186 protein-coding genes, 2 tRNA genes and 3 pseudogenes (1 of these 191 running past the window's edge) are annotated in these 230,686 nt (G+C 37.5%); 118 read left to right on the forward strand and 73 right to left on the reverse strand.

The features are described 5' to 3' along the window. The 10 genes from Q360_RS0118965 to Q360_RS0119010 form a co-directional block, all read left to right on the forward strand. A partial coding sequence (locus Q360_RS0118965) for a hypothetical protein (protein WP_027078489.1) occupies positions 1-654 on the forward strand: 654 nt, incomplete at its 5' end. 11 nt (positions 655-665) lie between these two features. Beyond that, positions 666-2,270 (forward strand): glycoside hydrolase family 16 protein, encoded by a 1,605-nt coding sequence (locus Q360_RS0118970; protein WP_036196315.1) that lies wholly within the window; start codon positions 666-668, stop codon positions 2,268-2,270. 120 nt (positions 2,271-2,390) lie between these two features. Then, positions 2,391-3,932, forward strand: coding sequence for a sugar porter family MFS transporter (locus tag Q360_RS0118975; RefSeq protein WP_027078491.1), 1,542 nt, complete (start codon positions 2,391-2,393; stop codon positions 3,930-3,932). Positions 3,933-4,011: 79 nt separating this feature from the next. After that, positions 4,012-7,407, forward strand: coding sequence for a hypothetical protein (locus tag Q360_RS0118980; RefSeq protein WP_051554804.1), 3,396 nt, complete (start codon positions 4,012-4,014; stop codon positions 7,405-7,407). Positions 7,408-7,451: 44 nt separating this feature from the next. Next, the gene (locus Q360_RS0118985) at positions 7,452-8,441 is read left to right on the forward strand and encodes a glycoside hydrolase family 2 TIM barrel-domain containing protein (protein ID WP_036196396.1); all 990 of its coding nucleotides are present in this window, start codon (positions 7,452-7,454) and stop codon (positions 8,439-8,441) included. Positions 8,442-8,566: 125 nt separating this feature from the next. Next, entirely contained in the window at positions 8,567-9,754 is a 1,188-nt protein-coding gene (locus tag Q360_RS23935) for a glycoside hydrolase family 17 protein (protein ID WP_036196317.1), read from the forward strand. A gap of 90 nt (positions 9,755-9,844) precedes the next feature. After that, a complete protein-coding gene (locus Q360_RS0118995) occupies positions 9,845-11,131 on the forward strand; it encodes a glycosyl hydrolase family 17 protein (protein ID WP_027078494.1) in 1,287 nt (428 codons plus the stop codon). A 17-nt stretch (positions 11,132-11,148) separates the two neighbouring features. Next, on the forward strand, positions 11,149-12,642 hold the full coding sequence (locus Q360_RS0119000) for a glycoside hydrolase family 30 protein (RefSeq protein WP_027078495.1): 1,494 nt from the start codon (positions 11,149-11,151) through the stop codon (positions 12,640-12,642). 26 nt (positions 12,643-12,668) lie between these two features. Then, positions 12,669-14,108, forward strand: a complete 1,440-nt coding sequence (locus Q360_RS0119005) for an MFS transporter (protein WP_027078496.1) — start codon at positions 12,669-12,671, stop codon at positions 14,106-14,108. A 183-nt stretch (positions 14,109-14,291) separates the two neighbouring features. Next, positions 14,292-15,200, forward strand: a complete 909-nt coding sequence (locus Q360_RS0119010) for a glycoside hydrolase family 17 protein (protein WP_027078497.1) — start codon at positions 14,292-14,294, stop codon at positions 15,198-15,200. Positions 15,201-15,630: 430 nt separating this feature from the next. On the opposite strand, the gene Q360_RS0119015 is transcribed toward Q360_RS0119010, so the two are convergent. From Q360_RS0119015 to Q360_RS0119025, 3 genes are all read right to left on the reverse strand, one after another. Further along, complete coding sequence (locus Q360_RS0119015; RefSeq protein WP_027078498.1) at positions 15,631-16,044, reverse strand: DUF6691 family protein; 414 nt, start codon at positions 16,042-16,044, stop codon at positions 15,631-15,633. Between the two features lie 2 nt (positions 16,045-16,046). Then, a complete protein-coding gene (locus Q360_RS0119020; RefSeq protein ID WP_027078499.1) occupies positions 16,047-16,604 on the reverse strand; it encodes a YeeE/YedE family protein in 558 nt (185 codons plus the stop codon). A 180-nt stretch (positions 16,605-16,784) separates the two neighbouring features. After that, complete coding sequence (locus Q360_RS0119025; RefSeq protein WP_027078500.1) at positions 16,785-17,006, reverse strand: hypothetical protein; 222 nt, start codon at positions 17,004-17,006, stop codon at positions 16,785-16,787. A gap of 802 nt (positions 17,007-17,808) precedes the next feature. Here Q360_RS0119025 and Q360_RS23940 point away from each other — a divergent pair. Next, positions 17,809-20,925, forward strand: a complete 3,117-nt coding sequence (locus Q360_RS23940) for a WD40/YVTN/BNR-like repeat-containing protein (protein WP_036196320.1) — start codon at positions 17,809-17,811, stop codon at positions 20,923-20,925. 42 nt (positions 20,926-20,967) lie between these two features. Here the strand turns inward: Q360_RS23940 and Q360_RS0119035 are convergent, their stop codons facing one another. After that, positions 20,968-22,239, reverse strand: a complete 1,272-nt coding sequence (locus Q360_RS0119035) for a M14 family metallopeptidase (protein WP_051554806.1) — start codon at positions 22,237-22,239, stop codon at positions 20,968-20,970. A gap of 883 nt (positions 22,240-23,122) precedes the next feature. Here Q360_RS0119035 and Q360_RS0119040 point away from each other — a divergent pair. From Q360_RS0119040 to Q360_RS0119090, 12 genes are all read left to right on the forward strand, one after another. Further along, positions 23,123-23,383, forward strand: coding sequence for a hypothetical protein (locus tag Q360_RS0119040; protein ID WP_027078502.1), 261 nt, complete (start codon positions 23,123-23,125; stop codon positions 23,381-23,383). 189 nt (positions 23,384-23,572) lie between these two features. Then, positions 23,573-23,836, forward strand: a complete 264-nt coding sequence (locus Q360_RS26220) for a hypothetical protein (protein ID WP_169734673.1) — start codon at positions 23,573-23,575, stop codon at positions 23,834-23,836. Then, a complete protein-coding gene (locus tag Q360_RS0119045) occupies positions 23,814-24,365 on the forward strand; it encodes a sialate O-acetylesterase (RefSeq protein WP_169734674.1) in 552 nt (183 codons plus the stop codon). Before Q360_RS26220 ends, Q360_RS0119045 begins: the two co-directional genes overlap by 23 nt. Before the next feature lie 121 nt (positions 24,366-24,486). Continuing rightward, positions 24,487-25,113: a DUF459 domain-containing protein gene (locus Q360_RS23945; RefSeq protein ID WP_211251607.1), complete on the forward strand. Its 627-nt coding sequence runs from the start codon at positions 24,487-24,489 to the stop codon at positions 25,111-25,113. 4 nt (positions 25,114-25,117) lie between these two features. Continuing rightward, positions 25,118-27,118 carry an SGNH/GDSL hydrolase family protein gene (locus tag Q360_RS0119055; protein WP_051554808.1) on the forward strand — a complete coding sequence of 667 codons (2,001 nt, stop codon included), beginning with the start codon at positions 25,118-25,120 and terminating at the stop codon, positions 27,116-27,118. A 51-nt stretch (positions 27,119-27,169) separates the two neighbouring features. Continuing rightward, a complete protein-coding gene (locus Q360_RS0119060) occupies positions 27,170-29,509 on the forward strand; it encodes a glycosyl hydrolase family 95 catalytic domain-containing protein (protein ID WP_051554809.1) in 2,340 nt (779 codons plus the stop codon). 789 nt (positions 29,510-30,298) lie between these two features. Beyond that, positions 30,299-32,026, forward strand: coding sequence for a helix-turn-helix domain-containing protein (locus tag Q360_RS0119065; RefSeq protein ID WP_027078506.1), 1,728 nt, complete (start codon positions 30,299-30,301; stop codon positions 32,024-32,026). Between the two features lie 531 nt (positions 32,027-32,557). Continuing rightward, positions 32,558-32,893, forward strand: a complete 336-nt coding sequence (locus Q360_RS27520) for a LytR/AlgR family response regulator transcription factor (protein ID WP_027078507.1) — start codon at positions 32,558-32,560, stop codon at positions 32,891-32,893. 569 nt (positions 32,894-33,462) lie between these two features. Then, positions 33,463-36,753 carry a SusC/RagA family TonB-linked outer membrane protein gene (locus Q360_RS0119075; RefSeq protein ID WP_027078508.1) on the forward strand — a complete coding sequence of 1,097 codons (3,291 nt, stop codon included), beginning with the start codon at positions 33,463-33,465 and terminating at the stop codon, positions 36,751-36,753. 23 nt (positions 36,754-36,776) lie between these two features. Next, a complete protein-coding gene (locus Q360_RS0119080) occupies positions 36,777-38,474 on the forward strand; it encodes a SusD/RagB family nutrient-binding outer membrane lipoprotein (RefSeq protein ID WP_169734675.1) in 1,698 nt (565 codons plus the stop codon). Positions 38,475-38,487: 13 nt separating this feature from the next. After that, complete coding sequence (locus tag Q360_RS0119085; protein WP_027078510.1) at positions 38,488-39,393, forward strand: hypothetical protein; 906 nt, start codon at positions 38,488-38,490, stop codon at positions 39,391-39,393. Between the two features lie 563 nt (positions 39,394-39,956). Beyond that, positions 39,957-40,295, forward strand: a complete 339-nt coding sequence (locus Q360_RS0119090; RefSeq protein WP_027078511.1) for a hypothetical protein — start codon at positions 39,957-39,959, stop codon at positions 40,293-40,295. 218 nt (positions 40,296-40,513) lie between these two features. Here Q360_RS0119090 and Q360_RS0119095 read toward each other — a convergent pair whose 3' ends face one another. Next, positions 40,514-40,786: an SDR family NAD(P)-dependent oxidoreductase gene (locus tag Q360_RS0119095; RefSeq protein WP_027078512.1), complete on the reverse strand. Its 273-nt coding sequence runs from the start codon at positions 40,784-40,786 to the stop codon at positions 40,514-40,516. A gap of 543 nt (positions 40,787-41,329) precedes the next feature. Between Q360_RS0119095 and Q360_RS0119100 the strand changes: the two genes are divergently transcribed. The 4 genes from Q360_RS0119100 to Q360_RS0119115 all read left to right on the forward strand — a co-directional run bounded on the left by Q360_RS0119100 (position 41,330) and on the right by Q360_RS0119115 (position 48,455). Continuing rightward, positions 41,330-41,521, forward strand: coding sequence for a PI-PLC domain-containing protein (locus Q360_RS0119100; RefSeq protein WP_156950181.1), 192 nt, complete (start codon positions 41,330-41,332; stop codon positions 41,519-41,521). A 624-nt stretch (positions 41,522-42,145) separates the two neighbouring features. Next, on the forward strand, positions 42,146-43,525 hold the full coding sequence (locus Q360_RS0119105; RefSeq protein ID WP_027078514.1) for a c-type cytochrome domain-containing protein: 1,380 nt from the start codon (positions 42,146-42,148) through the stop codon (positions 43,523-43,525). A 15-nt stretch (positions 43,526-43,540) separates the two neighbouring features. Then, a complete protein-coding gene (locus Q360_RS0119110) occupies positions 43,541-46,792 on the forward strand; it encodes a DUF1553 domain-containing protein (RefSeq protein ID WP_027078515.1) in 3,252 nt (1,083 codons plus the stop codon). A 136-nt stretch (positions 46,793-46,928) separates the two neighbouring features. Beyond that, positions 46,929-48,455 (forward strand): DUF1501 domain-containing protein, encoded by a 1,527-nt coding sequence (locus tag Q360_RS0119115; protein ID WP_027078516.1) that lies wholly within the window; start codon positions 46,929-46,931, stop codon positions 48,453-48,455. An 837-nt stretch (positions 48,456-49,292) separates the two neighbouring features. Here the strand turns inward: Q360_RS0119115 and Q360_RS0119120 are convergent. After that, positions 49,293-49,366: transfer RNA gene (locus Q360_RS0119120), tRNA-Arg, on the reverse strand. 239 nt (positions 49,367-49,605) lie between these two features. Between Q360_RS0119120 and Q360_RS0119125 the strand changes: the two genes are divergently transcribed. Next, positions 49,606-50,118, forward strand: coding sequence for an adenine phosphoribosyltransferase (locus tag Q360_RS0119125; protein WP_027078517.1), 513 nt, complete (start codon positions 49,606-49,608; stop codon positions 50,116-50,118). Here the strand turns inward: Q360_RS0119125 and Q360_RS0119130 are convergent. After that, entirely contained in the window at positions 50,112-50,255 is a 144-nt protein-coding gene (locus Q360_RS0119130) for a hypothetical protein (RefSeq protein WP_027078518.1), read from the reverse strand. The genes Q360_RS0119125 and Q360_RS0119130 overlap by 7 nt on opposite strands. 735 nt (positions 50,256-50,990) lie before the next feature. After that, positions 50,991-51,149, reverse strand: coding sequence for a hypothetical protein (locus tag Q360_RS25970; RefSeq protein WP_156950182.1), 159 nt, complete (start codon positions 51,147-51,149; stop codon positions 50,991-50,993). 159 nt (positions 51,150-51,308) lie between these two features. On the opposite strand from Q360_RS25970, the gene Q360_RS0119140 reads away from it, so the two are divergent. Together Q360_RS0119140 and Q360_RS0119145 are read left to right on the forward strand one after the other, a co-directional pair. Beyond that, positions 51,309-52,247 carry a calcium/sodium antiporter gene (locus Q360_RS0119140; RefSeq protein ID WP_027078519.1) on the forward strand — a complete coding sequence of 313 codons (939 nt, stop codon included), beginning with the start codon at positions 51,309-51,311 and terminating at the stop codon, positions 52,245-52,247. Positions 52,248-52,262: 15 nt separating this feature from the next. Then, positions 52,263-53,852, forward strand: a complete 1,590-nt coding sequence (locus Q360_RS0119145; protein WP_027078520.1) for a carboxypeptidase-like regulatory domain-containing protein — start codon at positions 52,263-52,265, stop codon at positions 53,850-53,852. Between the two features lie 56 nt (positions 53,853-53,908). Here Q360_RS0119145 and Q360_RS0119150 read toward each other — a convergent pair whose 3' ends face one another. Then, positions 53,909-54,925, reverse strand: a complete 1,017-nt coding sequence (locus tag Q360_RS0119150; protein ID WP_027078521.1) for a glutamine synthetase beta-grasp domain-containing protein — start codon at positions 54,923-54,925, stop codon at positions 53,909-53,911. Between the two features lie 191 nt (positions 54,926-55,116). On the opposite strand from Q360_RS0119150, the gene Q360_RS0119155 reads away from it, so the two are divergent. The 14 genes from Q360_RS0119155 to Q360_RS27040 all read left to right on the forward strand — a co-directional run bounded on the left by Q360_RS0119155 (position 55,117) and on the right by Q360_RS27040 (position 69,806). Beyond that, entirely contained in the window at positions 55,117-57,303 is a 2,187-nt protein-coding gene (locus tag Q360_RS0119155) for a glutamine synthetase III family protein (protein WP_027078522.1), read from the forward strand. 1,017 nt (positions 57,304-58,320) lie between these two features. Next, complete coding sequence (locus Q360_RS0119165; protein WP_027078524.1) at positions 58,321-59,676, forward strand: hypothetical protein; 1,356 nt, start codon at positions 58,321-58,323, stop codon at positions 59,674-59,676. 1,025 nt (positions 59,677-60,701) lie between these two features. Continuing rightward, positions 60,702-61,760: a hypothetical protein gene (locus Q360_RS0119170; protein WP_169734676.1), complete on the forward strand. Its 1,059-nt coding sequence runs from the start codon at positions 60,702-60,704 to the stop codon at positions 61,758-61,760. Positions 61,761-61,854: 94 nt separating this feature from the next. Beyond that, the gene (locus tag Q360_RS0119175; RefSeq protein WP_027078526.1) at positions 61,855-62,382 is read left to right on the forward strand and encodes a hypothetical protein; all 528 of its coding nucleotides are present in this window, start codon (positions 61,855-61,857) and stop codon (positions 62,380-62,382) included. Between the two features lie 21 nt (positions 62,383-62,403). Continuing rightward, positions 62,404-62,799, forward strand: a complete 396-nt coding sequence (gene csgH, locus Q360_RS0119180; RefSeq protein WP_027078527.1) for a curli-like amyloid fiber formation chaperone CsgH — start codon at positions 62,404-62,406, stop codon at positions 62,797-62,799. Positions 62,800-62,804: 5 nt separating this feature from the next. Then, the gene (locus Q360_RS0119185) at positions 62,805-63,584 is read left to right on the forward strand and encodes a CsgE family curli-type amyloid fiber assembly protein (protein ID WP_027078528.1); all 780 of its coding nucleotides are present in this window, start codon (positions 62,805-62,807) and stop codon (positions 63,582-63,584) included. Between the two features lie 2 nt (positions 63,585-63,586). Beyond that, positions 63,587-63,988, forward strand: a complete 402-nt coding sequence (locus Q360_RS0119190; protein WP_027078529.1) for a curli production assembly/transport component CsgF — start codon at positions 63,587-63,589, stop codon at positions 63,986-63,988. A gap of 10 nt (positions 63,989-63,998) precedes the next feature. Then, complete coding sequence (locus Q360_RS0119195; protein ID WP_027078530.1) at positions 63,999-65,381, forward strand: CsgG/HfaB family protein; 1,383 nt, start codon at positions 63,999-64,001, stop codon at positions 65,379-65,381. Between the two features lie 16 nt (positions 65,382-65,397). Beyond that, positions 65,398-66,927, forward strand: coding sequence for a carboxypeptidase regulatory-like domain-containing protein (locus tag Q360_RS0119200; protein WP_027078531.1), 1,530 nt, complete (start codon positions 65,398-65,400; stop codon positions 66,925-66,927). A 74-nt stretch (positions 66,928-67,001) separates the two neighbouring features. Then, complete coding sequence (locus tag Q360_RS0119205) at positions 67,002-68,180, forward strand: AIR synthase related protein (protein ID WP_027078532.1); 1,179 nt, start codon at positions 67,002-67,004, stop codon at positions 68,178-68,180. A gap of 48 nt (positions 68,181-68,228) precedes the next feature. After that, positions 68,229-68,681 (forward strand): Rieske 2Fe-2S domain-containing protein, encoded by a 453-nt coding sequence (locus Q360_RS0119210; protein ID WP_027078533.1) that lies wholly within the window; start codon positions 68,229-68,231, stop codon positions 68,679-68,681. Positions 68,682-68,781: 100 nt separating this feature from the next. Further along, entirely contained in the window at positions 68,782-69,249 is a 468-nt protein-coding gene (locus Q360_RS27030) for an FAD:protein FMN transferase (protein WP_262493238.1), read from the forward strand. A gap of 10 nt (positions 69,250-69,259) precedes the next feature. Further along, positions 69,260-69,439 carry an FAD:protein FMN transferase gene (locus Q360_RS27035; protein WP_262493244.1) on the forward strand — a complete coding sequence of 60 codons (180 nt, stop codon included), beginning with the start codon at positions 69,260-69,262 and terminating at the stop codon, positions 69,437-69,439. A gap of 70 nt (positions 69,440-69,509) precedes the next feature. Then, the gene (locus tag Q360_RS27040) at positions 69,510-69,806 is read left to right on the forward strand and encodes an FAD:protein FMN transferase (RefSeq protein WP_262493239.1); all 297 of its coding nucleotides are present in this window, start codon (positions 69,510-69,512) and stop codon (positions 69,804-69,806) included. Between the two features lie 380 nt (positions 69,807-70,186). On the opposite strand, the gene Q360_RS25975 is transcribed toward Q360_RS27040, so the two are convergent. Next, complete coding sequence (locus Q360_RS25975; RefSeq protein ID WP_051554811.1) at positions 70,187-70,573, reverse strand: ATP-binding cassette domain-containing protein; 387 nt, start codon at positions 70,571-70,573, stop codon at positions 70,187-70,189. A 365-nt stretch (positions 70,574-70,938) separates the two neighbouring features. Between Q360_RS25975 and prfA the strand changes: the two genes are divergently transcribed. Both prfA and pyrF read left to right on the forward strand, forming a co-directional pair. After that, entirely contained in the window at positions 70,939-72,015 is a 1,077-nt protein-coding gene (gene prfA / locus Q360_RS0119225) for a peptide chain release factor 1 (RefSeq protein WP_027078534.1), read from the forward strand. Between the two features lie 98 nt (positions 72,016-72,113). Continuing rightward, positions 72,114-72,932: an orotidine-5'-phosphate decarboxylase gene (gene pyrF, locus Q360_RS0119230; RefSeq protein ID WP_027078535.1), complete on the forward strand. Its 819-nt coding sequence runs from the start codon at positions 72,114-72,116 to the stop codon at positions 72,930-72,932. 4 nt (positions 72,933-72,936) lie between these two features. On the opposite strand, the gene Q360_RS0119235 is transcribed toward pyrF, so the two are convergent. Next, a complete protein-coding gene (locus tag Q360_RS0119235; RefSeq protein ID WP_027078536.1) occupies positions 72,937-73,131 on the reverse strand; it encodes a hypothetical protein in 195 nt (64 codons plus the stop codon). A gap of 226 nt (positions 73,132-73,357) precedes the next feature. Here Q360_RS0119235 and Q360_RS0119240 point away from each other — a divergent pair, with 226 nt between their 5' ends. Next, on the forward strand, positions 73,358-74,152 hold the full coding sequence (locus tag Q360_RS0119240; RefSeq protein ID WP_027078537.1) for an alpha/beta fold hydrolase: 795 nt from the start codon (positions 73,358-73,360) through the stop codon (positions 74,150-74,152). Positions 74,153-74,354: 202 nt separating this feature from the next. Here Q360_RS0119240 and Q360_RS0119245 read toward each other — a convergent pair whose 3' ends face one another. From Q360_RS0119245 to Q360_RS0119255, 3 genes are all read right to left on the reverse strand, one after another. After that, entirely contained in the window at positions 74,355-75,059 is a 705-nt protein-coding gene (locus Q360_RS0119245; RefSeq protein ID WP_027078538.1) for a DUF4197 domain-containing protein, read from the reverse strand. Positions 75,060-75,089: 30 nt separating this feature from the next. After that, entirely contained in the window at positions 75,090-75,941 is an 852-nt protein-coding gene (purU, locus tag Q360_RS0119250; protein ID WP_027078539.1) for a formyltetrahydrofolate deformylase, read from the reverse strand. A 102-nt stretch (positions 75,942-76,043) separates the two neighbouring features. Further along, entirely contained in the window at positions 76,044-76,388 is a 345-nt protein-coding gene (locus Q360_RS0119255; protein WP_245603298.1) for a hypothetical protein, read from the reverse strand. Positions 76,389-76,548: 160 nt separating this feature from the next. Between Q360_RS0119255 and Q360_RS0119260 the strand changes: the two genes are divergently transcribed. Together Q360_RS0119260 and Q360_RS0119265 are read left to right on the forward strand one after the other, a co-directional pair. Continuing rightward, positions 76,549-77,007: an Lrp/AsnC family transcriptional regulator gene (locus tag Q360_RS0119260; protein WP_027078541.1), complete on the forward strand. Its 459-nt coding sequence runs from the start codon at positions 76,549-76,551 to the stop codon at positions 77,005-77,007. A gap of 101 nt (positions 77,008-77,108) precedes the next feature. Next, positions 77,109-78,524: a hypothetical protein gene (locus Q360_RS0119265; protein WP_027078542.1), complete on the forward strand. Its 1,416-nt coding sequence runs from the start codon at positions 77,109-77,111 to the stop codon at positions 78,522-78,524. 309 nt (positions 78,525-78,833) lie between these two features. Here the strand turns inward: Q360_RS0119265 and Q360_RS27290 are convergent, their stop codons facing one another. After that, on the reverse strand, positions 78,834-79,283 hold the full coding sequence (locus tag Q360_RS27290; protein ID WP_316931548.1) for a type 1 glutamine amidotransferase family protein: 450 nt from the start codon (positions 79,281-79,283) through the stop codon (positions 78,834-78,836). Between the two features lie 45 nt (positions 79,284-79,328). Between Q360_RS27290 and Q360_RS0119275 the strand changes: the two genes are divergently transcribed. Beyond that, positions 79,329-79,982: a DUF1684 domain-containing protein gene (locus Q360_RS0119275; RefSeq protein WP_027078543.1), complete on the forward strand. Its 654-nt coding sequence runs from the start codon at positions 79,329-79,331 to the stop codon at positions 79,980-79,982. Between the two features lie 72 nt (positions 79,983-80,054). On the opposite strand, the gene Q360_RS0119280 is transcribed toward Q360_RS0119275, so the two are convergent. The 4 genes from Q360_RS0119280 to crcB all read right to left on the reverse strand — a co-directional run bounded on the left by Q360_RS0119280 (position 80,055) and on the right by crcB (position 83,511). Further along, on the reverse strand, positions 80,055-81,119 hold the full coding sequence (locus Q360_RS0119280) for a porin (RefSeq protein WP_027078544.1): 1,065 nt from the start codon (positions 81,117-81,119) through the stop codon (positions 80,055-80,057). A 114-nt stretch (positions 81,120-81,233) separates the two neighbouring features. Continuing rightward, a complete protein-coding gene (locus tag Q360_RS0119285) occupies positions 81,234-82,466 on the reverse strand; it encodes an ammonium transporter (RefSeq protein WP_027078545.1) in 1,233 nt (410 codons plus the stop codon). A gap of 43 nt (positions 82,467-82,509) precedes the next feature. Continuing rightward, positions 82,510-82,848: a P-II family nitrogen regulator gene (locus Q360_RS0119290; RefSeq protein WP_027078546.1), complete on the reverse strand. Its 339-nt coding sequence runs from the start codon at positions 82,846-82,848 to the stop codon at positions 82,510-82,512. Positions 82,849-83,139: 291 nt separating this feature from the next. Continuing rightward, on the reverse strand, positions 83,140-83,511 hold the full coding sequence (crcB, locus tag Q360_RS0119295) for a fluoride efflux transporter CrcB (RefSeq protein WP_027078547.1): 372 nt from the start codon (positions 83,509-83,511) through the stop codon (positions 83,140-83,142). Between the two features lie 762 nt (positions 83,512-84,273). Between crcB and Q360_RS0119310 the strand changes: the two genes are divergently transcribed. Next, positions 84,274-84,660 (forward strand): pyrophosphohydrolase domain-containing protein, encoded by a 387-nt coding sequence (locus Q360_RS0119310; RefSeq protein ID WP_027078550.1) that lies wholly within the window; start codon positions 84,274-84,276, stop codon positions 84,658-84,660. A gap of 22 nt (positions 84,661-84,682) precedes the next feature. On the opposite strand, the gene Q360_RS0119315 is transcribed toward Q360_RS0119310, so the two are convergent. Beyond that, positions 84,683-85,753, reverse strand: a complete 1,071-nt coding sequence (locus tag Q360_RS0119315; RefSeq protein ID WP_027078551.1) for a branched-chain amino acid aminotransferase — start codon at positions 85,751-85,753, stop codon at positions 84,683-84,685. Between the two features lie 67 nt (positions 85,754-85,820). Here Q360_RS0119315 and Q360_RS0119320 point away from each other — a divergent pair, with 67 nt between their 5' ends. From Q360_RS0119320 to Q360_RS0119365, 10 genes are all read left to right on the forward strand, one after another. Then, the gene (locus Q360_RS0119320; protein ID WP_245603299.1) at positions 85,821-86,342 is read left to right on the forward strand and encodes a DUF4920 domain-containing protein; all 522 of its coding nucleotides are present in this window, start codon (positions 85,821-85,823) and stop codon (positions 86,340-86,342) included. A gap of 1 nt (position 86,343) precedes the next feature. Then, entirely contained in the window at positions 86,344-87,009 is a 666-nt protein-coding gene (gene mnmD, locus Q360_RS0119325; protein WP_027078553.1) for a tRNA (5-methylaminomethyl-2-thiouridine)(34)-methyltransferase MnmD, read from the forward strand. 123 nt (positions 87,010-87,132) lie between these two features. Beyond that, positions 87,133-88,095, forward strand: coding sequence for a TIGR01777 family oxidoreductase (locus Q360_RS0119330; RefSeq protein WP_027078554.1), 963 nt, complete (start codon positions 87,133-87,135; stop codon positions 88,093-88,095). Positions 88,096-88,236: 141 nt separating this feature from the next. Then, positions 88,237-88,788, forward strand: coding sequence for a nucleotide exchange factor GrpE (locus Q360_RS0119335; RefSeq protein WP_027078555.1), 552 nt, complete (start codon positions 88,237-88,239; stop codon positions 88,786-88,788). A 9-nt stretch (positions 88,789-88,797) separates the two neighbouring features. Further along, the gene (gene dnaJ / locus Q360_RS0119340) at positions 88,798-89,922 is read left to right on the forward strand and encodes a molecular chaperone DnaJ (RefSeq protein ID WP_027078556.1); all 1,125 of its coding nucleotides are present in this window, start codon (positions 88,798-88,800) and stop codon (positions 89,920-89,922) included. 252 nt (positions 89,923-90,174) lie between these two features. Next, positions 90,175-91,113, forward strand: a complete 939-nt coding sequence (locus Q360_RS0119345; protein WP_027078557.1) for an ABC transporter ATP-binding protein — start codon at positions 90,175-90,177, stop codon at positions 91,111-91,113. After that, complete coding sequence (locus Q360_RS0119350) at positions 91,106-92,443, forward strand: ABC transporter permease (protein WP_027078558.1); 1,338 nt, start codon at positions 91,106-91,108, stop codon at positions 92,441-92,443. The genes Q360_RS0119345 and Q360_RS0119350 overlap by 8 nt, the downstream gene beginning before the upstream one ends. After that, on the forward strand, positions 92,428-93,390 hold the full coding sequence (locus tag Q360_RS0119355) for a mechanosensitive ion channel family protein (protein ID WP_245603301.1): 963 nt from the start codon (positions 92,428-92,430) through the stop codon (positions 93,388-93,390). Before Q360_RS0119350 ends, Q360_RS0119355 begins: the two co-directional genes overlap by 16 nt. Continuing rightward, positions 93,369-94,244, forward strand: a complete 876-nt coding sequence (locus Q360_RS0119360; protein WP_027078560.1) for a DUF6268 family outer membrane beta-barrel protein — start codon at positions 93,369-93,371, stop codon at positions 94,242-94,244. The genes Q360_RS0119355 and Q360_RS0119360 overlap by 22 nt, the downstream gene beginning before the upstream one ends. A 16-nt stretch (positions 94,245-94,260) precedes the next feature. Next, complete coding sequence (locus Q360_RS0119365) at positions 94,261-95,424, forward strand: sigma-54-dependent transcriptional regulator (RefSeq protein WP_027078561.1); 1,164 nt, start codon at positions 94,261-94,263, stop codon at positions 95,422-95,424. Positions 95,425-95,553: 129 nt separating this feature from the next. On the opposite strand, the gene Q360_RS0119370 is transcribed toward Q360_RS0119365, so the two are convergent. Then, entirely contained in the window at positions 95,554-96,246 is a 693-nt protein-coding gene (locus Q360_RS0119370; protein WP_245603303.1) for a hypothetical protein, read from the reverse strand. A gap of 195 nt (positions 96,247-96,441) precedes the next feature. Between Q360_RS0119370 and Q360_RS0119375 the strand changes: the two genes are divergently transcribed. From Q360_RS0119375 to Q360_RS0119385, 3 genes are all read left to right on the forward strand, one after another. Then, on the forward strand, positions 96,442-97,323 hold the full coding sequence (locus Q360_RS0119375) for a PPK2 family polyphosphate kinase (RefSeq protein ID WP_027078563.1): 882 nt from the start codon (positions 96,442-96,444) through the stop codon (positions 97,321-97,323). Beyond that, positions 97,295-98,707: a M20/M25/M40 family metallo-hydrolase gene (locus tag Q360_RS0119380; protein WP_051554813.1), complete on the forward strand. Its 1,413-nt coding sequence runs from the start codon at positions 97,295-97,297 to the stop codon at positions 98,705-98,707. Before Q360_RS0119375 ends, Q360_RS0119380 begins: the two co-directional genes overlap by 29 nt. A gap of 102 nt (positions 98,708-98,809) precedes the next feature. Beyond that, positions 98,810-99,742, forward strand: a complete 933-nt coding sequence (locus Q360_RS0119385) for a peptidylprolyl isomerase (protein WP_027078565.1) — start codon at positions 98,810-98,812, stop codon at positions 99,740-99,742. A 507-nt stretch (positions 99,743-100,249) separates the two neighbouring features. On the opposite strand, the gene Q360_RS0119390 is transcribed toward Q360_RS0119385, so the two are convergent. Further along, positions 100,250-100,444, reverse strand: a complete 195-nt coding sequence (locus Q360_RS0119390; RefSeq protein WP_027064347.1) for a cold-shock protein — start codon at positions 100,442-100,444, stop codon at positions 100,250-100,252. A gap of 129 nt (positions 100,445-100,573) precedes the next feature. Continuing rightward, positions 100,574-101,212, reverse strand: coding sequence for a peroxiredoxin (locus Q360_RS0119395; RefSeq protein ID WP_027078566.1), 639 nt, complete (start codon positions 101,210-101,212; stop codon positions 100,574-100,576). A 433-nt stretch (positions 101,213-101,645) separates the two neighbouring features. Between Q360_RS0119395 and Q360_RS0119400 the strand changes: the two genes are divergently transcribed. Next, positions 101,646-102,182, forward strand: coding sequence for a YfiT family bacillithiol transferase (locus tag Q360_RS0119400; RefSeq protein WP_027078567.1), 537 nt, complete (start codon positions 101,646-101,648; stop codon positions 102,180-102,182). 10 nt (positions 102,183-102,192) lie between these two features. Here the strand turns inward: Q360_RS0119400 and Q360_RS0119405 are convergent, their stop codons facing one another. Together Q360_RS0119405 and Q360_RS0119410 are read right to left on the reverse strand one after the other, a co-directional pair. Continuing rightward, the gene (locus tag Q360_RS0119405; RefSeq protein ID WP_169734677.1) at positions 102,193-102,723 is read right to left on the reverse strand and encodes a GNAT family N-acetyltransferase; all 531 of its coding nucleotides are present in this window, start codon (positions 102,721-102,723) and stop codon (positions 102,193-102,195) included. 123 nt (positions 102,724-102,846) lie between these two features. After that, on the reverse strand, positions 102,847-103,407 hold the full coding sequence (locus tag Q360_RS0119410; protein WP_027078569.1) for a thioredoxin family protein: 561 nt from the start codon (positions 103,405-103,407) through the stop codon (positions 102,847-102,849). 254 nt (positions 103,408-103,661) lie between these two features. Here Q360_RS0119410 and Q360_RS0119415 point away from each other — a divergent pair, with 254 nt between their 5' ends. The 5 genes from Q360_RS0119415 to Q360_RS0119435 all read left to right on the forward strand — a co-directional run bounded on the left by Q360_RS0119415 (position 103,662) and on the right by Q360_RS0119435 (position 110,342). Then, positions 103,662-104,582 (forward strand): bile acid:sodium symporter family protein, encoded by a 921-nt coding sequence (locus tag Q360_RS0119415; RefSeq protein WP_027078570.1) that lies wholly within the window; start codon positions 103,662-103,664, stop codon positions 104,580-104,582. A gap of 4 nt (positions 104,583-104,586) precedes the next feature. Next, positions 104,587-105,633, forward strand: a complete 1,047-nt coding sequence (locus Q360_RS0119420; protein ID WP_051554814.1) for a 1-acyl-sn-glycerol-3-phosphate acyltransferase — start codon at positions 104,587-104,589, stop codon at positions 105,631-105,633. A gap of 483 nt (positions 105,634-106,116) precedes the next feature. After that, positions 106,117-106,401, forward strand: coding sequence for a hypothetical protein (locus Q360_RS0119425; protein WP_027078572.1), 285 nt, complete (start codon positions 106,117-106,119; stop codon positions 106,399-106,401). Positions 106,402-106,491: 90 nt separating this feature from the next. Then, positions 106,492-107,970, forward strand: coding sequence for a proton-conducting transporter transmembrane domain-containing protein (locus Q360_RS0119430; RefSeq protein ID WP_051554870.1), 1,479 nt, complete (start codon positions 106,492-106,494; stop codon positions 107,968-107,970). Then, complete coding sequence (locus Q360_RS0119435) at positions 107,970-110,342, forward strand: DUF2309 domain-containing protein (RefSeq protein ID WP_027078574.1); 2,373 nt, start codon at positions 107,970-107,972, stop codon at positions 110,340-110,342. Before Q360_RS0119430 ends, Q360_RS0119435 begins: the two co-directional genes overlap by 1 nt. Before the next feature lie 515 nt (positions 110,343-110,857). Here the strand turns inward: Q360_RS0119435 and Q360_RS0119440 are convergent. From Q360_RS0119440 to Q360_RS0119450, 3 genes are all read right to left on the reverse strand, one after another. Continuing rightward, the gene (locus Q360_RS0119440) at positions 110,858-113,377 is read right to left on the reverse strand and encodes a M14 family metallopeptidase (protein WP_027078575.1); all 2,520 of its coding nucleotides are present in this window, start codon (positions 113,375-113,377) and stop codon (positions 110,858-110,860) included. 87 nt (positions 113,378-113,464) lie between these two features. After that, positions 113,465-113,842, reverse strand: coding sequence for a PUR family DNA/RNA-binding protein (locus Q360_RS0119445; RefSeq protein WP_027078576.1), 378 nt, complete (start codon positions 113,840-113,842; stop codon positions 113,465-113,467). A 69-nt stretch (positions 113,843-113,911) separates the two neighbouring features. Then, on the reverse strand, positions 113,912-115,663 hold the full coding sequence (locus tag Q360_RS0119450) for an ABC transporter ATP-binding protein (protein ID WP_027078577.1): 1,752 nt from the start codon (positions 115,661-115,663) through the stop codon (positions 113,912-113,914). 168 nt (positions 115,664-115,831) lie between these two features. Between Q360_RS0119450 and nusB the strand changes: the two genes are divergently transcribed. From nusB to Q360_RS0119470, 4 genes are all read left to right on the forward strand, one after another. Next, positions 115,832-116,779 carry a transcription antitermination factor NusB gene (gene nusB / locus Q360_RS0119455; RefSeq protein ID WP_027078578.1) on the forward strand — a complete coding sequence of 316 codons (948 nt, stop codon included), beginning with the start codon at positions 115,832-115,834 and terminating at the stop codon, positions 116,777-116,779. A gap of 48 nt (positions 116,780-116,827) precedes the next feature. Then, on the forward strand, positions 116,828-117,298 hold the full coding sequence (locus Q360_RS0119460) for a DUF1573 domain-containing protein (protein WP_027078579.1): 471 nt from the start codon (positions 116,828-116,830) through the stop codon (positions 117,296-117,298). 19 nt (positions 117,299-117,317) lie between these two features. After that, entirely contained in the window at positions 117,318-117,611 is a 294-nt protein-coding gene (gene yajC / locus Q360_RS0119465) for a preprotein translocase subunit YajC (protein WP_027078580.1), read from the forward strand. A gap of 93 nt (positions 117,612-117,704) precedes the next feature. Continuing rightward, on the forward strand, positions 117,705-119,054 hold the full coding sequence (locus Q360_RS0119470) for a Gfo/Idh/MocA family protein (RefSeq protein WP_027078581.1): 1,350 nt from the start codon (positions 117,705-117,707) through the stop codon (positions 119,052-119,054). Positions 119,055-119,290: 236 nt separating this feature from the next. On the opposite strand, the gene Q360_RS0119480 is transcribed toward Q360_RS0119470, so the two are convergent. Together Q360_RS0119480 and pepT are read right to left on the reverse strand one after the other, a co-directional pair. Beyond that, positions 119,291-119,527 (reverse strand): hypothetical protein, encoded by a 237-nt coding sequence (locus Q360_RS0119480; RefSeq protein ID WP_027078582.1) that lies wholly within the window; start codon positions 119,525-119,527, stop codon positions 119,291-119,293. Beyond that, on the reverse strand, positions 119,505-120,728 hold the full coding sequence (gene pepT / locus Q360_RS0119485; protein WP_027078583.1) for a peptidase T: 1,224 nt from the start codon (positions 120,726-120,728) through the stop codon (positions 119,505-119,507). Before pepT ends, Q360_RS0119480 begins: the two co-directional genes overlap by 23 nt. Positions 120,729-120,797: 69 nt before the next feature. On the opposite strand from pepT, the gene Q360_RS0119490 reads away from it, so the two are divergent. Both Q360_RS0119490 and Q360_RS0119495 read left to right on the forward strand, forming a co-directional pair. Next, positions 120,798-121,241, forward strand: a complete 444-nt coding sequence (locus Q360_RS0119490) for a hypothetical protein (RefSeq protein ID WP_027078584.1) — start codon at positions 120,798-120,800, stop codon at positions 121,239-121,241. A 93-nt stretch (positions 121,242-121,334) separates the two neighbouring features. Then, complete coding sequence (locus Q360_RS0119495) at positions 121,335-122,369, forward strand: quinone-dependent dihydroorotate dehydrogenase (protein ID WP_027078585.1); 1,035 nt, start codon at positions 121,335-121,337, stop codon at positions 122,367-122,369. Positions 122,370-122,453: 84 nt separating this feature from the next. Here Q360_RS0119495 and Q360_RS0119500 read toward each other — a convergent pair whose 3' ends face one another. Beyond that, positions 122,454-122,870: a Dabb family protein gene (locus Q360_RS0119500; RefSeq protein WP_027078586.1), complete on the reverse strand. Its 417-nt coding sequence runs from the start codon at positions 122,868-122,870 to the stop codon at positions 122,454-122,456. Positions 122,871-122,957: 87 nt separating this feature from the next. Here Q360_RS0119500 and Q360_RS0119505 point away from each other — a divergent pair, with 87 nt between their 5' ends. Then, on the forward strand, positions 122,958-123,584 hold the full coding sequence (locus tag Q360_RS0119505; RefSeq protein ID WP_027078587.1) for a LysE family translocator: 627 nt from the start codon (positions 122,958-122,960) through the stop codon (positions 123,582-123,584). A 32-nt stretch (positions 123,585-123,616) separates the two neighbouring features. Beyond that, the gene (locus Q360_RS0119510) at positions 123,617-124,483 is read left to right on the forward strand and encodes a hydroxymethylglutaryl-CoA lyase (protein ID WP_027078588.1); all 867 of its coding nucleotides are present in this window, start codon (positions 123,617-123,619) and stop codon (positions 124,481-124,483) included. Positions 124,484-124,651: 168 nt separating this feature from the next. Here Q360_RS0119510 and Q360_RS0119515 read toward each other — a convergent pair whose 3' ends face one another. The 4 genes from Q360_RS0119515 to Q360_RS0119530 form a co-directional block, all read right to left on the reverse strand. Further along, positions 124,652-126,847, reverse strand: coding sequence for a PepSY domain-containing protein (locus Q360_RS0119515; RefSeq protein WP_027078589.1), 2,196 nt, complete (start codon positions 126,845-126,847; stop codon positions 124,652-124,654). Positions 126,848-127,081: 234 nt separating this feature from the next. Beyond that, complete coding sequence (locus tag Q360_RS0119520) at positions 127,082-127,573, reverse strand: DUF2271 domain-containing protein (protein WP_027078590.1); 492 nt, start codon at positions 127,571-127,573, stop codon at positions 127,082-127,084. Positions 127,574-127,691: 118 nt separating this feature from the next. After that, on the reverse strand, positions 127,692-129,185 hold the full coding sequence (locus Q360_RS0119525) for an ankyrin repeat domain-containing protein (protein WP_027078591.1): 1,494 nt from the start codon (positions 129,183-129,185) through the stop codon (positions 127,692-127,694). Between the two features lie 4 nt (positions 129,186-129,189). Beyond that, entirely contained in the window at positions 129,190-130,125 is a 936-nt protein-coding gene (locus tag Q360_RS0119530) for a DUF6607 family protein (RefSeq protein ID WP_027078592.1), read from the reverse strand. A gap of 105 nt (positions 130,126-130,230) precedes the next feature. Here Q360_RS0119530 and Q360_RS0119535 point away from each other — a divergent pair, with 105 nt between their 5' ends. The 3 genes from Q360_RS0119535 to Q360_RS0119545 all read left to right on the forward strand — a co-directional run bounded on the left by Q360_RS0119535 (position 130,231) and on the right by Q360_RS0119545 (position 134,215). Next, a complete protein-coding gene (locus Q360_RS0119535; RefSeq protein ID WP_027078593.1) occupies positions 130,231-132,330 on the forward strand; it encodes a TonB-dependent receptor plug domain-containing protein in 2,100 nt (699 codons plus the stop codon). Positions 132,331-132,342: 12 nt separating this feature from the next. Next, positions 132,343-133,218, forward strand: coding sequence for an IPT/TIG domain-containing protein (locus Q360_RS0119540; protein WP_084273506.1), 876 nt, complete (start codon positions 132,343-132,345; stop codon positions 133,216-133,218). A gap of 490 nt (positions 133,219-133,708) precedes the next feature. Further along, positions 133,709-134,215 carry a ferritin gene (locus Q360_RS0119545; RefSeq protein ID WP_027078595.1) on the forward strand — a complete coding sequence of 169 codons (507 nt, stop codon included), beginning with the start codon at positions 133,709-133,711 and terminating at the stop codon, positions 134,213-134,215. A 263-nt stretch (positions 134,216-134,478) separates the two neighbouring features. Here the strand turns inward: Q360_RS0119545 and Q360_RS25980 are convergent, their stop codons facing one another. Beyond that, on the reverse strand, positions 134,479-134,643 hold the full coding sequence (locus tag Q360_RS25980) for a hypothetical protein (RefSeq protein ID WP_156950186.1): 165 nt from the start codon (positions 134,641-134,643) through the stop codon (positions 134,479-134,481). 279 nt (positions 134,644-134,922) lie between these two features. Between Q360_RS25980 and Q360_RS0119555 the strand changes: the two genes are divergently transcribed. The 7 genes from Q360_RS0119555 (at position 134,923) to guaB (ending at position 146,297) form a co-directional block, all read left to right on the forward strand. Beyond that, the gene (locus tag Q360_RS0119555; protein ID WP_027078596.1) at positions 134,923-136,197 is read left to right on the forward strand and encodes a ribonucleotide-diphosphate reductase subunit beta; all 1,275 of its coding nucleotides are present in this window, start codon (positions 134,923-134,925) and stop codon (positions 136,195-136,197) included. Then, on the forward strand, positions 136,198-137,985 hold the full coding sequence (locus Q360_RS0119560; protein WP_027078597.1) for a ribonucleoside-diphosphate reductase subunit alpha: 1,788 nt from the start codon (positions 136,198-136,200) through the stop codon (positions 137,983-137,985). It abuts the gene before it with no gap. A 266-nt stretch (positions 137,986-138,251) separates the two neighbouring features. Then, a complete protein-coding gene (locus Q360_RS0119565) occupies positions 138,252-139,580 on the forward strand; it encodes a DUF4856 domain-containing protein (protein ID WP_027078598.1) in 1,329 nt (442 codons plus the stop codon). 101 nt (positions 139,581-139,681) lie between these two features. Next, positions 139,682-140,809 carry an imelysin family protein gene (locus Q360_RS0119570; protein ID WP_027078599.1) on the forward strand — a complete coding sequence of 376 codons (1,128 nt, stop codon included), beginning with the start codon at positions 139,682-139,684 and terminating at the stop codon, positions 140,807-140,809. A gap of 3 nt (positions 140,810-140,812) precedes the next feature. Beyond that, entirely contained in the window at positions 140,813-142,180 is a 1,368-nt protein-coding gene (locus tag Q360_RS0119575; protein ID WP_027078600.1) for an HTTM domain-containing protein, read from the forward strand. Further along, entirely contained in the window at positions 142,161-144,632 is a 2,472-nt protein-coding gene (locus Q360_RS0119580) for a TonB-dependent receptor (protein WP_027078601.1), read from the forward strand. The genes Q360_RS0119575 and Q360_RS0119580 overlap by 20 nt, the downstream gene beginning before the upstream one ends. Positions 144,633-144,824: 192 nt before the next feature. Then, positions 144,825-146,297, forward strand: coding sequence for an IMP dehydrogenase (gene guaB, locus Q360_RS0119585; RefSeq protein WP_027078602.1), 1,473 nt, complete (start codon positions 144,825-144,827; stop codon positions 146,295-146,297). A 93-nt stretch (positions 146,298-146,390) separates the two neighbouring features. Here guaB and Q360_RS0119590 read toward each other — a convergent pair whose 3' ends face one another. Together Q360_RS0119590 and lysA are read right to left on the reverse strand one after the other, a co-directional pair. Next, positions 146,391-146,921, reverse strand: coding sequence for a thioredoxin family protein (locus Q360_RS0119590; protein WP_036196326.1), 531 nt, complete (start codon positions 146,919-146,921; stop codon positions 146,391-146,393). Positions 146,922-146,980: 59 nt separating this feature from the next. Next, positions 146,981-148,219 (reverse strand): diaminopimelate decarboxylase, encoded by a 1,239-nt coding sequence (gene lysA / locus Q360_RS0119595; protein WP_027078604.1) that lies wholly within the window; start codon positions 148,217-148,219, stop codon positions 146,981-146,983. Between the two features lie 246 nt (positions 148,220-148,465). Here lysA and Q360_RS0119600 point away from each other — a divergent pair, with 246 nt between their 5' ends. From Q360_RS0119600 to Q360_RS0119640, 8 genes and pseudogenes are all read left to right on the forward strand, one after another. Next, entirely contained in the window at positions 148,466-149,107 is a 642-nt protein-coding gene (locus tag Q360_RS0119600; protein WP_027078605.1) for an LON peptidase substrate-binding domain-containing protein, read from the forward strand. A gap of 107 nt (positions 149,108-149,214) precedes the next feature. Then, the gene (gene sucC / locus Q360_RS0119605; protein WP_027078606.1) at positions 149,215-150,408 is read left to right on the forward strand and encodes an ADP-forming succinate--CoA ligase subunit beta; all 1,194 of its coding nucleotides are present in this window, start codon (positions 149,215-149,217) and stop codon (positions 150,406-150,408) included. Between the two features lie 467 nt (positions 150,409-150,875). Next, the gene (locus Q360_RS0119610) at positions 150,876-151,325 is read left to right on the forward strand and encodes a hypothetical protein (protein ID WP_027078607.1); all 450 of its coding nucleotides are present in this window, start codon (positions 150,876-150,878) and stop codon (positions 151,323-151,325) included. A gap of 115 nt (positions 151,326-151,440) precedes the next feature. Next, positions 151,441-152,107: pseudogene (locus Q360_RS26825) on the forward strand (IS1595 family transposase); the annotation flags it as partial. A gap of 139 nt (positions 152,108-152,246) precedes the next feature. Continuing rightward, a complete protein-coding gene (locus tag Q360_RS0119625) occupies positions 152,247-153,395 on the forward strand; it encodes a hypothetical protein (protein ID WP_211251608.1) in 1,149 nt (382 codons plus the stop codon). Positions 153,396-153,468: 73 nt separating this feature from the next. Continuing rightward, entirely contained in the window at positions 153,469-154,596 is a 1,128-nt protein-coding gene (locus Q360_RS0119630) for an imelysin family protein (protein ID WP_027078609.1), read from the forward strand. Between the two features lie 3 nt (positions 154,597-154,599). Beyond that, a complete protein-coding gene (locus Q360_RS0119635) occupies positions 154,600-155,961 on the forward strand; it encodes an HTTM domain-containing protein (RefSeq protein WP_027078610.1) in 1,362 nt (453 codons plus the stop codon). Then, complete coding sequence (locus Q360_RS0119640; protein ID WP_027078611.1) at positions 155,951-158,431, forward strand: TonB-dependent receptor domain-containing protein; 2,481 nt, start codon at positions 155,951-155,953, stop codon at positions 158,429-158,431. Before Q360_RS0119635 ends, Q360_RS0119640 begins: the two co-directional genes overlap by 11 nt. Positions 158,432-158,667: 236 nt before the next feature. Here the strand turns inward: Q360_RS0119640 and Q360_RS27525 are convergent, their stop codons facing one another. Further along, the gene (locus Q360_RS27525; RefSeq protein ID WP_027078612.1) at positions 158,668-158,853 is read right to left on the reverse strand and encodes an IS3 family transposase; all 186 of its coding nucleotides are present in this window, start codon (positions 158,851-158,853) and stop codon (positions 158,668-158,670) included. 74 nt (positions 158,854-158,927) lie between these two features. On the opposite strand from Q360_RS27525, the pseudogene Q360_RS27530 reads away from it, so the two are divergent. The 4 genes and pseudogenes from Q360_RS27530 to Q360_RS0119670 form a co-directional block, all read left to right on the forward strand. Continuing rightward, positions 158,928-159,077: pseudogene (locus tag Q360_RS27530) on the forward strand (transposase); the annotation flags it as partial. Between the two features lie 173 nt (positions 159,078-159,250). Then, a complete protein-coding gene (locus Q360_RS0119655) occupies positions 159,251-159,586 on the forward strand; it encodes a hypothetical protein (protein ID WP_027078614.1) in 336 nt (111 codons plus the stop codon). A 69-nt stretch (positions 159,587-159,655) separates the two neighbouring features. Then, a pseudogene (sucC, locus tag Q360_RS23970) lies at positions 159,656-160,141 on the forward strand (succinate--CoA ligase subunit beta); the annotation flags it as partial. Positions 160,142-160,560: 419 nt separating this feature from the next. Then, a complete protein-coding gene (locus tag Q360_RS0119670) occupies positions 160,561-160,896 on the forward strand; it encodes a hypothetical protein (protein WP_027078617.1) in 336 nt (111 codons plus the stop codon). Positions 160,897-160,935: 39 nt separating this feature from the next. Here Q360_RS0119670 and Q360_RS0119675 read toward each other — a convergent pair whose 3' ends face one another. Next, entirely contained in the window at positions 160,936-161,301 is a 366-nt protein-coding gene (locus tag Q360_RS0119675; RefSeq protein WP_027078618.1) for a DUF1456 family protein, read from the reverse strand. 851 nt (positions 161,302-162,152) lie between these two features. On the opposite strand from Q360_RS0119675, the gene Q360_RS0119680 reads away from it, so the two are divergent. Next, positions 162,153-162,578: an Hsp20/alpha crystallin family protein gene (locus Q360_RS0119680; protein ID WP_027078619.1), complete on the forward strand. Its 426-nt coding sequence runs from the start codon at positions 162,153-162,155 to the stop codon at positions 162,576-162,578. Positions 162,579-163,211: 633 nt separating this feature from the next. Here the strand turns inward: Q360_RS0119680 and uvrB are convergent. The 6 genes from uvrB to Q360_RS26830 form a co-directional block, all read right to left on the reverse strand. Next, complete coding sequence (uvrB, locus tag Q360_RS0119685; RefSeq protein ID WP_027078620.1) at positions 163,212-165,203, reverse strand: excinuclease ABC subunit UvrB; 1,992 nt, start codon at positions 165,201-165,203, stop codon at positions 163,212-163,214. A 100-nt stretch (positions 165,204-165,303) separates the two neighbouring features. After that, positions 165,304-168,012, reverse strand: a complete 2,709-nt coding sequence (locus Q360_RS0119690; RefSeq protein ID WP_027078621.1) for a T9SS type B sorting domain-containing protein — start codon at positions 168,010-168,012, stop codon at positions 165,304-165,306. 125 nt (positions 168,013-168,137) lie between these two features. Then, positions 168,138-168,971: an ABC transporter permease gene (locus Q360_RS0119695; RefSeq protein WP_027078622.1), complete on the reverse strand. Its 834-nt coding sequence runs from the start codon at positions 168,969-168,971 to the stop codon at positions 168,138-168,140. Positions 168,972-168,983: 12 nt separating this feature from the next. After that, entirely contained in the window at positions 168,984-169,886 is a 903-nt protein-coding gene (locus Q360_RS0119700; RefSeq protein WP_027078623.1) for an ABC transporter ATP-binding protein, read from the reverse strand. A gap of 95 nt (positions 169,887-169,981) precedes the next feature. Next, entirely contained in the window at positions 169,982-173,107 is a 3,126-nt protein-coding gene (locus tag Q360_RS25480; RefSeq protein ID WP_084273507.1) for a galactose-binding domain-containing protein, read from the reverse strand. Positions 173,108-173,376: 269 nt separating this feature from the next. Continuing rightward, positions 173,377-186,438: an ice-binding family protein gene (locus Q360_RS26830; RefSeq protein ID WP_051554818.1), complete on the reverse strand. Its 13,062-nt coding sequence runs from the start codon at positions 186,436-186,438 to the stop codon at positions 173,377-173,379. Between the two features lie 212 nt (positions 186,439-186,650). Here Q360_RS26830 and Q360_RS0119715 point away from each other — a divergent pair, with 212 nt between their 5' ends. Beyond that, positions 186,651-187,733 carry a hypothetical protein gene (locus Q360_RS0119715; RefSeq protein ID WP_027078624.1) on the forward strand — a complete coding sequence of 361 codons (1,083 nt, stop codon included), beginning with the start codon at positions 186,651-186,653 and terminating at the stop codon, positions 187,731-187,733. A 137-nt stretch (positions 187,734-187,870) separates the two neighbouring features. Here Q360_RS0119715 and Q360_RS0119720 read toward each other — a convergent pair whose 3' ends face one another. The 5 genes from Q360_RS0119720 to Q360_RS0119740 all read right to left on the reverse strand — a co-directional run bounded on the left by Q360_RS0119720 (position 187,871) and on the right by Q360_RS0119740 (position 192,669). After that, positions 187,871-188,929: a nucleoid-associated protein gene (locus Q360_RS0119720; RefSeq protein WP_027078625.1), complete on the reverse strand. Its 1,059-nt coding sequence runs from the start codon at positions 188,927-188,929 to the stop codon at positions 187,871-187,873. 190 nt (positions 188,930-189,119) lie between these two features. Beyond that, positions 189,120-189,617 carry an IS1096 element passenger TnpR family protein gene (locus Q360_RS0119725; protein WP_027078626.1) on the reverse strand — a complete coding sequence of 166 codons (498 nt, stop codon included), beginning with the start codon at positions 189,615-189,617 and terminating at the stop codon, positions 189,120-189,122. Positions 189,618-189,642: 25 nt separating this feature from the next. Further along, positions 189,643-190,674 (reverse strand): COX15/CtaA family protein, encoded by a 1,032-nt coding sequence (locus Q360_RS0119730; RefSeq protein ID WP_036196328.1) that lies wholly within the window; start codon positions 190,672-190,674, stop codon positions 189,643-189,645. Then, positions 190,671-192,092 (reverse strand): CCA tRNA nucleotidyltransferase, encoded by a 1,422-nt coding sequence (locus Q360_RS0119735; protein ID WP_027078628.1) that lies wholly within the window; start codon positions 192,090-192,092, stop codon positions 190,671-190,673. The genes Q360_RS0119730 and Q360_RS0119735 overlap by 4 nt, the downstream gene beginning before the upstream one ends. Positions 192,093-192,108: 16 nt before the next feature. Further along, positions 192,109-192,669: an L-threonylcarbamoyladenylate synthase gene (locus Q360_RS0119740; protein ID WP_027078629.1), complete on the reverse strand. Its 561-nt coding sequence runs from the start codon at positions 192,667-192,669 to the stop codon at positions 192,109-192,111. A 172-nt stretch (positions 192,670-192,841) separates the two neighbouring features. On the opposite strand from Q360_RS0119740, the gene Q360_RS26360 reads away from it, so the two are divergent. Next, positions 192,842-193,444, forward strand: coding sequence for an adenylyltransferase/cytidyltransferase family protein (locus tag Q360_RS26360; RefSeq protein ID WP_051554819.1), 603 nt, complete (start codon positions 192,842-192,844; stop codon positions 193,442-193,444). Between the two features lie 6 nt (positions 193,445-193,450). Here the strand turns inward: Q360_RS26360 and Q360_RS0119750 are convergent, their stop codons facing one another. The 5 genes from Q360_RS0119750 to Q360_RS0119775 all read right to left on the reverse strand — a co-directional run bounded on the left by Q360_RS0119750 (position 193,451) and on the right by Q360_RS0119775 (position 198,545). After that, positions 193,451-194,035, reverse strand: coding sequence for a LicD family protein (locus Q360_RS0119750; RefSeq protein WP_027078631.1), 585 nt, complete (start codon positions 194,033-194,035; stop codon positions 193,451-193,453). A 10-nt stretch (positions 194,036-194,045) separates the two neighbouring features. Next, positions 194,046-195,869 carry a CDP-glycerol glycerophosphotransferase family protein gene (locus Q360_RS27295; protein WP_036196329.1) on the reverse strand — a complete coding sequence of 608 codons (1,824 nt, stop codon included), beginning with the start codon at positions 195,867-195,869 and terminating at the stop codon, positions 194,046-194,048. Continuing rightward, positions 195,866-196,552, reverse strand: coding sequence for a phosphocholine cytidylyltransferase family protein (locus Q360_RS0119765; RefSeq protein WP_027078632.1), 687 nt, complete (start codon positions 196,550-196,552; stop codon positions 195,866-195,868). Before Q360_RS0119765 ends, Q360_RS27295 begins: the two co-directional genes overlap by 4 nt. Before the next feature lie 274 nt (positions 196,553-196,826). Next, positions 196,827-197,633 carry a glycosyltransferase family 2 protein gene (locus Q360_RS0119770; RefSeq protein WP_027078633.1) on the reverse strand — a complete coding sequence of 269 codons (807 nt, stop codon included), beginning with the start codon at positions 197,631-197,633 and terminating at the stop codon, positions 196,827-196,829. Positions 197,634-197,729: 96 nt separating this feature from the next. Further along, entirely contained in the window at positions 197,730-198,545 is an 816-nt protein-coding gene (locus tag Q360_RS0119775) for a 2,3,4,5-tetrahydropyridine-2,6-dicarboxylate N-succinyltransferase (RefSeq protein ID WP_027078634.1), read from the reverse strand. A gap of 101 nt (positions 198,546-198,646) precedes the next feature. Here Q360_RS0119775 and ruvX point away from each other — a divergent pair, with 101 nt between their 5' ends. Genes ruvX through Q360_RS0119795 form a run of 4 tightly spaced genes read left to right on the forward strand, consistent with a single transcriptional unit; the run spans position 198,647 to position 200,824 of the window. Further along, positions 198,647-199,057, forward strand: a complete 411-nt coding sequence (gene ruvX, locus Q360_RS0119780; RefSeq protein WP_027078635.1) for a Holliday junction resolvase RuvX — start codon at positions 198,647-198,649, stop codon at positions 199,055-199,057. Between the two features lies 1 nt (position 199,058). Further along, on the forward strand, positions 199,059-199,748 hold the full coding sequence (locus tag Q360_RS24955; protein WP_051554820.1) for a DUF1919 domain-containing protein: 690 nt from the start codon (positions 199,059-199,061) through the stop codon (positions 199,746-199,748). 2 nt (positions 199,749-199,750) lie between these two features. Further along, positions 199,751-200,341 carry a peptide deformylase gene (gene def / locus Q360_RS0119790; protein WP_027078636.1) on the forward strand — a complete coding sequence of 197 codons (591 nt, stop codon included), beginning with the start codon at positions 199,751-199,753 and terminating at the stop codon, positions 200,339-200,341. 60 nt (positions 200,342-200,401) lie between these two features. Further along, positions 200,402-200,824, forward strand: coding sequence for a DUF5606 family protein (locus Q360_RS0119795; RefSeq protein WP_027078637.1), 423 nt, complete (start codon positions 200,402-200,404; stop codon positions 200,822-200,824). Positions 200,825-200,894: 70 nt separating this feature from the next. Here Q360_RS0119795 and Q360_RS0119800 read toward each other — a convergent pair whose 3' ends face one another. From Q360_RS0119800 to Q360_RS0119820, 5 genes are all read right to left on the reverse strand, one after another. Continuing rightward, positions 200,895-202,511 (reverse strand): family 20 glycosylhydrolase, encoded by a 1,617-nt coding sequence (locus tag Q360_RS0119800; protein WP_027078638.1) that lies wholly within the window; start codon positions 202,509-202,511, stop codon positions 200,895-200,897. Between the two features lie 9 nt (positions 202,512-202,520). Beyond that, positions 202,521-203,174: a GDSL-type esterase/lipase family protein gene (locus tag Q360_RS0119805; RefSeq protein WP_027078639.1), complete on the reverse strand. Its 654-nt coding sequence runs from the start codon at positions 203,172-203,174 to the stop codon at positions 202,521-202,523. A gap of 321 nt (positions 203,175-203,495) precedes the next feature. Further along, positions 203,496-204,218: an alpha/beta hydrolase gene (locus Q360_RS24000; protein ID WP_245603305.1), complete on the reverse strand. Its 723-nt coding sequence runs from the start codon at positions 204,216-204,218 to the stop codon at positions 203,496-203,498. A 49-nt stretch (positions 204,219-204,267) separates the two neighbouring features. Continuing rightward, entirely contained in the window at positions 204,268-204,990 is a 723-nt protein-coding gene (locus tag Q360_RS0119815) for an MIP/aquaporin family protein (protein ID WP_027078640.1), read from the reverse strand. 133 nt (positions 204,991-205,123) lie between these two features. Then, a complete protein-coding gene (locus tag Q360_RS0119820) occupies positions 205,124-206,017 on the reverse strand; it encodes an SMP-30/gluconolactonase/LRE family protein (RefSeq protein ID WP_027078641.1) in 894 nt (297 codons plus the stop codon). A 288-nt stretch (positions 206,018-206,305) separates the two neighbouring features. Between Q360_RS0119820 and mazG the strand changes: the two genes are divergently transcribed. The 5 genes from mazG to Q360_RS0119845 all read left to right on the forward strand — a co-directional run bounded on the left by mazG (position 206,306) and on the right by Q360_RS0119845 (position 211,121). After that, positions 206,306-207,082, forward strand: a complete 777-nt coding sequence (gene mazG / locus Q360_RS0119825; protein ID WP_027078642.1) for a nucleoside triphosphate pyrophosphohydrolase — start codon at positions 206,306-206,308, stop codon at positions 207,080-207,082. Between the two features lie 154 nt (positions 207,083-207,236). Continuing rightward, on the forward strand, positions 207,237-208,625 hold the full coding sequence (locus tag Q360_RS0119830) for an MATE family efflux transporter (RefSeq protein WP_027078643.1): 1,389 nt from the start codon (positions 207,237-207,239) through the stop codon (positions 208,623-208,625). Between the two features lie 37 nt (positions 208,626-208,662). Beyond that, on the forward strand, positions 208,663-208,890 hold the full coding sequence (locus tag Q360_RS0119835) for a hypothetical protein (RefSeq protein ID WP_027078644.1): 228 nt from the start codon (positions 208,663-208,665) through the stop codon (positions 208,888-208,890). Positions 208,891-208,896: 6 nt separating this feature from the next. Continuing rightward, positions 208,897-209,466, forward strand: a complete 570-nt coding sequence (locus tag Q360_RS0119840) for a phosphatase PAP2 family protein (protein WP_027078645.1) — start codon at positions 208,897-208,899, stop codon at positions 209,464-209,466. After that, the gene (locus Q360_RS0119845; protein WP_027078646.1) at positions 209,463-211,121 is read left to right on the forward strand and encodes an ArnT family glycosyltransferase; all 1,659 of its coding nucleotides are present in this window, start codon (positions 209,463-209,465) and stop codon (positions 211,119-211,121) included. The genes Q360_RS0119840 and Q360_RS0119845 overlap by 4 nt, the downstream gene beginning before the upstream one ends. Positions 211,122-211,127: 6 nt before the next feature. Here the strand turns inward: Q360_RS0119845 and Q360_RS0119850 are convergent, their stop codons facing one another. From Q360_RS0119850 to rbfA, 4 genes are all read right to left on the reverse strand, one after another. Then, a complete protein-coding gene (locus Q360_RS0119850) occupies positions 211,128-212,018 on the reverse strand; it encodes a lysylphosphatidylglycerol synthase transmembrane domain-containing protein (protein ID WP_027078647.1) in 891 nt (296 codons plus the stop codon). Next, positions 212,002-212,961: a glycosyltransferase family 2 protein gene (locus Q360_RS0119855; RefSeq protein WP_027078648.1), complete on the reverse strand. Its 960-nt coding sequence runs from the start codon at positions 212,959-212,961 to the stop codon at positions 212,002-212,004. The genes Q360_RS0119850 and Q360_RS0119855 overlap by 17 nt, the downstream gene beginning before the upstream one ends. A 248-nt stretch (positions 212,962-213,209) precedes the next feature. Continuing rightward, complete coding sequence (locus tag Q360_RS0119860; RefSeq protein ID WP_027078649.1) at positions 213,210-214,415, reverse strand: ABC transporter permease; 1,206 nt, start codon at positions 214,413-214,415, stop codon at positions 213,210-213,212. Positions 214,416-214,418: 3 nt separating this feature from the next. After that, a complete protein-coding gene (gene rbfA, locus Q360_RS0119865) occupies positions 214,419-214,811 on the reverse strand; it encodes a 30S ribosome-binding factor RbfA (RefSeq protein WP_027078650.1) in 393 nt (130 codons plus the stop codon). 66 nt (positions 214,812-214,877) lie between these two features. Between rbfA and mce the strand changes: the two genes are divergently transcribed. Both mce and Q360_RS0119875 read left to right on the forward strand, forming a co-directional pair. Further along, complete coding sequence (mce, locus tag Q360_RS0119870; protein WP_027078651.1) at positions 214,878-215,288, forward strand: methylmalonyl-CoA epimerase; 411 nt, start codon at positions 214,878-214,880, stop codon at positions 215,286-215,288. A 110-nt stretch (positions 215,289-215,398) separates the two neighbouring features. After that, positions 215,399-215,472: transfer RNA gene (locus tag Q360_RS0119875), tRNA-Ile, on the forward strand. Positions 215,473-216,102: 630 nt separating this feature from the next. On the opposite strand, the gene Q360_RS0119880 is transcribed toward Q360_RS0119875, so the two are convergent. The 8 genes from Q360_RS0119880 to Q360_RS0119915 form a co-directional block, all read right to left on the reverse strand. Continuing rightward, a complete protein-coding gene (locus tag Q360_RS0119880) occupies positions 216,103-219,003 on the reverse strand; it encodes a type I restriction endonuclease subunit R (protein WP_027078652.1) in 2,901 nt (966 codons plus the stop codon). Continuing rightward, positions 219,000-219,542, reverse strand: coding sequence for a hypothetical protein (locus tag Q360_RS0119885; RefSeq protein WP_027078653.1), 543 nt, complete (start codon positions 219,540-219,542; stop codon positions 219,000-219,002). The genes Q360_RS0119880 and Q360_RS0119885 overlap by 4 nt, the downstream gene beginning before the upstream one ends. Then, a complete protein-coding gene (locus tag Q360_RS0119890) occupies positions 219,539-220,768 on the reverse strand; it encodes a restriction endonuclease subunit S (protein WP_169734678.1) in 1,230 nt (409 codons plus the stop codon). Before Q360_RS0119890 ends, Q360_RS0119885 begins: the two co-directional genes overlap by 4 nt. A gap of 111 nt (positions 220,769-220,879) precedes the next feature. After that, positions 220,880-221,191 carry a GIY-YIG nuclease family protein gene (locus Q360_RS0119895; RefSeq protein WP_027078655.1) on the reverse strand — a complete coding sequence of 104 codons (312 nt, stop codon included), beginning with the start codon at positions 221,189-221,191 and terminating at the stop codon, positions 220,880-220,882. A gap of 44 nt (positions 221,192-221,235) precedes the next feature. Continuing rightward, positions 221,236-222,816, reverse strand: a complete 1,581-nt coding sequence (locus Q360_RS0119900; RefSeq protein WP_027078656.1) for a type I restriction-modification system subunit M — start codon at positions 222,814-222,816, stop codon at positions 221,236-221,238. Positions 222,817-222,823: 7 nt separating this feature from the next. Continuing rightward, positions 222,824-223,663: a GIY-YIG nuclease family protein gene (locus Q360_RS0119905; RefSeq protein WP_027078657.1), complete on the reverse strand. Its 840-nt coding sequence runs from the start codon at positions 223,661-223,663 to the stop codon at positions 222,824-222,826. 244 nt (positions 223,664-223,907) lie between these two features. After that, complete coding sequence (locus tag Q360_RS0119910; RefSeq protein ID WP_245603307.1) at positions 223,908-224,600, reverse strand: hypothetical protein; 693 nt, start codon at positions 224,598-224,600, stop codon at positions 223,908-223,910. Positions 224,601-224,731: 131 nt separating this feature from the next. Continuing rightward, positions 224,732-225,058 (reverse strand): NINE protein, encoded by a 327-nt coding sequence (locus tag Q360_RS0119915; protein WP_027078659.1) that lies wholly within the window; start codon positions 225,056-225,058, stop codon positions 224,732-224,734. Positions 225,059-225,436: 378 nt separating this feature from the next. Here Q360_RS0119915 and Q360_RS0119920 point away from each other — a divergent pair, with 378 nt between their 5' ends. The 4 genes in view from Q360_RS0119920 to Q360_RS0119935 are tightly spaced (at most 10 nt apart) and all read left to right on the forward strand, a layout consistent with a single transcriptional unit that may run on beyond the window. Beyond that, positions 225,437-226,921 carry a hypothetical protein gene (locus Q360_RS0119920; protein ID WP_027078660.1) on the forward strand — a complete coding sequence of 495 codons (1,485 nt, stop codon included), beginning with the start codon at positions 225,437-225,439 and terminating at the stop codon, positions 226,919-226,921. After that, entirely contained in the window at positions 226,921-227,325 is a 405-nt protein-coding gene (locus tag Q360_RS0119925) for a hypothetical protein (protein WP_027078661.1), read from the forward strand. Before Q360_RS0119920 ends, Q360_RS0119925 begins: the two co-directional genes overlap by 1 nt. Positions 227,326-227,335: 10 nt before the next feature. Further along, entirely contained in the window at positions 227,336-228,730 is a 1,395-nt protein-coding gene (locus Q360_RS0119930; RefSeq protein ID WP_027078662.1) for a hypothetical protein, read from the forward strand. A gap of 4 nt (positions 228,731-228,734) precedes the next feature. Continuing rightward, a protein-coding gene (locus Q360_RS0119935) for a hypothetical protein (RefSeq protein ID WP_027078663.1) crosses the window boundary here: on the forward strand, positions 228,735-230,686 show its 5' portion. It continues 1,402 nt past the right edge of the window; the window shows 1,952 of its 3,354 coding nt (coding positions 1-1,952); its start codon is at positions 228,735-228,737; its stop codon lies off the right edge, out of view.

The raw sequence follows: 230,686 nt of genomic DNA on the forward strand, positions 1-230,686 counted from the left end.
GATGCAATAAAGAGTTTTATAGATGGTAGTCAAGGCGTAGGAGAAGCCTTTGTTCCAACAGGGCAGTATTCAACAATTGTCATTTTTATTGATGGCCCTGGCACTACGGCGGGTACATTTTATATAGATGATATTACGCAAACGGGTCCAGCTTTTAAGTTGCCAATTTCATTTGACCAAGCTGGTGTTGGGTACGATATGACAATGTTTAACGGTGCATCATATGAAGTTGTGGCTAACCCAGATGCAACAGGAGCTAATGCTGTGGTTTCCAATGTGGCCGCTGTTACAAATTCCGGAAATCAGTATGAAGGCGGTTTCTTTACTCTAGATGAAGCGGTAGATTTTAGTGGTACGGCAAAAACAATTTCTATGAAATTTTGGTCAACCGTGATAGTTCCGGTTGTAATTAAACTTGAAGGTGGAGTCAATGGTGAGCGTCAAACAGAGGTTATTGCGTCACATAATGGAACAGGTTGGGAAACATTGATTTTTGATTTTGGAAATGATGCCGTAAAAAGTTTCATTGATGGTAGTCAAGGTGTAGGTGAAGCCTTCGTGCCAGATGGCCAGTATGGCACTATAACAATGTTTGTAGACGGCCCCGGCACAACTGCAGGTACATTTTATATCGATGATATAACCCAACAATAAAACTTCTTAAGATGAACAGAGTTATAAAAAGGTTTAATATTTTGATATTTCTTTCCATGATGCTTATATCATGCCAAGAAGAGGAACCCACATTGGATACGATTTTAGTGCCAACAAATTTAGTTATTAGTGCAATTGTTGAAGGAGATCAGTCCGGTAATATATCGGTAACTCCAAGTGCTGATAATGCACTTAATTTTCATGTAATTTTTACTCCAGGGGCAGATCCAGTAGTAATTAATGCAGGCCAAACTACTGTATTTCGCTTTACGAGGTCTGGACAGTACAGCGCACCTATAACCCTTGTTGCGTTTGGTAATGGTGGTGTAAGTTCAAGCGTTACAGAAATGATAGACTTGGATGTTAGATTGTTTTTGGATGATGCAACTAAACAGCTGATTGCTGGTGACGGAACTAAAAGATGGGTTTGGGATAGCACAGTAGCAGGCCATTTTGGAGTTGGACCTTTGACCAATAATTTTCCAGAATTTTTTAGTGCAGGTCCTAATTCTTTAAACCCTTGTGTGTATGATGATGTCTTAGTATTTAGTTATGATGACCAAGATAATTATACATATCAACTAGAACCTGGTGCTGATAACTTGAGTTTTATCAATTGGACTGATGTGAATCTATTTTTTCCAAATGCAACACCACAGCAGTTTGTAGATGAATGTAGAGACATTACATCACAAGCAGACTTTACTAGTGCTTTTGTTGTTTTGGATAATGCAGATGGTAGTAGGGTTTTAGACGTGGGAACAAGCTTTTTAAGTTATTGGGCGGTTATTCCAGGGCAATATGAAATTATTGAGTTAGCAGAAAATAGGTTAGCAGTTAGAGGTACTAGTGCTCCTTTTAATGGCGATGGACCACTATATTGGTATAGTGTTTTTGTTCCTGAAGATTTGGTTTCCGAGGAGGAATCTGTATTTGACACCTTGGTATGGTCAGATGAATTTGATGTTGATGGAGCACCAAATACCGCAAATTGGGGGTATGACCTCGGTGCTGGTGGTTGGGGTAATAACGAACTTCAAACGTATACTAATGATGCTGAAAATGTAATCGTAGAAGGCGGCTTTCTTAAAATTTCTGCTAAGGATGATGGTGCTAATGGGTATACATCAGCTAGACTTAAATCAGAAAATTTACAGGAATTTACGTTTGGAAGAGTAGAAATAAGGGCTAAACTACCGGTAGGACAGGGCACATGGCCCGCTTTATGGATGTTAGGAGCAAATTTTGATACGGTAGGATGGCCCTCTTGTGGAGAAATCGATGTTATGGAACAAACTGGTCAGGACAAAAGTAGAACGTCTGCAGCCATACATTTTCCGGGTAATTCTGCCGGAAATGCGCCAACGAACGATACTGAAAATACTGCGGCCACAACAGAGTTTCACAATTATATCCTTGAATGGACATCGGATGAAATAAAAATATCAGTTGACGATGAAGCTTTCTTTACTTTTCAAAATACGGACACGATACCTTTTAATAGCGATTTCTTTTTTATTATGAACATTGCGATGGGAGGTACTTTAGGCGGTGCTATAGATCCAGCGTTTTTAGAATCTACTATGGAAGTTGATTATATCAGAATGTATCAGTAAAATTATTGTTAAGTTTTTAGTTTTAGACTTTCAAGACCAGTATGATTTTTACTGGTCTTTTTTATATTTGTTAATTAGTTTCTTTTAAATTAACTTCCAAGATAACCAAACCAACTAAATATGAAATCTTCTGACACTGCCGTTCAAATGAACAAATCTTACACTGTTTTAATCAGTTTAATTGTTGCACTAGGAGGGTTTTTATTAGGGTTTGATAGTGCAGTTATTTCTGGAGCTATCAAAGGGATAACGCTCTATTTTGAGATGACAGATGCCATGCTTGGCTTCGCTGTTGGTTGCGTTGTTTTTGGAGCCATGGCAGGTAATCTAATTGCAGGCCCGCTTGCAGATAAATTTGGAAGAAAGAAAGTGCTAATAGCAGTTGCTGCACTTTTTACTCTCTCGGCAACATGGTCAGCATTGGCTACGGGGTATAATGAATTTATTATTGCCCGAATTATTGGTGGTATTGGAATTGGTGGGGCCATATTGATAGCGCCTATTTACATTGCGGAAATCGCACCGGCAAAATTACGAGGAAGCTTGGTTTCTTTTAACCAACTAAATATTGTTATTGGTATCTCGGTAGCTTATTTTTCGAACTATTTTTTAGTAAACATGGAAGGCGATAGTTGGCGCTGGATGCTCGGTGTTGAGGCGATACCAGCTTTAATTTATTTCCTGACCTTATTTACGGTGCCTAGAAGTCCAAGATGGTTGATACAACGATTGAATAAAGTAGCATTGGCTCGTGTAGTATTAATAAAAATAGGGGGTGAGCAATATGCCGAAACCACAATTATAGAAATTCAAAAAGGAGTTGATAAAAAAGAAGCTAAAGGGAAATTAGCTGATATTTTTCAAAGCAAATATTCCGTTATCATGGTAATTGCTTTAGGTATTGCCTTTTTTCAACAAATTACAGGGATAAATGCAGTATTCTATTACGCACCAACCATTTTTGAACAAGCCGGAGGTAGTACCGATTCTTCTTTTTTGCAAGCAATTGTTGTGGGTTTAACAAACCTGATATTCACACTAGTTGCTATTTGGTTGATAGACCGTTTAGGAAGAAAACCATTATTGATAATAGGGTCTAGTTTTATGACTGTAGCTTTATTAATGGCAGCTTTCGCCTTTAATAAAGCTAGCTATGATTTTAGTAAGGAAGCGCTTGATAAGGTCAGTAGTGTTGAAATTAGAACTGCTTTAGGGGATTTAAACGGACAATCTTTTGAAAGTCAGGGAGCCCTTTTTGAAGTCATTGAAAATAAATTGGATGGAGCGCAATTTCTTGAGTTTAAGCGCAATGAGATTACTAATTTTATACAGATAAATGCTACCTTAGTATTGCTTGCTATTTTATTGTACGTAGCATCTTTTGCCATTTCTTTGGGTCCTGTAATGTGGACACTTATATCCGAAATTTTTCCAACCAAAATTAAGGGAATAGCGATTTCTGTTGTTGGATTTTTTAACTCGCTGGTTAGTTTCTCAGTCACGCAAATATTTCCATGGGAGTTATCTAATTTAGGACCAACAATGACATTTGGTATTTATGCCATATTCTCTTTTTTAGCACTATTGTTTGTTTACAAATTTGTAATTGAAACAAAAGGGAAGTCACTTGAAGAAGTTGAAGAAATGCTTGTTAGAAAATAATCAAAAATTAAGGTATTTGCAACGCTGTTATAACGAAATAAATTCAAAATATTAAATAACCGATTATAGTATTTTAACGATGGATTATATTAAAATAAACAATGAAGGTTTTTATAAAATAGAAAATAGCGACTCCCTTCGCCCCTTCTTTATGAGTATTGTTAGTGATTCTGATCATTGGATGTTCATATCCAGTAACGGCGGATTGACGGCAGGGAGAAAGAACAGTGATTACGCTTTGTTTCCATATTATACAGACGATAAGATTACCGAGGCAGCCGATATTACAGGAAATAAAACTATTTTGGTAATAGAATCTGAAGGAAAAAAAAGAGTCTGGGAACCATTTTCTGACAGATATACTGGTGTTTATCAATGCACTAGAAACCTTTATAAAAGTGAGTATGGCAATAAGGTATTATTCGAGGAAATAAACCACGACTTGGGACTTACGTATCAATGTGAATGGAATTCCAGTATACAATTCGGTTTTATAAAAAAGAGCACACTTATTAACGGAAATACGGAAACTAGAACCGTTATGCTTTTGGATGGTATTCAGAACATAGTACCCTATGGAGTGGAACCCAACCTGCAGCAAGCCTCAAGTAATTTGGTAGATGCGTACAAGAAGAGCGAACTTATAAAGGATTCTGGTTTAGGAATTTTTGCGCTAAGTGCTATAATCGTAGATAAAGCAGAACCTAGTGAAGCGCTAAAGGCGAATGTAGTATGGTCTATTGGTCTATCGGATGCTAAGAAGTTACTATCTTCCTTACAGCTGAATGCATTTAGAAAAACAGGAAGTGTTACGGAAGAACGGGATATTAGGGCAGAGAAAGGCGCTTATTTTTCCGTTTCAGAAATTCAACTTGAGGCTAAGGCTAAAAAAGAGTGGATGTTGATTGCCGATGTTAATCAAGGTCCCGCTGCCGTTGTCGATTTATCTGAACGAATAAAAAACGACAAAAACCTTAAGGAAGCCATACTGGAAGATATTGAGATTGGCACAAAGAATCTATTGAAACTAACAACTGCTGCCGACGGCAAACAAATCACCGCTGATAAAAGAAGAAATACAAGGCACTATGCCAATGTACTTTTTAATATTATGCGTGGGGGTATTTTCGACAATAATTATACTATTGAAAAAGAAGATTTTACGAGCTATTTGCGTAAAGCTAATACGGAAGTGTACACCAAGTATTCAGACGAGCTAGCAACCTTACCACAAAACATTCAACTACCACATCTAAAAAAACTGGCTTGGGATAGCGAAGACAAAAACTTTGGTCGGTTGTGTTTGGAATATTTACCACTGAAGTTCAGTAGAAGGCACGGAGACCCCAGTAGACCTTGGAATAAATTCTCGATTAATACAAGAAACGAAGTAGACGGTTCAAAAGTTTTAGATTACCAAGGTAACTGGAGGGATATTTTTCAGAATTGGGAAGCTTTGGCGTACTCCTATCCGGATTTTATGGAAAATATGATCCATAAGTTTTTGAATGCAACAACCTTTGATGGCTACAATCCTTACAGGGTAACCAAAGACGGGTTTGATTGGGAAAGCATAGAACCAGACGATCCTTGGTCTTTTATTGGCTATTGGGGTGATCATCAAATTATTTATTTATTGAAATTTCTGGAGTTTATAGAAGCCTATTATCCTAAAAAGTTGGAATCCTATTTTAATACCGATTTCTTCGTATATGCTAACGTGCCCTATGTGATAAAGCCCTATGAGGAGTTGTTAAAAAACCCAAAGGATACGATTGATTTTAACGAGGATTTAGATAATGAAATTCGAGAGAGGCGCTGTATACTTGGTGCTGATGCTGCATTATTAGGAACACCCGAAAAAGATATTTATAGGGTTAACTTAATAGAAAAATTATTGGCAACCGTATTGGCAAAGTGTTCTAACCTTATACCTGAGGGCGGTATTTGGATGAATACGCAAAGACCGGAATGGAATGATGCCAACAATGCCTTAGTAGGTAACGGGGTTTCAATGGTTACGCTCTACTACATGCGCCGGTTTTTTACTTTCTTCAAGAAGATATTAGAAAATGCCTCGGTAGAAAAAATGCCGATTTCCATTGAGTTGAATTTGTTCTTTAAGGAAACGGTAAGCATACTGCAAGAGCAAATAGAGTCTTTGGCTACTGATTTATCCAATAAAGACCGTAAAGTGGTTATGGATGGTTTAGGTATGGCAGCTAGTGCTTATAGAACTGTTATATATGATAAGGGTTTTTCAGCACGAAAAGAGGATATTACTAAAAACGAGTTGCTTCGATTTTCTGAGTTAGGGCTGCTGTATATAGATCATTCTATTACCGCAAATAAGCGTAAGGATAATTTGTACCATGCGTATAACTTAATGACGGTAGAGAATAAAGACGAGGTTTCTATTTCCTATTTGAGTGAAATGTTAGAAGGTCAAGTCGCCGTGTTAAGTTCAGGGTTTTTGACTTCTAAAGCGGCTCTTGAGGTATTGGATGCGTTAAAACAAAGTACATTATTCCGGGAAGATCAGTACAGTTATCTTTTATATCCGAACAAGGAGCTACCTCGTTTTACAGAAAGAAATAACATACCTGAGAGTGCTATTTCTTCATCGCTGTTGTTACCACAACTACTAAAGGATGGAAACCTGCAAGTTATCGAAAAGGATGTGGTGGGGACGTATCATTTTAATGGAAGATTTAACAATGCAAAAAGTTTGGAAACGGCCTTGGATAATTTAGGCGCATCGTATTCTGATTTGGTGCAGAAGGAAAAAGGGGAATTGCTTCAAGTTTTTGAAGATGTTTTTAATCATAAATCCTTTACGGGTAGGTCTGGAACCTTTTATGGGTATGAAGGATTAGGTTCTATTTATTGGCATATGGTCTCTAAATTGGCGCTTGCTGTTCAAGAGTGCTGTTTAAAAGCTATTGAAGAGAAGGAAAGCAATGAAACTATTGGCCGTCTTTTGGAGCATTATTATGAGATAAACGCTGGAATAGGGGTACATAAGTCTCCAGAGCTTTATGGGGCGTTTCCAACGGATCCTTATTCCCATACACCAGGAGGTAAAGGAGCGCAACAACCTGGAATGACGGGTCAGGTTAAAGAGGATTTACTCAGCCGTTTTGGGGAACTGGGTATCCATGTTTTCGATGGAGAAATTAAATTTTCACCTGTTCTATTACAAAAGCAAGAATTTCTAAAAAATGATGAAACGTTTGAATATATCGCTATTGATGGATTGACGAAGGAAATATCTTTAAAGAAAAACACCCTATGTTTTACGTATTGTCAAGTTCCTATTACATATCAACTTGCTGATAAAGAAAAAATTGAAGTGATTTTTAATACTGGTGATAGTCAGTTTGTAAATGCATTACAGTTAGGGAAGGAATTTAGTGCTATGTTATTTCAACGGTCTGGGCAGATAGATGCTATTACGGTTTTTATTACGAAATAACGATGTTATCAATTAAATACAATAGTGTGATTAGAATAGTGAAAATGTTTTTTTTAGTAGTGTTGGTAGCTTCCTGTGCAACTAGCTTAACAGATACATCCGTAATTGTAAAAGAAAGAAAAATCTTGGTAAACAAAAGGCCGTATCTAATAAAGGGTATTTGTTATCATCCGGTTCCCATAGGCAGTACTAAAAGAGATTTTTCTGGGTTGACTGAAGATTTGGCTTTGATGAAGGAAGCGGGTATAAATACGATTCGCGTTTATGAACCAATAGATAATAGCGCAGTACTAGATGAAATAAGCGATGCGGGTTTTAAGGTGATCATAGGCTTTGGATACAATCAGGAAGGTGTCTATGATATTCTATCGGGTACGTATAGTGCGTATGTTGAAAAATACAAGAATCACAAAGCGATTTTAATGTGGGAACTTGGGAATGAATATAATTACCATCCTGAACGGTTTGAAAATGATATTAAAAATTGGTATAAAATGATGGATATGGCGGCTATCACTATTCATGAGATTGATAATAATCATCCAGTTACAACAGCTCACGGGGAATTGCCCGATGCATTGGCATTAGCTAGTGCACCCAACATTGATGTATGGGGTATGAATGTTTATCGATGGGATAAACCAAAAGAAATATTTGAACAATGGAAAGCATTGAGTAACAAACCAATGTACTTATCAGAAGCTGGTGGAGATAGTTATATGACCATTACAAAAGCTGGTTATGACAAAGGAGTAAATGAAAAAGCGCAGGCCGCCGCGAATGATGCTGTCTTAGAAAGTGTTTTTAATAATCTAGAAATATGCTCAGGGGTTGCCTTGTTTTCTTTTACCGATGGCTGGTGGAAAGCAGGAAAGCCGTCAACGCAAGATGTAGGAGGCTGGGCACCGAATAGTACAGGCGTCCCATATGATGGGACGCCAAATGAAGAGTATTGGGGTATTGTAGATATACATCGAAAGAAGAAGCAAACGTATACTGTAGTTAAATCTAGATATACCAATATTTCAGAGTAATGGAATATACTTTTGCTACTCATGAGAATTATGAAAAATCGTTTAAAATAAGTTGCTTGTATGTTACTAGCAGTTATGGTTTTTTAATGTAAAAAAACACCAAATCAACACGTAATACAACCATAGTGAAGCAAGAATCAAATATAAGCGCTAAAGACATTTTAGGAAATTCAGATTATTTAGCTATCTCATATGGAGGCTACAGGGAAAAAAAAAGGGAAGTTCAGCCATCAATTGAAGAGTTAAAGGATGATTTGAAAATTCTTTCGGCAATGGGTATTAGAGTGATTAGAACATATAATGTACAGTTACCATTACCACACGCCTCTAATATATTAAGGGCTATTACAGCACTTAAAAATGAAGATTCAAACTTCGAAATGTATGTGATGTTAGGCGCATGGATTGATTGTCTTAATGCATGGACCGATCAACCACCAAATCATGATATAGAGAGCCCTGATAATGCCGCGGAGATTGATAGAGCAGTGACTTTAGCTAATCAGTATCCAGGTATTGTTAAGGTTATAGCTGTCGGTAATGAAGCTATGGTTAAATGGGCTACGAGTTATTATGTGCAACCTAATATTATATTAAAATGGGTCAATCATTTGCAGAATTTAAAAAAGACAAAAAAACTACCCAAAGATTTATGGGTTACTAGCTCTGACGATTTTGCGTCCTGGGGAGGTGGCGAAGACAGCTACCATTGTGAAGATTTAGAAAGTTTAATAAAAGCGGTAGACTATATTTCAATGCATAGCTATCCCTATCATAATACACATTACAATCCTCAATTTTGGGGAATCCCTGAAGTAGAAAATTCACTTTCTGAAATAGAAAAAATTGATAATGCCATGAAACGCGCCATTGAATTTTCAAAAAACCAATTTGATTGTACAGTCAATTATATGAAAAGTGTTGGCGTAAATAAGCCTATTCATATTGGGGAAGCAGGTTGGGCAAGTGTGTCAAATGGTTTTTATGGTCATAATGGCTCGAAAGCAACAGATGAGTATAAGCAAGGCCTGTATTATAAATTGATGCGCAATTGGACGAACGGTGCGGGTATCTCCTGTTTTTATTTTGAAGCTTTTAATGAACAATGGAAGGATGCTCACAATCCTAACGGTTCAGAAAATCATTTTGGATTATTCAAAATAAATGGAGAGGCTAAATTTCCAATTTGGGATTTGGTAGATAAAGGTGTTTTTAAAGGATTGAAAAGAAATGGAAATCTAATAACAAAAACATATGATGGTCATAAAGAGGCATTAATGCCACACGTTTTAGTACCGCCAACCAAAAATTAAAGTTGATTTTACAGATGAGTTTGACAATTTTGGTTTTACGTATGTACTTAAATAGAACTTGATATAAACAATAGTACTCTAGGCAAAGTCATGAAATTAAAAATACACATTTTTGTAATCGTAATTAGTTCAGTTGTTATAGTGTCGTGCAATCAAAACTCAAATGCTAAAAAAGGAATGCAGGAAGAAAATCAAATTACAGCAAAAGAGATTTTAGGCAACGCTGAATATGTAGCAATGTCTTATGGAGGTTACAGACATGCTGATCATACTATTGAGCCAACTTTAGCCGAGCTTAAGGAGGATATGAAGCTTCTTGCCGCTATGGGTGTGAAAATTATTAGAACATATAAAGTTCATAAACCACAAGCTGAAAATGCTTTAAAAGTAATCACTGAACTAAAGAAAGAAGATCCTGATTTTGAGATGTATGTCATGTTAGGCGCATGGATAGACTGTAAAAATGCATTTACGGATCAGGAAAGAGATCATAATGTAGAAAGTGAAGCTAACATTCCACAGATGGAAAAGGCAGTTGCTTTAGCAAACCAGTATCCAGATATCGTTAAGGTAATTGCTGTGGGTAACGAGGCTATGGTAAAATGGGCTGAAACGTATTATGTAGAACCTTGGATAATTTTAAAATGGGTAAACTACTTACAGGACCTAAAAAAGGGAGGGAAACTTTCTAAAGATTTATGGATTACAAGTTCAGATAATTTTGCGTCTTGGGGAGGCGGTGGAGAAGAATACCATGTGGAAGATTTGAATAAATTAATTCATGCTGTTGACTTTATTTCTATGCATACCTATCCTATGCATGATACCCACTATCAACCTGAATTTTGGTTAAAATCAGAGGGACAGGAAGAAATGACAGATCTAGAAAAAATAGATACTGCCATGTTAAGAGCAAAAAAGTATGCTCAGATGCAATTTCAAAATGTACAAAAGTATATGAAAAGTCTTGGCGTAGACAAACCAATTCATATTGGTGAAACTGGATGGGCAAGTTTTTCAACAGGTCATTATGGCCCAGATGGATCTAAAGCAAGCGACGAGTATAAAGAAGCACGCTATTACCAGCACATGCGCGAATGGACTAAGGAAGCAGAAATGTCCTGCTTTTATTTTGAAGGATTTGACGAGCCTTGGAAAGGTGGTGATACTGCAGGTAATTCAGAAAAACATTTTGGCTTAATGACAGTAGATGGCAAAGCCAAATATGCACTTTGGGGTGAAGTAGATAAAGGTGCTTTTAAAGGCTTGTCTAGAAATGGAAACCCTATAACCAAAACCTATGGCGGTGATAAGGATGCATTAATGAAAGACGTACTTGTACCACCCACAGACGACGAAATAAGCACACAGAAGTAGAATTAATAAACTAACTGATGAAAACAGATACTTATTTTTCAATTCTTTTTTTAGCATTTGTAATCATGAGTTGTACTGAAAAACAAGAGCAATTAAACGTAGCGGTGTATGAAACGTCAGCTAGTGGAAATCAACTTACAAAACTAACTGAATTTACTTCTGGGGATGCTAAGGTTCGTATAAAACTATTGCCGAGCGAAAAATATCAAACCATTACTGGTTTTGGTGGTTCATTTACAGCGGCATCAGCACATTTGCTAAAGCAACTAAGTAAAGAAAATAGAGCTACAGTTTTAAACGCTTATTTTGGCGAAGACGGTGCTGAATATTCGTTAACACGAACCCATATGAATTCCTGTGATTTTTCACTGGGCAACTATTCTTACGCTCCTATTGCCGGAGATACAAGCTTAGAGCATTTCTCTATTGATGAAGACCGAGATGATATTATACCCATGATTAAAGAGGCTATGGCCCTATCAAAAGATGGATTCAAAATAATAGCCTCACCTTGGACGGCACCACCATGGATGAAAGACAATAAGGATTGGATGGGCGGAAAGCTTTTACCTAAATACAATGATACTTGGGCGCTATTTTTTTCAAAATATATTAAGGCCTACAAAGCTGAGGGTATTGATATTTGGGGGTTTACCGTTGAGAATGAACCCTTAGGAAACGACAATAACTGGGAAAGCATGCATTTTACCGCAGAAGAAATGACCAGTTTTGTTCAAAACCATCTTGGTCCCAAATTAGAAGCTGATGGACATGATGTAAAGATATTGGGCTACGATCAAAATCGGGAACATTTGTCCGAATGGGTAGATACAATGTACAAAAGCGAAGCTACTTCGAAATACTATGACGGTGCTGCGATACACTGGTATGCCAGCACATATGAGGTTTTCCCTGAGGCATTGCAATACGCACATAATAAGGCACCCAATAAGTATTTAATTCAAACAGAGGCCTGCGTAGATGCTGAAATTCCGAAATGGCAAGATGATGCTTGGTATTGGAGCAAAGAAGCAACGGACTGGGGATGGGACTGGGCACCAGAAAAGGACAAACACCTACATCCGAAATATGCGCCTGTCAATCGGTATGCACGAGATATAATTGGATGCCTGAACAACTGGGTAGATGGTTGGATAGATTGGAATATGGTATTGGATAAACAAGGTGGGCCAAATTGGTTTAAAAACTGGTGTGTGGCGCCAATTATCGTGGATGCTGAAAATGATGAGGTCTATATGACTCCGCTCTATTACACATTGTCTCATTTTAGTAAGTATATTAGGCCGGGAGCAACACGAATAGGTTTTGCACATTCAGACGAAAGACTATTGGTAACAGCAGCCGAAAACCCAGATGGTTCTATTGCGGTGGTTGTTTTTAATGAAGAAGAACAAGCAAAAGATATTAACTTGTCTTTAGGAGAACGTAATGTGACTATTCAAATAAATGGGCAAGCCATTCAAACGATTATTATACCGAATTCGATTTAAGTACAAACCTAAACAACCAAAAAAATATGTCAAACCAACAAGTAACCGTAAGCCAGAAAGTTCCGTTTGGACAAAAAGTAGCCTTCGGTATTGGCATGTTAGCCAACCAAATGTTTCCTGCTTCCTTGGGTATTTTTATGGTGGTGCTGGTACAAGATTTAGGTTTTCCAGGTTGGATGTGGGGCGTAATTTATTTTTTTCCACGCCTCTTTGATTCGTTTACAGACCCTATTATGGGGTATATCTCGGATAATACCAAATCTAAATGGGGACGACGACGACCCTATGTGATTCTTGGAAGTATTGTGCTTTGCGTTTCGTTTATTGCTATGTGGCAACTTTATAAGGATGCTGGTGTTGATTATAATTTCACCTACTTTATGATTTGGTCATTTGTGTTTTACCTAGGGATTACTATTTTTAGTGTGCCTTATGTTGCTATGGGCTATGAGATGAGTAATGATTTTCATGAACGTACGAATATTATGGCAACGGCCCAATGGATTGGACAGTGGGCGTGGGTAATTGCTCCTTGGTTTTGGGTTATTATGTACGACCCAGCGTGGTTTGAATCGGCAGAAGTCGCTACCCGATCGCTTGCTTTGTGGGTTGGGATAATATTTGCAATTTGCGCTATTGTACCGGGCATATTTATTAAGAGTAAATCAACATTAGATGAAGATTATTCCCCCCTCAATTTTAAAAATATAGGCAATAGTTTGAAAGAAATAGGCTCAGGTTTTGTCAGTGCTTTTAAAATGAAACCATTCAGGCAACTATGTATTGCTACCTTCTTAGTGTACAATGCATTTATGACGATTGCATCTTTTTCATTTTTTATCATTGTATACCATCTGTTTGAGGGTAATGCCGGTGCTGCAGGTATATGGCCTACACTTTTTGGATGTTTAGGTGCCCTAGGAACAACCTTTTTTGTGATTCCTATTGTTACAAACATGTCAAAAAAAATGGGTAAAAAGAAAGCTTTTATTGTATCCCAGGGAATATCGATTATAGGGTATATCATGCTATGGTTTCTTTTTGTTCCGGGCAAACCCTATCTATTCATTTTTGCATTACCTTTCTTCTCCTTTGGTATTGGAAGCCTATTTGTATTGATGATGTCCATGACAGCTGATGTTATTGATTTAGATGAGCTTAATACCGGGCTGAGAAGAGAGGGGACTTTTGGAGCCATTTATTGGTTAATGGTAAAATTTGGTTTCGCAATCGCAGGAGGATTGAGTGGTGTTATTATGACTTTTGTAGGGTTCGATTCAGGGGTAACCATTCAACCTGATGGGGCTGTTGATGGATTACGATTGTCTTTCTCTGGAATTCCTATACTAGGAACACTCATTGCTATGTATGTGATGCGTAATTATGATGTTACTGAAGAGCGAGCAGGCGAAATACGTGCAGCATTAGAAAAGAAAAAGCTGCTAAACGAAATTATACCGAATTAATAAGTAGTACACGTAACGATAGCGATATAAATGCAATGTTTGTAAGTGAACTAAAATACAATTATTCTTGTTTTTTTTATGAGGTAGGGTTTTATTTTGCTACCAAATGTAAAGGAGAGGTGCGCACCTGATGGTGCTTACAGGATAGTTATAAAATTTTAAATGAATTCTTAATAAAGCGATATGTCATACAGAGAGGGCCATTATTTCACACTTGCCAAGAACAATTATAGCAGTCATTCTGGAGTAGATTTTAGTATGATTTCTGGAGATGAATTAAAACATTTATGGTTAGAAACAGTTCAAAACGGCATGCATGGTCTTTGCTTTAGTCTGTACGAAGATGGTCAAAAGCCAGGAGATGTAATTACCGAAGAACAGGTGCACAGAAGGATTAGTGTAATTAAACCATATACGAAATGGGTGCGTTCATTTTCTTGTGTTGAAGGGAATGAGCACATTCCTCGTGTTGCTAAAAAAAATGGCCTTAAAACCTTGGTTGGAGCTTGGTTAGGGGATGATTTGGAGATGAACGAAGCGGAAATAGAAGGACTTATAGCCTTGGCAAAAGAAGGATGTGTTGATATTGCTGCCGTAGGTAATGAAGTCTTATATCGAAATGACTTAACTGCGGAGCAGCTATTGGAATATATTACGCGCGTAAAGACAGCTTTGCCAAATATTGAGGTGGGTTATGTAGATGCGTATTATGAATTTTCACAACACCCCAAAATTACGGAAGCCTGTGATGTTATTTTATCAAATTGTTATCCTTACTGGGAGGGGTGTCCTCAAGAATATTCGCTAAGCCACATGCAACAGATGTTTGGCCAAGCAACGGATGCTGCAAAAGGTAAAAAGGTAATTATTACGGAAACGGGATGGCCTAGTCAAGGAAGTAGTTTAAAAGGTGCTGTTTCATCAGAAGAGAATGCTATGAAGTATTTTATAAATACACAAGCTTGGGCTTCCAAAGAGAATATAGAGACCTTCTATTTTTCATCTTTTGATGAATCATGGAAAACCGGAGATGAGGGAGATGTTGGAGCTTATTGGGGTTTATGGGATAAAAATGAAAAACTTAAGTTTTAAGACGTTTAATAGTCAATCAGCATCAGGAGAATATCACTTTGTATTCAGAATTTGCTTGGATTTATGCCTTACATCGCTTTTACTGCTAATGCAGAAATGCCCTAAGTAGAAGGAGTATTAGGTGTGTAATTTTTTTCTGGATTACTCCTTTCTAAAATCTTCATCACTATGGGTATACTTCGGAACTATGGTTTAACCGAAGAACGGACCAACCAAATACGAATTTAATTAGAGCAATGTAAAGAGATTAAATAAGAGCCGTATCAGTTTAAGGTTACGTTTCTTAAGGTGCCACACGATTTAGGTTATAGGTATTGTGCAAAAAAAAGACGTTGATGGTGTTCTATTGTTTCCAATAATCTTATGATTTCTTTTCTTTGGAATTGATTTCATAACGGTAATAGGCTTATTGCCTGTTAGGTAGTGATGTTTAATGCGGTAATTTGTGTCGTATCAAGCCATAAACAAAGGTTCCTGCCATGGCGGCTAAAATAACAATGAGTATCGGGTAAATACCCGCTCCAAGTAAGATAAACATAGGGCCCGGACAAGCACCGGCTAATGCCCAACCTAGTCCAAAAATTGTACCTCCCAAAATGTATCTGGTAAAACTCTTTTCCTTAGAAGGAACTACAATCGCACGACCAGCTATGCTTTTAAGTTTGAATTTTTTGATTAAAAAGATACCGCAAACACTCATGAGTACGGCGGACCCAATAATACCATACATGTGAAAGGATTGAAACTTGAACATCTCATAAATTCGGTACCAGGATACTGCTTCGGATTTCGTGAGTATTATACCAAAAAATATACCGACAAAAAAGAATTTTACAAATTTCATGTTTAAAATAATAAGGGAAGAATAAAATGAGTCATTAGCAGACCACCAATAAAAAATCCAATAACAGCTATTAACGAAGGAAGTTGCAAGTTGCTTAGGCCAGAAATTGCATGGCCAGATGTACATCCGCCGGCATACCTACTGCCGAATCCAACTAAAAACCCTCCTATCAACAATATACTCATACCTTTTAGGCTCAAAACAGCTTCCCAACCGTAGATTTCATTAGGTAATAATGTATCACCAACCTGGGTAAAGTTCATCAAAGCAAGGTCGGAAATCGTTTCGGGGTTTAGTTTAATAGTCGTGCCGTCCGATAGAAAATGGGTTGCAATAAAACCCCCAAGAATAGCGCCTAGCACAATTGTTAGATTCCATCTTTGCGCTTTCCAGTCGAATTTGAAAAAATCCGAATACTTTCCAGCACCTGAAATGGTACAAAGGGTTCTTAGGTTGGAAGACATGCCAAAGGTTGTTCCAAAGTAAAGTAGCAGTAAAAGCACAATTGCTATAAGAGGTCCAGAAACAAACCAAGGCCAAGGCTTTAAAAGAAAATCCATTAAGAATTTTTTTAGAATTTTTTAAATTTAGTATAGCAGCACAGTTTACCCTATGTCAAAGATTCACTATAACAGAATTTCTAACAAAAATAAAACCCTCTCAAGGAAGGGTTCTTATCTTATACGTCAGTTGCAAAATAGGGATAAAACTATTTTGGTAAATGTGCGTTCATTATATATTTATACTAATGGAACTCCGTTCAACCGTTTTTCAATTTTCTTCTTCTTTTCTGTAACGCGTTTCATCACGTCCATTAAATTAGAATCTTTTGTCTCTTTATAAATTTCGTTGATACTTAAAATCAATTTTTTAGCCTCCCTAGAAGCCTCAACCCTATCACTAGTTGACATGTTGCTCATTTTTCGTCCTACGAACTCGTCTGCGTGTTCAAGTAAATCCATTACGTCTTTTTTTCAAAGTTAACATAAAATTCAAATTACGCAATTCTTTGTCAATTGTGTACGGTAATGGTATAATTAGATTACTGTATTTGTGAACAATTTAACGTTCTATTGGGGTTAAGGCGGGTTACATATGTAAAATGAGATGTGTGTAGAGCGTAAACAGTATTCTAGTTTTTAATGTTGAACTTTTATAGTTGTTTTATTGGATTTGGTTGGTGGTATTAGGATTGTTGTGAAGAATAAGGTATTTGTTTCTGAGTACTTATCAACCATAGCAGATTTTGATACGATAGTAAAAAGCCCCATTTGAAATCTCCTAGTCGTAAGGCTTGTTTTAAATTTTAGTTTTGTGTGATTTGCTATCTCGTTTGTTCCTCTTGTAGTTGTTCATTGTGGCCAATTTATATTTACGTTCTTGGAACAAACTGGTCAGATTCCATGTTCGAAGTTGAAAATATTTAAAGTGAAGACTATAGAGGTCTCGTTTATAGGAACCCCTGGTGGAGTGAAATTAAAACGGGATTAAAACTTAACTCGACCAACTAAGTTTAGTGTAAAACCGAACGATAATCTTGTTGTTTTACATGTTTTCTAGTGTTCTATATTTTACTATAAGCAAAGTGTATTCCTGTTTATTCGTTTTTCGTTAATGTGAACAATTCAAATACTATTATAAATTTTACTATTCTATATTATCTCGATTTTAGTTGAAACTAGAAAGTATAACCCTAATTAATACAAGCGGTTCTGCTTCAATTTAGGAAACCGATTCTTATTTTTGAAGAAAACAAATTCTCTTATGCGGCTTAAAATCATATTTATTGCGCTACTAGTATGCTTATCTAATTTTCTTGTTGCGCAACAGGTTGATTTTTCAGCTTTAAAAAACCTAAAGATTAGAAACGTTGGTCCCGCTAATATGAGTGGCCGTATTACAACAATCGATGTGGTTACGACTAATCCAAAAATTATATTCGTGGGGGCCGCATCTGGTGGGGTTTGGAAATCCGAGAATGGAGGTTCCGCATGGACACCGGTATTTGATGAACAACCTACCCAGAATATTGGTGCTTTGGTTATTCAGCAAAGTGATCCAAACGTTATTTGGGTGGGGACTGGGGAAGGAAACCCAAGGAACTCCATGAATTTAGGAATGGGTATTTTTAAAAGTGTGGATGGTGGCCGCACTTGGAAGCATATGGGATTGGAAGCTACTAAAACCATCCATAGAATTAGTATAAATCCATTAAATCCAGATACTATTTATGTAGGTGCCATGGGAGACCCGTTTACTGCCAATGAGCATCGAGGTCTATACAAGTCAACAGATGGAGGATTGCATTGGAAGAAAATCCTATATTCCAATGAGCGATCGGGGATTGCAGATTTGGTGATGCACCCAAGCAATCCTAAGAGGCTTTTTGCAGCGCTATATGAGCATGAGCGCACACCCTATTATTTTACCTCAGGGGGCGAAGGTTCAGGACTCCATATATCAAATGATGCGGGAGAGAATTGGAAAGAACTAGGGGTGAAGGAAGGTCTTCCGTCCGGTAATTTGGGTAGAATAGGTTTTGCTATAGCGCCTTCCGAACCTAGTAGAATCTATGCAAAAATAGAAGCAAAGAAGAACGCCATATATCGCAGTGACGACGGGGGTGCTAATTGGAAAGTGATAAACGATAATCCCAAGTTTGCAAATAACAGACCTTTCTATTTTCAAGACCTCGCCGTAGATTCAGAAGATGCGGATAGGCTTTATAATGTCTATCAGCCCTTGTCGGTCAGTTATGACGGCGGTACTACATTTGACACTATTCCAATGATTCCTGCTGATGAAACAAAGGGAATTCATGCCGATTTTCATGCGTTTTGGGTAAACCCCAAAGACGCAGAACATTTTATCATAGGGGGCGATGGCGGCTTAGGTATTACTTATGATCATGGCAAAAGTTGGTATTTTCCGGAGACCATTCCTGTGGCGCAGTTTTACCATGTGGGGGTAGATAATGATAGGCCTTACAATGTGTATGGCGGTATGCAGGATAACGGTAACTGGTCTGGCCCTGCATATACTTGGAAAAGGGGTGGTATACGCACCTTGTATTGGCAATATTTGGTAGGTGGTGATGGATTTGACATTTCTCCAGATTTAGATAATTCCCGCTATGGGTATGGCTCATCTCAAAATGGTAATTTGTATCGGTATGACAAAGTAACGGGATATTATGTGAATATTATTCCACCAGCTCCCGATGTAACAACGTCCTTACGCTTTAATTGGAATGCAGGTTTTGCTAGAAATCCCTTTGATGCCAATTCGGCTTATTATGGTTCGCAATTTGTGCATTTGACTGGGGATAAGGGGGCGTCTTGGAAGATTATTTCTCCTGATTTGACCACCAACAATCCGGAACATCAAAAGACAGATTACGGGGGCCTTACCCTAGACGTTTCTGGCGCGGAACGTTATAACTCTATTTTAACTATTGCCCCAAGTCCTATCGATAAAAAAGTGATTTGGGCAGGTACCGATGATGGTCAAGTACAGGTAACTATGGATGGTGGTGCGACTTGGAAAAACCGTACTAGAAACGTTAAAGGCATGCCTAAAGAAGCTTGGATAGCTCAAATTGAAGCTTCAAGGTATAGTGTGGGAACTGCTTGGATGGTGGTTAACAATTACAGGAAGGGTGATTATGAAACCTATCTTTTTAAAACCGATGATTTTGGCACAAGTTGGAAACGATTGGCCTATGGAGATACGGTAAAGGGATACGCGCTAAGCGTAATACAGGACCCGGTGGAACGCAATTTGGTGTTTTTGGGAACGGAAAATGGACTATGGGTCAGTATGGATACAGGAAACTCATGGGCCCAGTTTAAAAATGGTTTTCCTTCTGTTTCTACAATGGATTTAAAGATTCAGGAGCCGGAATCTGCCCTAATTGTGGGGACATTTGGTAGGGCTATTTGGGTGATGGATGATTTATTATCCTTACGGAAAATTGCAAGTAATCAATTGAAGCACGGCATAACGGCCTTGCCTATGAACGATGCCGTACAAGTAAAAGGATTGTTTATTAATCCGCCCGGAAATATATGGACAGGCTTTCATACGACCTTTGAAGGTGAAAATAAAGTCTTCCAAAAAACCGAGATTCCCTTCTATATATCTGAAGAACCAGTTAAAAAAACAAGGGTCAAAGCGGAAGTATATGATCATCTAAACAGGTTAATTAATACCATAGAAGCCAAGGAATTAAGCAAAGGTCTTAATTATATGATTTGGAAACTAGACGAGGCTTCCGCTTCTTTTCCGGGTGCACGGCAAGATGATTTTTCTAGGGATATTCCGGTGATACCAGGAGATTATACCATTGTATTGCAGTATGGTTCGTTTACCGATACCACAAGCATTAAGGTGATTCCGGATCCAAGATTTGACCTGGAACCCAAGGTAGACAAAGCCTTGTACATATTTAGAAAAGAAGTGGATAGTCAGGTTGCCCTATTGTCCAAGCATTTAAGGGCGCTAGATTTGAAAAAGAAAAGCCTAGAAAAACTATTCGAACAAGTAAAAGAGCATAAAGGGGAATCAAAGGAGACATTGGTTTCAAAAATTAATCATATGAAGGCCGCCTTAGATCAGCTTCGTTCTAAAGGGCAGATTCCAAAACCAAAAAGGCAATTAGGTGCGTGGCAGTCTTTTGAAACATCGCCATTTTCAAAAGTTCAGGAGGCCTTACGTATAGCGGCTGCACAAACTACAATGCCTTCCCATCAACATAGGGAAACCCTAGAACAAGCTACCGTGCTCATTTCGGATTTTTCCACAGCGGTAACGGATTTTATGAAAACGGATTGGGTATCCTTTGCGACTTTGATTGAAAATAGTGCGCTAATAGTGGAATAGGTCAAATTGAAAAATACGTTGATCTATTGTATCCTGACGTTCCTATTTTTTTAGACGATCTAACATCATCTCCATTAAGACATTCGCACTAATCCGTCCTTTTTCCTTTATAAACGGGCGAGGAGTATTATCTCCAATTTCAAAAACTAAAGCTTCTGCACCGTAAGCTGCAAAAAAATAGTTTCGGGAAACGGTGGTAGGTTGTATTTTATCATTTGATTTAATATTAGGGTCATAGCCGTCAATTCGCTTTTTGATAGCATCAAGCCAATCGTAAACAAGGTTTGGCATATTCCCTTTTAATTTAGGGTCAACCGTATAATAGATATCGTCCCAAGTAGAATGAAAATCAATACCAAAATAGAATTTACCTTGAGTTTCATTAATTTTATTTTGCATGAATTCTTTTACTGCCTGTGTCTCTGGTTGGTTAAAATTTGCCCAATCCCTGTTCAAATCTATGCCACCGGCATTATGACGCCAATGGCCATTGTCCACGCCATCTGGGTTCATGAGAGGAATCACATACGTGGTGAATTTTTTTCTGAATTTTCGGGCTAATTTGGAGTCGGAACTGAGGTTCTCAACAAAAGCTTTCATCGCAAGATATCCAGTAACCTCGGGCGGATGTTGCCTTGAAATAACAATGAGCATATTCTTGGATTCTGGGTCGCCTACCGTTAATAAATTCAAATCCCTGCCTTGTTCACTTTTTCCGATACTTCTGGTTTGCACAAAAGGTTTTTGGGACAAACTATCTGCCCATGTAAAAACGCGGCTAGAGGTCTCCAATTCCTGACCAGAAACCCAAAGGGTGTCTGGTCCAATCTCCAATCTTATTTTTACATATAGGGGAAGGGCGCCAGGTCCAAAATCAGCATCTCCTTTTTCATATTCGGTGTAGTTAATGGAATCTAGCGATGACCAATGTACGCCGTCACTGCTTAGCTTGGGGTAATAGCGGTGCTTTACCGTTTCTTGATAGGTCAACACTACATTTATTGATTTCTTTTCAGTAGCCCATACCTTAAAAGCATACCATGGACTTATATTTATGGGTGTATTTTCTGAAGTAATTAAAGCAGTATACGTGCTGTCGTTACGTTTAACTATTCCGTTAAGCCTAGCACCCACAAAGTCATTTGAAAATACTATATCTGAATCCTTAAAAGTAGATGTACCTTTCCATTGTGTTTGTATCGGTTTTGATTCGGTATTTATTATTTTAATTGGGGGTTGTCCTTGGAATTTTGGTGTCTGGGCTTTGACTTGAAGCGTTACGAAAACACTAATAATTAAGAATATATTTTTCATTTTCAGAAAATTTTATTTATGTAAATATGTATTGTACGCTTTACTTTCTGGAAAAGGGTTAGGCTTACTAATGTCATCCTTTTGCGCTTATGTCTGCAGCGAATATAGGAAAGAATGTCGTTTTGTTGAAGCCACCAATACATAAATTTTATAGGCCATAGAGATACTAGATGCGCGGTAGTATTGAACGCGGTAGTATTTCTTATGCTGAATAAGTTCAGAGTAAGGAATTAAGAAATACATAGGATAAAGAAAGTCATACCTATTGTATGCCTAAGTACTTATAGAAATCTGTAGCTTTTGAAGTTCAGAACAACTAAAAGGTTGGGAAAACAGTGAAGATTTTTAGTTTTATGCGACCTTGATATTGCAAGTATCACGGCTTTGGGAATAAAATTCACCTTAATTGGCCGATAGTTAATATATGGAGTTGCTGCCCTAGGTAATCTAGGAGGTAACCATAGCATCTCACTTCTAAAACGCAACTAAAAAAGGCTATGAAGCAGATGTACTATGCTGAAACAAAGAATGTCCCACAGCCCTTTTTAAAACAATGATGCATGTATCAGTAAAGAATATAAAGCTATATAGTTGTTGTAGATAGTAAATCTTGCTCATGGAAAACCAATAGATGTAAGGCTTCAAATAAAAATTAGTATCATTCTTTTAGTAAAAAAATATAAATAAATAGCTTCTTTGGTTTTATACTACAGGGAATGACATAAAACGCGGCGGATTGGATATGAGTTATCTAGATTTCCATTTGTTAGGAGGTGATGGAAGCCAAGAGGTGACGACCGGTAATACAGCATAAAGTGAACTTTTTAGAAGAATTACGCTGCCCCAAAATAATATTAAATTCATACCTCTTGCCAAAAGTGTCTTGATCTATGATAAAATTAAAAACGTAGAATTATGGATAAATCAAGGTGCATCTTTTGAAAATGTAGTAAGCGAGTTAGAAGTCGGTAAAAGTATAAAATCTTTGTTATTTCGCAGTTTTGGACTAAACACGACACCACGTGTATTGTCCGAAAAATTACAGATAGCTCCTTTGGACAATAAACAGATAGCATCACTCAAACAACAAAGTTTTTTTGTAAAGACCTTTGGAGACAATAAACTTTTAGGAGGAATTATATAAAATCCTTCACGTGATTAAACAAGTTAGTGTGTTAGTTTAGGTATCAAATGGTCAAGTTGATTCTTGCTTATTTATAAAAGCTTTTAAATTTATACTTTTAAGCTGAACTGTTAACTAAAGGCATATGGTAACGTCAATTTATATTAGTAGTTTATCATCTTGTTGTTTCTTAATTATTCTCTTTCTGTTATGAGTAGAATACTAAGTTTTATTTTTTTAATATCTTTTTCAACAAGCCTATGGGCCCAAAAGAACATAGACTTTTTTATTTTGGCCGTACAATCTAATGCTCAGGGTTGGATGGGCGATGCACAGGAATATCCCAAAGACGAACAGTATTTGGATGATGCTATACTTTTTAACTGGACCTTTTATGGAAAGCACAGCTCAAGTGGTAAATGGGTGCATATGCAAGCGCAAAGCGGTAGATTTGACAGGTCATTTCGGCCCTGAAGTTAGCTTTGCACGTGATTTAAAAAAGGAAGGGTATAACCCAGCAATTTTGAAATTTTGTTTAGGAGCCACTGGGCTCTCAAGAGATTGGAAGTCACCTGGCGACGGCGGTAACTACGATGCTATGGTCAAAGATTTAAGAGTTGCAATTTGCTACCTAGAGCAAAAAGGATACAGTTTAAACTTTGGTGGTTTTATATGGATTCAAGGTGAATCTGATGCAGTTAATGACCAAACAGCTTCTGATTACCAAGTAAATTTAGAGCTGTTGATAACTGATTTACGAACGGAAGTCTTACAAGATTCAAATTTGAAAATTATCTTAGGCGTAGATGAGCAACATATGTTTGTTAAGGAGCGTCCCCAAGTTCTAGAAGCGCAAAAACAAATTGCACTAAATGATAGGAATATCACTTACACTACGATGTACAGCATCCCAAAGGCAGACGGCACGCATTTAACCCCTGCGGGACTAATTGAACACGGGCATCGTATTTTTAATGCTTTTAAAGTATTGGAAAACCAATGATTCAAAGCTTTGAAATTTTTAGTATTAAGGACAAGGGAGTATGAAAATTATAATTAAATCTGTACTTCGTCTGTTAATCTTTTTGATTGTACTTAGCACTATTGGGGCATGTAGTAAAAAAATGACTAAGGTGGTATGCGTGGGCGATAGTATTACCTACGGTGCGCGACTGGATGACAGGGATAGGTATTCTTATCCTGCTCAACTACAACTGCTTCTCGGAGAAAACTATGCAGTAGAAAACTTTGGAGTGGGGGGAGCTACCCTTATTAGAAAAGGCAAACCGACGGTGTGGAACGAGTTGAGAAAAATAAAAGAAGCAAACCCTGATATTATCGTTATAAGCCTTGGTACAAATGATACCTGTGGTATGGGCACCTGTGGAGATAGAAAATGTTGGGAGTACAAGGATGAATATGAGGCAGATTACCTTGATTTTATTGATGAACTATCGAAATTAACATCTAAACCACAAATCTTTTTATGTGCGCCCTCGCCTATGGTTTTGGAGACTCCAGGTTTGAAGAGGGAACGTATAGAAGGATTAATAACCCGCAAACCTCGACTACAAGAGCTTATTGGTATGATAAAGGATGTTGTCAAAGAAAAAAACATCAAATTCATTGATCTCAATATACCTTTGGCCCGTAAACCTGAACTTTTTACCGAAGAAGATGGAGTTCATCCAAACAGGGCAGGTTATAAAGTTATTGCCGAATTGGTATTCGCAGCATTAAAAAAGAACTGAATATATGAAAATACTGGGTCCTAAAAAAGTAAGGGTTTTTAAATACGTGATTTATCTAGGGTTCATTTTTTGCGGTCATCAAATTACCGCGCAAGAGAATCAGAACAAATCGAAGGTTCAAATGTCGGAATGGAAAGGTTTCGAAAGGTATGATTTCCAATTTGAAAATAAAGATGCATGGCTCGTGCTACCAAAAAAAGCTGCTGTAGGGAAACCTTGGTTGTGGCGCGCACGCTTTCCCAGTTTTCATAGCGAGGCGGATAGTATTCTTGCTTCCGAAGGGTTTCATATTGCGCACATAAATACAGCGGGTATGTTGGGAAACCCAGAATCTATGGTCATTTGGGACCGTTTTTATACGTATCTGACCAGTACATATGAACTCAACCAAAAAGTGGCGCTGTCAGGTGTTAGTAGAGGCGGACTTTTTATCTACACCTGGGCGAAAAGAAATCCGAAGAAAGTAAATTGCATATATGGTGATGCTCCGGTTTGTGACATCAAAAGCTGGCCGGGAGGTTTTGGTGAAGGAGTTGGCGCTAAAGAGGTATGGAATGGGTTAAAGGAAAAGTACGGTTTTAAGACAGAGGAAGAAGCCAAGACCTATGCAAACAATCCTATTGATAATCTGGAAATTTTGGCTGCAGAGAAAATCCCTATCCTTCACATGATTGGTCTTCAAGACAAAATTGTTCCTGCGGATGAAAATACGTTTATTTTGATCAACCGTTATCTAAGGTTGGGTGGAAGCGCAACGGTGGTTCCTTGTACCAAGGGAAAACAATCCTTGCAAGGGCATCATTATCCTCTTGAAACACCAAGGCTAGTAGCCGATTTTATTACATACCATTCAAAAACCCCAATTGAAACCTTAGATGCGTTGGCCTATCAACACTTGCGGGGAGGAATCCGAAATTCCTTTAAGAAGTTTGTGAATGAAAAGAAAGGTAGCGTCGCTTTTCTTGGAGGATCGATTACCTACAATGGTGGTTGGCGCGATAGTATAGTCAACTATCTGACCAAACGTTTCCCAACAACTGAATTCGATTTTATTACTGCAGGAATACCTTCTATGGGTACTACACCTGCAGCATTTAGGCTAAAACGTGATGTATTGAAAAACGGACCGATAGATTTGATTTTTGAAGAAGCTGCGGTAAACGATGCCGGAAATGGAAGAACTACCGAAGAACAATTGCTGGCAATGGAGGGTATTGTGCGACATGTACGTAAAGATAATCCAGCTGCTGATGTAGTGCTCATGCATTTCGTTGATCCTGAAAAAATGGAAACGTATCGAACTGGAAAAATTCCTAAAGTCATACAAAATCATGAAGCGGTAGCGGAGCATTATAATATTTCAACAATCAATCTGGCAAAGGAAGTAACGGAACGAATTGATGCTGGAGAGTTTTCTTGGGAATATGATTTTAAAAACCTTCACCCTTCCCCCTTCGGACAAGGGATTTATTTTCATTCGATGAAAATATTTCTAGAAAACGCGTGGCAAGGTGATGTAGCATCTGATGATAAAATTGTTACCTATGAGCTTCCCACTCCATTAAAAAAAGGAAATTACGATGATGGAATATTGCTTCCCACAAAGAAATACAGTAAACAAAAAGGATGGGCGTACATAGAAAACTGGCAACCAAATGATGGAAAGCCTACAAGGGAAAATTACACGAGTGTACCTATGCTGACTAATGAGCATACTGGAAAAACCTTGAAATTTAATTTTGAGGGGAATGCAGCTGGTATAGCCATTGCAGCCGGTCCGGATGCGGGAATTATAGCGTATAGTATTGATGGAAGCACTTGGAGTAAAATCGACTTATTTACCCGTTGGAGTTCTAGTTTACATTTACCATGGTATACAACATTAGTGTCTGGGTTAAAGCAAGGAAAGCATACTTTGAAAATCAAGGTGCTGGCAGAAAAAAATACAGCAAGTACTGGGTACAAGTGTCGCATTCGATATTTCTTTGTAAACGGTTTAGAGTAATTGTGCATCTTTAATTTACCTAAGATTAAAAGAAGTTAATATAAAAGTAAAATGATAAAAGCTATAATCAGAATAATAGGGCAAGCCACTAGACTTGACGAGTTTTATAAAAATGTAAGCATCCTATTGATACTACTTTTATTTTGCTCTTGCGCAGAAACCATTAAAATTGAACCAGAGGGTAGTGTGAATGATTTGCATTTTGACAGGCTTTCACAAGTTTGGGATGAAGCAATACCTCTTGGTAACGGAATGGTTGGGTCATTGATTTGGGAAAAAGAAGGAAAACTTCGTTTTTCTTTAGATCGTGCCGATCTTTGGGATTTACGCCCCATGGAAAATCTACAAATACCAGAATGGAAGTACAGTTGGGTGTATAATAAATGGAAAAAGGATGACTATAAACCGGTACAAGAGCTGTTCGACGTACCTTATGATAGGAGTCCTGCTCCTTCAAAAATACCGGGAGCTGCAATAGAATTTGATATTTCCGCTTTAGGTGAAGTAGCATCGGTTCACTTGTTCATTAAAAATGCGCTTTGCGAAGTAAAATGGAAAAACGGCGTACGGCTATTAACTTTTGTTCATGCTACAAAGCCTGTTGGCTGGTATAGGTTTGAGGGGCTAGATAAGGCGTTAGAGTACACCCTTGTTCCTCCTGCATATAATCTTAAAGGGCAGAATGAAGTGGAAAGTCCGGTTGCTGGACAAGATTTAAGGAGGCTTGGATACCCTCAAGGTCAGGTTTCTAAGATAAATAATACGATTACTTATGAGCAAGAAGGTTGGGGAGGTTTTAAATATCAAGTGAATGTAACCGGGGGAATGAACGCTGGGGTTATGGAAGGCGTTTGGAGTATCAGTTCTGAATTTCCTGGTTGGGATGAAAAGCCATCTTCCAAAGAGGTTTCAAATGAAAATAGTACAGAGGGAGTAGCAAATGCTTTTAAAAATCATAAGGAGTGGTGGGCAGATTTTTGGTCCAAATCCTCTATTCAAATTCCCGATATCATTTTACAAAAGCAATGGTATCTAGAACAGTATAAATTTGGATCAGCTGCAAGGGCAGATGCACCGCCCATTTCATTACAATCGGTTTGGACTGCTGATAATGGAAAGCTACCCCCTTGGAAAGGAGATTTTCATCATGACCTTAATACACAGTTAAGTTACTGGCCAGCGTATAGTGGCAACCATTTAGATGAAGAAATTGGTTTCTTAAATTGGCTCTGGAAATACCGAAAATCCTTTAAAAAGTATACAAAAGAGTATTATGAAACGGAAGGTTTAAATGTTCCAGGTGTCTCTACATTAGAAGGCGAACCTATGGGAGGGTGGATTCAATATGCCTTTGGACCAACGGTTTCTGCATGGCTTGGGCATCATTTTTATTTGCATTGGCGGTATTCAATGGATAGAGCGTTTCTTGAAAATAGAGCGTACCCGTGGCTTAAGGATGTTGCAATTTTTCTTGAAGGTGTATCCGAAATTAAGGAAGCGGGAATTAGGAAACTTCCTATTAGTTCTAGTCCGGAAATTAATAACAATGACCGAGACGCTTGGTTTGGAGAAACCACTAATTTTGATTTAGCACTTATAAGGTGGACGTATGAGAAAGCAGCAGAATTGGCCTTAGAGCTAGGGAAGGAAGAAGAAGCTAAAAGATGGAATGAGCTTTTATCGCAATGGCCAGATTTAGCGATTAATACCAATGGCTTAATGTTCACTCCGGAGTTGCCTTATGAAGATTCTCATAGACATTTTTCACACTTAGTAGGCTATCACCCTTTAGGTCTTTTAGATTTTTCCAAAGGGGATGAGGATAAAAAAGTAATAAAGAGAACTATTGCCACTTTGGATAGTATAGGATCCTCAAAATGGGTAGGCTATTCATTTAGCTGGCTTGGAAATTTAAAGGCTAGGGCGTTTGACGGCGAAGGAGCGGCTGAAATTCTTAGGATTTTCGCAACTAGTTTTTGTTTACCAAATAGCTTTCATGTTAATGGAGATCAGTCGGGCAAAGGATATTCGGATGCCACATATAGGCCTTTTACATTAGAAGGTAATTTTGCATTTGCGGCTGGTTTGCAGGAGATGCTGATTCAAAGTCATACCGGTATAGTTTATATTTTTCCAGCAATTCCTAAGGATTGGAAAGATGTAGCTTTTAGTCAACTACGAACAGAAGGAGCATTTTTGGTTTCTGCGAAAATGGAAGATGGAAAAGTAACGCTATTACATATTGAAGCTACTAAAGGAGGTGATTTGAAATTAAAAATCCCTTTCGATACTACTAAATTTCAGTGCTCCCACGATTATTTAGTCGACAAAGGCGGGTTTTTAAATATTAAAACTAAACAAGGAGCCATCGTCCAATTTGTGAACTTATAAATGACAGGGATTATTGTAAATAAACTGTAGTCGAATACATATAAGGAATTTAGATTTCACTAATGTTTTGGATTTAATGACTTTACTTATTGAGATTTAGAATTTCCCCAAACCAAATTTAGAGCAATTTAATATATACATGTGCCCCTGATATTTCTATGTTTAATTGAAGTTTTATCTTTTCTACTAAAAATGAATATTCCTTAAAGATGGAGAAGTGGATACTAGCCTATTTCAAAAGTCATAAAAAGATATTCAGATGATGTTGTATTTATGTTGCAAATTATGCAGACTTCATTGCAAATATAAGTAAGTGTGAGAAAAAACCTCTTGATTTACATATGGTAGGAGAAGTTAAGATTGAGAGTAAGACATATAGAAAAACAGGTGTTTTTTAATTTACGGGTATTAACCATCTAAAGTTTTGTGATATAAAATCTGCCAAGGTTTAAAGAATGAGTATATCCTAATTAAGGAATGTAAATTTGCATATATAAAAATTGTATAGAAGGTTAATTTCCAAAATATTAAAGGAATAATACTAATAAAAAAGCACTTAATGTACTACGCGTTCTTTAGAACTATAATAAGTAAAACAAAAGCTCACTTCTTTCCAATGGATTATTGCAAACTTAATTATTGTTTTAAGTAACAAATATCATTTTTCGAAGTCAAACTAGTATACAATTGATATTACCTTAATCAACTGCGTAGTCTATATTTTTAATGTAGTCTGTGTGGTAAATAGCATACTATTTTTTAATAATTTTAGATACAAAAAATCACTTTGTGAATTTATTCAAAATTAAATCATTCTTTGCGCTCGTTTTTTTTTCTTTATTTCAAGTGATTGTTCTTTCTCAAGAATCTAAAAATCGAAAGGAAGCTTTGGTTGATTCAGTTCTTAAATATTATGAAATAGACAGCTCGAAAGCGCACCAATTTATTAAGGAATCTATTTTAAAATCGATAAAGGATAATGATTCAAAAAGTACATTTAATGGCTATCATGTGCTTGTGATGTTTTATTACAAAAATCATAACGAAGCTAAAGTTGGGGAATATATAGATAGTCTTCTTTCTGTAGCAAAAAACAATAATTTGAAAATAGAATTATTGATGGGATATCATCTTAAAAATGATGATTTGAGAAGGACTTTTGGATATGACAACGAGAGAATATTTACTAATATTTTTGAGGCTATAGCACTAGCCAAAGAAATGAAGAACGAAATTTGGGAATGTAAATTTAACCAAGATATTTCGCAGTATTATATGTTTTCTGGGCAATTTTATAAATCTATTTTACATAACAAAAAGAATTTATCAAAACTGAAAACTCTTTACAAGAGTGAGGACTACAAAAAATTTAAGGTTTGGGGAGTAAATCTAGAATCTACTTATTTAAGTATAGCAAAATCATATATACAGCTGAAAAAATTAGATTCAGCAAAGCTTTATAATTCTTTCGCCAAATCTATTTTAGATACCCTTGACAACAGTGGTTATCATGAATCTTATAAGTTTAAAAATAGCGTAAATCAACTAGAAATTGATTTACTTGAAAACAATCCTAACTCAGCAAAAAAAAAATTAAATGAAGCTTTAGCTATGATGCCGGATTACTTTAGAAAATCTACTAAGGATTTTTCTAAATCCTATTATTCTGGAATGATAAATTATGAGCAGGGAAATTTCAAAAAAGCCATTGGCTATTTTGAAGCTATTGATACCGTTCAAATAAAATCTGATGAAAGCATAAATTTTTTTTACCACGACCTGCACAAAACACTTTACAAAACACTTTACAAGTCTTATCTAAAAACTAATAATATAAAACAAGCAGATTACTATTTTGAAAAACACTTGTCTTACATTAAAGGTCAAATAGATACTAATAATTCTGCGAACTCTAATTTTAGTAAAATTGAAACAGACAATTATTACAAAGAGGTAGAAAAACTAAAAACACAACAATCAAAACAGAAATATATTATAGTATTAATCTCTTTGTTATCCTTGTTTATTATTTTTATAACGGTTGTATTATATAAGAAAAAGCAAAAGGAGGATAAAGGTAAATTAGAAGTATTGCTTGCAAAAATATCAGAGAAAGAACAAGCAATTGCAAAACCAAAGGAGGTTAATTTAAAAATTAAAGATTTAGAAGTTGAAAGGATTATTACGAAGCTGGAACAGTTGGAGAATAAGAAGTACTTTTTGAGAATAGACTGTACCGTTTCAAACCTGGCAAAAAAAATAAAAACAAATACCACCTACCTATCAAAAATTATAAATTCGTATTATCAAAAAACGTTCACTGTTTATATAAATGATTTAAGAATAGAATTTGTTATTGATCGATTAAAAAATGACAAATTATTCAGGAGGTATTCCATAAAATCTATAGCAAATGAAATTGGTTTTAAAAGTAGCGAATCATTTAATTCAGCATTTAAAAAACGAACAGGTGTACTCCCTTCAACTTTAATTAGAGCTCTTGAGAATAAGAATTAATTAATAAAAAAATAGGTTTACGTTGTTAGCCAGTTCTGCAATTTCTAATTTTTTCAGGATTACTTACACCTTAAGTGCATACATTCTTATTAAAGATTTTTACATACTTAATTTTATAAAATTAAGTATGTTGGTTTTTCCATAATTCGTTGTTTCTATTACAGTAAAATAGGGAAAAGCCTATGATATGTTCTTCATTGCTCATCATCTATTTAGCACGCTTATTTTTATAAAAATGGTTAGTGACTCTTGGATAAATAACATAATTAGTATAACTTAGTGAAGTGGAGTAAGAGCGGACCGTATCACTTTTCATCGATATATTGGTTTTACAACTTTCGATTTTTTATGATAACCAATTAGTTTTAATCGATGGTTATAGAAATTATTAACACTTTAATATTAGAAGCAACTTTAGTGTGAGTTATTGTAAAGGCGACAGCTAATATGGTCCATAAGACTTAATCAATTATCAATTATCAAGCATCAATCATCAATCATCAATCAAAAATCAAAAATCAAAAATTAATCATGATAAATTCATCAGTTAAAATCGTCATACCTGACGGCAATAAAAAGTATCTTTTTGATAAAAATGAAATAAAATTTATAAAGTCAGATCGATATTATGTGAATATTTTCTGTCTTAACAGAAAGGTGCTGATTAGGATAACAATGAAAAGACTGGAACAGCTATTGCCTTCAGATTTTTTAAGAATAAACAAATCTATAATAGTGAACTCATCATTCATTGTTCGTATTGAAGAAACCAAATCTTCTTGTTGTATTGTAATATCGGATGAAATTGAGCAACAGGTCACAGAAAAATATAAGCCAATATTCGATGATTATTTCTCTCTTATCTAGCACATTTTATATCTGATATTTTGCATCGATTATAATTTATATATTATGTAATTATCTGTAAAATAAGCTTTGGGGTTAATCTCGTGCTCTTTCTTCAGTAAGATTTTGTACCATTAAATCTTACTGAAGAAATAATTATTTAAACAATTAGACTTCAAGTACATTGAAGTTGTTCTATTGTTGGACGTAATTCTTGTTGCAAATTACCTGTCTTTAGTAACAAATTTTTAAAACGTATAGATTTTATAAGGTTATTTGAGTAATTGTTAAAAGGATAGTGGATGAGTGCATAAAGAAAAAATATTGGTATTGGCTCATTTTATCTTTCTTGTTTTTACCTAACCAATGATTTCTTTATTAATCATGAGTTTTACACGAATAGTACGGTTAGTGTTACATACTTCTTTTAATTCGTAAAGTTTTATAGCAAATTTTACGGGTTTCGTTTCAAACAAAATTATCACCTCTTTTTTTTTATTTCCTTGCGACGTCTTTAACTTTTCGTTAACCTTTTTGACAGGTTGTAATGAATCGGTACGAGATAACTAACTCTTAATTTAATTTTAAAAATGAGAACAAAACTAAATGGATTGTTAACGCTATTTTTGGCGTTAGTTGTGCAAATAACTTTTGCACAAGACAAAATGGTAACCGGGACGGTGACCGATCAATACGGGTTTCCTTTGCCCGGGGTTAACATAATTGTAGAAGGAACAACTAACGGAACTCAAACTGATTTTGATGGTAATTATACCATTACAGCAGCAACGGGTCAAACACTGTTTTTTACCTATATAGGGCAGAAGAATGTTAAGCAGGCAGTAGGTGTAGGCAGCACGGTAAACGTGCAAATGGAAGAAGATACTCAAGCCTTAGATGAGGTAGTTGTTACGGCACAGGGTATCAAAAGAGAGAAAAAAGCTCTTGGATATGCCGTAGCAGAGGTTGACCAAGAAGCTTTGGAAGGTAGGTCAACGGGAGATGTAGCTAGAGTTCTTAATGGTAAAGTAGCTGGATTACAGATTACCAACCAAAGTGGTTTGGCAGGTTCGGGTACTAATGTAGTGATTCGTGGTTTGAGTTCCTTCAGCGGAAGTAACCAAGCACTTTTTATTGTGGATGGAGTGCCGTTTAATTCCGATACGAATGCAGTATCTGCATCTTCGGGCAGTACTGACAGAAATAGTTTTTTAGAAGGTAATTCCGGATCCAGTAGATTTTTAGACCTGGACCCTAATTCCATTGAAAGTGTCAGCGTACTAAAAGGTCTAGCTGCGGCCAACTTATACGGTTCTTTAGGCCGTAATGGGGTGATTTTGATTACGACCAAAGGGGGTAGTAGTGCCGGTAGTGGGCCTTCGAAAAGCGAAATAACTGTCAATTCCTCCTACTTTTTTAATGAAATTTCCAATTTACCTAGCTACCAAAACGAATTTGGTAACGGGGGTGATCAGTTGTATCAGCCCTTCTTTAGTAATTTTGGTTCAAGCTTTAACCGTAACAACGTGGCTAGTTTTGAAAATGACCCAGGTGTACGAAATAGTGACCAGACTATACCGCACCCTTTTTCCCGATTCGGTAGTCAAGCCTTAAGGGACGCTTTTCCAGAATTTCAGGATGCACGTTTAGCGTATAGACCTTACCGGAGCGTAGAAGGGTTTTTTAAAACAGGGGGTACTGCAACAACCAATGTAAATTTTAGAAAATCCTCGGACGACGGTAAAACGGCCTTCAACTTAAACTATGGTAATTTAGATGAGAACGGTTTTACACCCGGTAACAGCTTAACCAGAAATACTTTTGGTGTAGGAGGTAGAGCGGAACTTAGCAATAAGTTTACCGTCAATGGCACCATTAACTTTGCACGCACCAGTTTTAGATCACCGCCAGTAGCGGCAGCTAACGGCGGGACTGCAGAAGGTTCTCAGAGCTCCTCACTATTCTCTAATTTATTTTTTACACCACGTAGTGTGGATTTATTAGGGCAACCCTTCCAAAACCCACTTACGGGAGGAAGCGTATATTATCGAACTGGGAACGATATTCAAAATCCTTTATGGACAGTGGCTAATGCCCAAGTATCCCAAAGAACCAATCGTATTTTTGGTCAAGCGCAGATTGGCTACAAGATCAATGACAAATTAAACTTATCATATAGGGCTGGTATTGATTTCTCTTCGGAGTTTAATACGACCTATCAAAACCGTGGAGGTACCGACGGTGGAGCTCGTTTGCAATCGGGCGTACTGCAAACATTCACCAACGACAACACCATCTTTGATCACAACTTGGTTTTGACCGGTCAATATGACTTGAGTGAAAAGGTAGGTTTCAATGTTACTCTTGGAGGTACTACTAGACGCGAAATATTTGAAAGAAATGGCGCAAATAGTGATACTCAACAAGTTTTTGGGGTGTTAAGACATTTTAATTTTGCCAATACCTTACCTATTCAGTTTACTAGTGAACGAAATATTGCAGGACTATATGCTCAATTAGAAACCGATTATGATAACTGGGTCTTTTTAACACTAGCAGGCCGTAATGATTGGGTATCTAATTTTGCCGCTGACAATAGAAGTATTTTTTATCCAAGTGCTAGTATTTCGGTGCTGCCAACGGAAGTTATAAGCGGTTTAAAGGGTAATGCTTTGAATTACCTTAAACTTAGAGGTGGTATTGGAACTTCTGCCAACTTTGAAACCCAATCGGTTTTTCCTGTTGCCACAGTCCTTAATCTTGATGTGCAAGATTTTGCAGATAATGCAGGAAACAATCTAATTAGTCAACAAGTCGGTCAAACACTTGGTAACCCTAATCTTAAACCTGAAACCTTGAGGGAGATAGAAGTTGGGATTGAATCTAGATGGTGGGATAGCCGTATTAGTTTAGATGTTTCACTATTTACCAGGAAAACCAGCGATTTGATTATACAACAGCCTTTAGATCCAGCTACGGGTTTCTCACGAACGAATACCAATATTGGAGAAGTTACCAACGATGGTATCGAAGTAGCTTTGGGTGTGGATATCTTCAGACCCAACAATCAAGGTGGATTTAATTGGAATTCCTCTATGAATTTCACTGCACTTGACCCTGTCGTGACCGATTTAGGACAGGATACAGAACAAATTATATACTCTGGTTTTAGTAATCTAGGGAATGCCGCGATTGAAGGAGAGCCTTTAGGGGTCTTGTTTGGAGGCCGTATTGACCGAGATGATGACGGGAATTTAGTTGTCGATCAAAGGGGGGATTATGCGACTGCAACCGAAAATGGTATCATAGGAGATCCAAACCCTGACTTTACGGCCAACTTCATAAATACCGTTTCGTATAAAAACTTTACTTTAAACTGGCAAATAGCTTATCAGCAAGGCGGTGATATCTATTCAGCCACTATTGGCGCTTTATTGGGAAGGGGAGTAACCGACGATAGTGTTGACCGACTAGGAACCTTTATTTTACCTGGCAACAACGTAACTAGAGATGGTGATGGAAATATTACATCCAGTACACCAAATACGACCCAGATAACCGGTTTTGATCTGGTTTTCCGAAACCGTTCTGGATTTTTTGGGAAACGTGAAGCTGCCGTGTATGATGCCAGCCACATTCGTTTACAGGAAGTCTCCCTGGCCTATGCGATGACTGCTAAATCATTGGAAAGAACACCTTTTGGAAGTGTAACATTTACTGTTTCTGGACGTAATTTGTTTGTTGACGCATTTAATACCCCAGACGGTATGAATTTTGATCCCAACGTTAACGGTTTGGGTGTAGGTAATGGAGCCGGATTCGACTTTTTGGCAGGACCTGCCGCTAGAAGCTACGGATTTGGAATTAAGGCAACGTTTTAATGCACACATTTAAAATTGAAATAATGAAAAAATATAGTTACTTAATAGTTGGGCTCGTACTAATGATTCAAATGGAATCCTGTGAAACGACCGAATTGGATATTACAGAGGATCCGAATGATCTTACAGAAGCATCCTTAGATGTGGATAACCTATTTATAACAGTTCAAGAAAATTTCGTCAGACATATTGCCGGCGGCGGTAGTGGTGAAGATTTATTTGCTAATAACCCAGATAGTGGTCTTGATGAAATCGGAATGGACCTAACCCGAATCGGCAACTTCTTTGGAAGCTTGTATAACGCTCAGTATTTAGATGCTGCGCAAGATGGGGAATGGAGAAATGCCTACAGAGGAGTACTTCAGAATATTGAGACGATGATTCCCATAGCAGAAGAACAAGGGCTTAACAGGCATGTTGGTATAGCTAGATTTATGCAAGCGTATGTCTATTCTTCTATGGTTGATTTTTTTGGTGATATTCCGTTCAACGATGCTTTACAAGCAAGAGAAGGGGTTTTTGCTCCAACGGTAACTCCTGGCGCCGAAATTTATGCCGCAGCTTTTGATTTTCTAGATCAAGCAGATGCTAACTTTACGAACGCTACCGTTAGAGATCCTTTGAATGATTTATTCTATGGTAATGATTTTGATAAGTGGCAATTGGCAACTAATAGCCTTCGCCTAAAGTTGTTGGCACAAACCCAGTTGGTTGACGCTACTGCACAAGGGCAGTTCAATGCTATTATCGCTAGTGGAAATTACATTCAAAATACCGAAGATGATTTGCAATTCCAATGGGGTACCGGGCTTGCTAATCCAGAAACAAGAAATCCAAGATATGTAGATGGCTATTCCGTAACCGGAGCTGGCGATTATATTGCAAACTGGTATATGGATCAGATGATGAAATCGAATGATCCTAGATTACGTTTTATCATATATCGCCAAACCAATGCGGTACCAGGTGCAAATCTTCCAGGTTTACCACCGGATGCAGGGCAATTAGGCTGCTCTGTCATTACCAATCCACCTCCGCAATATCTTTCGGGCGGATTTTCATTTTGTTCTTTGGATAACGGTTATTGGGGCCGTGACCATGGAAGTGAAGAGGGCATTCCTGCTGATAACTTCTTACGATCTACCTGGGGTGTATACCCGTTCGGAGGACGCTTTGATGATAGCCGTTTAACCGAAATCAGCTTAACCACTGGGGCCCAAGGAGCAGGCATAACACCTATAATTACTGCCTCCTTGATTCAGTTCTTACAAGCTGAAATGGCTATGGCAGCTGGAGATCAAGCTGCTGCAGGAATCCTTTTGCAACAAGCCGTAGCAACACATGTGGGCAAAGTTCGGAACTCGGGTATTGTTGATCCGGATGCCGATATGTCTTTAGCACCTACAGACACCAACGTTGCTGATTTTTTAGCTACTTTAAATACGAATTTCCAAAATGCTGATACTATGGGAAGATGGAATATATTGGGAGAACAATTTATTATGGCTAGCGTAGGTATGGGTATCGACTCCTATAATTTTTATAGAAGAACGAATTTTCCAACTACGTTACAGCCTAACCTGAACCCTAATCCCGGAATGTTCATGAATTCACTATTTTACCCTGCAAACGCTGTAAACAATAATAGTAATCTAAGCCAAAAACCTAATAACGCTGTTTTTGTGTATTGGGATACTAACGGTACTCCACCCGCTAACTAAAAAATAACATAATATGAAATATATAAAATTAATTTTAACGCTTGGATTCATCTGTACGATTTCTTGCGAACCGGAAGATAACGTAGCCATAAATTTAAATAATGGCGTAGTACCGGGAATAGTTGTAAGAACCTTGTCGCTTACCGGAACAACCTTTGATTTTTTCAATGTGCCAGAATCCGTACTAGCCGTAGATTTTGAAATTCAAGCACCAGCTGGTGACGTCGTTAGTGAGGTTCAAATTTTTATTGACTTTCAAGACAATACATTTTTTGAATCGGAATTCAATAGTAATGGTACCACAGATGTTGAAGAAACATTGATACAAACGATCACAGCTTCTGAACTGGCATCGGGCCGTTTTGAATATCCCACGGGAAGTTTCTCCTTTGGTTACCAAGAATTGTTAGATGCTGCAGGCATACAAAATGACTTAAATGATGTTTTCAACTCTGATCAACTTATTGTGCGTCTTGAAGTTCTAATGGAAGATGGAAGAACCTTTACTAACTTAGGAACCAATTCACCGTCGTTAGAAGATGGATTTTTCCTTTCTCCTTACCGTTATTTTTCAACTATTTCTTGTCCCATTGTAGTAACTGGTGATATCACCATTGATTTTGAGGACACTTATGGTGATGGTTGGAACGGTGCTGCTATAGTTGTAACGAATGATGGGGAAGCAGAGTCTTTTACATTGGATGATGGAGCAGCGACTTCAGTAACCGTTGCACTTCCTACGGGAGGTGTACAGAACCAGAGTATCGCGTTTTCTGGAGGTTCTTTTGACGAGGAAGTAGGTTATACAATAACTAGGGATTCTGATGGCAGAGTGTTGGCTTCTTTTAGTCCTTCTTCAGACGGACCCCCGAATGGAGGTATAACGTTAGATACTGGTACAAACCCTTGTGTTCGTTAATAACAAAAAAACCAAGATAAAAAGAGACTGTCTAAAATGGCGGTCTCTTTTTTTGTTTAGAATTTATGAATAGACCTTCTCTAGAATGAATATTTGTTCTTTAATCACGGTCACCTAATGCTAAATAAGTTTGAGCTTCTTATAAGAGACTCTAATATTTTCATCGCAAGTAAAATAAAGTAAAAAGTAGGTAGCGAAATCAATATGTAGTCTCCTTGTGTTTTCACTAATAAACGTAGCGGTTTATTGTCAAACAGAATCTTCCTTTGAAGAACATAAAACTAACTATAAAGTAATCAAATGAGATGCTAAATATTTCCCAAATGAAAAACCAATTATTAAGATTTCTCTCTCTGAGAATTATGATAAAACAAAAAAATAGTTATTTATACACTAGACGGATATTCACTTTTTAAGATGGAATCAGCTATACTCACATTTTGGGTAAACAAACTAAAGAAGAAGACGGTTATGATTAGGGGACTAACGTTATACCACCAGCATTAGTTGTTGGGATATTCCATAATGATAGAAATCTTGAAACTGAACCTGATTTTGATGGTTTGGAGTATCTAGAGAAACTAAATGATTTAAAAAATTTACTTGTATCAGAAGTAGTACCTTACATAAATAGTAACTACAGCATATCTGGTTATAATAGCATCATTGGACACTCCAATACAGCTTATTTTACAACCAACCTACTATTCCAAAAAGACATTGCATTTCAAAGTATTATTGCTTTATCTCTTACTGAAGGATCTGCGGCTGTTTACAAAAAACTAACAGAAACATTAATTTCAAAAGTTGATGGAAGCTTTTTTTTAGGTTATAAATTAGACAATGAATTCAATTGGATAGCAAAAAAACGGAAGCCAACGTATCAAACAAAAATATTTTAGTTAAAGAGTATAATTCAAACCGTAGTGATGTACCTGCCTCATCTCTTTTAGATGCTAAAAAATATTTATTTAATGACTATCGAAATTTTAATGACTTTAATGTATGATTTACAAGTACTGACTTTAAGATAGACGAATACCTCAATAGTTATGAAGTAAAAATTAAAAATAAATATGGTGTAGGTACTCAAATATTAGAAGATGACTGTGCTTCTTTATTAGTTGAAACCATCAATAATAAGAATATTAAGTTTGCCATATTTTTCAATAATAAATGCAGTAATTTTTCGCCATTCATTTTCATCTTTAACGTCTAAATGCAAATACTCATTTCTATCTGTTAATGACTCAGAAAAACTTAGGCTTTCTTTGACTCTCATATCACTGATTGGTAGGGTCGCGCCTTCTTTATGAAAAAGTTGTGAAATTACTTTGCCGATTCCGCGAGCAGAGCCTGTTACAAGTACTATTTTGTTTTCTAATCTTCCCAAGGATGAAACTTAGGGTTTGGTTTAGATGTAATGGACGAAGGAAAATGTTAAGACATAAATATTAAATACAGATACCGCATTGAAAAACGATGTAAACCTTTGGAGACATTGTTTTTTATGGTTGAATTATAGTCCAAAGACAAACCGATTAGCTATGAAGATGTAAACAATTGACAAAAGGTAAGTGGGAAATAAAATATTGACGCTAATCCAAATATTTCAAAAATGAGAACAAAACTAAACAAACTAATATTTAGTATTGGAGTACACCCCAGTCTTACCTTTTCCAATTGTTTTACAAATCACGTATTTTTTTCTGTTCCTTGATTTTATTTGAAACGAAACCCAACTAATTTGATACACATAGCTATTTATGGTTATCGTTGAATGATATTTATAAAGAATTAACAGGAAGCTTATATTCGTATGGACTTGGCAACGAGCTAGTTTTTTGTGCTGTTGCCTGTTCAAGTTTCATTTATTATATGAAGACCATGTAAAAACACTATTTTTTATTTCTTGTTGTGGGATGAACCAATCAACGTGTCACAGCTCAATCCTTTTAAAGTCCATTCGCAGAATGATTATATACAGGAAGTGCCTTTTTGGAGCGCTTACGCCAATGGGATTAACACTATTGAAATAGATATTTTTCTTAAGGAAGGGAATCTTTATGTTGCCCATGACACATCTGCTATTTTACTGGGCCGCATGCTCCAAACTATGTATTTATAGCCTATTGAAAACATGAAATCGTAGCAATTAGGAAGAGGTCAGTCCCTACAATTATTGATAGATAAAAAATCTGAGCCCTATGCTATGCGGAACTAACTGGTGTTAGTTTTAGATTAACATCTTAAAATTATTAATGATACATCCATTGCAATTATAATTTCCTTAAACCGTCCTAAAGTTGAAGATTATGGGAGTAAATGCCAAAATCAAATAGAATTTTTTAACTGTTGATACTATTGAAGTAAAAGTTTTCGTGATAGTCTCATCAATTAACTAGTGTTCTTTGTGGGTTGACTTCGAATGTTCGTTAACATGTCTGCCTGCACCAACAACAGTTTCTTGGTTATCATGTTAAGTATTGGTCATACGCTTACGCAACGATATAATTTTATGGCTATTTCGGAGAACTTTTTGTTCAAGTTTTTTCATCAAGCCAAACTGTCTAGTGCCAGGTATTAACTTGTGCCTTGTTTATGTTTTGTCTAGTTTTTGTCTCTTAAATTAGTTTGGTAATGCTTAGATTTAGATTGTCAATAATAAAGGTCAACGATTCCTTAATTTAGTTTCCAACGTAACGGGGGTAGGGGATAACCGTAGGCTAATTAGTTAAGCTCCATATTAAGTATGATTGCATTAGAATTTACTACGTTTATAGGTCGTTTTCACCCGCTTTTTGTGCATCTGCCTATTGGTTTTATATTGCTGGCGATTCTATTGGAGTGGTGGGAAAGCTTTCGTAGGAAGGAAACGCTTAATGCCCTTATTCCAATTGCATGGTTTATCGGTGGTCTTGCAGCGTTTGCAGCTGCGCTTTGTGGTTGGTACCTCGGTGAAACAGGTTTGTATGAAGAGGATAAGATTTTTCTTCATCGCTGGTTGGGCATCACACTTGTTCCCATTGCTTTTGTAGGGTGGTGGGTTAAAAGAAAATACAATAGTTACCACAAAGCAGTACAGCATGGTTTCAATATCCTTTTAATTATTTTGTTGTCTGTTGAAGGCCATAAAGGTGCCAATCTTACCCATGGCGAAAGCTACCTAACGGAATATGCTCCAAAGCCGATACAAAAGCTATTCGCATCTAAAGACGTTGATGGTTTTAAGCTTCTGTCTAATAACCCTGATAGCGTTCGGGTCTATACCGATTTGATACAACCTCTTTTTGATGCAAAATGTGTTTCCTGTCATGGTAATGAAGTAAAACGAGGCGGACTAAATATGAGCCATCCAGATTCCCTTTTGTTAGGAGGTGATGGAGGCCAAGTGTTGTTAATTGGCAATGCAGGGGAAAGTGAGCTCTTTAGAAGAATCACATTACCTCAAAATAATAGTAAATTCATGCCTCCTACCAATAGCGTCTTAACCTATGATGAAATTAAGACCGTAGAATGGTGGATAGATGAAGGTGCATCTTTTGAAAATATGGTAAGCCAGGTAGAAGTCGGTAAAAGCATAAAGCCTTTACTATTGCGTAGGTTTGGACTAGACACGACACCTCGTCCATGGTACCAAAAAGTACAGATAGCTCCTTTAGACAGCACACAGATAGCATCTCTTATACAAGAAGGATTCTTTGTAAAGACCTTTGGAGAAAATAATTCGTTACTAGATGTCAGTTATACTGGCCTTGATCTCACAAGAGAAAAGCTGAGGGCATTAGACGTAGCAAAAAACCATATCACTTGGCTTTCTTTCACTGAAACTAATGTAGTCGACGAATGGCTTTCTGTCATTTCCGGGTTTAAGAACTTAACGCGACTAGAACTGGATAAAACAATTATATCCGACAGGGGAATTGTCTATCTTAGAGACTTGACGCACCTTGAAGTTCTAAACATGTATGACTCCAAAATTTCAAATGCCTCGCTTCCTTTCTTGCAAAAATTACCTGAACTGAAAAGGGTGTACCTCTCAAGAACTCAAGTAACTGAGGATGCTGCAAAGGCGGTATTAGGGGGTAAGGAAGATGTTTCATTTATTGTGGACGAAAATTTCAAGAATTAAAAATTGTTAAAAAATATGTTTCAACGTAACCGTAATTATTTTGTAGTATACCTGATAGGTCTTATAGTGTTGGCCTCCTGTGGAGGACCGGAGCTATCGGTAACGGTTCAGTTGGCATATGACAAACTCCCTAAAGAAATCGACTTTAACAAACACGTAAAGCCAATACTTTCTGATAAATGTTATATATGCCACGGTCCTGATGAGGCCAAAATAGCTGCTGGGTTGCAATTGCATGCGCCAGAGGTAGCGTACAAAGAATCTGAAAATAGTCCTGGAAAATATACCATTGTACCCGGTAACACTGGTAAAAGTTTGTTAGTAGAGCGCATACTCAGCGATGATCCAGAGATAGTGATGCCAGAGCCGAGTTCACATTTATCCTTAACGGATTATGAAAAGGCAATGCTGGTAAGATGGGTGGAAGAAGGTGCCGAATACAAGGACCATTGGGCATTTCTAGCGCCTGTAAAACAGAATATACCAAACGTAAAGCTGAAAGAAAAAATAGCCAATCCCATCGATAATTTTATCCTTGCCAAATTAGAGCTTGAAAACTTAGCACCCAGCAAAAGTGCAGATAAAGAAATGTTGCTACGAAGATTGAGTTTTGATTTGACTGGATTGCCTCCTACGCTTCAAGAAATCAAAGATTTTGCAAGCGATGGTTCTGAAAATGCATACGAAAAACAAATTGACCGGCTACTGGCCTCGCCGCATTATGCGGAGCAAATGACCTTAGATTGGATGGACCTATCTCGCTACGCAGATACCCATGGGTATACTGTAGATCGGTATCGTGATGTTTCACCGTATCGCGATTGGATTATCAAGGCTTTTGATGAAAATATGCCCTACGATGAATTCATTAATTGGCAAATAGCCGGCGACCTGATGGAAAACGCTACGAAAGAGCAGATTCTAGCAACAACCTTCAACAGGCTGCACCCACAGAATGCTGAAGGTGGAATCATTGATGAGGAATTTCGTTCAGAGTATGTTTCCGATAGGGCCAATGTGGTCAGTGAAGGATTTTTGGGATTAACGATGGCCTGTGCTAAGTGTCACGATCATAAATACGACCCCATCTCACAAAAGAATTATTTCGAAATGTATAGTTTTTTCAACAACATCCAGGAATCGGGACAAATATCTTATGATGGGTCTATGCCCGCACCGACTTTATTACTGCCAGAAAAGGAACAAACCGAGTTTTTAGCATACGTTGAAAAGCTTATCGATGAAAAACAGGAAAGCACAATTAAAACTGCTAAAACGGAAACCGAAAAAGCGCAAGAATGGGTGTCTGAAGAAAGTTATAAAAGCCTAGCGAAAATAGATTTTCCAAAAAACCGCGAAGCACATTTCGATTTCAACAGTGGTAAATTAGCCAATCGACTACCACCTTTTCAGCTTGGAAAAATGGAACGTCAAGGCGCCATTGACCAAAATGCGAGTTTTACAAAAGGTCACACGGGAAAGGGGTTAAAAATGGACGGGGATGCTTGGTTTAATTTAGGTAAGGCAGGAATTTTTCAACGACACGAACCGTTTAGTATCGGTATTCAGGTTTTTATTCCCAACGGTTTGGAGAACGGGGTTATTTTTCACAAAGGGGTGGGGGCGAAGCTTTATAATTTTAGAGGATATCATTTAGCTATAAGAGATAATAAGCTTGAGGCTTTACTTGCCCACCAGCATCCTGGTAACGCCATTGTAAAGTATGCCACAACGGATATGCCCAAAGATAAATGGGTGCAACTTACCATGACCTATGATGGTTCAAGTACCGCAGACGGACTCCATATCTATCAAAATGGAAAGGCACTGGAGACCAAAACAGAAATTGATAACCTGTATAAGGATATCGTATTTAATTCCAAGGCATATAGCATGCAAGGTGTTCCTGCTGACCCTGGACTTCAAATTGGAGCTAGATGGAGAGGGAAGGGAATCGGCGGTGCTACGGTGGACGATATCTTGATTTTTAACAAAGAACTAACAGCTCTTGAAATAGGTCAAATCGGCAATCCGGAACTTTTCCAAGCCCTCGTTTCAAAAAATAAGAGTCAGCTTAATTCAGAAGATAAATCGACACTTATAGCATATTATGTAGCGAGGGAATCAAAGTCATATCGAGAGTCCTTGCTAGCGCTTCAAAAAGTGCGAAAAATCCAAGTAGATAGTATTGAACTCATTAGAGACATACCTGTAATGCGGGAAATGAAGGAGCCGCGAAAAACATTCGTTCTCGAACGTGGTTTGTATAACCAATATGGAGAACAGGTATATCCCAATACGCCTGAAAAGATATTTGCGTTTCCTGATAGTCTTGCAAAAAATCGCTTAGGCTTAGCAAAATGGATTACAAGCAAGGACAATCCCTTAACGGCTAGAGTTGCGGTCAATCGGTATTGGAAAAATTTATTTGGAACGGGAATCGTTCGCACAGTAGAAGATTTTGGGAACCAAGGGGAACTACCTAGTCATCCCGCACTGTTAGACTGGTTGGCTATTCAATTCATGGAGTCTGGATGGGACGTCAAAGCGTTACACAAGCTGATGGTAATGTCTAATACCTACCGACAATCTTCTTTGACAACCGAAGAGTTATTGATGCGTGATAAAGCGAATCGACTTCTTGCACGGGGACCATCTGGCAGATTAACAGGGGAAATGCTGCGAAACAATGCGTTGGTCGCATCAGGCCTTTTAAATCGTAAAATCGGTGGAAAAAGTGTAAAACCGTATCAACCGGCTGGACTCTGGAAAATTAACGGGTCAACTTACGAAGAGGATAAGGGAGAAAAACTCTATCGTAAGAGTATATACACCATTTGGAAACGTTCGGTGCCTCACCCAACAATTGCTACATTTGATGCTCCCGAAAGGTCTTTTTGTGCCGTAAGACGTCAAGAAACTAATACCCCATTACAGGCCTTGGTATTAATGAATGACCCTACGTATGTAGAAGCGTCAAGGGTTTTAGGATACGCAATGTTGCAATACTCGGACCAAAAAACAGGTATTGCGAATACCTTTAAAAAGTTGACCGGAAGAACAATTAAAGAGAGGGAATTAAACCTATTAGCCGATTTACAATTAGCGGAATATAAAAAATTCAAGGCTACGAAATCTAAGGCAGAAGGCTGGCTAAACTCTGGTGAATTCCGGATTTCAAATGATAATGATGAAGCGTTGGTTGCTGCAAATGCAGTGGTCGCAAGTACGATAATCAATTCGGATGCCGCAATTACAAAAAGATAAGCTCTTCTCTAAACCCTTCGAAAGAGGAGAACACAAGTAGGAAAAAATAAATTGAAAAATTAGAAATAGAGCAAGCATTCTTAATGAGTTACCTTCCTTTTGGGATGCTTAGGGAGGAGATATTTAAACAAAACATATGTGTCACAATCACGATGATATTTTAAGGTCAAAAAATAAGGATTTACAAAAAATAGAGCGCCAAATGGACCGGCGGAACTTTCTAACGAAAACTTCCATGGGGCTTGGGGCTATTGCTTTGAGTTCATTATTGAATACTGAAAAAGCCTTTGCGTCGGTCAAAAACGGCGGCTTGGACAATTCAAGTTCCGAAGCGCTATTGAAGTCGTATAATAAGAATCGCTTAGGTCTCCCACATCATTTACCTAAAGCAAAACGGATTGTTTATCTTTTTCAAAGTGGTGGGCCATCGCAGTTTGAAATGTGGGATTATAAACCCAAGTTAAAAAATATGTTTGGGCAGGACTTGCCCGACTCCGTTCGTCAAGGACAGCGGCTTACCGGTATGAGTGCTAAGCAAACAAGCTTCCCCATGGCGCCTTCTATTTTTGATTTTAAGCAATATGGAAAAACAGGCACATGGGCCAGCGATTTACTGCCTTACACTTCCGAAGTGGTTGACGAGCTTTGTTTTATCAAATCAATGCAAACCGACCAAATAAATCACGACCCAGCTATTACCTTTATGCAGACCGGAAATCAACTGGCAGGGCGACCATCTATTGGTTCTTGGTTGAGTTATGGTTTGGGTTCCGATAACGATAATCTACCCACATTTATCACCCTGATAACAAAAAATATGGGAGGACAACCTTTATACTCCAGATTATGGGGAAATGGTTTTTTACCTACGGAACATCAGGGCGTACAATTCCGTTCTGGAAAAGATCCTGTATTGTATTTGAGTGACCCTGAAAATTATGATGGAACTGATAGAAGACAAATGCTGAATTATTTGGGAAAACTAAATGAAGTGCAACATGACGCCTATGGGGATCCGGAAATCAATGCGAGAATGGCGCAATACGAGATGGCATTTCGCATGCAAACTTCAGTTCCAGAGGTTACTGACATGTCTGACGAACCAGACTATATTTTTGATATGTACGGGGAGGATAGTAGAGACCCTGGAACCTATGCTGCTAATTGCTTGATGGCCAGAAAGCTTTTAGAGAAAGATGTAAAATTCGTTCAATTGTACCACCAAGGTTGGGACCAACATAGTAATTGCCCCGGGGGTGTTAAGGCCCAATGTCTTAGAACAGATCAGGCCAATGCAGCTCTCATAAAAGATTTAAAGCAACGCGGTATGCTTGAAGATACTTTGGTAGTGTGGGGAGGCGAATTTGGTCGTACGGTTTATTCACAAGGTCAATTAACCCCCCAAAATTATGGTAGGGACCATCATCCCAAGGCTTTTACCATGTGGATGGCGGGCGCTGGTGTCAAGGATGGATATACACACGGAGAAACCGATGATTTTAGTTATAATGTAATAAAAGATCCTGTGCATGTGCATGATTTCCATGCTACCTTATTACATCTTTTTGGCATAGATCATGAGCGCCTTACTTTTAAGCATCAAGGTCGCCGGTTTCGATTGACCGATGTTCATGGCCATGTTGTTAAGGATATTTTGAGTTAAATTTTAAGAAGAACTTATGTACCAATGAACAGCGGTACACTTTGGTATGCGAGAATGGGGTGCGCATTTGTGTACATGAAAGCCGCCATGTTAACTTTAGAGGAAACAAACTAGAAATATAAAGCTAGAGAATCGATTGTTTGTTGTGGCGTAAAGTCTGGTTTAAGAGACTTTAAAATAACTAGGATATTTTAAAATAATCAAATCTTTGGTGACTCTGTTGGCCTAGAATTGTTTATGGTATAAACCACACAGCAAATTAACTTTACTTTTGTTATCTGAATATAATTTTTAAAAGTATAAAAGCTAAGGGTCAATCATTTTGTTTAATCGCATCTAGGTATAACTTCGACCCAAGCTTATTTAGATAAAAAATATCAGTACTTTTCTTTTAATATGGAATGAATATTTGTTGTAGAAAAAGAAGAAACGGATGTTTGCCTATTTTAAAAGTGCTACAGATTCATTTTACGGAATCAGCGACTAACTTTTAGTATACCTTTATATTCAATTCGCATTCATGTATTTTCTTTATCGCGTTCGGGTATCTAATTTGATTGTAAGGTACTTTTAGAGTAGAAACATCATTGTAAAATACCCTGCTTATATTTATTGTGTTACAAAGGTGTAACATCGATAACAAAAGAAAGGACTGTGTTTCTGTAATCCTTTGATAATCATGTGACCCTGAAAAGGTTACATAGGGGCTCTAACAAAAATAATAATGCACCAGACTTAAGGTACTACTTTTTTGTTTTTTGCCAAAACTTAAACTCCGTTTGATTTTTCCATAAAAAAAGAACCACATTCGAAAAGGAATGTGGTTTCTTAGTGTTGTGACCCTGACAAGATTCGAACCTGTAACCTTCTGATTCGTAGTCAGATGCGCTATCCAGTTGCGCCACAGGGCCATTTATTTCCCATATAATGGGCTGCAAATATATTTCTTTTTACTTTTAACACAAAATAAACCAGTGTTTAGTTAGCGCCTAAATCCCTATTATGGCAATGGTAGATCTTAGGACGCGTTCAGGTAAGAAATGGGTACATAGCCTTTGGTAAAGAACTATGTTTTAAGGACGGTATGTCCTAAAAGAGGTATCGGATTATGCACAGGTTTTAGCTTAACTTAGCACAAGCAACAAAGGAAATGGATTTTAAGAGGTATATAAGGGATATAAAAAATTTTCCAAAAGAAGGGATTTTATTCAAGGACATAACGCCGTTATTGCAGGATAGCGTTGCGCTTACAAAAGCTGCTGATCAATTGGCGTTGCTTGTTGGAGATGTCAAAATTGATAAGGTAGTGGGAATGGAGAGTAGGGGTTTTATTTTTGGACCTATACTGGCTCAAAAATTACAAGCGGGTTTTGTACCTGTGAGAAAACCTGGTAAGTTGCCTTATAAGAAGTTTAGTGAAAGCTTTGCACTAGAGTATGGTAGTGATATCCTAGAAATGCATATTGATGCCATTAAGGAAGGTGATAAGGTGCTTATTCATGATGATGTATTGGCTACTGGAGGAACCGCTAGTGCCGTGGCAAAACTCGTGGAACGCGCCGGTGGGGAAATCGTACAGTTTAATTTTTTACTAGAACTGGAATTTTTAAAAGGCCGTGGAAAGATTGCAAATTGGACAACCCGTTCTTTGATTTCTTACTGATCTAATGCTTTTGTAGTTACGAAGTAGCGCCATCCAATAAGGACCATTTGTAATTTTGAAGCCTTTGAAAGGTCTAAACGCTGTTTTGAGTAGGAGGGAAGCAAGGCCTTATTCAATTTAGCCAGAAGGGTATACATGTTGGTTTATTTTTATTGGATGTTCAAAAATACAAAATTAAAAATGAGGCAAAAGCTGCATTTTTAATTGCTTTACGTTTAAACTTCCTTCAATGTTACCGTTTTAGTTGGTCACTATTTTAGTTCCAAAAATTGGATAATACAATCGTCAATATTAAATACAGTACTAGTTTTATAAAGTTAAGCATGTCTATTGTTTTTAGTGATATTAATAGCTTTTGTTATGAATTATCAAAATAAGATATAAAAAAGAAGCGCATAGTTGCAAGAGAAATTAATAAAATTAATACAATTACATACAGTACTGTAAGTTAAATAATCAAGTATGTTTTAATATTTTTTATATTTACTACAAAGAGGTTTTAATTTGAAATCATAAGTGTCTTAAAATATTTTAATATGTAATTTTTCTAGAGGGTTTTTGATGCTATTTTTAGTTTACTAGGGCGTTTTCATTCTAAAATGGCTAGTTAAAGTCCTTTTCATTTTTATAAAAATAAAAATCTATCTAAAAAACGGATAAGTTTTCTTTAGGATTTGCTTGTATTTAGTGTTGTATTACTTCTTTTTTGTGGTTATAAGAATAAGGCTATTTTTTCCTTATTTACCATCTTCTATGATAGCTTCTTGTCCCTATAGCGCACTTATGGAGGCAAGTTTATCTGGATTTAAACTTTTCATTTGTTGGTGGGGTTCCTTTTTGCTATTCATAAGCATAAATGGTCTTTCGTTACCCTAGCCGCTTTTAATACTTGCAATTGGGCTTGTGGTGTTATCCGCAATGAAAAGCATATCGTTTTCTACAGTATTATGAGATACCTTGTTTAGCTCTTTTGGTTTATTGATGACATATTCGGATTGGTTTTCAACGGTAGTTTCATTACCTTTTATCATTCTTTACCTTCATTTTTCCATTATTATATGGGTGCTTTTTTATTTCAATTTTTTTGGTAGCCTAAGCTTATTGTACCTTCTGTTTTTATGTGATTTTCAAAGCCTTTAATAGCAACCGGAAACTCAAATTGTTCTACTATATTTGCTGAAAATTGAGGTATGCAGAATTTTTTGCTGGTGTTAGGTGGCTTGGTGTTATTGATTGCCGGAGGTAATTGGCTATTGAAATCGGCAGTGGACTTATCTTTAAAATTGAACATACCCAAGATAGTAATTGGGATGACGGTGGTGTCCTTTGCTACGTCGGCCCCAGAGCTTATTGTAAGTGTAACTGCTGCCCTCAATGGCTTTCCCGATTTAGCGATTGGGAACGTAATAGGTTCCAATATTGCGAATTTAGGCCTTGTTTTAGCCATAACGATATTGCTGAGTAATATAGATGTAAAACGTAGTTTTTATACAACGGATTGGCCTGTAATGATGCTGGCCTCCTTTTTGTTTTTCTTCTTTATTTACTTTGATGGTGTCTTGCAGATGTACGAAGGTATCATAATGGTTGCTTTTCTTTTTATCTTTTTAGTCTATCTGTTGCGCTTTCAAAAAAAGGCGGTAGAGGATGAGGTAGAAGCGGCTACCGTTATGATGCCCATATGGAAGACGACTCTTTTCCTAGGTCTTGGCGGTACTGCCTTGTGGGGCGGCTCAGAATTATTGATAATGGGTGCTGTTGGCCTAGCTACAAATTTTGGTGTAAGTGAACGGGTTATAGCTGTTACCATTGTTTCTGTGGGTACCAGTATTCCGGAATTGGCGGCATCTATCATTGCGATAATCAATAAAGAAAAAGCGATTTCCTTAGGGAATCTAATAGGATCTAACATTTTTAATTTATTGGCTGTACTTGGGATTACTGCCATAATCACGCCTATAAAAGTTATGGATCAAGGATTACTTTCTAATGATATCTTTTGGATGTTGGGTATTTCTTTTTTGATTCTACCTTTAGTATTTATTCCAAAAGGCTTGCGTTTAGGATGGCGCGATGGCTTAATTCTTCTTGGAGTTTATTTGCTATTTGTGTATATTACAATACATTAGGAATATCTATTCTTTATGCAGAAAACTATATTTTATATTTCCATTTTGTTAGTTGTCCTAGGTGCACATGCTAAACTCTTGGCCCAAGACCAAGATTTTCTCCAAGCTAAAATACTGAATCAAAAAACCGGAGAGCCCATAATTTTTGCTACCGTACGCCTTATAGGTAAGGCAAAAGGGGTCATTACCAATATGGACGGTAGTTTTCGTTTGCCCTTAAGCTATCTGGAAGTAATTGATTCTATTGGAGTTTCTTCCATGGGTTATGAAAAAAAAGCATTTGAACTAAAAGGGCTCTCTTATACCGATATTAATATACTATACTTGAAACCAGGTATTGTCTCCTTGGATGAAGCCGTGGTCAGTGCCAAAAAGAAACGCGAGCTCTCAGCCAAGAGGATTGTGCGTAGGGCTATAGAAAATATCGTCAATAATTACCCTTTACAAAATTTTTCAGCCGTTGGTTATTATAGAGATTATCAAATTAAAGACGACAATTACATTAATCTGAACGAAGCTATTTTAGAGGTAGTCGACAGTGGTTTTGATACTGATGACGAAAAAGAATCTAAAGTGCGCATTTATGACTATCGCCCCAATGAAACTTTTGAACAAGATGAAGATAGTAAGGTGGCGTATGATTATGAAAATCACAAAAAAGTGATTGAAAATGCTTATTTGAGAGGGTATGGTGGCAACGAATTCACGATTTTACGTATTCATGATGCCCTTCGAAATTATAAGATAAATTCCTATGATTTCGTAAATGTTATGGAACGTGATTTTATTCGTAATCATTCTTTTAAAAGGGAAAATGACATCAAACAAGATGGCGAAGAATTGTTCGCCATCACTTTTAAACAGTCAATGCAACCAAATAATATCATAGGTAAGCTATACATATCCAAAACGGATTATGCGATTCATAAATTAGAGTACGCCCTTTATGATGACAAACGTAAAGTACGAAAAGGGCAAGTAAGCAGGCATGGTATTGGTTTTGAAGTGGTTTTTGAGATTATTACGGAATACAAGCGCAAGTCTGAAAAAATGTTTCCGAATTACATCTCTTTCTTTAATAATTTTAAAGTTCAAAAAGCCCCTTTATTTTATGTAGAAAAGGTATATTGGAATGGCAGCAGGGGGTGTTTTGTGGTCCAGTTCAATGATTTTGTACATGAGATATCAGGAGCAAGAGCAAGGAACTATATTTTAACTTTTCGTGGAAAACAAATCACCTTTGGCCAGATGAACGTGCGGGGTGACAAGGTAGAACTGTTTCCAAGGAAGGATGATAACTTTAAGAATATGGTAGATACTTTGTATTCCCCAAAATACATAGGCAAAAAAGATGTGCGCCTATCCTTACAAGTAATAAACATAAAGAATAGGGCGCGGACATCAACGGTTAATGAAATAACTTATGAAGCCTACAAACAATACCGAGAATTTTTTGTACAAGAGATAAAGCCTAACGGTAGCGTATTAAAGGATACGTTGTTCATGAATAAAGACCGCCCTATTTTTCAAGACCAACCCATGTTAAAGCCAGATAACTTTGATGAGTATTGGATGAATACGCCATTACAAACTATAGATGAATAAAAAAATGCCTTGGAAATTCCAAGGCATTTTAAGTATAAGTACCAATTAAATACGCTTTATAATTTCGCAGATTTAACCGTTTTAATGATTCTTCCTGCAATCTTGTATGGGTCACCGTTAGAAGCTGGTCTTCTATCTTCCAACCAACCTTTCCATCCTTGTTCTACGGTAATAATTGGAATACGGATGGAGGCACCACGGTCAGAAATACCAAAACTAAAATCATTGATAGAAGCTGTTTCGTGAAGACCTGTCAAACGTTGGTCATTAAACTCTCCATAAACAGCGATGTGTTCTTTTACAACTGGTCGAAAAGCTTCACAAATTTTTTCGTAGGTAGCTTGGTCTCCGCAAGTTCTCAAAATCGTGTTAGAGAAGTTAGCGTGCATACCAGAACCGTTCCAGTCCAAATCTTTACCTAATGGTTTTGGGTGGTAGTCTATGTAGTACCCATATTGCTCCGTTAAACGGTCTAATAAGTATCTAGATACCCAGATTTCATCACCTGCTAGCTTTGCGCCTTTAGCGAATAATTGGTATTCCCATTGGCCAGAAGCTACTTCTTGGTTAATACCTTCAAAGTTTAAGCCAGCTGCAATACAAAGATCAGCATGTTCTTCTACTAAATCTCTACCGTGTGTATTTTTCCCACCAACGGAGCAGTAGTACATACCTTGCGGAGCAGGATACCCTCCAATTGGGAAACCTAAAGGTAATTGGGTAGCGTTGTCCATTATAAAGTACTCTTGTTCAAATCCAAACCAGAAATCATTATCATCATCATCAATACCAGCTCTTCCGTTAGATTCATGTGCAGTTCCATCAGCATTTAGAACTTCGGTCATTACTAAGAAAGCATTCTTTCTCGCAGGATCTGGAAATATAGCAACTGGCTTTAATAAGCAATCAGAAGAATCTCCTACGGCTTGCCTTGTTGAACTTCCATCAAAAGACCACATTGGGCAGTCTTCCAGTGTACCTCCAAAGTCATTTACTACTTTGGTTTTGCTTCTCATGTTCTGTGTTGGATAATACCCATCTAGCCAGATGTACTCTAATTTTGTTTTGCTCATCATGTGTGGTCGTTATTTTAAAAATAATAAATAGACAAGCAAAAATATGTTTTTTGTTGAGTTATATAAATTTTTAAGGGGTTAAATCGATAAAAATTAAGAAAAAATAGAAAGACCCCTATTTTTTTTAGGGTGTTTTATGATATATATAATTTAAGGACGTAATTTTGTGATATTAATAATATATAAATATGTCATTAACTAGATTTACGGCACTTGCCGACAGTAATAATAGAACTCCAATTGCTATTGAGGAAAAAGGAAGACGATCAGATTTGTTTGGAAACAATGTGTTCAATGATAAAAGGATGTTGCAATACCTGACAAAAGATGCTTTGGAAAGCGTTAAAAATGCCATTTCTTCTGGATCTAAGATAAATCGTAAAATTGCAGACCAAGTTGCCGAAGCTATGAAGGGTTGGGCTATATCTATGGGCGCTACGCACTACACGCATTGGTTTCAGCCTTTAACGGGCGCTACTGCGGAGAAGCATGATGCATTTTTTGATTTACTGCCAGATGGTACTGCCTTAGAAAAGTTTGGTGGTGACCAGTTGGTGCAGCAAGAACCGGATGCGTCTAGTTTTCCTAGTGGCGGTATAAGAAATACGTTTGAAGCAAGGGGCTACACTGCATGGGATCCTACTTCGCCTGCATTTATTTATGGGACTACTTTATGTATTCCTACCATATTCGTGTCCTATACTGGAGAAGCTCTGGATAACAAAGCGCCTTTGCTTAGGGCTTTGGCGGCAGTAGACGAAGCAGCAACAGCAGTTGCAAAATATTTTGATAAGAACGTATCTAAGGTAAACGCCACCTTGGGATGGGAGCAAGAGTATTTCTTAATTGATAAGGCTCTTGCGCATTCTAGACCTGATATTGTTTTAACGGGTAGAACCTTGGTGGGTAATTTCGCTGCCAAGGGGCAGCAACTAGACGATCACTATTTTGGGGTTATTCCTAGTCGCGTGCTAAGTTTTATGAGCGAACTTGAAAAAGAATGTACCAAACTAGGGGTGCCTGTAAAAACTAGGCATAACGAGGTAGCTCCAAATCAATTTGAGCTCGCTCCCGTTTTTGAGGAGGCAAATTTGGCCGTAGATCACAATTTATTATTGATGGACGTTATGGACAAAGTGGCGGACAAACATGGTTTTAAAGTCCTGTTTCATGAAAAACCATTTGCGGGCATCAATGGTTCGGGAAAACATAACAACTGGTCCTTGGCTACAGATACCGGTGTAAATCTTTTGAGTCCAGGATCTACACCCATGAAAAACCTTCAATTTCTAACCTTTTTTATCAACACAATAAAAGCGGTAGACAGGTATGAAGAGCTGCTGCGCTCTTCCATAGCCTCGGCTAGTAACGATCATAGGTTAGGTACCAATGAAGCCCCGCCCGCCATTTTTTCCATTTTTATAGGCACGCAGTTAAGCGGGGTATTGGATGAGTTGGAAGGCGTTTCTAAAGGAAAGCTTTCCCCTCAGGAAAAAACAGAGCTAAAACTGAATGTAGTAGGTAAAATACCTGAAATACTTTTGGACAATACCGATCGAAACAGAACATCACCTTTTGCCTTTACGGGGAATAAGTTCGAGATGCGTGGCGTAGGGGCTAAGACCAATTCTGCCAAACCTATGACTATTTTAAATATGATTGTCGCCAAGCAGTTACAAGAATTTAAAAAGGAGGTAGATGCGCTTATTGATAAAAAAGACTTAAAAAAGGACGAAGCTGTTTTTAATATTTTAAGGGAATATATTAAAACGTCCAAACGCATCAGGTTCGATGGCGATGGGTATAGCAAAGAATGGGAGAACGAAGCCAAAAAAAGAAAACTGAGTAACAATAAGAATACACCCGATGCCCTTCAAGTGCTCACCTCCAAAGAAAGTTTGGCGCTTTTTAAGGCGACCAAAGTCATGAGCGAGGTAGAGGTTGGTGCGCGCTTAGAAGTGGAGTTGGACACCTATATTTTAAATATACAAATAGAAGGTCGCGTGTATAATGAGTTGGTTTATGGCTTTATTATTCCAGCGGCAATCGCATATCAAAATAAGCTAATTGCCAATGTTACGGGTTTAAAGGATATTTATGGTGCGGCACATAAAAAATTCTCAGAGGGTCAATTGGCCATGATAGAGGAAATAGGAGAGCATTTAGTGGAGATTAAAAAAATGACCGATGCTATGACCGATGCCAGACGAAGGGCTAATGTCATCATTGATAGTAAAAAGAAATCAGAGGCCTATTGCCAAAATGTAAAACCTTATTTTGATGTGATTAGAACACATTCCGACAAACTGGAAAAACTGATGGATGATAAGCTATGGCCGCTAACGAAGTACCGCGAGCTACTTTTTATCAAATAGTTTTATAATTTAATTCATTTCTAAGCTGTTTTTCAAGTTGGTGCTTGACCCAAATCCCTTATTTTGCTTTAAACCAATCATAGGATTCCAGCTACAAGTAAAAAGATACAATCAGGATGAGGTTTCTGCTGCTAAGGAAGGTGTTCACAATGCTATAAAAAATATAGACAAGGGCCTTTTTTCTAAGGTGTTTTGTAAAATTGTACCCGATTATTTAAGGGGAGACGAAGCCGATGTTTTGACTGTATCACTACGCAGGTATGGAATTAATTTTTTGTTTTTCCGGCAATTAAAAGCATTGGGTATTGATAATATGGTAGTAAATTTTCTGTTGTTAATAACAACAACAACAACGTTAAATCCATAAGGTGTACATATGTTTTTTACTTCGTAATTATATTGTATAGTATTGTTGTATTTCAACCTGCTAAATGTGTAATTCATCTAAAAGGTATAGCGCTATCATGTAATATATGACATCTTTAGCGAAGAATGTATGGATTAAAATAGTTGATATTGAAAATTGGATTTTACAGCCCAGAAAGCGTATTAATTTTAATTTTTTCGCTATATAAAAATGAAATTTTAACAAATCGACCCTCAAATTTTGGTTGATACTTATTGAAATTTTATTTTTTTAGTTAGTGTTTTTGGATTTATTTAAAATAATCAAGCACCCCTACTTGTCATTTTATTATCCAACAAATATTTATTTTTTAAATATTACGTAGTATTGTTACTCGCACAACATTTTGTTATTTGGGTTACATGCTTAAAGATATTTTATGGCTAATCATCCGTTGAAAAAAAACATACTGATGATGTAGCATTAAATAGTTGAGATGCGCTTTTTGCGAAGTGCTTTACTGTTTTCTCTATAGTCGTGAAGTGAATAAATAAATTCCTACTTTATTATAATGGTGTTTAAGCGAGGGTTTGATTCAAAAATTACCCTGGTTGTAAACCGCTATTTCGCTGATGGTCAAAAGTGTATTTTAACCAGTAAAAACCAATGTAATGAAAAAAGTAATTTTAGGCGTCTCGGCGCTATTATTAGGTACAATGACTTTCGCTCAAGTTTCACCAATCGAAACTAAATCTGATGTGATTCAAAGAGGCGATGGTAACGAATCAACTGTTTCGCAAGAAGGTATGAAGCGTATCATTTCCAAAGTAGAGCAAGATGGTAATAAAAATAGTTCTGTTGTCAGTCAAGACGCCGAAAAGAATATAAAATCAAAGGTCAAGCAAACGGGGTATAATAATGCTTCTGATATAGACCAGAGTGGTGCAGGAAACAGGATTTGGGTAAATCAGAAATCTCTTGCCGAAGAGGGACCAACACTACTCGCTATAAGTGAAGTTGGAAGTGATGACGTTGCTGGTAACAGTAGTGCTATCGACCAAGGCGGCAAAGAGAACTATATCGATGTTTGGCAAAGAGGCAAAAAGAACGAGAGCGCTATAGTGCAAGACGGCGAAGAAAACTTGATTGATTTTGTGCAAATGGGCAAAAAGAATGAGAGTACAATCGACCAAGACGGCGAAGTGAGCGATATAGTTGTTGCGCAAATAGGCGAAGAGAACGAGAGTAAAATCGACCAAGACGGCGAATTGAACGGTATAGTTGTTTTGCAAAGAGGCAAAGAGAACGAGAGTGATATCAACCAAAATGACAAAGATAACTATAGCGATGTTTGGCAAAGAGGCAAAAAGAACGAGAGTGATATCGACCAAGACGGCGTAGAAAACGAAATCTTTGTTTGGCAAAGAGGCAAAAAGAACGAGAGTTATATCGACCAATACGGCGAATTGAACTATATCGATGTTTGGCAAAGAGGAAAAAAGAACGAGAGTGTTATTGACCAAAAAGATATGAAGAATAAAATAGTTGTTCATCAATTGAGTGACGTAAACTACAGTAGCATTGTTCAAGCTGGTCAAGACAATAAAACCATTGTTAAACAAAAAGGGGGTGACGAGAATAAGAGTTGGGTTAACCAAAAAGGTGATAATCTACTTTTAAAAGTGTCTCAGAATGGAGATAAGAATAGAAGTAGAGTTAAGCAAAGAGGTAACGGATCAATGGCTTATGTAACTCAAAAAGGAACAGGAAATTACGCTAAGGTAGACCAAGGATGTGGTGCTCATATAAGTACTGGTGTACAAATTGGTAGAAGAAACATGTCGACTGTTACACAGTATGGTGCAGGTTCTGGAATCAGTAACGTTCACCAAGATGGGAACAGAAACATGTCGACTGTTACACAGTATGGTGCAGGTTCTGGAATCAGTAACGTTCACCAAAATGGGAACAGAAACATGTCGACTGTTACACAGCATAGTTTGGGTTCTATAATGCAACCACTTTAATTTTAAAAATTATCTTTATATTAAGTAATTAAGCGTGAGATCGGTCGTTGAACCAGTCTCACGCTTGTTTATTTACAGTAATACGAGTTTTATATTAGGTGGTACCTAGTTTAATTTCACCCCTCTTGTTCTTAAATTATAAAAAGCGGGTATCGTTTTTTTTGTAGGACTCAATTTTTAAGGCTTTGGCGCGTAACCTAAGGGGCAGGTCATTCGTATAAGGCCAGGGTAGTATTCAAAATATAACTATTCTAAGGTAGGGTTTATTTTAAATACATTTTAATTGGTAGACAAGGCAATCTTGTGGGCAATTGAATTAAGAGTGGCTCACGGGCCAAAAATTCACTTGTGTAGCCCTAATTAAAAAAGGGTAAAGATGATCGCTATGCTTTGTTCCTTAGAATTTTTTCTTTTGATGGTCAATCTTACTCTTTTTAGAGTCTTTAAAAATACGGGATGGATGATATTGTATTGTTCCTTAATATTCCAAGACCTAAATTGAAGATAGCTTACAATATGGGTTTTTCTTTTAATCCACATCTTATTTCTTACTTTTTTATAGCTTAATTCTTACTTGTGTATTTACGACTGGTCAACTCGTATTTTTTTAGTAAATATATTGTTTAAAGTTTTGATTGTTAAGGTATTAAGGTGAAATAGATTTGGTTATGTTTTAGGTAAATCTGTCTTAATTTTCAATGCTATAGGCCTAGTTTTTGGTTTCGAATTGTTTACGTCGAAGATAGGCGCATTTCATCGATTTTTTTTAAAAATTATGCATGTAGTTCTTATTTTTAATCTCGAGAACAATTATAAATTACTCCCACGTTCATACGACAGTCACTTTTTAAAGTGATTTTTTTCCAACCAAAAAGTTTTAAGCGAGTTTCCATTTTTTGGCGATTCAAATCTAAGTTAAAGACTACTATTGTACGTCTTTGATAACTTTTTTTAGGGTCTTTTCTAAGCGTATGATACGGGTAGTGAAATAGTTGAATTTTTTTTAATAATTAAATTTTATGAAAATGAAAAAAGTAGTTTTAAGCGCAGCAGCGCTAATGTTTGGAGCATTTGCTTTTGCTCAACAAAACAACAGTGATATTGAGCAATCTGGTACTTCTAACGAAGCTGAAGTTACGCAGTCTGGAAATATCAATGATTCTGATGTTTTTCAACAAGGTGGTGGTGAAAACGAAGCCTATGCGACTCAATCTGGTGACAACAATACGTCAGATATACAGCAAGCTGGTTCTCAGCCTTACAAAGTAAAGAATAACCTTGCAACAATTGTTCAAACAGGGGATAATAACAAATCTTTCGCAAGATCTCAAGACGGAGAATTCAATGTAATAACTACAACGTCTGTAGGTCACGACAATAATGCTTACGTAAAGCAAATCGGTAGTCGTAACGAAAGTATTATCGATCAACAAGGAGATGATAACGTTGCTAGATCAACTGTCACTTTTAGTAACGATAACTTGTCAACTATTTTACAAACTGGAAATGGTAATGTGTCAAAAACCGCTCAAAGCTATCTGGTTAGAGGTGACGTTGGCGGCAATACCTCTACTGTAACTGTTAATGGTGACGATAATGAGGCTTATACAAACCAAACTGGTACTAGGAATAAGTCTATAATGAAACAAGATGCTAATGAAAACCTTTCTGACACAGATCAAGTAGGTGATAATAATTATGCAAAAACTACACAGTTAGAAGACTCTAGTGAAAGCTTCATTACACAAACGGGAGATGGTAACAGTGCTACTGTTAGACAATATGCTAACGATTCTAATTGGTCTGATGTTGATCAGATGGGTGACAATAACAAAGCTAACGTTGATCAGTTTGGCGGAAACAACATGTCTACCATCTTAAGTACAGGTGACGGTAACATTAATGTTGTAAATCAAGGTGATCAAAGCATTAGTAATCAAGCAAGAAGTTTTGATTCTACGAGTTCCATTATTCAACTAGGAAACATGAATAAAGGTACGGTGCATCAATTAGGAAATAGCCAAATTAGTACGGTTAACCAAACGGGTAATATGAATACAGCCAATGTTACCCAAAGTAACTAAGTTGACTATTATATTTATCAGTTAAAATTTTAGGTTACGGAACATTTGAATAAATGTTCCGTAACTTTTATTCAAATATATTATTAGGCAAACTATGAATAAATTAAAATTATTTATTTTCTTTATATGTATTAATGGTGTGTTTTTAAACTTAAATGCGCAAGGCATAATTAATAAACAAGAAGAATTAGGCCAAAGTTTTAGTGATAATCAACAGCAATTAAATTACTTTTCACAACAAACCAATGAACCACTTGGACAAAACGAAATAAATGTGTCAAATTCCGGTGTATTTATCAATCAAATTGGAGATAATAACACTTCCAATGTAGCTACACAATCTGCAATCAGTAACGTAAAACTGAATCAATTTGGAAACTCAAACCAAATAAACCTGGAGTTAAAAGCAGAAACGATTGACTACTCCGTCACCCAAAATGGGAACAACAATCTCCTTTTGGAATACAATATGTTCAACGACAAGCAGTTATTACAACGTACTGTACAACAAAATGGTAATAATCAAAACTTGGTTATTCACGGGAGAAATAGTATCGTGGATAAAATGGAAATTAATATGGGCAGTGGTTCCCAAAGCTTGATTATACGAAATACAAATTAACCGTATATACCCATTGTAGTTATGTTCGAAAAAATAATAGTAGTAGGTGGTGTGCTACTAATGTCTTTAGTTGGCACGGCACAAGAAAGTGATATGTTGAAATCAGCCATTACCGTAGAACCTATTAAAAATAATAGAGTGAGCATTAGCGGTTTGTGTGCAAATAACACGTCTCAATCCAAGAATTTTAGGTATGTGTTAAGTGTAGAGAAAACAGGCCAATCGGGCAATACAAATAAGAATAAACAAAGCGGTGCTTTTAATCTAGCGCCTGCAGAAAGTAAAATATTATCCAGTACCACAATAAATTTTGAGCCAAACGATTACACAGCAATAGTATTTACTATTTTTGATGTGGATAATGTGCAAATAGCACAACATAAAAAAGTCCTTACCGAGACAGATTTTAAAAAATAGTAAATGTGTGTTTAACTAGACTACATTTTATCTTTATAATACTAGTATTTGGTTGTACACCATACCTTGCCAAAGCACAGTTCAATAGTCAGGTAGAGGCCAAAATTGATATACAAACGGAAACTGTTCTAACAAAAATATCCTTTTCCGCTTACAACAAAACGACCATTAAAAAAAGTTTGCGGTACAAAGTGCTAATCGTAAAAAAATCAAATAACAATTCCTCCCAAGAACAATTTGAAGATGAACAATTCTTTGTTATAGAACCCGGAGAACGAAAAAATATTAGCACAACAAGTATTGCTATTGGGGAAGCGCAACGCACCATTATTTTTATTTTAATCTATGAGAACGATAAAGTAATTGGGAAAGATAGGGTGGTCATTAACGGCTTTGAAGGAGAAGACGATATGAAGCCTAGAGTGGTGCATGAAAATGAGCTGGCACCAAAAATAGCATCCGACCAGCCGCAAGATGTAAATCTCTTAACTGGCCTGGTATTTGAGAGCACAAAAACAAAGCCCGGTAGGGATTTCTATCAAATGTTTTATTTAGCATACACCGCCAATAATATAAATGGGAGCAAGATCGTTAAAGTAGATGAAGTGCTAGCGATTGGAGGGAATACTCAAATGAAAATTTTTGCAGGCGACGATTTAGTCGTGCAATTCTTTTTGAATCCAAGAACTTCATATATCAAAGAGATGGTAGACCAATCAATTCTAAGAGTTAATCAATATTTTTTGCAAAATAAAGCAATACAGCAGAATACAATTCAATACTAATTATGAAGCGTTTCCTATTTTTATTCTTTTTCATAGGCATGGCCAGTCATTCCTATGCACAGCAATTGGTGTATACCCCCATAAATCCAAACTTTGGAGGTAACACCTTTAACTACCAATGGTTATTGAGTTCTGCAAATGCACAAAACTCATTTACAGATGAGAATAATGGATTTGAAAATGGGCGTTCTGAGCTTCAGAATTTTCAAGAAAGTCTTAATCGCCAGCTGTTGGGACAATTGACTCGCTCAGTATTTAATTCTGAGTTAGGGGACGGTCTGCAACCGGGCACCTTTAACATAGGTGAGTTACTATTGGAGGTTTTTGAATCTGGAGAAGGACTTGTCATAAATATTTTGGATACAACCACCGGCGAGCAAACTCAAATTATTGTTCCAAATTAACCCAAGGTACATGAACGTATTAAAAAAAGCCGTCCTATTGGGCTTATTTGCCATGCTTAGCAGTTGTGGAGCATATTTTAGCCAACCAGTTACTCCAACTACGTCTCGGATAGGGGAGAGCACAAGTGAGTCGGACGATTTAAAATCGTTGCCACCGCCAGCAAATCCTATTGTCGTTGGTGTTTATAATTTTAAGGATCAGACCGGACAATATAAAGCGGTTGAAAATGGAAGTACTTTTAGTACGGCAGTTCCACAAGGTGCTACAACAATGCTTATTAAAGCATTGGAGGATTCTAAATGGTTTACGCCGATAGAGCGCGAAAATCTTTCTAATCTTTTGAATGAGCGGAACATCATAAGATCAACAAGGCAGGAGTATACAGGAGCACCCCAAGGCCAACCTAATTTACCGCCTTTGCTTTATGCCGGAATTCTCTTGGAAGGAGGTATTATGTCCTATGATACAAATATTATTACGGGTGGCTATGGCGCACGTTATTTTGGAGTTGGGGGTTCTACGCAATACCGCCAAGATCGCATCACTATTTATTTAAGAGCTGTTTCTGTTTCTAATGGTGAAATATTAAAAACCGTTTATGTTTCCAAGACCATACTTTCACAATCACTGGACGCCAGTCTCTTCAAGTATGTTAAGTTTCAGCGTCTTTTAGAGGTAGAGACTGGGATCACCAAAAACGAGCCTATTCAATTGGCGATTCAAAACGCCATTGAAAATGCCGTGGAGTCTTTGATTATTGAAGGGATAGAAGATAATATTTGGAGCACTGCAAAAGGACCTGTAGAGAACGACTCCCTTGTCTCTCTCTATAATCTTAGAAAATTAGAGGAAGAGTCTACGTTGTTGTATAATCGCCAACAAGCGAGTGAGGTCTTAAGAAGTAGTTTTAGTATGACAGGGAATGTTCCTGTTTTTAATGGTGATTTCACTAAAAAATCTTTAGGTGGAGGTGCTGGATTTAAGTACGGTAAATACCTTTCTCCTAAATTAGACCTTGCTTTAAAGGGAGACTATTTTTATTTTACAGGCGGACAAAATTTTTATAAGGAGTACATGACCGGTAATCTAACTTTGGGTTATACTTTTTTGCCTTTTGATAAGATAACGCCATACATCTATGGCGGTGTGGGGGGTATATTTGACCTTAACTCACCAAATGAAAGTTTAACAGAAGATACTTCTGGACTCAATTTACAGTACGGCTTAGCCTTAAAATATAATATAAATTCCAGATTTTCAATGGTAATTAATGTTGAAAACAACCATACCAATAGGGATGCTATAGATGATTTGGTAAATGGTGTGCGCGATGACTTTTACTATAATTTTGGTTTGGGTTTGGAATGGCGCTTTGGGAAAAAATTTGAATAAATTAATAGTATAACTTATGGCCAATTTTGAAAATACAAGTTGCCTCATGGCTTTTGTAGTATTATTTACCTTTTGCGCATGCGAAGAGGAAACCTTGGGCGATCAATCTTTTGGTGTTCTAGACGGCAAAGTGGTATCTAATGGATTAAACAACCCCCTAGGGAATGTGAAAGTTACAACCAACCCTTCGTCCAATACCGTTTTTACCGATGAGGAAGGTAATTTTACTATAACGAACATAAGTATTGGAGATTATTCTGTGCAGGCAGAAAAAGATGATTTTCAAACGGCATTCGAGCCCGTAAATATATTAAATGACAAAACCTCGAACGTCATATTTGAATTGGATAGTATGTCAGTAAGTAATATGCGTCCGCTGATTCCAAGCCTATTGTTTCCAGAAGATAATAAAAGAAATGTACGCAGTCCTGTAGTGTTTGTCTGGTCCTCGTCCGCCAATGATGTGGATGAAATTTTGTATGATTTAGAGCTTAGAAATGGAAATACAGGAGAAATACAAGTTTTTCAATCTCTTTTAGATACTGTATTTAGGGTAGAAAATTTAGCAATCGGAGCTAATTATTTTTGGCAAGTAAGCGCCAATGACGAGATCACAGAGCCGGTGCAGAGTAAAATAAGTAGTTTTCAATTGCAAGGAGTAGAAGGGAATAGGTTCCTATATGTGCGCAGTATAGATGGTAATAGTGTCGTATTCTCTGGAGGTGAACCAACGCGAGCAAATGAAGTAAACGTAAATGAGAATGAAGTACAATTGACGGCTACAGGTATTAATACCTACCGTCCCAAAGCAAATATAGCTACTGGTAAAGTGGCCTATATCAGAAGCATTGGTGGGGAGTCCCATATTTTTACAATGAATTTGGATGGTACCGCTAAAAGACAGCTTACCCAAGAAATACCTATTGCAGGGTTTAGGCAAGATGAGCTAGAGTTTTCTTGGTATGATAGCGGCAGTGCCATCTATTATCCAAATTTCAATAAATTATACACTGTAAATGCAGATGGCTCGGGGACTAGAATGGTCTACGAGGCACTTGATGGAGAATTTATAACAGAGGTTGCCACCAACCCGGTTGACAATCAAATAGTCTTGAAAATTAATGATTCACAGGGGTACAGAACTCAGTTAAGAATTGTGAGCCCAGAAACAAATCTTGGAACGCAGACTATTATTTCTGGAATCACCGGTGCTTTTGGTGGATTGGATTACTCCTTGGATGGAAACAGGATTTTGTATACAAGAGATATTTCAGGTACGGAAAATGCCCAATATAGGCTGTTAGACAGCCGTATATTCGAGTACAATCTAACCACGAACACGTCCAATGAAATTGACACTCAAAAACCTACTGGATTTAATAATTTAGATGCTAAATATTCTCCTAATGGTGGCTTTATTATTTTCACTGTAACGTCCAATGATGGCATTTCTGAAAAACAGATTTTTCGGAGGCAATTGGATGCTGTGGAGGTTATACAAAATGAACTTGTTTTTACCAATGCATTCATGCCTAATTGGGAATAGTAGTGTATAAGAATTCGTTTTAAGCAAAAATAACTACGTACTATTGGTTATTTTTGCATTTCAAAACAGTTTATATGTCTGCCTTTACAAGTGAAAGATACAATCAGCGCGGGGTTTCCGCTGCTAAGGAAGATGTTCACAATGCTATAAAAAATATAGACAAGGGTCTTTTTCCGAAAACATTCTGTAAAATTGTGCCCGATTATTTAACGGGAGACGAGGACTATTGTTTGGTAATGCATGCCGATGGCGCCGGTACTAAATCTTCGTTGGCTTATATGTACTGGAAGGAAACGGGAGATTTATCTGTTTGGAAGGGTATTGCGCAAGATGCACTTATCATGAATATTGATGATTTGATTTGTGTTGGAGCTACAGACAATATTATGCTCTCCTCTACTATTGGTAGGAACAAAAATAAGATACCGGGAGAAGTACTTTCAGCCATAATAAATGGTACGGAGGAGTTGATTTCCGATTTAGCAACACACGGTATTACCATTCGTTCTACAGGAGGTGAAACTGCCGATGTTGGCGATTTGGTACGTACAATCATAGTAGATTCTACGGTTACCGCACGGCTTAAAAGGAGCGCGGTAATTGATAATGCCAATATAAAAGCAGGAGATGTCATTGTAGGATTGGCCTCTTTTGGGCAAGCCAGCTACGAAACGGAATATAATGGTGGTATGGGAAGTAATGGACTCACCTCTGCCCGACACGATGTGTTTTCAAAATATTTAGTAGCTAAATTCCCGGAAAGTTTTGACGCAGAAGTTCCTTCCCATTTGGTGTATTCCGGGAAAACTAAATTAACAGATGCTGTGCCGAATTCACCGTTGGATGCCGGTAAATTGGTGTTGTCCCCAACGAGAACATATGCCCCTATTGTAAAAAAGGTACTGTCTAAATACAATAGTTCGGATATACACGGTATGGTGCATTGTAGTGGCGGTGCACAGACGAAGATTCTCCATTTTATCGATAACCTACATATCGTTAAAGACAATCTTTTTGATGTTCCTCCTTTGTTTAAATTGATACAAGAACAGTCGGGTACCGATTGGAAAGAAATGTACCAGGTTTTCAATTGTGGACATCGATTGGAAATCTATATGAATCCTTCTTTGGCGAACGATATCATAGAAATAGCCAATTCCTTTGGCGTTGCCGCCCAAGTTATTGGCACAGTTGAGGCTTCCGAAACCAAAAAGTTAACAATTAAAAGTACGTACGGCATCTTTGAATATTAGAGGATACGATTGTACCTATTCTAGCGTTATTTAGTATAAATAGCGGTTATGGAACGAAAGGATTTTTTAAGAACTTTAGGCGCTGGCGCTGCCTTAGTAATTACTTTTCCGTGTCTTGGAGGCTGCTCCACCGATGACGGGAATGACGGAAATATCGTAACTACGCCCACAAATGTAGATTTCACCATAGATTTGACTAGCGCTGAAGCTGTCAAGTTGACCAATAATGGTGGTTTTATTCTTAAAAATTTAGTGGTGGTAGTTAGAAACTTGGAGGGTGATTTTATAGCCGCTAGCCAAATTTGTAGTCACAAACAGTTCGATCAGGTGAGATTTGATAGTCGAGATGGTGGGACATTTCATTGTAATGTCCATGCCCCTGCCGGTTCCCGTTTTAGTCAGGATGGCACCCCTTTAGTGACTCCAAATAATAGTACGCCAAGAGCCCTTAAAATTTATAATACGGAGCTTAATGGGGACATATTGCGCGTTTTTGAATAAGCTAAGTATGGTCCTTAGCTAAGGTAGTATTTCCCCTAGCCCCAAAGCTACGAATTGTTTTTACTAGCCTCTCTTTTCCATTATTGGCGCGTACAGCGCTGTGTTAATCAAAGGTATTATAAAAGATAGCCTAGGAGCTCGTACTTCGTATGTTGTGGTGCTTGGTTTATTCTCCAGTATCGTATATACGCAGAACAAAAATTACGTAACAGTAAAAAACGATGACGCTATGGGGATTCGGTTTGATATTACTGTGGTGTCGGAAGATGAGGAACTGGTATATATCAACATACAAGAAGCCACTGGTGAAATTAGAAGAATTGAGAAACTGATATCCTCTTGGGATGACAAATCAGAAATTTCTTTGATTAATAAAAATGCAGGCATTATGCCTATAAAAGTAAGTTTGGAGCTTTTTAAATTGATTGAGCGTTCCAAGCAGATTTCGGAAATTACCAATGGTGCTTTTGATATTACTTTTGCTGGTATACAAGCTATCTGGACGTTTGATGGTTCCATGACCACTATGCCAACTAAATCTCAGGATTTAAAAGCCAAAGCGAATTAGCTATCAAAAGATACTACTTGATGCTACCAATCGGTCCGTCTTCCTATCCAAAAAAGAAATGAAAACTTTTTTTGGTGCTATTGGCAAGGGATGCACTGCAGATAAAGCAAAGGAATTACTGGTATCCAAACAAGTAGTGGCAGGGGTAATTAATACAGCCGGTGTTGTTACTGCGTGGGGAAAAAAATAAGTGGAGAAAATAGCGGATAGGTATTAGAAATCCTTTAAGTACGGATACCATTTTTTCATGGATACACATTTTGGAATCCTCGGTAGCTACCGCAGGCAATTCTGAACGATTTGTAATAATCAACAGAACCAAATATTCAGACCTTATAAACCCAAGAACAGGTTACCCTGCTACTGGAGTAAACAGTGTTTCTGTGTTTTATAAAAGCGCAGAACGCTGTGATGCGCTGACTACGGCCATAATGAATATGGGGCGAGATCAAGGTTTGGCCTTGGTGAACCAATTGGATGGTACGGAAGTTATTATGGTGGATGCAGATAATAAACTAGTAAAGAGCAGTGGTATTTTATTGGATGAAATGCGGTAATTAGACCCCTTTTAATTAAGCTCAAGTTTTTTAAAGTAAATAGGGCTTCAGGATTAATCAAGTTTCGCGTTGTTACCTCATACGTAGTTTTGGAAAGACTTTAAGGAGGCTTAATCTGTGCGGACCAAATAACCTTCCTGTTCCAATTCCGCTGCGGAATAAATAGCTTTGTAAGAACCGTCTTTAAGAAAGTATAGTGCATCGCTGATATCTAGGATTTCTTTGTAAAAATGGTCGGTTACAATTATGATGCTGGCGGATTATTTATGGTTGATAATCGTTTTTATTTTAGCCACATATAAAGGCGCGATAAAGGAAAAGGGTTCGTCCAAAAGGATAATTTTTTTATTCGAATGCAATATAAGATAGGATTCTAAAAGTCATAATTCTCCAGAAGACAGGTGTTTTAGCTTTCCTTGATTATATGAGCTAAACGACTCGAATAAATCAACAAATACAGTCCAGTCTGCCGCAAAAGCTTTAAACGCATCTTGTACTTTCATGAATTTTGGCAAAAGGCGATGTTGGGGTAGGTAAGCTACCTTTCCTGTCTTATAAAGTTTCTTATATTGATGGATTCCGTTCAGTCTTACATTGCCGTATTTAGGGTTCAGGCTTCCAAATAAAATTCGTAACAAGGATGTTTTGCCGCAACCGTTTCTTCCTAATATGGCTGTAATCTTGCCCGATTCTGCATACAAATAAACCCCTCCTAAATTTTTCCTTGAGTTAAAGTTCAGCTGTATGTTATCCAATTCCAGTTTCAAAATAGTTTTAGGATATAAAAAATGGTAGATGATAAAAGTGCATCTATTAGAAAGCACCCGATAAACAAATGGACCTGCGAAATAGAAAAATTTTGATAGAAGAGAGGTCGTTTCTTCAATGTATTCTTATAATACAGCGCATGTAGTAATGCAAAGAAAACTAGTTTAATACCTATTAGAAGAAGTAAAGGAATAGCTATGCTTAACAGAAAAATCGTAAATAATTGTGCGATGATTATAAACTGAAGGTAAAATTTCCAAATTAGGCTTTTTTTTTAAACGAAAAGCTAAGGGTTCAATACAACTACGTACGGCATTAAATGTACAAATTTATCGTAAATTCGCAGGACTAGTGACGCACACATATGATAGACAAGTTAAATATTGTAAAACAACGTTTTGATGAGGTTTCCGATTTAATCATTCAACCTGATATCATTACAGATCAAAAACGCTATGTTCAGCTTACAAAGGAATATAGTGATCTTAAGGCTTTGGTGGCCAAAAGAGATTATTACTTGGAGCTAACGAATAATATTTCAGAAGCAGAGGAAATTATATCAGATGGTAGTGATGCCGAAATGGTGGAAATGGCAAAAATGCAATTAGATCATGCCAAATCAGAGTTTCCAAAATTGGAAGAGGAAATAAAGTTAATGCTTATTCCCAAAGACCTAGAGGATGCTAAAGATGTAGTTGTAGAAATCCGTGCCGGAACGGGCGGGGACGAGGCTAGTATTTTTGCAGGTGATTTATTTCGTATGTACACCAAATATTGCGAAAGCAAAGGTTGGAAAACCAACGTCATAGATTTAAGTCAGGGTACCAGCGGTGGGTATAAGGAAATTCAGTTTGAAGTATCTGGTACGGATGTATACGGAACCTTAAAGTTTGAAGCCGGAGTACATCGAGTGCAACGTGTTCCGCAGACGGAGACCCAAGGAAGAGTACATACGAGTGCAGCCACGGTCATGGTCTTGCCCGAAGCCGAAGATTTTGACGTTCAAATAGAGCTCAAGGATGTACGTGTAGACTTCTTTTGTTCATCAGGTCCTGGTGGGCAATCTGTAAACACGACCTATTCTGCAGTGCGCTTAACCCACCTTCCTACAGGACTTGTAGCGCAGTGCCAAGATCAAAAATCCCAACACAAGAACAAGGATAAGGCGTTTAAAGTATTACGTTCTAGATTATATGATCTTGAGCTAGCCAAAAAGCAGGAAGAGGATGCGGCTAAACGTAACTCTCAAGTAAGTAGTGGAGACCGGTCCGCAAAGATTAGGACCTATAACTACCCACAAGGAAGGGTAACGGATCACCGCATTGGGCTAACTTTATATGATTTGTCAAATATTATTGATGGAGATATTCAGAAGATTATCGATGAATTGAGTCTTGTGGAAAACACAGAGAAACTAAAAGAGGCGTCGGAGATATTCTAAAAGATTTTTTTTCTATAAAAAAGTTACGTTTAAATAGCGCTGGTGTTGGTCTCTATTTTGGGAGCCAAAGCAAAAGCATAGCAAAAGATACGTCTTGTATGACTACGAAAGAACTAATAATACAGATTCGTAAAAAAGAATCATTCTTATGTATCGGCTTAGATACTGATTTAGAAAAGATTCCCGAACACTTGCTTACCGAGGAAGACCCTATTTTTGCATTTAACAAGGCGATTATAGATGCAACGCATCATCTTTGTGTTGCTTACAAACCCAATACCGCTTTTTATGAGGCTTATGGGATAAAAGGTTGGATGGCTTTGAAGAAAACCATTACCTATTTAAATAAGGAGTATCCGGAAATATTTACGATTGCAGATGCCAAGAGAGGAGACATAGGTAACACGTCTACCCGCTACGCTAAGGCATTCTTTGAAGACTTGAACTTTGATTCCATAACCATAGCCCCGTATATGGGTAAGGATTCCGTAGAGCCATTTTTGGCCTTTAAGGATAAGCATACCATACTACTGGCTTTGACCTCTAATATTGGTGCACATGACTTTCAAACTAAGGAGTTAGATGGTTTGGAGCTTTATAAGCATGTGCTTAAAACTGCTATAACCTATAAAGGGTCAGAAAATTTAATGTATGTAGTGGGCGCAACCAAAGCAGAATACTTAACCGAGATTCGGAACATTGTGCCAAATAGCTTTTTGTTGGTACCAGGAGTTGGGGCCCAAGGAGGCAGTCTTTCCGAAGTTTGTAAATATGGAATTACGCAAGATGTTGGTTTGCTTGTAAATTCATCTAGAGGAATAATCTACGCTTCCAACAAAGCAGATTATGCTAGAGTAGCACAAAAGAAGGCAGAAGAACTACAAGTTCAGATGAAGCAAGAACTTGCTAAACTATAGTAAGTTATACTAGTTCCGCTAAAGCTTTTTTTATTTTTTGTGCTTTTAGCTCAAAAAAATCACCCAGTTTTGTGTTGGAGTATTGGATGTTCGAGGCTTTATCTATAAAATTTTGATATTGGTATTCTAGCATCGTGATTGCATCCGCTTTTGCGGCTATGGGAGTTACTGTTCCTACTTTACAATATTGCTTTTCCATAATAAATTATTTATTTTTACAAATATACGTACGATATCAGGTTTTGGATGTCGGTGCTATATCCTAAATAACTAATAATCAGGTAATTTGTCTTTTTTTTAACACAAAGGGTATGAATACTTAAAAAGCGAATCTGCTTTCTTTTATTTTTTAACGAAAAGACCTTCAATTCAAAAAGATTATCTACATTGCTTATTGACTTTGTTTAAAGACATCCAAGTACATCTTGTTAAACTATACAAAATACATTCATAAAGATTCTCCTACTTGGGTCACTTTCGTGCACGGTGCTGGAGGCAGTTCCTCAATTTGGTACAAGCAGGTAAGGGAATTTAGGAAATTCTTTAATATTCTGCTGTTAGATTTACGTGGTCACGGCGATTCCAAGCCTAACCTTAAAAACGCTTTCAGCGATCAATATACTTTTGATTCCATTACAGACGATATACTGGAGGTAATAGATTTTGAAAAGATAGAAAAATCACATTTCATAGGAATTTCATTGGGTACTATTTTAATACGGAATATAGCAGAAAAGCATCCGCACCGAGTAGAAAGCATGATTATGGGTGGAGCAATCATGAAATTAAATCTACGTTCCCAAATTCTTATGCGTTTGGGCGTGGTCTTTAAATCAGTGGTTCCTTATTTATGGCTTTACAAGTTTTTTGCCTTCGTTATTATGCCTAATAAAAACCACAGGGAGTCGAGATTATTATTTGTTAGGGAGGCGAAAAAGTTATACCAGAAGGAATTTATACGATGGTTTAAGCTCACTTCTGAAATTAATCCCTTGTTGCGATTTTTTAGATCTGCTGATATAAAGATACCCACGCTATATGTAATGGGAGAGGAAGATTACTTGTTTTTGCCTACGATTAAAAAAATTGCAGCGACTCATCAAAATTCAGATTTATTTATTGTTCAAGATTGTGGACATGTTGTAAATATAGAGCAGCCACAGTTGTTTAATAATATGGTGATAGGCTACCTTGTAGGAATGGGAAAAAGTACGCCCTAAATCAGTTTTTAATTCAGTTTTAGTACCTCAGTAATATAACATTGTTTATAAACAAAAAAACCGGTGCTCCCACCGGTTTTAAACTAACTAACTCAAAAATTACGATTTCAAAAAATGGACTATATATTTTTATTTCAAGAACCTGAAACTCAGTAATTTTAACGCAACTATTTGTTAAATATTGTTGTGGATTATCCTTTTTTTAGTCTTGTAAAGCAAATACTTTTTTAAGTAGATCCGTTGTTCTGGAAGAAGCTTTAGTTCTTATTTCTTTTTCCTCAACGGCAATCATAGTATAAACTCCTTTTAACGCTTCTTGAGTTACGTAACCCGTTAAATTGGGATTTACGTTTGATGTTAATGGAATTTTGTTGTATTTGTTTATCAAAGAAGCCCAAATCTTGTCCGCACCTACTTTTTCAAAAGAAGATTTTATTACGGGATTAAACTTATCGTACAATGCTGTGGTGGTCTTGTTTTCTAGAAAATTGGTAGCGGCTTTGTCATCACCTAATAGAATGGCTTTTGCATCGGTGAATGAAATCTCCTTTATTGCATTTACAAATATGGGTGTCGCTTCGGAAACTGCGTCTTCCGCAGCCCTGTTCAATACCTTCAGTCCTTCGTCCGCCAAATTGTCTAAACCAATATCCCGCAGGGTCTTGTCTACTTTTCTTAGCTCTTCCGGTAAAAGGATTTTTACTAGGTCGTTCTTAAAAAAGCCATCTGTTTTGTTAAGTCTACTTACTTGCTTGTAGATGCCTTCTTCTAGTGCAGCGCGCAGTCCACTGCCTATTTCTTCGTTGCTTAGAGCGGTAGTACCTGTCGGAAGTTGATTTACCACCTGTTGTAACTCGGCACAAGACACGAACAAGGTAATTCCGATAATCAAAGCAATTTTTTTCATGATAATATATGTTATGTAGTGTGTAAGGTTTTACGAGAAAATGACTGTTTTATTGTTATAGACCATTGTTTTTCTAAGGACATGGAGTTTAATGGCGCGGGAAAGTACAATCTTCTCCAAATCTCTTCCTTTGGCTATAAAATCCGCTATGGAATGTGAGTGGGAAACAGGGGTGGTATCCTGTTCTAAGATGGGCCCCGCATCCAATTCTGCTGTAACGTAATGGCTAGTAGCACCAATGATTTTTACGCCACGTTTAAAAGCGGCATGATAAGGCTTAGCTCCTGCGAAAGCTGGTAAAAAAGAGTGGTGTATATTTATGATACGATTTGGAAAAACGTCGATTAACCTATTGCTTATAATTTGCATGTAGCGTGCAAGAACTACGAAGTCTACCTGATGTTCTTTTAAAAGAGCCAACTGTTTCGCTTCTGCCTCTTGGCAGTCACTTTTTGAGAACGGTACGTGATGAAAAGGGATGTTGAATTGGTCTGCAATATATTTAAGGTCTGGATGGTTGCTAAGTATAAATGGAATATCTACGGGAAGTTCCCCAGAATTATGCCTTCCCAAAAGATCATATAGACAATGGTTGTATTTAGAGACAAAAAGTGCCATTTTGGGCCTTACGGAATCTAGATGAAGACTCCAGTGCATGTCGTAAGGTAATGTAATAGTCTCTTTAAAGGCATCTTTAAAACTATTGATGTTAACCTGTTCTGGTTCAAACTCAATCTCCAATCGCATAAAGAATACATTTGAAGATTTATCTACATGTTGGTCTAGATATATAACGTTGCCGGAGTGGGAATGAATGAACTGTGTAACCGAACTTATAATCCCTGTCTTGTCTTGGCAATTAATAAGAATAATAACTTTCAAAATAACCTGTTTAAGAATCAAAAGTAACTTATTATAGGCAATAGGAAATACTCAGAACTACATGTTTAGGGGTTTTTTGTGAAAATGGAAATATCCAGAGGTCTAATCAATAGATAGTTTCCATTTTTTATAATGTTTTCTAAAACTTCGTACTTCAGAACGTAAAAGATGAAGGTATTCTATTTCTTTTACACCATCTTTTTCGAGGCCTAGGCAATACGAGTTAATATTCCTTATCATTATATTAATAAAAGAAATGCTTAACATACGTTCGGAACTGGATTTGGAAAACTCTGCGATTACTATTTTCTGGGGTATTAGAATGGTATCCGTTAATAGGGAATTGGCAATGCTGTCCCTTAAACTGTTAGATTTATAGAGGGTTAATAGATTTTTGTTCAGCGAGACGTAAGAGGCAATTTCCCTGCTCATAAAGCAGAGATCCATTGCTTTTTTGTAAATCGGTATTTGCTGTATATTTTTAGTTGGCATGAGATTTCAACAGTGCTTTTATACGGATAAAGTTACTGAGCAATTTGGATAGAATACTTTTTATTATAAAGCAATTTCATATATTTGCTTTACAAAATAAGTATTAAAAGTAAAAATGGAATCGAATATAAAGATAGATGCGCTTAATTGGAAAATATTGAATTTGTTGCAGCAAAATGCTAGAGAATCCTTTGCGAATATTGGACGTTCTATTGGTCTTACGGCACCGGCGGTGGGGGAGCGTGTAAAAAAAATGGAGGACGCAGGAATCCTTTTGGGCTATAACGCAACGGTATCACATTCGCTAACAGGGCATCAACTAAAAGCGATTATTACATTAAGGGCTTTTATGGGGAAGTTAAAGCCTTTTTTGGTCTTGGTTTCTACCTTTGATGAGGTGATAAATTGTTACCGAATTACGGGTAATGAAAATATTGTAATGGAAGTGGTATTCAAAGATCAGTTTCATTTAGAACAATTCATAGATAAACTTATCCAGTATGGTGAAACTAGAACTAATATTGTGCTGTCCAATGTGATTTCCAACGCTCCCATTCGCAGCGAACCTGCCTAATACGGATACTTGGGTTTATTTATCATATCCAAAGCAAATGTATTAATGAAATTCTTAACTTTAGAATTATATTTTGGCTAGATTTTTGATTACTTTTTAATATGAATAAAAACGCTATTCTCTTTCTTTTTTTATTACCAAGCATGTTGCTGGCCCAAAATATTAGTCTTATTAAGGGTGCAATAACTGAAAATATGGTAGTAAACGATTCGTTACAAGAAACTTTTTCTGTGTATTTACCAACGACTTTCGACACGACCCAAACCTGGCCTATTGTATTTGTATTTGATATGGAGGGTAAGGGGAAACAGGCGCTTTCCATGTTTAAGGATGCTGCGGAGCAAGAGGGCTATGTTCTGGCTACGTCTAATAATACCAATGATACCATATCGTTATCAAGGAATATTCTCATTGCCAATAGATTCTTGAATGCAGCCTATGACTTGTTGCCGTTGCAAAAGGAACGTGCTTATACGGCGGGCTTTTCAAATGCTGCAAGGTTTGCATCCATAATTCCAAACTTCATTAAGGGGATTAAAGGGGTTGTTTCCTGTGGTGCAGCTGTTGGGAATATGGAAATTCTTAGTTCAAAGAATCCGTTTTATTTCGTGGGAATTGTAGGTCGGGAAGATTATAATTTCATTGATATGCTGGAAACTCGTAAGGTGCTTGATAGATTAAAGTTCCCCAATCAGCTACTTTTATTTGATGGAGGTCATAAATGGCCGTCCACAGATATGATTACCAATGCATTACGTATATTGACTTTGTCTGCTATGACCAAGGGAAAAACACCTAAAGATGAGCAAATGATGACGGCTTCCTATAAACTGTCACTAATAGCTGCCAATACCCTATTTTCTGATGAAAAACCATTGTTAGCGGAGCATGAACTATCGGAAATGATAAGGATATATAATCCTTTGATGGAGTTGGATTCTTTAAAGAGTATTCTAAAACAAGTACGTAAAACCAGCTCTTTTAGAACAAAAAGGCGAAATCAAAATAGTGTTTTGCTTAAGGAGAATTTTACTAAGGAGGATTATGTATACTTTTTGGAAGAGGATGTGATGACCTATAATTACAATAATTTAGGTTGGTGGATTTACCAAATGGACGAGCTAGACAAACTAGGCAAAAGCGCTAGTTTGTATAACAAACAAATGTCTCATAGACTTCGAGGTTATGTAAATGCGTTAATCGAGGATACCATAGATATGATTGCGTCCGATGATAAAGTGATTGATGTAGAAGCTTTGACCTTTCTATACATGTTAAAGACCGCTACAGAACCACAGAATTTTGTGTATTATCTTAATATAATTTCTAACAGTGCAGAGGTAGAGGATTATGGTACGGCACTTTTTTATCTAGAAGAATTATTAAAAAAGGGATATAAAAATAAGACTGAGTTGTATGCTTTAGAGCACACGGCTTTGTTCAGGATTACACCCGAGTTTAATACTTTGGTAGAGAAATATTTAAACAGTGCGCGTTATGATATTATGGTAGACTAAGATGTGGTACGGTGTTCAAATCCCAAGCTATGACCAATCCTTTGGCTAGGGGAATTGCAACTTCTTTACCATATTAAAACTCACAAAGATAGGGTGCGGCCTCGAAGCTTTTGGCACCACCGACAGAGGTACTATATTTGCCGTCGTGTACGAAAAGAACACTGTCCTTTATGCTTTAATGGGGAAACATTTTTCTGTAGCTGCCAATATCACTCGGAAAGATGGTAGAAACCGCATCGTCTAAAATTCCTGTTTTTGGCAATACAAAAGCCCCATCGCCATGGCTTGTCATAAAAAGTGCCTTCTGGTCTACTTTTTTATAAAATTCAATAATAGACTATCCTTTAAGTCGGTATCCAAGTAATGTTCTGCACTAGGCACAACCAAAATGTCTATGTTGGGTAAGGAATCTTTGGTGTAGTCAAAATCAGGCAAAAAGCGAACTCTTTCAAAAGAAGTTACCGGCGCTAGCGTATTTGCTACCGTAAAAGTGTTGATAGCTTTGATGTTTTCTCTATAATGGGTGTGTTGAAATATATCGTAAGATGCTGTAAACCCCCTATTGTGAAGGCCATTCATGATAAGAAACGCGGCATTGTATCTATCGGGTTTCAAATCTGGTGTAAAACGGGTTTCGGTGTTTTTAGGGTGTTTTTCATCCGAGCCGCATATGATGAATACGAATAAGACTAAAAAGCATAAAAAAGTATTTTCATAAGGAATAGGTTTAATCGTTTGGTAAAGTACAATGAAATTCAAAACGCACTTCAGCTAAAAGTGTATTTTTGTTTAAAATATGAAGACATGAGATTATTTAAGATGACTTTACTGTTTTTATTAGCAACCCTCTTATCCTGTAAAGAAGGTAAAAAATACCATGATGTAAAAGAGAAAAACACCCTCGTAGTTAAATCTGATAAAATGATAGCGATTCTTAAATTTCAGGAGGATTTAAATGCAGAGTTCAAAAACCCAGAAGAATCCCCGTTAGCCGACAGATTTCGTATAGATTTTGAGACACTCGATTTTTTTGCGCCGGACACTAATTATGTGATTGTCGCAGCTTTGGAGCGGACGCCGGAGGCACTCCCATTTTTAATGCCCACTAATACAGATAGAAAGTCGCAAGAAAAGGTGTACGGTATTGCAATATTTAGCTTAAACGGTAAAGAGCATACTTTAGAAATCTATCAGAATGCAGAATTGACTCAAGAAAAAGGCTATGAAGATTATCTCTTTTTACCCTTTACTGATCAAACCAATGGCAAACAAACGTATGGTGGAGGTCGTTACCTTGATTTGAGAATTTCACAAGGCAATACGATAGTTTTGGATTTTAATAAGGCCTATAATCCCTATTGTGCCTATAACAAGAAGTATTCCTGTCCTTTAGTGCCGGCAATTAATAATTTAGCTACGAGCGTGCTTTCAGGAGTAAAAGATTTTAAAAAAAAGTAAATTAAAAGCCCGGTTTTTAAAACCGGGCTTTCTCGTTTAAACTATAAAAATCAACCATTAATTCATATTATCCTAGAAGGAATAAACAGCTGCTAGAACAAATGAGCTTAAGCTGCTAAGTGGTTCTCCATCACCATTAACGAAAGTTGCATCTTCAGAAGCACTGTCTAAGCGGAACTCTGGCTTTATTATTAGATTACCAATAGTTGCACTTCCTGTTAATGTTACAGCGAAAACGCTTGCATCTCCTACGGCATCCACTGCACCGATTGCGCCAAAGAAATCGCTCTCTGCAAAATATTCCCCACGTAAACCTATCGTAAAATTCTCAGAAGTTGCTAACTGTGGGTATAAAGCCACACCTGAAAAACTTCCTACCCCATCGTCGGTATCACCACTAAAAATTGCAGCGTTCAACCCAAGAAAGAACGTATCAGAAATATCAACTCCACCTGTATAATCAATTTCAAAAGATCCATTGTCAATAAGTAAATTTGCGTATTGTCCACTGTAGCCCAATTGCACACCATAGGCATATTGTCCTCTAGGATTAAACTCTGTTAAATCTGTAGGATTCATTACAGCTAACATCAAGCTTAAATCATCAGATAAGGCAAAATCTGCCTTTATACCTGTATGTGAGAATGGCCCATAAGAAAAAAGATAAGACGTACTATAGTTAAAGTTGGCCACTGGAGAAATAACCTCATAACCTAAAAAGGTATTAAAGTTACCAAAGGTTATTTTCACCTTGTCTGTTACATTCCAATAAGCGTATAACTGATTTACAATATCCCCAGTCGAGGAATACATAGGGGAGGCGAAAATAGCATCTGTACCTCTTGGGCCAAAAACTAAATCTGCAACAAAACCTACTTTCTCACCTTCATAGCTACCTATTACATTTGCCATGCCCAATGCGAAACCGGGAAGATTAGCGAAAGAGCTGCCAGGCGATTGTGCATCTAGTCCATTACCAGCGTTTAGATTTGCTCTGTAATATGCGTCTATAGAACCGCTTACGGAGAATTTTGATTTTTCTTCTTCATCCTGGGCAAGGACAGAGGTTAAAGAAAAGATAATTAGTGATGATAGAAATATATTTTTCACGAATTTTGTTAAGGTAATCGCTTTCATAAGTTCTAATTTTATAATCCTTAATTGGATTGTTTTAATTGAGTAAATTGAATTTGTTGAAAAGGTTATATAACGGAGCGTTCTGCAAAACGCTCCGTTTCTATTTTATATGTATCAATCGTTTGTGAAGTCAGGGTATGCATCCATTCCGTGTTCATGAATATCCAAGCCTTCTAGCTCTTCTTCCTTGGAAACACGCAGACCCAGTGTTGCTTTCAACACGCCTAAAATAATACCAGAGGCTAATACACAGAAAGCTCCTACAATCAAAACGCCATAAAGCTGTGTTAAAAATTGATCACCTCCAGCTTTAGCTCCAAAAATACCTACAGCCAGCGTACCCCAAATACCACAAATAAGGTGAACTGTTACCGCTCCAACTGGATCATCTAATTTTAATTTATCTATTAACGCTACGCCAAGAACTATGATGATTCCAGCTAAGAATCCAATTACCACTGCTTCGTTTGGTGACATAAGATCTGCACCAGCAGTAATACCTACAAGACCACCAAGTATACCATTTAGGAACATGGTTAAGTCCAGATTTTTATAAAGGATAGTAGAAAGAATCATAGCACCAAAACCTCCTGCCGCTGCAGCCAAACTTGTAGTAACCAATACCAAGGAAGTTAGTTCCGGATCAGCAGAAAGTACAGAACCGCCATTAAAACCGAACCATCCTAACCAAAGAATTAAAACACCTGCGGTTGCCATAGGGATACTGTGACCAGGAATTGCTTTCGGTTTACCATCTTCACCAAATTTGCCTATTCTTGCTCCTAATAGCGCTATGGCTACTAAGGCAGCCCATCCGCCAACAGAGTGCACGAGTGTAGAGCCTGCAAAATCGTAGAACCCCCAAGAGTCAAGGAAACCACCGCCCCACTTCCAAGCACCTACTATAGGGTATACCAATCCTACATAGATAACAGTAAATATCATGAACGAACCTATTTTGATACGTTCTGCAACCGCTCCAGAAACTATAGTTGCTGCTGTTGCTGCGAACATTCCTTGAAAAAGGAAATCTGTCCACCATGTATAACCACCACTCGCGTATTCTACTGTCATGCCACCTTCTGGGGCTGCAATTCCAAATCCTGCGAATTTTAGAAGGCCCATATCTCCATCTTCAAAACCTGGGTACATTAAGTTAAATCCAAAAGCGTAATAAAGAAGAAGTCCTCCTGTGATTATAAAGATGTTTTTAAATAATATGTTAATAGTGTTCTTCTGTCTAGTAAGTCCTATTTCTAAAAAAGCAAAGCCAGTATGCATAAAGAATACCAATGCGGTAGCTAACATCATCCATACATTATTCGCTGTAAATAATCCTGCGTCCATTTTTAAAAGTTTTAGTTTATTGTTGTAGATTTTTTAAGTAGCTCTAGTTAATGCCAGCTTGTCCGTTCTCTTTTGTTCGTATTCGGTACGCTTCAATCACATCGGATACGAAGATTTTACCATCTCCAACATTTCCGCTGTAAGCTGCTTCTAAAATTGCGTCTACGGTTTTTTGTAAAAATTCATCGGATACAACTACAGACAGATATCTTCGTTGTATGTCTGCGGTGCTGTAGGAGATACCTCTGTATACATGACCTTGTTTCTCATTTCCAACCCCAGTTACATCCCAGTAACTAAAGAAATTAACCTCAATTTGATGCAATGCCTCCTTGACATCGTCAAATTTGGATTTTCTGATAATTGCCTCGATTTTTTTCATTTTAATATTGGTTTTGTGTTAGCCAAATGTATGTTAAAATTTTAACACGCTAATTTTTTAGGGGTGTATTACCTAATTTTTATATTTATATTGATTTATACCCCATAAAATTATGGGTATGCTTTAATTATTAATATTTAATTATGGATATAATTATTAGGGATAGTCAAATTAGGTCTACAAATGGATATATATTACCAAAAACACTCTTTTGATAAAGAATACGTAGTGTATGGGCAAAAAAAAAGAAAATTCTTTAAAATTTAAGAAACCTGAGGTAGAATGTTAGTTCTATAACAATTTGGAAATCCATAGGCCTAGGGTAACGGCTATTATGCCAACAAGGATGCTACAAATTGTATACAGTGAAAAGTGGACCAAGTCTGAGTTTTTCAGAAATAGATGCCCCTCAAGGGCAAAAGTAGAAAAAGTAGTAAAGCCACCGCAAAATCCGGTGGTAAGTAAAATAGTTTGATTTTGGGTAAGTAAATCGTTTTTCATGGATAAACCTAAAATAAAACCAATGATAAGACAGCCAAGAATGTTCACAGAGAACGTTCCAAAATAGAAATTAGAAAAATAAGGATTAAGTGTTTTTGACATCCAGAATCGGAGAACACTTCCCAGACCTCCTCCTAAAAAAACAAGTAGAAACTGTTTCATACTTGTTAAAGGTAAAAAACTAAACCGCTTTTTTCAGCTCGGAAACAAGTAAATTAATCGGGTAGATAATGGAACCGGAAGTTTTGGCAACTTTAGGGGAGGATTTCGTTGCTTTTTTATTCCGTGTAGGCAAGCTTGCCAATACCATTATAGCGTTAAGCCCAATTAATATTAAAAAAATAGTAAGAAAAGTCATCATAATTTATTGCACCTTTTATAGAGAGATAACGCAAAATTACTCCATTTGGTATATTTTACGAGCAAAATCGATATTTTGTTGTCTAAGACCCTATTTTTGTTGTGTAATTAAAAAATAGGTTAATTTTTAAGGAAATACTTAATAAAGAATAGCGTTAATAAGAAGATTATGAAGAATACACCCACCCATTTGACTCCTTTGTAGTTTTTTTGGTGCAATTTTAAATCTTTCTTATAAGAGATTATGATAATGATAAGAAATACTATGGCAAAAAGGGCTCCAAAAATTAATTGTCCGCTGCTGAACATATTTTATGTTTTTCTGCAAAGCTACTAGAAAACCAGAATAGTTAATGTGAAATAAGCCATAATAATTCTATATTTCAAATTAAAATATAGTTATGTGATATTAATCTAGAACTAAAAATTCAAAAGCACATGTCCTTCGTAATCTTTTGTCCTTAAATTTTTTTAGTAAAAATTAAAGATGTTATTTTTTCTTTACGGAGAGGTACTTAGTGAAGGTGAAATTAAATTGATGTAAAATCGATAATATTTAAAAATATGGAAGATAAAATTAATTGTGTTAAGCTATTTCATGAGACTTTTGGAATGGGGGTTTCCAATGAATTAAAATCGGATTTAGGTACAGCCAAAAACCTTTTACGGTTTAATTTAATGGACGAGGAAAACAAGGAATATATTGAAGCGGCTACGAACAAGGATATGGTTGAGGTGGCAGATGCCCTTGGCGATATGCTCTACATTCTTTGCGGTACTATTTTAGAACACGGAATGCAGCATAAGATAGCCGAGGTATTTAACGAAATACAACGCAGCAACATGAGCAAGCTCGGGGAAGATGGTAAACCTATTTACCGTGAGGATGGCAAGGTATTGAAGGGGCCTAATTATTTTAAGCCAAATATTGAAGCAATTTTGAACAAATAAAAAAGGGCGCAAAGCCCTTTTTTTATTTTGTTACTTTATAACGCCATCCGTATGAATCCTCGGAGGTATTGTATTGGATGTGAGTAATGATTTTCTTTATTTTTTCAGCGTATGGGGTATCTAGTTGCGGTAACTGATAATCAGTGTCTTTGAAACCAAAAGCAGAAATAGGAGATATAACCGCTGCTGTTCCAGCTCCAAACATTTCTTTCAAGGTACCTTCTTTAGCTGCATTTACCACCTCTGTTACTGTTATTTTTCGAACTTCTACAGGTATACCTTCTTTTTCGGCTATCGCTATGATACTCCTACGAGTAATTCCATCTAAAATTCTATCACTTGTTGGGCCTGTAATGAGCGTGTCGTTTATCCGGACAAAAATATTCATCGCTCCCGCTTCTTCTATATTTTCATGTTCCGTGTCGTCCGTCCAGATGACTTGGTTGTATCCTTTGGCAATTGCCAACTGAGTAGGGTAAAATTGCCCTGCATAGTTGCCTCCCGCTTTGGCAAAACCAACACCTCCATTAGCAGATCTCGAATAGGTCTGTTCTATTAATACTTTTACCTTACCTGCAAAATAAGCCCCAGAAGGCGCACAAGCAATTATGAACCTGTACTCGTCTGCAGGGGAGGCATGAAATCCTTTGCCTGTGGCGAACATAAAAGGACGTATATATAAGGATGACCCCTCCTTTTTTGGTATAAAGGCACTGTCCAATTTTAACAGGCTCGTTAGTCCATCCATAAAATAGTTCTCTGGAATCTCTGGAATGCACATCCGATTTGCGGAAATATTAAATCTTTTATGATTATCCAAAGGCCTAAAAAGAAAAATGGCATCATTCTTATCCTTGTATGCTTTCATACCTTCAAAAATAGATTGTCCGTAATGGAAGATTTTTGAAGATGGGTCTAAACTAATAGCTTGGTAAGGTATAATTTTAGGAAGTTCCCACTCACCATTCTTATAATCACAAACTAACATGTGGTCGGTAAATACCGAACCAAAGGCCAAATTGTCGAAATCTATTTGGTCAATTTTTGAAGTTTTAACCCGTTCTATAGAAATACTGTTTGTTTCGATGTTCATCAATAGATTAATTTAAAGTTTAAAATTAATCAAATATCCCAAGGGTCGCTTCTTTTTTAGTTTAAAAATGACCAGTTTTGTATTGGAAATCAAATTTTTGGATAATATGAAAAGTTTTAACATTTTACTTGTTGTTTTTGCGATGGGATTATCATGCAAGGGACAGAATCAAGAGCGTGCTCAAAATATACTTCGTTCCTTCGGAGAAAAAATTGAAGCAGTTGATGCAAAGAATACAGAAAAGATGCTTGCTGATTATAATGCAATGAGTCAAAACGATACGCTTCAAACAAAATTTATTGCCAAGGTAAAAGAGGTTTGTAAGGCAAAAGGCTGCTGGATGAAATTAGAGTTGGCCAATGGCGAAGAAGCTATGGTTAAGTTTAAGGACTACGGTTTTTTTATACCTATGGACATAGAAGGAAAGGACGTTGTGGTCAATGGTTTGGCCTTCGTTGAAACCATGAGCGTGCAAGACCAGAAACATTATGCGGAAGATGGTGGAGCAACAACTCAAGAATTAGCCAAGATTATCGCACCCAAAAGAACTTACGGTTTTGAGGCCGATGGAGTCTTGATAAAGGAGTAGTTTGAAACGCGAAATTATTACTACCGGTGATGGTTCAAAAACCATCCAGATAACCGATTGGAATGAGCAGTATCATTCCAAACATGGCGCCATACAAGAAGCCTATCATGTATTTATAAGACATGGGCTCGATTTGTTTGACAATACCGCTGTGGATATTCTTGAGATAGGTTTAGGTACGGGCCTAAACGCATTTATAACTTTGTTGGAGGCAGGAAATGGAAAATACAAGGTTACCTATTGTGGTGCCGAGGCCTATCCCGTTGCTTGGGAAGAGGCCAGTCAATTAGAGTATGTTACAGCACTAATGGTGCCCAATAAGGAGAACGATTTTAAGCAATTGCATGAAGCTCCTTGGGAAATACCAACAGAAATCACCCCATTTTTCACACTCACTAAAAAGAAAATGGACTTCAATGATATTGAAGCGCAGGAAATGTTCAACCTTATCTATTTTGATGCTTTTGGAGCTAGAGTACAGCCAGAATTATGGACAGTTACTATTTTTAGAAAGATGTATTGTGCCTTAAAATCAGAAGGGTATTTGGTGACCTATGCTGCAAAGGGCAGTGTAAGAAGGGCTATGCAGGAGGTTGGTTTTATTGTAGAACGCCTTCCTGGCCCACCAGGAAAGCGGGAAATGCTCAGGGGAAAGAAACCTTTATAATACCTTGGTTTAGAGCTTTAGAGCTTTAGATTTTTAGCCTATGGTAGTCAGCACATTCAACAACACTGTTAAATCCTAATTAAAGCTACCCTTGGCTTTATACAAAACTAATACCTTTGAGATATGAAAGTACTGATTACAGGCGCAACAGGTTTGGTAGGGCAAGAGTTGGTAGCACAATGCCTCGCTAAAGGGTATACCGTAAATTTTCTTACCACCAGCAAGAAAAAGTTGGTTTCAAAACTTAATTATCAGGGTTTCTATTGGAATCCTAAAGTAGGTGAGATAGATGAGAAGTGTCTAATGAATGTCTCGGTCATCATAAATTTAGCAGGAGCCAGTATTTCTAAAAGATGGACCTCTTCCTACAAGAAAGAGGTATTGGAAAGCAGAATAGATACCTTAAATGTGCTATATGAAGTATTAGATAAGTCTAAGGATCATAAAGTGACCTCATTCATTTCTGCATCGGCTATAGGTATTTATCCAAACTCGGTTGATCACTATTATCACGAAGAGGAAACAGCAGTAGATGATAGTTTTTTAGGAGAAGTAGTATTCGCTTGGGAAAAAAAAATAAATGAGTTTGAAACGTTGAATTTAAGGACTAGCAAGGTGAGAATAGGATTGGTAATGTCTGCCAACGGAGGTGCATTGCCCGAAATCGCAAAGCCTATAAAGTATTATGCAGGAGCGGCTTTTGGCTCAGGGGAGCAATGGCAATCATGGATTCATATCTCAGATTTATCAAGGATGTTTCTTTTTATTGCCGAGAGCAACCTCAAGGGTGTATTTAATGGTGTTTCGCCAAACCCGGTAACAAATAATAGATTGGTAAAGGAAATTGCTAAGATTTTGGAGAAACCTTTATTCTTGCCCAATATTCCAAAGTTTATAATGCAGACTATTTTGGGGGAAATGTCCTATATTTTATTTGCAAGTCAGCGGGTAAGTAGTAAAAAGATAGAAGAGGAGGGCTTTATTTTTGAATATCAGAATATATGTAATGCTCTGGAAAATATTTATGATAAAAGTGGCATGTGTAATATTCCTGAAAATAATGTCCGCAATAAGTATGCACCATAAATATATACACCCGCACTGAACTGAAATTTTAATCTGCTATTGGCGGATTTTTTTGTAAAGTTTAATGACATTTTGACATTTTTGAAGAATTGGCAGTACTTTTGCCACTTTGAAAAAAGACAATAATATAGCGAAAATCATATGAACAATAAAAGTAAGGTGGAAGAAATGCATGATGCTATTTCGCAAGAAAAGGAGGTAGACACTACGGAACAGAACCAAGTAAATGATCAAGTTGAGCAGTCGGAAGAAGAACTTTTACGTGCAGATGTAGTAAAAGAAAAAGATAAATTTCTTAGACTTTTTGCTGAGTTTGAAAATTATAAGAAAAGAACATCCAAGGAAAGAATGGATTTGTTCAAAACAGCCGGACAGGAAGTCATAGTTTCATTATTACCCGTGCTGGATGATTTTAGTAGGGCTTTAAAGGAGATAGCCAAATCGGAGGACAAGGAGATGTTCAAAGGCGTAGAGCTGATTAGTGGTAAATTTAGAGAAACCCTTAACTCCAAAGGTTTGGAAGAGCTTGAAGTTAAGGTTGGTGATACTTTCGATGCTGACATTCACGAAGCTATTACACAAATACCCGCTCCAAGTAAAAAAATGAAAGGCAAGGTTATAGATGTTATAGAGAAAGGTTTTAAACTAGGTGATAGGATTATACGTCATCCAAAGGTGGTGGTAGGAAATTAAAACAAAGGTATGAAGCAAGATTATTACGAAATTCTAGGGATAACCAAGGGTGCCTCTGCTGCGGAAATTAAAAAGGCATATCGAAAAAAGGCGATTGAGTTTCATCCGGATAAGAATCCCGGTGATTCAAGTGCAGAAGAGCGCTTTAAAAAAGCTGCTGAAGCCTATGAGGTGTTGAGCGATGCTGATAAAAAAGCCAGATATGACCAATTTGGACACGCTGCTTTTGAAAGTGGTGGTGGATTTGGCGGCGGCGGAATGAATATGGATGATATCTTTAGTCAATTCGGTGATATTTTTGGCGGTGGCGGATTTGGCGGAGGTGGATTTGGAGGTTTCAGTGGCTTCGGTGGTGGTGGCCAACGCAGGGTTAAGGGAAGTAACTTACGGATACGGGTGAAACTTACCTTGGAAGAGATTGCCAACGGTGTAGAGAAAAAAGTTAAGGTAAGACGTAAAGTCCAAGCCGAAGGCGTTACCTATAAAACGTGTACTACGTGTAACGGTAGCGGTCAAGTCACCAAAATACAAAATACTATTTTAGGAAGAATGCAGACCGCAGCGACCTGTAGCGCTTGTGGTGGAGCTGGCCAAATGTTAGACGGTAAGCCCGGAGATGCAGATGCTCAAGGTTTAAAAATTACGGAAGAAACCGTCAGCATCAATATTCCTGCAGGAGTAGAAGAGGGCATGCAGCTGAAAGTACCAAATAAGGGTAATGAGGCGCCAGGCAATGGAGTGCCAGGAGATTTATTGGTGGCCATTGAAATCCACGAACACGACACCTTAAAACGAGAAGGTGATAACCTACACTACGATTTGTACATAAGTTTTTCCGAGGCGGTATTGGGAACGTCTAAAGAAATAGATTCTGTGGGAGGTAAAGTCAGGATAAAACTGGAATTAGGAATACAATCTGGTAAGATTTTACGTTTGCGCGGAAAAGGTATTTCAAGTTTAAACGGTTATGGTAGTGGAGACCTTTTGGTTCATGTAAATGTATGGACGCCAAAAGAACTAAATAAAGAGCAAAAAGATTTTTTTGAAAGGATGCAGGGTACCGATAATTTTGAGCCTAGACCCCAAAAATCTGACAAATCGTTTTTTGAAAAAGTAAAAGATATGTTCTCTTAGTATGAAAAGTATTGGTTTTTAAATAAAAAACGTATATTTGACTTAATATTGGGAAACCAATATTAATTTTCTTTTTCATAGCAATTTTTTTCCCATCCTTAATTAATTTTAAGGGTGGGTTTTGTTTTTATAAAAAAGCTTTAATTACGATTTGATTCTGGTCTTAATAAAACAATGTTAAAATGAGGTGCTAATCGTACCCTTTAAAATTGCCTTTTAAAACATTTCAATATCTTTGACTAAATCGATTACATGAACAATATTTTGGTAGTTGATGAGGTTACCAAACAGTTTGGAAATCACACAGCTTTAAGGAGTGTTTCCCTTGAAATCCCCGAGAATAGTATTTACGGACTTTTAGGTCCCAATGGGGCTGGAAAAACCACTTTGATTAGAATTATCAATCAGATAACCTATCCTGATCAAGGGAAAGTTTTTTTTGGTGGTGAGGCTCTAAAGCCTGAGCATATTTCTCAAATTGGCTATCTACCAGAAGAGCGTGGATTGTATAAAAATATGAAGGTAGGAGAACAGGCTCTGTATTTGGCGCAATTAAAGGGACTTTCTAAGCACGACGCCAAAGAAAGGCTCAAATTTTGGTTTGATCGTTTTGAGATAGGGGATTGGTGGGGAAAGAAAATACAAGAGCTTTCTAAGGGTATGGCTCAGAAAATACAGTTTATTGTGACGGTTTTACACGAACCTAAGTTACTTATTTTCGATGAGCCTTTTAGTGGCTTCGATCCTATTAATGCAAACATTATAAAGGAGGAAATCTGGAACCTCAAAGAAAACGGTACGTCTATCATCTTTTCAACCCACAGGATGGAATCTGTAGAAGAACTTTGTGAATACATAGCCCTCATACACCGTGCGGAAAAGATTTTAGACGGGAAACTGTCGGATATAAAAAAAGCCTTTAAGAATAATATTTTTGGAGTAGGGGTAACGACCGAAGCTCCAGAACTTTTATTGGGAGAACTAAAGGAGCGGTACCAAGTACTTTCTTCTAGCTTTGATAGTAGGGAAAAACAACTGGATTTCTCCGTACAGCTTCCCAATGAAAATTCTACCAGTCTATTAGGTTTTCTTGGTTCCAAATCTAATGTAAACAGTTTTGTGGAGGCTATACCTTCGGCCAATGATATTTTTATCCGTACGATTCAAAATAAAGGATATGCCCATGAATAAGTTGCCGTTGATTATAAAAAGGGAATATTTGGCGAAGGTGCGCAACAAGTCTTTTGTTATCATGACGTTTTTGAGTCCTATTTTAATGGTCGGTATGATTCTCCTTATCGCCTATCTGACTAAATTGAACGATAGTGAGAAAAGGGTGATTGCTGTTCTTAACGAGAGTGATTTTTTTTCTACAGAATTCCTTTCTAACGAAACTACATCTTATGTAAACTATAGGGACCTTACATTGGAAGAGGCGAAGGACTCTACGATAAATATGGGATACTATGGGTTGGTATATGTGCCAGAAGAGAATACATTGGAATTAGTTTCCCAACGCGCGTTTTTTTATAGTGTAGACGCACCGAACACAACTATCCTAGAAAGCTTAGAACGTATTTTTAAAGAAAGGTTAAAGCAGGAAAGATTAAGGGAGTTAGGTATATCGCCCTCTGAGTATGCAGAAATGGATCGTACCTTTCAAATGAATATTTCAACTTTTGAAGGTGAGCAAAATTTGAAAGGTATAAATGAAATAAAGGCAATAATCGGTGGTGGTTTTGGCTACCTTATTATGATGTTCATAATTATCTATGGTGGGTTTGTTATGAGGAGTGTAATAGAGGAAAAGACTAGTCGCATCATTGAAGTTATTGTTTCGTCGGTTAAGCCATTTCAACTTATGCTGGGTAAAATCATTGGTACTTCTTTGGCGGGAATTACACAGTTTGGTATCTGGATTGTTTCTGGTACTATTTTGTTGTTTATCGCTATGGCTATTTTTGATATAGATCCATCCGATGTTTCTGGTAGGGGCGCAATTCCGGCTATTGGCCAAGGGGTAAATTCTGGAATACCTTCTGCTGATTTAACGATGCAATTGTATGCACAGGAGCTTTTTGATATTCCATGGGGTCTTTTGATTACTTTTTTTCTTGTTTATTTTATTCTGGGCTATTTGATTTATAGTTCTATTTATGCGGCAATAGGAGCTGCAGTAGATAACGAAACGGATACCCAACAGTTCATATTTCCAATTATTCTACCCTTAATGTTGGCTATTTATGTTGGGTTTTTCTCTGTTTTTAGTAATCCTCATGGACCTATTGCGGTAGGTTTTTCGATTTTTCCGTTAACCTCTCCTATTGTTATGATGATGCGTTTGCCTGGCGGTATTGGTGAAGGTGGCGTGCCTGTATGGCAGTTGATATCTTCTATTCTTATTTTAATGGCTACCTTTATTGGTATTGTTTGGTTGGCTGCCAAAATCTATAGGGTAGGCATCTTAATGTACGGTAAAAAACCAAGCTACAAGGAGTTGTTCAAATGGCTCAAATATTAATCATGGTTCAGGATAATACCCAAATAATAAAGGAAATTATAGAAGAAGATATCTGGGGGTCCATAAAGCAATTTTTGGAATTCGGATTACATTATGGTAAAGGTGAGAACACCATAGATATTACCATTGGCTTGTTATTGCTTTTGACACTGTCCTTTGTTGGTACTATATTTTTTATGAAATGGGTGAGGCAATTCTTTACCCGTAATATGGATTTAGATGACAAGCTTAAGTTTGTCAGTATTTTCAAGTTTATAAAGTACGTTGTCTACATTGTGGTAATTCTATTTACCATGAGTACAGCAGGGATTAATATAACCATTCTGATTACTGCATCCGCGGCACTTTTCGTTGGTCTTGGCCTAGCGTTACAAGAGCTTTTTCAAGATATTATAGGCGGTATTTTTATCATTCTAGATAAATCGCTTCGCGTGGGTGATATAGTAGAAGTAGACTCAAAAGTTGGAAAGGTATTTGAGATTAAACTAAGAACGACCAGAGCAATAACTAGGGACGACAAGATTATAATTATACCTAACCACAAGTTTATAAGCGATATTGTGTATAACTACACGCAAAATCATAAAACCACTAGAGAGACTGTTAAGATTGGAGTAGCCTATGGTAGTGATGTTCAGTTGGTGACTAAGATTTTGGAGACTATTTTACAAAATCAAAAAGGAGTATTAAAGAGTCCAAAATCCTTTGTATTGTTTGACGATTTTGGTGATTCGGCATTGCTGTTCTCGCTCAATTTTTTTATCAGCGATAGCTTTACCGACCCAAGGATAAAGAGTGAAATTCGGTATCGGATAGATGCAGAATTCAGAACTAATAATATTACCATACCATTTCCTCAGAGAGATGTACATGTTTTTCAGCAAACCCCATTTAAGCATAGCAACGTTCAAAAACCGGATAGGGAATGGGGTATTGGCGAAGATTAGTAGTCCTTTTAGTTTGTATTCCTATCAATGCTAGTATGGCACAGACCCCCGATGTTTTTAGGGTCGAATATATGCTATTGCCAAGAAATGATTCCGGCGCAAAATTATCACGAATAAAATTGGTAGCCAATGTTCCTATTAAGGTAGGAGATTCGAGTATTGTAGTGGTTGGAAGCGAGTATAATCGTTTGTCATACGATTTACAGCGAGACGATATAGCTATAAATCAAGAAGGTCTAAATTATTTTCATGTTGTGGATATTAACATAGGATATGTGCGTAGATATGGGAAGGATTGGAGGCTTATTGGAGTTTTAACCCCAAGGCTGGCATCTACCTTAACAAATCCTCTTGAAAATGGTGATTTTTCCATAAATGCTACTATTGGAGGGTTTAGGGATAGGCCTTATTTAGATAAGCCTACGCGATTGGTTTTAGGTATAGCATACAACTCTGCAGTAGCCCTAAGAGTTCCATTGCCAGTGGTTTACTTTGAAAAAAGGTTTAGTCCTAACTGGTCCTATATTATTGGAGTGCCAAAGACAGGAATGAAATATCATTTTAAGGAAAAACATATCATACAGACAGAGTTTATATTGGATGGCTATTTTGTAAACCTTCAAAATAGTACTGCTTTGCCCGATGCCACATTTGCCTCGTCCATATCTTCTTCCGCAGCAGTGGTAACCCTTGGTTATTCCTATAATATTACTAAGGAAATGTCGTTTTATGGATTTTTCGGACATACGATTTTTCAATTAGGAGTGCTGAGGGATGAGGAAAGAAATGATATTTTTACATTGAACGATGATTCAAGCTTTTATATGAGAGCCGGGTTCAGAATAGGACTTTAAATAAACAATAAAGATTATGTCAAAAATTTTAGTTATCGAGGATGAGGCAGCAATTAGGCGTGTGTTGGTTAAAATACTATCTGAAGAGAACGATGCCTATTTGGTAGAAGAAGCAGAGGATGGTCTAAAGGGACTGGAAACGATAAAGAATAATGACTATGATCTTGTATTATGCGATATTAAAATGCCTAAAATGGACGGTGTTGAAGTACTGGAAGCTGCAAGAAAACTGAAGCCTGAAATTCCATTTATTATGATTTCCGGGCATGGCGATTTGGATACAGCTGTAAACACGATGCGGTTGGGTGCTTTTGATTATATTTCTAAACCACCAGATTTAAATAGATTATTGACTACCGTTAGAAATGCATTGGACCGCAAAGAACTTGTAGTGGAGAATAAAATCCTCAAAAAGAAGGTCAGTAAAAATCATGAAATGATTGGTAAAAGCAGCGGTATAGGCGCTATTAAGGATATGATAGAAAAAGTAGCCCCTACAGATGCTCGCGTTTTAATTACAGGTGCTAACGGAACGGGAAAGGAATTGGTTGCACATTGGCTTCATCAAAAGAGCCAACGAAGTGCCGCACCTTTTATTGAAGTTAACTGCGCCGCCATACCATCAGAACTTATAGAAAGTGAGTTGTTCGGTCATGTAAAAGGGGCGTTCACCTCTGCGGTAAAAGATCGTGCTGGTAAATTTGAGGCTGCGAACAAGGGTACCATATTCTTGGACGAAATAGGTGATATGAGTCTCTCTGCCCAAGCTAAAGTTCTAAGGGCATTGCAAGAAAGTAAGATTTCTAGAGTGGGAACGGGCAAGGATATAAAAGTGGATGTACGCGTATTGGCAGCCACAAATAAAGATTTGAAACACGAAATAGCGGAGGGTAACTTCCGTGAAGATCTTTATCACAGGCTTGCCGTAATTCTTATTCAAGTACCTTCTTTAAACGAAAGAAGAGATGATATACCAATATTGATTGAGTATTTCTGTAAAAAAGTGACCTCTGAGCAAGGGATTCCATTAAAGACCTTTAGTGACAAGGCTGTTAAACTACTTAAAGCGTACGATTGGACAGGAAATATCAGGGAGTTGCGAAATGTTGTAGAGCGTCTTATTATATTAGGCGGTGCGGAAGTTTCGGAAGATGATGTGAAATTATTTGCCAGTAAGTAACTTTTAATAGCATTTACTTGGGATAAATATTTTTTAGATTTCTGAACTATGGACTACTTAACTTTTGTGACTGTAATTGAATTTTGTTCAAGTTCAAAACCTTCGTTACTTTCGTTTTTAGCATGTTATTTAGAGACAATCAGGAATTCTAAGTAAGGCATCTGTGGTAATCTCTTTAGTTCTTAAATTGTAATATTTTTTACCTTCGGATAAATTACTTTTAAGTAATTCCTTTTCACAATTATCAAAGATATTTTTCGCAAAGGCACGCGCCTCTTTGCAATTCACCGACTCCACTATTTTTTGAAGAGAGGCTTTATATTTTTTTAAGGAAAAATCAATTTTTTCGTTCAATGATGTAACATCTTGTTCTTTTAGTAAGGTTGCTGCATTTTTTGTTGGAATTATCGTATTAAGTGCGAGTACTTCATTACCATATTTGCTTTGATGTAAATCGTGTGCATCAAGTGCTTCTAGTCCGTTTAGAGTATGTTCTAAAGAGCGTTCGAGCAACATGCGGGTAGCTCCTAAGGAGGTGGCCTTAATTGCTAGTTTAAGATTTCTTAAACCTTCTTCTAAATCAATTTCAGCATATTCGCAACCACATATAGCTAACTGATTTTTAGACTTTTCAATGGCATTCAATGCTTTATATGCAAAAAACCGAGCCTTATTTATATCCTCTTTTGCGATGGCAGTTTCAGTTTGGGATTTAGCAAAGCCAATATTAGATCCGGCGTACTCGCATTCCGTGTTAGATTTAAAAGAAGAAAATAGCAGCAGCGCAATGACACTGATGAAGATATAGGTTTTGATCATCATTAAGATTTAGTTGTGTAAAATTTGGAACTTTTTACAGGTATAAAATTACTTCGAGAATGGCACTTTGAAATATACTATTCGATGGAAAACACCCACTTTGCCTTTAATTAGCTAAAATGTTTAAATCAAATGGTGAACCGCATATTTTTTTAACATTTGACTGTATTTCATCGATTAAAACTTTTATATTTCAGTATGGATTATATAAAAACAGAAGATTATCGTGCAGGAACTAGTACTAATATAGTGCGCATAGCAACCTATGAAGACTTTGGGCGTTCGGATAAACAACTGAAAAGGGATTTACAAAAGACCAGAAAACTACTAGGGGAGTTTCAGGATACGTTATATGCTCACAACAAGTACAGTGTTTTGGTTTGTTTGCAGGGAATGGATACGTCGGGTAAAGATAGTTTGGTGCGCGAAGTGTTCAAAGATTTTAATGCAAGAGGCGTAGAGGTGCATAGTTTTAAGGTACCTACCGAGTTGGAATTAGACCATAATTATCTTTGGCGACATTACCTAGTACTCCCAGAAAAGGGCATGTTCGGTGTTTTTAATAGAACGCATTATGAAAATGTTCTAGTAACAAGGGTTCATCCTGAGTATATTTTGGGTGAACGAATTCCGGGTATCCATGCCGTTACCGATATTGATCAAGATTTTTGGGACAACCGATTTGAGCAAATAAATAATTTTGAACGGCATTTGGCAGAAAGCGGGACAATTATTTTTAAGTTCTTTTTACATCTTTCTAAAGAAGAACAACGACAACGATTGTTAAGAAGGCTTTCGCTTAAAAAAAAGCATTGGAAATTCTCTCCGAGCGACTTAAAAGAGCGAAAGCTATGGGAAAGCTATCAACACTGTTACGAGGAGGCCATAAAGAACACCTCAAAAGAGCATGCGCCTTGGGATATTATTCCTGCCGACAATAAAAAAGCCGCACGGGTTATAGTAGCGACTATACTGCTGGAAAGGTTAAAAAAATACAAAGATATAGAGGAGCCGCATTTGGATGTTAAAATTATGGCTAATTTAGACACCTATGAAAAGCAACTACATAACGAAGAATAAAATAGGACTCTTGGCTTTATGTTTGATTTTGGGTCAGGTACTATTAGCACAAAAGAATGACGAGATTCAATTACGTAAAATATATGACGCAGCCCTCACTCAAGGAAAATCCTATGATTGGTTAAATCACCTCTCCAACCAGATTGGAGGTAGATTATCAGGTTCCGTTCAAGCACAACAGGCAGTCGATTATACGAAGGCAGAATTGGATGCCCTTGGCTTAGATCAAGTTTGGTTGCAGCCGGTGATGGTTCCAAAATGGGTCCGGGGTACACCCGAGTTTGCTTATTTTGAAACAGATCCTGGTATCACCACCAATGTGCCTATTACCGCCTTGGGGGGTTCAGTCCCAACACCACCAAAGGGTCTCAAGGCAAAAGTGATAGAGGTGCAAAGTATTGAGGAGCTAGATGTACTTGGAGCCGATAATATAGCAGGTAAAATAGTCTTCTTTAACCGTCCGATGGATGCCAGTCATATCAATACTTTCGATGCGTATTCAGGTAGTGTAGACCAGCGAGGTTCTGGTGCTAAGGAAGCAGGTAAGTTTGGAGCTCTGGGGGTTATTGTACGTTCCATGAACCTAAGGCTTGATGATTTTCCTCATACTGGTGGTTTGAGTTATGGTGATACGCCATTAAATGAAAGAATTCCTGCGGCGGCAATAAGTACAAATGCTGCGGAGCTGCTTAGTGCAACCTTAAAGTTAAATCCAGAGATTAGCTTTTACTTCAAACAAAATTGTAAACAGTTAGATGATGTCCAATCCTTCAATGTAATTGGCGAAATTAAGGGAAGTACTCATCCAGATGAGATTATTGTAGTGGGTGGGCATCTAGATTCATGGGATTTAGGCGATGGTTCACATGACGATGGCGCAGGTTGTGTGCAAAGCATGGAGGTATTACGACTTTTTAAAGAAATTGGATATACTCCTAAACGTACCATAAGGGTGGTCTTGTTTATGAATGAAGAGAACGGATTACGAGGCGGTAAAAAGTATGCCGAGGTAGCGCAAAAGAATAACGAAAACCACATTTTTGCTTTAGAAAGTGATTCTGGAGGCTTTACGCCAAGAGGTTTTTCGTTCGATAGTTCGGAGGCTGATTTTAAACGTGTGGAAAGCTGGAAGCCTTTGTTGGAACCATATCAAGTTAGTATGTTGGTTAAAGGAGGTAGTGGCGCGGACATTGGTCCATTAAAAAATGATACTATTGTTTTAGCAGGGTTAAAACCGGATTCACAACGGTATTTTGACCACCACCATTCTGATAACGATAGGTTTGAACATGTAAACAAGCGTGAATTGGAACTCGGAGCAGCTGCTATGACGAGTCTTATTTATCTTTTTGATGTGTACGGAATAGATGGGGCAGTCAAATAATTATGGCGTAGCTGTTTCGTAGACCGTAGGGCCTTGGCTTTAAGATTTCTAACATTTTCCATACCTTTTCCATACCTTTGCACCTTAATTAATAATAGGAAAATGGAAGACGGAATCTACGCAAAATTTAACACAACAAAAGGTGAGGTGCTGGTTAAGCTTACCTATGATAAAACGCCAGGAACGGTAGGTAACTTTGTTGCTTTGGCCGAGGGTAAAAAACAAAATACGGCAAAACCAGAAGGGACACCTTATTACGATGGATTAACCTTTCACCGTGTAATTCCAGATTTTATGGTGCAAGGCGGTTGCCCTCTAGGAACTGGAACAGGGGATGCGGGATATAAATTCGATGATGAGTTTCGTCCAGAACTAACACATGATGCACCAGGAGTGCTATCGATGGCAAATGCAGGCCCTGGCACTAACGGAAGCCAGTTTTTTATTACACATATTGCTACCCCTTGGTTAGATAATAAGCATACTGTTTTTGGTCATGTTGCCTCTGGACAAGAGATTGTTGATTCGATTGCACAAGGTGATGCCTTGGATTCTTTAGAAATTGTAAGAGTAGGTGCTGAAGCAGCAGCCTGGGATGCCGTAAAGGCGTTTGATGCTTTTTCCAGATCCGGCGAAGAGCGTTCGAATGTTGCCAAAGCAGATCAAGATGCGGAACTAGATAAAGTTGCAGCAGGTTTTGAGGAAACTGCCTCAGGACTTCGATATAAGATGATACAAGAAGGGAAAGGTGCTAAGGCCGAAAGTGGAAAAGAGGTATCCGTGCACTACGAAGGTTCTTTATTGAACGGTCAGGTTTTTGATTCTTCCTACAAGAGAAGCGAGCCTATAGATTTTAAGTTGGGTGTAGGTAATGTGATTCCAGGCTGGGATGAAGGAATCGCTCTTTTAAAGGTAGGTGATAAAGCTCGTTTTGTAATTCCGTCTAATTTGGCTTACGGAAGTGCTGGTGCTGGCGGAGTTATTCCTCCGGATGCAACGCTTATTTTTGATGTAGAATTAATGGGGGTAAACTAGGAACTAGTTTAGAATTAATATAATACTTTGTAGTAAAAGCACTTTGGTCATTTCGATTAGAGTGCTTTTTTTATGTTATTTAGTTTTTAATAAACTGAATAAAAAAAGTAAAATATTAAGTAGTACTAGCATCAAAACAATAAATAGGAAGATTTTCATAAGGTTAACGGTCACTTGTGCTATTATTAGAACAACTACAACCTAAAATTCCCTACCCAAAAATTAGTAAAAAAATTATATCTTATTTCATAGCGCTCCAACATAGTTTGATCATATGTATTAGAATCAATCAAAGCAAAATAAGAATAAAGGTGCGGATGACGTTTTAGCTAAACGGGGTTGATATATATGTATAATTTTAAGATGCAGTTATATCCAAATGGTTGCGTAACGTTCAACATACATATATAATAAATGAGGCCAATTCTCGCAAATGGAAAATTGGGGTACAAAAAAACCCGATTCAAATAGAATCGGGTTTATACTATAAAAAAAGTTTAATTTTACCTAGTCAATTACTTTTACATTAACGGCGTTCAATCCTTTTTTACCTTGTTGTAGTTCAAATTCTACAACATCACCTTCACGAACTTCGTCGATTAAGCCAGAAATGTGTACAAAGTGATCTTCGTTCGAACCATCTTCAGTGATGAAACCATATCCTTTAGAATCATTGAAGAATTTTACTGTTCCTTTACTCATAATAGAAAAAATTATATATTAATTAAAGCGTAAATATAATATTATTTTTACTAATTATTATAATTTAACATAATTATAATATCCTTAAGTGTTTAGAAATCAATAATCTTGGAGCTCCTTCACTCTAAGTTATTTAGTAGGATCGGGTGTCATTCTTAAATAGGGCTTTATTTCTTCTACCCCTTTACTAAAAATTTCTTTTGCATCTGCTGTGGTGATGGCTGGACTCACAACCACATCTTGACCACTTTCCCAGTTTGCAGGCGTAGCAACCTTATGAGTAGCAGTAAGTTGCAATGAGTCTATAACTCGCAATAGTTCGTAAAAGTTGCGACCTGTTGAAGCAGGATAGGTAAGGGTTAATTTCACACTTTTATCAGGCGCAATTATAAATACCGAACGTACGGTTAAGTTGTTATCGGCTTTGGGGTGAATCATATCGTACAAATCGGATACCTTTTTATCCTCGTCGGCTATAATAGGAAAGTTTACGGTAGTTTGTTGTACCTCGTTTATATCTTTTATCCATTCTTTGTGTGATGCAGCACCATCGACGCTTAATGCCAACATCTTAACGTTTCTTTTATCGAATTCATCTTTAAATTTTGCCGCAGTGCCCAATTCCGTAGTACATACCGGCGTAAAATCTGCAGGGTGGGAAAATAGAATACCCCAACCGTCACCTAAGTATTCATAAAGGTTAATGGTGCCTATAGAACTGTCTGCTGTAAAGTTTGGAGCGGTATCACCTAATCTTAATGTTGCCATTATCGTATATTTTTAAGTATTATTATTATCCTATAAAATTAGTAGATTAATCGATAGTTTTCATTTGTTTAGGGTTAAAAATGTATTAATGTTTTTTACTCTTATTATATTGATAATAATAGGATGACAAGTAAACTTGCCATAAGTAACTTAGATAACTTTCTAACACCACTACCGATTATTTTTTTCGCTCATAAGGTCTCATTTATTACATAAGTTTCATTTATTTGAATACGCCAGCTGGTAGCCTAATTTTGAATTTGACCTCTTGGTATTTCATGGGTTGTATGCTTGCATACAGATAGTTTATAATTAATGTTTTGGTTTCGACACATAATGCCAAATAGTGTTGAGGAGAAGTGCGTCCATTTAAATATACGTGTATTTTAAAAAGTCAGTTTTTCAATACCGAGTTCTTTACTACATTTAGCCTATGGAAAACTTAGAACACTTAAAGTACCCAATAGGACATTTTATCTGTCCTGAGCAAATAACCGTTTTACAAATTAAAGAATGGATTAAGGCGCTGGAAACTTTTCCTAAACGTTTGGAAGGAGTGGTGGGTGACTTGACTGAGTCACAACTAGAAACTCCATATAGGCAAGGCGGTTGGACAGTAAGACAACTAATTCATCATATTGCTGATAGTCACCACCACAGTTATACTAGGTTTAAATGGGCTTTGACAGAGGAAAACCCAATAATCAAAGCATATGAAGAAAAAAAATGGTCCGACCTTCTGGACGCACACACCGCTCCTACTAATATTTCATTGCACTACCTTAATGCTCTTCATTTAAAGCTAGTATTTCTTTTAAAAGGTTTGTCGGAAGAGCAGTTAACGAGTTCTTATGTGCATCCTGTAGATAATAGAAAAGTAAGCGTTGGAGAAAATATGGGTAAATATGCTTGGCATGGGAATCATCATTTGGCCCATATTCAAAACTTGATAAAAAGGGAAGGTTGGTGATAGGGAATACTTAAGGTATTCTTTTTATCATAATAAACATCGGTTTTTCCACTTTTATCGCTTGTTTGAATTTGATTTCAGTTGTGCTATGAATGTTAAATCCGTTTTTCTTATAGAAGTTAAGCGCTGGACCTTTTTGCATCGCAGCAAGCCAAAGCACCCTTTTTTCTGCTGCTTTGGCCCGTAACCATATAAACTGAAGTGCTTTAGTACCAATTCCTTCTCCGGAAGCATCTTTGATAATATAAATTTTGTCTAAATAAAGTGCTTCTTTTTTACTATAGGCTTCAAGTGGAGCATCCGTTATTAATTTTAGAATCCCAACGCATTCTTTGTTGCGATAAATTAAGAAAAGCTGTGTATTTATATCCCTAAATTCCTTCTTTACTATGGTTACTGTAAAGCTAGTTTGGATATAAGGTGCAGTATCGCCATGTGGCCATAAATGTAGATAATGCTGGTTGTATGCTTTTGTCCCTATCGTTATATAGGTATCAAAGGTTTCTGGTCTTAGGGGTTCAAAATAAACAATATCTTTCATAGTCAATGATGTCATTTCTCCCGCTTCTGGTTTGTATAACAGTATCTAAGTAGAAAAAATAGTGGTATAGTTTTAGAACTAGTAGTTGGTTTCGTTTAGATTAAAACTATTTAGCAATCAGTCTTAGTCGCTTTTCCATTTAATATTACAGCCAATACTTGGTTTCTGATGTTCTATTACAGGACTTTCTGCTAAAATCCCATCCATAGCTTTTCTTAAGTCTTCTCCTGTAAGGGCTGCACCATTACCAGGTCTGGAATCGTCTAGTTGCCCTCGGTACACTAATTTTAAGCGGTCATCAAAAAGATAAAAATCTGGAGTACATGATGCGTCGTAGGCTTTGGCTATCTCTTGGGTTTCATCATACAGATATGGGAACGTATAATCCTCCTCCTTTGCTTTTAATTTCATAAGTTTTGGACTGTCTTGAGGATAATTTATAATATCGTTACTGGAAATAGCAATAAATCCAAAGCCTTTGATTCTATACTCTTTTGCCATCTTAGAAATTTCTGGATTTACGTGGATTACAAACGGACAATGATTACAAATGAACATGATTACCGTACCCTTTGCTCCGGTCATTGTTTCTAGATCAAGGGTGTTTCCGCTTAATGTATCCAGTAAACTAAAATTTGGTGCAGCCGTACCCAAGGCTAGCATCTTACTTTTTGTTCTTGCCATACTATTAACTTTATTTGATAAAGTTAAGGGTATTTACAGTGCTATGGTAAATGGATAAAAATTAATTATTTTGTGCTACTCAGATTTTATTTCACTAATCACTGTTCAGGGTTTCAAAGCTTATTCGACCTTATTTAACAATAGAGTAAAGTATAGAATTAAGGCTGAAAGTAGTACCTTGGGAGCTCTTGAATACGTAAACGAGTTTCGAAATAGCTTAGTCGTGGGAGGCGAACGTGTTAAAATTATATTTTTTGACTGATACTCTTTTAGATAACATACACATAAATTATAATGGGGAGGCGCTATGGGCTATGAATGTTGTGCTCGCATTTGTCATGTTTGGTATTGCATTGGAAATTTCGATAGGCGACTTTAAAGAGTTATGGTCAAAGCCCAAACCTGTTTTAGTTGGAGTTTTGAGTCAGTTTTTGGTACTGCCCGCGTTAACGTTTTTTCTCGTTTGGTTTATAGATCCGTATCCTAGTATAGCATTGGGAATGTTTATGGTAGCAGCCTGTCCAGGAGGTAATATCTCTAACTTTATTTCGCATTTGGCCGGAGGAAACACTGCGCTTTCCGTGTGTCTTACTGCAATCGCCACATTACTTGCTGTAGTGATGACTCCTTTAAATCTACAACTTTGGGGTTCTTTCTATGGGCCTACAGCTGCTATTTTGAAGGACGTCGCCATTTCTCCATTCCAGATGGTGAAATTAGTAAGCCTACTGTTAGGGATTCCCTTAGTTTTGGGCATGATGGTAAATTATTTAAAACCTATTCTTGCTCTGAAAATAGCAAAAGTCTTAAAGGTGGTTTCTTTGTTATTCTTTATTACTTTGGTGTTTTTAGCCTTGTTTAATAATAGAGCGGTATTTTTAGATTATATAGTTTATGTATTTTGGATAGTACTTATTCATAACCTATTGGCATTTTTTACCGGTTTTTCACTATCGAAGGTCTTTGGCTTAAATACCTCGAACACTAGGTCGATTACTATAGAAACTGGGATTCAGAATTCCGGTTTGGGATTACTGCTCATATTTACTTTTTTTGATGGTCTTGGTGGTATGGCACTTTTAGCTGCATTTTGGGGAATATGGCATATTGTATCGGGCTTGTTGTTAGCCACCTTCTGGAATGCTAAATCGGTAAATACCGAAAAAATAGCTTAAATCTATGTTGTATTGGGTACTTAAAAATAGCATTCATTTTGGGCTGTTTTGCTATCACAGAAAAATAAAGGTTCATGGGCTTGAAAATGTACCTAAAAACAAACCGGTACTTTTTTTACCTAACCACCAAAATGCTTTAATAGATGTGCTGTTGGTTGGTGTACATTGTAATAGAAAACCATATTTTTTAGCTCGTTCAGATGTTTTTAGGGGATGGGTCTTAAATACACTTTTCAATTATGTAAGAATGATACCTATCTATCGTGTTCGTGATGGAAGGAATACCTTATCCAAGAATAGTGCGGTTTTTGATAGTTGTGCTCATTTTTTAAGTAGTGGGGAGGCTATAGTCATGTTTCCTGAAGGGAATCACAACCTTAAACGAAGAGTGCGGCCTTTAAGTAAGGGTTTTACTAGGGTACTGTTTCGTGCCTTAGAACAATTTCCGGAGTTGGATATTCAGCTCGTACCCGTTGGATTCAATTATGAGGATGCAGAAAAATTCCTCGATTCAGCTACACTCTGTTATGGCAAACCTATATCAGTACAGGCATTGTATGATAAAGAAGATGCAAAAGGCTCTGTAGTTAGAATAAAAGAGGCTGTAACCGTACGCTTAAAAACACTTACTACGCATATTTCACCTGAAGTACAATATACAGAAATTGCCAACTACCTTGAAACCCAAAAGGTCGATTTTTTAGATCCCGTAAAAGCTAATCGTTTGATAAAACAAGGAGTTAGCAGAACAAGCCCTGGTGCGGAGACGACTACGTTGAGTAGTAAGAAACGTTCTTTTTTCCAGATGATTTTCCTGTTCCTGAATCTTCCCGTAATACTATTTTGGAGATTGGTGGTAAAACCAAAGGTTCCTGAGGCGGAATTTATGGGTACTTTTCGTTTTGCAGTATCGTTTCTGGGTTTCTTCGCTTACTATATCATTTTGTTGACTGCGTTTATAGCGCTAGTAAACTTTTGGTGGGCCTTGGGTATTATCAGTTTTTTAGGGATATTCAATTTAAGTTATGTGAAATGGTCTCGTTTTAATTGATGCAAGGTGTCTTATCACGTAGTCATCTGTTTCGAGTTTATTACGAGTCTACTTGGTCTAGAAAAGAAGCATGTATGCTAATAACACCACTAGTCATGCTCCTAGATTTGGGACTGGGTTAATACCTGATTTGATTCATGTTTATCTTTAGGTTACCAATAATAACTTAGTTTCTGGTAGTACTTCAAATTATTTAAGGGTCAATTTAGCTGATGTGTGCCACATTAGAAACAGCTATTTTTAGAAACTGTCCGTAGTGCTTGAAAAGTGTCACTAGGTTTTTCTATCCATTGTTAGGATTATGATAAATTTTATTTATACAAAACATAACTAATATAAATAAAAATTAATAAACGTAATGTCTGACCTTAGTACACAAATTTAAGAATCGTGTTGTACGAAATTAGTTTAAAGACTATAGGATAGACGTGGTTCAAAACTGCTGTTTAATTTAAAAGAATATACCCTAAAGGTATTTTAAAAATGAACGAAAATATCAAATTCATAGAAGGTCATTTTAGTCCGGCCGAAGCGGCGGATGTACTTTTGTCCCTGCTCAACGATAAGATAAAGTTTCATACAGTAAAGGCACTTAATCTTCGACAGGGTGAAAAAGATTCAGTTTGTAGTTCTGTCGAACGTATTTCAAGCTTAAAGGAGGCGAAAAAACGCGTAGAGGAGCTCGTCGTTGTAGCCCACAAGAATGGTATGGAGCTCAAGATTGACAGTAGTATAGCTATTAACCTCGTAGCAATATCCAAGTCTTGAGTTTATCCGCTGTCTACATCCTTTTTTTCTATTAGAAAATACCCTTCTATTTTGACCAACCGCTATAACCAATCAAATTATATAACTAACGTGGAAAATTCTTTTCAAGGCATCAAAAATAAAAATCAGGCTAATACATCGGAAAGTAGTACCCCCAAAATAATATCTAGAATTATAACGACGCTTCTTTGGTTTCTGTTCGCGGCTAATATTGCTTGCTTATTCTTTTTTTTTCCTACTATTCCAGATTGGAAATATGAAAATATCTTTCGGGTTAATGGCTTCACTATTTTAATTTGGACCACGGTCACTTTTTTTGGCGCTTTGGTAAGTACTTATGCGAGCACCTATCTGAAAGGATTTAGATATCATACAAAATTTATGGTGCTTTGTCTGGTTTTTACCTTGGCCGTAATGCTTTTTGTAGCTTCGGAGCATGTAGCGCTATTGTTGTTTAGTTGGTTGCTGATGGCAATTATCATGTCCAGATTAATTGGCGTTGACGCGCAATGGGGTGAAGCGAGAGAGGCATCAAAATTCACGCTCAAATATTTCTTGACAGGTACCTTTTTTCTGACGGTTGGAGTTCTGTTGTTAGCCTTTCAAAGTGATATGTATACGGTAAGTGGAATTGTTTCTTCTATTGCCGAGCTACCAATTTATATTCTCTCCATAGCCGCAGTTTGTATCATTATTGCGGCCATCGTGCAGTCTGCCATATATCCTTTTCATCGTTGGTTACTTTCTGCTATGACGGCACCCACTCCTGCTTCTGCGCTTATGCATGCTGGCTTTGTTAACGGCGCAGGAATTTTATTGGCCCTCTTCTCTACAGTATTGTTCGCTACTAAAACCTTGGATTTATTGTTTGTTATAGGTGGTTTAACAGCTATAATAGCGCAGTTTACCAAGTTGTTACAAGTAAATATAAAGCAAAAATTGGCATGTTCTACTATTGCACAAATGGGCTTTATGATCATGCAGTGCGGTCTTGGATTTTTTAATGCCGCAGTGGCGCATCTTATTCTGCATGGGTTTTACAAGGCCTATCTATTTTTAGCTTCTGGAGAGGAAATAGCTCATTCTAGGCCCAAAAAGGCTATACATTTTAGAATAACTCCGCTACAAGCTATAGCAGTATTGGTTTTTGGTATGTGTGGAGCTGTTTTATTTGCGCAACTTACAGGAAAAGGAACCACGTTGGATAGTAGTATTTTCCTAACTTTAATCGTGGCGATTACAGTAGGGCAGACGACATATAATATAGTGAAGGAAAGCAGTTTGTCAATGATGCAGAAAATGTTTGTACCACCTGTTTTGTTTATTGCAGGTATAGGTTGCTACGCGCTCATGTACAATGGTGTAACAGTATTAATGGCTGATTTGCCTATGGTAGCTGTACCCCTTCCGCTTTCTGCAGTCCAAATTGTTTTTGGTGTGATTTTCCTTATTGGTTTTTTTATTATGAAATTGGAAGTGTACCGCAATATTCCTTGGATTTACGTCAAACTCATGAATATATCACAGCCCTATAAAAAATCGATTTTATTTTATAAATCTAAATCGTAATGATGCCACAAGACATCTTGAAAAGTATTGACGAAGCATCCAAAGTAATTGGAAAAACGTGGCCTTTGTACTCCTTTGTAACCTCCAATCCCTTATCGGGCTATGAGCAAACAGATTTTAAAACGGCGGTAGAGAGGGCCGGCTCACTTTTAACTACTAATTTGTTTCCCGAAACAGCCCTTTTTAGGCAAGCTTGGGAGCAAGGTGAAATTTGGGACGTGGTATTAAAGGAGCTTTTGAGAGAAAGCGGTTATACGGAAGTACCGGAATTCTATTTACGGCAAATGGAATCCCATAAAGAAATTATAGGGAAGAATAAAAATCATATCCTAGATGGTATGATGGCAAAGTGGCTCTCTGTCTTTATGGACGAGGGTTTAGCAGAATGGGAAATGCCAGGTAAGGAAGCTGGTTTTTATATAGCATGGCGTCAACTAGCTGCATACGACCAAGAACTTGGAATACATTCGGTAAAAGATATACCAAAGAGCAGTGGCGAGGCCTTACAGCAGGTTTTAAAAGGGCAGAGGGAAGCCGATTATGTAGACATTTTCACATATCACTTGGCATCCCTACCTGGTTGGACTGGTTATATCAATTATCGTTCGGAATCCAACTCCCTTTGGCAGCAAGCCTATCCTATTACTATGGAGGATTATCTGGCGGTGCGTCTTTGGATAGCAAACCAATTAAACCTTAAAATTATTCCAGAAACCAATACTGATGATAGTTCGAGTGAGTTGCTTACCATACAGTATATCTGGTTAAAGGCATGGGAAAGTACTTGGCAGCAGCAGTTGGTGCGATCGTTCGCGCAACAAAAAGCTACGCGGACCAATAATAAAAGTGGCAACAAAGCCCCAGATGCCCAAATGGTATTTTGTATCGATACCCGGTCAGAGCTTATACGAAGGCATGTGGAAACAAAAGGGAATTATGAGACATTTGGATATGCTGGCTTTTTTGGGATTGCAATGGATTACAGTAACTTAGATGACGGAATCAATCGAAAATCATGTCCTCCAATTGTTCCTTCGGCGTACCGTGTATACGAACTGCCCCAATCTAGAAAGAAAGAAAAGGTATTGACGTATAAGAGGAAGGTTGAGACAGCACAGTTTGGAGCTTATTTTTTAAAGCGTATGAAAAACATGCTACCGTCCGCTTTTGGTTTTGTAGAGGGGTCTGGTTTCTTTTATGGTTGTTATTTATTGATACGAACTTTGGTCCCTGGTCCGTATTATCGGTTTAAAAAGAAAAATACACCTTCTTATGAAGACATATGTACTCCTGAATTACTAAGTAATCAAAAGGTTGAAACCATACCACTGCATATTCCCTTAGAGGAAAAAGCAGGAATCGTTAAATCTGCTTTTGACCTCACTGGTTGGCAAGAATTTGCCCCTTTGATACTTTTTGTGGGTCATGGGAGCCATTCTGCGAATAATGCCTTTGCTTCTAGTTTGGATTGTGGCGCATGTGCTGCAAGTCCGGGTAGGCACAATGCACGTATGCTTGCCAGCCTAGCCAATGAAACCGAGGTGAGAAGCGTATTAGCAGAAAAGCATAAGGTACATATTCCTGATAGTACGGTATTTATTGGAGCGGAGCATAATACCACTACCGATGAGATTATGCTTTTTGATGTACACGTGCCTAGATCGCACCAGAAGCAATTGTCTGTGGTTAAATCCAACTTGGTACTTGCGCAACAGACGGCAACGCAAGATAGACTTGGGGTTGAGCAAAACAGTGTGAGGATGGCCGAGCGCAAGGCCAACCAATGGAGTGAAACGAGACCGGAATGGGGCTTGGCAAAAAATGCTGGTTTTATAGTAGGCCCCAGATGGCTTACCAAGAACGATAATTTAGATGGCCGATGCTTCTTACATTCCTATAATTGGAAATTGGACGAAACTGGTGCTGCCTTAGAAGGTATTATGCAAGGTCCTATGGTGGTTACGCAATGGATAAATAACCATTACTATTTCTCTATGGTAGCTAACGACACGTTTGGCGGAGGCTCTAAAATAACGCATAATATTACAGGTCGTTTTGGAGTGGTACAAGGTAATGGTGGAGACCTAAAAATGGGACTTCCGTTACAATCGCTACGTTCTTCAGATACGGAAATGTATCACAAGCCTTTGCGACTGTCGGTGCTTATACAAGCACCAAAGGCCCGAATAGAAGACATCTTGTCACGCAACGAAAATCTGCGTGCCCTTTTGGATAACGAGTGGATTTACTTAATGGTAATGAACCCCATGAAAGACGATAAGGTAGAAAAGTACCAAAAAGGGATGAGCTGGGTTCCGGTATTAGGTAGTTCTTTTACTAGCGCAAAAAAAGATGTAAAGGTAACGGCATAGGTTATTTAGAAAAAAGTCAGGTAAGATTATTTCTTTTGAGTGAATTATAAAAAGTCATTTGGTTTTTTTAAATTTCAACACGATGAATTATGTTTTACTCGATACGATGAAACACGCAATCTAGCAACAATTTAAAATTTCGTAGTATTAGAAAAATACAGCATACAAGAAGTAGCTAGGAACTATAATCATCGCCTAATACTGTTTGGTTTTATTGGTTCTCGATAGGATAATAGTATACAACGGGAATATACCAAGTTTTCCCTTAAGGCCTACGTACGCTATTTAACGCACCAGTATTCAAGATAAATCAATGGACCGAACTAGCCAGTATAGCCAGAACACTTGTTTTACCACAAGCGTATTCAAAGGGGTTTCCTGTGAATACTAGTTAAGATTTCTTTCTGCTTAGTGATTGTGTTGTAACACATGCACTAAGCAGAAAGAAACCTATAAATCAAGTACGGGATATTACGTAAGTTGTCTCTGCTTCAAAGAGAAAATTATAATACGTATCACATCATCTCCCCAAAGAAGATAGCGTTCATCAATAATTTATTGGTGCCGTACCAGAAGGCACGGAAGTTGGTGTTATCCGTAAACGCAATGACCTTTCCTCTGCCTAAACTTTGGGTTTGAAAAGGAACCGAATTTTTAAGCATCTCCAAGTTTTCTTCAGAAATATAACCACTCAACAAAGGGTTATTGCTATATGTGATAGGATTGTTATAGCTGTTTTTATTTGGCTTTATATATACATTAGTGTTACGGAATAGGGATATCTTATTATTTTTGTAACCAAAGTTGATAGGATGGGTACGGTCTACTGTTGCTTCAAAAATAGCACCTCCTGTAACTTGTGCTCCCCTAAAATCGTTCTTCTGCTCAAAGTTGATATTCTTTCCCACTAAAGTATCTTTCTTGAATTCTAGCTTCATAAATTCGTTTTTATTGAACCATTCAGCCATGTTACGGTACCCGATTAAGGTGCCTCCGTCTTTTACCCATTCTTTTAATTTCTCTGTATTTCCTTTGTTGATGGCGTTGCCGTAGGCACTGGGCAAGATAATGTCCGTATACTTACTAAGGTCTACTGAACTTAAATAGCTTAAATCTATCTTTGTAAGTTCCATACTGTAACGCGTATCGAACAAATGCCAGATCTCTCCTGCATCGTAGGAACGGATTCCGTCTCCAACGATAATTGCCACTTTCTGTTTTTTAATTGGATCAAAGTCATTGCTTCCTAAATCAATACCTTTTGTAAGGCCTGTGCCTACGCTAGTTACCGTTAAGTTACTTTCGGAAGCTACTTTTTGCATAAAATCGTGTAACTCTGTTGCGTTCAAATCTTGATTCTGTACAGGTATCATTATAGTTCCGTAGTCATAGGTTTTACCTTCAAGAGTAAAGGGAGACTTTCCCACTTTGGCTCGCAATCCTTTTTGTGTAATCGCATTAAGTGCTTTTGGCGTGTAGTATTCGTTCCATTCAAAAAGGTAAGCGTAGTTACTTTTGGCGCTTACAGAACCCGACATTGGAGGTAATTCTGTTATTTCTGGACCTGCGTTAGCTAACGAGGAAAGCTCCGCATAATCTACATTAAATGCCAAAGGAAAGGTCCAAGCAGATACGTCGTAGAAAAGGCTATCCTTAAAAGTTGTGCGTTTTTCGAACATTCCCTTAATCAACCTAGGATTTTTCTGGTTCATCGGAACTACGTAGCTCTTTCCTGTGGTATAGGACTTTCCGCTAATAGTAGCATCGTTTGCCAATTCATGAAACTTTATTTTATGACGCTGTAAGATTTCAGCTAAGTGCCAAGCTTTTGCGCCGTCCTTACTATCACCGAAAACGATACCTTTAACTTTACTTCTAGAAGCTTCCGCCTTAATATCTTGAAAATATTTTTGCTGATAGTTTAAGATTTTTTCCCGCATGTTATTTGCGGCTTCAATAGTAGAAAGTGCCGTAGTAAACTGATTGCGAATCGTAAAGGGGAACGTTAATAGTCCATTTTCGCTCTCTTGTATATGTCCTCTGGAACTTCCTTGCTCAAATAGAATACCTATACTACCGTTCACATCTGGGAAGGTAGATCCTTTGCCGTAGTAATAATCGTCATACCCTTCTTCGGAATAGTATAAGGAGCCTATTTTATCCAAAGCTTTGGCGTGATACGTGCCTATTTCACGGGTAAGTTCTTGGTTCATGTCCGGTGTAAGCGGATGGGTTCTCATGGCTTCTCCTGGTTGAAAGAAAAAAGTAGAATTTGTTCCCATTTCATGATGGTCCGTTAAAATATTAGGCATCCACTTGTGAAAGCTTTCGATACGCGCTCTGCTTTCAGGCAGTTGTACGGGTAGCCAATCACGATTCATATCAAACCAATAATGGTTTGTTCTTCCGCCTGGCCATACTTCATTGTATTCCCGCTCGTTGTTGTCAGCCACTAGGTTGATACTTTTGTTGGTATTGGCCCAATACGCAAAGCGTTGCAGTCCATCTGGATTGAAGGATGGGTCCAATAAGATCACCATGTTATCGAGCATTGCCTCAATTTTAGGCCCTTGTGCTGCCGCTAAATAATACGCATAGGCTAGCGATGCATTAGATCCACTTGGTTCGTTGCCATGTATAGAAAAACCTTGGTATACCACTACTGGCATCGAAGCAGTATTTGTAGCTGTTCCGCTTTCGGTAAGCGCAACATGATCAGTTCTTATTTGTTCTATATTCTGAAGGTTTTTTGGAGTGGTAACCGTAAGCAAGAGAATGGGTCTGCCCTCAAAGGTTTCACCACGGTTTTCTATATGCATCCGGTCGCTAGACTTGGCCAAAGCCTGCATGTAGAACATAAGTTTATCATGCGTTACGTGCCATTCTCCAACTTCGTGCCCAATAATATCTTTGGGCGTTGGAATGGATGCATCATAGGAAATATCCTGAGGCAGGTAATAACTTAAATCTAATTTTTCCTGTGCATAGGATATAAAGGAAACAAAGAGTAAAACGGATAGTAGTAGTTTTTTCATAGTATCGATTTATTTAGCTTGGGTATAAAAATAAAAAACGACCCTCAATTATAAGGGCCGTTATCAATATATTTAATACAAATGATGTTAAATATCGTCGAAACTAACATCTGTAAAATTACCGCGGGGTGTTTCCTCAACATCGGTCACTGTTTCGTCCTCTTCTTTTTTGAAATCTTTTTGATGTCTTTCCGATATGACCTCGGCACCTTTTTCTTTAATTATAAAGTCCATCATCTCTTCAACATTCTCCTTAAAAGCATCGAAATCTTCTTTGTAGAGATATATTTTATGTTTTTTGTAATGGAAAGAGCCATCGTCATGGGTGAATTTTTTACTCTCGGTAATCGTCAAATAATAATCGCCGGCCTTCGTGCTTCTTACATCAAAAAAATAGGTTCTTCTTCCTGCCCTTAAAACTTTGGAATGAATTTCCTCTTGGTCCATTAAATCTTTATCGCTCATTTCTCTATGGTTGTAAAGTGTTCTGTACTACCAAAAATGAAAAAAAAAAAGCTATCAGGCAACAATTTTCTAGTTTTCTTTTTCTGAAAGTTGGTTCTGGTAAAGGGACTTATAATAGCCTTCTGTGGTGTTTAGTTCCTCGTGAGTGCCTTGCTGTACTAATTTTCCGTTTTCCAATATTAGAATTTTATCCGCATTTTTTGCGGAAGAGACCCTATGACTTACAATCAAGGTAGTCTTATTGTTCGATGCCTTTTTTAGATTGGAAAGTATTTCTTCTTCTGTCTCCGTATCTACAGCAGATAGGCAATCGTCAAACAAATATATGTCAGGATTCTTCATTAATGCCCTTGCTATGGATACTCGTTGTTTTTGTCCTCCGCTTAATGTGATGCCTCTTTCTCCAAGCACGGTTTCATATTGTTTTGAGAATCCAATGATGTTATCATGTACAACAGCTTCTTTAGCTATGGAGATGATTTCCTCGTCCGACGCATCGTACTTGCCAAATTTAATGTTGTTCTTGATGGTGTCCGAAAATAGAAAAGCATCTTGGGGTACGGCTCCTATCGATTTTCTTAAGTCGTTTAGGTTTATGTTCTTAATAGGTTCATCATCAATAAAAATTTCTCCCGATGTTACATCGTATAATCGGGTAACCAAATCTAGTATCGTGGATTTTCCAGAGCCAGTCTTTCCGAGTATGGCCACAGTTTCTCCTCGGTTTATTGTAAAAGAGAGATTTTTTAATGCATCTATTTCGGTATCTTCATACGTGAAATTAACATTTTTAAATTCTATTTTTCCTTGGATTTTATGTGATTGGGACACGCTGTTTTCTAGTTCTGGCTTTTCGTTCAGGAATTCATTAATTCTTTTTTGACTTGCCTCTGCTCGCTGAACAATAGACGTTAGCCAACCTACAATAGCTACGGGCCAGGTCAGCATGTTTACATAAAGGATAAACTCAGCAATAAGACCAATACCTATTTCCCCGTTGATGTATTGCATGCCACCGATATAGATAACTAATATGTTACTAATACCGATAAGCAAGACCATTAACGGAAAAAACCAAGCATTCACTTTGGCCAAGCTCATGCTCTTATCTTTGCCTTCGATAGCTAATTGAGTTAATTCTCTGTTGGTTTGAGATTCTAGTGCATAGGCTTTAATTACCGAAACCCCAGAGAATATTTCCTGCGTGAATGTAGACAACGTGGAAAGGTATTCTTGGACTACGGTACTCCGTTTATGTATGATTTTACTGATATTGTAAATAAGTACGGATAAAATAGGTAGCGGCAATAAAGTATAAGCTGCTAGGGTAGGTGCTTTAATAAACATTAAGGGTATAAGACAGGCAAAAAGTGTTAAGGTCTGTATGCCATACATTATGGCTGGTCCTGCATATAAACGTACCTGATTTACATCCTCGCTTATTCGATTCATTAAATCCCCAGTTCTATTCTTTTTGTAAAAGTTAAGGCTTAAGATTTGATAGTGCTCAAAAATCTCATTTTTAAGGTCGTATTCTATATAGCGGGAAATATTAATGACGGTCTGCCGCATTAGAAAAGTGAAAAACCCCGAGAGTAATGCTGCACCTACAATAATTAATATAAATAGTGTCAACTGTTCTCTTGCAGTTTCCTTTACGATATCAGCATTAATGTATGACTCTACTACAGTAATTGTCTTATTTACATAAGATGGCAAAATCAATTGGAAAAGCCTTGCGAAAATGGTAATCACAATCCCGATTAACAGTTTAAGCCAGTATTTTTTGAAGTATTTGTTGAGGTGCTTCAGTTCCTTCATCGGGAAAATTAAATGGAGATTGTAAATCTTATATTTACCAAAGATAGGTTTTTGACCTAGATTTTATTGTTATAAAATAGCTAAGAATAAATACGATTGCTTTTGCGGTACTTTAAATAGATGCGTACTTTTGCCGCTTCGAGTTTAAATCTTAAAAAGTTCTTTCAAATGCTTACAAGAAGGCATATCAGGGTAAAGGTAATGCAATGCATCTACGCGCTGATTCAATCCAAGGATGATTCCTTGCAAAAACAGGAAAAGTTTTTAAAAGTAAGTATAGAGAATACCTACACCTTATATCTTGTATGGTTAAGTCTGTTCTTAGAAATACAGCAAAAAGCATCCGAGCAACATACCCTATCTTCAAAAAAATACATTGCCGACGCTGAAAACGGCCATGTGGACAAAGCGAGGTTTGTTAACAATGGCCTTTTGCTGCAATTGAAAAACAATCAACTTTTAAAAGAAGCGTTGTCCAATAGAAAATTGGATAATTGGTATTTAAACGAAGAGTATGTAAAGCTAATTTATAAGGAGATAATCGAGAGTACTATTTATGACGATTATATGAAGCAACCACAGACTAGTTTCGCTAAAGATAAGCAGTTGGTCATGGGTTTATTTAAGGAAATAATAGCACCCAACGAAAAGATTTATGAATATTTTGAGGACGATAAGCTGACTTGGATAGATGATATCCCTATTGTTAATACTTTTATTTTAAAACAGTTTAAGAAAGTAACGGAGGAACATAACGAATCCTTTTTCCTTCCAAAGCTATTAAAGGATCAGGAAGATATGGTTTTTGCAAACGACCTACTAAGCAAAACCTTGTTGAAGAATGCTGACTTAGGGAAAGAGATAGAGGGCAAGACCCCTAATTGGGACAAAGACCGTATTGCAGATATTGATAGTATTTTGTTAAAGATGGCCATTTGTGAGTTGCTCCACTTTTCATCTATTCCTGAACGCGTTACCATAAACGAGTATCTAGAAATCGCAAAAGAGTATTCCACGCCCAAGAGTAGTATTTTTATTAATGGTATTTTAGATAAATTAACTAAGGAATATAGAGCAGAAGGAAAGCTTAACAAAATGGGTAGGGGTTTGTTATGAAATAATTTTATAATTTTACGTTTAATATAATAACAAATAGTTTAAATCATGAGAAAAATAGTTTTAGCCATAAGTATGGTATCGTTATTGGCATTTACTTCCTGTAAGGAAAATGCTTCTGAAAAAATTAAAACGGATAACGTGGTTCAGGCCGCAGTTAGAGATGAGGCTGCCAAAGCTGTTCCAGTAATGTCCTTTGATAAGGCTGAACACGATTTTGGTGCTATTGAGCAAGGAGCTGCCCAAGAAACTGCCTTTAAATTTACGAACACAGGGAATGCCCCTTTAATAATTACGGATGCTAAAAGCAGCTGTGGTTGTACTGTACCTAACCCACCAAAAGGAGCAATCGCTCCAGGAGAGTCTAGCGAATTATTGGTAAAGTTCAATGGAGCTGGTCAAAATCAAATTACAAAAACCATTACGGTTACTGCCAATACGGAGAAAGGTTCTGAGATTTTGAGAATAAAAGCCTTTGTAAATCCTAAAGGTGCTGCTCCATTAGGACCGGTAAAATAATTTAAAATAAACACCAATAATGGGCGATATAGGACAGTTTCTTCCGATGATATTGATTTTTGTGGTAGCGTATTTTTTTATGATACGACCACAAATGAAGCGACAAAAAGACGAGAAGAAGTTTTCGGCAGAATTAAAACGTGGTGATCGTGTCATCACGAAAAGTGGACTGCACGGAAAAGTGGTAGATATAAACGATAAAGACCTTTCATGTGTTTTAGAGACCATGGCGGGAAAATTAAAGTTTGATAGGTCTGCTATTTCTATGGAGATGAGTAAGAAATTATCAGTTCCAGCGCTGGAGAAGAAATAATGCATAGTACCATACAATTAAAAGCACCAATAGCGATATTGGTGCTTTTTTATTGGTAGAAACTTGTATCTTGAGGACATAAAACAATTGAGTATGGCTTTGGATAGAAGGGGGTTTTTAAGAAAGGGAACGGCAGGACTAGCCGTAACAGGAGCATCATTTTTACTTCCGATGGAACTTTTGGCAGCAATAAGGAGAAAAGTAGGCCCTAACGACACCATAAATATAGGTCTTATCGGATGCAAGGGTATGGGGTTCTCAGACCTTGTTTCCATACTAAAGATGGGCGACACTAATGTCATTGCATTATGCGACGTAGATGAGAATGTATTACAGGCCAGAACTATAGATTTAGAAAAGGCAGGTATCAAAAAACCGAAATGGTATAAGGACTATCGTCGTCTTCTAGAAAATAAGGATATTGATGTGGTGGTTATTGGTACTCCTGATCATTGGCATTGCCTTCAATTGACAGATGCGCTCCAAGCCGGCAAAGATGTGTATTGTGAGAAACCTATTGCGAATTCTATCCAAGAGGCGAATATTATGCTAAACTATGTGCAATCTAGTGACCGTATGGTGCAAATAGGTCAATGGCAAAGAAGCCAGCCTCACTTTGTTGATGCTATTAATTTCGTACATTCCGGTCAATTAGGGGAAATAAGATTAGCAAAGGCTTGGGCATACCAAGGATGGATGAAACCTGTACCTATAGTGGCTGATAGTGGAGTGCCAAAAGGTGTAGATTATGATATGTGGCTTGGCCCTGCCCCAAAACGCGACTTTAACGTCAATAGATTTCATTTTAATTTCAGATGGTTTTGGGACTATGCTGGCGGTTTAATGACCGACTGGGGTGTGCACCTTATAGATTATGCGCTTTATGGTATGAAAGCGGGCACTCCTAAATCTGTAATGGCCTTGGGTGGGAAATTTGCCTATCCAGATGATGCTTCTGAAACACCTGATACTTTACAAACCGTGTATGAATATGATGGTTTTTCTATACTCTGGGAACATGCCACAGGAATAGACGGTGGTAATTATGGACGTAATCACGGTATAGCCTTTATAGGAAATAACGGCACCTTGGTCTTGGATAGGCAAGGTTGGGAAGTTATACCCGAAAAAGAATTTCAAGGGTGGGACAAGGAAGGCATACCAAAAACGGAAGCTGTTTCTTTTGATAAAGGTACCCAAAGTGGTTTGGACCTGCACACTGCCAATTTTATAAATTCGGTAAAGAGCAGGGATGCTTCTACGTTAAACGCTCCTATAAAAGTAGGATACGATGCAGCCCTAGTTTCACATATGGGGAACGTAGCCTTTAAAACAGGTGATAGGATTTACTGGGACGAAGCTACGGGGCTGTTTAAGAGCGAAGCCGCTAATGAATTAATAAAGGCCAATTATCATAACGACTGGAAACTTCCTATGCTATAGTGCTAAAAACTCCTTTGTTATCAGCGATATGTATCGTTTAAACCTTTGTTCTTTAGCGTCAGCGAGTAGTTTTTTGTAGTCGTATTTGTTTTCCCCTGTTTTGCTGAGGTTATACAATCTGCATATTTCTTTTTTTTACAGGGAGTAAAGCTATAAAAAACCTTGTTTAGATTAGAATCTGATTCACCCATATGTATATAAGGTTTGCATTGCCTTGCAGTATGATGGGTAAAGATTTAAGTAAGCTTCTTTGCAAAATGCTGTGCTTCTTTCACCGAATCAAAAGAGAAGGTTTCGTCCATTTGGATGTTAGGATTCACTTTTACAATAAATTCGATTTTAGCTTTGCTAATTTGATAGGAGTCAAGGCTATGTTCTTGTGCGACTTTCCTGTTATTTCTACAATCCTCGAAAATATTTTTGAGTACTTCTGTTTTTTCTTTTCCAAGACTATTTAGTTGCTGTAAGCTCACAAATTTTAACGATAACCTCGGTTGCTTTTTGCATACTTTCTACTGGTAGGTATTCATATTTTCCATGAAAATTATGTCCGCCTGCAAATATATTTGGACATGGTAGCCCCATAAAACTCAGTTGGGAACCGTCCGTTCCACCTCTAATAGGTTTTATGTTCGGCACTATCCCTAGCTGCTCCATAGCTTCTTTTGCTATTTCTACAATATGCATTACAGGAGTAATTTTTTCTTTCATATTGTAGTATTGGTCATTGAGTTCTAATTGGATGCAATCTCCATGTTTTGCTTTCAGGGTATCGGTAATTTTAATCAAAAGGGACTTTCGCTGTTCAAATTTTTCGGTGTTGTGATCTCGTACAATCAGTTCCAAGATGGTTTCTTCAATACGGCCATCCATCCGGTGAACATGAAAAAAACCTTCTCGGTCAGTCGTGGTTTCTGGAGTTTCGTTTTTAGGGAGCATAGAAATGAATGCATTTCCGATACCTAGGGAATTCACTAGTTTTCCTTTAGCATATCCTGGATGCACACTTTTGCCAACAATCGTAATCTTGGCACTTGCGGCGTTAAAATTCTCGTACTCCAATTCTCCAATCTGACTACCGTCCATAGTATAGGCCCATTCCGCTCCAAAACTTGTCACATCAAATTTATGAGCACCACGACCAATTTCTTCATCGGGAGTAAAACCTATTCTTATTTTTCCGTGTTTAATTTCAGGATGCTGTATCAGGTATTCCATGGCTGTAATTATTTCCGTAATGCCGGCTTTGTCATCCGCTCCTAAAAGGGTAGTGCCATCGGTGGTAATTATAGTTTGCCCTTTATATTGCAATAAGTCCTCAAAATAAGCAGGAGAAAGCACAATGTTTTCCTTGGCATTTAATATAATGTCATTACCATCATAATTAGCTATGATTTGTGGGTTTACATTAGTACCTGAAAAGTCCGGAGTCGTATCAAAATGAGAAATAAAACCGATAGTGGGCACAGCATGCGCTACGTTACTAGGCAGGGTTGCCATAATGTATGCGTTCTCGTCAATACTTACCTCTTTCATGCCTATTTGTTTTAGCTCATCAACTAATTTATTTGCTAAATCCCACTGTTTTAACGTGCTAGGGGTTGTGTTGGATGTTGGGTCGCTTTGCGTGTCAATGGTCACATAGCTTAGGAATCTATCGATTATATGTTGCATGAAATCATGTTTTAATCAAAAATAGCCTTAAAAATCGTAATTTCGCCACGTTATAACGTTACCTGTTTTATGCGTAGATATTCGACTGCTTTTTTCGTGACGGTTCTTTTTTCTATTTTGAGTTCTAAATGCTTCGCACAAGCAGATTGTATCTTGGGTGTAGGCGTTACGGTGGACTCTGCGCTAGTTAGCGTTTTTCAGTTAAATGCTTCACAGATAGATAGATTGACAAGTTATAGCGAAGAGGTAAAGTATAGGCAAGGTATTTTAGATAATAAATTGGAGAACATACAAAAGAGAAACCCTCAAAGTAACGTCTTGGAACTATCTAAATTAGCAACGGATTATAACATTATTATGGATAGTATGGCCTTGGTTCAAACTATGATAGATAAAAGGCTGTTGGCACTTTTTAATGAAAAGCAATATACCTTATATAGAAATTTATGTAGAGAGGCATCAAGGTCACCCTTATTAGTTGTGCCTTTGGTGTATAAGGATAGTCTACATTAGAAAAAACAATCATCTTTCCATGATAAATTACCAGATGGGAATTAAATAGTATCCTTTACAGTTTGTATTTTTGTCCTAAATTTAATAACACCCATGTATAAGTTTATCTTTCGTCCTATACTTTTTCTGTTTGACCCTGAATGGGTGCACCATATTTCTTTTTCCTCCATACAGTTTTTCTCGAAATTAGGGTTCTCTAGTCTTTTTCGATTTTTATTTGTTCTGGAAGATAAACGTTTGGAAAAAGAGGTGTTTGGACTAAAGTTCAAAAATCCTGTGGGACTAGCGGCAGGTTTTGATAAGAATGCCTTACTATATAATGAACTTTCCGATTTTGGATTTGGTTTTGTGGAAATAGGAACCCTTACGCCAAAACCACAAGCTGGTAATCCTAAAAAACGATTATACAGGTTAAAAGCAGATAATGCTATTGTGAATCGAATGGGGTTTAATAATCTAGGTGTTTTTGATGCCGTAGAGCACTTAAAAAAGAAGCATAAAGTACTTATTGGAGGAAATATTGGAAAAAATAAGGTGACGCCAAACAAGGAAGCGGTGAAAGATTATTTAATTTGTTTTGACGCACTTTTTGACCATGTAGATTATTTTGTTGTAAACGTTAGTTCGCCCAATACTCCAGGATTACGTGAGTTGCAGGATAAAGAACCCTTAACGGCCTTGCTTAATGAATTGCAACTGGAGAACAATAAATATTCCCAAAAAAGAAACATAAAACGAAAACCTATTTTATTGAAAATTGCACCGGACCTCACCGATGACCAATTGCTTGATATCATTGAAATTATTGCTACTACCAAAATTGATGGTATTATAGCAACCAACACCACTATAGAACGTAAGAACCTAAAATCCCATGCTATTTTGTTGGAAGAAGCTGGCGGACTCAGTGGGCAACCATTAAAAGATAGAAGCACGGAAGTTATTCGGTTTTTAGCAGAAAAAAGCAATAAATCTTTTCCTATCATTGGTGTAGGCGGAATACATTCTGCTGAGGACGCATTAGAAAAATTAGAAGCTGGTGCAGATTTAATTCAACTTTGGACTGGTTTTGTTTATGAAGGACCTGGTTTGGTGAAGAAAATTAACAAGGCAATTTTAAATACGTAGGTACCGAGCAACTAGACCTTCTCAATTTTAAATTATATAAGAAATGAACGGTTATTAACCGTTCATTATAACCGGCTGAGAACACTATCCTTTTGTCCAATAATCCAGTACCAACACATCATCCAAATGCGGACCTAAAACATCTCCAAATGCTTTATGGGCTGGATGAGGTAAGTAAATAGCCCTATCCTCTTCACTTTTAAATGTCAGGAAAAAGCAGTGGGTAAGGCCCTTGTTAATGCCCTCGGGACTATTATTAGTACCCCACTCATATCCTGTTATTTGTGGGATTTTACTAGGTAGGGCACTAAAAGCCGCCTCTACTTCTTTTATGTCTTCTTTAGCAGTGCTGTCCTTGAATTTAAATAGTACTACATGCCGTAATACACTATCGTTTTCCATTACTATTTCTTTTTTAGGGGTTTCGCCGCCACAAGAGCTAAGCGATAAACTTACGACTACCAAAAGTCCTAAAAGAACGGAAAATACTATCTTTTTCATATCTGTATTTAAAATGATTTTAGGAAAGGTATTAAAAATAGTTGTATCCCTCTATAATTTGTACTTTTCCACTATAATTATAAACAGTTGAATTACGATATTCTTTTAACTTTCTCACTGGCTACGGCTGCTTTAGCACTTTCACCGGGTCCGGATAATATTTTTGTACTCATACAAAGTATAGCTCATGGGAAACGATATGGTTTTGCAACTATAGCTGGGCTCATGACGGGGTGTTTAGTCCATGCTACATTATTGGCGTTTGGCGTGTCTGCGGTCATCAAAGAAAATGATTCGTTTTTTTTCATTATAAAGCTCTTTGGAGCTATTTATCTTCTTTATTTAGCGGTCCAAGTTTTTCGGAGCGATGCCACTATCAGCCTTTCAAATGATGGGACGCCAAAGAAAAGTATAGGGCAGCTTTTTAGGCAGGGGTTTATGATGAACGTATTAAATCCAAAAGTGACAATTTTCTTTTTGGCTTTTTTCCCTGGTTTTTTATTTAGTGAAACGATGAGCACTGTCCTTCAATTCTATGTCTTGGGATTGCTCTTTATCGTAGTATCTTCCCTAATATTTGGAGCTATTGCCATACTTTCAGGGGTTATATCGGATAGGATTTTGAAAAATGAAAACGTAGGTATTATTCTGAAATGGTTGCAAATTATTGTGTTTGTAGGCATAGCAGTGTTTCTGTTTTTATCTGATAAATAATGGTAATTTCACGGAAGTAACCTCTACTTTGTATGCCTGAAAAAGTAAAAATAATTGAATGTCCACGGGATGCCATGCAAGGCATAAAACCTTTTATTCCTACTAAGGAGAAAGTTCGGTATATCCAAGCTTTATTGGGCTGTGGTTTTGATACCATTGATTTTGGAAGCTTCGTTTCGCCTAAGGCAATTCCTCAAATGATAGATACGGCAGAGGTATTGGCACAGCTAGATTTATCTAAAAGTAGTAGTAAATTACTGGCTATAGTGGCGAATGTTAGAGGTGCTTCGGATGCAGTAAAACATCCTGAAATTGATTATCTAGGCTTCCCTTTTTCTATATCAGAGAACTTTCAAATGCGAAATACGCACAAAACTATTACAGAGTCTGTGGCCTCCCTTCAAGAAATTTTTAATATTGCGGATGCTGCAAATAAAGAAGTGGTGACCTACATTTCCATGGGATTCGGCAACCCGTACGGAGATCCGTGGAACGTAGACATAGTAGGAGAGTGGACAGAAAAATTAGCTGGTATAGGCGCCAAAATCCTTTCCCTTTCTGATACGGTGGGTACTTCTGATTCGGCTACGATTGATTATCTTTTTTCCAATCTTATTCCCAATTATCCTCAGATAGAGTTCGGGGCGCATTTGCATACTACGCCTACCAAATGGCACGAAAAAGTGGATGCGGCTTATAAAGCAGGGTGCAGAAGATTCGACGGTGCTGTGCAAGGATTTGGGGGCTGCCCCATGGCAAAAGACGAACTAACGGGTAATATGCCTACGGAAAAAATGCTCTCCTACTTTACAGAGAACAAAACTGATTCAGGAGTCAACTGGTTGGTTTTTGAGGCAGCCTATAATAAGGCTTCTGAATTGTTTGGGAAGTATCATTAACGCACAAATGAACTAGGACGTTTTAACGTCAGACGTAGTACACTAAAATGGATGACCTAAGCTATTATTTTTAGCCAGGAAATAGTCTTATCCTCTGGTACTAGATGTCGCAGGCAGGTCTTTTCGTCCTACGTTAAACTGTTATGGTTGGAATAAACTGTAGCGAACTCAATAACAATCCATCTTCAATTGTTCCGTGCCTTCAAATTCGCTTAAAGGTTTGTTTAGATGGGCTTTTGAAATGGTATTCAGTACGTCCAACACCGCATTTTGCATGGCCAACGAACCGCAGATATAAATGCTTCCGCCCACTTGCAGGGTTTTTGAAATTAGGCTTTCGTTTTCCTGAACCAAGTACTGAACATATTGGTTTTTCTCTTCGCGCGAATAGGCGACATGCAGGCTGGTCAATTTATTTTTTTTACTTACCTCAGATAGTATTTCTTCGTAAAGTTTCAATGATTTTTTAGTACGTAATCCCAAGAAAAAGTGAACCGGATTTTCATTTTTGTTTTCGTGTAACATTCCTAAAAAGGGTGCTATTCCAGTGCCGTTGGCAATAAAAATAACGGGTTTTTCGTCTTTTGGAAAATGGAACTCGGTATTCTTTTTTATATGCAGCGCTATGGGTGCATGGAGTTCTAGAGTGCTCAACAAAGGCGAACAGACTCCAAATTTGTGTTTTTTTACACTCAACAATAGGTCATTGTCAATTTTAGCTATAGAATATAGGCGTTCTATTCCGTCATCGGGAATGATACCCGCCAAATCTCCCGATTGAAAACGAACCTGACTTTTTGGGCGTAACCGTACTAAAAAGGTGTCGTCTTCGTTTAGGATGGTGCGTTCCACGACCGTAAAGAATTTCATTTTTACGGATTTTTTTTTGATGGGTAAACTTTTTAACCGAAGGGAAACGCCCGTATGCTTGCTCCATTTTTTTGTCCAATCCGCAACCGCGCGTTCATCTTGATTATTGATTTTATAAAGCGGAAGCAATTCCTGAAAATGGCTATTTTTTTTGAGTAGCTCATCCACGGTTATTGCAAACGAGCAATAATCTGGGTAGAGCAAGGAACCAAAGCCCACCACGGAATAACTTAAATCACGAATGGGTTGTATACTTTTAAACAGTTTTTCGAAATTTCGAGCATTCGTTGTGGCCTCGCCTTCGCCATAAGTCGCTGTTAGAATAATCAGCTGCTCCGCTTTTTTGTAGGTTGAATACGTATTGAGTTCCGATACATAAACTGATTTCCCAGCCGTAATAAGTCCCTTTGCCAAGCGATATGCGAATTGAAACGTGCTGCCCGTTTCCGAGCCTACCAGAATAATATGGCTGGCCTCGTCTTTTTCCGTCTGTCGGGTGACGGATTTTGTTCCTTTCATACGTTTTCGCCACATTACAAATCCTGAATAGATAAAGTAGAGCATGGAAATACTTGCCAATAGCAATACTATGGACCATAGTATTGAGCCTTGTCCAGTATGTATCGCTAAGCTCCATCGGTTGGCGAGGGTGGTAAAGGGGTAGAAGACTTCACTTAGAATTTCGCCTGTATACTGGTGCACATAAAGTTCTTTGTCCTTAAGGGAAACCTCAAAATAATCCTCTGGCACCGCTGAAAATGGGAAATTTATTTTCCTGACGTTACTTAGCTTGATATTTTGAAAAAGTTCAAGTTTCGAAGGTTTAATGGTCATATCCACCCTCGTTTCGGGTGCTATTAGTTCATGGGTAACCGATGTTTTAGGAAGCAAGGAAAATTGTTCTGCGGAAAGATAGACTCCGGTGGCAGCGACGAGAATGATAGGTACGAAAAACCACCTGCCTAAAAGCACATGATAGCGCAGTTCCGGATAGTCTTTCTGTACCTTTGAGAATAGCTTTGTTAGTCCACCTTGGCGTTTGATGATTAACAGCAATCCCGTAACCGCCATTAAACATAGTAAAAAGGAAATCAAGCCTACAAAAAATCGACCGATACTCTTTAGGAATAGGGAGCGATGCAGATTGGTGGTCCATTGAAATAGCGCTGCTTGGGTTTCCGGTGTTCCTAGTTTTTTTGCTGTTTTAGGATGGATGTAAATAATCTCGCTATCACCTTTTTTGGTCACTACCGAAGCGACCAAAAAATCATCCGCATCAACCTCTAAGGAAAGCACTTCGTTATAGGAGGTTTCTAGCGCCTCAAAAGTTTCTGATAGTCTTACTTCCGCAAGATTAACGGGCGCGTAATGCTTTAACGCGCTTTGCATAGGAGCAAAGGCTAAAATGATGCCTGTAAGCGATGCGATAATCAAAAATAACGAAGAAGAGATAGCCAGCGTAAGATGACTATACCTCCATATTGAGATGGTCATTTTTTAAGTTCAAGTGTCAAGTTTAAATACAAAAGTCAAATACAAAAACTAGCTCAAGCCTGTCAGCCTTTGGAGGGTTCAAGTGTAAAAAAGTTAGCAGTAATCAGTTCAGAGTTATGAGGTTAAATTTTTTTATAGGTTTATGAGTTTTCGCGGTTTGAGAAAATATTTTTTCTACCGTCTACCGTCTACCGTCTACCGTCTACCGTCTACCGTCTACCGTCTGCCGTCTAATCATTGCGCAATCATCCGCACATACCGAATAAAACCGTTCCCTTCTTTTTTAGCTTTAAGGTTCTCTGTGGTCACCTCAAATTCCAAATCAGACGTATAGTATTCTTGATCCTCCACGGCCGATTCGAATCGTATGCTATATCCTTTATTAATCTTGGCCAAAGGAATTTTTAATACCGTCGTGCTACGTTCGCCTCCAGAAACCGTTGCACCTGTAACAGCATCTAGTTCAGGTCTTCGTATGCCGTAGACGTTTTTCCACCAATCCTCTATATCACGGTACCATTCATTGTCATCGCCTTGTACATATAGGGTGTCCTCGTATTCCCCATCCGCATTCAATAAAGACACAACAATATAAGCGCCCTCCCCGCTGTAGTTCGTCAACTGTATCATACACTTATAGTTAACGGTTTCTGTAGGCTGTAAAAAACCTACGGTACTGCATAGTACGACACTTAAAACAATTATTTTCTTAATCTTATTCTTCATTTTTAATATTTTAAAAGGAAAGGGGTAGGTCCCATAACTTGAAATTTTACGCGAACAAAAACGCAAATTTCAACATTTAACTGTAATCTCTCACATTTGGTAAGATGTACTTCTGCTATTATTTTAAAAACTCCAACGCCACCTTATGTTTCGCTAAAAGTTCATTCTCGTTCGCCAAATCGTAAACAGATTCCTCAAAATCAGTCTTGGCGGTTTTGTCTGCGCCTTTTTCTATCAGGTATCTTAAAATGGAATCGTCCTCTGCCTTCATGGCGGCCAAATGTAGAGCGGAGTTGCCGTCGCTATTTTTGACATTGATGTCCAATTTGAACTCCTCCAAACGCTTTAATAGATTCAGATTATTCTCCGCTACTGCCAAATGGTACAAGGTGTTTTTACCGTTTTGTAACTCCTTCATTGTCAACCCGTTTTCTTGTAACATGCTCAGCTTGGCTTCAAATATGTCCGGTTTTTTGGAATTGTAGGTATTTAGTAAATAATAGGCCAAGGTGTTCCCTTTTTTATCTTTTGTGTTGATGTCCCCACCCTTTTTTAATAGAAATTCTACTACTTCAGGACTGTTTCGGTTCACGGCCATGGCAAGCGCTGAACGTCCGTTTTCATTTTTTAAGTTGAAATCCTTTACGTTTTTTGATAAGAGTGCGACTATTTTTAACTCGTTACTGTTAGCGGCATTCATAAAAGGGGAATTCCCACCTTTATCTTGTTCATTTGCAGCAACCCCCTTTTCAATAAAATAATTAAAAATGGAAAGGTCGTTGCTTTTGTGAGCGATGTTATGTAATGGGTTTCTTCCATCACTGTCGGTAATGTTAGGCTTTAACCCCAAGCCTTCTAAATATTCGAAGGTTATAATTCCATTTTGGAATTTGTCAACGCCTTCACTAGCCATAAGGATAGCGTTGCCTCCTTTTTTGTTCAACGTTTTATAAGGCAATCCTTTGGTAATCAATTTCTTAAGCATACCAACATCTCCACCACGTGCAGTATAATGAAAGAGCCCATTACCGTCGTTATCAGTACTTTTTAAAGCAAGACCTTTTTTGTTGAAATATTTAAAAGTTTTATACGCTGTAACCGATGGTGCTACTAATAAAATAGCATGTGCTCCACTGTTGGTGGTATCGTTGATATCCGCATCATGGGCGAGAAGAAAATCATAGAGTTTGGTATTCGTTCGTCCAGCTCGTGCCGCAAAATTGATTACACTATTTCCGTGACTATCCTTAATATTGGCCTTGGCTCCATTGTCTACGAGATATTGCATTATTTCTAGATTGTCTCGGTATGCTGCCCAGAAAATATAGGTTCTTCCGTCGTGTGTAAGCTTATCGACTTGGTTTCCTTTTTTTTCCAAAAGATGTTTTATGGTTGCATTGTCTGTTTTTTCCATCAATGCATAACAAACGGCATCGAACATATAGCTGTTCAGTTCGGTAATATCGTTACCAGTAGCGATGTCCTTTTCAATTTTTTCTATGGATGGATTAGCCTTCCAATACGTCCGATCAAGAAAAATATTCTCCTGTGCCGATACTACAGAAAAAGAGAACAGCATTACAAGTATCAAAAATAGATATGATGTTTTCATTATATTATTTGCTTTTAGAATTGTCTGCATCAGTAGTTTTTACAAAGGATTCAATGATGTCAGTGATTTCTTTTTCCTTTTGAATGTTATCTTCAAAGAGATGCTTGTACAACACTTTGTTGTCTACTTTTTCTTTTAGTACCAAATCGGTATCTCTAGCGAAAACTTCATCCCATTTGGAGCGTACGGTAACCCATTTGTCATGTTCTTTGGTAAACCAGTCCGCAGCCGCTTGGCAACGGGCATCGGGTACTTTTACGTAGGTGTTGTATCCTTTTTCCATGGCCAGAACAATGTCTTCCTCGTTTTCTTTTCTAATGATTTTGGCATTATCCTGATCGTGTACCCAGCCATTATCGGTAATCTCGTGGCGGTTTCCGCGCATGGTAATATTATAATCTCCCCTGGTCGTGTATTCTCTTCTAGGTAATGGGGCGGGCGTTGTATTTTCCCAGTAACTTTTCCCGTCTACATGCACCCAACTGGCCGTGCCTTCGTAGCGGGGACTGTCATCTACCTGAAATACTTTTTGCGTCCATTGTCCAGCCACTTCATTAGGTTGTCTTTTTTCGTATTTCCAATGGTTGTCTCCATTGTAAGTATATAAATCGGTGTTTTCGTACAACCAATCTTGGCGCCAATGCTTAACAATCATTGGTTGTGCAGGGTTACCTACTTGCAGGATGTGTTGAATAACGATTTTACCATTTTCATCAGAAACCAGTCCTGCCCATTCCAAGGCTTTAGCGACTTTATATTTTGAGGGTTTGTATAAAGTATCATTACTATAGTTGAAGGTTTCGGCGAAATTATAAGTAACTGTATAGCAGCCACACATTTCTTTTATGGCCTCCGCATCCTGTTCTTGTTTGTCTATTTGTGCAAAGCCCTGAAAACTAAAAGCAGCAAAAATTACTACGGATAAAATTGTTTTTTTCATTTCAAAAGATATTTAAAAGGGTCTGTAAAGTTTCTTCGTCAAAAATATAAATTTAATTTAGATTGAATAAGAATAATATATATATTTGTGAAAATTTTATAAAGAATGAGTCTTAATAAGGATTTAATCTTGTTGTTTTTATCCTTTGCAGGACTCGTGACCTTTAGTCAGGAAACACAGGGGCTTAAAGATTCTATGCGCACCCAAGATTTAGATGAGGTCATTGTCACTGCTACCCGTACCGTTCGGCAGCTTTCTTCCGTGCCATTACCGGTTACTTTGATTTCAAAAAAACAGATAGACAGGACAGGTGTAACTCGCTTAAATGAAATTTTAAATGAGCAAACAGGCATAGTTATGACGCCAGACGCTACTATTGGTGGTGGAGAAGGAGTACAGATACAAGGTATTGCCTCTGATTATGTGCTTATTCTTATTGATGGTGTTCCTGTCGTGGGGCGTAGTTCAGGTAATTTGGATTTAAGTCGGTTTGCGGTTGGAAATATTAAACAGATAGAGGTGGTTAAAGGTCCTTCTTCAAGTCTTTTCGGGTCCGAGGCACTTGGTGGGGTCATTAATATTATAACAGAAAAACCAAGCTCTGAAAACATAACAGGTCAATTTGGACATAGGGCTGCAACCTTCAACAATCAAAATTCTAATGTCAGTGTCAGCCAACGCAGGGATAAATTTGGATATTCTTTTTTTGCGGACAGATTGAGTACGGATGGGTACGATCTTGCTGACGGTGACAATGGACAGACTGTGAACCCATTTTTTAACTATACGTTCAATGGGCGCTTGTTTTTTGATGCAACTGAAAAATTAAAAATATTTGCCTCTGGGCGCTATTTTTCCCAAGAGTTTGATGTTATGCCAAGCACTAGTGAGGAAAGGGATGCCAATGTGCATCTGCGTATAGATCATAATCCTTCCAGCAAGACCAATTGGCAATACGAGTTATATTATACCAGTTATATAACCGATGAGAAAATCTTAGACCCTGTAAATAATGACCTATTGTTAGCCAATGATTTCAATCAACAATTGTTTAGGCCGGAGATTCGCTATAATCACAGCTATAGTGAGAACAATACGATGACGCTAGGTGGTGGTTATAATTTTGAAACGTTAGACCGATCCCTTTTTGCAGAACAAGTAACGTTTGATTCGCAATATTTATTCGTTCAGTATGATTTTAAGCCACTTGAAAATCTAAACATTATTGCCGGTGCACGTTTTGATAACCACAGTGAATATAATTCTCAATTAAGTCCCAAACTATCGGCACGTTATAATTTTAATGAAAGTTTTGCTTTAAAGGTATCCGTAGGTAGTGGCTTTAAAGCTCCTGATTTTAGGCAGCTATATCTGGACTTTACGAATGCGGCAGGAGGAGGTTATTCTGTTTTTGGTAAAGAAGTCGAGGCCGCTGGCATACAGCGTCTTTTAGATACTGATGAAATAGCCAACGTAGTTGTGGAACAAAGTACCCTAGGAGCGCGCCTAAATGCAGAAAGTTCTATAGGCTATAATTTTGGGTTCTCTTATAAAAAGGGAAAGATTTCCTCGGATATCAATCTGTTTAGGAATGATTTTGATAACCTTATAGATACGCAGATTTTAGCTGCAAAAACCAATGGGCAAAATGTCTTTGGATACATAAACAGAGAGAGTGTCTATACCCAAGGTGTGGAGTTAGATATAAAGTACCGCCTATTAGAAAATTTAGATTTCGGAGCTGGCTATCAGTTGCTATATGCTTTTGACAAGGATAAGGAGGAAGCTTTGGAGGCTGGTACCGTTTTTGGTCGCAATCCGGAAACTTTGGAAACGATAAGACTTGCTCGAAGCGACTATTTTGGATTGGAAAACCGCTCTAGGCATACCATCAACTTCAAGATGTTTTATGAAATTCCCAAATGGGATGCAAATGCCAATCTACGCGTGGTGTACCGGAGTAGGTTTGGTTTAACCGATCGTAACGGCAACGACCTCTTGGATATTCTGGATAATTCGTTTGTAGCTGGATATGCATTGGTGAATTTTGCGTTTGGGAAGACTTTTTATAAGAATTATCAATTACAGTTCGGGGCGAATAACCTTTTGGACTTTAAAGGGCAAAACCCTTTGGCAGCGCAAGATGAAGAGGTTCTTGTAAACCCGGGAACACAATTTTTTACACGTTTAAACATTAAATTTTAAATCTAAATTAGTATGAAAACAACACTTAAAATCTTTACCTTATTATTTGCTCTGTTCGCCTTCGTCTCTTGCAGCGACGATGACGAAGACACATCCAAGAATTTTACAGTTACTACTATTTCGCCAGAATCTGCTACTGTGGGTACTGAGATTACCGTGACGGGAACCGATTTCCCAACGGAGACCTCTCAAGTCGAACTCACTGTTGGAGGGGCGATAGCAACTATAATTTCGTTGAGTAGTACCCAGATTGTAGCAACTGTTCCTCAAGGTGCGGTTAGCGGAGCGGTTAGCGTTAATGTAGATGGTAATGAAAAAATGACATCCACTGATTTTACGGTCTTATCCGACTTAATAAATGCTAAAGCTGAGAATATTTTTGCTCCTCAAACCGGTGGTCAGGGCCAACCTATTGGAGGACCCTTTGCTAAATTTAGCTTTGAGACCGGTGCGGTAACCGATAGCGATACCGAATGGGATATTGCTTTTAGAGGAACAACCATTGCCGTTAATGGGGGAGCGTTAACGGGAACAAGTGAGGAGCCAGAGCGTAATGGAAATGCTGCCGCGGGTATAGTGGATGGAATATTTACCGAAGTGCTTTCTACCGAAGGCATATCTTTTATCCAAGATGCTGATGCAGCTTTTGCAATACCCACAGGAAGTGACAACGGCTGGTACAATTATAATTTCATGACCAATTTGGTGACGCCTATTCCTGGAAAAATTTTGGTATTCCGAACGCATGATGATAAAGTGGCTAAAGTGGAGATATTGAGCTACTACCAAGATGCTCCCGCCAATCCCGATGCTTTTGCGAGTCCATCAAGATACTATACGTTTAACTATGTTTATAACCCAAATGAGGGTAAGATTTCGCTACAGTAAAAATAGGTAGTGCAAGTTGAGTTAGTTAAAAAACCGGACATGCTAGGGCATGTTCGGTTTTTTTTTAAATTCTAGAATAGGTTTTATGAAACTCAGTTACAGAAAAAATTATGTTGTAATTTATCTTATAGAAATAATTATAGGTCCAGATTTAAATAGGCAGTTGGTGGTTGCTACGATCGGGTTATTTATGTCGTAGAACGACTTAAAACAATTGTTGGATATTATTCGTAAATTTTACAAGGCCTTTGATGGTAAAGACTGCAAAGGGTCTCCTTGTATAAAAACGTGGTGCTTTAATCTTTTAATAGGTATTTGTTTAAAAAAAGACAAACCTATCTTAGAGAACATGGAGCACTTAATAAGGGTACGCAGTTCATTTTGAATATGGATACCACCTTGGACAAATTCAAGATGAAACCTTAAGTCCCCATGACTGACTTGTAAACAGAATTAAAACCTAGCTATCTTTGTTAAAAATAAAATTAGGATGAACACGTCTATAGAAGCCCTTTTAAACGATCAGATAAAATATGAGGCCAGTGCCTCTATGCATTATATGGCTATGGCAAGTTGGGCAGATACCAAGGGATATAACGGTATTGCTCAATTTTTTTACAGTCAATCAGAAGAGGAACGCGTACATATGATCAAATTGATAAAATTTGTTAATGAACGTGGTGGGAGCGTAGTAATACCAGCTTTGGAAAAACCAAAGGCTTCGTTTGAATCCTTGAGTGAGCTTTTTGCCGATTTCTTAAAAAGCGAAATGTTCGTAACTGAGCAGATTAATCACGTGATTTATGAGTGTTTGAATAAGAAGGATTATAACGTACATAACTTTATGCAATGGTATGTTACAGAGCAGTTGGAAGAGGAAGCTGTAGCACGTACTTTATTGGATAAATTGAATATAATTGGGGATGATAAGTCTGGTCACTATATGTTTGATCGCGATATAAATACCATTGCTATTTCGGATGATGTAGAAGCATAAGCGGTGTTCAAACTTCGATAATTTTAAAAAGATTCTGATTTTAGAATCTTTTTTTATATAATTTTAGTAGCTTTTTAAACCCAATAGGAATAATGAATCCAACACTACGTATTCGTCCTTTTATCATTGTTTCATCAGATTGTGATGGTTGTGCTTCTGATAGTAAGAAGAAAAAATGTTGTAATAAGTATAAGAAAAAGGGGAAGTCAAATTGTAAACGCTGCCCTAAGCTTTAAGATTTGTTTTCTAATTTAACTCTCCATTTAGTACCCACGTTGTTGTTTTTTTAGTTTTCCGATATCATAATAGTAGTATCTATTAAAGAATAATTTTGGTCCTATTGCGTCTGTTTTATTTTCTACATTATCCGCTCTTAATATGGGATGTATTTTTAACTCCAAAGCTTTTTTGGTAATTTTCCATGCCAATTTTTAGTGCTATTTTAACAAAAGGAGAAGAAGAATATTGGACTAATTCTCTCATTACTTGTTAATAATAATTCAATCGTTAAGCCCCTGAACAGTGGGTAGTGCTTTTATTTTTTTGTAATCATATTTATACTAGCATTTTAGCAGTGTTTACCCTAAGGGATATTATATGTTAATAAGATGTGGAAAACCTAAATGATGTTAAGGAAAAGTAAAGCGAATAAATCTTGATCTTTACATAGAGCTAATTCATATCACTTTTAATTCTTTTAACGTACTATGCAAATCACCCATCTCATCAAGAGGGATTCTACCAAAAAGCCCTTTCAGTTACACAAGATAACAAATGCTATTTTAAAGGCCATGACTGCCGTTGAACATGGAAATCTGGGGGATGCGGAACGTATATCCGAGAATGTAAGTGCTTCACTTTTAGAGCGTAAACGTATTGATGAAACGTACGTACCTACCGTGGAGTCCGTTCAAGATTTTGTGGAAACCAAGTTGATGGAAGGTGGATTTTTTGATGTTGCCAAAGCATACATTATCTACCGAAACGAACAAACGTTAAAGCGCAAGTCAAACATTTTTGAGAAACGTATTAACCTCAAGCCTTATGAATATCCTCAGTTGTACGAATACGTGCCTGCCATAAGACATTCTTATTGGATACACACCGAATTTAATTTTACAAGTGATATACAAGATTTTAAAACGCGCCTAACAGAAGCTGAGCAAAGCGCCATCAAAAACACCATGTTGGCCATTTCTCAAATAGAAGTTGCAGTAAAGGGTTTCTGGGGAGATATCTATCATAAAATGCCAAAACCAGAAGTTGGGTCCGTTGGTTCTACTTTCGCAGAAAGTGAAGTAAGACATGCCGATGCATATTCACATTTATTGGAAATTCTTGGGTTAAACGAAGAATTTAAGCTGTTAAAGAAAAAGCCCGTGATGATGAAAAGGGTTCAGTATTTAGAAACAGCATTGAAGAATGCAAAAAGTGATGATAATAAAGAGTATTCGGAATCAGTTTTATTGTTCTCTCTTTTCATTGAGCATGTTTCTCTGTTCTCTCAATTCTTGATTATTATGGCTTTCAATAAGCATAAAAATATGCTTAAAGGAATTTCGAATGTTGTAGAAGCTACTTCTAAAGAAGAACAAATCCATGGAGATTTTGGTATTGATTTAATCAGAATTATCAAAGACGAGAATCCAGATTGGTTCGATGGGGAACATCATGCTAAGGTTAAGGCAATGTGTGAAGAGGCGTTTGCCTCTGAAAGCACAATAGTAGATTGGATTTTTGAGAAAGGGGAACTTGACTTCCTACCTAAGGCCGTGGTAAATGAATTCATTAAGAACCGATTCAATAATTCGCTAGAGAGTATTGGAATAGATAAAATTTTCGAAGTGGATGAATCTTTATTGGCCGAAACAGAGTGGTTCGATGATGAGATAATCGGCACCAAACACGGAGATTTTTTCGTAAAACGCTCTATCAACTATAGTAAAAGAACACAAAGTATAACCAGCGACGACCTTTTTTAAATGAACGAACTAAAGAGTATCCACGACAACAAAACAGAAACAATTAAAGAAGGCGAAAGTCTAGTAAATGCTAGGAAGGAAGCACTGGAAAACCACAAAGCTAAGACAGAACCTGGCTTTGAATGGTTAACGGAGCACAGCCGTAATTTTTTAGACTCCGGTTACTTAACCGATGGGGTTACCGCTGAGCATCGCATAAGAGAAATAGCCGACAGGGCTGAGCATATCTTGGGAATACCTGGTTTTTCCGATAAATTCTATGGCTATATGTCCGAAGGGTTTTATTCTTTGGCTTCTCCGGTATGGTCTAATTTTGGTAAGGAAAGAGGATTGCCTATTAGCTGTTTTGGATCGCACATAGCGGATGATATGGGTAATATATTATACACCCAATCAGAAGTAGGCATGATGTCTAAATTGGGTGGGGGAACTTCAGGGTACTTCGGAAAAATAAGACATCGTGGTGCAGACGTTAAAAATAATGGTCAAGCCTCAGGAGCTGTGCATATTATGCAGCTTTTTGAATCTATGGTAGATGTGGTGAGCCAAGGTTCTGTTAGGCGCGGACGCTTTTCTCCATACCTTCCGGTAGAGCACGAGGATATAATGGAATTCTTGGAAATTGGTACGGAAGGAAATCCTATACAGGAACTTACCCACGGTGTAACAGTTACCAATGAATGGATGCAAGAGATGGTAGATGGTGATGCTAAAAAGCGGGCTATCTGGGCTAAAGTATTGCAACGTAGGGGAGAAATGGGCTATCCCTATATCTTCTTTAAAGACAACGCTAATAACGGAGCCGCAGATGTGTATCAAGATAAGGATATGCCAATTTACGCAAGTAACCTGTGTACAGAGATTATGTTACCTTCTAATGACGATTGGTCTTTTGTTTGTGTACTTTCTTCTGTAAATTTATTGCATTATGATAAATGGAAAAATACTGATGCTGTAGAAACGATGGTTTGTTTCTTGGATGCTGTAATTACAGAATTTCTTGAAAAGTTAGAGTCTTACAGAGATTCTGAAAGCCGAGAAGATCGGCAAACATTCCTGTTTATGGAACGTGCCTATAATTTTGCAAAGGAAAACAGAGCATTGGGTCTCGGGGTTTTGGGATGGCACTCGTTATTACAGTCTAGAAAATTACCTTTTAATAGCCAGGAAGCGTATAATTTGAATACGGAAATTTTTAAAGAAATCAAAGAAAGAAGTTATAAGGCATCTGAGGAATTAGCACAGAAATTTGGAGAACCAGAAGTGCTTAAAGGCTACGGAAGACGCAATACAACGTTGAACGCTATTGCACCAACCACATCTTCAGCATTTATTCTTGGACAGGTTTCACAAGGCATAGAGCCTATCTGGTCCAATATATATGTAAAGGATATTGCGAAGATAAAAACAACGATTAAGAATCCTTTCTTAGTAGAATTATTGGAGGAAAAAGGTAAGAATAGTACTGAGGTTTGGCGAAGTATCCGTGAGCGAGATGGATCTGTACAGCATTTAGAGTTCTTGTCAGATTTAGAAAAAGAAGTATTCAAGACCTATTCAGAAATAGACCAATTAGATATTATCTACCAAGCGGCAAACCGCCAGAACCATATTGATCAAGGACAGTCGGTAAACATCATTGTACATCCTGATATGCCTGTCAAGGAAATAAATAAAATTCATGTTACTGCATGGAAGTTGGGCTTAAAATCACTTTACTATCAACATAGCATGAATGCAGCTCAGAAGTTTAAGCAGAGGAAAGACTGCGCAAGTTGTGAGGCCTAAGTCCCTAATTAGTTGATATCCAATGCTGTTTTTGTCAGTGGATGAAAAGCCTTGATAAAACCTTAACCAAATTAAATTTAGTAAAACGACCTCCATTATAGGAGGTCGTTTTTTGTTTGGATATATAGTATCTAAGGAGGCTATTTTAACAACTGGTAAGCTCTTAAGTTTATTTATATTAAATATGAATAAGCTTGTGTAGTTCATTCTAGTTTTTTAGTTTTGTGCTCTATTTAAAATCAATCCAAATAAAAAGAAGAGATCAAATGAAAAAATTACTATTTACTTTAATGGCGCTTTCAGGACTAATTTTTACTTCGTGTGAATCGGATGATGCGCCGCCGACAGTCGTCGCTATAGCCCCTAACTGCACTGATAACGTACAGAATGGAGATGAAACAGGTGTAGATTGCGGAGGTTCTTGTAGCCCCTGTGAAACTGCAGTAGATCCTGAACCAGAAGAGCCTGAAATAGAAAATCCTGCAACCTATAGTTTTTTAAGAGGCGCAGATAATACCGTTAGTTTTGGCGGTCAAACCACAAGATTGCAAATGGGGGATGAAATAATCTCAGCATTTAAAACCACGACGAAGACAAAAGCAGAGTTAGCTGCAATGTTTACACATGAGGAAGGGGCAATGGATTTTGAGGATACTGAACTTAATACTTCGGGTAAGAACATGCGCAGTAAGACCGCTGCTTCCATAGATTTCTTTGCTTCGAATGCTTTGGGTCAAGCAGAAATACGTGCGGATTTTGATGGTTATCTTGCAGCTCAAGTTGATGAAGTTTTCCCTAACTGGGGGGTCACAGCCACACCAGGCGTTGCCGGACAAATTCCTGACGGTTCCTCTACACGTTACGTAAGTGCCTTAGGTTTAGAATACAATCAGTTGTGGACTAAGGGGCTGATTGGTGCAATGGTTACAGATCAAACGCTGAATGGCTACTTAAGTCCTGCAGTTTTGGATGCTGGTTCTAACACGGAAGATAACGATGCAGGAACTGTAGCCGAAGGTAAAGCATACACCACAATGGAGCATAAATGGGATGAAGCTTACGGTTATGTGTATGGCTTAAATGCAGATAAAGCAGACCCGAATGCCGACTTAGGAGCGGATAGTTTCTTGAATAAGTACATTCTTAGGGTCGAAGGAGATGATAGTTTTACCGGAATTGCCGATGAAATTTTCCAAGCGTTTAAATTGGGGAGAGCAGCCATTGTAGCAACGCAATACGATGTTAGGGATGAGCAAGCGGAAATAATCAGACTAAAGGTTTCTGAAATTATAGGAATACGCGCTGTCTATTACTTACAAACGGCGAAGAGCAGTATTGATCAAGAAACTCCTGATTTTGGTGGTGCGTTTCATGATATATCAGAAGGGTATGGCTTTATTTATAGTTTGCAGTTTACAAGAAAACCAAATTCAACAGATCCCTATTTTACGAAAGCTGAAGTAGATGCATTTTTGGATAAATTAATGGGTGACGGAGACGACGGACTATGGGATGTGAAAGCGTCCACATTGGAATCTATAGCAACTGACATTGCAGCAGGATTCGAATTTACGCTAGAAGCGGCCTCGGAATAAAAAAAGTTGAGACAAGTTGACAAAAAGCAGCCTATACCTACTGGGTTTTAGGTTGCTTTTTTTTATTTTTGTATTAAATTGGAACAAATAAAAATAAGAAAATGAAAAAGATATTGCTATGTATAGTTTTTCTGACCTTAATTGGGGCATGTTCGTCAGATAATGAAGGCGTCGAGCCTGAACCTAGTGCTGGTCTAAAAGCAACCTTCGAAAGAAGTACGATGTTAACCAATTGGGCGGATAACATTATAATTCCTTCATATGATGCTTTTTCTTTAGAACTGGATGCGCTTAATACGTCATTCGACACCTTCAAAACAGATGCGAGTACTACAAACCTTATAGCGTTTAGAGCTTCGTGGTTGTCGGCCTATAAAATGTGGCAACGTGTTTCCATGTTCGAAATTGGCCCTGCGGAAACCCTTGGGTTTCGGTTAAATATGAATATTTACCCGACAGACAGTGAAAAGATAACGGGATATATTGTATCAGGTACGTACGACCTTTCATTGTCTTCCAATAGAGATGCAAAAGGATTTCCTGCACTAGATTACTTTATTAATGGCATAGGAGCTGACGATGAGGCTATTGTTGCAAAGTATAACGATACTGATAAGGATGCCACCTTTACATATGTTGAAGTTGTGCTTACTGAAATGACCACATTAACAAATAATGTTATCACAGAGTGGAAAACCTCTTATCGTGATGTATTTGTAGCGAATGACGGTGCTTCTGCTACAGCTTCTGTAGATAGACTCGCGAATGACTATATTTTTTACTACGAGAAGTTTCTAAGAGCAGGTAAAATGGGAATTCCTTTAGGAGTATTTTCAGGCACCACACTTCCCCAAAATGTAGAAGCCTATTACCAACAGGGAACTTCAAACGAGCTTTTTTTGGAAGGGCTTAGCGCTGTTCAGGATTTTTTCAATGGAAAACATTTTGGTAGCAGTACTACGGGAGAGAGTTTGGCATCTTATTTAGATGCGTTGAATACCGTCAAAAATGGAGAAGACCTCAATAACATAATTAATACTCAATTTAATACGGCACGGGAAATGGTTGCCGGTTTAGCATCTTTTAGGTCGGAAATTGAGAATAGTTCGCTACCAACAGAGATGTTGTTGGCCTATGACGAAGTTCAGAAAGCTGTAGTTTTATTAAAAGTAGATATGGTTTCTGCCATGAGTATTAGTATTGATTATGTAGATGCCGATGGCGATTAAGTCATGAAGAAATTTCTGAAAGAGTATATAAACGCTCCTGTGGAGGCCGCCCCTTTGGCGGTCTTTCGCATTTTATTTGGTGTGATGATGTTAGGCAGCATGATTCGTTTTTGGAGCTATGGGTGGATAGATAAATTATATGTCCAGCCCACCTATTTTTTTTCCTATTATGGGTTTGAATGGATAAAGCCTTTGGGTGAGTTTACCTATCTTATCTTTTTTATTTGTGCCGTATCGGCTATTTTTGTGGCAATTGGTTATCGCTATACAATAGCGATTATTGTTTTTTTTCTGAGTTTTACGTACATAGAACTCATGGATAAGACCACCTATTTGAACCATTATTACTTTATTAGTGTTCTGAGCTTCGTTATGATTTTTCTACCGGCTAGCACCTATTTTTCTGTTGATGCAACACGAAATCCAAAAAAGGCCAATCAATACGTACCCGCTTGGACCATCAACTGTATTAAGTTATTATTGGGTGTCGTTTATTTTTATGCTGGTTTGGCGAAATTAAATTCTGATTGGTTGATTAAGGCCATGCCGCTAAAAATATGGCTACCGTCTAAGTTCGATATTCCTCTTTTAGGAGATTTGGTAAGCCAAGAATGGGTGCAATATGCTTTTAGCTGGTCGGGTGCTATGTATGATTTGGCTATTCCCTTTCTTTTGTTGTATCGAAAAACGAGACCCTTTGCTTTTGTGCTCGTGGTGGTTTTTCATGTACTTACCCGCGTGTTGTTTCCTATAGGCATGTTCCCGTATATTATGATTATTTCTACCCTTATATTTTTTGATGCAGCTTTGCATCATAAAATAGCCAACGGTATTTCAAAATTGTTTCGCATCACTAAAACTCGATTTGATAATCAAAGACAATTCAGTTTTGGTCATGGTCTTCTGCCTAAGTTTAAATACACGCTAGTGAGCTTATTTTTTATCCTTCAGTTGGTGCTGCCTTTTAGATACCTTCTATATCCGGGAGAACTTTTTTGGACAGAGGAAGGGTATCGATTTTCATGGCGCGTCATGTTGATGGAGAAATCTGGCTACGCGCAATTTAAAGTGGTGAATGGCGAAACAGGGAGGTGGTTCTATGTTGATAATTCTGATTTTCTGACACCTATACAAGAAAAACAAATGGCATTTCAATCAGATTTTATATTGGAATACGCCCATTTTCTAAAAGAACATTTTGAGGAAGATGGTCATAAACAAATACAGGTGTACGTAGATTGCCAAGTTAGCCTAAACGGTAGGTTGAGTACTACGTTTATAGATCCCAAAGTAGATTTGGTGCAAGAAAAGGAATCATTTGAACCTAAACATTGGATTACTCCATTTAAAGATGAGATTAAAGGAATTTAGTTGTATTGTCCTATTACTATTAGCGTTTCCAGTATGGGGTCAAATAAGCATTTCAGGCATGGTAACCGATACTCAGGGCGTTCCTATATCCTATGCGGAAGTATATCTGAAACAAGTACAGCGTTTGGAAACGACGGATGATAATGGGCGCTTCTCGTTTGATAACATACCGGGAGGTAAATACACCGTGGTCGCCTTCGCCTACGAATATGAGGTGTTAGAAAAGGAGCTTTTGTTCGACACTGCTTTTACTTTTACTATTCAATTAGAAAAAATACAGGCAGAAAAACTGTCTGAGGTCGTGTTAATGCAAAAAAAGCAAGAGGTCTTTGCCTTAAAGCAATTGAAAAAGGTGGAAGGCACCGCTATTTATGCAGGAAAAAAGACCGAAGTAGTCCTTTTGGACGGAATTACTGGAAACTTAGCAGCCAATAATCCCAGACAGATTTACAGTCAGGTTGTAGGATTAAATATTTATGATAATGGTGATGCAGGATTACAGTTAAATATTGGGGGTAGGGGACTGGACCCCAATCGAACGGCTAATTTTAATACACGCCAGAACGGCTATGATATTAGCGCAGATGTTTTGGGTTATCCTGAAAGTTACTACACACCACCGGCAGAGGCGTTGGAAGAAATTCAGGTCATTCGAGGAGCGGCGTCCTTGCAGTATGGAACACAGTTTGGTGGCTTGGTTAATTTTAAGTTCAAAAAGCCCGAGTCCGATAAAAAAATAGCATGGGTTAGTAGGCAATCAGTAGGTTCTTTTGATTTGCGCACAAGTTTTAATAGCCTTAGCGGAACGGTTGGAAAAATCAGTTACTACACCTATTTAAATTATAAGGAGGGAAATGGATTTAGGCCTAATTCTAATTTTAATAGTAGGAATTACTTTGCCCATGTGGGGTATCAGGTAAGCGATAAAACAAAGCTCACACTGGAAACTACGTTTTTGAACTACTTGGCCAAGCAACCGGGCGGACTAACGGATGCGCAGTTCATATCCGACCCTACGTTTAGCAATAGGGAAAGAAATTGGTTTGATGTGGATTGGAAGCTGTACTCGCTGCGTTTAGATCATCAATTTTCATCCAAAACCGATTTTAGCCTGAATATCTTTGGTCTGGATGCATCAAGAAGTGCTGTGGGCTTTAGAACTAATCGGGTCTCGCAACCAGATGATACTTCGGAACCACGGGAACTACTCGTGGATAATTTCAAAAACTGGGGAGCGGAGGCTCGGGTATTAACGCGATATACGTTATGGGATAGCGAATCTGCATTATTGTTAGGTTCAAAACTATATAAGACGAACAATGATCAGCGGCAAGGACCTGGGTCCGTTTCGGATAATGCGGATTTTAACTTTTCGGATACTGATTTTCCCAATTATGAGCGCCAGTCACAGTTCAATTTACCGAATTTTAATTTTGCATTTTTTGGGGAAAACATTTTTAATATAACACCAAAATTAACGCTTACACCTGGTTTCCGGCTAGAGCATATAAAAACCGAAAGTATTGGAAGCTATAAAAATATTGTGCTTGACCTGGCAGGTAACCCATTATTGAATGAGGATATATCCGATAATAGAACCTTTGATCGTACCTTTTTATTGATGGGCTTGGGTGCTACGTATAAAGTTGCCCCAAGCGTAGAACTTTATGGGAATTTTTCTCAGAACTATAGGTCGGTTACTTTTAGTGATATTAGGGTGGTGAATCCTTCTTTTCAGGTAGATGAGAATATTTCCGACGAAGACGGTTTTACGGCAGATATTGGCGCGAGGGGAAGGTTTAATGATGCTCTTTCCTATGATGTTAGCGTATTTGGTCTGCTGTACGACAACCGCTTGGGAGAGGTTTTAAAAACCGAAACGCGCACCAATGCCGCAGGCGAACTCGTAGAAACGGGCCGAGTCGTTCGTTTCCGCGGTAATATTGGAACTGCCTTTATGTACGGTTTGGAAAGTTTTGGAAACTGGAGCATTAAGGAAACGTTCTTTCCTGCGATAGAGAAACTAAAAATAAATTACTTCATGAATTTGGCACTGACCCAATCGGAATACCTCTCTTCCGAAGAGACCGGTGTAGAAGGGAATCAAGTGGAGTTTATCCCTGATGTAAACCTAAAAACAGGTATGAATTTTGGCTATGGGGACCTATTGGGAAGTCTACAATATACGTACCTCTCCACACAGTTTACAGATGCGACCAATGCACCACAGGATATAAATGACAACCAAAGGGGTATAGAAGGGACAATACCAGCCTATGCTATTTTGGATTTTTCACTGTCCTATTCCTATAAAAAATGGAAGTTGGAAGCGGGTATCAACAACTTCCTAGATAATAGTTACTTTACCCGTAGGGCTACAGGATATCCTGGACCAGGGATTATCCCAGCTGAACCTCGAACTTTTTATACCACACTTCAGTTTAAGTTGTAAACTTCTGGCTTGTATTTTTAATCACGATTTTTAGCAAGTAACCATCTAGTTATAGGCGCTATGCTTCAAAATGTAGTGTCATAGTATTATCGCTCATGTCTAATAGTCCCAAGTACTTGGGACGGTCTCATGTCTATTAAGTACAAACCAATAATATTCACTATATTTGCACGCAATTAAATCCTTAATTGCATGGAAGCTCACCTAAACAAAATTCTCGGAGAAGGTCTTACCTACGACGACGTACTTTTAGTCCCCGCTTATTCAGAAGTTCTACCTAGAGAAGTTAGTATAAAATCCAAATTCACACGTAATATTACCATCAATGTTCCTATCGTTTCGGCGGCCATGGATACGGTAACTGAAAGTAGGATGGCTATAGCCATTGCTCAGGAAGGTGGTATTGGTGTGCTTCATAAGAATATGACCATTGAGCAACAAGCCATTAAGGTCAGAAAAGTAAAACGTGCAGAAAGCGGAATGATTTTAGATCCCGTGACCATGCCGTTGGATTCTAAAGTAAGTGATGCTAAAGCTAACATGAAGGAGCATAGTATTGGTGGAATCCCCATAGTTGACGCTGCCGGAAAACTTATTGGTATCGTTACGAATAGGGACTTACGTTTTGAAAAGAATAATGATAGGCCTATCTCTGAAGTTATGACTTCGGAAAATTTGGTCACGGCCGCAGTAGGAACCTCACTCGCAGAAGCAGAGGATATTCTTCAGGAACATAAGATTGAAAAACTCCCAGTTGTTGATGGTGAAAATAAGCTCGTTGGGCTTATTACTTTCAGGGATATTACAAAATTGACCCAAAAACCAAGCGCTAACAAAGATCAGTACGGTCGGCTGCGTGTTGCTGCCGCAATAGGTGTTACACCCGATGCAGTAGACAGGGCTGCTGCATTAGTAAATGCGGGTGTGGATGCTGTTGTTATTGATACGGCACATGGCCATACTAAAGGTGTGGTTACTGTTTTGAAAGAAGTAAAAAAACGCTTTCCTAATTTAGATGTTGTCGTTGGTAATATAGCTACGGGCGAGGCGGCAAAATATTTAGTAGACGCAGGGGCGGATGCTGTAAAAGTTGGTATTGGTCCAGGTTCTATATGTACAACCCGGGTAGTTGCTGGAGTTGGATTTCCTCAGTTTTCGGCGGTTTTGGAAGTAGCTGCAGCCATAAAAGGTTCCGGAGTTCCTGTTATTGCAGATGGAGGGATAAGATATACCGGTGATATCCCTAAAGCTATTGCTGCTGGTGCCGATACGGTTATGTTGGGTTCTCTTTTAGCAGGAACAAAAGAATCGCCCGGAGAGACGATTATCTATGAAGGTAGAAAATTTAAGTCTTACCGAGGTATGGGTTCTGTTGAAGCCATGAAAGAAGGTTCAAAAGACCGATATTTTCAAGATGTTGAGGACGATATTAAAAAACTTGTCCCCGAGGGTATTGTAGGTCGTGTTCCTTATAAAGGAGATTTGTTTGAGAGTATCCATCAATTTGTGGGTGGTATTAGAGCAGGAATGGGCTATTGTGGTGCTAAAGATATTGAGACCTTAAAGGAAACGGGACGGTTCATTAAAATTACGGCTAGTGGTATCAATGAAAGTCACCCACATGATGTTACAATAACAAAAGAGTCGCCTAACTATAGTAGATAAGTTAAAGCATAATATAGGTATCACCTAAAAAATCCTAGTAATATAAAGTTGCTAGGATTTTTTATGTGCGTTGTTTTATACTAAAAAGCTAGGTTATTTTGCACCTGCATACGTTTTCCAATCCTTGTCCTTGTAGATATTATCTCCAAAATACTTGGCGATATTCAAAAACGGTTCCGGTTTTTGGTAGCCAGGAACAGGAGAGAGCATATTCATTTCTTCATCAAGAAAAATAGTAGTGGGATAACTCAGTTTACCCTGCATTAGTGCTGCAGCAAGTTCATGATATCCTTTTCTGCCAGATGCAATAAATGTATAGGTCTTTCCTTTAAAATCGATAGGTTCTTTACCTTCTCCATCCATTTTTACCATATAAAAATTGTCTTCCATATATTGGGCCACCGCTGCGTTTTGAAAGGTATCCTTATCCATTTTCTTGCACCACCCGCACCAATCTGTATAGACATCAATAAATACTTTTTTAGGGTTTTTATCCGTGGAAGCCAATTCAACGGCTTCTGAAAAGGAAACCCATTGTACTTCTTGGGCAAAACTGACTATAGTAAAAAGGGTCAAGATGCCTGTTAGGTATATGTTTTTAAGGGGAGAGGTGTTCGTTTTCATGGTATGCTTTGCATGATTAGTCCAAATAGTATACCAAAGCTAACGAATTTTCGCCGAGTTTATTTTACGTTAGCTGTTTCCTTTATTCCAAAAAGGCCTTTGGTGTCCACTTGGTTTTTGACCAAATCGTCAAACGTCTCACGTTCTCTTATTAAGATTGCTTTTCCTTCGTGCCAAAGTACTTCTGGGGGTCTAAATCTAGAATTATAATTACTAGCCATAGTAAAGCAGTAGGCGCCAGCGTTCTTAAAGCTTAAAATATCCCCTTCCGTAATTTCGTTTACTCTTCGATTACTAGCAAAGGTATCTGTCTCGCAGATATACCCAACTACAGAGTAATAACGTTCGCGACCATCAGGGTTGGATATGTTCTCAATTTCATGACTAGAGCCGTATAGCATGGGACGTATCAAATGGTTGAAACCGGAGTCGATACTAGCAAAGACTGTAGAGGTGGTTTGTTTTACAACGTTCACTTTAGCCAAAAAAAATCCGGCTTCACTCACTAGAAATTTACCTGGTTCAAAAGCCAAGGTCAATTCCCTACCATAAGCCGCGCAAAATTCATTAAACCGGGAACTTAATTTTTTTCCTAGCTCTTCTATATTGGTTTCAATATCTCCTTCTTTGTAAGGGACTTTAAATCCACTACCAAAATCAATAAAATCTAGATTTTTAAAATTTTTAGCCGTTTCGAATAGTATTTCGGATGCATATAAGAAGACATCAATATCTAAAATATCACTGCCCGTATGCATGTGAATACCGTTGATATTCATATGGGTAAGCTCTACAATACGCAATAAATGCGGTATTTGATGAATGCTAATGCCAAATTTTGAATCGATATGGCCCACGGAAATATTAGAATTTCCACCTGCCATCACATGAGGGTTGATGCGGATGCATACCGGAATATTCGGATGTTTGCTACCAAATTGCTCCAAAATAGAAAGGTTATCGATATTTATGCGAACACCCAATTTTGCTGCTGCTTCTATTTCCTCTAAAGAGACTCCATTAGGGGTGAAAATGATAGATTCCGGATTAAAGCCTGCCAAAAGTCCAAGTTGTACCTCTTGTATAGAAACGGTATCCAAGCCGCTTCCCAAGCTATTCATGAGCTTCAAAACAGTTATGTTGGAAAGTGCTTTGGCTGCATAATTTAATTTAAGGCTTTTTACGGAGCTGAATGCTTTGGTAAGTCTATTAAACTGTGAAATTATGGTAGCGGAATCATAAACATAAACGGGGTCTCCGTACGTTTTTGCTATTCTTAATAAATCCGTGTTCCTCATATTCGTATGCTTTTTAGCAAAGCTAGAGTACTATGCTGGTTTGTACAAAAAAAATTACATTAAAATTATTAATATAACAAAAAGTGACATTTATAACAATTTATAAATTCAACTTTTCTTGTGTTGTAGTACTGCCGGTTGTAACTTTAAATAATGAAAATTTAAAAGTAGCACACGAAGCCCAAACACAACACGTGCGATTTAAACAGGTGTTTGTTAACCAGTTAATTACGCAAATTTACTTAAATGAAATTACCTTTATTTCCATTACAGTCTATATTTTTTCCAGGTGAAACGGTGCCCCTTCATATTTTTGAACCACGTTACAAACAATTGATTAATGATTGTAAGGAGGAGGCCATAACCTTTGGTATCCCGGTTTATATTAATGATGGAATGCAATATGGCGTGGAGGTACAGCTCGTAGAGCTAGTAACTAGCTATGAAAGTGGTGAGATGGATGTGGTATGCGTAGCACGACAGGTTTTTAAATTAGTATCGTTTGAAAAACAATTGGCAGATAAATTATATTCTGGTGGTGTTGTAGCGTTGTTGGCATATGATTACAAAGCCGATGAAGCCTTCAAAGCTAAAGTTTTAAGTAAGTTAAGAGACCTTTATGCTATTATGGAAGTCCCCTTTTCTGAAGCGAGTGTGGCGAAGTTCAATAGTTTTACTTTGGCGCATAAAATGGGATTGTCTTTTGAACAGGAATACGCCTTGTTGCAAATCCCTAAAGAAATGGACCGTCTCGCTTTTATTAATGACCATTTAATAACGACAATTGGCGTGTTGAGCGAAGTGGAAAGAACGAGAAGGACTATAGAGTTAAACGGCCATTTTAAGAATTTTGATCCATTGGATTTTAAGGATATGGAAATAGAGTAGGAGTCTGGCGTGCTGAATACATTGAAACCATTAATTATTCTTTTTAATTTTTCGATTATTACCCCTTGTTTCCTATTTTTGTAGAACTAATAAAATCACAATAACATATGAACCTTCACGAATATCAAGGAAAAGAGATATTGGCCAGTTTTGGCGTACGCATACAAAAAGGTATCGTAGCCCACAATGCAAATGAAGCTGTTGCCGCAGCAAAAGAATTAACGGCCGAAACCGGAACCGGATGGCATGTTATAAAAGCGCAGGTTCATGCTGGTGGACGTGGAAAAGGTGGTGGTGTAAAACTTGCCAAAAATCTTAAGGAGGTAGAAGCGCTAGCCGGAAATATTATTGGGATGAATTTGGTTACACCCCAAACGTCTGCAGAAGGAAAGAAAGTGCATCAAGTATTAGTTTGCGAGGACGTGTATTATCCAGGAGATAGTGAAACAAGTGAATTTTACATGTCCGTACTCTTGAACAGAGGAACAGGAAAAAATATGATTATGTATTCTACCGAAGGTGGGATGGATATAGAAGAGGTTGCTGAGAATACACCACATTTAATATTTACAGAAGAAATAGATCCTTCAACTGGACTTTTAGGATTTCAAGCACGTAAAATTGCTTTTAATCTCGGACTTTCTGGAATGGCCTTTAAGGAAATGACAAAATTTGTTACTTCTTTATATAAAGCGTATGTGGAAAGTGATTCCAGTATGTTCGAAATCAATCCGGTATTGAAAACATCTGATGATAAGATTATGGCCGTAGATGCTAAAGTATCCATAGACGATAATGCCTTGTACCGCAGAAAACAATATGCTGAAATGCGTGATCTTAGAGAGGAGAACCCTATCGAAGTAGAGGCCAGTGCGTTGGGATTGAATTATGTTGATCTAGACGGGAATGTTGGTTGTATGGTCAATGGAGCGGGTCTTGCCATGGCAACAATGGATTTGATTAAGATGGCCGGTGGAGAGCCTGCTAATTTCTTAGATGTGGGTGGTACTGCGGATGCCAAAAGGGTTGAAGAGGCTTTTCGTATCATTTTGAAGGATAAAGGAGTTAAAGCGATTTTAGTTAATATTTTTGGTGGTATTGTACGTTGTGACCGCGTAGCAAAAGGTATTGTGGAAGCCTATAAGAATATGGGAGACGCTATGAATGTTCCAATTATTGTTCGCTTACAAGGTACCAATGCAATTATTGCAAAAGAGATTATAGATAATTCTGGTCTTGCGGTACATTCTGCCGTTCAGTTTCAGGAAGCGGCGGATAAAGTAAAAGCAGTTTTAGGATAGATAGCTTTTCAGTAAAAATTAAAAGTTTTCCGTAAAGAGCGTTGTTTGTAAAAACTGCGCCCTTTTTGGTTTTAGGAACTTTTAATCTCGTTTTTTATCCCAATCAATTTGAATTTTTTTGTAATTTCTTAGGGCTAAATCGTTTTGAGTTTTTTCGTTAATTAGTGTCTGCGGTATTTTTTGGTATTGTTCGCTATGGCTGAACTTCGAAGGATTTATTGTTTTGAATCTTTGGCATATAAAGGTGTTACATTTATTTTTAGAACGTTTTTACAAGATTTATCGGGGTTAGATTCACTTATATTCCTGTCTAAAAATTAATTTATCGACAGATGCGCAAACGTTTGGAACAACAAATGGAACTGGGGTAAAGCCGATCGAAGAAACCCTTGTACGGTAAAAAAGTCGCGAGGACATCACTGCGCTGATAAAGGCCCTATTGATAATTTATACGTCACCTTCCTACAATGAGCGAGTCTTTTCCGTTCTGGAAGAAAAGATTTTATTGGGCAAGAAGGCAATGGGTTGCTCAGGACCTACCTTACTGCAAATTTTCGTGCTGGCGCAGTTCCCGTCTGGCCTTGCGCATCGATTATGACCCTTTGGACGATATGTGCTCCCATCATAGTGGATTGCGCCAACCATGGGGTATAGACAATTGTACCGATTTCGGTTCCGACAGGTTCATTGATTTTGGGTACGGCCGTATTGTGGATAACATACGTTTATTGGACGATGGCACCCTAGGGCTTCTCAACGAGGTGATCGTCGATTTCGGCTCTAGAGATATCTGTAAAAAAAAAGATGCGGAGGCATTATCCGTAAAAGCGATAGTTACGTCGTGGAGTCTAATGTCTATTTCCCCACCGGCTAAAACCTCCTTTGGGACTGCGCCCGCAAATCGTTGGATACCATAGAAAAGATAGCTGAAATATCCTACCCGGGCTGGCTGGAGAAAGACCAAGGATTGGAGAAGGGCGCTAAACAACGGTTGCCGTTCTTTGGGCAAGGCCCACGCCGGAAAGAACAAGGAACAGCATGAAAAAAGGGTTCTTCAGTAAGGAGATACAATGACAGCTCTGTTTGAAAAGATACGAGCTTGTTTGGGCGATGGCACATAAACTGCGCAATGCAATAGGGCAGCGGGACGAGTGGTATACTTTGGAGGGGATGATAGAGAAGGACGAGGGTTATTTCACCATAGAGGTGAGTGAAAAGGACCATAGGACGCAGAAGGTCATTCGTGGCGGCAAGACCAAGTCGAATGTAATGGTAATGGCGGAAAGTACGATGCTCTAAGATTTGGAGACTGGAAAGGTAGAGAGACATTTGCTACTTCAATGCCACGGTGCTCTTGGAATATCAGACTAAGCGTATGGACGATACTTTTAAGAACGCCATAGGGGAGAGCACGATAGTTTTCACGGACAAGAGCACCTCTTATGTTAATATTTTCGATTACGTAGAACTGCACATTAGTGAAAAATCGGACGAAAAAACAATCAAGGAAACACTAAAATGGGTGCATATTACAGTAAGCAACCCCAAAAGGAACTTCGTTGTAACCTATCATAAAATCAAAAAAAAATATCACCAGCTTTTCTTTTACGAGTTTATTTACTAGCTCAATAGAAAATATTTTGGAGAAAAGTTGTTCGATAGGCTTATAATAGCCAGCATTACTGCTGTTAGAAAATAAACGGATATACACATAAAAGTATGTTAATTTAATCTAAATAAGCTTTGTAGATGTAATTTTCAGTATTATTTTTGCATAAATTATTTTTATACAATATAGTAAAACCATTTAAATTATAATAATTATGTATCAAAAAAAAATGAAAATGACAATCTGTACCAGTAAGAAAATTGCGTTGAGCCTATTTGTAGTAGTAGGTTTATTTACATCGTGTTCCGATGATGACGATGAAGTCATAGTAACACCAACCTTAACAGTACCAACGGAGTATTTGTCAACTAACTTTAATGCCAACGTTGTAGCAGAAAATACAGTTATAGATGAATTATCTGTAGTTACTTCTGCTGCTAATGCAGCCGAGGCTAATTCACAAACTGCAACCGTTGCGGCTATTTCGTACCCAGCAACACTTTCAGCAGTAACGTTACCAAGCTATCGTGCTTTAATGAATGATTGGCTAGTAGAGTTAGTAGCGTCTTCAAACTCTCCAGACGCATTTCAAAACCCTGGTTTTGGCGGTTCACCTGAAATGGGACAAGAAGGGGGTCTTTTAGGAACACGCTTATTGGACGAAAATGGTTTAGAGCTAGAACAAATGTTACAAAAAGGATCTTTTGGTGCTGCTTTGTATAACCATGCCATTACTGTGGTTAACGGTATCAAAAACGGTAGTGAAGGTTTTGAAGATAGTGGAGCTATTGATAGATTGGTAGAAATTCATGGTGCAGATATGGCTTTTGATGTATCAAACACGACTGCTGCCGCAATCTATTCAAGAAGACGTTCTAATCTTAGCGCTGAAACAGGTTTTTTCTTTGATATTAAGCGGAATCTAATCACAGCAAAAGCCGCTATGGAAGCTGGCGACGATTTTACTACGGAAAGAGATCAAGAACTTGACGATTTTTTAATGAATTGGGAATTATCAAATTATGCTACGGTAATTTATTATTGTCATGCGACAAAAGTTCAATTAACTGCTGGATTTGCCTTAGAAGATGGTCCAGATAAAGATGCGGCTTTAGGTAATGCACTTCACGCTTTTGCAGAAGGTGTTGCATTTGCGCATGGGTTTAAAGGCGTTTCTGAAAAAATGATTACCGATGCTGAAATCGATACTATTTTAGCAAACTTTTTAGCATTAGAAGGGCAAATCCCTGAAAGTTTTAGGTTTTTAAATGAAACAGACTTATTTGCCAACCTTGATGAAGTTATAGCCGATTTAAAAGCTACTTATAATTTCACTGATGCTGAGGTTATAAGTTTCTATGTAAACAATAATCCATAAATATATTCATTAATACAAAAAATGGAAGCTTGCTTACCTAGTAAGTTTCCATTTTATAAAAAAATATTGAGCTATGAAATATTTTAGATTGATTTTCCCTTTTATACTAGTGTGTTTGTCCGCTATTGTTTGGAGTTGCAGTGATGATGATTCTGTTATTGAAAGTACTGAGATTTTTGACAGACAAGCAATGCTTGCTAATTGGTCAGATAATATAATAATTCCGGCCTATCAAGCCTTTAGTACAGAGGTTGATGCTTTAAAGTCAGCAGTAGAAGCTTTTGAGACACAGCCAAACGAAGCCAACTTAAATACAGTACGCCAAGAATGGGAAGCGGCGTACATCGCTTGGCAGAATATAGCTATGTTTAACATCGGGCCAGCTGAAACTACCTTTATGAGAAGCTTCATAAATACCTATCCTGCAAATGTTAGTAGTATTAATACAAATATAAGTACAGGTGATTATGCTTTGCAAGCAGCTAATGCTAATGACGAGCAGGGTTTTCCTGCTTTAGATTATTTGTTATTTGGTTTAGCAGATAGTGATGCCCAAATTCTTGAGTTCTACACTAGTAATGTAAATTCGAGTAAGTATATAACCTATCTTACAGAGCTTGTAAATCGCATAAACGTAATTGCAAATCAAGTTGTTGCATCTTGGGAAGGTGATTATAGAGATACGTTTGTAAACAATAGCGGTGCTGCTTCAAACAGTTCAACTAATAAATTACTAAACGATTGGATGTTTTATTATGAAGTAGTTTTTAGAAATGGAAAAATTGGATTTCCTGCAGGTGTTTTTTCTGAAGGTTCAACGTTGCCACAAAACGTAGAGGCATTTTATAAAAAGGATTTGTCTAAGACATTATGCCTAGAAGCTTTAAACGCCTTTCAAGATTTTTTTAATGGAGAAGCCTTTGAAGGAACAACCAGAGGCGAAAGTTTGGCAAGTTACTTGCATTTTTTGAATACTATGAAAAATGGTGAGGATTTATCACGCATTATTAATAATCAGTTTGATTTGTCAAGAACAGCGATGTCAAATTTGGATGATAATTTTTTCAATCAAATAAACACAAATAATAACGTAATGCTAGTTGCTTTCGAGGAATTACAAGCAAGTGTTGTTTTGTTGAAATCAGATATGTTTTCAGCCTTGAGCGTGGCCGTTGAATTTGAAAGCGGTGATGGTGATTAAATTATGTTAGAAAAATACACTACATATTTACAACATCCTGAAAAGGCCGCACCACTTGCGGTCTTTCGGATTTTATTTGGTGGTCTTATGATTTTTTCAACCTTACGGTTTGTATCACAAGGTTGGGTCAACAAATATTATATAGAGCCCAGTTTTCACTTTAAGTATTACGGTTTTGAATTTGTTACAGCATTTGGTCAATACACCTATATACTATATGCAATTACACTTTTATCTGCAATAGGAATCGCCCTAGGCTATAAGTATAAAACCGCTACTATTTTATTTTTTCTAAGTTTTACGTATTGTGAACTTATTGATAAAACATATTATCTTAATCACTACTATTTTGTAAGTATCATTGGGTTTTTACTTATTTTTTTACCAGCAAATTGCTATTTTTCAATTGATGCCTACCGGAATTCTAAAATAGCGTTTCGTAAAATACCGAGATATAATATTTTTGTAATTCAACTGATGTTATGTGTCGTCTATTTTTATGCTGGTCTCGCTAAAATAAATACCGATTGGTTGTTTAAAGCTATGCCCTTGCAAATTTGGTTACCATCGCGATACTATTTGCCAGTACTTGGAGACCTTTTTCAAAAAGAATGGATGCATTATGCCATGAGTTGGTTTGGAATGTTATATGATTTAGCGATTCCTTTTCTTCTTTTGTTTAAAAGAACACGGGTCTTTGGTTTTGTTATGGTGGTTATTTTTCACGTGCTTACACGCGTGCTTTTCCCGATAGGTATTTTTCCGTATGTAATGATTTGTGCAACGCTTATTTTCTTTGATGCTTCATTTCATGAAAAAATTATTAGCTTTTTTAGAAGATTATTCAAAATTAAATTTGTTGAAAATAACACAGCTTTATATTTGATTCCTAATGTTAAAAAGAAGCTTTTAGCTACACTATTCATTACTTTTTTTACATTTCAACTCGTTCTTCCATTTCGGTATATGGTATACCCCGACGAATTATTTTGGACAGAAGAAGGGTATCGCTACTCCTGGCGTGTTATGCTCATTGAAAAGGGTGGTTATGTCCAATATAAAATTGTAAACCCTAAAACAGGGAATTGGTTTTATGTAGATCACAATAAATTTTTGACGGAGTATCAACAAAAACAATTAAGAACGCAGGCAGATCTTATACTAGAATTTGCTCATTTTTTAGAGAAACATTACAAAGAAAAAGGAATAATAAATCCGGAAGTTTATGTAGAGAGCTACATTGCATTAAACGGCCGTCTAAGCCAGCAATTTGTAAATCCTACTGTAGATTTAACTAAAGTTAATGAGTCCTTTAGTCATAAAGACTGGTTACTACCTTTTAACGATACCATATATGGTTTTTAATAAAATTATACTCTTTATATTATCCATATTTAGTGGCACATTGCTTGGTCAGCACAACTTATCGGGGAATATTATAGACTCAGAAACTCAGACAACAATACCCTTTATTAAAATTTATGATACAACCTCTGGTAAAGAAACTGTTAGCGATGCCGAAGGTGATTTTGTGCTAACGGATTTACAGTCTGGAGCGCATACTATTATCTTCTATAATGAAAATGCTGTCTGGCATGAAGAAACATATGTTTTAGTTGATAACAAAAACGTAAGTGTAGCTGTAAATAGAACGATTAGCCTATCCGAAGTTATAATTCAAGCGAAACGAAGAGAAGTCTTTAATTTAAAACGAGCAAAAGATGTAGAAGGTATGACGATATATGCTGGTAAGAAGAGCGAGTTTGTCGTAGTAGATCAAATAGTAGGCAATAAATCTAACAGTAATGCACGGCAGATTTACGCTCAAGTTGCGGGTTTAAATATTTTTGAGAGTAATAATTGTGGTTTACAACTTTCTATTGGCGGGCGAGGTCTAGATCCTAATAGGACTTCAAATTTTAATGTGCGTCAAAATTCTTATGATATTAGTGCTGACGTCTTGGGTTATCCAGAGAGTTACTATACGCCACCTGCCGAAGCTATGGAAGAAATTCAAATTATCCGTGGTGCAGCATCATTACAATATGGCACTCAGTTTGGTGGTCTTATTAATTTTAAGCTTAAATCGCCATCAACAAAGCCTTTAGACATTGTGACGCGCCAAAGTTATGACACCAATTGTGGTTATGCCACATTTAATAGTTTTAGTGGTACTAATGGTAAATTTAGTCATTATACATTTGTGTCCTATAAAAATAATTTAGACGCGGCACCAAGGGCAAACATGAACTTAGAAGCGGTTAACGCTTTTACAAATCTTAATTATAAATTATCAGATAAAACAGCTATTGGACTTGAATACACGCATCTTAGTTATACCGCTCAACAGGCAGGTGGATTAACAGATGCACAGTTTGAAAGAAATCCCTTTTTTAGCAATAGAACTCGAAATTGGTTCGCGGTGAACTGGAATTTACTAACGGCAAAATTAACACATAATTTTTCTGAAGATGAACGGTTTAATGCCATCTTATGGGGAATGAATTCATCGCGTAGTGCTATTGGTTTTAGAACTAATCGTGTTTCCCAGATTGATGATTTAGAAGAACCAAGAGATTTACAAGTTGGGGATTTTCGAAATTGGGGAGCTGAGTTACGTTATTTAAAAAACTATAGTTTAGGTAGTAAAAAATCAACCATATTGGTAGGAACTAAGTATTATCAGGCTTTTAATGAGGAACGTCAAGGTCCAGGAACAGCTGGAAATGATGCTAATTTTAACTTTCAAGATTTTGCGATTGCAAACCTTCCAAGAGAATTAAGACAGTCCGATTTTAACTTTCCCAATCTGAATATGGCATTATTTGCTGAAAATATTTTTTATGTTTCAGATCAGCTATCTATAACACCTGGTATTCGTTTTGAACATATAAAAACAGAAAGTGAAGGTACATTTCGTCTTGTTAATAGAGATTTAGCTGGTAATGCATTACTTGACACGACTTTTGAGGACAATCGAACACGTGATCGTTCTTTTTTATTAATGGGTTTAGGACTCAGCTTTAAGCCTAATGAAGCCTTTGAAACGTACGGTAATTTTTCGCAAAATTACCGATCAGTAACCTTTAGCGATATTAGAATTATAAATCCTTCACTTCAGGTCGATCCTAATATTGATGATGAAAAAGGCTTTACCGCAGATTTGGGAATTCGTGGACGCTACAAACGTATATTATCATATGATGCTAATGTATTTGGTTTATTTTATGAGGGTAGAATTGATGAAGTAATTCGTACAGCAACACGATTGAATGCCTTTGGTGAAACCGTTGAAAATGGTCGGATTATTAGGTTTCGAGGAAATATTGGTGACGCCCTAATTTATGGTTTTGAAAGTTTATCAGATTGGAACATTAGAGAAACTATTTTTCCAGATTATAATGAATTTAAGCTCAATTATTATGTTAATTTTGCTTTTACAAAATCTGTATTTACGTCATCTGAGATTGCTGGTATTGAAGGTAAAGAACTACCCTTTGCGCCAAATGTTAATTTAAGAACAGGATTGAATATGGGTCATAAAAACTTACTGTTAAGCCTTCAATATTCTTATTTGTCCGATCAATTTACAGACGCCTCTAATGCACCACGAGATGTAAATGATAATGTAAGTGGTATTGTAGGAGCTATTCCTGCTTATGGAGTTTTTGATTTATCCTTAAGATATAAATTTAAAAAATATACTTTAGAAACAGGTATAAATAATTTTACTAACGAAATGTTCTTTACGCAAAGAGCTACAGGCTACCCAGGACCAGGAATAATTCCAGCCGCACCTCGTAGTTGGTTCGCAACTGTGCAGTTTCAATTTTGAGGAATCAACTTTTATTATTTCAAAACGATGTATATTTTTAATTCGGATTTAAATGTATTTCTGCTGGTTTTCTTAAACTAGGATAAATATAACAGCTTGCTTTGTCATCTTTTTAGTAATGGTATTTTTTCAATATCATTTTTAAAGCCATATTCATATTTTAGAGTTCTCTTAATATGTTCTGCAACTACAATACTCTCGGTCTTTAAGGCAGTTTAAAGGGAATACTTAGTTTCTTATGAAGCGATCTTCTTGGTCGTATAAACTTGGTGAGGCGGGACTTCTCCTATTTCGGCATTTCCTCTTTTGGTGTTATATAATTCAATATAATTATTTAACATTTGATATAGGTCCGGGTCTCCGTTTGGAGGGTTCTGATATACCTTTTCATTTTTTAGGGACTTACAGAAGTGTTCCCTCATACAGTGTAACAAAGATGATCACGATGGTACATAGTATCATAGCCCAGGAGGTTTTCTAACGGTGCCCCAAAGTAAAAAAGCAGCTTTGGGGCGGAGAGTTTTGGGGTAAGGGTTACTTTGTGAACACCCTCGGCCAGCATGGAACCAGGGACCTCATTGCCAAATATGTCAAAGAACAGGGTATGGAAAAACATTACAAGACGTTAAAAGAAATCATCAGTTGAAATTATTTTAATACCCAGTGGGCTTGCCCCGAAGATTATTTATTTAAAAAAATGTTAAAATCAAATTAAAGTGTAACACTATTGGTTTTCTAACGTCTTTTAAGTAGTTCATCATTAATCAAATTTCGATAAACAGCGTCAATCAACGTTTCGGGATTAAAAACAAACAAGTCATGAGAAAATTAAGTTATGTTATCGTAGCTGCAATGCTATTATCCACAGGTTCTATTTTAGCAACAACTACAGAGCTGCGAGAACCCACCACAAGTATTTCCGCACAGATTTACGAAATGTTATCCGATAATTCATTTGCCGAGGGCGAATGTAATTCGACTGCTCAAGTACGGTTTACGCTAAATGACGAGGGCCAAATCGTAGTACTTTCAGTAGAGACCGAGTCTGTGGATTTGGAACGTTTCGTTAAATCTAGATTGAACTATAAAAAAATTGAAATTTCTAATGTGAAAGAGGGGAAACTGTACACGGTTCCCGTAAGAATTACTTCCTAAACACATTTGAATTAGCTGGAAAATCCTAAGATGTTTGTCTTAGGATTTTTTTTGTTCTTATACTTTAGATTATACCGTAGAAAACCATGTGCAGAAATATGCAATCTTAGAGAGGAGGATCTTATCGAATTAGAAGCGAGTGCCGTAGGGTTGAATCATGTGGATGTAGATGGTAACGATGGTTGTATGGTAAATGGAGCTGGTCTTGCAATGGCGACAATGGATTTGATTAAGATAGCCGGTGGAGAGCCTGCCAATTACTTGGACGTTGAAGGTACTGCGGATGCTAAAAGGATTGAATAGGATTTTCGTATCCTCTTGACGGATAAAGCTGTTAAAGCGGTTTTAGTTAATATTTTTGGTGACCTTGTAGTAAATGGTATTGTAGAAGCCTATAAATATATGGGAGACGCAATGAATGTTCCAATTACCGTTCTCTTACAAGGCACCAATGCAATTATTGTAAAAGAGATTATAGATAATTCTGGACTTGCGGTACATTCTGACGTAGAGTTTCAAGAGGCTGCTGTCAAGGTTAAGGAAGTTTTAGTCTAAGATTAAAGCTTTATTGTACAAGGAAAAGGGATAGCGTTTTACAACGCTATCCCTTTTTTATTTTTGTAAGAATAGATTTTTAGGAACCTTTGTTTGTGATGATCAATCTTCATGAAAACTTATGATTTTTGAACGAGTTCGGTTCGTAGTTAAAAGATGTTACTATTTTTTTATTTAAGTAGAGGGATAAAGTAGCAATTGAAAATCATCCTGTAATTGATAATGTCTATAGTGGTTTGTCGGCAAGCAGAAGAAAGCTGCTATTTCATAAAATTTATTAAAAAAATGTTAAAATCAAATTTTATTGTAACACTAGTGGTTTTCTAACGTCTTTTAAGTAATATATCATCAAATCAATTAATAATCAAATTTCGATAAACAGCGTCAATCAACGTTTCGGGATTAAAAACAAACAAGTCATGAGAAAATTAAGTTATGTTATCGTAGCTGCAATGCTATTTTCCACTGGTTCTATTTTAGCAACAACTACAGAGCTGCGAGAACCCACCACAAGTATTTCCGCACAGATTTACGAAATGTTATCCGATAATTCCTTTTCCGAAGGCGAATGTAATTCGACTGCTCAAGTACGGTTTACGCTAAATAGCGAGGCCCAAATCGTAGTACTTTCAGTAGAGACCGAGTCTCAGGATTTGGAACGTTTCGTTAAATCTAGATTGAACTATAAAAAAATTGAAATTTCTAATGTGGAAGAGGGGAAACTGTACACGGTTCCCGTAAGAATTACTTTTTAAACATATTTGAATTAGCTGGAAAATCCTAAGATGTTTGTCTTAGGATTTTTTTTTGTTCTTATATTTTACATTCGGCACGGCCCTATCTACTTTTTTAAGTTGCCTAGCTTTAAAGCTTTTATCTTGTTCTGGTTTTTTTTCTAATTTTTGCTGTCCTAATAGTACATCTCCTGGGTTTTTTGGATTTTCTTTAGTGCCTCTTAAGTGTATCACCAATCCATTTAGGAAATTGCGTAAAACCTGATCGCCACATTCCATATAATTGGGGTGGTCCTCTTTTCTAAAGAATGCGCCTAACTCGCTCTTAGATATTTTAAAATCAACTAGGGCTAGAATGTCTATGATATCCTCATCCCTAAATTTTAATGCGACACGTAGTTTTTTAAAAACATCATTATTTGTCATAGATTTCTAGTTTTTCGCAAGATATTATAATTTGGACAAAGGTACGCTACCGGTTAAATAAATGCTAGTCCAGTATTCGATTAACAGTTTTTAGAGGTTATCTAAATAGCTGTAAACTAGTTATTACTGGATTATGAACACTCAAAAATAAAAATTAAGGATATTTTCAGAAATGATTTCTTTTGCCAAGGTTGATCATACTATCAAGCAAGCTGAGTATGATTATTTTTTTAATGTGTCACAGCAGCTAGGGGGTGCGTAAAACCGTGTTCAATGAGTTGTTTAAAACTGAAGCCGAACATGTGATACTAAATCACAAGCAGCCTGTTTGGTGCAGTTTAGCCGTCTTATTTTGCTTATGTATGTAGATGATACCCAAAACTTAATAAAATACGGCGTATGCATAATATTAGACTTGCAATGGGTTTTCTGCTATCTGCCATACAGCAAGTGTTGTCCATTATGCATTAGTATCCAAATAGGGTTGTCACGACGGAAGTTATTATTTCTATTTTAAGGCACATTACAACTAAAACCTTCAACTTTTCTACCTTCGTTTTGTTGGTATTCGTAAAGACTTTTCTGTCTTAGGGTGAAATTACCGTAGATACGGTTCATCTAACCAATCATTTTGCAATCACTGCTTGTTGCAGTTCTTAAAACTTCAGAGTTGTTTATTCGTCAGTAGTATCTCCGATTTGTGCGTTTACCATCTTTTATGTTATAAAATAAGACAAAAAGGCAGTTTTTTGTTATGTTAAAATGACAAAAAGTCATATTTACAGCGATGGTATGGGATTTGACTTGGTGAGAGTGTAATAAATGTTTAACCGTATTAAAAAAATATAATTATGAGTTTAATTAAAAGAAATGATATGTTATTCCCTTCACTAATGAACGAGATTTTTAAGCCCGATTGGTTTGGTGGAATGGATGATTCTAAGTTTTCAACTCCAGCAGTGAATATCATCGAAAACGAGACAGGTTTTGAATTAGAACTCGCTGTTCCCGGAAGGGCCAAAGAAGATTTCCATATTGATGTCGATACTAATGTGCTTACTGTTTCGGCAGAGGTAAGGACTGAAAAGGAAACTGAGAATATACATTATACCCGTAGGGAGTTTGCCTACAAATCCTTTAAAAGAGCATTTACCCTTGCGGATTCTATTAATGGTAATGAAATTAAAGCTGACTATGTAAACGGAATTTTAAAGTTTACGTTACCAAAAAAGGAGGAAGCTTTACCAAAACCGAAAAGAAGAATTGAATTGAGTTAGAGGTAAAATAAAATTAATTTAACAAGTGGAGAACGTGCACTTTTAAATTTTAGTTTGGTTGGTTAGTTGATGAAAGTGTCTTGAGAAATCAAGACACTTTTTTATGTTTATCTAAAAAATAAAACTAGATTTTTAGATTTTAAAAAAGGTATAAATCGCATTTCGTTTTTATTTGACTCTTACTTTAAACTATTAAATCTGAGTGAAGTTTTGAGAGTTTTTCATACATAAAAATGGGAGAGAGGAAGGGTTATTTCATCGGTTAGTTTGATTCGAAAATCGGTTCAAAATAGCGATAAGTAGCCCTTATTTTTGGTTGTATTTTCAATGTGATATGCAGCCTGTTTTTAAGTCAAAATAATAGCGTAAATTTAATCTAAACAGATGTGTAATGCTTCCTAAAAGGATACTCTCTTTTACGAGGATAACAATCTTTTTTTTACACCTTTGACGACAGTTCACTTTGTATAAAATCCCTATATTCTATTTGTTAATCACTTAGAATTAAATTTTTAGACTTGTCTAAAAATAATATTAGTTCGTTGTAAACGAATATGTTAATAGTATATATATTAATTAAAAGATTAGGTATTGTTGAAACTGACTATTTATTCCCCTTATCCTCCAAATAAACTAGGCCTCTTGCTCTTGTAGCGCTTTTATTTCATCCCTTAGTTTTGCAGCTTGCATAAAATCGAGTTCTTTAGCAGCTTTTTCCATGGCTTTTCTTTTCTCGCGAATTATCTTCTCAATTTGCTCTTTTGTAAGGTATTCTAAATCGGGTTCCGCAGCTCTTAATTCTTCTTTTTTGAAGTGGTACGTAGAGACTGAATTTTTACTAAGAACATTGTCCAGATTTTTGTTCAGTGCCGTAGGTGTAATATTGTGTTTAACGTTGTACGCAATCTGTTTTTCTCTACGGTAATTTGTTTGGTCAATGGTTTTTTGCATACTTGCCGTTACCTTGTCCGCGTACATAATAGCTCTTCCGTTTAAGTTTCTCGCAGCGCGACCCACCGTCTGTGTGAGTGATCTATTACTACGTAAAAAACCTTCTTTGTCGGCATCTAAGATAGCGACCAAAGATACCTCTGGGAGATCCAATCCTTCCCTTAAAAGATTGACGCCAATTAGCACATCAAAAATACCTTTTCTCAAATCCTGCATAATTTCTACACGTTCCAAAGTATCTACATCGCTATGGATGTATCTGCAGCGTACGCTAATTCTATCCAAGTATTTTGCCAATTCTTCAGCCATACGTTTTGTAAGGGTGGTGACCAGCGTCCGTTCGTCTTTTTCTACACGTAGGTGTATTTCCTCCACTAAATCGTCTATTTGATTTAGGCTGGGTCTTACTTCTATAATAGGGTCTAAAAGCCCGGTTGGTCTAATCAATTGCTCTACAAATACACCTTGGCTCAGTTGTAGTTCGTAATCCGCAGGAGTTGCACTCACGTACAGCACTTGGTTCTGAAGCGCTTCAAACTCTTCAAATTTTAGCGGTCTATTGTCCATAGCAGCTGGCAGACGAAATCCGTAATCTACTAAATTGACCTTTCGCGATCGGTCGCCCCCATACATAGCGTGTACTTGGGGAAGAGTCACATGACTTTCATCGATGACCATAAGGTAATCATCTGGAAAATAATCTAAAAGGCAAAAAGGTCTGGTGCCCGGTTCCCTGCCATCCAAATACCTAGAATAGTTTTCTATTCCCGAACAATACCCAAGTTCGCGTATCATTTCTAAATCAAAATTGGTACGTTCCTCCAATCGCTTTGACTCTAAGGGTTTTCCTATTTCCTTAAAATAGTCGATTTGTTTTACAAGGTCGTCTTGAATGTTATGTATGGCGCCTTGAAGGATGTCTGGGGAGGTAACAAACATGTTAGCTGGATAAATGTTCAAAGTTTGATACACTTCGATTACCGTGTTGTTAAAAGGATCAAAGGCTTCTATTTCCTCTACCTCGTCTCCAAAAAAGTGTATGCGGAAGGCATGGTCGGCATAACTGGGGAACACATCTACAACGTCACCTTTTACTCTAAAATTACCATTTCTAAAGTCTGCTGTTGTCCTAGAATACAAACTTTGTACAAGTTGGTGTAAGAATTTAGTCCTCGCAATTACCTGGTCTTTTTCTATGGTAATTACATTTTTTTGAAATTCTACAGGATTTCCTATACCATAAAGGCAGGATACGGAGGCCACTACTAGTACATCTCTTCTTCCTGATAGTAATGAGGACGTTGTACTAAGTCTTAGTTTTTCTATATCCTCATTTATAGATAAATCCTTTTCAATATATACGCCACTACTAGGAATAAATGCCTCGGGCTGATAATAATCATAATAGGAAACAAAATACTCAACAGCATTATCAGGAAAAAACTGCTTAAACTCAGAATACAGCTGCGCTGCCAATGTTTTATTATGTGCAAGTAATAAGGTTGGTTTTTGTACCTCTTCTATGACGTTGGCAACGGTAAATGTCTTTCCTGAGCCCGTTACGCCAAGAAGCGTTTGATATTTTTCTCCTTGGTTCAGACCTTTGGTAAGTTCTTTAATAGCATTAGGCTGGTCACCTGTAGGTTTGAATTCTGATACAATCTTAAACTTCATCTTGCAAAAATACAAAACGACGTTTCAGAAATGTATGCCATTGCATTTAATTATAGCTTGAAATGAAATACGTTTAGGTGCGTTTAAAAGAAATTCCCGTTTATCGTTTTAAAGAAAAATGACCCTTTAGCTCCTTACCGTCTGCTAGCTTTATTTTGAACCAATAGTCATCTTCTGGCAATGGCCCCGAGTTCCAGGTTCCGTTCCATGTTGGGTTACCCTCGTTTAAATGTGCAACTAGTTTACCATACTTATCAAAAATGGTAATCGAGGAGTTTGTTTTAAAATTCTCATCCATACCTATGAGCCGCCAGTGATCATTGATTCCGTCTCCATTTGGAGTAAAAAATTTAGGATATCCAATTACGGCAGTTTTTTCTAAGGTATTTCCACAGCCGTTTTTATCCCGAACGGTAACTTCGTAAACACCTGGGGAAAGGTTATCAAAAAAATTATCGACTTGGAAACTCACACCATCAATTGCGTACTCGTAATCACCATCTCCTTCTGCGAATACTTGTATTGTATTATTTTCTACCAAGTCTTCTACTTCTATTTGGTTTATGGTAGCTGGATTGGAAGGGGAAACCATAAATGTAAAAGTGTACTCGCATGTTGAATTGGTATCCTGACTGGGGTAGCTAAATCCTACAGTTAGGTTATACATTCCTATTTCAGGCACCATTAAGCTTGACGCTGTGCTAATAATTTCTTCTGTACCTCCTGAAATTTTCGTCCAGCTATACAAATCAAAGCCTTCTGGAGCTTTAATGGTTAGGTTTGGCTCATTGGTGCACAGTAGGTAGTTTTCCTGTAGTTCAACAGTTGGTGTAGGATTTACGATTAAGTTGATGTTGACTATATTTTCACACTGGTTGTCATTTTCCAAACGGGCATAAATTAATGCTGTAGTACTTTCAGGCGTTTGATTTAGTGAATTTTCTTCCAGGGTGGCATCTTCAAGGGTGCTGTAGAAGGAAACTTCGAAGCCCGAAAATTGATTCATTGCTAAGGCAGTTAGGTCAAATACCGATACTAGTTCCGAGTCTTCAGGGTCTAAATCACACTCATAAACTGTAATTGAATTTTCAGATAAAAATGGGATGGGTATGATTTCTAATTCTAAGGCCCCTATATTTGAACAGCCTTCTTCGTTCACTATTTGGTAATATAGGGTTTGGTTAAAAGGTATGCTATTTGTGTAGTTTCGGGTGTTTTCTATAGCTAAGTTATTTTCTCTATCCATAACAGATTCATAAAACGTATAGGTATCTGGCGAACTATTGGTGAGCTGATTGAGGTTTATGGAGGTAATCCCATCCGAGCTATTACTGTCTATATCACATTGCTTAAGATGTAGTATACCACCTTCCGGTTTTGGTCGCAGCAGAATCAATGCTTCACCAATAACTGGGCATTCTTGAGGGTCGGAAAATATGATTTCCAGCTGATATCTACCTGCATCTATCTGTTCGGAAACATCAATTTGTAATCTGGCACCATCCGGATTGTTAAATGGTACGCCGTCTTTTGACCAGTTGTACGCTGCTCCTGAAATCGCCTCTGTTTCTAAGGCAAAGGCTTCTCCTTCGCACAGTTCTAAAAAGTTAGTGGTATTGCCGTTTTCATCAACGATAAGATCTGTTTTGTCAAAAAATGACTGTATAAATGGTGGTAGCCCTTGTGTTCCTGTTTTTCCATTTAGTGAAATGGACCTATGGGCATAATCAGCGGCTATTCCTTTAAGATCTGGGCTATTGATGACGCTCAGAAAGGGGGTTCCGTTATTATAATCATTGGATAACGTGCGATAAATTTTTCCGTTACTACCAATTTGAAGAGCCCCTCTAAAAATAGGCTTACGGTCTAATTCTACTTGTGAATTTTGAATATTTTGGGCTAAAACATCAAATTGGACGAGGAGCGAAACGTAGCTTTCATTTTCTAAAAACTGCGTAGTGTGGGTGTACAAGTACTGCCCTTTAGGAGAAAACTCAATACCATAAGGCAGCTGGTCGGTTCCATTGATAGAAAGTTGTCTTTGATTAGAAAATAGACCACTTTCCGAATCAAAATCATATAACTGAAGACCATAGAACATATTAGCACTAGCCATCATTGCTCCGTTCGGCGCAAATTTTAATGCTCCCCTAGGGTCTTCTATTTGTAAATCTGGAAACCTTGTTTTTATCGATGTTTCTGTAACACCAGCGGTGTTTATCTCAAAAGCGTGGTACGTATCAAACATGGGTAGCCTACCGTTTTCAGAGGCCAAAGTAATTACCCAGATAGATTTATCGAAACAATTCTTTCTTACAGCAGCAATTTTTTCGGAGCAGTCTTGTAAAAGTCTACGATTCTTTTCAATTACGGCTCCATTACCATCATTACGCGAAATATCAACAGTAGAGTAATTAAGACCTCTATCTGGATCGCCATCAAAAACTGAAGTATCTACAGTAAATATATAGTAGATGTTGGGGTCTTCTGGCTTTGGTACAATGATGGCCGACTGTGTACTGGAGGGGTCACCATATAAACCGTTACCATTCTCCATGATATTATGGTTTCTGTCATACACTAAAATACCATCGGTGTAAAACAATAGGTCGCCAAAGGGGTTTGAAATGGTGGCGCAACCTTCAAAGGTGTTCAGTCGGCCGTCTGTAAGCGCGTTGACACTACCATCATTATTAAATTGGAGTCCAGCTTGCTCTCCAAAGTACCAATTTGACGTCTCACCTTGTCCCCAAAATATAAATGGGAACATGAAACCGATTAGGAAAACTAAGGGTCTTATTTTGTTCATAGCGCACTCGATAGCCCTACAATATAATTAAAATAGGTCTTTGAACACTACGTATACCTAGTAAATAGGAAAAACGAATGATGCATTTGATAACCTTCACTAAAAATAAAGGAATACGATGCGGTTTATAAATCTCTTTTTTTCAATAGGGCATAGGATAAATAGATGAAAATTGCTGTCCAAGCTAAAACGATTAAAACCTCGTACCAATGCACATGGTAGTTAAGGTTTATTTTTTCCCCTACTTGGTCCGCTACGGTTTGTACCGCGTCTAGTCTGGTAAAAGGTTCCTTTATTAGATTAAACATGGACTGCAGTGGAAAAAAGCCCATAATAGTATCTGTGGTAGCACCGTCGAATAATTTCCATTGCATTAATCCTCTTGCGATACCTTCAAATATTTGCCATATGATCAAGAAACCTAAGGCAAATGCTGAGCGCTTAACCAGTATACCCAGGAAAAGGCAAAAGGAGAAGAATCCCATGAGCTTCACAAAAAAGGCAAGTATAAATTCAAGATCTGAAAATATTATCGGTAGTTCATCAAAATCAGAATACACCAAGCCAAGAATTAAGGATACTATAAATACAAAGACCGTCGATAGTACCGAAAATGAAATGACAGTTAAGAATTTAGAAAGTATAAACTCTTTTTTGGATAGTCCGTCTATCAGATTCTGTTTTATGGTTTTGTTGCTATATTCGTTTGCCATCATAGAGACAATGACGATAGCTAGGAATAACTTAAAAAAGGCGGTTATAAAAGTGTTAAAATGCCAGATATATGGAAAATTGAAGATGCCAATATCAGCCAAATGGAACTTTATGGGTCCGATATCAAATTTTATTGCGGCTACGAGAGCGATGGAGGTAAGTAAAATAAAATAGGAAATTATAAGGACCTTACTGGCCCTATTGTTCCACAGTTTTATGAATTCTATTTCTAGTAATCGTATCATGGGTTGGATGGCTTAGTTTGATTGAGTTTTGGTGAGTTCCAAGAATTGTTCTTCCAAACTTTCTTTTCGTTTGACCATGTGGGACAGTACAATTCCTTTGTCAAAAAGAGAACGGTTGAAATCTTCCGCGCTAATATCCTCTTTTAAGAAAGCAGTAATGAGTCCGTCTTGGGTTTTGATTTCGCCAAAGCTTAGATTGCCTTTTAAGTGGTTGATAAGCGCCTCAGTTTGGGTAGATTTTAGTTCAAAAAAACCGTGGGAGGCCAACATATCCGAAACTCGACCGGAATATAATTTCTCACCTTTTCTGAGAATTACCACATGGGAACATACTTTTTCTACCTCATCCAACAAGTGCGACGCTAATAAAATGGTAGTCCCTTGAGATGCAATCTTTTTTATGATTTGTCTAATTTGATGGATTCCTTGTGGATCTAAGCCATTGGTAGGTTCATCAAGGATTAAGATTTCCGGATCGTTAAGTAGAGCAGATGCGATAGCCAAGCGTTGTTTCATTCCTAAAGAGTAGGTTCTAAACTTACTATCCTTTCTGTCTAAAAGGCCAACTAGTGCTAACTTTTCCTCGATTTTATCATTTGGGACCTCTTTAATTTTACAGACCAATTTCAGATTTTGTACCGCAGTCATATAGGGGTAAAAATTAGGTCGTTCGATTATGGCTCCCACCTTTTTAAGGGCTTCGTGGGTAGAGATAGCTCCGTCGAACCAAGAAAATTCTCCTTTTGTTTTGTTGACTACGTTTAGTACGATTCCTAACGTAGTAGACTTGCCACTCCCGTTGGGTCCTAAAATACCGTATACATTCCCTTTTTCTATAGTGAACGAAAGGTCTTTTACAGCAGTTAGGTAGTCAAATTTTTTAGTAAGATTTTTTACCGTTAATATATGCTCCAAAGTCTGATTGGTTTTAATTGATATATTTATATGACGAAAAATCGAATCGATTGTTACAAATCTTCTGCTAAAGATTAAAAGAATAGTGGTTCTTATTAGTTCTTTTTGACTCGAACCGTAATACGCCTATTGGTAATTATGGTTCTTGGTCCAACAGATAAAACAACCTCATTAGTTAGGGTTTGCCCGCAGACGAAAGTGTTGCTTAAAAGGATAGCTCTGTATATAAAACCGTTTTTATCTAAATCAGGCGATAGTATGGTCAAAGCATCGGTTTGTGCTCCTATATATTCGCTTCCTTCGGTAATGGTGGTAAATGTAGTTCCGCCGTCTGTACTCACTTCCCATTGGTACGTATCGGTATCGGATGAAGAAAGTCCCATGGCACCGTCATTACCTAAAAATACACGTTGGGGTACAGGGCCAACCGAAATAGTTGGCCCTGTACCTGTTTCCTGAAAATCAAATGTGCCGTTGTTGTCTAAATCTGCCGGGCTAGGGTAGGCCGCTACGGTAACCGTTCCGTTGCCATTCGTTACTGGTGGTGTTCCTGTTCCGTATTCGCCACCATCACCACCGTCAGCATTTGAGTCGTTATAGGCTTCGTTGCCGTCGGAGCAGCCGTCTGCATCACTATCTAAATCATAGATGTCTGGAATAGTATCTGAATCTGAGTTACAAGTTTCTGGTCCAAAGACCTGTAGTTCTCCTATGTTTATATATTTACCACTTATATTCCCTGCCATTTGCAAACGTATATATCTTCCAGTAGTACCAGCAGATATAATGATTTGAGTGAGTCCGCTTGTATTTTCAAGTTGGAAGGTGAAAGTTGAATTGCTTAAGGATTGACTAATATTCGTATTGGTCGGAAACGGCATATTGGATACCATAACGTAGGCATTAGAAAGTCTGTCCGAACAACAGTCTGTTCGGTTCCAAATGTGTATTTCGTCAATAAGTTGACTACTACCTAAATCAATGGTTAGCCAATCTGTGTTTGTACTGCCGCCAGAATGTGCCACAGAACCTTCAAACCAATTACTATTTGTATTTCCGTCTATTGCTTTTGATGCATCACCACCTGGATAGGTAGAGCTCAGTGTTGCAGTTCCGGCAAGAGCCAGATTAATATCATTTAATGGACATTCTATAGTATCTAAAATACCGTCATTGTCATCATCTAAATCAGATATGTCCATGACTCCGTCATTGTCAAAATCATTTAAGATGCTTACTGAAACTAACGGGGTATCAACAGTACTATTACTATCTGTTTGGTCTTGTGCATTAGTGACGGTATTAACAATTGATTGGGTGGGTATTGTTAGATTATTAGCGTCTGCCAAAGCCACTATTGTAATCGTTTCCAAGGTGCCACTGGTTAGTGTCCCTACTGTCCAATTAGGAGAGGACCAAGAACCAACAGTTGGTGAAGCTGAGACTATAGACAGCCCAGTCGGTAAAACATCTGTAATAACTAAATTGGTGGTTGGATCTACTCCAAAGTTCTGGGCTGTAATGGTAAAAGTTACGGTGTCTCCTTCATTTACAGTAGGGGTATTTGCTGTTTTTATGAGTTGTATATCTGGGTTGCAGTAATACGCTTGTAAATTGTTGGAGTCATAGGCACAAGGCCCTTTGGTTACTCTTACAAAATAATCCCCTGCTACTGTTGGGTTATATGTAGTACTCGTAGCACCCGCGATAAGAGTACCATCAAAAAACCATTGATAAGCATCGAAAGTTTCGCCAATAACTTCCAAATTTGCACCTGGTAGGCATTGCGTGCCTGTAATCTGTAAATCTACATTTGGAGCAACATCGAATCCCGAGAAATAGCCTGCTAATCCACGGTTTGAATTAACACCAAAAAAACCAACGGCTATAGGTCCGGTCGATTGTACATCAACATTACCCGTCAGATTTGGAATATAAAACGTTTTCCAATTGGTATTTCCTGTAATAGTAACTGAAGCGGGTTTGGTAACCGTTCCTGAACCATCGGTAACAATAATGTTGCTGTCTTGTGTTGTAGTGGACGCGATGATAGTAATACCACCTGTTAAAGTCGTATTTGCGGCATCAGTAATGTCCGGAATGTTATTTACGGTATCTGGTAGTAAACAATTTAGAGGAGCAACAAAATTCAATCCGGCGGTCTGTACCCCTGTGCTACCTGCAAGATTTTGATATGCATAAGCATCTTTAGACGTACGGACGTACATATTGGCCCCCGGTGCGTTAGAGTAATAATTACTGCCTGGTACCATAAAAAAATCTCCTTCATTGATCGTAGCCAATGGAGTTGCAGCACCATTGACAAAGATTTGAGTATTGTTCTGGGTAGCTATGATGATAGGAAACTCTGTATCGTCAAGTCCTCCTGCCCTAATAAATACGTATTCTTTACCCAATCTGTCCTCAGGTACAGGTTGGTCTATTCCAGCATCGCGATTTGATGCTCCGGCTTGTCGACCATAATTCATCATACCGTTACTGATAACGATATCCTTATCGGCATCGACAGAGGCTCCCAACCACCCTTCACTTTGTGCAACTGTGAAAGTATTGCCTAAATAAGCTTCAAAAACGAATGATTCATTTTCGTCCAATATAATTTGATAACTATTATCGGTAATTCCATTTTTATTGGAGCCGAGTCTAAAAGTGCAATTTGGATTATAACCCGATAAGATAATGGTCGTATTGTCTTCGGTGGCCATAATACCCAGCGTATTGGACTTGGATACATGCGTTCCTAGGTTAGGCGCACCACCCCATTTGAAACTTGTACCCATTGCTGCCCTTCCCTTAGATGTCAACGAGGCCGCTTGCGATCCTGAAACGCCTCTATAATTAACATAAAAACTGTTGCCACTTGGGGCCTCAAATCGTAGTCCGCTATTGGTCAGTTCAATACCGGTGTTGTTATCATCTACTAAGGTTATGTTGTTATTTCCATCTGCAAGCGTATATGTAATTGGACTTGCATTGGAGAGAGTGAATGTGGCAATAGCGATAGCATCGGTTCCTCTATAGACATTTACCGTAAAAGGACTAGTCTCAGGTGTGGATAGATAAATAGCTTGGTCCTGAATAGCCGCGTTATTAGAACCTTGTTTTAAAGGTGGTAAATAGTGAAGGTCGCTCAATTGTGAGTAGCCCTTAAAACTGACTACTACAAGTACAACACAGAAGAGCCAAAACTGTTTTCCCATTATAACAATGTTTTAGGTAAAGAAATCAAGTTTTAGGTGGTCTAGCAATTATTTGTTATGAACCGATGCATCGGAGTTGTTATCCCTGTATTTAGTAGGGTTCGGAGTTGTTATCCCTGTATTTAGTAGGGTAGGGTAGTTGTTGAATTATAAAAATGGTCAGCTTAACGCCGCACAACATAGTCTTGAAATATAGATGTAAACAAGTTCTGGTATATCTCTTTTAAAAGGTATACCAGAGCTTTGGTTGTGTTGGTTATTGCGTTTTTTTATCGATATAAGGTAAAGTTTCCTACGAACTCTCTGGTGTCGTCTTCTCCGTTTAGCTTAATTACATACCAATAATCTCCTGTAGGTAGCGTATTGTCCTGATAGAACCCATCCCATCCTTCAGGACTATTCTTTAACCTAAATACCAAACGGCCATAACGGTCGTAAATATTAAGGAATAACTCTGGGAATTGTTCAATGTTCCCTGGAAGCCAAATATCATTTTGCCCGTCACCATTTGGGGTAAAGAAATTAGGTATTTCGATATCTATGAACTCCATAAATATGTTAGCCGTAGCAGCACAGCCGTTTTCATCAAGGACGGTCACTTCGTAGTTCCCTGTTTCCCTTATGTAAAAAGTGTTATCATCACCGTTATCAACTCCATTAAACAAGAAGGTATATCCTTCTCTACCGCCTGCTCCTATAACAGTAATCTCGTTTAAGCTTTGTTGCTCCAAGGAAATACGTAGAGGCTCAAAAGCTTCAACTTCAAATAGGAAGGTTCTAGTACATCCATTATCATGAGCAATAGTTAGCATATGGGAACCTGGTGTAATATTCGTAAAATCGGGTTCAAGTTGCAGATCGTTTGGATCTGTGCTATCCAATGCAAATAATAGGTATAATCGTTCTGTTTTATCTTCTAAAGTTACTTGGATGCTGTTACCCAAGGCACCATCGGGACAATCATATATGACTTCTACAGTTGCGTTGATATTAACGCCCTCCGCGACAATCACCGTCTGATTGGTTTCGCAACCATTGGCATCTTTTACAAAGACAATGTAATCGCCGCTTGTAAGATTGGCATAGGTGAATAGGTCTTCAGTATAGTCTGCCGAGCTATTGGAGTTAAGACTTGTGCTGTAAGGGGCAGTTCCACCCGTTGGGGCAATGGTGATTACCCCATCGGCTTCGCCAACACAATATTCCGGTGTTACTGTAACTTCCATTTCTAGAATGTCTGGTTCGGTAATCGTAAATTCTATCAGTTCAAAACAACCTTTACTATCCTGCACGATAACCGAATAGTCTCCGGGAGCAAGGTTTTCAAAGCTATTGACCTCATCGAACTGATTCAGATTTGGGGATATAGCGTACTGGTACGGTGAAGTACCGCCTTCCATACTTATTACGATACTACCGTTATCGTCACCATTACACAGAACATCCGTAATTGTTGGGATGACTACCAAGACTTCCGGTTCTGTAATCGTAAGTACCTCTGATGTGACTTGACAGTCGTTACTCAATACACTCACATAATAGGTGCCTTCTGTCAGATTATCAAAAAGACCGTTTGTCTGGTAGGGTCTAAGTTCATTCGTTAAGCTAGCGTCAGCGAATAATCCATATTGGTAATTCCCTAATCCACCATCGGCTACTGCATCAATAGAAGCGGTGTTTTCTCCGTTACAATTAATGACTGCTGCTGAGGTGTTAAGAGTTACACTAAGGTCTTCAATAGTACTTACACCTACTTCATTAGATATAGTAGATAGACAGTTAAAGCTATCCTGAACGTAGTATTGGTAAGTGCCTGCCACCACACTTAGGAATTCGTGCGTATCAGGGCCGTTTGATCCGTTCATAGGATTAAATGTGGAACCATCCGCACTCCAAGTATAGGGTGCTGTGCCTCCTTCTGCTGTTAAGACCAATGTAGCTCCTTGTAGACACCCAATAGATTGGGTAGTCAACAACTGTGCGTTGACATCGATTGGCTCTACAATTTCTGTTATTACCGATTCAAAAGTACATCCCATCGTATCCAATACTTCAATAGTATAGAATCCTGCATCCAAATTAGGGAAGGTGTCACCAACTTGGCTTGCTGTACTTCGTAATAAAGTACCTCCTGTAACATCACTATAGCTATTTAAAATATACCTATAGGAACTGCTTACATTTCTTGGGCTCAGTGCTAAAGAAAGAGAAGCATCTGTATCTCCCTGACATTCCAAAGTTGTTTGGGATATGCTTCCATTGATAGCATCTGGCAATAAAAGTTCAAAAGCATTCACAAATGTTTCAGTACATCCTAAAGCATCGGTTACGCTAATGCTATATTCACCGGCTGTTAAGTTTTGGAACAAATTTGCATTTACTCCGGTAGCATTACTTACCGTGCTGGTTATCGTATTTGTTAATTGGATATCATAAGGTGCTAATCCGCCTAAAGGTTGTATCGAAGCCGAACCCCTGTCGTTGCTACAACCTGCATCTGTTCGCTCTATCGTATCTAAAGTAAGCGCTGCAGGCGGGGTAGTAATACTAAAGGACCGTACTTGAGAACAATCTGGGAAAGCATCTTGGATTACTTCTACTATATAAGTACCACTAGGAACAGGTATACTAGCCGTTGGCCCCATGTTCGCAGAACTACCGTTCATTATTGCCGGTCCATCATCGGAACGGTCGGCAGGCGTGCCATTACTATTGAATATTTGCCATGTAAAACCACCGGTGTAGGTTGCGTCTGTCATAGTCAGTGTAATACTGCCATCATCACCAAAACAAATGGCATCCGTAACTTTATCAACGGTAATATCAAACGTGTTTGGGTCTGCTACGGAATGGGTTGCTGTAATTTCACAACTGGTTGCTATATTCCTTATGGTAAAGGTATAACTCCCAGGTTGCAGATTAGGAAATTCATTTGAGGCTTGGAATGCGCCAGTTGGCAACATCCTAAACTCGTAGTTTCCTGGATGACTCGTATAGTTGGTGATAGTACTTGTAATATCTATAGAAATACCCTCTCCTAAATTGCTACAAGAGATGGTGTCATCTACGGTTATGGTCGGCGTTTCTAAAGCATCATAAGCGGGTACATTAACCAACTGTTCTCCTACACATCCATTTTCGTCGTATGCGCGAACCATTACATCCCCGCCAGCAATATCTGTAAAGATATAACTGCTGTTGGTTCCGTTTTGTACTACGGTGCCACTGCCATTTTCTACAAACTGATAACGGGTATAGACTCCCGACCCTCCTGCAATACTGGATAAGTCAATAGTAATAGTTGCGTTGTCTTGGGTATTACCAGTGCTACAAACAAATGGAGTTACCGTTGGTAGATCAAAAGTGATAGGATTGGGTTCATTTACCGTAATATTATTTAGTGTTGTTGTACATCCGTTAGGGGCTGTTGCTGTTATGCTATACGTACCAATAGGAAGGTTTACATAGGTGCTAGTTGCAGCATTGAAGCTTCCATTGTTTGGAACTAAGCTATAGGTCAACGGATTGTTGCCATTATTATTTTCCGTGATTGCTATCGTGCCATCACTGCCGTTGTTGCAGGTTACATCTGTTGGGATAGCAGTGAAACTAGGTTGAACCGCCGGTGGTACAATTACGGTAAACGAACGGCTACATTCAGGACTACTGGTTCCTACGTCATAGATGTTTATAGTATAGGTGTCTGCCGTTGTTACTAAAGTAGCTATAGAAACGGTGGCCATGTTTTGCCTACTAATCACTGTTCCTGAGGTGTTGGTAATTTCATACTCGTAATTACCAGACCCAGCGGATATAGATAAGGTCAATTCTGCCTCTTGTCCTGTACCACAACCTAAATTTTGAGTAAGTGATGCTGTTGCTTGAAGATTTGGGTTTACAGTAATCGCACGCGAATCTGTACAACCGTGACCATCTTTTACAAAGACCGTGTAACTTCCTGGGGTAACATTATTGAAAATACCACCATTATTAACATACGTAGTTCCATTATCCAAGGAATATACCATAGATGCAGCACCTGTAGTTGCCGAAATAGTCACTGATGCTGCTGCACTACAATTATCTATCACGACTGTATTTATTGTTGGATTGGCGGATAAGTTCATTGTTACATCCCCTAAGTCATATGAACAACCATACTGGTCTCTAACATGAACATTATAAAGACCTGCTAAGGAGTTAGCAGGAATTTCTATTGGGTTGTCCGTAGTGCCAGTAAGTGTAAAACTTCCTGGGCCACTAACGTTGTAATTGTACGTACCGCCGCCACCTTGTATATTCTCTACTAGGATTAGTCCTGGATTCTCACAACTGATATGTTGAAATGGGTTCAGTGTTGCTGTTATGGGGTCTAATTCCTCTAAAAGCAGGTTTTCCGAAGCAGAAATACATGTATCTATTCCACTGTTTACTTCTGATACAACAATATAATATTCATCTGGAGCTAGGTCGATTATATTAATAGTAGAAGCGTAATTAACGATATTACCAGCTAAACTTGAAGTTGTTCCATTACCACTGGACAGAATAATATTTCCACTTAAATTATATAATTCCCATCTCATATGAAGTTCCGTAGGGGCTATATTATCTATCAATGTATAGGTGATTTGTCCATTATCTAATGTTGAACAAGCAGGTTGAAATACAGCATCAATATCTATCGGGTTAGTTTGTAATTCTGCTACGTTCTGCTCACTTTGTCTAATACAACCATTCGCATCTTTTACATAAAATACATATGTTCTTCCAGGTATTAAACCCGCAAAAACTTCTGGATCAGATAATCCTTTAGCAGGAGTTGACCATGGATTTGCTGGGGTTACAGCATTAAAGGTAGCTGGATTATCCGTATAGGTATATTGATAAGGGGCAGTACCCTCGTTTCCTTGTACGGTAACCTCTAATTCAGTACAGTTTTTAATTACTGTCGATATTGAAATATCTAAATCGTCTAGCGGGAAATTTATAATGTATTGAGGTAAATTAATTCTACATAATTCATTGTTAGAAGCATCCACAGTTCTTATAGATGGATCAACTGCATTACCAGATGTTAATGTGTATGTAGGGGCATCAAAAGTATCTGATGTCTGCCAAGTTGATCCTCCATCATAACTAAATTGTAAACTTCCATTTAATGTGGTGGGATAGTTTGTAAACCTAAAACCAGTTGCAGGGGCACAATCATCAGATAAAATAGATTCTAAATCTGCAGTCAATTCAATCGGTTCGTCAATAGTAGCCCCATTCACTGTTACCGAGCAACCTGCAGCATCCGTAATGATGACATTATAAGCTCCAGGAGTAAGGTTAAAATAGGTTTTAGAAGTAGACATAACACCGGTCTGTGTAGCATCAGAAGTACTATGGTCGATATCTACTAATTGATAGGTATATGGAGCAAGCCCAGAAGTAATGTTCACATCAATGCTTCCATCATCTCCAAAACAAACGGCGTCTGTAGGTAAAGCAGTAAAGGCAAGAACAGGAGAACTAGCTACAGTTCTAGTTTCTAAAAACTGACAATACGGGTCTGTTGAACTGTTGTCCCTAACATAAACATCAAAGTCACCAATGGTCGCGTTTGTTACGGAAAAGCTATTAGCCGCTGCAAAATCGCTATCCTGAACCGCAGTTCCAGTTGGTAAAAAGGCATACACATAGGAACCCAATCCGCCAGAAGGAGTTGCTGTGATACTACCATCGCCACATGAACTTGCATCAACGACGTCTATTTGAGCTAAAAGAATAGGAGAAATAAGTACGGTTTCAACTGGAGAAACACATCCAAAACTATCTGTTACCTCAATATCATAAGAACCATTTGATAAGCCTGTAAATGTATAGTCCGTTGCTGTAGCCGGGGTAGGGGTCATCCAAGCACCACCACTAATTCTAAAGGTATATCCACCATTTCCAGCAGTGACCAGAATAGTAATAGAAGCATTGTTTTGTCCATCATAACAGGCAACAGGTGCTACATCAAAAGTGATGGTAGCCGGCGGGTCAATTGTTACTGCATCACTTAAAGGTAATAATGCCTCACAACCATTAGTATCTCGAACACGTACAAGATAATCACCATCGGGAATATTTGTGAATCTCGGGTTGGTTTGATATGCGGCTATTTCAGCACCTCCTACGTCTTCCAAGCGATATTCGTAAATAGGACTTCCTCCAGTTGCTGAAGCTTCTAAAGTGCCACCCGTATTAAAACAGGTGTAGTCTGCTATTTGAGTTAATTGAGGTACAATAGGAGCGGGGGCGGTTACTGTAGCTTGGAAGTCTGTAATACAAGAATTATCAGCTGCTTTACGTACTTCAATTGTATATACGGCGGCAGCAAAGGTTGCTGGTGTAGTAACTGGAGATACTAAAGAAGTCGTCCAAGTAGCACCACTATCCGTAGAGTATTCAAAACCTGTTGTAGTATCAAAATTGGCAACTTCAAATCGTATAGCCCCATCCGCACTTGTGCTGCAGCTTGGGTCTATTGTGCTAAGTAAACTAGCTACAAAGGCTTGCCCTGTTTCGACCAAGACAGTAATGTCTGTAGTTTTTTCACAAATTTCAGGTGCTTGCGAAGCTTGTATATCGTCTAGTATTAATTCATTACCATCATCACTGAGTTGACTACTCCTTAAGACGATACTAATAACTGTATTTGCACCAGGATTTAATGTTGCTGCTCTCGCATGCCAATCGTTTGCATTATTATTTTTTGGTATTTCATTCGTTGCAAAACTGCTTAGAACGTTACCAGAGGTGTCTACTAATTCTATTAAAATTTCTGGATTGTTACCAACAGAACCTGTCTGTCGCAAATTGTAAGCCCAGAATGAGATATCAATATCCCTATTTGGAAGTACTTCTATAGTAGTCCTGTTCCAAACAATACTGTTCGTGCCAACTAGATTATTACTCGGGTTTATAGCGAGGAATCGTCCGTCTGCTAGCGCAGAATGGTCATTTGGATTTCGGTAGGCGGGAATTGGATTGGTAACGTTATTGGTTACCGAGTATTCGCCGTCTACTAAGATACCAGCAGGACCTAGATTACAGCTTGTGGTGCTGCCATCTTGGGGTTCATAGCAATAGCCTGGTCCAACTTCCCCAATTTGAGTATTTGGTCCTGTTCCAAAATTCTCAAAGAATAAGGTGCTTTGGTTAGGCGCAATACTCCCAGTATAACCAACAGTTATGGTTTGGGTTCCTACAGCTACATTAGTAAATGTATTATTATCCACTGGTGCGTTCAACGTACCGTTTAAGGAATAGGTGTAATTAAAATCCGAGGTATTGGATGGAGTCATGGTGATAGTGCCCGTTCCAGTGCAATCATAGTCTACGGCTTGACTAAAACTAGGCTCTGCAATAGGATTTGGAACAGTAATATCCATATCATAAGTACATCCTAAGTTGTCTCTTAATACCAATTGATAAGAACCGGACAATAATCGTAGTTCGTCTGTAAATCCAAAAGTACTACCTCCGTCAAAACTAAATTCATACGGTGCTTGACCTCCATTTGGATTCAAAATTTTCACCAATGCGCCGTTTGGGTCGCAAAAGGCATCTTCTATAATGGAAGGAGAAGCTGTTAAACGGAATGGTTGGGTGACTTCATAATCTAAAGTCTCAACGCAACCTACACCTCCGTTATCGCTGCTGTCCATCACTGTAATTGTAAAGAAACCTGCTGCAAGATTGTAAAAAGTATCCGTGGTTTGGTAGTTCACTCCTCCATCTAAACTATATCGATATGGAGCTGTCCCACCAGTAACATTCACGGTAAGATTGGCTGTGCCAGAATCTGCACAGGTAATTGTTGTATTTGAGGCTGTTATTACTGGGTTGCCTAAATCTTCAATTGTGATACTATTTGATACCGCAAAGCATCCGTTGCTATCAATTACTACGAATTCGTAATCACCAGCATCAGTACTATCGCGAAATAAAACGTTTGGTGTGCTTTGTAAATCTGCTGCGGGTATATCTGATGGATTTGCATATAAGTCAACCCCATCTTTACTCCAAATAGCCATTTGGTAGGTAGTGTTTGGTGCACCCCCGCTTGGTGTTAAGGTAGCAATACCAGAGGCACAAGTTATGTTTTGTGAGTTAGTTGCTATCAACCTTACGTCAGGCGTATCGTTAACGACTATTTGTTGTGAATCCAAACAGCCATCATCTGTTCGCGTTACAACAATATAGTTATTTGGATTCACATTGGAGAATACATGGGTGTCATTATTCAAGGCAGGTTGACTGCTTACTAATGACCCAAGGCCTCCATTGCTTCCATCATCCAAACGAAGTTCATAACTGTAGTTAGGTACTACATTTAAGACCTGTATGCTGATAGTTCCAAGTTGATTACAATCTGCGGGAGTTGTGGTTATATTTACTTGAAAATCAAGCTCTTGAATACCAATATCTGCTGTTTCAAACAAACAATTACCGGAAAAACAAAGTGTATCATTATAAATTACACCCGTACTAAAGCCAATTGCGCCACCTGTAGAAAGCATTTTTCCTTCGATACTTGTATTTGCGCCTGAGGTACAGGCTCCGCCATGGGAAAGAAATGTTCCTTTCAATTTTGCGTCAGCACCTATACTAATTGCACCAGTGGTGACTCCTGCTCCACCAAGCCAAAAAACGTTACAACGCTTCGTTCCATTAGTTAAGATTACTTTTGACTGTGCTGCTACTGTAAATGCCCCTGCAAACTTGAAAACAAATATTGCATCTGGATTGTTTTGACCGTCTAAGGTTATAGCTCCTGCTAAAGATCCTGCTGCTGCTATCGAATAAACCCCGGAATTTAGCGTTTCTCCACTTCCAAAAGCGGGCGTGTGTGCAGTTTCCGTATTGGGTAACGCCATAAGTGAATTATAAGCGTTATCTACGTCTATGACTGCTTGTGCTGTAACAGCGTCTTCAGTGAAAAGCGTTCCTGGAGTGCCGTCATTACTCGTATGAGTTGAAGTTCCAAAACCACTTATAGCACCATTATTTGTACCAATATCACCAACGATACTAGATGTAGAAGTATTTGACACAGCACCAATACTAGTAAAAAATGCAAAATCTTTAAGACTTCCTAAAATATCTAAAGCATCAACAGGTGCGCAATCATTTGAACATGTCTCACCACCAGCTCCTATAGGTTCCCCAGTCGAAGGATCTAATTGGGTAACTTGTACCTTATACGTTCCATTATTAACTATATTGAAGTCAGGACCGTTGTTAGCGGAGAAAGGAACAATAATATTGCCATTAATAGCATCTACTAGTTGGAAACCATAACCAGAACCTACATTGGTAATACGAATAGAACCATCGGTAGTACAAACAATGTCTTCCGCTGTATAAGTAACATCCAATTCATTCTTGAAGACATTAAAATAGAAACGACTAAAACAACCGTTTTGGTAATTGATTACTACCCTATATTCACCACTTTCCGATACCGTAAAATTATCCTGAGTTACTCCAGTACTCCAGGTACAGGTCCCATTTTTGTTGGCACAATCATCGCCAGTACTACTGCAGCTATTCGCATTTAATTTTTGCCAAACTATACTTTGGGCATCTGTTATTCCCAATTGAATAGTCGCTTCATCATCAACGCCACACAAGAATATTTTAGTTAGATTATCGCCATCTATGGAACAGGTTACAATTTCACCTTGCAAATCGTTGTCTGGATTATTATCTGTATTTACTTGATTGAAGTAGTCTTCGATTGGGTTGGTTTGTGTCGACCCAAAACCTTCTACTTTTATTTGTTCTGCCAAATTTGGACAGCTACCGTTGCTAGATTTTTCAACAATGTAATCTCCAACTGTCGTTACTAAAAGGGTGCTCGGGTCATTATCCGGGTCACCATCATTAATCGAGGTCTCACTGCCGTCAACTTGGCCGTTACCATTAGCGTCCAATACCCAGTTATAGGTCGTGAATCCAGAACCTGCTGCCAAAATAACATTGTCACCACATAACTGGACAGTTCTTGCTTGGTTACAGTTAGATAGGTCGTTAAAAATAGAATTATTCGCTATGTTTCGTGTTTGTGGGCATCCTGATATGGAATTAGATCCGTTTTCATCTGTAAAAGTGCCGTTGTTCAAAACGCCTTGATACGTAGAAAAGGCATTGTTTTCCAAACTAGAAGAACATGCAGCTACAAAATCAGAACAGTTTAATGCAATAGTAACTTCTATCCTTACGCTATACTCAGGATCGCCAACCTCTACTAAATCATTTGGAATAGTGAGGGTTAGTGTTTGGCTAGGCAAATCAAATGAAGGTATAACATTTGGTGCGTTTGATATATCAACACTATTATAGGTGACGTTATCTGGTAAAATATTCCGTATGGTGTAATTCGTAGCATTGTCATCTCCCGTGTTTTGAAAACGAAGTACATATTCTAAAGTTTGTCCAAGACTTACATCTTGTCCGTTTATATCCGAACCTCCTAAATCTTCGGAGGTATTGCCAAGTATGATTTCTGGAGCAAAAACCTTAATGTAAGATGCAGCTATAACACTACCATCTGGATTAACAGCTGGAGGACCTGAAGCATATTCGCCTCCGTCACCGCCATCGGCATTAAGGTCTTTGTAATATTCGTTTGCATCACTACAGCCATCACCATCGCTGTCAAGGTCTAAGTTGTCTGGAATACCATCATTGTTTGTATCACTGCAGACTGGAACATCAGCGATTGTTACTTGAATATCATCTATTAAGTTTCCAACGGATAAGCTTCCGTTTGCTGTTGAAACGGCCTCAAAAATAAATGTAGTATTTACCTGACCAGCTGGCACCGTGTAAAACCCGGAATAATAGCCCCAAGCATCATTATCATCACTCATGGTCGCTTGGACTGTAGCTGATGCCAAATCTGCGCCTATTCGAACCCGCATAACGTCTACACCTGCTCTACCTCTATGTCTTAAAGACCAAGCCATCACTGTACCAGGTGTCAAACAAAGGTTTTGGTAAAGTGCGGAGTTTTGGTTGGCATTAAGTTCTGCAAATTGATTACCATCAAAAGCTGGAACGCCTAAAAAACCGTCTGACCACAATTCAATTCTGCCATCTGTGGCCGTGGTTGACCAGCCTTCAATTGCGCTTTCATGCAAAATGCGGTAGGAATTATTAGGAATTATTGGATTCTCAAAACTTTCGTTTACTATAGGTTCAAAGCAAATATCTACGAAACATTCATCGTCATCATAAATACCATCGTTATCATCATCTACATCTGTAATATCAATTACACCATCATTATCATAATCATTATGAATGGTTATTCTGGCAGAAGGGGTATCCTCTGTTATGTTTATATCGACTTGGTCTTGTGTATGGGTTATCGTGTTAATTAAACCGATAAGAGGAAGGGTATCAATTTCATCTCCTCTTACTGTAAGAAGCAAAACAGCTGTTCCACCACCATCTAAGGTACCGATATTCCATGTGCTACCACTCCAAGTTCCTGTAGTAGTTGATGCAGATACAAAGGTGAGCCCTGATGGTAAATTATCTGTAATTTGAAGATTAGTTAATGGAACAGTACTAAAATTTTTCACCTCTAACGAAAAAGTTGCAGTTTCTCCTTCTATTATTTCTGGTTTGTCTATTGATTTGTTGATTACCACATCTGAATCGCAATAGTAAGCGGAAATTGTTTGGGAATCGTAGGTACATGGACCTTTGGTTCCGCTACAATAAAAATCACCAGCTTTTGATGGCTGAAAACTTGGGCCGTTCTCTCCTGGGATTAAAACTCCATCTTCATACCATTCATAGGCGTCAAAATTACCTGTAACTTCAAGAATATCGGCATTCGGTAAACAACCGCCACCCCCTCTAATTTCTAAATTTACAACAGGTACGGTATCAAAACCGGAAAAGTATCCTGCAACGCCTCTCGCACCGCTATATCCAAAAAATCCAACTGCCATTGGCCCTGTAGATTGTACACTAATATTACCACTAAGGTTTGGTATGAAAAATGTCTTCCAATCTGAAGATCCTGCTACAGGAACCGAAGCCGGTAATGGTATAGTGGAAGCATCATTGCTTACCACAATATTTTCATCGGGAGTATTTACCGCTGCGATAATGGTTAAACCACCAGTTACATTAGTGCCCGCCATGTTTCTTATATCTGGAATATTGTCCATTACATCTGGCAACAAACAGTTTACCGGTGCAACAAAGTTTAAACCTTGTGTGTAGGCGGTGCTAGCTCCAGCCATACATTGGTAGGCATAGACATCTTTAGACGTTTCAATTAGCATGTTTGCTCCTACCGTAGTTGAAGAGTAAAAGCTGCTTGGCACCTCAAAATAATCGCCATTGTTAAGCGTTGCAGTCGCAGTTATAGAGCCATTAATGAAGATTTGGGTATTATCTGCAACGGCTATTAATAGCGGAAATTCCGTCCATCCATTTGCATTTCCGTTTCCTCTAACAAAAACATATTCTTTTCCTAATCGGTTTTCTGGTACGGGTTGGTCAATTCCGGCATCACGGTTACTCGCACCTGTTTGTCTACCAAAGTTCATGGAACCGTTACTAATCACAATATCTTTATCCGAAATGATGGATGCTCCAATCCAACCTTGGCTATTTGCTACTGTTGGTGAATTACCTACGTAGTTTTCAAAAACAAAAGATTCGTTAGCGTTTAGTGTTACGGTATATGTGTCGGCTGTAATTCCTGCTACATTATTCCCTAATCTAAATTCACAGTCGGGGTCATAACCAGAAAGGGTTACTGTGGTGTTATTCTCGGTCGCCATTATCCCTAAAGTATTGGATTTAGAAGGATGTTTTCCTAGATTGGGTACACCGCCCCATTTAAAACTGGTTCCCATGGCTACTCTACCTTTGGACGTAAGTGACGCTGATTGGGCATTACTACTACCTCTATAATTCACGTAGAATTTATTATTACTTGGAGACTCAAAACGAAGCCCGCTATTGCTTAAAACAATTCCGGTATTGGCATTAGTAACCAAGGTAATATTGTTATCACCATTACCTAAAGTGTAGACCGCAGGAGAAACATTTGAAATATTAAAAGTTGCAATTACAGTCGTATTGGTACCACGGTATGCATTTACCGTAAAAGTTGTAGGTTCTGGCGTAGAAAGATAAATCGCTTGTCGGTCAATTGCTTGTTTATTTTGACCTTGCTTCATGGGTGGTAAATAGTGAAGATCGCTTAGCTGTGCATGCCCAACAAATGCAAAAAAAACTGCCAGTATTAAAAGTATCTTTTTCATTAAATGCTATTCCTTTGGATTATTGTACGCTAAAAAACCAATTTATAGCCGTGTAGGCAACGTTTTGTTGTCAACCATCGGATTGCTGTTGTGTACAGGGTTTTTTTAATAGGAAGGGTATTTGTAACAGCCCATATTTATGGTCTTTATCCATATGGGGCAATTCTATTTGACTTGCCGCTTAATTTGTACCTTTATCGTGAAAATTGATGATTATGGAAGAACGTTTAATGTCCAAGAAAAAACCAGCCTATCCGGTGAATAAAAGATTGGACGACTACTTGTCTAACTATAATCGAAAAATCGAGATACCTATCTTCTATGACGATTTACTTCGCTTCGCAGGTTCTGTCGTAGTCTATGATAAAAACGACGAGGATACCCTCTGGATAAGGGTATATTATTCTGAATATGATCGAAAGGAGATAGATTATAGCTTAAAGAAGGTATACTCCATTCTACATTCTGATGGAAGCGATAATATTAACCAATATTTGAACGTGGATGCGGTTGATTTCTGCACCTTTGGAAACTCTAAACCTTTTCGAATAAAAATTAGGAATATTTTGAACGATAACTTCACTTATTTCTATATCAAAAAGACTGATGCATCCCGAATTTATGGACTGGAATTGGAGCACATGCTCTCCCCGTATAACCTAAATTTTTTGGTCTATAAGGATACCTTGATAGAAGAGCATATTGCTGGAATACCAGGCGATGAGTTTATAGAAAAAATGTTACCTAAATGTTCTGAATCTGAGAAATCTCAGCTAGCTAAGGAGTTTGTAAAGTTCAACGAGCGTTGTATGATTAGGCTTTTGGGCGATATGCGAAGCTATAATTATGTTATAGTTCCTGTACATGATTTTGACCATGTGGTCTATAGGATTAGAGCAATTGATTTTGACCAACAGTGTTTTGAAGGGAAGCTAAAGGTATACAGACCTCAGTTTTTTAAAGAAAATTTGCACATGGTTGAACTCGTGGCTAATAAGCTGCGTTCAGATTCTGTAGCCCAGTACAAATTGGAGGAACGCTCTATCGTTGCAAAAAGAATCTTAAGTTCTGGAAATCGTATAAAAAAGTTAAGGGCTATAGTCAAAACTGATAAAATTTCTACCAAGGAGAACATAATTTTGTTACGTGAGCAAATCTATGAGCTAACCCTAGACATGGATTTTAAAAAGTGTAGGACAATGGGACAAATTTTAGATTTGGCACTACAATTTGTAAAAAGAAATTATGAGGATGTGAGTATGAAACAAATTATAGAACACAGTATTAAGATTTGAGCCAATAGTGAAAAGTAATTGGTAATAATAAGAAGTAATTAGTAAACCGTAAAAGCATCTAAATCAAAAAAACCAATGTATAAAAACCACTATAATTATTCTTATAGAGGGTCCATGGGTTTTATAAATCTAGTTGCTTAGCTTTTTACCTCCTTGTTGAAATATACTAAGTAATAGTACATCTGTCGTTCTTCATCCCAGCCTTTTTCTACAAATTTCTCGGCTGATTCTGGATTTATGAAGTCCATTTTAATCTGAATGTTAGTATCCAGATTAATAACGTTTTTTATTTTTTTTCTAGCATCGGACACTGCTTTGTTGGCAATATCAAAGTTGGAAACGTCTTGTATGCTATATTTTGGTCCCTTTTCAGTTTTATAATGTTTAAACTCAGGAATAAGTTCTGGGTTTGATATTACCTCGTTCAAGAAATTGGTTTCCTCAAAGGCATCGTTTTTGGCAAAATGGTTAACCGCTCGGTTCATAAACAATACTTCTTGCTGCTTGTCTTCAGCAGGTAACACCACATCTTTTGCAAAGTTCTGACAAAGTTTAAGGTAGTTTTTAGTCTTAAAATTATCATCTGACAAGGCATCTACGCCCAAGAAATGCGCTAGCCAATATTTGGTATCGTATTTATTCCCATCTACCGAAAGGACTTTGTAGCCCTCTTCTTTATTGATATTAAAAATAAGACATCCCTTATCCAATTTATTAATATTAATGCCCTGCTGTACAATAATGTCCAAACTGGAGCTGTTCTCTTGAAACTGCAGAAAGTCGTGTTTTAACTCGCTCTTAAAAATACCTACGGCATCTACTTTTTGATTGTCTAAAAGAATACCGGTTAAATAGGCTACATATACTTCTCCACTTTTGATATGTGGATGATTGGATTGCTCAAAAAGATGTGTAGCAATCTTCTTAGAATTTTGATGACTAGTAGCACTATCTTCAAAAATGGTACTTACAATGGTATAAAGTTCATTGAATTCTACATCTACTTCATTGGTAAGTTTGTAATAGTTTTCTTCTTTTTCCCGGAAAGGTTTAAAAAAATATTCCTTTAAAAGTCCTGTGGTTTCATCGTTTAACAAAAAGGGTTCTTCAGATAAAAATACCCCTTCGTTTTTATTCTTGTTCCCTACTTTGTGAATGGAGATGTGTTCTATTTGTGTGGCGTATAAATTAATCATGTAGTAGTTCTTTTGTTTTCATTTTCCACATGTATCCTTAAATTAATTCAGTAGTAGTGGAAATCTCTAAGGTGCCTAATTTATGTCAATTTCGACTTACCCTAATCAATTAAAGATATAATAAAATTAACGTTTACTGATGCGGTGTTGTTTTTATGATAATAAGGTAGTTGAATCCCCGGCTCGTTTATTAATTCCAGTTTTCGTCAAAATCAAGGTCGTCATAATTATCAAAAGTGTCATCGAAATCAAACGCACTATTTTCCGATTCAAACTTCTTTTCCGGTGGGGTTTCTGGTAGTTCCCCAAAACTAAAAAGTATATTAGGATAGGTGCGGCCATCTTCTTTATCTACCACATCGGCCAATTCAACAAAAAAGGTCCACATGCTTAGAAAATCGTATACATATATAAGTTTTGGTGTGTTTTCGGTAATAATGTCCTCTAAAAAGGTTTCGTTCATCAGCCTAACATCAGAACCGGATTCACTCATGTCAAAAAGTGCAATTTCCTCGTCCTGTTTCCATTCTTCATCGCAAGTATAGAACGAAGCCATCTCGTTTCCTAAAAATCCGAATGCTTGTGTGATGGCATTGTGAAAGTCTTCCAAGGAATTATGGGCTTCAATTTCCAAATCACGGAAAATATCTTCCTCCGCATCCAGTATTATCCTAATTTTATAAACCATGCCTTTATTTTGTGGGTGGACAAAGTTACGAAGTTTTAAGATTTGTTAGAGGCTTTATTGCATCTAAAACCAAATAGAACTGAATGCCAAAGAGAATGGCGGCGAGCACTAAATGTAAGGCTTGGCTACCAAATGGGAAATCGATGTAATACATGGCTATTCCAGTAAATATTTCTAATACTAAAATAAAGAATATCCAATAGATTTTTAAATGCCCAAGGTTAAACTTTAGTATTCTATAGGCCAATGCAGCGTTAATTAAAGCAATACCTATAGATAGACTCCTATGAACGTAAAACTGTACCGTTGGGTCTTGCAGCCAAAGGTCTTTCGCGTTGGGTCCTAAAAAGTCTATTTGATGGTCTATAAATTCCCGCACCTGTGTGCCTAGAATTACTTGGACAAGGGTAAGTGACAATGCTGCCACAGCAATTAAAAAGGTAGGCTTGTCATAGGTAATCCGCTTATTTTCTTTGTTTACAATAAATATAATGTAGAGTAAGAATGCAACGATGACTAAGGCCATAAGCATGTGTAATGTAATTTTAAACGGTTGTAATACCGAGTAAACAACGGTTGCTCCCAACCAGCCTTGGAAACCCATGCCAAATACCACGAGCCACGAGAGCAAAGTAACTTTTTTTTGTTTTTTCCAGTACGTAATGGAGGCAAATGCCAGCAGTAGGGTTGCCAAACCTGCCACCGCGCCCAACAGGCGGTTAATGAATTCTATCCACGTATGCCACGGATTAAATATCGCGTAGTCGTGTTTGGTGTACTCTTCCCAATTTTTGGCGCTAAATTCAATCCCCGTGGTGGTGTCCTTCCTAGCTACCCTTAACGTCTCGTTCAAGATAATAACCTGGCCTTTTTTATATGCCTTGTTAGCTTCCCATTCTAGTTCCGAAGCTTCTGTTGGGGGAATATAATACCCAAAACATTTAGGCCAATCTGGGCAGCCCATGCCACTGCCAGTCATGCGCACTACGGCACCAGCCACAATAACTAAATACACCAGAATCAGCGAGATTTTAGCTAGTTTTCTAAAGGATATCATTCGCTTTTTATTTTAAGTCCTAGTTCATTTCCCTTTTTTAGCATTAAGGCCTTTGCTGCCTCAAATTCATTAGGAATATCACCCTCGAGAATCGCTTCTTTTATATGGTCTTTGATGATACCAATTTCTTTAGAAGGTTTTAAATCGAATGCAGTCATAATCTCTTCGCCGCTAATGGGTGGTTGAAAATTTCGAATACTGTCGCGTTCCTCAACTTCTATAATTTTCTGACGTACAAGTGTAAAGTTGTTCTTATACTTACGCTGTTTTTTTGTGTTTTTGGTGGTTATATCAGCCTCGCATAATGTCATTAAATCTTCTACATGTTCGCCGGCATCAAAAACCAAACGTCTTACAGCCGAGTCGCTCACATGTTCTTCAGAAAGGATAATAGGTCTTGAACTCATAAGTACTATTTTCTGAACGAACTTCATTTTGTCGTTCAGGGGCATTCGTAGTCGTTTAAATAGTTTGTATACCATTTTGGAACCAACAAACTCATGGCCGTGGAATGTCCACCCGATTTTCTTGTGGAATCTTTTGGTAGGTGCCTTACCAATATCATGCAAGAGTGCTGCCCATCTTAACCAGAGGTTGTCCGTATTTTTACAAATATTATCTACTACTTCAAGGGTATGCCAAAAATTATCTTTGTGTTTCTGTCCTTCTATTTCTTCTACACCTTGCAGTGCTGTTAGTTCTGGGAGTATACTAGCCAACAGTCCTGTTTTATGTAAAAGGGCAAAACCTGTTGAAGGTTCAGGGGTTTGCATTATTTTATGGAGTTCATCAACAATACGTTCGTTGGAAATAATTTTTAAACGGTCTTTATTGTCGGTTATAGCCTGTAATGAAGGCAGTTCTATCGTAAATCCCAGTTGGGTAGCAAAACGTACCGCCCGCATCATCCTAAGTGGGTCGTCCGAGTAGGTGGTGTTTGGGTCTAACGGTGTTCTTAATAATTGCCGCTCTAGGTCTTTTATACCTTCAAAAGGATCTAATAAATTTCCAAACGTAGCTTTGTTTATTGATAGCGCCAGTGCATTTATGGTGAAATCTCGCCGTCTTTGGTCATCATCCAAAGACCCGTTTTCAACGACCGGTTTTCTGCTATCCCTATGGTAACTTTCTTTTCTCGCCCCAACAAATTCCAGTTCTATTCCCTCATGTTTGAGCATGGCGGTACCAAAGTTCTTAAAGACGGCAACTTTGGGTTTTCCCCTAAGTTTTGAGGCTACTTTTTCTGCTAAGGTAATACCGCTACCAACGGCAACGATGTCTATATCTTTTGAAGTGCCTCTTTTTAGAAAAAAATCTCGTACAAAGCCACCTATCACATAGGCCTCAAGTCCCAATTCATCGGCGCTCTTCCCAATTACCTGAAAAATATCTTCTGTTAATGCCTGTGTGTAGTTCATGGGTCTTTCGCCTGCATTATTCCCGTATCACCTTTACTTTATGCGTTCCACTTAATTTAATAATTGTGGAGGCTTGGGAACCTTCGTTTTCTTTTTGCAAATTTACCACATAGTCTACACCTTTTAAAATGACCTGATCAATTTCTTTAAAACTTTTTGGGATGCTGTTTCCACTGATGTTTGCTATTGTTGTTACAATTGGTTTTTTAAATTTGTTAATAAGGTATCGGCAAAATTTGTCAGAAGCTACCCGCATGGCCAAGGAGCCGTCTAGAGCGGTCATGTTTTTTGAAATACCTCTTGGAGTATCGTAGACAATAGTAGTGGGTTTTGCAGCCAGATCCATTAGGTCATATGCCAAGTCTGGCACCCTTTCTACATGCTTTTCTAGCATGGCATCATGGGCTACCAAACAGACCATAGGCTTGTCCGGCTTTTGTTTTTTTAATTGGTAGATTTTCTGCACCGCTAGGTCGTTTGTGGCATCACAGCCTATTGCCCATAACGTATCTGTTGGATAAAGAATGAGTCCACCTTCTTCTAATCTCGCAATAGCGTTGTTAATTTCTTCTATCAAAATTTCTGTACGGATAAATATAATTACAAAAGTAGGTTTTCTAGCCTGTAAATAATTTTCTGTTCAATATAATAACGCTTCTACACCTAATGTATTTTTAAATAATTAAGTTGAAATGGCCACTATTGCAGCCTGATGTTGTATTTTCCGCCAAACTTTACAAGCGTAGTGTATGATTGAGGTAAATGATATGGAACTATTAAACAAATTTCCGGGATGGAAGCTCGTTGAACTAACGAAACGTCGTATTGAGATGAAATCGTTATCAGTAATAAACCATAACGATAGTCCTAAAATAGTAACATATCTTTTCGGGAAAATTCCAAATACGAAATGGATTTTTAATTTGGAAAACGATACATTTATCGCTGAAATTAGGGAAAAATCAAAGTATACAAGAATGTATACCTCGGGCTGTTTTGATATTTTTCATTATGGTCATTTGAATATATTAGCAAAGTCAAAGGAACTTTGCGATTATTTGATTGTTGGGGTTTCTACAGATGAACTCATCGAAAAAGAAAAGGGTAGGCGCCCGGTAATCCCATTCGAAGAACGCATGAAAGTTATGCAAGCGATTGGTTTGGTAGATGAGGTTATTCCCCAAACCGATAAAGATAAACAGCGTATCGTAGATGAGCACCGTATAGATGCGATATCGGTTGGTAGCGATTGGAAGGGGCGATATCCTAAGGTAAGTTGCGCCATGGAGTATTTTCCATATACAGCAAATGTTAGCAGTACTATTTTAAAGAATACGTTACAACTTAAATGATAGTTGTTACATCAATGCCTTGTCGTCTGTAGCGGTGTTCCAATCTTTAACTGGCGTTTGCCAGTCTCCGTATCTATAGGTCAAATAGCCATCGGTATCCTCTGGAATGCTATAGCTTTTATCTTGAAAGGATATGGTTTTAAAGTTTTCGTAAAAACGTAATGGAACACTTTTAGTCTTATTGTCTATTTCCCAATAGGTGTTTTGGTCATCAGAGTATTTAATAAACACATCTAGGCATACCTTTCCTTTTACCAAGCCAAAAAAGCGTTTATTGCGAATTTTCATCATGCGCAAATCTCCCTTTTTGAATTCATTACTTGTTACTGAAAAATATCTTGTCCTTATTCTGTAGCCTTCTTTTTTTAAGTTTTGAATTAAGGAATTAAGTTTTGGTATTTCTGTCTCATGCACGGAAATATCCAAGTCGTTATCCCAAGGTAACAATCTGTTTTCGCGTCTAACACCTAGTAAGGTACCACCCTCTAACCAATATGTAATTTGCTGTTGCTCAACTATTTTAATTACACTTTTTAACAGCCTTTCCGCCTCTTTAAGATTCTTTCCTTCCAAGGTAATATCGTACGCCATATGGGTATATTTATTTATGTTTAATTCCCCGTAATCTTTTTAGTTCTTTGTAGCGACTATAGACTCCCAAAGCATTTAAGTAGCTAATAATCACGCCTCTTTTTCCATCTAAAAAGCCAAACCTAAAAACATAATGGTTAAGGAATTTATACCCGGTCCTAAATACAAAATGGTAGAGATTTGGACTGTAATCCTTGGCCAGTTCCTCTTGGGCCTTCATCTGACCATACTTAATCATCTTGCCCTTATAATCTTCGTAGTCTTTGTAAGAATAATGTATCAGTTTATTTTTAAGAACATCTACCGGGCCATCCACAATCAAAGTTTCGTGCACAATTCGCTCTTTAGTGAACGCTACTTTACTTTTTCTAAAAAGCCTAAAGTTTTTGTCGCTTTGCCATCCGCTAAATCGCAGTATTTTTTGCCTAAACATAAAGGTTCTATAAAAATAATAGGCAACAGCTTTAGTATCACCGTTGATTGTATTAAGTATTTCATTTTTAAGTCGATCTGTGATGCGTTCATCTGCATCCATAAATAGAACCCAGTCGTTTGAAGCCAGGCTCATGGCATAGGATTTTTGATCAGTATAATTGACAAACGGCCTTTGAATTAAGGTGACATTTGGTCTCTTTTTTATGCGTTCTATAGTACCATCGGTACTAAAAGAATCTACAACGATAATCTCGTTTGCAAACTGAACATTGGTAAGTACTTCATCAATATGTATAATTTCGTTAAAAGTGATGAAAACCGCCGACACTTTATTATTAACGATTCCGTTCCAAGGAGCAGTGATGGGTCTGCCGAAAATTGTATCTATTTTAATTCTTCTGTCCAATGGAAGTACGCGTGCTTCTGGAATCCCGTTTTTAATTGCATATTCTTCCGTGGCCTCAATCATTCGAAGTGCAGATTTACCATCTTGATAGGGATGGTACAATGCGTTTAGGGCTAAACGTTTTGCTTCAAATTGGTCTTCATTTAAATTTTTAAGTACACTTTTCGTTAGCTGACCCTTTTGGATGAGGTTATCCCAACGGATGTTTTGAGATATCGTTTTAAAACTGATTGCTGGTTTGTTCAGTAATAAGAATTCATAAATTACGGAAGAGGTATCGCTAATAAGAAGATCTGCTAAAAGCAGAAATTTTATAATGTTCTTTTCTTCAACGAACACGATGTTTTTATGCTTTTCGGCGAGGGACTTGTAGGTATTTATTAAAGCTAGGCTCATCAGGTCATGAAACTTCACTAGAATTAAATAACTTGTTTCGTTAGCCAAGTGTTCAATATCCTCTAAAAGGGCCGTTGCAGAGGTTAGGCTAGGGGAGAAGGTTGGGGCGTATAATATAATTTTGTCCGTGTCATACTTCTTAAGAAGTCCTTCTTTTTCCAAATCGTAGACAGTTTTATTTAGCCCATAAACATCTAATTTTGGCCAGCCAGTTTGCACCACTTCAAAATTACCGTGTTTTTCTTTTAATTCATTAAAACGATTTGTAAAGTACGGACCTTGGGTTAAATACAAATCAAAATAATATCGAATTCGAAAATGGCCTTTTTTTTCTCCGGCTAATCCATGAAAAATTTGAGTTTTAACTCCCCTTAAGTAATACGGCACCTCATTGCCCGGCACTAAAATCACATCGCTTTGGTAAAATTGTAAATCTAATATGCTTGATGTATGTGCCTCTTCTGGAAAGGGAAATCTTTGAATCAGTTTTTTAGAAACGAACCAAACATAATCGCTGCCCCGTTTAATAAGTTCGTCACGAATGGGAGTCATGATTCCAAAAGCGTATGCATTCTGGCAAAAAAGAATAAATTTCATTTTTGGAAAATAGTGTTTGCATTTTCCAGGTCCTCCCTAAAATCAACTTCTACGCAGTCAAACGCGGATATATCTATTGCCGAAATTTTAACTTCGTCATGCTCAATTGCCATTTCTAGGCCTCTCTCAAAGTAATCATTGTCGTCGCAAGTTTCTAAACGGTCAATAAAATACCCGATGTCTTTTTGTGCTATGAAATTTATACCCACTGCTTCTCCAAGACCCTTTTTAACGCTCTTTGAAAGTTGGTCTATATGCCCATCTTTTAAAGTATACTTAACTTCTTCTTCCGCTACTTTACTTGTGTTTACTGCAACAAAAGAATTTTCCGAAGAGATATGAGGCTTTAAAATGGAAAGGAGTTTGCCGTCAAATACCACATCACCATTTAACCACAAAACAGAATCGTTTCTGTTCTTTTTTAAGGCTTTAAGTAAGCTTTTAGAGGTGTTGGTACAATCAAAGTAAGGATTATAGATATATATAAGTTGGGGAAACCGTTCCATGATAAGGTCCTTTTTAAACCCTACTACTACATTGATATCGTCGATATTAAAGTTGTTTTCAAGATTGGATATCTGCATACCCATTATGGTTTTTCCGTTATCTAATGGAGTAAGCGGTTTGGGAAAGGGGTTTCCTAAGCGGGAACCAATACCTGCGGCAAGAATAACAATTTTCACGTTTTAATGTTTTAAAGAGGTAACCGATGATAAACTTAAATTTTAGACCAGTGCTAGTTTTTCTATCTAATATCTGATTTACATCAATAGTGTAAATTAAAAATATATAAACAAACACCTATAGCTTAATGCTTCAAATGTAAAATTAATTTAAGGATAACTAAAATTAAAGAGCTATTAGCCTAGTTTTTATAGCATTCCTGTTTGCAGGTGGTACATGCTTACAGGCTTCGTAGAGGATGCTTTACTATGGTGTGGCGGCTATTTTACTTGCTTAACTGCTGTGTTGAGAAACCGTTTTTAAGCTTGGTACTTTTTGTTCCTGTTCTAATTTTCTGAGTTCTTGGTATCTTTCCCAGTCCCCTAGTGCGTTAAGATAGCATATGGTTACTCCTTTCATGCCATCCAAAACTCCAAAACGGAAGAAATAATTATAAACAAACGTAAAGGTTGGTTTTCCGAGTAAGCGTAGAAGATTAAAACGTTTTCCTTTTTGTGATGCTTCTTTTGCCTTCATTCTACCATATACGAGCATTTTATGCTTGTAGTTAGCAAAATCGCGATAGCAATAATGGGTAAGCTTTTCTTTTAAAATAGCTGAACTTCCTTGTATTTCTAAAGTTTCATGTACAATGCGTTTATCAGAAAACTGTACTTTACTTTTCCTGAACAGCCTATAGTTCTTGTCTGTTTGCCATCCACTATAGCGCAGGTGTCTTTGTTGAAACATGAATTTTCTTCTAAACCAATACGCTACATGTTCTTCGTTGCTATTAATGGTAACTTTTATTTCTTCTTGTAAATCGGGTGTTACCACTTCATCAGCATCTACAAAAAGCACCCAATCATTGGTTGCTTGTGCTAGTGTAAAAGCCTTTTGGGTTGTATAGTTTTTAAACGGATGTTGAATAACCCTCACGCTGGGGTGTGCACTAAGAAATTCATACGTACCATCAGTACTGTAGGAGTCTACGACAATGATTTCATCTGCAAAATCAATTGATTTGAGGCATTTTTCTATGTATCCAATCTCGTTATACGTGATTACAAGTGCTGATATTTTTTTATGCTGAGGCTCCATAACTAATGTGAGTAGTTAACTTATTAAGGAGTGTTCTGGGTATAGAACTGAAAAAAAAGCAAAAAATTATATTTTTACCTGTCTTTTCCTACAAAATTACACAGCTACGTTATGTTCTCTTAGCGCATCGTTAAGTGACGTCTTTTTATTGGTGCTTTCCTTTCTTGTTCCGATGATCAGAGCGCAAGGAACCTGAAACGCTCCAGCCGGAAACTTTTTGGTGTAACTCCCTGGTATAACAACTGAACGCGCAGGAACCCTACCTTTTAGTTCTACTGGGGAAGCCCCAGTAACATCGATAATTTTAGTAGATGCCGTTAAAACGACGTTGGCACCTAACACAGCTTCCGTTTCTACGTGAACGCCTTCGACTACAATACATCGAGAACCAATAAAGGCATTATCCTCTATAATTACGGGTGAGGCCTGTAGTGGTTCCAATACTCCGCCTATGCCCACACCACCGCTAATATGCACATTTTTACCTATTTGAGCGCAACTTCCCACAGTAGCCCAAGTATCTATCATAGTGCCTTCATCTATATATGCACCTATGTTCACATAGCTAGGCATTAAGATTGTTCCTGGAGAAATATAGGCACCATGCCTGGCAACTGCATTTGGTACTACGCGTATGCCCTTTTCCTTATAGCCTCTTTTTAATGGCATTTTATCATGATATTCAAAAATACCGGCTTCAAGAGTTTCCATTTTTTGAATTGGAAAATAGAGTACTACAGCTTTTTTTACCCATTCGTTTATTTGCCATCCAGATGCAGTAGGTTCGGCACAACGGAGTTTGCCAAGGTCAATAAGATTTATAACGGCTCGTATTGTTTCTTGTGTTTTAACGTCTGATAAAAGCGCCCTGTTTTCCCAAGCTTGCTCTATACTATTTCTTAAATCTGTCATTTTACCCTAAAATTTTCTCAAATATAGGTCGAACCAAAGTAATTCACTATTTGTAAATTCACATATCACAAATTATCCGTTACTTTTGACAAAAATTAATTTTGGGAAGAATTTTAGCGTTGGATTACGGTGAGAAACGAACTGGAATAGCAGTGACGGACGAGTTGCGTCTTATAGCTTCCGGTCTCACCACAGTACCTACCAAGGAGCTTATGCTTTTTTTGAAAGACTACGTTATTGCCGAGAATGTTGATATTTTTGTCGTAGGCGAACCCAAACAAATGAACAATACGCCTTCCGAGTCCGAACAATATATAAAACCTTTTTTGGCAGAGCTCGCGAAGCATTTTACTGGTATTTCTATTGAAAGACAGGATGAGCGTTTTACCTCTAAAATGGCTTTCCAAAGTATGTTGGATAGTGGCTTAAAGAAGAAGCAACGAAGAAATAAGGCCTTGGTAGATGAGATTAGTGCAACATTGATATTGCAGTCATATTTAGAAAGAAAATAGTATGGACGTACTAGTTGAGTTTGAAATATTGTTCAAAAGAAAAATACGGCAGTATTGTAAATCTTTTTTTGCGACTAGGAATATTAAAAGACTCACCAATACTGATTTTGTTATTGTTAGCAGGAACTGCTGGGGTGGACAGGTATATCAACATTTACAACAGCCATACAATACACCCTTTGTAGGATTGTTTTTGTTTGGTCCTTGTTACATGAAATTGCTAGCTAATTTTGATGACTATATGAAATTGGATTTGGATTTTATAATGGTGTCCAAATACCCGGAGTCCAAGAACAATTATCCAATTGGTCTTTTAAATGATGTAGAAATCCATTTTCAACATTATGAAACAGAAGTGGAGGCTCGGGAAAAATGGAACCGTAGAAAAGCGAGAATGCTAGAAAATACGGATAAGGATAGCTATTTTTTTATGGTTTGTGACCGTAGGCGCATCAATACCGAGGATTTAACAAGTTTTCATGAACTTCCTTTTAAAAATATGGTTTCCTTTGCATTTTGTGATTTACCAGAAGGAACTGTTGGAAATCATATAAAATTTTTCACTAGTAAACGAAACATAACGAACAAGATACCCAACGGAAAAAAGAGATTTAAACTTACTTTTTTATATTTTGATGTAGTCCACTGGTTAAATAGTGGCGCGATTTTAAGAACACGATTTAAACAATAACAATGATTTTACCGATTATAGCCTACGGTGATACCGTTTTGAGGAAAGTAGGAGACGACATAGACAAGGAATACCCAAAACTCAAGGAGTTGGTTGCTAATATGTGGGAGACGATGTATAATGCAAGTGGCGTAGGATTAGCTGCCCCACAAATAGGATTGCCAATACGTTTATTTTTGGTGGATACCTCACCGTTTGCAGATGACGAAGACCTTACCGAGGAGGAACAAAAACAATTGGAAGGCTTTAAACAAGTTTTTATAAATGCCTATATAGAAGAGGAAACGGGAGAGGAATGGGCGTTTAATGAAGGATGCTTAAGTATACCTGATGTCCGCGAAGATGTGAGCAGAAAGGATACGATAAAAATGACCTATTTTGATGAGAATTTTAAAAAGCAAGAACAAACCTTTGACGGGCTTCTAGCGCGTGTCATACAGCATGAATATGATCATATAGAAGGAGTACTGTTTACAGACAAACTGTCTTCTTTGAAAAAAAGACTGATAAAGGGAAGATTGGCTAATATATCCAAGGGGAAAATAAATGTGGATTATCGAATGCGATTCCCAAATAGGAAAAAAGGTCGTTAATTTCTGCTCGTATCTAGTTTAAAAATATAATATTTGCCCTTTTAAATTTAAAAAAAGCCTATGGGGTTAGAGAAAATACTATCGGTTGCTGGAAAACCAGGATTGTACGAATTAATTACACAAACCAGATCTGGATTTGTTGCAGCGTCTTTGATAGACGGGAAAAAAATTAGCGTTGGGCTAAAAAGTAACGTTAGCGTGCTTTCTGAAATAGCGGTTTATACTTTGGATGAAGAGCTTCCTTTGCGAGCGGTGTTCTTAAAGATGCAGGTAAAGGAAAAGAGTGGTAAAACTTCTATAAGCCATAAAGAGGATAAGATTAAATTGGAGGAGTACTTTTTTGAGGTACTTCCCAATTACGATGAGGATAGGGTATATGCTAGTGATATTAAGAAAATTATAAGCTGGTATAATATACTGGTCGATAAAGGTATCGCAGATTTTTCCGAAAATGAAGAAGACCTTTCTTCAGAGGAAGAATAACAAAAAATATGTTGTGTAAAAAAGCCTCGATAGTAACTACTGTCGAGGCTTTTTCATAAATTGTCTATCCTCAATCTTTCTCAATCGTTTCGTAGCTGTATTTACTTTTCTTCCAATCTATTAATGGCGACGGGTAGTATTTTACGTCCATTCGTTCCAAAAACGGAGCCTGGTTTGCTAAACGAATCTTATAATTCTCCCAATCCCTGTTTTCTGGAGAACTCCAACTTAGTTCGGAATACCCTATCACTCTAGGAAAGGCTAGATATTCTAGTTCATCGATATTGCTTATAGTTTCTGACCATAAAGGAGCTTCGATACCCAATATGTTTTCCTTTGGAATACCGCCATAACCTTCCGGTGTCCAAATGTATGCAGTATCAACAGGTAGGTAGGCTGCCCAATGCAGTCCATATTCCGATAGGGTATCGTACTGCATGTCTAAATACGCTTTTTTAGCAGGTGATACAATGACTTGCATGCCTTTTTCAATAGCTTTTTTAGCATTCTCCTCACTGCTCCACCATTGGGATATGGAGGTTGAATCTATGTCAGCGATGGCAACTTCGTCCCAACCTATCATGCGCTTTCCGTGTTTTTGTACTATTTTTTCTACTTTGTTTACAAAGTAGACATAATCTTTCTTTTCGGTTACATGGCTTTCATCGCCACCTATATGAAAATAGGGGCCAGGGGTAATTTCTGATATTTCTCGTACCACATCATTTACAAAAGCATATACCGTATCTTTTCTAGTGTCAAATGTGCTAAAACCAACCTGTGTTCCTTCATATAATGTAAGCGTTTTTCCATTTCCGTTTAAAAAAGGATAAGCAACTGATGCCGCATTGGTATGTCCAGGCATATCTATTTCTGGTACTACCGTCATAAAACGTTCTGCTGCATAGCGAACAATTTCTTTATAATCTTCTTGGGTATAAAAACCACCAGCTTCACCACCTACCTCGGTACTACCGCCGATACTTGTCAGTTTTGGCCATGATTTAATTTCTATTCTCCATCCTTGGTCGTCTGATAAATGAAGGTGCAGAACATTTATCTTGTAATAGGATAGAATATCAATATATTTTTTAACATCTTCCACGGCAAAGAAATGGCGGGCAACGTCCAACATGGAGCCTCTATACGCAAAACTGGGATTATCTATAATTTTACCTGTAGGGATGGGCCAAATTTTTTGCAGCGCCAAGGTGTCGTTACTGCTATCGGGTACCAGTTGCCTTAGGGTCTGTATGCCTCTAAAAGCGCCTTCAGCCGTATTTGAATTTATAATAATAGAATCTTGGTTGATGTACAATTGATAGGCTTCTGGTGCGTTCAGCTCCGTGCTGTCTGACTGGTTAATATAGATTACGCGCGCTACTGTTTTCAGAGATTCATCGTTTATAGGGACTTGAAGATTTATTTTTTTTGATAGCTTATCCGCTAAAAACTCAGCCACTTCTTGGAATCCGGTGGCCCCTTTAGCTGTGTAGATAGCTGTAAACTCATCTAGGGCAAAGGCAGAGTTGGTAGGAATTACTTTTAAAGGTTTTGGAATAAGGTTTTCTGCAGAAAGGTCTGTAACCGGCATTGGAATTCTTTTCTTAGGTTCTTTTGTGCAGGCAAAAAATACGCATACCAACGAGAGCAAAAAGAGTGCTCTAACTAGGGTGTTTTTAATCATTGTTCTCATTTATGGGTTAGTAACTAAATCTTTCATGACCTCATACCAGAGGTCATATCCTTTCTGGTTCATATGTAGGCCGTCTTCTATGAAAATATCTTTTTTTAGTTTTCTGCCATTCAGCATTGGCGACCAAACATCGGCATAGGATAAAAGAGGATTCTCATCACTCATTTTTCTAAATTTCCGATTTAATCTTTTATATTTCCCTCGTAGTTTCCATCTGCTTATACTAGGTTTAGCAGCTATTAAAATAATTTTGACCGAGGCATTTGTACTATGAATCTTTTGAATGATTTTATGCGTTGTTGCTATAATTTCTTTAGGCCTTTTTTTTGCTGATATATCATTATCGCCTTCATATATGAATACTTTTTTTGGACGATAGCTTAGAACTAGTGGGTCTAAGTGGTATAATAAATCTGATGCTTGGGAACCTCCAAAACCAGTATTCAAAATTTGATGGTCAGGAAATAATTGTTTTAACGTAGTCCACATACGTACGCTAGAGCTTCCGGTGAAAACAATACTTTCTTTACTACTGTCCCAAACGGAATCATACTTTTTAGAAATGGAACGTACCTCGTCAGAAAATGGTGCAGATTCTTGACCGTAGGTGAAAACTGCCAATAAAAACGAAATGAAAAGACTACTATTTCTCATGTATCTAAAATGCTTAGGTGTAAATTAATACTGATTCGAACTCTTCTCAAACGATTTTCGACCTAGGTACCGTTTAAACTTATAAAGGGAGTTGGATGACTGCTTATTTTGCGTACGACAACTAGTTTTTTTGTCCATTTAAATTCTATTTTCATCAGTATGGCCTACTTTAATTTAAAGTAGTACTACTAGTTTTTCGGCTACCGCCCAGTCATAAAACCTTTGAATCCACGAATCGGATGGTAGTCCTTGTTCTTTCATCCCAAAACCATGTCCTCCTTGTGCATACATGTATAAACCTGGAGTGTGGTCCGCGTTTAATCATGAATTGTAGAGTTCAATACTTCCGCTTGCCAACCCTAACGGGTCGTCCGTAGCGCAAATCACTAAAAGTTTAGGTGCGTTTTTAGGGGCTTTTAGTATTGGATAAACAGTAGTCCATGGATATACGGGAACAACAAAGTCAGGTCTGTTTTCGGAAGTGTAATTGTATGCCACTCCTATAGCTATAGCGCCGCCGGCAGAGAAACCCATAAAGCCAATTTTATTAGTATCTAAATTATAGGTTTCTGCGTTTTGTCTCACATAGGAAATGGCTGATAGTCCATCTGCAATAGAAAGCGGTACTACTTCTCCAACGCGTTGTTCAACTTTATTTTCCAATCGGCTGTCTTTTGAGTATTCTTTTACACCAGCATCTCCTATAGGTACCAATCTATATTTTAGGACAAAGGCGGTAATTCCTTTTTTATTAAGCCATTTAGCCACATCGGTTCCTTCACTTTTAATACTAAGCGCGTAAAGTCCACCGCCAGGGGCAATGATAACGCTGGTTCCATTAGGGTTTTCTGAAGCGAATACTTCTAGAGTAGGAATAGAAATATTGGTAACCACCTTGTGCTGCCATATGCTGGAAACATACTCCTTTTCGCTTCCTTTCCATGATATTTCGGTTTGTTGCTCAAAAGGCACGTTGCTAATTTGTTGTGCAAAGGAGGATACTACCATAAATATGTTGAAAATGAATAAATGTAAATACCGCATCAAGTTTAGAATTAAAAAATTCGCTTTAAAGAGTTACAAAGCAACTTTCTCAGGCTAACAGAATAAAAAGAAATCCTGCCAATACAGCTCCGATAATAGGGCCAATAACGGGAACCCAAGCGTAGCTCCAGTCGCTAGCACCTTTATTTTTAAGTGGAAGGATGGCATGCAAAAGTCGTGGACCAAAATCCCTTGCAGGATTAATGGCATAACCAGTTGCGCCCCCTAGGCCAAAACCGATACCAATAACTAATAGTGCTACCGGAAGTGCGTCCAAAGACCCAAGTGAAATAGCTCCCTCTCCTATACTCCCGCCTGCAATATAGAATATACCAAAGACCAAGGTAAAGGTTCCTATGATTTCGCTCACTAGGTTCCAAAACGGATGTCTGATAGCAGGAACTGTACAAAAAGTGGCCAGGATTGCAGCGGAATCCTCTGTTGCATCATATTGTTTTTTATACGTTAGCCAAACCAATACATTACCCATCATTGCGCCTAAAATCTGTGCAACGATATAGCCCGGTACCAATCCCCAAGAGAATTTTCCCGCTGTGGCCAATCCAATGGTTACTGCGGGGTTTAAATGGGCGCCACTGGCATCTGCAGAAATAAATACGCCTATGAATACAGCAATACCCCATGCGACTGAAATTCCCACCCAACCAAGATCTGCACCTTTGGTACCTTTGAGCACTAAATTGGCTACCACGCCATTGCCAATAAGGATAAGCATGGCAGTTCCTATAAATTCGAAAATGTAAACAGTCATTTAGTTTGGCTTTATATGGTGGAAGATAAATAAAATAGGCCAGTTTTGGAATAATCCATAACTGTCATTGAAAATGCATGCTATTTCTGCACGCTTTTTTAGATTCTTAAGACGTTCTGGTGATGGGATGCCCTTACCAACGAACTCCTTTTACGCTCATTTTTAAGGTATACACAGCTTTGGAGGCCGTAATGAACAGCATATTTTGTTCTCTTCCGCCAAAGGTAACATTGGCTGTCCAATCGGCACCGGTGTCAATATGTTCTATCTGATTTCCTTTTGAGTCAAAAACAAAAACACCATCTCCGGTTAGGTACACATTCCCTAGGTTATCTATCGTCATACCATCGGAACCCATTTGGGTAAAGAGCTGGCGATTGCTCAGAGTACCATCCGCTTCAATCGCATAAGAATAGGTTTTTTCAGCCCCAATATCCGCAATATATAAGGTTCTACCATCCGCAGTTCCTATGATTCCGTTAGGACGCGTAAAATTAGCAGCAACTACTTTTGCATCAGTACCATTAGGCGCTATGTAATAGACAGACTGCGCTGCTAATTCAGCTTCTTTATGCTGCCAATAGGGTCTTTGGTAATACGGGTCCGTAAAATAGATGCCCCCTTTTTTATCAATCCATATATCATTAGGGCCGTTGTATTTCTTATGTTTAAATTGATGTGAAATAATGCTCACGTTCTTGTCAGCATCAATTAGCCAAAGTTCATTTTTTTCATCTGCAGTGGCCAAAAGATTTCCTTGGTGATCTACGTAAAGTCCATTCGCACGCCCTGCTGGTTGCATATAGGTTGAAACTGTATGACGCTGCGCATCCCATTTTAAAATTCGATTATTAGGTTGGTCTGTAAAAAAGACATTGCCTTCCTTGTCTGATGCTGGCCCCTCCGTAAAGGCGTATCCATCAGCTACCAAAACAAGGTCTGCGCCCTTAGCTATAATGCTTTTAGGTTGCGAGGTACAGGAGAAATTAAAAGCTAGTAAGGATAAAAATAATGCGATTGATTTCATAGTAATTGTTTTTGTTAAAGGCTTGAAAATACATTTAATTTTTCGGTTAGCATACTTCGATTCTTTCTAGAAAGAGGGGAGTACTGGGGGTATAAAACCTGAGGCATAGTGCAAACCTCTGTACGCTGGTATCAATAATTCCATTCCCAAGCTATCAAATCATCCGCTGCTCTTGCAGTGCCCGCCTCCTAGTAGGCAAGTTGCCCTAATAAGCCAACTATCAAATAAGCCTAAGAATAACTCCTTAAAACTTTGGCAATTTGTAATTTTGAAGAAAAGCGAACAAGAATGCATTCAAGACAAGAGCAATTAGCCGCAGTTGACCGTCTATTAACAATTATGGAGGAGTTAAGAGCACAGTGTCCCTGGGATAAAAAGCAGACCATACAATCGTTAAGGCACTTGACCATAGAGGAGGTTTACGAGTTGGGAGATGCCATCTTGGATAATGATATGGAGGAAGTTAAGAATGAACTGGGGGATATTTTACTACATATTGTTTTTTATGCCAAAATAGGGTCTGAGACCAAGGATTTTGATATTGCCGATGTGGCCAATGCCATTTGTGAGAAATTGATTCATAGGCATCCACATATTTATGGAGATGTTAAAGTTACCGATGAGGCCGATGTAAAGCGTAATTGGGAATTACTAAAACTTAAAGAAGGCAAGAAAAGTGTACTACAAGGTGTTCCTAAAAGTTTGCCGGCCTTGGTAAAAGCAAGTCGAATACAGGAGAAAGTTGCCGGGGTAGGCTTCGATTGGGAAAAGCCAGAACAGGTTTTTGAAAAAGTACAAGAAGAATTAGGGGAGCTACAGGAAGAAGTACACGCTGGTGATAAAGATAAGATGGAATCTGAGTTTGGTGATGTTTTATTTTCCATGATTAATTATGCTCGATTTTTGGGAATCAATCCGGAAAATGCCCTGGAACGAACCAACAAAAAATTTACAAGGCGATTTCAATATTTAGAAACTGAGGCTGCTAAAAAAGGAAAATCACTCCAAGAAATGAGTTTGGAAGAGATGGACGTGTATTGGAACGCCGCAAAAAAGTTTGGGTGATTTGAGCAACATACTGTTTATAGCTATCTGCTTAATGATTTATCAAAAGTAGTATGTCTTATTTCTTTCTGTAAGAATCACCAGGTGCGATTTTATATATTCCCATGAGCATAAGTATTTAAAAAGTATATTTGCACCTTCAAAAACGTAGCTTTTGCTTAGCAAGTACACCCAGGAATTTAGATACAATATAAAACTGTCCGTCCCCGTTATTTTGGGAATGTTGGGACATACTTTTGTTCAATTTGCGGACAATATTATGGTAGGCCAATTGGGCACGGCAGAACTGGCTGCGGTTTCTTTAGGGAATAGTTTTGTTTTTATAGCCATGTCTTTGGGTATTGGTTTTTCAACAGCAATTACGCCTTTAGTAGCGGAGGCAGATGGTGCTGGGAACAAAAAGGATGCTAAAAGTGCACTTAAGCATGGTTTGGTACTTTGTACCATATTAGGCTTATCGCTTTTTGGCATTATTCTACTAGCCAAGCCTTTAATGTTTATGATGAACCAACCCATTGAGGTGGTGGAGTTGGCCCTGCCTTATTTAGATTTGGTCGCTTTTTCATTGGTGCCGTTGATTATTTTTCAGGCGTTTAAGCAGTTTTCGGAAGGTTTGTCCCAAACCAGATACCCTATGTATGCTACTATTATAGCTAACGTGGTCAATATAGTCCTTAATTATTTACTGATTTTTGGTTCTTTTGGATTTCCGGAAATGGGTATTGTGGGCGCTGCAATTGGCACCCTTATTTCAAGAGTGGTCATGGTGATTTATATTTGGGTGCTTCTTAGGAGTAAGGATAAGTTTCATCCTTTCGTGACCGCTTTTAATTTCAGAGCGTTAGAGAAACGCGTCATGAAAAAAATCATTGCACTTGGGTTTCCGTCTGCGCTACAAATGTTTTTTGAAGTGGCTATTTTTACTGCTGCTATTTGGTTAAGTGGTGTGCTGGGAAAAAACCCACAAGCGGCCAATCAAATTGCCTTGAACCTGAGCAGCATGACCTTTATGTTCGGCATGGGTCTTGGTGTTGCGGCTATGATACGCGTAGGAAATCAGAAAGGGTTAAAGAATTTTACCGATCTCCGCAGAATAGCCCAATCTATCTTTTTACTTACCTTCTTGTTAGAGGTTGTGTTCGCCATCCTATTTTTGGTGGGACGAAACTGGTTTCCTACCATTTACTTAGATTTAGATGATGCTTTAAACCTCAAAGATAATACGGAGGTAATCGCTCTAGCCGCGCAATTAGTATTTGTGGCGGCATTTTTTCAAATTTCAGATGGCGTCCAAGTAGTTGTACTAGGTGCTTTGAGAGGGTTACAAGATGTAAAGATTCCCACAATTATCACCTTTATAGCATACTGGTTGATAGGTTTTCCAGTTTCTTATTACCTGGGTTTACATACGGAGTGGGGAAGTGTCGGTATTTGGATGGGACTTCTGGTAAGCCTTACGGCATCGGCCATTATGTTGTATATTCGATTTAATTATTTGACAAAAAAATTAATACGTAAAGAGGCGGTTTCCGTGTCTTCATAAAGTAAAGAATCCAATAAAATAAACTATTCATTTTCCTATGGAACTACCAAAATTTATTCTGGGTGATAATACAGATTTTCCTAATGCTATATTTGTAGTGCATACCGAGTATCCGCGGTTCATTATCAATCTAGAAAACGATGAGGTAGATTGGTTTGAAGAATTTTCTAAAGAGGACGAAAAGGATTTGGAAGAAGAAACAGAAGACCTTATTGCTGCCGCGACTAATTTTTATGATCGCGAAGTATCTCGGTACGAAGAATAGGGTAGGATGCTAGAAGAACTACTGCAATGGGACCATGAACTTTTCCTATATCTAAACGGATTAGGAACGCCTTCATGGGATACCTTTTGGCAGTTTATTTCCCATAAACTCAGCGCTATTCCGCTCTATGTGTTTTTATTGCTATTGTCTTATCGCAAGTATGGTTTAAAAAAAACAGTGGTGCTGGTCATTTCAGTAGCACTCTTAATTACTGTCAGCGATCAGCTCAGTAATTTCTTTAAATATGGGGTAGGTAGATTAAGACCTTGCCATGATCCGGAACTCATGGATGTTATGCGCTTGGTAAAAAGTCGCTGTGGAGGTAAGTTCAGCTACTTTTCTGCTCATGCTGCTAATTCCTTTGCTCTTGCTGTATTTTTTGGACAAATCCTAACATCTCAATTCAAAGGCATTGCACCCCTATTGTTACTTTGGGCATGTTTTGTTGCCTATAGCAGAGTGTATATTGGCGTTCACTTTCCATTGGATGTTTTAACGGGTGCACTCTTGGGTAGCCTTTTTGGCTGGTTATTTTCAAAGTTATTTATATTTTCACTCCGAAAATTCTCTCTATGATATCTAACGTAAGGTACTGGTTTTTAATTGGCTTAGTTATTCTTATTTACATTGGCGGGATGTTCGTAACGCTGATGGAAAACGATTCCGCTCAGTTTGCTGTAATGGCGATGCGTATGGTTCAGGAGAATGATTTTTTAAATCTCTTTAAAGGACCAAACGAGTATTTAGATAAGCCCCATATGCATTATTGGCTGGCAGCATTGTCTTATAAGATATTCGGAATTTATGATTGGGCGTACAGGATTCCCGGTCTGCTGGCGACACTCTTAGGTGCATATAGTTGTTATGGACTAGGAAACTTATTGTATAACAAACATACCGGAAAATTAGCAGCGCTTATTTTCTTAACCGCACAGACCATAGTGCTGGGCGTAATAGACGTCCGCACCGATGCCGTGCTCACTGGCTTTACTATTTTTGCTATTTGGCAACTAGTTACGTTTATAGAAAAGGGGAGGTTAGGGGCCATTTTGTTGGGTGCTTTTGGTGCTGGTATTGCTTTTTCAACCAAAGGCCAGATAGCCTTGTTGGTCATAGGTTTGCCCATTTTATGCCATATAGGATACACGAGAAACTGGAAGGTTTTTCTTAATTGGAACGTACTTGCTGCCTTGGTAATGTTCGGTATTGTTATAGCACCTATGCTGTATGCCTATTATCATCAGTTTGATCTGCACCCGGAGAAGGTCATCCGTGGAATAGCTGACCGAAGCGGCATCTTCTTTATTTTTTGGGAACAAAGCTTTGAGCGATTAAGCGGAGAGGGGATGGGTAAGAACAGTAGCGATTATTTCTTTTTCTTTCATACCTTTTTATGGGTCTTTCTGCCTTGGACCATCTTGGCGATTGCAGCTATAAGCTCTAGGATTCAGAATTTTATTAAAATGAAGTTTGCCTACCGTCCAAATATGGAGTTTTTGACTACAGGGGGCATCATCTTAATTTTTATACTCATCAGTTTTGCCCAATTCAAATTACCACATTATCTAAATGTGACCATTCCATTATTCTCCGTACTTACGGCTTCATACGTGTATAACTTACATCGGAATCAAAAAGCTAAGGCTGCTAAGATGTTCTTGGTTGGTCAGTATTTTGTTTTGTCGATTGTGTTTATCGCATCAGCATTAATTTGCTTTTTTGTATTCAAGGAAACGAGGATGCCTGCAAGTATCGCCCTAGTACTAGCTGCAAGTATTGGTATTTATTTTTGTTTGAAGGGAGAAGGTAGGTCCGCACGATTGATTACAGTTTCCGTTTGTGCTTCCGTATTATTGAACACGGTACTCAACTTTCATTTTTATCCGAATCTATTAGCGTATCAAGGTGGTTCTTCTATGTCTCAATTGGTAAAAGAAAATAATATTGCAGTGGATAAAATATATAAGATCGGGCAAAACTATACATGGTCGTTAGATTTTTATAACAAACGCCCGGTGCAGCTAACTACGTTAGAGGAGATGCAAGAAAAGCATGATGTTTGGGTATATGCTGATGCAAAGGAACTAGCGTTGTTGCGGGGTTCCGGACTGGATTGGGATACACAGTATTCCGTGCATCACTTTCGCATTACACGCTTGCAGGCAAAGTTTCTAAACCCAGATACACGACATAAGGTATTAAATAAGATGTATCTAATACATGTAAATTAGGCGGGCTTATAGGTTTCGCTCAGGGCTACCTTCTATTGTTTCCAAATCAATTTTTTTAAAGTGATACCAAACACCTAAAAGGGATATTAACGCGGTAAGCAAGAAAAAAATGATACTGATACCTACCGATATGTTCTCGTTAAGTCCTAGCAGAGAAGCACCGTAAAAGAATGTCGCCTCCCGACTTCCGATTCCACCAATGGTAAGCGGTATAACGGAAACGATAGAAGATATCAAGAAAATGACCAAATAGGCGATTTGATGTCCTTCAATACCCAAAGCTTTCATAATGAGCCAAACAGAGATCAATTGTGCCAATTGGACCAAAGCGGAATAGCCCACCGATTTCCAAAATACAGGAAGCGCATATTTAAAAAAGCTTCGGTTTACTAACCAAAACACTAAAATGGATATTGGAATACCGGCTAAAAGCAATGGAGTTAATGCTAAAATGGTTTCTTGCTGAATGAGCAACAGTAAGGAGCACCCATATACGAACAAGAGCAGAAGACCACTCAAACGATCAAGTACCAGTACACTGACTATCTTTTTGGTAGCGACGTCAAATTTTTTTTTAATCGCATAGCCTTTATAGGCATCCCCGCCAATACCTCCTGGTAAAAAGAGATTGTAGAACATCCCTAAAAAATAGAGCTTTAGGTTGCTTTTTTGGGTCAAGAACACGTCCAGCTTATGAAAATAAAGATTGAGTCGAAACGACGCTATAACCTTTGAGGAAAGAAAGAAAACCAAGGCTAGGCCTAAGTAATAGGGATTGCTACTGCGAAGCGTATTTCCTATTTCCTGTACATCTATCTTAGAAAAAATAAAATAGATAAGCAGTCCGCTGACGACCAGCTTAATAACAGTGGCTATAGCCTTACTGGGCCTTACCACCTACACTTACTTTTTTGATTCTATAAGGTCTTTTATTCTGTGACTCGTAGTAGGTTCGAATCAGCAGTTCCATGACAATACCAATGGTAAATAATTGTATCCCGGCTAAGATGAACATCATACCAAACATAAGTAAGGGACGCGTTCCAATATCCTCTCCAAAGCCAATTTTTACAACGAGCAAGTACATGTTGATGAGCACGCCTAAAAGTATCATTAAAAAACCAAAAATTCCAAATAGGTGAATCGGTCGCTGAAAGTACTTTCGTATGAAGAGGAGCAGCATCATATCTGCCACTACCTTAAAAACCCGCTCTAAACCATATTTAGAAACTCCAGCATGTCTTGCATGGTGTTTAACGGGGACTTGTTTGATTTGTGCCCCTTCCAAATGGGCTAGGAGCGTAATAAAACGATGCATTTCTCCGTAAAGATTCAGGTCCTTAGCGATATCTTTAGTAAACACTTTTAAAGCGCACCCGTTGTCTTTTATGTCTAATTTGGTAACCCTACGCACCAAAAAGTTAGCAATTTTAGAAGGAATTTTTTTTACAAGCGAATCCTTGCGTTTTTGACGAATACCTGTAATTAAATCAAACTCCCCACTTACAGCATAGGTTAACATTTCTGGAATGTCACTAGGGTCGTTTTGAAGGTCGCCATCCATGGTAATGATGTATTCACCCTCTGCATAATCTATACCTGCTGCTAGTGCCAAACTCTGCCCGTAGTTCTTTTTGAGTTCAATAAGATGGACTTTTTCGTCTTGCATTTCTTTAACTACCTGCTTTGTCCGATCCGTAGAAAAGTCATCGATATAAATAATCTGATACGTATACCCTATTAGGCTTTCATGAATCTTTTGTGTCAATAATACGGCATTGTCTTCTTCGTTGTACAAAGGCACAACGATAGACAGTAAGGAAGGGGTAATAATATCCATGAAGCTGGTTTTGGATTCGGTGTAAAGTTATGTTTTTTATACCTAAGTTGGATGTGTTTTGTTAACTAGCTGAATACCCATGATTGATACAACAGTGTTTATGTTATGCCTAAACAAAACCATTTTGAGTACAAGAACAAAAGAAAAAGAAGTGTGCTATAGATATGGTTGCAAGTGGGAAAAGGAAAAAATACGCAGGAGTCTGTTCCGTATGTTATTTAGCCGTACAGGTAAAAAAAAAGGATTGTTTAATGCGACACTAATGTTTTATTGATCCTACTACTTGCGATTTTGGAAGCGATAATACCCAAAACTAAAATTGTACCTAGTACAATACCCACGTTTATCGCTTGATATGCTACGGGATAGGCCAGTGTGGGTGTAATTTTTAGCCAGCCAAAGGCGAGTTGAGACCATATCAACAAAGAGCCTAGTAGCACCCCTATAAGGCCGCCTATACCGGTTACCAATATACCTTGAACAAAATAAATACGTCGTAATTCTTTTATGGTTGTTCCAAAGCTGTAGAGTGTTTTAGAATTTTGCTGTTTGTCTAAAATCATCATTATAATAGCCCCCACAACATTGAATAGTGCTATGATGAGCACCAAAGTAAAAATAAGGTAGGTAGCCACATTTTCAGTGTTCAGCATTTTATATAACGTGCTATTCAGTTCCTGTCTATTTTTAAGAATGACTTTATTTTCTAGACGTTGAAGCACAAGTTCTCTAACAGCTTTTTCATTGGCGCCTTCCACCAACTTAAAATTAATACCTGAATATTGATTGGGTTCTTTTTCTAAAAGGGCTTGTACTAAAGGAAGGTGAGCAAATACATATTTGTTATCTAAATCTGCTTCAACAGCGTATACACCGCTCACCACCACGGGCAGTTGGTTGTATAAAGAATTGTTACTTTGTTGCGAGATAGAACCTTCTCCAGGTTTAAAGGCATATATCTGCATAGGACTTCTAAACTGGTTTACCATAACACCCAGAATATTGATAATCCCAATACCAGCAACAACCTGATCGTTGTTAATCAACCAGTCTCCATAATATATGGTACTGTCTACACCCGTAACATTAGTGTAGTTGGAATCTATCCCTTTCAGATACGCAATATGGTTTTTACCTTTGTGCTCTAGGTATACTTTTTCTTCTATTTCTTTGGAGTAATAGGCTATCCCTTGGATGGCTGCAAGCTTGGTTTCCTGTTCGGCGCTCAAGGTAAAAAACTTGCCAGTTGCCGGGATTGCTTTTAATTCTGGGTCAAAGGAATTGGTAAAGGAAAGGCTAAATGTTTTTAATCCAGCAAAACCCGATAGCACTATGAATAAGGCTGCGGACCCGATAACGATAACTAAAAACGTAATAAAATTTATAATGTTTACAGCGTTTTGGCTACTCTTGGAGCGGATGTACCGTTTTGCTATGTATAGCGGAAAGTTCAATCCTTAGGTTTTTTTTCTTTTGGCCAGCAAATCTCTGTTCTCGATAGGGTTTTCCTCCCTTTTTAATGACTTTTCTATGTTTTCGATATAGTCTAGCGAATCGTCCAGGTAAAAAAGAAGCTCTGGCACACGGCGCAGTTGGTTTCTAGTGCGTTGGCTAAGCTCATGCTTGATTAAGGGTTGGTTGGATTTTATACCTTCCATTAATTCACTCGCATTGTCATTTGGAAAAATGCTTACATAGATTTTAGCGATAGAAAGGTCCGTGGTCACAGCAACTTTACTTACTGATATTAAGGTGCCTTTAAGGCCACCAGCTAAGGCTGCTTTCTGCAGAATATCTACAATGTCTTTTTGTATGACTCCCCCTATTTTCCGTTGTCGTTGCGTTTCCATACCACAAAAATACGTAGAATAATGTATCTTCGATAGTAATGCTGCAGATACCGAAGATAATTCTACATGAAGAAAATAGAACATATAGGAATTGCCGTCAAAAACTTGAAAGTTTCGAACGATTTATATGAGAAATTACTGGGTGTAGCTCCATATAAGGAAGAGGAAGTACTGTCTGAAGGCGTTAAGACCTCTTTTTTTAAGAACGGGCCTAATAAGATAGAACTTTTAGAAAGTACAACGGCAGATGGTCCAATTGCCAAGTTTTTGGAAAAGAAGGGCGAAGGCATACACCATATTGCCTTTGAGGTCGATGATATTCTGGCCGAATTAGCCCGTTTAAAACAAGAGGGTTTTATTATTTTGAACGAAACACCGAAAAAAGGAGCAGATAACAAATGGGTCGCCTTTGTGCATCCCAAGAGCACCAATGGGGTTCTGATAGAATTATGCCAAGAAGTCGCTATAGTACCTTAAACAATTGCTAAAGAGGAACTTAAAAGTGAGCTGAAACTATTTACAATCCTAGTTAATTTTTTGCTTGTATCGATTAAAAATAAGTGGTAATATTGCAACCGCAAACAGCGGGTCCTATAGCTCAGCTGGTTAGAGCACCTGACTCATAATCAGGTGGTCCCTGGTTCGAGTCCAGGTGGGACCACTTCTTAAATCCATAACATACTTTTAATTAAGGAGTTGTGGATTTTTTATTTCCTAGAGGGGACAACATTGGGGGTAACATATCTAGTCATAAAGCATAAGCTGAAATAAAAGGCATTCGTACTCTAAGGCTTTTTATTTTTTAATAATTTAGAAAATTTAATCATCTAGGTTTGATTCCCGAATTAATTTTATATAATGGTATGCTTAAAAAACTCATAAATCGTATGGCATGGCCAGCTTGTCCAATTTATAATATTTTGAAAGGGCATTCGTAATCGCATCACGTTCGTTCTGCACCATGTCTATGTAATGTACTTTCAATAGGCATTAAGCGCTGCGCCACCATCAGCAAAACCTTCCAATTTAGAAATAATGTCGTCTATATCGAGTATGCTTCATCAATGATACAATGGAGGTGACATTTTGTTTTCGTAGTAATCTGTTAAGGCTTCAAAATTATAATTTAAAAGGTAAATTGGATAATTAATAAGTAGTGTTTGCAATTAACTCTTTAATGAAGGATATAACTCTAAAAGTTCGAATCAGGAACAATTGGGGTTTATAGCTTTTAAATTCGGTTTCTGTGAGTTTTGGTAAGTGAAGTATTTTTTTATTACTTAAATATAAGTTACCCAACCATCCCATTCACAAATACCTCCACAAACTCTTTCATTTTAGACAGGATACGTTCTCCTATTTCGCGGGCTTTTAAGATGCTTGGACGATTATCCAAACATTTAAAAACATCATCTCGTATGGGTTCCTGACCACTGTAGATATAGCTATTTAGTAAGGCATTAAATTGCGCTTTGTCTAGGTTTTCATCTTCGCAAATTTTGGCAAGTGCCAATACTTTTTCATCGTGCCAATACTTTTCAAACTCCTCTTCTATAGCATCCATATCTGTTATATGTGGAAGGTTTTCATCTATAAATTTCTCAATGAGTTCGCGTTTGCTTCTTAATTGAATATCGCCACCTAACAAATCCATGATGGCCTTTTTCTGAGCCTTAGCATCTGTTGTTTTTGAGTCTTTGAGTTTGGCTAGTAATTTTAATATGTAAGCTACATTTATTCTGTCTCTGTGGATGAGTTCCAACTCAAAATCGATATCATCAAGTATAGACGTTTTCTCTTTTTGAGTATCGCGCTTTACTTTTTCATATAAATCGAGGTACTTGCCTTTGTAATCTTCAAACTCTTGTTCATCCAACGGTAAATCATCCCAATCAAAATCTGTATACGATTGCAATACATTCATATGTCGCAGCAACTTTCTAAAGGCTTGCACAAACGCTGCCTCGTCGTCTTCACTTTGTAAATCGTTAACGCTTTGATACGTTGGCGCGATCTCTCTTAGGTTTTTAAGTGCTTCGTCAAATTTCTCTGCGATAACCTCATAATCTGGCATGGTAACAACCTCTATAGCATCTTTGTTTGAAAACAACGTAATGGCATCATCGGTTGCTTTTTTTAGGTTGCGGAAACACAATATGTTTCCTTGTGACTTCTGTTCTCCTAATATTCTATTGGTACGTGAGAAGGCTTGTATTAAGCCATGTTGCTTTAAATTTTTATCTACGTATAATGTGTTTACCTTCTTTGCATCAAAACCTGTAAGCATCATATTGACTACAATCACTATATCTAACCGATCCTTTTCATCATTAAAGGTTAATTTCTCTCGCTCTTTCAAGCGCTTGCTAATATCTTTAAAGTAATTCTCGAATTGTTGTTGGTCTTTAGTGGTAAAGCTCGTCTTATACATTGCATTATAATCTCCAATATACCCTTCTAGCTTGTCTCTTGTATGACTTAATTGATAACTCGATTTAGGCTCTGCCGCTATGGACATTTCACCATCTGGAAGAAAATCTTGGGCAAATGCATTATCTTCATTTGCGCCATACGTAAAAATAGTAGCGATGCGCAAGTCATGTTCTCCTGCTTCTTTCTTTTGTTGAAAGATGTCGTAATATTTGATGGCATTATCTATACTGCTCACAGCAAATAATGCAGAATAATCTTTGTTGAATGTTTTTTGCGAATGAATCGCTATCATGTAATCTACAATTTTCGTGAGTCGCTTTGGCGCATCAAACACCTCTTTCTTATCGATATCCTCTACCTCTATATCGAAAAACGTATTACTCTTATTTTTGTATTTACCGAGGTACTCAATTCCAAAACGTAATACATTCTCATCGCGAATAGCATCTGTGATCACATACTTGTGCAAACAGTTGCCAAATAAGTCTTTCGTGGTGCGTTTACCTAATTCATTTTTTGAGGCGTTTTCAGCAAAGATGGGTGTGCCTGTAAAACCAAAGAGCTGACTTTTAGAAAAGAACTCGGTGATTCTCCCATGGGTTTCTCCAAACTGTGAGCGATGACATTCATCAAAAATAAACACAAATCGCTCATTTTTTAATGGTTCTAACTGGTTACGATAATGCCCTGAAATAGCATTGTTTAATTTCTGAATAGTAGTAATGATTAAGTCTGAATCTTTACGTACGCCTTTTTTATCTTTAAAAATCCCTAGAAATTGATTGACTAAACTCGTTGTATTATCCGTTGAGTCTACACTACCTTCTTTAAAGGCATTGAACTCTTTCATGGTTTGGTAATCTAAATCTTTACGGTCTACCACAAATACGACTTTGTACACTTCTGGGACCTCCATTAAAATTTGGCTCGCCTTAAAGGATGTTAAGGTCTTTCCTGAACCAGTTGTATGCCAGATATAACCGTTGTCATTACAAGTCTTCACCTGCTGGATTATGGCTTCTGTTGCAAAATATTGATACGGACGAAGCACCATCATGTTCTTGTGCGTTTCGTTCATTACAATATACTGAGCAATCATTTTCCCCAAATGGTTTGGATTAAGAAACTCGGAAGCAAAATTGGTAAGCTCGGTAACGTTTTTATTTTTGCTGTCTGCCCAATAGAAGGTTTGCTTTACCGATTGCAACTTATTATTGGCAAGATATTTCGTGTTCACACCATTACTAATGACGAATACTTGCACATATTGAAATAAACCATTATTGCTCCAAAATGAATGGAGCTGATATCTATTAATCTGATTAAAAGCTTCTTTTATTTCAACACCTCTGCGCTTAAGTTCTATTTGTACTAATGGTAAACCATTTACTAAAAGCGTGACATCATAGCGGTTTAAATACGACCCTGTTTGCTGTACTTGACTCGTCACCTGAAACAAGTTATTGTTCCAGTTTTCTGAATCGTAAAAACGTACGTAGATTACTTCACCTCCTTCTCTTGAAAAACTGAAGCGGTCTCTTAAGGTTTTGGCTTTTTCAAACACATTGCCTTTGGCTAGGTGGTTTAGAATGGCATCGAACTCTTTATCTGAATAACTGGCTTTGTTAAAGACTTCTAACTGTGATTTTAAATTAGACACCAAAGCATCACCATCTTGTACTTTTACTAAAGTATAGTCTAAGCCAACCAATTGTTGGATTAAGTTATATTCTAATAGGGCTTCTGGTTGCTTGGTCATTTTTCAATCTTTAATGTGTTGTTATACACTCTTAATTCCAGTTCAGCTAAACCAACATTATATTTTTCTGCAATTATTTTGGCTTTTGATATGATTTCATTGTACGCTTTATCATTCTCAATTTTTGTCCATGGTACAATTGGCTTTATCCTTAATCTTTCTTGAATGATTCTATCCACAGGAAAATGAGGTGGTGGATATTTTATAAAGCCTAAACACCAAACTCCTTTAAGATGAAGATTTAAAAGCTTCTGACTTATTCCAAAATTTAACCTCCCATTATTAAGAATATCTTCATGCTTTTCACTCCATTTTTGAAGCCTACTAATATTTTTTATATGCGTACTATGATCTATATCAGAATTTGAATAATCAAGTTCAGTAGCTTCTAATTCTAATCTCAAGTCCATTCGAAAGATTCGCTTTGACTTATCTGAAACACCTTTTTCATAAACATAAGACCGCTGAAATGCACCACCTACTGTAGTTCCCCAATGCATATTTCTAACTAACACTATTTGATCTTTAGATTGTGTCATACAAACATTTGCTGCAACAACCCTTTTTTAAAGGTTTGGGTTTGGGTTATTTGATTATTTATAGTTTCTATTTTGGTATCGATACTTGATAAGTAGGTTGCGATTTTTTGTTGTTCCTCAATTACTGGTAATTTTAGTTTCAATTTTGCTACTCTTCCTGTTGAAAGGCTCAACACTTTTGACCCTTGAGCAATAACCATAGTTTGTTTTCTTATACTCCATGATTTAAGTAAATAACTAAAAAAACCGATAGCCGTTTTTGATGTTGTTGGACGAGCTAAAAAAGTATGAAGACCAGCAAGAACTTTTTCACCTTTCAAATCAACTAATTCTATTGTCTTTCCTATATCTGCATAATCTTCAGAGGCATCAGCCATTACTAAGTCGCCCTTGACACAATAGGAATCTAATTTTATTTTTGAGAGATCTATATCATCATTTACAAAAGGAATATACTCCTCTGGTAGATTAAATGCAGTTTTGAATTTCGTATGAATGTCTCCATAGTGAATATTATAAACAATCCCAGATTCATAATTCAATTTATCTCTTGATAATGAATTTGTTGTATGAAAGGAATACAAGTCTCCAAAACATTTCTCCTCCCAATCTGGATACGCATTCCCATGTTCATCCCCTTCGACTTCGCTCAGGGCAGGTTTAAAGCGCAATGCACCAGAAAAGAGTTGTTGCATCACCCCTTTTTTGTATTGGGCTAACAGTGCTGCCTTTTTGGTGAGCTGCTGTATTTTAGTATCTACCGCAGTTAAAAAGGATGCTATTTTTTGTTGTTCGGGAAGGGTTGGGAATTCTACTTTTAACTTCCCTATTTGCTTTAATGAAAAAAATGGTTGTGCTCCTCCAGATGTTAACATATGAAATAGCTTCTTGGCTTTTTTCCTCTGAAGTTGAGTTAAGTAATCTGGTTCTACAATCTTTTTATTTGGTTTTATTAAAGCAACATTTTTTAAACTAAACTGATAGTCAACTGAAACACTAGCACAAGTTGCGGTACCTGCTCCAATATTAACTATCAATAAATCTCCAAATTCAGGATTACATCTTTTATATATCTTATCGTGGTCCTCCTGACTTAAATAATAACAATTTTTAAAATCTATATTTCCATCTTTTACATGTATTGCTGTTAAATAAGGAATTCCTTCTGTAACTTTTTGAGGCGTATCATGTGTGCCATCGGTAATTTTTGATGCTATTTCTAACATTCTACAATTAGTCCAAACTCCATCAAACTCCTTGAAGCGTAATTCGGGAACGAGTTGTTTCTTGGTTTCGGTATGTGTTGTTTCGATGTTCATAATCTCGACTCCGCTCGATTACCGAGTTTTGTTTTTATAATGTGTGTCATTTTTGCATTTTGATAATTCATTTAGCAACTCTGCTTTATTGTTAATCAGTGCTTCCTTTTTGGCTCTACTCCACTTTTGAATTTGCTTTTCTCTATAAAATGCTTGGTCAATTTTTTCAAATTTTTCAAAATAAACCAATGCTACAGGCAAACGTGAAGAAGTGTGATTAGCTGCTTCTCCGTTTTGATGTTGCTCTAATCTTCTTTCTAAATCCTTGGTACTACCAGTATAATAGCTGTCATCTGCACATTTTAATAAGTAAGCATATCCTTTAGCCATTTTTCTTGATTTAGCATAATCCTGGTGACTGAGCGTAGCCGAAGTCAAAAAGGGGTGTCTATGCCTAATTGGTTGCAGTAATCGGTTATGGTGGCATCTGTGGTTGCCATGTCTGTATCTATGGCTTTGAGCGCCTTGGAAACGACTGCCAAGTCTACGGGTTCTTCTTCCTCAAAAGTATCTACATACCGTGGGATGTTTAGGTTATAGTCGTTTTCTGCTATCTCAGATAGTTTGGCGACATAGCTGTATTTGTCCACTTCGGCTTCGCTCAGTGCCCCGTTACTGTACGTTTTATAGGTGTCTATGAGTTTACTGATATCTGCTTCGCGCAGCATGTTTTGGGTTTTTACCTTCTCAAAATGTTGGCTCGCATCTATAAATAATACGTTGTCGCCGTGCGACCGTTCTTTCTTTAATACCAAAATACAGGTAGGAATACTGGTGCCATAAAAGATATTAGCGGGTAGGCCTATAACGGCATCGAGGTAATTGCGGTCTTGTATGAGGTACTTGCGAATGTGCCCTTCGGCTGCGCCACGAAACAATACACCGTGTGGTAGAACGCATGCCATGGTTCCGTTATCTGCCAATTGATGCACCATGTGTTGCACAAAGGCAAAATCGGCTTTAGAACTTGGTGCGAGTTTTCCATAGGCCGCAAATCGGTCGTCGCTCATAAATAATGGGCTGGCACTCCACTTTGCCGAAAATGGCGGATTGGCAACGATGGCCTCAAAACGCATGTCCTCGTGCTGTGGTTTTTCGAGGGTGTTTTCGTTTTTTATGTCGAAGCGTTTGTAATGCACATCGTGCATTATCATATTCATTCGGCATAAGTTATAGGTGGTTGGGTTCATTTCTTGCCCATAAAATGCACTGACTTCTTTTACTTGTTTGGCAACACGCAATAACAAGGACCCTGAACCACAGGTTGGATCGTACACAGATTTTAATTTGTCTTTGCCTTGGGTTACCAATTGCGCTAATATATTAGAGACTTGCTGTGGTGTGTAAAACTCGCCTGCCTTCTTCCCTGCGCCAGAGGCGAATTTTCCAATCAGGTACTCGTAAGCGTCACCCAACAGATCGCTGTCTGCATTGGCGATGTCAAAATCAATTTCGTCTAAATGGGATAGTACTTTTACGATGAGTTCGTTTTTATCGTTTTCGGATTTTCCGAGTTTAGAACTGGTAAGGTCTAAATCTTCAAATAGGTTTCCGAAATCTTCTTCGCTTTCAGAACCCATCGTGCTTTGCTCGATATGAGTGAGCACTTTGGCTAGATCGCCTAGAATAAAGTGGTGCTTTCCGCCTGAATTTCCACGATTTGCTAATTCTGTAAATAGCTCTGAGGGTAATAAGAAATAGCCTAGTTTATCTAAAGCGGCATCTTTTACAGCTTCTAAATAGGCTTCTTCTTGTGCGTGGCCTTCTAAATCTCGAAATTTTAAATTGTCTGGTTCTAGAATTTCGTTGGCATAGAGTTCCATTTTTGTGCTTAAATACTTGTAAAAAATGAAGCCTAATATATAGTCTCTAAAATCGTCCGCATCCATTTTACCACGAAGGGTATTGGCGATGTTCCAGAGTTGGGTTTGTAGTTTTTGGGTTTGTTCTGTCATTAATGTTTTATTGTCTTTTAAGTTCGTCTAAGGTTTTACCGTTTTTGTCTTTCCATGAAGTCCAGCCATTTGCAGACCTCGCTAAAATAGTGGCCGCAGCTGCACTTGGGGAATTAAAGATATAATCTTGCTGAAAAACATAAACATTATTTTCTTTTTTAAGTATTTCTTCTGCTATCAAGCGCTTTCTCAAAATTCCAATCCATTTGTTCATTCCTCTTGTTTCTTCCATATTAGATTGTCCCCCCTTATGTACTAAAAAGCCATCGTCTGTAAGTTCTCCTTCAGCAGAAGCATTTTTGCTTTTGCAATAGAACAACTCTTTATTACTTTTCGCTTTTCTTTTTTCTTCAAAAATCGGATAGCCCAGGGTTGCCAAAAGAATTTTGGCAGTTTCAAAATTATCTAGAAGATCATACTCTCTACTTTCTGGTATTGAGGGTTTCTTAGACCCCGTATCATTATCCGTTTTGTATCTACCAATTTCCTGCGCCCTTTCTAAACAATAATGCTCTAAATATTTACCATCAGTTTTTGTGTATTCATCTGTCTTAGTAGCAATAATAACGGCATGGGTCCAGAAATCTTTTTTTCTATTATGAGATTGGATACGGCTAAAACAATCTTCCCCTTCACCGATATATACCAAAGGGTTTACACCATCTTCAGAAGTACCAAATAGGAAATATACGCCTGTAAAATGAACCATTTCCCGCTTAGAAACTTCCTGTAATTTGTTTCTAGGAAATAAAATAGCTTTCACCAATCGGTTGGTAATTTCTGCTTCTTTAATGCTTGTGGGAGAACCATCTGGCAAGAAAATTTGAATAGTTTGTGGTCGATTCATAAGGTACCCTTTCTTGTTTTATGTGGGGGATTGTTGATAGCGCTAGCAAAATAATCAAACCTTGTTACAAATGCACATGAGAAGAAAACTCTTACGCGTTTTTGTTGTGGTAATCTGCTGAGCCCTTAGACCTGTATTTTTATTGGTATTGGTGTATTTAGTTCTTATTCTAGGTAGTCATATATTACCAACGTTTTTTGATAATACTTTTTTCTTTTGACGTTGTTGCTCTGTTATTTAAAGTCTATACATTTTTAAAGAATTTTACTGCGTATTTGCAGTATTCTTTAATTTTTTCTTTGTCGGTATCAAATTCCTTTCTGCTACCAAGATATTTGCGATCTGTTGCTTTTATCTCATTACCACTTTTAAGCTCTTCGTAAGATATACATTTGATATACTTCTTTGTGATTAAAACAAATAAAGCATTTTCAAAAGGATAATCACCGTATTTCTCGATATCCGTCAATTTCAACTCTCCACTTGCCCGAAATTTCACCTCTATAAAGTGTGCCTTATTATCTTTAAAGACTACAAAATCTGGCATTTGACGAATATTTTTTTCAACATCACCTCTTACGCCTCTTAAAAGGTCTGATATCCCTGGAATGGAGTTTTCCATACCATAACTAAAAACTTGAAACCCTAATGAACGAAAAAGCTCCTCTGCAATAGTTTCTGCTATTCTACCTTTAATCACTCCAGAAACCCATGGATTCTCTTTTGGTTTTTTAGCATTATTTTTATCGTCGCCTTTACTTTTCTTCTTCTTTGCTTTAGTGATAGGTTCTTCAACTGCGGCTACTTCTTTACCGTTATTTTGCTTTTTGTAACATTTATAACATAATCCTCCGTCGAATTTTGTGGGTTCACCACAAATGGTACATTCATGCATTGTTTTTGATTTTTTAAAGGGAGATTCTTTAACAGCTACCAAAATAAACAAACCTTAATTAAATCAAGAAGGAAAAGAAAATTCTTACCCCTTTTGTTACTGTAATCTGTTGACGCTTGTAGCCTTTCTTTTTATGGGTTTTTTTGTAGTACGTTCTTTTTTATTGGTGTGGGTTAGAGTAATTTTACTTTGCGTGCTTGAAATTCCTCTTCGGTTATTACTCCCTTCACTTTTAGTCCATGGAGTTTCTCTAATTCCTCCGCAGTATTAATTCTAGCTGTCGTATCAACCACTTTTCCTTGGTTGTATTTCGCATTGAATTTAGCATCATCAATGGTTAGGAAAATTATAAAGTCAACAAATGCAATAATAGCTGGAATAAAAGTCCAACAAAAAAGTAAGTAAGCGATGCCAAGTCCACCTTGATTGAGATAAAAACGATGGATACCAAATCCACCTAAGAAGAAAGCCAAGATTGTTGCTGTTGTTTTATTTTTCATTTTTCTATTTTAGTTGCACATAATTATCTATCGGTTTGCACTATTACATTAGGTTCATTCATATCGGATTTTTTATGTACCACAATGATTGGACAACATCATTGGTTAAATAGTCGGTAAACCCTTTTTAGGTTGTCTTCGCAAATTATTACTTTCTACAGATTTTTTTTACGGATTACCATAATCGACCTAAAGTATGTGCAAAATATTTATCAATATTTTTTTCACCTACAAAAGAAAATGGCAAGGCCCGTTATTTTATTCAGGATGAATAATTGCAGCTCTTTCTAAAATCTTCACTCCAATTACGGAAATCCGTAAACATTAACCACAAGGGCCATTTACTTTTATCATTCATTTATTAAATGAAAATTCTTAATGAGACAGGCTTTATTACGATTAGGTGTTATTGTAATTACGTTATTTCTTTTTAGTTCTTGTGAAAGGGCTGAACATAAAAGAGTCATTACTGATTCGCAACCACAGAAAGATTCCATATTCGTTCCGCCAATACCTCAAGATATTATTGCGCAGCAAAAAGATTTGAAAATCAAGCTGTATATAGAGAATTCAGGAAGTATGATTGGTTATGTCAACGGGCCTACCCAATTGAAAGATATGCTTCAAAATCTACTAGTTGATTTGAAGTATTTTTATGATGAAGAGAATATTGAAATATATTTTATAAATAGTAAAATACATGCAAGCTCCATAAAATCAGGTGTAGTAAACTTTGCTAACAAATTAAGTATTAGCTCTATTCAAAAAGCAGGAACTAAAAAAGATAGAGCTACAAGTGATTTAAACAATATTTTTAAACAAATTACTTCAGAAACTGAGGATAATAGTATTTCTATTTTACTTTCAGATTTTATTTATTCTATAGAACCAGGAGAGACAGTAAATCGTTTGGGAGAGCAACAAGCCTTAACTAAAAACGTCTTTCTGACAGCAGATAAAGACGGTCAAAAGCTTACCACCAATGTTTACCAGTATTTTAGTGATTATGATGGTAAGTATTATGATTTAAACGATGATGATAAACCTCAAAAAGGTCAGCGACCTTATTATTTGGCGGTAATAGGCGAACAGAATAATATTAAACAATTCACAAAAAGTATTGGTCCTAAATTCAACAATTATAAAGGATATTCAAATGAGTACCTGCTTACAGCGGAAGACTTTGAAGTAAAAGATTTTACAGTACTAACTTCAACTCTTAATAATGGTAGAATAAAACCAATTAGAGGTACAGATATAAACGGGCAAATAAGACAAATAGAAGTAGAAGAAAGCGGTAGAGGAGATACTCCTTTTCAATTGGCAATTGCAGTTGATTTATCTTCTTTAGCTATTACCGATAATTATATAACAGATATAGCTAATTATGAATTGTACAATAAAGATTGGGCTCTATTTAAAATTGGTAAAATAGCGGGTGATGATATTATATTTAGTAATGGGAAGAAGCTATCGATTTCTAAAGCGGATCAGCCACATGTTCAATTCGGTGCAACTCATGTTTTTATTTTTAAATCTTCTGACGTAAATAATAAAAGTTTAAGTTTCAATCTTAAACGTAATATGCCGCAGTGGGTAACAGACTCTAGTTTGTTAGACGATACAGATTTAACCATTAATGAAATTAAACAGAAAAAGACTTTCGGTCTTGATTATTTAATTAATGGCATTTCTTCAGCTTATTTACAGGCGACCAAAAAAGAAAGCTACTTCAATATTAATATTTCAATCGAAAAACCAAAATCAAGTTCATTCCCTGGACAAGTTATTGGATTTATCTTTTTACTACTGCTTATAGCATTAATAGTTCGAATCATTTTAAAACGAAAAACAAGAAAATAATGTCAGATCTAATTGCTAATATTTATGAATTGTGGGGTTTCAATTTTTTAGATGCCTTCTCTACTATTATGTATGATAATAACTTTTACATTGTTGTGGCTTTATACACTGTTCCTATGGTTTTGCTATGCACTTTATTATACTATTACGTATTTGATAGACCTAAAACAAGTAAACTCTGGGTTTGGCTACTTTGGTTGTTAATAATAGGAATATTTGCTTTTGTTATAGCTTATGTAACGGTTGAAAATAGCTTTTATGAAGTAGGTCAATTACCCGCAGAATATACAGTTGAGAATCTGATATTTTCGGTCACCAATCTAGTATATGCTTGTGTAATTATGTTTTTGTTTTCGCTATTGATAAAATGGAAAAGCACAAACTCATCTCATGTACCTTTTTAAATAAAAAAATATGTCCAAATTATATGTTTTCGGAATAGGTGGAACTGGTGCTCGAGTACTTAAATCATTAAGTCTTCTTCTAGCTTCTGGGGTTGGTTGTGATAGTGATTCTGTTGTGCCTATTTTGATTGATCCAGATGCTGCAAATGGTGATGTTAGTAAGACCACAAATATATTAAGGCAATATAAAAAAATAAGAAAAGAATTAAGTTTTGATAATTCCTCAAAAAATGAATTTTTTAAAACTCCTATAGATTCCTTAACCCCAAATTTTAGTATTAAAGTCCAAAATTCGAATAAAAGATTTAAAGATTTTATAGACTACGGGACTTTAGACAGCAAGAACAAAGCATTAATATCTCTTTTGTTTAGTGAAAAGAATTTAAATGCAGATATGGAGGTAGGGTTTAAGGGAAACCCAAATATGGGTAGTGTGGTATTGAATCAGTTTAATCAATCTGATGATTTTAAAGCCTTTGCCAGTAGTTTTTCGCAAGGGGATAAAATATTTATTATCTCCTCTATTTTTGGAGGTACAGGAGCTTCCGGATTTCCTCTGCTTTTAAAGAATATTAGATCTGCAGATTCTTCGCTAGACAATTTTTCCCTATTACAAAATGCGCAAATAGGAGCCATATCAGTATTACCATACTTTGGCGTTAGAAAAGATGAGGATAGTGATATTGAGAAATCTACATTCGTTTCTAAAACAAAAGCGGCCCTTAGGTATTACCAACATGGTGTTAATGACAGTGTAAACGCAATGTATTATATAGGTGACGCAGTTAATAAGGACTACGAGAATAATGAAGGTAGCACTGCTCAAAAAAATGATGCTCATTTTATAGAACTGGCATCGGCACTTGCAATTTTAAACTTCGCAAATATTCCGGTTAGTGATGAAAATGTAGTTAAGGAATTTGGGATTGAAAAAGATGTTAATGCCATTACATTCAATGATTTAAATGATAGAACCAAGCATACCATTTTTAAGCCGCTTACTCAATATTATCTGTTTCATTTGTATTGTAAAATGAAATTAAGAGGCAAATTAGATATGAAATTTGCCGCTAGCCTTGGTATAAATTCATCTTTCTTGGCGGAAGATTTTTACTCCACGTTAAGAGGTTTTAATGATAGTTACTGGGAGTGGCTAATGCAGATGTCAGAAAATGAAAGAGGCTTTAATCCTTTTACCCTTGAAGAAAGTAGTGAAAACGTGTTAGATAGTATAAAAGGAATACAATTAAAGAATGGAGGGTTTCTACAGGGACCTAGTAATTACGAACGTTTTACAGAGAAGCTGAATAAAACCTCTGAGCAAATTAATAAGGCTATAAATATTGAAAATAGGTTTGTTGAAAATTTCTACTTGGCAACGGAAAAACTAGTTAAAGAAAAATAGCGAAATGGCAAAAGTATTTAGATTTCATGAAGGAAATGATTTATATGATTGGCAATCATCCAATCCATTAAATGATAAGGCAATTGCAGCTATAAAGGATCCTAATGGTGAGCACTCATCTAGAGAGATTACGTCAATACCTAGTCCGTTTGCAAGAATAGATTTAGTAAGAACAGCTTTTAATGTAGTAGCAAAATTAGAGCTAGAAGGACAAACTATTCATCATAAAATGGTGTCAGATGCCCTTGATATAGGTCAAATTTTATTCAATTATGAAAAGTTCAAAAACAAAATAGAGATTATAAGTTGGAATCCTAGAAATGATTTGGATGCTTTGCTAAACAATGGTAATCAGAGTCATAAATTATTAGGTGAAAGTTTAAGGTTGTATTTTGAACAAGATGCTGCGGCATATAATTTTGACTATAACAGTAAACTTTATTTAATTAATTTTAAAGATGGTCAACACCCCATAAATATTATTGGCGGTACTTCGCCGGCTTCTTTATTTTTCACATCTGCCAATAGCTTTAATTTAGATTTTGGTGATGGTTCAGATACCTTTTTAGATGGTGAATATTTTCCATTACATAAAAGAGATCCAGAATATGTCAAATATCTATTTGCTTTAAGGAGCAGTATTGCAGAATTCAGTACTAAATTCAAAGAGGTAGAGGATTACTTAATGAGTATTTTTTCGTTATTATCTTTAGAACTTAGAACTAGCATAAATAATTCTAGCCCTGGTTTTTTTAAGTCTTTATCAGACTTGAATATTGATGGAGGTGGGGAAATAGTAGAAATTTTAAATACACCACTAAAGAAAGGTAGAGATAAAAGAGATAAAATTAAGGAGAGTAATTTTGTGATTCAACCAGAAAATGATTTGAATCAAGAATTATTACCTCTGGTATTACCTAATGACATAGTTTCAGGTCAATTAATGTATGTAACCGATTATTGGAAAAATACAGATAAGGCTCCTAATTTTAATTCTAACGCTGTTGAAAATCGAACACTTCCTTTTGATGGTAATAAGTTTCCGTACCTAACGATAAGTGATTTTTTAGAGCCGGTTATTATAAGAACGGAATATCCTATTGACGATTTTTACTTTAATAAAGGGAATTATACAGGGGATAAAAGCTTTCTTCTTCCATTAAAACCATTATTTTTCAATTATTTTTCTACATCATATTTAGATAAGCTTATTAATGGTGAGCGAGTATTTGAATTAAAATATTTACCATCAGGTAGCGTTGAAGCTATACTTAGAATACCAATTCAAAACAGTAATCATATAACCTTTAAACGAATTTATTACAATCCGGTAAATCAATCACATAAGCCAGAGTTTAGTGAAGTAGACAACAAAGGTGCTGTAATTGAAAATAGAATAAATCTGGCAATTACTCCTTTTTATAAATTTCCAGAATCCATTAAACCAGAATATAATATAGCATATTATGATGCCGATAGAATACCACTCTTAGAAGGTAATGTTTTTGATTTTGAATACTATAACTCTAAAAACGAATTGATTAGTGCTATAAACCAGGTGCAAAGACGCTTTAAGAAAGAAGAGAATATTAACATGATAGCTAACGTAGTGAGTGAAAATTTCAACTACATACGGCTGAAACATAGTTTTGCTAATGGTGTTATAATACCAAATTTTATTGATAAAGTTAGTAATGGTACTGCCCAGTTTTCTTTTGCAATTGATTTTGGTACTACAAATACCCATATAGAATACTCAATTGATAATGACATTCCGAAACCTTTCGAAATAGTTAAAAATGAGCCACACCATTGTGGTAGATTAATTGAAGATTCAAAATTAGATGAGGCATATCTAAGGTTAAGTAAGGATGATGTTTTACCTGAAGAAATTGCAGCCGGTACAGAATTTGAAATGCCACAAAGAACTGCCATCAGTTACCATAGACAAATTGA

Source organism: Maribacter antarcticus DSM 21422 (assembly GCF_000621125.1).
GTDB lineage: Bacteria > Bacteroidota > Bacteroidia > Flavobacteriales > Flavobacteriaceae > Maribacter > Maribacter antarcticus.

Excerpts from the sequence above, each read along its gene's own strand:
- Q360_RS0118970 (WP_036196315.1), top strand. The coding sequence starts at position 666 with ATGAACAGAGTTATAAAAAGGTTTAATATTTTGATATTTCTTTCCATG.
- Q360_RS0118975 (WP_027078491.1), top strand. The coding sequence starts at position 2,391 with ATGAAATCTTCTGACACTGCCGTTCAAATGAACAAATCTTACACTGTT.
- Q360_RS0118980 (WP_051554804.1), top strand. The coding sequence starts at position 4,012 with ATGGATTATATTAAAATAAACAATGAAGGTTTTTATAAAATAGAAAAT.
- Q360_RS0118985 (WP_036196396.1), top strand. The coding sequence starts at position 7,452 with ATGTTTTTTTTAGTAGTGTTGGTAGCTTCCTGTGCAACTAGCTTAACA.
- Q360_RS0118995 (WP_027078494.1), top strand. The coding sequence starts at position 9,845 with ATGAAATTAAAAATACACATTTTTGTAATCGTAATTAGTTCAGTTGTT.
- Q360_RS0119000 (WP_027078495.1), top strand. The coding sequence starts at position 11,149 with ATGAAAACAGATACTTATTTTTCAATTCTTTTTTTAGCATTTGTAATC.
- Q360_RS0119005 (WP_027078496.1), top strand. The coding sequence starts at position 12,669 with ATGTCAAACCAACAAGTAACCGTAAGCCAGAAAGTTCCGTTTGGACAA.
- Q360_RS0119010 (WP_027078497.1), top strand. The coding sequence starts at position 14,292 with ATGTCATACAGAGAGGGCCATTATTTCACACTTGCCAAGAACAATTAT.
- Q360_RS0119015 (WP_027078498.1), bottom strand. The coding sequence starts at position 16,044 with ATGAAATTTGTAAAATTCTTTTTTGTCGGTATATTTTTTGGTATAATA.
- Q360_RS0119020 (WP_027078499.1), bottom strand. The coding sequence starts at position 16,604 with ATGGATTTTCTTTTAAAGCCTTGGCCTTGGTTTGTTTCTGGACCTCTT.
- Q360_RS0119025 (WP_027078500.1), bottom strand. The coding sequence starts at position 17,006 with ATGGATTTACTTGAACACGCAGACGAGTTCGTAGGACGAAAAATGAGC.
- Q360_RS23940 (WP_036196320.1), top strand. The coding sequence starts at position 17,809 with ATGCGGCTTAAAATCATATTTATTGCGCTACTAGTATGCTTATCTAAT.
- Q360_RS0119035 (WP_051554806.1), bottom strand. The coding sequence starts at position 22,239 with ATGAAAAATATATTCTTAATTATTAGTGTTTTCGTAACGCTTCAAGTC.
- Q360_RS26220 (WP_169734673.1), top strand. The coding sequence starts at position 23,573 with ATGAGTAGAATACTAAGTTTTATTTTTTTAATATCTTTTTCAACAAGC.
- Q360_RS23945 (WP_211251607.1), top strand. The coding sequence starts at position 24,487 with ATGACTAAGGTGGTATGCGTGGGCGATAGTATTACCTACGGTGCGCGA.
- Q360_RS0119055 (WP_051554808.1), top strand. The coding sequence starts at position 25,118 with ATGAAAATACTGGGTCCTAAAAAAGTAAGGGTTTTTAAATACGTGATT.
- Q360_RS0119060 (WP_051554809.1), top strand. The coding sequence starts at position 27,170 with ATGATAAAAGCTATAATCAGAATAATAGGGCAAGCCACTAGACTTGAC.
- Q360_RS27520 (WP_027078507.1), top strand. The coding sequence starts at position 32,558 with ATGATAAATTCATCAGTTAAAATCGTCATACCTGACGGCAATAAAAAG.
- Q360_RS0119075 (WP_027078508.1), top strand. The coding sequence starts at position 33,463 with ATGAGAACAAAACTAAATGGATTGTTAACGCTATTTTTGGCGTTAGTT.
- Q360_RS0119080 (WP_169734675.1), top strand. The coding sequence starts at position 36,777 with ATGAAAAAATATAGTTACTTAATAGTTGGGCTCGTACTAATGATTCAA.
- Q360_RS0119085 (WP_027078510.1), top strand. The coding sequence starts at position 38,488 with ATGAAATATATAAAATTAATTTTAACGCTTGGATTCATCTGTACGATT.
- Q360_RS0119105 (WP_027078514.1), top strand. The coding sequence starts at position 42,146 with ATGATTGCATTAGAATTTACTACGTTTATAGGTCGTTTTCACCCGCTT.
- Q360_RS0119110 (WP_027078515.1), top strand. The coding sequence starts at position 43,541 with ATGTTTCAACGTAACCGTAATTATTTTGTAGTATACCTGATAGGTCTT.
- Q360_RS0119115 (WP_027078516.1), top strand. The coding sequence starts at position 46,929 with ATGTGTCACAATCACGATGATATTTTAAGGTCAAAAAATAAGGATTTA.
- Q360_RS0119125 (WP_027078517.1), top strand. The coding sequence starts at position 49,606 with ATGGATTTTAAGAGGTATATAAGGGATATAAAAAATTTTCCAAAAGAA.
- Q360_RS0119130 (WP_027078518.1), bottom strand. The coding sequence starts at position 50,255 with ATGTATACCCTTCTGGCTAAATTGAATAAGGCCTTGCTTCCCTCCTAC.
- Q360_RS25970 (WP_156950182.1), bottom strand. The coding sequence starts at position 51,149 with ATGATAAAAGGTAATGAAACTACCGTTGAAAACCAATCCGAATATGTC.
- Q360_RS0119140 (WP_027078519.1), top strand. The coding sequence starts at position 51,309 with ATGCAGAATTTTTTGCTGGTGTTAGGTGGCTTGGTGTTATTGATTGCC.
- Q360_RS0119145 (WP_027078520.1), top strand. The coding sequence starts at position 52,263 with ATGCAGAAAACTATATTTTATATTTCCATTTTGTTAGTTGTCCTAGGT.
- Q360_RS0119150 (WP_027078521.1), bottom strand. The coding sequence starts at position 54,925 with ATGAGCAAAACAAAATTAGAGTACATCTGGCTAGATGGGTATTATCCA.
- Q360_RS0119155 (WP_027078522.1), top strand. The coding sequence starts at position 55,117 with ATGTCATTAACTAGATTTACGGCACTTGCCGACAGTAATAATAGAACT.
- Q360_RS0119165 (WP_027078524.1), top strand. The coding sequence starts at position 58,321 with ATGAAAAAAGTAATTTTAGGCGTCTCGGCGCTATTATTAGGTACAATG.
- Q360_RS0119170 (WP_169734676.1), top strand. The coding sequence starts at position 60,702 with ATGAAAAAAGTAGTTTTAAGCGCAGCAGCGCTAATGTTTGGAGCATTT.
- Q360_RS0119175 (WP_027078526.1), top strand. The coding sequence starts at position 61,855 with ATGAATAAATTAAAATTATTTATTTTCTTTATATGTATTAATGGTGTG.
- csgH (WP_027078527.1), top strand. The coding sequence starts at position 62,404 with ATGTTCGAAAAAATAATAGTAGTAGGTGGTGTGCTACTAATGTCTTTA.
- Q360_RS0119190 (WP_027078529.1), top strand. The coding sequence starts at position 63,587 with ATGAAGCGTTTCCTATTTTTATTCTTTTTCATAGGCATGGCCAGTCAT.
- Q360_RS0119195 (WP_027078530.1), top strand. The coding sequence starts at position 63,999 with ATGAACGTATTAAAAAAAGCCGTCCTATTGGGCTTATTTGCCATGCTT.
- Q360_RS0119200 (WP_027078531.1), top strand. The coding sequence starts at position 65,398 with ATGGCCAATTTTGAAAATACAAGTTGCCTCATGGCTTTTGTAGTATTA.
- Q360_RS0119205 (WP_027078532.1), top strand. The coding sequence starts at position 67,002 with ATGTCTGCCTTTACAAGTGAAAGATACAATCAGCGCGGGGTTTCCGCT.
- Q360_RS0119210 (WP_027078533.1), top strand. The coding sequence starts at position 68,229 with ATGGAACGAAAGGATTTTTTAAGAACTTTAGGCGCTGGCGCTGCCTTA.
- prfA (WP_027078534.1), top strand. The coding sequence starts at position 70,939 with ATGATAGACAAGTTAAATATTGTAAAACAACGTTTTGATGAGGTTTCC.
- pyrF (WP_027078535.1), top strand. The coding sequence starts at position 72,114 with ATGACTACGAAAGAACTAATAATACAGATTCGTAAAAAAGAATCATTC.
- Q360_RS0119235 (WP_027078536.1), bottom strand. The coding sequence starts at position 73,131 with ATGGAAAAGCAATATTGTAAAGTAGGAACAGTAACTCCCATAGCCGCA.
- Q360_RS0119245 (WP_027078538.1), bottom strand. The coding sequence starts at position 75,059 with ATGAAAAAAATTGCTTTGATTATCGGAATTACCTTGTTCGTGTCTTGT.
- Q360_RS0119255 (WP_245603298.1), bottom strand. The coding sequence starts at position 76,388 with ATGGATCTCTGCTTTATGAGCAGGGAAATTGCCTCTTACGTCTCGCTG.
- Q360_RS0119260 (WP_027078541.1), top strand. The coding sequence starts at position 76,549 with ATGGAATCGAATATAAAGATAGATGCGCTTAATTGGAAAATATTGAAT.
- Q360_RS0119265 (WP_027078542.1), top strand. The coding sequence starts at position 77,109 with ATGAATAAAAACGCTATTCTCTTTCTTTTTTTATTACCAAGCATGTTG.
- Q360_RS0119275 (WP_027078543.1), top strand. The coding sequence starts at position 79,329 with ATGAGATTATTTAAGATGACTTTACTGTTTTTATTAGCAACCCTCTTA.
- Q360_RS0119280 (WP_027078544.1), bottom strand. The coding sequence starts at position 81,119 with ATGAAAGCGATTACCTTAACAAAATTCGTGAAAAATATATTTCTATCA.
- Q360_RS0119285 (WP_027078545.1), bottom strand. The coding sequence starts at position 82,466 with ATGGACGCAGGATTATTTACAGCGAATAATGTATGGATGATGTTAGCT.
- Q360_RS0119290 (WP_027078546.1), bottom strand. The coding sequence starts at position 82,848 with ATGAAAAAAATCGAGGCAATTATCAGAAAATCCAAATTTGACGATGTC.
- crcB (WP_027078547.1), bottom strand. The coding sequence starts at position 83,511 with ATGAAACAGTTTCTACTTGTTTTTTTAGGAGGAGGTCTGGGAAGTGTT.
- Q360_RS0119310 (WP_027078550.1), top strand. The coding sequence starts at position 84,274 with ATGGAAGATAAAATTAATTGTGTTAAGCTATTTCATGAGACTTTTGGA.
- Q360_RS0119315 (WP_027078551.1), bottom strand. The coding sequence starts at position 85,753 with ATGAACATCGAAACAAACAGTATTTCTATAGAACGGGTTAAAACTTCA.
- Q360_RS0119320 (WP_245603299.1), top strand. The coding sequence starts at position 85,821 with ATGACCAGTTTTGTATTGGAAATCAAATTTTTGGATAATATGAAAAGT.
- Q360_RS0119330 (WP_027078554.1), top strand. The coding sequence starts at position 87,133 with ATGAAAGTACTGATTACAGGCGCAACAGGTTTGGTAGGGCAAGAGTTG.
- Q360_RS0119335 (WP_027078555.1), top strand. The coding sequence starts at position 88,237 with ATGAACAATAAAAGTAAGGTGGAAGAAATGCATGATGCTATTTCGCAA.
- dnaJ (WP_027078556.1), top strand. The coding sequence starts at position 88,798 with ATGAAGCAAGATTATTACGAAATTCTAGGGATAACCAAGGGTGCCTCT.
- Q360_RS0119345 (WP_027078557.1), top strand. The coding sequence starts at position 90,175 with ATGAACAATATTTTGGTAGTTGATGAGGTTACCAAACAGTTTGGAAAT.
- Q360_RS0119350 (WP_027078558.1), top strand. The coding sequence starts at position 91,106 with ATGAATAAGTTGCCGTTGATTATAAAAAGGGAATATTTGGCGAAGGTG.
- Q360_RS0119355 (WP_245603301.1), top strand. The coding sequence starts at position 92,428 with ATGGCTCAAATATTAATCATGGTTCAGGATAATACCCAAATAATAAAG.
- Q360_RS0119360 (WP_027078560.1), top strand. The coding sequence starts at position 93,369 with ATGGGGTATTGGCGAAGATTAGTAGTCCTTTTAGTTTGTATTCCTATC.
- Q360_RS0119365 (WP_027078561.1), top strand. The coding sequence starts at position 94,261 with ATGTCAAAAATTTTAGTTATCGAGGATGAGGCAGCAATTAGGCGTGTG.
- Q360_RS0119370 (WP_245603303.1), bottom strand. The coding sequence starts at position 96,246 with ATGATGATCAAAACCTATATCTTCATCAGTGTCATTGCGCTGCTGCTA.
- Q360_RS0119375 (WP_027078563.1), top strand. The coding sequence starts at position 96,442 with ATGGATTATATAAAAACAGAAGATTATCGTGCAGGAACTAGTACTAAT.
- Q360_RS0119380 (WP_051554813.1), top strand. The coding sequence starts at position 97,295 with ATGAAAAGCAACTACATAACGAAGAATAAAATAGGACTCTTGGCTTTA.
- Q360_RS0119385 (WP_027078565.1), top strand. The coding sequence starts at position 98,810 with ATGGAAGACGGAATCTACGCAAAATTTAACACAACAAAAGGTGAGGTG.
- Q360_RS0119390 (WP_027064347.1), bottom strand. The coding sequence starts at position 100,444 with ATGAGTAAAGGAACAGTAAAATTCTTCAATGATTCTAAAGGATATGGT.
- Q360_RS0119395 (WP_027078566.1), bottom strand. The coding sequence starts at position 101,212 with ATGGCAACATTAAGATTAGGTGATACCGCTCCAAACTTTACAGCAGAC.
- Q360_RS0119400 (WP_027078567.1), top strand. The coding sequence starts at position 101,646 with ATGGAAAACTTAGAACACTTAAAGTACCCAATAGGACATTTTATCTGT.
- Q360_RS0119405 (WP_169734677.1), bottom strand. The coding sequence starts at position 102,723 with ATGAAAGATATTGTTTATTTTGAACCCCTAAGACCAGAAACCTTTGAT.
- Q360_RS0119410 (WP_027078569.1), bottom strand. The coding sequence starts at position 103,407 with ATGGCAAGAACAAAAAGTAAGATGCTAGCCTTGGGTACGGCTGCACCA.
- Q360_RS0119420 (WP_051554814.1), top strand. The coding sequence starts at position 104,587 with ATGTTGTATTGGGTACTTAAAAATAGCATTCATTTTGGGCTGTTTTGC.
- Q360_RS0119425 (WP_027078572.1), top strand. The coding sequence starts at position 106,117 with ATGAACGAAAATATCAAATTCATAGAAGGTCATTTTAGTCCGGCCGAA.
- Q360_RS0119435 (WP_027078574.1), top strand. The coding sequence starts at position 107,970 with ATGATGCCACAAGACATCTTGAAAAGTATTGACGAAGCATCCAAAGTA.
- Q360_RS0119440 (WP_027078575.1), bottom strand. The coding sequence starts at position 113,377 with ATGAAAAAACTACTACTATCCGTTTTACTCTTTGTTTCCTTTATATCC.
- Q360_RS0119445 (WP_027078576.1), bottom strand. The coding sequence starts at position 113,842 with ATGAGCGATAAAGATTTAATGGACCAAGAGGAAATTCATTCCAAAGTT.
- Q360_RS0119450 (WP_027078577.1), bottom strand. The coding sequence starts at position 115,663 with ATGAAGGAACTGAAGCACCTCAACAAATACTTCAAAAAATACTGGCTT.
- nusB (WP_027078578.1), top strand. The coding sequence starts at position 115,832 with ATGCTTACAAGAAGGCATATCAGGGTAAAGGTAATGCAATGCATCTAC.
- Q360_RS0119460 (WP_027078579.1), top strand. The coding sequence starts at position 116,828 with ATGAGAAAAATAGTTTTAGCCATAAGTATGGTATCGTTATTGGCATTT.
- yajC (WP_027078580.1), top strand. The coding sequence starts at position 117,318 with ATGGGCGATATAGGACAGTTTCTTCCGATGATATTGATTTTTGTGGTA.
- Q360_RS0119470 (WP_027078581.1), top strand. The coding sequence starts at position 117,705 with ATGGCTTTGGATAGAAGGGGGTTTTTAAGAAAGGGAACGGCAGGACTA.
- pepT (WP_027078583.1), bottom strand. The coding sequence starts at position 120,728 with ATGCAACATATAATCGATAGATTCCTAAGCTATGTGACCATTGACACG.
- Q360_RS0119490 (WP_027078584.1), top strand. The coding sequence starts at position 120,798 with ATGCGTAGATATTCGACTGCTTTTTTCGTGACGGTTCTTTTTTCTATT.
- Q360_RS0119495 (WP_027078585.1), top strand. The coding sequence starts at position 121,335 with ATGTATAAGTTTATCTTTCGTCCTATACTTTTTCTGTTTGACCCTGAA.
- Q360_RS0119500 (WP_027078586.1), bottom strand. The coding sequence starts at position 122,870 with ATGAAAAAGATAGTATTTTCCGTTCTTTTAGGACTTTTGGTAGTCGTA.
- Q360_RS0119510 (WP_027078588.1), top strand. The coding sequence starts at position 123,617 with ATGCCTGAAAAAGTAAAAATAATTGAATGTCCACGGGATGCCATGCAA.
- Q360_RS0119515 (WP_027078589.1), bottom strand. The coding sequence starts at position 126,847 with ATGACCATCTCAATATGGAGGTATAGTCATCTTACGCTGGCTATCTCT.
- Q360_RS0119520 (WP_027078590.1), bottom strand. The coding sequence starts at position 127,573 with ATGAAGAATAAGATTAAGAAAATAATTGTTTTAAGTGTCGTACTATGC.
- Q360_RS0119525 (WP_027078591.1), bottom strand. The coding sequence starts at position 129,185 with ATGAAAACATCATATCTATTTTTGATACTTGTAATGCTGTTCTCTTTT.
- Q360_RS0119530 (WP_027078592.1), bottom strand. The coding sequence starts at position 130,125 with ATGAAAAAAACAATTTTATCCGTAGTAATTTTTGCTGCTTTTAGTTTT.
- Q360_RS0119535 (WP_027078593.1), top strand. The coding sequence starts at position 130,231 with ATGAGTCTTAATAAGGATTTAATCTTGTTGTTTTTATCCTTTGCAGGA.
- Q360_RS0119540 (WP_084273506.1), top strand. The coding sequence starts at position 132,343 with ATGAAAACAACACTTAAAATCTTTACCTTATTATTTGCTCTGTTCGCC.
- Q360_RS0119545 (WP_027078595.1), top strand. The coding sequence starts at position 133,709 with ATGAACACGTCTATAGAAGCCCTTTTAAACGATCAGATAAAATATGAG.
- Q360_RS0119555 (WP_027078596.1), top strand. The coding sequence starts at position 134,923 with ATGCAAATCACCCATCTCATCAAGAGGGATTCTACCAAAAAGCCCTTT.
- Q360_RS0119560 (WP_027078597.1), top strand. The coding sequence starts at position 136,198 with ATGAACGAACTAAAGAGTATCCACGACAACAAAACAGAAACAATTAAA.
- Q360_RS0119565 (WP_027078598.1), top strand. The coding sequence starts at position 138,252 with ATGAAAAAATTACTATTTACTTTAATGGCGCTTTCAGGACTAATTTTT.
- Q360_RS0119570 (WP_027078599.1), top strand. The coding sequence starts at position 139,682 with ATGAAAAAGATATTGCTATGTATAGTTTTTCTGACCTTAATTGGGGCA.
- Q360_RS0119575 (WP_027078600.1), top strand. The coding sequence starts at position 140,813 with ATGAAGAAATTTCTGAAAGAGTATATAAACGCTCCTGTGGAGGCCGCC.
- Q360_RS0119580 (WP_027078601.1), top strand. The coding sequence starts at position 142,161 with ATGAGATTAAAGGAATTTAGTTGTATTGTCCTATTACTATTAGCGTTT.
- guaB (WP_027078602.1), top strand. The coding sequence starts at position 144,825 with ATGGAAGCTCACCTAAACAAAATTCTCGGAGAAGGTCTTACCTACGAC.
- Q360_RS0119590 (WP_036196326.1), bottom strand. The coding sequence starts at position 146,921 with ATGAAAACGAACACCTCTCCCCTTAAAAACATATACCTAACAGGCATC.
- lysA (WP_027078604.1), bottom strand. The coding sequence starts at position 148,219 with ATGAGGAACACGGATTTATTAAGAATAGCAAAAACGTACGGAGACCCC.
- Q360_RS0119600 (WP_027078605.1), top strand. The coding sequence starts at position 148,466 with ATGAAATTACCTTTATTTCCATTACAGTCTATATTTTTTCCAGGTGAA.
- sucC (WP_027078606.1), top strand. The coding sequence starts at position 149,215 with ATGAACCTTCACGAATATCAAGGAAAAGAGATATTGGCCAGTTTTGGC.
- Q360_RS0119610 (WP_027078607.1), top strand. The coding sequence starts at position 150,876 with ATGAGCGAGTCTTTTCCGTTCTGGAAGAAAAGATTTTATTGGGCAAGA.
- Q360_RS0119625 (WP_211251608.1), top strand. The coding sequence starts at position 152,247 with ATGAAAATGACAATCTGTACCAGTAAGAAAATTGCGTTGAGCCTATTT.
- Q360_RS0119630 (WP_027078609.1), top strand. The coding sequence starts at position 153,469 with ATGAAATATTTTAGATTGATTTTCCCTTTTATACTAGTGTGTTTGTCC.
- Q360_RS0119635 (WP_027078610.1), top strand. The coding sequence starts at position 154,600 with ATGTTAGAAAAATACACTACATATTTACAACATCCTGAAAAGGCCGCA.
- Q360_RS0119640 (WP_027078611.1), top strand. The coding sequence starts at position 155,951 with ATGGTTTTTAATAAAATTATACTCTTTATATTATCCATATTTAGTGGC.
- Q360_RS27525 (WP_027078612.1), bottom strand. The coding sequence starts at position 158,853 with ATGAGGGAACACTTCTGTAAGTCCCTAAAAAATGAAAAGGTATATCAG.
- Q360_RS0119655 (WP_027078614.1), top strand. The coding sequence starts at position 159,251 with ATGAGAAAATTAAGTTATGTTATCGTAGCTGCAATGCTATTATCCACA.
- Q360_RS0119670 (WP_027078617.1), top strand. The coding sequence starts at position 160,561 with ATGAGAAAATTAAGTTATGTTATCGTAGCTGCAATGCTATTTTCCACT.
- Q360_RS0119675 (WP_027078618.1), bottom strand. The coding sequence starts at position 161,301 with ATGACAAATAATGATGTTTTTAAAAAACTACGTGTCGCATTAAAATTT.
- Q360_RS0119680 (WP_027078619.1), top strand. The coding sequence starts at position 162,153 with ATGAGTTTAATTAAAAGAAATGATATGTTATTCCCTTCACTAATGAAC.
- uvrB (WP_027078620.1), bottom strand. The coding sequence starts at position 165,203 with ATGAAGTTTAAGATTGTATCAGAATTCAAACCTACAGGTGACCAGCCT.
- Q360_RS0119690 (WP_027078621.1), bottom strand. The coding sequence starts at position 168,012 with ATGAACAAAATAAGACCCTTAGTTTTCCTAATCGGTTTCATGTTCCCA.
- Q360_RS0119695 (WP_027078622.1), bottom strand. The coding sequence starts at position 168,971 with ATGATACGATTACTAGAAATAGAATTCATAAAACTGTGGAACAATAGG.
- Q360_RS25480 (WP_084273507.1), bottom strand. The coding sequence starts at position 173,107 with ATGGGAAAACAGTTTTGGCTCTTCTGTGTTGTACTTGTAGTAGTCAGT.
- Q360_RS26830 (WP_051554818.1), bottom strand. The coding sequence starts at position 186,438 with ATGAAAAAGATACTTTTAATACTGGCAGTTTTTTTTGCATTTGTTGGG.
- Q360_RS0119720 (WP_027078625.1), bottom strand. The coding sequence starts at position 188,929 with ATGATTAATTTATACGCCACACAAATAGAACACATCTCCATTCACAAA.
- Q360_RS0119725 (WP_027078626.1), bottom strand. The coding sequence starts at position 189,617 with ATGGTTTATAAAATTAGGATAATACTGGATGCGGAGGAAGATATTTTC.
- Q360_RS0119730 (WP_036196328.1), bottom strand. The coding sequence starts at position 190,674 with ATGATATCCTTTAGAAAACTAGCTAAAATCTCGCTGATTCTGGTGTAT.
- Q360_RS0119735 (WP_027078628.1), bottom strand. The coding sequence starts at position 192,092 with ATGAACTACACACAGGCATTAACAGAAGATATTTTTCAGGTAATTGGG.
- Q360_RS26360 (WP_051554819.1), top strand. The coding sequence starts at position 192,842 with ATGATTGAGGTAAATGATATGGAACTATTAAACAAATTTCCGGGATGG.
- Q360_RS0119750 (WP_027078631.1), bottom strand. The coding sequence starts at position 194,035 with ATGGCGTACGATATTACCTTGGAAGGAAAGAATCTTAAAGAGGCGGAA.
- Q360_RS27295 (WP_036196329.1), bottom strand. The coding sequence starts at position 195,869 with ATGAAATTTATTCTTTTTTGCCAGAATGCATACGCTTTTGGAATCATG.
- Q360_RS0119770 (WP_027078633.1), bottom strand. The coding sequence starts at position 197,633 with ATGGAGCCTCAGCATAAAAAAATATCAGCACTTGTAATCACGTATAAC.
- Q360_RS0119775 (WP_027078634.1), bottom strand. The coding sequence starts at position 198,545 with ATGACAGATTTAAGAAATAGTATAGAGCAAGCTTGGGAAAACAGGGCG.
- Q360_RS24955 (WP_051554820.1), top strand. The coding sequence starts at position 199,059 with ATGGACGTACTAGTTGAGTTTGAAATATTGTTCAAAAGAAAAATACGG.
- def (WP_027078636.1), top strand. The coding sequence starts at position 199,751 with ATGATTTTACCGATTATAGCCTACGGTGATACCGTTTTGAGGAAAGTA.
- Q360_RS0119795 (WP_027078637.1), top strand. The coding sequence starts at position 200,402 with ATGGGGTTAGAGAAAATACTATCGGTTGCTGGAAAACCAGGATTGTAC.
- Q360_RS0119800 (WP_027078638.1), bottom strand. The coding sequence starts at position 202,511 with ATGATTAAAAACACCCTAGTTAGAGCACTCTTTTTGCTCTCGTTGGTA.
- Q360_RS0119805 (WP_027078639.1), bottom strand. The coding sequence starts at position 203,174 with ATGAGAAATAGTAGTCTTTTCATTTCGTTTTTATTGGCAGTTTTCACC.
- Q360_RS24000 (WP_245603305.1), bottom strand. The coding sequence starts at position 204,218 with ATGCGGTATTTACATTTATTCATTTTCAACATATTTATGGTAGTATCC.
- Q360_RS0119815 (WP_027078640.1), bottom strand. The coding sequence starts at position 204,990 with ATGACTGTTTACATTTTCGAATTTATAGGAACTGCCATGCTTATCCTT.
- Q360_RS0119820 (WP_027078641.1), bottom strand. The coding sequence starts at position 206,017 with ATGAAATCAATCGCATTATTTTTATCCTTACTAGCTTTTAATTTCTCC.
- mazG (WP_027078642.1), top strand. The coding sequence starts at position 206,306 with ATGCATTCAAGACAAGAGCAATTAGCCGCAGTTGACCGTCTATTAACA.
- Q360_RS0119835 (WP_027078644.1), top strand. The coding sequence starts at position 208,663 with ATGGAACTACCAAAATTTATTCTGGGTGATAATACAGATTTTCCTAAT.
- Q360_RS0119840 (WP_027078645.1), top strand. The coding sequence starts at position 208,897 with ATGCTAGAAGAACTACTGCAATGGGACCATGAACTTTTCCTATATCTA.
- Q360_RS0119845 (WP_027078646.1), top strand. The coding sequence starts at position 209,463 with ATGATATCTAACGTAAGGTACTGGTTTTTAATTGGCTTAGTTATTCTT.
- Q360_RS0119855 (WP_027078648.1), bottom strand. The coding sequence starts at position 212,961 with ATGGATATTATTACCCCTTCCTTACTGTCTATCGTTGTGCCTTTGTAC.
- rbfA (WP_027078650.1), bottom strand. The coding sequence starts at position 214,811 with ATGGAAACGCAACGACAACGGAAAATAGGGGGAGTCATACAAAAAGAC.
- mce (WP_027078651.1), top strand. The coding sequence starts at position 214,878 with ATGAAGAAAATAGAACATATAGGAATTGCCGTCAAAAACTTGAAAGTT.
- Q360_RS0119880 (WP_027078652.1), bottom strand. The coding sequence starts at position 219,003 with ATGACCAAGCAACCAGAAGCCCTATTAGAATATAACTTAATCCAACAA.
- Q360_RS0119885 (WP_027078653.1), bottom strand. The coding sequence starts at position 219,542 with ATGACACAATCTAAAGATCAAATAGTGTTAGTTAGAAATATGCATTGG.
- Q360_RS0119890 (WP_169734678.1), bottom strand. The coding sequence starts at position 220,768 with ATGTTAGAAATAGCATCAAAAATTACCGATGGCACACATGATACGCCT.
- Q360_RS0119895 (WP_027078655.1), bottom strand. The coding sequence starts at position 221,191 with ATGGCTAAAGGATATGCTTACTTATTAAAATGTGCAGATGACAGCTAT.
- Q360_RS0119900 (WP_027078656.1), bottom strand. The coding sequence starts at position 222,816 with ATGACAGAACAAACCCAAAAACTACAAACCCAACTCTGGAACATCGCC.
- Q360_RS0119905 (WP_027078657.1), bottom strand. The coding sequence starts at position 223,663 with ATGAATCGACCACAAACTATTCAAATTTTCTTGCCAGATGGTTCTCCC.
- Q360_RS0119915 (WP_027078659.1), bottom strand. The coding sequence starts at position 225,058 with ATGAAAAATAAAACAACAGCAACAATCTTGGCTTTCTTCTTAGGTGGA.
- Q360_RS0119920 (WP_027078660.1), top strand. The coding sequence starts at position 225,437 with ATGAGACAGGCTTTATTACGATTAGGTGTTATTGTAATTACGTTATTT.
- Q360_RS0119925 (WP_027078661.1), top strand. The coding sequence starts at position 226,921 with ATGTCAGATCTAATTGCTAATATTTATGAATTGTGGGGTTTCAATTTT.
- Q360_RS0119930 (WP_027078662.1), top strand. The coding sequence starts at position 227,336 with ATGTCCAAATTATATGTTTTCGGAATAGGTGGAACTGGTGCTCGAGTA.